This is a genomic window from Rhizobium sp. LjRoot254, assembly GCF_964254105.1.
In the GTDB taxonomy this organism is placed as follows: Bacteria; Pseudomonadota; Alphaproteobacteria; order Rhizobiales; family Rhizobiaceae; genus Rhizobium_E.
The window spans coordinates 1,464,865-1,695,550 of record NZ_CAXUSM020000001.1 but is presented as its reverse complement, the minus strand read 5'-3'; the positions used below and the strand labels follow the sequence as shown (position 1 = coordinate 1,695,550).

The following is a 230,686-nucleotide window of genomic DNA, read 5'->3' as shown; positions in this document are numbered from 1 at the left end:
TGCAACCCGGGATTAACCCTGATTTACCGCTGAAGGAAGCGATCACGATCAATCACGTGAGCGGCTTTGCCTTGATCGCGCTGGGCGCATCCTTCATATTCCGTTCATAAGCGGCTTGCTAATCGGAAATGCGCCGGATTGTTGATCTATAATTCCCGCGCGGACGATATCAGGAGCACGTCATGACGTTGTCGAAACAAGCGATGAGCGCCATACGGTTCGGCTACGGCATCCGGCCGGGCGAGCCGGTGCCCGATGGCGCCGATGCCCTGCTCGCGCAAATCGCCGAAGGGCAAAAGGAAACGCTGCGGTTTCCCGAGGAAGGCATCGAGGGCCGCTGGGAAACGATCAGCCGCTACCATGACCAGATGGCCGAGATGCCGCGCGCGAAGGAAGCCAGGCGCCTCGCCGTCCGTCCCCTCCGCAGGCAGCTCTTTCATCTCTGCGGCCGCGACCAGCATGCCAGGGTCGCCCAATCCGTGTTTTCGCCCAATGGCTTCTACGAGCGGCTCGCCGCCTTCTGGTTCGATCATTTCTCCGTCAGTGTGCGCAAGCGCCGGCCGATGTATCTCTACACGTCGCTCTACGAGGCGGAGGCGATCCGGCCGCATCTCGCCGGCACCTTCACCGATCTGCTGCGCCATACCATCACCCACCCCGCCATGCTGACCTATCTCGACCAGGTCAAATCCGTCGGCCCGAATTCCCGGCGCGGCCAGAATTCGGAGCGTGGCCTCAACGAAAATCTCGGCCGCGAACTGCTCGAACTGCACACGCTCGGCGCAGGCTCGGGCTATACGCAGGCCGATGTGCGCGCCACGGCCCTGGTACTCACCGGCCTGACCATCGATCGCGACAACGGCCGCACCGAGTTCCGCAAGAACCTCGCCGAACCGGGACCGATCGAGGTCAAGGTCCTCGGCAAGTCCTATGGTCGCGGCAAGCGTTCCATCGAGGATGCCCACGCCATGCTCGCCGATCTCGCAGCGGCACCCCAGACCGCTCCTCATATCTGTCGCAAGCTTGCGATACATTTCATTGCCGACACACCGCCGGAGCCTTTGGTCAACGCGATGATCGACGCCTGGACCAAGTCCGGCGGCAACCTGACCGCCGTCTACAGCGCCATGCTCCACCATCCCGCCGCCTGGGAAAATCCCGGCGAGAAGGCTCGCCAGCCCTATGACTATATCGTCACCGGCCTGCGCGCGGCGGGTCTCGCGGAAAGCGCTTTTGCCCAGCCGGTGCGGCCGGACGCCGAAAACAATGACGATGACGACGCCATGATGGCGATCACGCCCGAAATGGCCGAACGCCGGAAGAAACGCGCCGAGAAGCGCATGGACCGCGAGGACATGGCCGAGAACCGCCAGGAGCGACGCGAGCGCAAGAAGATCAGGCCGCTGGCAAATCCGCTCACCGTCGGCGCCGTCAAGAAGCTCGGCCAGCCGGTCTGGGAACCGCCGAGCCCCGAAGGTATCGAGGAGGATTTCGACGCCTGGATATCCACCAGCCAGCTCACCGGCCGGATCGCGTGGGCGCAGAACGTCGCGACCAAGGTGGGGTCCCGCTCCGAGCCACTCGTCCTTGCCCGCACGGTCCTGCTCGATGCCGCGCGCGACGACACGCTTAAAGTCGTGGCGCAGGCGCCCAGCCGTCAGGCCGGACTGTCGCTGTTGCTCGCCTCGCCCGAATTCAACCGTCGCTGAAGGAACTTGTCCATGAACGAATTTCTCCTCAGCCGGCGCACATTCCTCGCTTCCGCATGCTGCGTCGCCGCCTCGCCGCTGGTCACACCTGTCACCTTTGCGGCGGTACCCGGCGACAAGCGCTTCGTCACCATCGTTCTGCGCGGCGCGCTCGACAGCCTCTACCTGCTGCAGCCCTATGCCGATCCAATGCTGAAATCCTACCGCCCCGAACTGGCGCTCGATCCGTCCTCGGGTCTCATCGATCTCGATGGCCAGTTCGGCCTGCATGGCGAGGCGGCCGAACTGCTGCCGCTCTGGAAGAGCGGCGAACTCGGTTTCGTCAACGCCGTCTCGACCCCCTACCGCGACCAGCGCAGCCATTTCGACGGCCAGGACGTGTTGGAGACCGGCGGCCAGGATGTCTCGGACGTCAATACCGGCTGGCTGAACCGCGCGCTCGCGACGATCCCGCGTTCCGAAAGCCGCAAGGCCATAGACGTCAACACCTCGGCCGAACTCATTCTCAGCGGCCCGAACCCGGTCAATACCTGGTCCACCCAGTCCGATCTCGCGATCGAACCCGACGAACTGGATTTCTTCAAACGCCTCTATGGCAATGACCCGGCCTTCTCGAAGGTCTTCGCCGAGGCCATGAATACCGACGAGGATTCCGATACCATTTTCGGCACCAATGCCCGTGCCGCCAATCCGGCCGGCGTTGCGAAGCTCACGGCCGGCATGCTGAAGGGCGATTATCGCCTCGCGAGTTTCTCGATCGGCGGCTGGGACACCCATGTCGGCCAGAAGGGCATTTTCCGCAAGCCGCTCAAGGCGCTGGTCGCCGCACTGACGACATTGAAGACGGAACTCGGTCCGGATGTCTGGAGCAAGACCGCCGTGCTCGCCATGACCGAATTTGGCCGCACCGTGCGCCAGAACGGCTCCAAGGGCACCGACCACGGCACCGGCGGGCTGGCGATCATCGCCGGCGGCGCGGTGCGCGGCGGCAAGGTATACGGCAAATGGCCAGGTCTCCGCGAGGACCAGTTGTTCGAAGGCCGCGACCTGATGCCGACAGCCGATGTCCGCGAGATCGCAGCCGCGCTGCTCCACAGCCAGTTCGACGTCTCCGCCGGCGACCTCACCTCGAAGGTCTTCCCCGGCCTGTCGCTCGATCTGAGATCGCAGGGCTTTCTGCGCGGCTAGCTTTTGCCGCTGACGGCTTCTTCGAATATGCCCATCAGCATGTTGCGCTGGGCCATTTCGGCAATGACGATGTGCTTCGGCCAATCGGCAAGCGGTTCGATGCTGACATTGGGCAGGCCTTCCAGGGTGGGTATCTGCGCCTTGTCGAATTCGTATTCGGCGCCATAGAAGTAGCGCACGCGGGTGTCGCTCATCTCATAGGCGGCGCGCATGTCCGGCTCGTCGATGACGCCGTCTTCGATCATCTTCTGGACCTTCAGATAGGACGGCCGCTCGGCCGCCTCCATCTGGCCGGCATATAGCGAAGTCGGGCCGGCAAAGCACAGGACAAGGTCGGCGTTCAGCTTTTGGCCGTAATTCAATGCGCCGAACACGCCCCCGGAACTGCCCATGAGGATGAGCCGCTTGGTGCCCAACTCGCCGAGATCGTGCTTGATGCGCGCGACGGACTGTTCCATGTCGCCGATCGAACGCACCCCCGCGAGATAAAGGCTCAAATTGTAGTCCCGCAAATAGATGAGATTGGCTTGAAGCGACTCGAGCCAGACCGCCACCGAATTCAGTTCGACGCCGAACCGGTGCGAATTGCCGCACATCATGATGATGGTCGTCTCCGCACCACGATCGTAGATTTGATAATCGAGCCAGGGCCTGTCGACGATCTTGAGCCTGTCGACCTCCAGCCCGGTGAGCATCAGCATTGAAACGGCTTCCGGCATGAAGCTTTCCGAGAACTTCTCCCGACACGCGGCTAGAAAAATCCTGGCGGCGGAGATCCGGCCCAGATTGATGATCATGTTCATGACCGATTTGGCGATCATGGACTGCATGTCCACCTCCGGTACCTCGCCGGCATCGATGCTCTGCATGGTTGTTGCGAAGCGTTCGCACATCTTCAAAAGGATGGGCGTGTCGTCGAAACGCTCCTTGATCATTGTCTGCAGCGCCGGGTAATCGACCTCCGGGCTCTCGAAGAAGGCGAAGATCGCCCTCATATCCCCTTTCTTAAGGCTTTGAAAAGGCGAGCGTTTCTTTTTCTTGGGGGCGTCGTCCATCGGTAATCCGTAATCTCGTTCGCCCGGAAGAGATTCCCTCCTCCGATAGCAGTGGCTTGAACCTGAAATTGGGGGTCTTAGGCAGCCTTGTTTGCAGCAATGTGGTCGATGAGCTTCGCAAGTGTGTCCAGCTCGTCGACCTTGTCGTCGTCGATATTGACGTCATAGTGTTCCTGGACGGCCAGCAGAAGCGAGGCAACATCGAGAGAATCGAGACCCGCTTCGCCAAACTCGCGGTCGAGCGACATATTGTTGTAGTCGAGGCCTTCCTTGACCTCGGCCAGCATTTCGCGAATGGTCGCTTCGATCTCAGCTTTCATAATGTACTCCTCAAGATGGTTGTAGCCCAGCCAAGGCCCACGCCAAAGCCGCTGATCAGAATGCACTTCGTCGTGTCCGGCGCCACATTCTCCAGCAGCAGCGGAACCGACGAAGACACGGTATTGCCATAGGTCTCGACGCCGCGCGCGATGTTTTTCAGCTTGGTGCGCTTGGCAAGCGTGTCGACGATATATTTCGAGCCTGGATGCAGCACGCCGAGATCGATGTCGTCGATGCCGAGGCCGTTGGCCTCCAGCGTGCGCGTCACGCTGCCCGGAACCTGGGTCGCGCAGAAGTCGAATACGGCGCGGCCGTTCATTTCCAGCTTTCCGTTGTCCCGCACGATGAGCGCCTGGCAAGTCTCGCCGACGGTGCCCATGTCGAAGGCGCCGATCTCCCAGACCGGGTTTTCGCTGATCAGCGTCGCCGTCGCGCCGTCGCCGAAAAGCAGAACCGTGTTGCGGTCTTCCCTGTCGATCACCTTCGAATAGGGATCGGCGGTCACCAGCAAGCCGGTCTTGAAGCCGGCGGTCTGCATGAAGCCCTTGATGATCGCCAAGCCCGCGACATACCCGGAGCATCCGAGCGAAATGTCGAAGGCAAAGCAGCGCGCCGAAAGGCCGAGCTTGCCATGCAGGATCGCCGACGTATGGGGCAAGCCGTAGCCATCAGGGTTCTGCGTCACCAGCGCCAGGCATTCGACAGAGGCGAGATCGAAGCTCTCGCCGAGTTTTGCTTGCAGGCTGCGCACCGCCTTCAGCGCCATGTCGGAGGTCTCGTCACCCTCATCCTTGACGCTCGTCGAGAAGACGCCGATCTTCGATTCCAGAAAATCGACGGCGAAGCCGAATTTTTCGGCGAGTTCCGCGTTGCCGTTTCTCTGCGCCGGCAGATACGTGCCTATGGCCTGAATTCCGAGCATGCTACACCGCCATGAATGTGAGACTACCGATCTTGTTGCCGTTCCAGACAACGTCGGACATGAAGATCTTGGTGCCGAGTTTTTTGACGAGATTGACGCCGACTGTTCCACCCTTGGGAATCGTATCGAGTGTCAGCTGACTGAAGATCGCCTTCCGGCCGGGGGAATGGCGTCCGACAAGCACCTTGTTGAGCGCGACGATCGTATCGATGAAGTTGGCCGGCCGGTCAATCCCGCACGTTGCGGTGTCGTCCCCGATCGTGCTCGCCGCCTGAATATCCGGCTCGTTGTCGGGAAGATGCCCCGTGATGACCCGGCTCTCGTCGATGAAGATGCCGTAGGTCTTCCAGGTGTCTCCATCCAAAAACGAGAACTTGCCGGCGCGGTCGGCATGATCGGGCGAATCCTCGCTCAGATAGATCGGATGGTGGATCATGCGCCTGAATTCGATCTTCACCGGCCCTTCCAGGGAGAACCGTTTTATGAACTGCGAAAGCATGTTGGTGCTGTGAATATAGGTGCGCGTGCCCTTAAGCGGAATGTCGAATGCGATGTGCGAACCTGCGATATCTTGGCTTTTCTCCATGGAGTCCCCCTGGCGGATCGTCTATACAGATCGCCAACTTTTGCCGCAAGCATAGAAATAGACGCAACCGCTTCAATTGATCCGGCTTCTAAAACGTCTTCAATTAAAAGGGATGACATTGCCATGGGGAGGTGGAGCCTTCGATGATTGAACCATTGACGATGCGAAGCGCCGGGGAAAACTGACTTGATCACGAGAATGACCATTTTCCTCCTCGCAGCCCTCGCGCCTGCACTGACCCAGGCGCAGGATCTTCCGGGCTGCGCGCTGACCGGCAGCAGCACCGTGATGATCGGCGGCAAGCCGGCGTTACGCCTTTCCGATGTCGTCAATTGTCCGCCCGACACCTACGAGATCATCTCCTCCGTCAAGATAGACGGCCAGCCGATGGTGCATTTCAAGCCCATCCATTTCGGCAAGACACGCTGCGCCGTGATGGGCGATCCGACGGTCACGGCTGAAAACAAGCCCGTGCAGTCGCTCGGCGAAGTCCACTGTTCGGTGAATTGAAGCCCCAAGGGGCTTCAACATCAGCAATCCAAAAATCGCGCTTACGGGGATTATTTCGCGGGCTTTGCCGCCGGGTCCTTGACCGATTCGGCTTTGTCATCCGCGGCCTTGACGCTGTCCGCGGCATTCGGGTCGGCGGCCGCATTCGGGTCGGCGTTGGGATCTTCAGCCTGGTCGTCGCCGGGCGCCTCGGCGAATGAGAAGCAAGCATAGTAGACAGGCAGTTTCTCGGTGGCCGCGCAATCGGCGATCGTCCCGAGTTCGCTCTGCTCCTCGTATTGCATGTAGGGCGCGATCAGGTAGCGCGTTTCTCCGTCGGGCGAATTGCCGAAGCGGTCGATCTGCCCTGCCCGGTCGGGGCTTGCGGCCAGGATCGCATTCTTCAGCGTATCGCCGACAATGAAATTATCCGGCAACTGGTCGAACGGCCCGTCAAGGTAATTGTTGATCGACGTGTTGTACTGGTTGATGCCGACGAGGATTTTCCGGTTGGCGAAGCGATCGTCATAAAACGCATAGCCGGTACGGATACCGATCGTGATCCGATCGGAGACCTCCGACATGTCGAATTGGTCGGCCACCGGTATGGTCTCGTCGAGGACATAATGAAACGTCTTCTGGCTCTGGTTGAAGATGAGGAAGAACCGGATCGCTGACTCGTCGAAGATCGGGCCGATATAGGTCTCGCCCGGCTGGATGGCGCCCGCCGGTGGCTTGACCTTTGAGAGATCGGCCATTTGGAACTGCACCTTCTTGCCCTTGTATTCCAAGTCGTAGAGCAGGTTGCCGGCCTTCGTCAGGTTCACGCCGTCCTTCTTGCCGAGTTCGGCGCTGAAGCCGCTCTCGTCGCGCTGCCAGAGCGTGAAGTCCTTGAAATAGTTGAAATGTAGGACACCCTTGTCGCGGTCGGCAATGTCGAAGCGCAGGTTGCCGCCGTACTTGATGCCCTTGTGGTGGAAGGAGAAGTAGAAGTAACCCTCGGTCGGGTAGACTGTCACCTTGTCGGGCAGGCCCGCCAGCACGGTGTCGAGCACCGCCATCTTGTCGTCGATGGCAAATTCCGGCGCCTTTATCGCGTCTTCTACATAATCCTTGTTGTACTGCACCGTGGTCCCGGCGAGCGCCGCCGGGGTGGTCAGGAGAAGGCCGGACAGCGGCACGAGCCACGTTGCGCAAGACCAAATTCTCATGCCGATGTCCTTGTTTTTCTGCATTGGAGCCTTTCATTGTTCAATGAAAGGCTCCGGGTTTCAATTGTTCTGGATGAGGGCGGTCGTTACTCGCCGCCCTGCATCATGCTGCGCCGTCTGCCGTGCTGTTGCTCGTTGTTCTGGTTGTCCTGGTGCTGGACACCACGGCTCTCGCGCTTCGAATGCTGGTTTATATGTTCCTGCGTGCCACGGCTCTCGCGCCGTGAGTGCTGGTTTATGTGCTCCTGAGTGCCACGGCTCGCCCGCTTTGAATGTTGAGGCTGGTCGTCGTGCTGCTGCTTGGCGCGGCTCTCACGCCTTGAATGCACGTCCACGTCATCGGCCATCCGGCTGCGGCTCCGGGTGTGCCGCGGCTTGTCGTCGTGCGCCGCCCGGCTCTCGCGCTTTGTATGGACATTGACGTCCTGGTCGTGGCGGCTGCGGCTTCTCAGATGCTTCGGCTTGTCGTCGTTCATCATCGAACGCCGGCGCGAATGTTCGGGCTTGCCGTAGCTTCGACCCTTCACATGCATCGACTTGCGCTTGATATGCACCGGTCCGTCGTCACCGCCCCACGTCCTCTTCTTGACGTGATAGGACCTGCCCTTGCGGTGATCTGGCTTGTTGTCATCCCAGCTCAGGCGCTTGTTGTGATACGACCTGCCCTTGCGATGATCACCATCACCCCAGGTCCTGCCCTTGAAGTGGTACGACCTGCCTTTGCGGTGATCGTCATCACCCCACGTCCTGCGCTTGAGGTGATACGAGCGTCCCTTGCGATGATCGTCATCACCCCAGGTCCGGCCCTTGAAGTGATACGAGCGTCCCTTGCGGTGATCGTCGTCGCCCCATGTCCTGCGCTTGAAGTGGTACGAGCGTCCCTTGCGGTGATCGTCGTCGCCCCAGGTCCTGCGCTTGAAGTGATATGAGCGTCCCTTGCGGTGATCGTCGCTCCAGGTCTGGCGCTTGCTGTGGAAGGACCGCGACTTGTAGTGCCACGAGCGCTCGCGATCATGCCACGAACCGTTGCGGCGGTGCCAGGAACGCTTCTGCTGATGCCACGAACCGTCGCGCCAGTGCCAGGACCGGCGGGAATCGTGCCACGAACCGTTGCGGTAGTGCCAGGACGAGCGGACGCGGTGGCTGGTGGATGCCCACTTGTTGTGGCTCATCCGCAGCGTATGGACCGGATAGTCCTCGGCCGGAGGATCCGCGATCTCGACATAGCCGTCGCCTTCCGGCGGCACGTCCATCGCCGGCAGCGGCTCGGCCGCCTGGCAGACCTGATAGATCGCGACGTCGCCGATCTTGGTCGCGTCGTTGCGCTCCAGTTCCTCGGCGACCGGCTTGCCGTCTTCATCCGTGTTGATGTCGGTGTCGATCATGTAGGAGCGGAACAGCGCCCCGAGATCGGCGGATGCCTGGACCATGGTCTCCAGCGGCACGATGCCGTCGAAGGGCGAGCCTTGCAGGCCGTGGACCTCGCTCTTGTCGCTGCCTTCGCCTTTTACCTTGTCGTTGCATGGGCCGAGCGGCGAGCATAGGCCGTCGCCGGTCATCCATACCGATTGCGATGGCTTGGTCGTGTCAGGCAGGCCGTTCTCATCCATCTTGTAGGAGAAATCCACGCCGCCCGCCGCATTCGCGAAGATTGCGGGATCGCCCTCGTTGCTGGCGCGGTCATGGAAGCCGACGTCATAGCGGCCCTTCGGACGCCAGATCTCGTCTTGGCCGACCTCGTAGCGCAGGACACGCGATTCATAGGGCCGCGCAAACGCTTCCGGCGTTTCAAGACCGAGATTGCGCATGCCGCCGCGCTCGGCGACCAGCATCGTGTTCTGCGGTGTGCATTCCGGGAAGGAAATGTCCGAGACCGGATTGCTGTTGCCGGCCTTGTTGCCGAAACCGGGTTCGCTCGGCCAGAACGCCTGCATGAAGAATTCACGCCGGATCGTCGTCGTGTCAAAGGCGCCGTCGGCAGTTATCGCCACCGACCAGACCGAATTGCGCCGGTCATCGCCGGCCTTTGCCCAATCCGGATTGCCGAAGGCATCGCTGCCCCAGACCGAATAGAACAATCGCGTATTGCCCGCTTCATCGGTTTGGACCTTCAAGCCCCAGACACGGCGGCGGAAATCCGCGAGGTTCCAGCATGCCGGATTGCTGGTGAAGCTGTCGCCGCAACCTTCGATATCGGCCGAACTGGCGGGATCGAAGCTGACGGGATCGAGCGCCAACTGCTGTTGGCTCCACACATCGAGGAAGCCGACGCGCCCGTCGGCGCCGTGATCGTAGGTGCCGAGGTCCTTGCCGCTGGCGGCGTCGAGAACATGGATCATGCCGGTCTCGAGGTCCGAGACGAACAGACGGTCATGCACCTTATCATAAGTGATATTGCCCAGCGCCGCGCCGGAATTCTCGCGGCCGTCCAGGGTGATATCGGCGAATTTCTCGGGCTTGTAGCCATTGGCGGCACTCAGCCGGTAAATGGTGCCCGGCCCACCGCCGGCGCCCCACATGCCTTCCATCCAGTCCTTGCCCATGCGATGCAGGCCATAGGCGGCCGTGGCGGAGAGGAAAATGGTCGGTCCTGTCTCACCCTCGCGCTGCGCGATAGCGACGCCGAACACCTGCCCGACATCGGTTGCGGTCACGAACATGCGCTGCGGCTCATCCAGCCAATGCTGGCCGATCGGCGGCTCGGAGGGATTGCGGATATCGATGATGCTGGCCGAAATGCCGGTCACGTCGATGACCTTGATCGGCTTGCCGTCGGCGTCCATGCCATCGGTCGTATGCGAAAAACGGGTTACCACGGCTTCACCGGGCTGCAATGGGTCGACCACCTCGGTCTGCTGCGGAGCTTGCGCGGCCTGGTCGTCCACCTGACCGGTCGTTTCATCGTCGGGCGGCACATCCTTGGCTGCAGCATCATCGGCCGCCGGTCCGGCGTCGTCGCCTTCGACCGGTTGCTTGTCCTTGGCGGCATCCTTTACCGGCTTCTCGTCCATGCCGGCAGGTTCGGGCGGAACGTCGATCGCGGGTAAGGGGTCGACGACAGCACTGACGTCCTCAGGCTGCCCATTGCCATCCACGGCGTCCTTCTTGGTATCTTTCTTGACATCCTTCTTGACCGCCCGCGCATCGTTGCGCACGCCGGGCGGCTTGCTGTCGGGTTGCGTCAGCTCCTGCTCTGATTGTGCCGCGGCGGATGAAAGCCAATCCGCCGACGTCATATCCATGGGCATGAATGCCAGGAGCGCGCCTGCCGCCATGCCGTGAAGGCAGGTTTTCAGGGGAAGGTTGTGCCAACCGGATCGTTTGACGGGCAATTCGAATACCAGGGTTTCCCGCATGCCTACAATCCTCCATTAGACATTCCTAACAATAGGAGTGTCAAAGAATTTAGCAACCGCTGGATTGGTGTAGAATTGGCAAAAAGACACGAAGTAGCCAATACTACGAAGAAACATTTCCGATATTTTTACCGATCTTCGCATGATCTACAGCATGCAAGCGGTTTTTACTTGCTGCAACGCAACGAAAAATGTCCCATCGGCATGTTACGGCATCTATTCTAAGACGTAGACGACTTGAAAGGACGGTTTATTCGGCTGTCCATTCGAATTTCCTAATATGGTCGTATGTATCAACAACATGTCGCTAATCCGGGATGCGGGATCTCAGCCCACCCGCCGCACCACATGCGCCACTGCCAGCAGCATCACCATTTCGCGGACCAGCGGCTTCACATCGCTCTCGTAATGCACATCGTGCCGCATGTCGGGCAATGCGAAGAAATCCTGCTTCGACGGCAGCATCAGGTAGCCGTCGCCATGGGATAGCGCGATGCTCACTTCACCGCCATGCCATTCATTACCCAGCCAGGTCAGCACCGAGGTGATCGGGCCGGCGATCAGCGCGCGTGCGTCGCGATGGTTGTTGCTGCGGAAGTCATGCGTCTCGTCAAGCTGGCGATTGCCCGAAAGCATTTCGTCGATCGGTCCGGTGCGCCACATTTCCTTTATCGACCGCTGCCACCAGCTGCTACGCTTGGCGGCGACCAGCAAGCCTGGAAATTCCTTCTCCAGCTTGAAATGGAAGATCAGCCCCTCGAACTGGACTTCCCGGCTCTTGCCGCTGCCGGTCACCAGCTTGGTCTCGACAAGCTCGAAACCCATGCTGTCATGCGTGCCGGATATAAGGTCGTCATTCTCGGTCGAGGTGAACGTCACCAGCTTCAACCGCTTGAGATCGCCGAGAAAACCGGGCTCCATGCCCGCGCTGTACTGGCAGCCATCGATGAACCTGAACACCTCGGGAAAGAGCCGGTAGCGAAGGGAAAGTTGGTGATCCCTAAGCGGCTGCCACACCAGGCGCCACAGCCAGAAACCTGCCGCCCCGACCAAGGCCAGCACGAAACCGACGACCTTGCCGCGCTCGTCCATCTGGTAGGCGACGTAGACTACGAAAAGCGCCACGGCGGCATAGCCGATCATCGCCAGCCAGGCCATGTTGACACAGCTCTGGTAGACACCTGGCCGGTCGCGATTGTATTCGTCGATATGCCGCTTGATCTCCGCGACGGCAGCCTGCCCTGGCATATAGGCGTTGGGATCTTTCAAGCTATCCATGCGAGGTCCCCATCAGTTCGGATCGCGGCAGCCACTGCCAAATTCTGTCATCAATGCTGACAGGAATTGTCAGCGTCACTGCCCGTTTCCGACGCTCGCGGCCTTTATTTTATTCGATTCCCTTGCCATATATCGGGGCATGGCAAAAGCACCGAAGAACGCCGGCTTCGAAGAAGCTCCCCAAGCCCCATTCGAAGGCGCGCCGGTTTCCGGCAGCGTTTCCGATTGGGTCAAGCAGCTCGAGCGCGACGCCGAGCAGCAGTCGCGCGCCGAGTCCATGCGCGAAATCCGCTCCAAGGCCGGCAAGCATCGCAAGGCGGTGGAAAATTCCGCGCGCCAGCACAGCGAAAGCCAGGTCGGCGACAAGCGCTCGGCGCGTGGCGGCTCGCTCGGCGGCTCCAACGATCCGCGCACCCGTGCGGCCGCCGGCCTCAACCCGGTCGCCGGCCTCGATATATCGCTGGAAGACGCCGAGCGTCTCAACAAGGAAAGTGCGACCCGCAACAAGCAGCGCGTCGCCGCCAATGACGAGGCCTCAAGCATTGACAACCTCGCCTCGGGCGCGGTCACCGCCACGGTCGATGCGCTCGCCAAGCTCATCGAATCCGGCAATCCGCTGTTCAAGGACGGCAAGATCTGGACGCCGCATCGGCCCGACCGGCCCGACAAGTCGGAAGGCGGCATCGCCTTCGAACTCGTCACCGATTACCAGCCCGCCGGCGACCAACCGACCGCCATCAAGGATCTCACCGACGGCCTGGAAGCCGGCGAGCGCAGCCAGGTCCTGCTCGGCGTCACCGGATCGGGCAAGACCTTCACAATGGCGCAGGTCATCGCCCGCACCGGGCGCCCGGCCGTGATCCTTGCGCCCAACAAGACGCTGGCCGCCCAGCTCTATTCCGAGTTCAAGAACTTCTTCCCCAACAATGCGGTCGAGTATTTCGTCTCCTACTACGACTACTACCAGCCCGAGGCCTATGTGCCGCGCACGGACACCTATATCGAGAAGGAATCGACGATCAACGAGCAGATCGACCGGATGCGCCACGCCGCCACCCGCGCGATCCTCGAACGCGACGATTGCATCATCGTCGCCTCGGTTTCCTGCATCTACGGTATCGGCTCGGTCGAGACCTATACCGCGATGACCTTCCAGATCTCGGTCGGCGACCGGCTCGACCAGCGCCAGTTGCTGGCCGACCTCGTGGCCCAGCAATACAAGCGCCGCGAGATGGATTTCCAGCGCGGCAGTTTCAGGGTTCGCGGCGACACGATCGAACTCTTCCCCGCCCACTTGGAGGATGCCGCCTGGCGCATCACCATGTTCGGTGACGAGGTCGAGGCGATCACCGAATTCGACCCGCTGACCGGCAAGAAGACCGGCGACATGAAGTCGGTCAAGATCTATGCCAACTCGCACTATGTGACACCGCGCCCTGCCCTCAATTCCGCGATCAAATCGATCAAGGAAGAGTTGAAGTTCCGGCTAGAAGAGCTTGAAAAGGCTGGGCGTCTGCTTGAAGCTCAGCGCCTGGAACAGCGCACCCGCTACGACCTGGAAATGCTGGAAGCCACAGGCTCATGCCAGTCGATCGAGAACTATTCGCGCTACCTCACCGGTCGCAAGCCCGGCGAGCCACCGCCGACGCTGTTCGAATATATCCCCGACAACGCCATCCTGTTTATCGACGAAAGCCATGTCAGCGTGCCGCAGATCGGCGGCATGTATCGCGGCGACTTCAGGCGCAAGGCGACGCTGGCCGAATTCGGCTTCCGCCTGCCCTCCTGCATGGACAACCGCCCGCTCCGCTTCGAGGAATGGGACGCGATGCGCCCAGATACGATCTCTGTCTCGGCGACCCCGAGCAAATGGGAAATGGAGCAATCCGGCGGCGTCTTCGCCGAACAGGTCATCCGCCCCACCGGCCTGATCGATCCACCGGTCGAGGTCCGCCCGGCCCGCAGCCAGGTCGACGATGTGCTCGGCGAAATCCGCGAGACCGCCCTCAAGGGCTATCGCACGCTGGTGACCGTGCTTACCAAGCGCATGGCCGAGGACCTCACCGAATACCTGCACGAACAGGGCGTCCGCGTGCGCTACATGCATTCCGACATCGACACTCTGGAGCGCATCGAGATTATCCGCGACCTGCGTCTCGGCGCGTTCGACGTGCTGGTCGGCATCAACCTGCTGCGCGAAGGCCTCGACATCCCGGAATGCGGCTTCGTCGCCATCCTCGATGCCGACAAGGAAGGTTTTCTCCGCTCCGAGACCTCGCTGGTCCAGACCATCGGCCGCGCCGCGCGCAACGTCGACGGCAAGGTCATCCTCTATGCCGACCATGTGACCGGCTCCATGGAGCGTGCCATGGACGAGACCTCGCGCCGCCGCGAAAAGCAGGTCGCCTACAATACCGAGCACGGCATCACGCCGGAAAGCGTCAAGGCCCGCATCTCCGATATCCTCGACAGCGTCTACGAACGCGACCACGTCCGCGCCGATATATCAGTCAAGGGTGTCAAGGGCGGCGCCAACGAGCTTGTCGGCGGCAATATGCAGGCCCATCTCAACGCGCTGGAAAAGCAGATGCGCGACACCGCCGCCAACCTCGATTTCGAGGCCGCCGCCCGCATCCGCGACGAAATCAAGCGCCTCAAGGCCGTCGAACTCGCGACAATGGATGATCCGCTGGCGCGGGATGAGGCAAGGTCGTTGGAAGGCAGCAGGAAGGGCGGCAAGGGCAGCCGCGAGTCGATCTCCCCCCTTGAGGGGGAGATGTCCGGCAGGACAGAGGGGGGTGCCACGGGCAAATCCCTCTTCGCCAAACCCTCGCTCGACGACATGGGTCCCGGCACCGACATGGCCAAGCCCCTGTTCCGCAAGCCGACGCTTGACGACATGGGCCGCGACATCGCCGAGCCCGCTCCGCGCGGCCAGTCGCTGTTCAAGAAGAACGACCTCGACGAAATGACCGTCCGCCGCACCGAAAAGCCGCTCGCCAGCGGCCCGCTGCCGGAAAAGCCCGAACAGCGCGGCGACGACGGCTACCGCCCCATCCTCCGCGCCAAGCCGGGCGTCGGCAGCTACGAAGATGCGAACGACCGCAAACGCGGCAAGGGGAAGTCGGGCAAGCCGGGGGCCTGAGCTTTCCTCGCAGCCCTGGGTTGACATGCCGCAGCCATGGCACGATAGTGCGTGGCATCGCTCCGCATACATGTGCTCTTGGTATTTCTATCCTTTTTGGCTGGAGAATACGCAATGGTCTGGAAGCTTTATGACATCACGGATGTCCCTCCCGAATCTACCGCGAACTACATTGAGGATGCGGTCGACGATGGCGACTGGATCCTTAACGACAGCAACGGCTTCGTCTACGCCATCACGGACCTGTCCTCCAACAATGACAGTGGCCAACCCACCCAGGCCTATGCCTCAGCGTTTACCGGCGGTCACAGCCGCCAGATGTACATCTTGGGCGCGATCGAAAATGTCCAGGGCAGCTTCTTCATCGACGTCATCAACGGCAACAATCTCGACAATAATCTGTTTGGCGACGACGATATTAACGATCATGGCTCGGATGGCATCGGCGGCACGGACACGATAACCGGCCTCGGCGGCGACGACTATATCTTCGGCGGCGCGGATGCGGACGAAATCGACGGCGGAACTGACAACGACACGCTGGAGGGCGGCCTCGGCGGCGACGCCATTCTCGGCGGCGCGGGCAAGGACATTTTCTTCTTTGCATCGGCGTTGGCCGCGAACGTCGATGTCATCGACGATTTCAAAGCCAAAGACGACACTTTCTATCTCGACAATGTGGTCTTCGCCAAACTGAAGGCCGGCAAACTCGCCGCATCCGCGTTCGAGTCCAACAAGTCCGGCAGGGCCGAAGACGGTACGGATCGCATCATCTACGAGACCGACACCGGCGAACTCTATTTCGATCGGGATGGCAAGGGTGGCAAGGCTGCCGTCGAATTCGCAACGATCGACAAGAACAGCAGATTGGGCCATGACGATTTCAAGGTTGTCCACGACTGGGAAATCAATGTCTTCGCGTGAAGCGATACGATGGTCGAGCTCCTCGCAGGCGACCGCATCATCCTCAGGGACGTGAGGCCGAGCGAACTCGACGGCACCGATTTCCTGCTCGTCTGAAGAGTGATTGCCCTGATAAACTCTTTGTTATCGGCGCCAGCCCTTCCGCCCCTTGCAACTTTCCGCCGCCGCCCTAAATCCCAGCCTCACGCGAAAAGCACGAGGGGACAATAGCTTATGCAGGACATCATGACACTCCTACAGGATCCGGCTGCCTGGATAGCGCTGGTAACATTGGTGGTCATGGAGGTCGTGCTTGGCATCGACAATCTGATCTTCATCTCCATCCTCACCAACAAGCTTCCAGTCGAACACCGAGAGCGGGCGCGAAAAATCGGCATCGGGCTGGCGCTGGTGATGCGCCTCGGGCTGCTGGGCACCATCGCCTGGATCGTCAAGCTCACTACGCCGGTGTTCGAACTCTTCGGCCACGGCTTCTCGTGGAAGGACATGATCCTCATCGCCGGCGGCCTCTTCCTCGTGTGGAAGGCGACGAAGGAGATCCACCACAATGTCGATCCCGTCGACAAGAACGAGGATTTCATCGCCAGTTCCGTGACGACCACCTTCGCCGCGGCGATCGGCCAGATCCTGCTGCTCGACCTGGTGTTCTCGGTCGACAGCATCATCACCGCCGTCGGCATGACGCCGCACCTGCCGATCATGGTCGTGGCGGTCGTCGTCGCCGTCCTGGTCATGCTGCTGGCCGCGACCCCGCTCGCCAACTTCATCGAGCGCAACCCGTCGATCGTCATGCTGGCGCTCGCCTTCCTGCTGATGATCGGCACGACGCTGATCGCCGAAGGCATGGGCTTCCACGTGCCCAAGGGTTACGTCTACGCGGCGATGGCCTTCTCGGCGCTGGTCGAGGTGCTCAACATGGTCTCGCGCAACGCACGAAAGCGAAAAACCAACACGCAGGCGTAGAGCGACTTGCGCCCGGCGGCAAATGCGCTCCGGAATAAGACAGGTGACGGAACCGGATGCGAGTCGAGGCATTCTGCTGCCAAACTCTCAAACGGGAGATCGCCATGAAGACGATTGCAGCACTGATAGCCGGGTTGCTCCTGTCGATGACGACATTCGTTGCAGGCCTTGTCTTCGCGATGGTCTACGTGAATGTCGGCGAGGAGCCGCCCCGCACCCAAAACCTCGATACATCGGCGCTCTGGACGACGGAGCCCATGTCGGTTGAAAAACAAACCCTGTCCTTCCAGCGCGTGCCGGCCCGTTCCCGGCAACGCGAGCGTGACGTCGCAAGCCTGAACAAGGAGGCCACCGAGCCCAGGTCGAAAAACAACATCGTGCCGGATGCCGAACCGGTGGCGGACGATCCCATGGCCGTGGTCGATCCCCTAACCACGGGCGCCATCGATCCCGCGCAGACCGATGCAGATCCGACCCGGCGCGCGGAACAGACCGCCGCCCATGTCGAATGGTGCTCGCGCCGCTACCGCTCATATCGCGTCGAGGACAATTCCTATCGTCCCTATGGCGGCGGCCGGCGATCCTGCGAGTCGCCCTATTCCGATGCGGTCACTGCGGATCTCGACGCTGAAGACGCGTTTGCCGTGGACCCGGAAGCGCAAACAAGGCGCAGCGAAGACGAAGACAATGTCGCGCAGGTGATCTACGAGGACATGCCGGGTACCGAGTTCTCGGGCGACCATATCGAGTTCTGCATGAGCCGCTATCGCTCCTACCGGCCCGAGGACAACAGCTATCAGCCCTTCGACGGCGGACCGCGCCGGCAGTGTCGCTAGAGCCTCTTGCATGCCAGCGATCCGACTGCGTTGTCGGATCGTTGGCGAAAGCAGCCACGTCCGCCGGAGCCCCGGGCAAAATCCCTATAAAATCTTTATAAAGCCCCGTTGCTTGCCACATGGATTTCCTATGTGATCTCCGCTAACCGGATCGATGGACCGCCGAAAGGCCCGCTGAACGCGGGCAACCATGCCTCATTAGGAAGAACCCTTGACCGACACACCCTCGCACGACCACGGTCCATCCCGGCTGTCGATCTCGAAATTGCTGGCGCTTTCGCTTGGTTCGGTCGGCGTGGTCTATGGCGACATCGGCACCAGCCCGCTTTACGCCTTCAGGGAGGCACTGCGTCCGGTCTCGGCGGACGGCATCGCCGATGTCGAAGTCATTGGCCTGATTTCGCTCATGCTATGGACGCTGACCGTCATCGTCACGGTCAAATATGTCAGCTTCCTGCTGCGCGCCGACAACAATGGCGAGGGTGGAACGCTGGCGCTGCTGGCGCTTCTCTCGGGTCAGGTCAAGGAACGGCACCGCAAATTCCTGCTTCTGGCCGGCATGATCGGCGCCGCCCTGTTCATCGGCGATGCCATGATCACGCCGGCTTTGTCGGTCCTTTCGGCTGTCGAGGGCCTCAAGCTCGTCGCACCTGATCTCTCGCATTTCGTCCTTCCCATTTCGGTCGTCATTCTCGTGGCTTTGTTTGCCGTCCAGGCGAAGGGCACCGGAGCGGTCGCCAAGGCGTTCGGGCCTATCACGCTCATCTGGTTTGCCGTCATGGCGCTCGGCGGCATCGTCCATCTCGCCGACGACCCCAGGGTTTTCGCCGCAATCAATCCCTGGCACGCCGTATGGTTCGTCTTCAACAGCGGCTGGACCGGCTTCGTGGTTCTCGGCGCGGTGTTCCTGACGGTGACGGGCGCGGAGGCTCTCTACGCGGATCTCGGCCATTTCGGCCGGCGGCCGATCCAGTGGGCATGGTTCGCCGTCGTGTTCCCGTCGCTCGCATTGAATTATCTCGGCCAGGGCGCGCTCGTCCTCAAGGATCCGGCGGCGGCCAGCGATCCGTTCTTTCTGATGTTCCCGCAATGGGCGGTGCTGCCGGTGGTGATCCTTGCGACGGCGGCCACCATCATAGCGAGCCAGGCCGTGATAACCGGCGCCTTCTCGTTGACCCAGCAGGCCATGCATCTCGGCTTCCTGCCGCGCATGCGCGTTTTCATCACCTCGGCGTCCCATACCGGCCAGATCTTCCTGCCGGAGATCAACGCCATCCTGCTTTTCGGCGTCATGTTGCTGGTTCTGACGTTCCAGTCGTCGGAATCGCTGGCGACCGCCTATGGCATCTCCGTCACCGGCGCCATGGTCGTCACCACCGTCATGTTCTTCGATTTCCTGCGCCTGCATCGCAAATGGCCTGTCTGGCTCTCTGCCGCCATCGTCGGCCCGCTGGCGGCGCTGGAATTGATCTTCCTCGCGGCAAATCTCCTCAAGGTCCATGACGGCGGCTATGTTCCCATCCTGATTGCCGGGCTGGCCGTGCTGATGATGTGGACATGGCGCCGGGGCGCGGCGATCGTGGTGGAGAAGGCGGGCCGCGATTACATTCCGCTGCAGAGCTTCATTCAGTCCATTTCGCGCAAGAGCGCGCATTCGGCGCATCGGGTCGCAGGCACCGCGGTATTCCTCACATCCCAGCCCGACGCCACGCCCGCGGCCATGCTGCATAACCTCAAGCACAACCATGCGATCCATGAGACCAATGTCATCCTGACAGTGGAGACCGCCGCCACCCCGACGGTTCCCGCGGACCAACGCGGCACCTTCGAACATCTGGACCACGGCTTCTCCGTGGTCAGGCTGAGGTTCGGCTTCATGGAAGAACCCAATGTCAGCCAGGCACTGGCGCAACTGCGGAAAGAAGGCTTCAAGTTCGACATCATGACGACATCGTTCTTCGTCGGTCGCCGCAAGCTCGTTTCCGATCCGAATTCCGGTATGCCGGGCTGGCAGGACAGGCTGTTCATCTCCATGGCATCCGCAGCCGCCGATCCGTCGGACTATTTCAGATTGCCGATCAACCGCGTTGTCGAAATGGGCGCACAGATGTCGGTGTGATCGCTGCCAGTCTGGCACGCCCTCCAGGTCATTGCCCAAAATTTGTCGGCATTTGACGGCTTCCCTTTTTCGGTCGAACGGAGCAAATTCCGCGTCGACACTCATTCGACCGTATCGGGCGCCCGGCGCCTGAAGAGGAGGCTTGCATGGCAGAGATGACACCGCAGGAACAGTTGATGCTGGAATTGATCAACCGGGCGAGGATGGACCCGGCGGGCGAGGCGAAACGGCTCGGCATCAAGCTGAACGACGGCGTGCACAAGGGCGACAAGATCTCCGACAACCCCAAGCAGGTCCTGGCAGGCAATGACAGCCTGCACGAGGCCGCCGACGATCACAGCGCCTGGATGCTGGAGAACGACAAGTTCACCCACAACGAAGGCAGGAAGGATCCCGGCGACCGGATGACGGACGCCGGATACCAATTCACGGGCAACTGGACCTGGGGCGAGAATATCGCATCGCGCGACGGGTTGTCCGCCACCGATGCGATCATCCGGCAGCACAAGGACCTCTTCGTCGACAAGGGCGTCGACGGCCGCGGCCACCGCCTCAACATCCTCAATGCCGCTTTTCAGGAAGTCGGCATCGGCCAACACGCCCCGGGCAACACCTCCATGGTGACGCAGGATTTCGCCCGCACCGGGACCAATGTCTTCGTCACCGGCGTGATCTACGACGACCTCGACAACGACGACTTCTTCAGCGTCGGCGAGCAGACAGTGGGCAGTTCGGTCAGCGCGCCCGGCGCACCCAACGACACGACCGGCAGCGGCGGCGGTTACGAATTGCGCTTTGACGCGGGCGCCGGTGCGAAAACCGTCACATACGTCGTCGCAGGCATGAATGTGACCATCGACCTGACGCTCGGAGCCCGAAATGTGAAGGTCGATGTCGTCAACGGCAGCGAAATCTGGACCGACACCAGCATTGCCTCCACTTCGTCCACCATCATGGAGCTGCATGCGCTCGGCATCGGCAAGGTCAATCTCGACGGCGCGAGCCACGGTCAGGAGATTTACGGCAACAAGGCCGTCAACAGCCTCGAAGGCAACGGCGGCGCCGATACGCTGGTCGGCGGCCGCGGCAAGGACGAACTGGATGGCGGTGCCGACGCCGATACCTTCGTCTTTGCCAAAGGCGACACCGGCAACACCAATGCCAGGGCCGATGTGATTGTCGATTTCATACAAGGCGCCGACCTGATCGACCTTGTCGCCTGGGATGCCAACTCGAAACTGGCCAATGACCAGGCCTTCACCTTCATCGACGACCAGGCGTTCCATAAGGTCGCCGGCGAACTGCGCGCCGTCGACAACGGCGTCGATACCTTCGTCCAGGGCGACACCAACGGCGACGGCAAGGCCGATCTCGTCATTCGCCTCAACGGGGTCGTCGACCTCGCGGGCGGCGACTTCGCCCTCTGAGATGAGCCATGGCGCGTCGGGCGCGGTCTTGCGAGTGGGAAGGCACCGACAAGGACGGCCCGGTCTCGATCACCCGCGCCGCCCTCGTGGTCAATGCCAAGAAGGTGCCGGTCGTCACCTATTGGGGCACCAAGGGCGAGCAGGACAAGAATGCTGCCGCGATGAGCACTATCAAACCCGACTCGTAAACCACTGGTAATCCGGGCATCACGCTTTCCGTGAACGGCCGCGACGGGGCACAACCTGTCGCGGCTTGCGTGGCTTCACGCAGAAGAGCAAACTCCCGCGCGTCGATTATCGACCTGGATGGGAGGAACAGATCATGAACGATGCGAAGCTCACCACATTGCAGACCGAGCAGACGGTCATCAGCGCGGCCGTCCTCAGTGCGCTTGCCATGCAGGAACGTGGCCGCGTGCTTGAGCCTGGCGATCCGCTCTATGACGAGGCGCGCCAGATCTGGAACGCCATGATCGATCGCCGGCCCGCCCTGATCGTCCAGTGCTTCGGCGCCGCCGACGTGATCCACGCCGTCGAACTCGCCCGCGACAACAACCTGCTCGTCGCCGTGCGCGGCGGCGGCCACAACATCGCCGGCAGCGCGGTCTGCGATGGAGGTCTGATGATCGACCTGTCGCCGATGAATTCGGTGCGCATCGATGTCGAGGCCAAGCGCGCCTGGATCGGCCCCGGCGCCACGCTCGCCGATGTCGACAAGGAAACCGCCGCTTTCGGCATGGTCATCCCCACCGGGATCAATTCGACCACCGGCATCGCCGGCCTCACGCTCGGCGGCGGCTTCGGCTGGCTGACGCGCAAGTATGGGCTGACGCTCGATTGCCTTGCTTCCTGCGATGTCGTCACCGCCGACGGTCGCATGCTCCGCGCCAGCAGCACGGAAAACAGCGAGCTTTTCTGGGCGCTGCGTGGCGGCGGGGGCAATTTCGGCATCGTCACCAATTTCGAGTTCAGGCTTAATCCGCTTGGGCCGGAAGTCATGGCGGGTCTCGTCGTGCATCCCTTTGCTGATGCGAAACACGTCATCGCCGAGTATCGCAAGGCACTGGAAGCCGCGCCCGACGACCTCACCTGCTGGATTGTGATGCGCGAGGCGCCGCCCCTGCCCTTCCTGCCGGAGGAATGGCACGGCAAGAAGATACTGGCCATGGCGATGTGTTATGCCGGCGACATGGCCAATGCGGAGACGGCTTGCAGGCAGTTGCGCGCGATCGGCACGCCGATCGCCGACGTCGTCTCGCCGATGCCCTTCACCGCCTGGCAGCAGGCATTCGATCCGCTGCTGGAGAAAGGCGCCCGGAACTACTGGAAGAGCCATGATTTCATCGATCTTCCCGATGCCGCCGTCGCGACACTTCTCGATGCGGTCGCCAGCCTGCCCGGGCCGGAATGCGAGATCTTCATCGGCCATATCGGCGGCGCGGTGAAGAAGGTCGCTGCGGATGCAACGGCCTTCCCGCAGAGGAACGCGCATTTCGTGATGAACGTGCATGCGCGCTGGCGCGAACCCGCGATGGACAAGACCTGCATCGATTGGGCGCGCAAGCTCTTCGAGCAGGCAAAGCCGTACTCGGCCGGCACCGCCTATGTCAACTTCATGCCCGCCGATGAGACCGATCGGGTGGAGATGGCCTATGGCAGCAATTACCGGCGTCTTGCCGAGGCCAAGCGGGCCTATGACCCCGGCAACATGTTCCGCTTGAACCAGAACATCAGGCCGGCCGCGACGCATTGAGCCTTTTATCAAGACAGGGATGCCCCGCTGCCCAGAGGCAGCGGGGCGATGTCGTTTTTGCGCAACCCGCATGGCGATTTGCCATTCTGGCAAGCGCTCCCCTCCACATTGACTTGCATTGCAATTCGTCGGACCTTCGCGCCGGGACATAAGCAACAGCAAATCATCAGCGGAGGGCGCTATGCCCAAATTCACCACGATACAATTCTACGACGAGCTCTATTCGGGGACCCCAGACCTCAATACGCCGCTCTTTATCGAGAAGGCGACGCGGTCGAAGACCGTCTGCACGGACACGACATCCGGAGATCAAGTTATTTTCGAAGGCCGCAACTTCAAATATGAAGACGGCCGCATCAATTCGGGCACTATCGACAAGATGATCCTTGCCAACGAGAACGGCGATCCGCTTCAGTCGATCAGCGGCTTGAAACTGAATGTCGGCATCGTGGCCGGCACCAACATGTACGACTTCACCATCGATGTCGTCACCCGCGCCAGTCTAGGCAATATCAGGTTGATCGGCTCGAGTCTCGACGACACCCTCACATCGAACAAGGGCAATGACCGCTTATTCGGCCGTGGCGGCGACGATACGCTCGAGGGCGGCTTGGGCCGCGACCAGCTGACCGGTGGTGCGGGCCTCGATACCTTCACCTTCAAGGCCGGCCAGGGACGCGACACGATCATGGATTTCGATGCTGATGGCGGCGTTGGCTTTCAGGACCACATCGATGGGACATATCCCGGCGGCGCCAACGTCACGCAATCGGGCAAGGATACGATCGTCGATTTCGGCGGCGGCGACTTTTTCGTGCTGAAGAATGTGCTCGCCACGCATATCGACGTGACGGATTTCGTTTAAGGTCAGGGCATGGGCGACTGGCCGAAGGGCCATCTCGTCGCCCTACCCCTTCCTGCGGAAAATCCGCCGCTCCTCCGGCGGCATCTTCTCCGTCGCCATGCGGATCGCCTCCGCCGAAAGCCTGTCGCCATGTTCGCCAAGGAATGCCCTGAGCCGTTCCGGATCCTTCTCGCCCGCCGTCCGCACCCAGGAGCCGATCGCCTTCTGCACCATGACATGCCCGTCACCCGCCAGCATGGCGCAGATCGCGAATGTATCCTCCACCTGCCCTGCCCGAATGAAATACCAGGTTGCGACAATAGCGGTGCGCCGCCGCCAGGGATCTGTTGACTCCGCCAGTTCATAAAGCGGCAAACGCGGCCGCTCGAACAGATACTGCCCGACCACATGCGGAGCGGCGCGATCGACAAGGTCCCAGTTATCAAGCCGGTCGTGGCGGTCGAGATAGAGCCGGTAGAGCGCTTCGAGCCCGTTCGGGCTTTTCCTCGCACGCGCCTGGAAATCCATGATCGCCGCCGCCGCCATCCTGATCTCGTAGAACCGGCTGTCGAGCAGCCGCCCGATCTCGCCAAGCGGCAGGCCGGCATGCGCCTTGGCGACTGGAAAGACCTTGCCGATCCCGACGCCCAGCACCTCGGTCTCTCCGAGCCCGTCGAAAAAGAACCGCGCCACCTCGGCCTTCAAATCCGGCGAAGCAATAGTGCGGAGTGCGGCTTCCACGGCACTGGCAGTCTGTCCGGACATCAAGGCCTCCTGTCGTCGCTATCTCCGATGGTTTTCAGCCGAAAAGCAATCCCCATCCCCGACACAATGAGACATGCCGCACCCGGAGGCACGCCATGTCATCTCCTTCAACTTTCCTGGCCCTACTCCGCCGGCTGCGCCACAGCGCAATCCAGGCAGTCATCCGCTTCACCCGCAAGGCTCCTCTGGCCGAGCGCCACGATCGCCACCGTGATCGCGCCCGCCGCCACCGAGGCCCAGAAGCCGCTCGCCGGCCCATAGGTATCGACCACCCAGCCCGACACGAAGGCGCCGAGCGCCATGCCGATGCCGATGCCGGTCATCACCCAGGTCACGCCCTCGGTCAGCATCGCCTCCGGCACCCGCCGTTCGATCAGGCCGAAGGCGGTGATGAAGGTCGGCGAGATCGCGATGCCGCTGACGAAGACGGCCACCGCCAGCAGCGTCACCGAACTCGAGGCAAACAGCAGCGGCACCGAGGACAGCGCAATCGCCGCGACCGAGATCAGCAACTGCCGCTGCAGCGCCATCCCGGGATTGAGCGCGCCGAGGATCAGCCCGACGACGAAGGAACCGACGGCATAGACGCCGATCACCAGGCTCGCCATCTCGGGCTGGCCGAGTTCCTTGGTGATCGCCACCGCGCTTACCTCGGCGGTGGCGAAGATCGAGCCGACGAAGATCAGCGCCAGCGTGATGATCTGCACCGGCCGCTGCCGGATCGCCGAGCCGGCCCGGGGCGCGCCCGCGACATAGTATACCTTCGGCTCGGTGCCGCGCTGCAGGATGAACGCCGCCGTGCCAAGCGCCAGGAAGCCCGTGCTCACCAGCATGCCGGCCTCGGGAAACAGCGCCACCGCCAGCCCCACCGAGAGCGACGCGCCTGATATATAGACCAACTCGTCGGCCGCACTTTCGAAGGCAAACGCCGTGTTGAGTTCGGGCCGGTTGCGGAACATCTCGCTCCAGCGCGCCCGGAGCAGCGCCGGAATGCTCGGCATGGCGGCCGCGAGAAACGCCGAGACGAACAGCGTCCACATCGGCCAGCTCTGGTTGGCGGCGAGGATCAGCGCGATGAAGGCGAACACCGAAACGATGGTCGTCGGCACCACTACCCTACTCTGGCCGAGCCGGTCGACGGCGCGCGAAATCTGCGGCGAAATCAATGCATTGGTCAGCGCATAGGTCGCCGACACCGCCCCGGCGAGCCAGTATTCGCCGTGGGTCTGGCTGAGCATCGCGACAATGCCGATCGGCGCCATGGCGATGGGAAGGCGGGCGAAGAAGCCGGCAGCCGAGAAGCCCTTGGCCCCCGGCGCCGCGAATATCTCTCTATAGGGATTTGACATGGCACGCTCCTGTCATATATCGATTTCAATGACTACATACGCTGCGTATGTGAACGAGATAATGACATACGCGACGTATGTCAACGCCTCATATACGCCGCGTATGCAAAAAGGAGACACGATGGCCAAGCCGCGCACCGAGATGATCGCAGAGACCCGCGCCAAGCTTCTGGCAGCCGGCCGGCGCGCGTTCGGCACAACAGGCTATGCGGACGCGTCGATGGATGATTTCACCGGCGAGGCCGGGCTGACGCGCGGCGCGCTTTACCACCATTTCGGCGACAAGAAGGGCCTGCTCCAAGCCGTGATCGTAGAAATCGACGCCGAGATGACCGACCGCCTCAACCAGGTCTCGGCCGCCGCCCCCAGCCGCTGGCAGGGTTTCGTCGATGAATGCGCCGCCTATATCGAAATGGCGCTCGAGCCCGAGATCCAGCGCATCATGTTCCGCGATGGCCCCGCCGTGCTGGGCGACATCTCGCAATGGCAAAGCACCCCCGGCTGCATCGCCTCGCTCAGCCGCAGCATCGACCGGCTCAAGGCCGACGGCGAAATGACCGACATCGACACCGAAACCGCCGCCCGCCTCATCAATGGTGCCAGCAGCCACATGGCGCTGTGGATCGCCCACGCGGAAAACCCGGAGGCCGTGTCGAAGGTGGCCGTGGCCGGGTTCAGGGTGATGCTGGATGGCTTGCGGCGCGGTGGCCGAAGGCCAGAAATCGATTAAATATCGATTTCAGCGACGCAAGGCCTGAGCGCGGGCCGCGCGAAGGCGGGAGCAGCGCAGGCTGAGCGCGCCCGCACCATCATCTCGCTGTTAACACTGTCGGAACACCGGCCTAGCTATCCCTCGGGTTTTCATTTAGTATAGCCTAATATGTTTCTTGACTGAACGCATGCACCAGATGCCGGGAGCGTTCGATGAAAAAATTCCTGATCACGATCATCGCCCTCATATTCGCAGCAACCTCCTTCGTCACCGTGGCGGAGGCGCGCAGCGGGATGAAATGGCGTAACGGCGGCAACCATCACGGCTGGAACAATCGCGGCTGGCGCGGCCACAATCGCGGTTATCACAATGGCCATGGATACAACAATCGTCATGGTCGCTGGTACCGTCACCACCGCGGCCACCGCCATCACGGACGTTATTACGGCGGATGGTATGGCGGCTATTGGGGACCCGGCATCGTCATCGCGCCGGGCTATGACGGATATGACAGATACGACGGCTACGAGGACGATTACGGCGCCTATCAGGACGTCTGCTTCGTGAGGAAGGTCCGGCGCTACGATCGCAACGGCCGCGCCTATATCCGACGTGTCCGCGTCTGCGAATGACCGGCGGCCTCGAGTCTACCTCTCCCCTTGCGGGCTTCGAGAGCGGTGGCCGAAGGCCAGAAATCGATTGAGTATCGATTGAGCCGAACGAAGGCCTGAGCGCGGGCCGCGCGAAGGCGGGCCACGCGCTCCCCGCTTCTCCCCTTGGGGAGAAGTGCCGAGCGAACGCGAGGCGATGAGGGGTTCCAAGAGGCGTATTCGACGTTTGGGAACCCCTCATCCCCGGCGCACACGTGCGCCTGAACCCTTCGGGCCACCTTCTCCCCAAGGGGAGAAGCGGGAGCAAGCTGCTCGCGTCCATATGCAATAGCGCCCCTCACCCCATCCGCTCGATCCGCTCCGCCACCAGCCGCTGCAGCTTCCACAAATTCCTGTCGTGGATACCCTTCGCCTCGAGGTTGGCGACCGTATTGAGCAGATACTCCGCTCCGGTTCCCCAGTGGCCGCAGGCCCGCGCCAGCACATCGGCGACCGCCTCGGCGGGCAGACGCCCCGCATAGAGCGGAGACTGCCGGTTCATCACGAAGGTAAGCGCGTGGACCGGCCCCGACGCGGTTTCGACCACGATCCAGCGCGGCATGCTGTTGGCCGGCTTGGCGGTAAATTCCCGCCGGAACAGTTTGCCGAATAGCTCGTCCAGATTGCCGTCAGGCAGGTCGTAGAGCACGCCACGGCACTGTCCGCCACGATCGAGCGCCATCATCAGACCGGGATTGTCAGGGGTCCCGCGAAATCTCGGCATGTGAAAGCAGAAAGCGCGATGCCAGCCCCGCGCCGCGCCGACCGCCTCGCCGACATGCTCGATCTCGGGCTTCCATATCAGCGAGCCATAGGCGAACAGCCGCGTCCTGGCATCAGGCGCGGGATGCGTCCCGATCATCCGCGCCACCCACGCATCGTAATCGTCATCCGTATGCAACTGCATGCCGGGCGGCGCGCCACCGTCCTCCACGATGCGGTGGATTTTTGCGATGTGATCCGTGGTGAGGCTCAGTTTTCGCATGGGGGCACCGGGTGGTGATCAACATTGTGCCGCATCAGACCAATGCGGGCCCAGGAGCATCGTGGCGAAAGGGACGGCGGTGTCAAGTGCGCGGTAGCTCGCAACGGTGGAGTATCGCGTGATCGTTGTGATGGGCAGCGATAACGCCTATTCGTGGACATCGATTGTTTCTGCTCGTTCTTGCCATGTAGCGCGCGTTCCAAGCCTAGCGCTTGTTCCCAGGACGTCGGCGATGTTTTGCTTGGCCATTCTGTGGCGGCTGGCCTGTCTCCCATTTACCGTGCGTGATGTAGTGTGCAAGGCGCTCTCTTGCCCGATCAATCTGCGTATCGGTACGCCGCATCGCTTCGATGAGCCGGAAATACCGCTGAGCAGCTGACAATGCAGATTTCGCCTGCCCATGTCTAATTAATGCGGATACGTGCCTGTCGGCTAGCGTCACGATTGGATAAAAATCTGTATCAACGCTTTGCGCGGCGTGGAGACCTTCCAACGTCTCCACGGCGTCACCGATCAGTGCTACTGTAGTCGAATCGTAGATCTTTCGAGTGTGCGCAACTCTTAATTGCAAATCGGCCAAAGCATGGACTGCGAAAATGTTTTCGGGATAGGCCGCAATTGATTTCTCAAGCGCGCGCAATGCCGCTTCGAGTTCGCCGAACATAACAAGATATTGCCCGTACTGTAGCCAAAAATGACCATCCAGCTGAAACTCAATTTCAAAACTTTGAAATACTCGAAGACCTTCTTCGACCTCATTTCGGCGACGAGCCAACTCCCCGATAAAATTGTGATTAAGAATAAATTTGAACAACAGGCCATCTAGCCGATCTACATTCTTTACAACTGGCAAGGCATACTTTGTATAGGTTCGCAGCGTTTCAACTGCGGCATCCGCGACAGCGGAGAACTCAGCGACATTCTCTACGATGTGCCGAACATACAGCTCATGGCGTGCAACAAGACGCCCTATAGCATTCTCACTTACAATACCTTCGAGCTGCCGCATGGCACCCTCGAATGACAATCCAGTTCGAAGCCGATTATAAGCTTCGCGCGCTGTTGCGCGAGAAATGCCAGTTCGAGAGATTGTCGCGAGACCGACAATCAGGAACAATGCCTTGGTGTCATTGTCCGGAAGCCTTTCATACTCGTCAGTGATGACCTTTGTGAATTTCTCGGAAGCGGTTGTCTCCTTGAGAGCAATCAGAAGCTGCTCTTGTGAGGCCGCAAGCTTCTGCGTTCTCTCGCTCGGGCTCATCCTTAGGAACCTCGGCGAAGGGACATACTCAAGTAGCTTCTGAATAAGGGCTGGATAGTCTTTTTTGACAAATCGTTGAAATTCAAAGGATGTTGTAAAATCCCCCACGCGCCGTTCGATATGGTGGCGCCATTCATTTGAGCGGGCGCTAGTAATGAGAGTAAGTTTGCCTCGTGGAACGGCTAGTGCATCCTCGCTAAGTGCGTCGCCGTAAATGAAGGCATCGCCTACGTAGACGATAGCGTGATCGTCCTTGTGAAGCCGAGCGATCAGCTCGAGTGACGAGCGCAGCGATTTCACATCGCCCTTTAGCTCGTAGATAGCCCTACCATCATGCTCTCGAACATATCGTAGGAGCGCCTGAAGAAGCGCCGTGGTCTTGCCGCTACCCGATTGGCCATAAACAAGGAACATTCGGTCTCCAGCGTCAATGGAGGACGAAAGAGCCGTGTACAACTCATCCGTTGCACTCAGCCACACTGGTATGTCGCTCGCGGCGATTTTCCAGCTAGGAGGCTCACCCTCAAGGAAGGCTCGCGCAACTTGTTGGCGTTTCAACCCTTGAAGTTCATCGGCTTTGTTTTTGGCATCCTGCCAAGTATGGACAAGAATGGAATTGGCCGTGCTAATCTCTGCTCGTGTAGGAGATATTCTGGAGGCAATCGTCTCGGTGAACGAATTTTTTTCCTTGCTGATTTCCAACGGGCTCATACCGCGGCCTACGGTCTTGCCAAGCCAATCGATAAAATCAACCAACGTTGCCTGAATGACGACGATGTTTCGCGCTTGATAAGCCGCTTTTTGAAGTGGAGTGAACTCATCCGGTGTGATTAGAAAGGCCGTGCCCAACGATGCATTCGCATTCGGACGTGCGCGGTCAAGTTCGGCGGAAAGAACAGGCTCTTTAAGCGTACTGCCAATGAAGACTGGCACATGTGCCGCATAGTCGGCTGCGGCTTGCCTATACCAATCGTGCTTGTCGCTATTAAGCCTCCGATTGTATTCGGAAGGGCTAAATATAAAGCCGTGTTCCGGCTTGGAAGCCTCGCCGTGAAGATGAATAACATGGAGATATTCAATGCCTTCATCGATAGCTACCCTGTCATTCAATCCATTGTAGTAGCGCCGAAGCTGCACGGGCGATCGAACATTTTCAATCGCGTCATCTATGTTCCAGGTGTATAGTCTGTACCAACTGTACTGAAAAAGTTCGTTCAGCTCGGCGGCGGGAACTATCCGAGTAAACTCCTTTCGAAATAGCTGATGAAGCTGCGCCTCGCTTATTCTCGGGCCTACAGCTTGAATCACATCCGGCAAATCTTCGTCTGCGTAGGGAAACCCCGCCATCCCGGCGAGCTCGCCAGCAAGAGCCTTTCCCAACTTGACCTTCTGCCCCTGAGCATTCAACGACGTTGCGGACGTCCCGGCGCCGAGTAACAATACAACGTTACCGTCTTTGACAGCTTTTTGAAGCAGATTGCTGTCATGCTCTCCAATCTCGAACATTTGCCCTCCCAGATAGCCCGTGTGCGATAAGTGGTAACGACAATTTCAGCGTTTGCATATGGGATTGATAGTCTTGTCAGCAACATCCATTGGTAGTGAGACGTTGACTAGCAATTATCCCGGCGCCCGTGACACCGCATTAAGGAGGCGTCCCTTCTTGCCCCACGGCTGAATGCTTTGAATGCAATCTGGTCCACTAAAAGGGCCAAGCGCTGCTCCATTAATTGCTGCACCATTGTTCAAAATACAAAAAGTGTCCTGTGCAATTATCTTATCCGTTGTAATCGTTGGGAGAAATTTTTCTTCTCCACCCATCCCCGCCCCCAAAACCTGTGAGAGAATCACGCCGTCTCACCCTCGGCTACACCGCAGGGCGCTGCGGCGCAGGTGGGACCGGTGCCGGTTGCGGGAAGACGACGTAAAGTCCCGCATCAGGCGTCCGCGAGAAGGGGCCTCCCCCGGGTGACGCCGAAAGGCAAAGTACCCGTGGCGTGCGTTGTACCGCACACAGGCCCGTCCCCCCGGATCTGACAAATCCGGGATCGGGGTCGGGCGCAGACGGCCGAGTTCGCGGATGAAAATACACCGAACGGGGCACGGCGACGTGTCATACGGTTGCGAAAGCAGCCACTAAACCTCGGCACGGCGACGTGCCCCGGCCGATCCCTTATGTCCAAGACGGGGGATCGGGAGTGAAATGAGCCAAACCACGGAGCGAAACCGCCCGCGTGAACGCCAACCCATGCCCGAAGGGAAACCTCATGCAAGACCTCCCCCCGCCGATCGTGAAACTCAAGCAGCAGCATTTCCTGTTCTTCCACACCGCCACCCGTTTCGGCTTCTACCAGCACGTCTGCCCTGTCCGCGCCTGCCGCCGGTACCGCTTCTGCGCCAATCCGCTCGGGCTGCTCCACGCCCCGCCCTGCTTCAGCCGGGTGGAGGAGCCCGACCGTTCCCATATCTGGGCTGTCCTCAGAGCGATCGACGGCATCCACGAGGGCACGCTGCGCCCGCCGGCGCGCGACGATGCCGACCTGATATGGGCTCACGAGCAAGCCATCGCCATATTTCGAGACGCCCTGCGCATGATGCCGGAATTCACGGAGGCGTTCGAAGCATGGCACCGCGCCTATACCGCGCCGCCGCCCAAGCCGCTCGATCCCCGGCTCGCCAAGCTCGAACTCGACCGCATGCAGCACAATCTCGCCATCTGGGAAACCCTCTCGCGCACAGCAACCGGCCGCGCGCATCTGAAGGAAGCAGGCGGCTCGTGGGTACAAGGCGCAACATGAAAAGCGCCGCCCGTTCCGGAGAACGTGCGGCGCCCATGATGCCGATTTGGGTGGGATCAGTTGTAAACCTTGATCACCTTGCGGGTGCGCGGCTCGACGATCACCCGGCGCTTGTTGACGATCGCATAGGAATAGTCGTCATATTCGGGGACCTCGCGAATGATCACGTCCTCAGGCAGCGCCTCGCCCACCGTCACCTCGTCGTCATAGATCACGCTGTCGTCATAGGGCTGCTCGGTGACATAGCGATCAACCTCATCGGGCACGACATAGACGTCCTGCGCCCGCGCCTGTGTCACGGCGAAGGCGGAAAAAGCGACCATCGTCGCGGCAAAGAGCTTGGCTTTCATCATGTCTCTCCTTTTATCGGGGATAGTCCGATGACCGGCTAATGCCACGGGCAGCGAATGGTTCCGATAAAAGGATGCTTTCCCGGTTGCCAGCCGTTAAGTCCCGGGAAAAAATGGAAAAATGGCGAAATCTAGGCAGCAATAAGGGAGGGCTGCACCGCCTCGAAGGCCCGTGCGATCACCTCCGGCCCGGCACCCGGACGGGTCGCATCCGACGACAGGATCTGCCGGTAGCGGCGGGCACCTTCCACCCCCTGGAACAGGCCGATCATGTGGCGCGTGACATGGCCGAGCCGGCCGCCCGAGGCGATATGGCGCTCCGCATGCTCCATCATCGCATCACGGATGAAGCTCCAGTCCACGGCGGTTTCCGGGTCGCCATAGACCAGATGATCGGCATCGGCGAGAACAGATGTGTTGTGATAGGCCGCCCGCCCAAGCATCACCCCATCGACGTGATTCAAATGTTCAACGGTCTCGCTCAGATCGGCAACGCCACCGTTGATGCCGATGAAAACATTCGGATATTTCTGCTTCAGCCGATAGACCCTGGAATAATCGAGCGGCGGAATATCGCGGTTTTCCTTGGGGCTCAGCCCCTGCAGCCAGGCCTTGCGGGCATGGACCCAGATCGCGTCCGCCCCGGCGTCAAGCACCTTGGCCGCGAGATCATCAAGCGCGATTTCCGGATCCTGGTCATCGACGCCGATGCGGCATTTCACCGTCACCGGCACCGGCGACATGGCCTTCATCGCAGCGATGCAGCCTGCCACTAGATCGGGCTCGCGCATCAGGCAGGCGCCGAACGTGCCGGATTGCACCCGGTCCGAGGGACAGCCGACATTGAGATTGATCTCGTCATAACCGAAATCGACGCCGATCCGCGCAGCTTCCGCGAGCTTACCCGGATCCGAGCCGCCGAGCTGCAGTGCGACGGGATGTTCGCTCGCATCGTAACCAAGCAGCCGGTCGCGCTTGCCGTGGATCGCCGCATCCGCGACGACCATTTCGGTGTAGAGCAGGCTCTTACGCGTAAGCAGGCGATGGAGGAACCGGCAATGCCGGTCCGTCCAGTCCATCATCGGCGCGATCGCGAGGATCTTCGCACCGCTTTTCAACGCGTCTGCGTACATCCGGCCTCCTCAGTGAACCGCGGGCACCGCGCTCTTGAGCAGTGGGATCGCCGGCAGCGTATGGCCAAGCACCTGGTCCGCACCTTCATAGATCATGCGGATCGCGACATAGAGGATGATGACGAAACCGACCCAGGCGATCCAGCGGAAACGATGGAGAAGCTTGGCGATCACGGCCGACGCCGCGCCCATCAGCACCACAGACAGGCCGAGACCGAAGATAAGCGCCCAGAAATGATCCTTCGCGGCACCGGCGACGGCCAGCACATTGTCGAGCGACATCGAGACGTCGGCGATGATGATCTGCGTCACGGCCTGGCGCAGTGTCTTGGTGCCTGGCTTCGCGCCGATGACGCCGTTTGCATCGGTGTCGTGGCCGGCGAGTGCCTCTTCGGCCTCGTGGAGCTGGTGTTCGGTGGTAACCAGTTCGCGATACATCTTCCAGCAGACCCAGAGCAGCAGGATGCCGCCGACCAGGATGAGGCCGACGATTGCCAGCAGCCAGGTGGTCATCAACGCGAAGATAATGCGCAGGATCGTCGCAGCCAGGATGCCGATCAGGATCGCTTTCTTGCGCATGTCCGGCTGAAGGCCGGCGGCCGCCATGCCGATGACGATGGCATTATCGCCGGCAAGCACGAGGTCGATCATGATGACTTGCAGGAAGGCGGCGAGCGCCGCATAATCGAGACCGAACATGATTTTCAGAAATCTCCCGTTAAAACTGGGCTGTCGAAGGGTTATCCCGTGCCAATTGGACGGAATCGCCGGGCAAGTCAACCTTCGCTGGAAACACAAACACGTCAGGAACGCCCCTTTCTCGGTTCACGTTCCCAAGACGCGCATGAATGAATGAGAGGAGTATAAAATGCCGCTTTACGCACTCGGCAAGGATGAGCCGCGGCTACCCGCTGAAGACGATTACTGGCTGGCGCCGGACACCCATATCATCGGCAAGGTCCGGCTCGGACCCGGCGTCGGCATCTGGTTTGGCGCGGTGCTGCGCGGCGACAACGAGTTGATCGACATCGGTTCGGGCACCAATATCCAGGAAGGCACCATGATCCATACCGACATGGGCTATCCCGCCACGATCGGCGAGAATTGCACCATCGGCCACCATGCGATCATCCATGGCTGCACGATCGGCAACAATTCCCTCGTCGGCATGGGCGCGACGATCCTCAACGGCGCCTGGATCGGCAACAATTGCCTGGTCGGCGCCAATGCGCTGGTGACGGAGGGGAAGGAATTTCCCGACAATTCGCTCATCGTCGGCTCCCCTGCCCGTGTGATCCGCACACTGGATGAGAAGGCCGTGGAGAATATCAGGAAGTCGGCCGAATCCTACGTCGCGAACTGGAAGCGTTTCAAACGCGACATGCGGAAGCTATAAGCATCAGGCCGAAATTTTGACCGGCACGTCGAACAGCGCCAGCGTATCGGCCGCCCGCATCGGCCGGCCGAAATGATAGCCCTGCGCCGTCTCGCAGCCGATCCCGGTCAGGATCGCGGCATGTTCGGCTGTCTCGACGCCCTCGGCCACCGTCACCATGCCGAGATCCTTGCAAAGATTGGTCACGGCCCGGATGATCGCCATCGATTCCGGATTGTCGTTGAGGTCGCGGACGAAACTCTGGTCGATCTTGATCTTGTCGAAGCGGAACTTGCGGATATAGCTCAGCGATGAATAGCCCGTGCCGAAATCGTCCATCGCGATCTTCACGCCAAGCAGCTTCAGGTCGCCGAGGATGGCCATGGTCTGGTCGGTGTCGTTGAGGAACACGCCCTCGGTGATCTCGATCATCAGCCGCTCCGGTTCGAGGCCGGAATGGCTGAGCGCGCTGACGATCTTCAACTGCAGCTGGCCGGTTCGGAACTGCACCGGCGAGACATTGACCGCGACGGCAATGTCATCCGGCCATTGCAGCGCTTGCTTCGTAGCGGTGTCGAGCACCCAACGGCCGATCTCGTTGATCAGCCCGGTTTCCTCGGCAACGGGAATGAAGTCGGCCGGCGAGACGAAGCCGCGGCGCGGATGATGCCAGCGGATCAGCGCCTCGAAAGCGAGGATCCGGCGGTCGTCGAGCGACACCAGCGGCTGATAATAGAGTTCGAACTGCTGGCCCACAATCGCCTCGCGCAGGTCGCGTTCCATCTCGTGCCAGTCGCGCATCTTGCGGTCCATATCGGGCTCGAAGAAGCGGTAGCTGCCCTTGCCCTCCTGCTTGGCACGGTAAAGCGCCATGTCGGCATTCTTGAGCAGTTCGTCGGCATCGGCCCCGTCGCGCGGAGCAAGCGCGATGCCGATCGACGTGCCGATGATGATGTGATGGCCATCGATATCGAAGGGTTCGGAGATGCAGCGCGTCACATCGACGGCGAGCTTCTTGGCGCCGATCGGCTGGGTCGTATTCGTCTGGTAGAGCGCGAACTCATCGCCCCCCAGCCGGGCTGCGAAGCAATCGGCGCCGAGAATGGCGCGAATGCGGTTGGCGACCTCGACAAGCAGCGCGTCGCCGATCGGATGGCCGAGCGTGTCGTTGACGATCTTGAACCGGTCGAGATCGAGGAACAGCAGTGCTGCCTCCCGGTCCGCACCTTTTTCGATCTGCTGGTCGACATGCTTGCGAAACAGCGCGCGGTTGGCGAGGCCGGTCAATCCGTCATGCATCGCCATGTGCTCGATCTTTTCGCTGGCGACCTGCTTTTCGGTAATGTCCTCGTGGGTGACGACATGGCCGCCATCGGGCAACTGCATCACCTTCATGGTCATGATGCGGCCGTCGTCGAGTTCCACGAGCCGCTGCGATGTCTGGTATCTGCCTCGGATGTCGTGTTCCGTATCGTCGGAAATCACCCGCTTCACGCCGGCACCCTTGGCCCGGCAGAGTTCGATGAATTCCTTGACCGTCACGCCCCCGAGATCGCCGGTATCGCCGAGATTATAGATATGGGCGAGGCGCCGGTTGGCGACGATGATCCTGCCGTCGCTGTCCAGCATGTAGAGGCCTTGCGGCATGTTCTCGATGGCGCCATTCAACCGATCGCGCTGCAGGCTGATTTCGGCGCGCGAACTTTCCTGCAGTTCGCGGCGAGCCTGCGTCAGCAACTGGAAGGTCCGGGAGAACTGGATGGCAAGGTCGCCGATCTCGTCGCCGCGTTCGAGAAGCGAGATATCGACGGGATCGTCGTCGTCACGCAGGGCGCGGCCAAGGCGGCCGACATTGTTGGTCAGAAGTTCGAGCGGCCTGGTGACGGCATTCTTGAAATACCAGCCCACCAGCAAGGTGAAGAGTGCGGCGACCGCCATGGTTGCCGCGATTTCCCAGCTCGCCCGATTGGCATCTTCCTCGGTACGCGCCTGCGCATTGCGGTTGATGCGCTGGGCGACATCCATGATGTTGAGAAGTGCGACCGAATACTGCCCCTGTTCGCGTTGCAGGCGCAGGACCAGACCCTGCTTTGCCCGATCGATCTCGATCAGCGCTTGCGCCGATTTGAAGAGCGAGCGCGGGCCGTCGTCCAGCATCAGCCTGGTCTGCTTGACCATGGCATAGGTGCCGGCATAGTCGCCCGCCCGGCCGATGCTTTCGAAATATTGCTTCGACGCCTCGAAGACGCCTTCGAGCGACTGCATCTTGATCAGAAAGCTCTTGCGCTTGCGCTGGAATTCGAATGACTTGCTGGAATTGGTCACCAGCACACTGGCGCTGCCGATCTCGGCGACGAGAATCCTGACCTTGTAGAAATCCCTGATCTGGCGGCTGATCTCGCTGATCTCGGCCTCCATCCGCCGCTCCGAGATCTCGTACACGGAAAACGTACCGCGTGGCATGTGCGGTTTCTTGATCCGCCGCAGTTCGGCCAATCTCGCCTCGAGCGCGATGACGTTGGTGGACGCCTTCAGCCCCACGACATTGGTGGCGATCCGGATCGAATTCTCGGCCGAGGAGAAATGGCTCTTCGAAGTCGTGTAGTCATGACAGATGTCGAGCAACGCCTGGCGGGTGCGGAAGATCTTCTGGCCGGAGAATTCGTAGCGCTTGAGTTCCTTGAGCGCATTGGCCTCGCCGGCGAGTTTCTTGAGACTTTCCAGCTTCGTCGTCTGGTTGGCCTCGGAATTCGCGAGAAAGCGCGAGGCGCCTTCCAGGCTGGCGCAATTGCGCATCACCGGATCGAAGACGCTCTGCAGTTTCTGGTAGCTTTCCGACAGCGAAATGACGCCGATCAGCAACGGCGACGCGGCGTCGGAGGAAAAGTTCACGGAGGTTTCGACCTGCCGAACATTGAGGATGGCATTCGCGCCGGAAAACAGCGCGATCGCAAGCGACACCCCGACACCCAGCATCACCTTGTAGCGAAAGCGGAGATTCGATTCCTTGAACGTCTTGCCGCTCGTACGCCTTGACGGGTTGCCCATCCCTCACCCGGGTTTGTCGACCGTCATGAAACGCGGCCGTAATCCGGAGAACTCTAGCCGTTACTGCTTGAAAATGGATTAATACGATCGCATGAGACGTATCATTGCGTAATCGACTGCTTACGAGCAATCCTTGCAGTGACCGCGAATCTCGATCGTCGTCTTTTCCGGCTTGAAGTGCTTCGCGCTCTGCCAGGCATGCAACCGGCCCTCGATGCCCTGATCGTGGAATTCGGTGACGGTGCCGCAATCCTCGCAGATCGCAAAGGCCGTGATGCCATGCTCATGCGCCGCATGATCATGCGGGTCGGTACAGGCGACGAAGGCGTTGAGACTTTCGAGCCGGTGGACAAGTCCGAACTCGGTGAGCTTGTCCAGCGCCCGGTAGACCTGCAACGGCGCGCGAAAACCGTCGCCGCGCAGGTCGTCGAGAATGTCATAGGCGCTTTTGGGCGACGATGCCACCTTGAGGGCGCCGAGAACGAGCGCCTGGTTTTTTGTAAGTGCGCTTGCTTCGCTCATCGGCCTGCTCCTTCCTGTTCCGCGTTTCTCCAGCCCGATCCGAACGGCAGCAGGCTCAACACGAAAAGCGCGAGCGCCGCGACGACGATCGACGGGCCGGAAGGCGTATCGAATTTCAGCGACCCGAACAGGCCGCCGACCACCGCGATCGCGCCGACCGCAGATGAAACAATCGCCATGACCTCCGGGGTCGAGGCGAAGCGCCTCGCCGTCGCCGCCGGAATGATCAGCAGCGAGGTGATCAGCAATATGCCGACGATCTTCATGGCAATGGCGATCACCAGCGCCAGCAGCAGCATGAAATAGAGCCGTGCGCGCTTGGGGTTCAACCCCTCGGCTTCGGCGAGATCTTCCGAAACGGTGGAGGCGATCAGCGGGCGCCAGAGATAGACGAGCGCCATCAGCACAAGAATGCCGCCGCCCCAGATGATGTCGATATCGGCGCGGCCGACGGCCAGGATATCGCCGAACAGGAAGCTCACCAGATCGACCCGCACCCAGGTCATGAAGGCGAGCAGCACCAGACCCACCGAGAGCGACGCATGTGAGAGAATGCCGAGCAGCGTGTCGGCCGATAGCGAGCCCGCGCGCTGCAGGAAGAGCAGCAGCAGCGAGACGAGCGAGGCCACGACGAAGACCGCGACGATAAGGTTGAGGTCGAGTAGGAGTGACAAGGCGACGCCGAGCAGTGCCGAATGGGCCATCGTATCGCCGAAATAGGACATCCTCCGCCAGATGATGAAGCAGCCGAGCGGCCCTGCCGTGAGCGCAAGACCGATACCAGCGACCAGTGCCCTGGTAAAGAAATCATCGAGCATCGGTTTGCTCCTCGCTCAAGGATTTAGGCCGTACGAGCCGCGAATGATCATGCCCACAGCCGCAATCCGGGCCGTGTTCATGGTCATGATGATGGCCGTCTTCGGGATGGCAATTGTCCGTCACCGAACCGTCCTGATGTACGACCCGGCCATCGGGCAGATGCGTATGGTCATGATGATGGGTATAAAGCGCCAAGGCGCCAGCCCCGCGCGCGCCGAACAGGCGCTGGTATTCCTCGCTCTGGCTGACCATCTCAGGCGTGCCGCGGCAGCAGACATGGCCGTTCATGCAGATCACCGTGTCGGTGGCCGCCATGACGACATGCAGGTCGTGCGAGATCAGCAGCACGCCGCAGCCCGAGCGGGCGCGGATCGCGGAAATCAGTTCGTAGAGCGCAATCTCGCCGGCGAAATCCACGCCCTGTACGGGTTCGTCGAGCACGAGCAGATCCGGCTTGCGGGCGATGGCGCGGGCGAGCAACGCGCGCTGGAACTCGCCACCCGAGAGATGCTGGACCTCTGATTTGGCGAGATGGCGGACGCCGGTCTCGGACAGTGCCGCATCGATCTCCTTGCGCGGTAGCGGGCCGGTCAGCGTCATCAGGCGCTCGACCGTCAGCGGCATGGTCCGGTCGATCGCCATCTTCTGCGGCACGTAGCCGATGCGCAGGCCGGGCCGGGTCATGACCTCCCCTTCATCGGGGCGTAGAAGCCCGATCGCCATGCGCGCGCTCGTCGACTTGCCCGACCCGTTGGGGCCGATCATCGTGACGATCTCGCCCTGCCGGACATCGAAGCTCACGCCACGCACCAGCCAGCGTCCGCGCCGGCTGACGCCTGCGCCATCCAGGGACACGAGGTACCGATCGTCTGTGTTTCTCTGCAGCATGGGAATTTCCAGATAGGGGCTTGGCAGGTCTTATAGCGTACGTTATAGCATTACGCAATTCATGTAATAACATAACATTACAAAATGAGGTATGCAGCATGACCAAGCTTTCCGCTACTCTGGCCCTGATCGCCGGCACGGTGCTCTTCGCGCCCCATATGGCCCAGGCGGCACCCGATGTGGTCGTCTCGATCAAACCGATCCATTCGCTGGTTGCTTCGATCATGGAAGGCGTCGCCGAGCCGGGACTGATCCTCAAGGGCGCCGGTTCGCCGCACACCTACCAGATGAAGCCGTCGGACGCCGATGCGCTACAGAACGCAACGCTGATCTTCTGGGTCGGGCCGGAATTCGAACGCTTCATGGAAAAGCCCATGGAATCGCTGGGCGACAAGGCGAAAGTGATCGAACTCGAAAAGGCGGCCGGCCTCACCCTGCTGCCGACGCGTGAAAGCGGCACGTTCGAACCACATGCGGACGAGGCGGAACACGCGCATGCCGAAGGCGAAGGTCATGGCCACGAGGAAGAAGAGCACGATCTCCACATCTGGCTGAGCACGGCCAATGCCAAGGCGATGGCGGCCGAAATCGCCAGCTCGCTCGCGGCAGCCGATCCGGCGAATGCCTCCGCCTACCACCAGAACCTGGCAAAACTCGATGCCAGGCTCAATGCCCTTGCTGCAGAGATCAAGACGACCGTGGCGCCGGTGAAGGACAAGCCGTTCATCGTCTTCCACGATGCCTACCAGTATTTCGAGAAGGAATTCGGCGTGAATGTCGCAGGTTCGATCACCGTCTCGCCGGAGAACATGCCCGGCGCCGCCCGTATCTCGGAAATCCACGAGAAGCTGAAAACCCTCGGCGCTAGTTGCGTGTTCGCCGAACCGCAGTTCGAGCCGAAGCTGATCAACGTTGTGCTCGAAGGCACGCAATCCAAGACCGGCACGCTCGACCCGGAAGCGGCCACGCTGGCCGAAGGCCCGGAGCTTTACTTCAACCTGATGCGCGGCCTCGCCGGATCGCTGAAGGATTGCCTTTCCGCCGGTTGAATGAATGTGCGATCCGCCACCGCAGTCCATTCGCCGCGGCGGCGCAACGACTTTGCGCTTGCCCTCCACCCCAGGGCAAGCCTCATCGTGTCTTCTGGTCATGGATGATAGACCATAGCGGGATTCGACGATGCACGCCCTGAAACAACCCCTGCCTGCCGAACCGTCGGCTCTCCGGGAGCAGGCAATGGCAGCCTGGCTTGCAGGCGATGTGGCAGCCGTGTTTGCGGCCGTCAACGAAGCGATGGCCCTGCCCGGTGGCGCGACCCCTGCTTTGCTCGAACTTCTCGGACATGCTTTCCTGAAATCGGACCTGCCCGCCGAGGCGGCCGAAGCCTATGCGACGGCAGCGCAGCTGGCAGGTGACGGGTTTGCCTATCTCAAGCAGGCAAGTGCCGCCTGGGCTGCTGCGGGCATCGAGGAACAGGCTTTCCTCACCGCGCTTCAGGCACAGAAGCTGGTGCCCGATGACCCCGAGATCGTCTTCACGCTGGTCAAGGGTTTTCAGTTGCGCGGCGAGAGCGAACTGTTGGACCATTTCAAGAACCGCCTGACGTCGAACAGCAACCCGGAGCACCTGCTTCTTGCCGCGAACCTGATCAGCGCGGAGACGCGCAACCCCGCCAACCTCCCCCTGTTCAAGAAGCTGCTGGCCCAACACCCGGACGACCATTACACGCAATTCAAGCTGATGGCCGTGGCGCGCGAATTCTGCGACTACGAGACGGTTCTCGGTCAGGAGGCGTGGCTGGAGGGTGAACTTGCAGCTGGCCGCGAATGGATCTTCGAGGGCCAGACGCCTTTCGCCAACCTGCTCCATTGTGAAGACGAACGGCTCAATCGTCTCGCGACCAACAATATCGGCATCAAGGGCGACCCGGTACCGGCCGCGAGGCAGATCAGGCGCGCCATGCGCCACGAATGGGGCGGGAAGATCCGCATCGGTTACCTCTCGAACGATTTCGGCAGCACGCATGCGACGATGCGGCTGGCGCGGCGGGGGCTGGAACTGCACGACACCTCGCGCTTCGACGTGACGCTCTATTGCCACAGCGACGACAGCCTGATCGCCCGCGACGATGGCGGCCGCGCGCATTGGGGCCGGATCGTGCGGGTCGTCGACCTCGACGCCGCAGAGACCGCCGAGAGAGTCCGCGATGACGGCATCGACATCCTCGTCGATCTCAAGGGCCATACCGGCAATTCCCGCCGCCATGCGCTCAACCATCCCGCAGCACCGATCCACATCGGCTGGCTCGGCTTTCCCGGATCAACCACCGGCGTAGACCTCGATTACGTGATCGGCGACCGCTTCGTGCTTCCCGACAGCGCCGTGCCGCACTATCACGAGAAGTTCCTCAGAATGCCCGGGAGCTACCAGCCCAATGATGACACGCACCGGGCTCTCCCCGGAACTACCTCGCGAGCCGAGCTCGGGCTTCCCGAAGATGCCTTTGTCTTCGGAAGCTTCAATTCCAATCGCAAGATCACGCCGCAAACGCTTGATCTCTGGGCGGAAATTCTGTCACGCGTACCGGGCTCTGTTCTATGGGCGATGATCTATCACGAGACCAGCCGGGCGAATTTCGGGAACTATCTGGCGCGGAAGGGCATAGCGGCCGAGCGGGTGATCTTCGCTGACGCGGTCGGTTACGACGCCCATGTCACCCGCATCACCGCCGCCGATCTCGGGCTCGACACGTTCCCCTATAACGGACACACGACGACATCGGATATGCTTTGGGCCGGCCTGCCGGTGCTGACCAAGCGCGGCACGAACTTCGCCTCGCGCGTGTCGGAAAGCCTGCTCAACGCCGCCGGATTGCCGGAACTGGTCGCCGCGGACGACCGGGCCTTCGTGGAGACGGCCGTGGAACTCGCATCGAATCCGGGACGTCTGCTCCGTCATCGTCAACATCTCTGCAACCAGCGCGACAGGCTTGCGCTTTTCGACTCGCGAAAATTCTGCCACGATCTGGAGCGCGTCTACGAAATTGTGATCGCAAGGGCGCGAAGCGGGCTGGAGCCCGACCATGTTGATCTGTAGGCTCCAGATATTGAACGTCTATTCTGTTGCTATCATCGATTGAAAAACGGGAAGGGAACTCACATGACCAAGATCAAGACTCCGGCCATCGTTGCTATTTCCATGGCTATCGGCATCGTTGCCGGCGCAGGCGTCACCGCCATCGCAGCCCAGCCGAATATGAAATCGGCCCTCGACCATCTCGTCGCCGCCGACGCATTCCTCGCCAAGGCTGCCGACAACAAGGGCGGCCACAAGGCCAAGGCCCGTTCGCTGATCAGCCTCGCGATCAAGGAAGTGCGCGCCGGCATCCGGTTCGCCAACTGAGCATATCAGGGAGACCCGCCGGCAAAGTTCGGCGGGTCTTTTCACACAAGCCTAGAGCCGCTGGTAGCTGAAACTGTCGAAATCCGCGACCTTGCCGCCGCCGGTAATATCATAGGCGAACATGCCCACGAAGGCGCCTGTGAACGAGCCATGCTCGCCAACGCCACCCTCATCCGACACCACGCCGCCATCGAGCACCGGGCCGACCTTCTGCCAGTCGCTCTCGCCATCGGCATGCCAGTAAAATTGCAGGTCGTTGTCGATGACTTCGACAGCGAGATGTACGCGGCCACCCGGGATCGCGATGCCACTCTCGATCGGGAATATGAGCTTGCCTGAGGGATAGTCGCCCGGACAGGACTGGATGACCAGCACCCGGCCAAGCTTCTCATGCAGGGTGATGCCGACGGCGTGGAACTTGTAGCGATTGTAGTAATAGGTCAGGCCCGCTGTCTGCTGGTAGGTTTCGGGCGAGAATTCCGCCACCGTCTCGGCGCGGAATCGGTGATCCTCCTGCCGTCTCGCCACGAGCGAGAATTCGAACCACGAGCCGATGCTTTCGCGGGCGGTGAGCCGCAGATGCCCCGGCCTCGCGGTCGTCGAAAACAGGCGCTCGGGCTCCGGCGTGCGGAGCCATTGGAAATCGGCATGCAGCGCACTTTCGTTGAAGCCGTAGCTTACCGTCCTCGGCCGCTCCGAGGTCACGGCACCGTTCGGCGCAGGCACCTCGACCGCGGGCACCATGCTGCCATGGGCGAGCCGGGGCCAACCATCGTCATGCAAGGTGATCTTCTGGATGCCGGTCTCGCGGCCGAGCGTGCAACGGCGATGCGGCGGCAGCGGCCGGCCGCAGAGATGCGTCACATAGGCCTCTCCATCAGGCGTTTCGACATACTGCCCATGGCCCGCGCGTTGCAGCACCGCATCCTGCGCGTCCTTCGACGTGACCAGATATTTGTCCGGATGGAGTTCGTAAGGTCCGAGGACATTCTTCGACCGGCCCATGCTGATCGCATGGTCGTAACCCGTTCCGCCCTCGGCAGCCGTGATGTAATACCAGCCGTTCTTGCGGAAGATGTGCGTGCCCTCGACCAGGCCGAGCTCGGTGCCGCCGAAGATATTGTGGATCGGCCCGACGAGCTTCCTCGTCTTCGCATCCCATTCCTGGCAGAGGATGCCGTCGAAGGCGGGATGCCGGCCCGGCGTGTTGAACGCCTCCCGGCGATGGTTCCACTGCATCTGCATGAACCACTTGCGACCGTCCTCGTCATGGAACAGCGACGGATCGAAGCCCGACGAATTCACATAGACCGGGTCCGACCACGGCCCCTCGATCGCGGGCGCGGTGACGATGAAGTTATGCGCATCCTTGAACGAGCCGTCGAAACGCTTGACATCGGTATAGACCAGCCAGAACAGGCCGTCTGCGTAAGACAGGCACGGCGCCCAGACGCCGCAAGAGTCGGGATTGCCTCGCATATCGAGCTGGCTTTTGCGATTGAGCGGGCGGGTGACGAGCGTCCAGTTGGCGAGGTCCCGGGAATGATGGATCTGAACGCCCGGATACCATTCGAAGGTCGAGGTGGCGATGTAATAGTCGTCACCGACGCGGCAGATCGAGGGGTCGGGGTTGAAGCCCGGAAGGATAGGGTTGATGATCATTGCACGTTCTTCCCGCGTCTTTCAGCCACGTTGCACCCTTGTCACTTTTCGAACTCTCTCCGCGCTATCTGCCACTCCTCCCAGCAGTTTTCCGGATCAACGTCGATGTAGCCTCGTTGCTCCTCGATCGTCGGCACCATATCGCGAGGCACGGCAACGGATGGAGCGTTGTCGCGAATATGGATGACCTCTGCTTCGGTGAGCGGACTGCCCTTGGCCCGCTCCCTATTCAACAATGTGGCAATCAGACTCGGCATCGGCATGATGACGAGATTGTCTTGGTCGGTCATCCAAGTCTCCAACAAATCGTGGTCACGGCGAGACGACAGAAGCAGTTGTCTTTACTTCTTCTTCCGCGCCGGCCCCTTGCGTTCGGCGGACGCCGCCCACAGGTTGATGTCGGCCTCCTTCGCATACTTGTCGATCTCTTCGAGCTCCGACTTGCTGAAATCGGGCGTATCGATCGCCGCCACGCAATCCACCACCTGGCTCGGCTTGGATGCGCCGATCAGCGCCGAGGTGATGCGGCCGCCGCGCAGAACCCAGGCGAGCGCCATCTGCGCCAGCGTCTGGCCGCGTTTCTCGGCGATGCGGTTCAGCGCGCGGATATTCTCGACGTTCTTTTCGTTGAGGAAATCGGGGTTGAGCGACTTCTCCTGCACCGCGCGGCTCCCCTCGGGAATGCCACCGAGATATTTGGCCGTCAGCATGCCCTGGGCAAGCGGCGAAAAGACGATCGAGCCGAGGCCGAGGTCTTCCAGCGTGTCGATCAGGCCGTCCTCCTCGATCCAGCGGTTGATCATCGAATAGCTCGGCTGGTGGATGACGAAGGGCGTGCCGAGCTCCTTGAGGACCTTGTAGGCTTCCTTGGTGCGCTTGGAGTTGTAGGACGAGATGCCGACATAGAGTGCCCTGCCCGAGCGTACGATCTGGTCGAGCGCCATCATCGTCTCTTCGAGCGGCGTCTCGGGATCGAAGCGGTGCGAATAGAAGATATCGAAGTAGTCCAGGCCCGTGCGCTTCAGGCTCTGGTCGCATGAGGCGATCAGGTATTTGCGGCTGCCCCATTCGCCATAGGGCCCCTTCCACATATCGTAGCCGGCCTTGGACGAGACGATCAACTCGTCGCGATAGCCCTGGAAATCCGTGCGCAGAATCTCGCCGAACGCCGTCTCGGCGCTACCGGGAGGCGGGCCGTAATTGTTTGCGAGGTCGAAATGGGTGATGCCGAGGTCGAAGGCCGTGCGGCAGATCTCGCGCTTGAGTTCATGGCGGGTGTCGCCGCCGAAATTGTGCCAGAGACCCAGCGAGATAGCGGGAAGCTTGAGACCGCTCTTGCCCAGGCGATTGTACTTCATTTTCTCGTAGCGATTATCGGCGGGCTGCCAGGCCATGGTGGAATCTCCCAAAAGTATGATTTTCAGTATGTGGCTAATACCCCGCCCCGACCCCTCCCCACAAGGGGGAGGGGCTAAATCGTGGCACCCTCGGCAGAACGATCTCAACCATGCAACATGCAGCAACGATGCGATAAGTGAAGGAAGTGCAACGGGTTAAGCCCCTCCCCCTTGTGGGGAGGGGTTTGGGGCGGGGTCTTAATTCCTCACCGCAGCAGCGCCTTGGCATCCTCAATCCCGAACGCCGCCGGCTGGGTGCAGGTCGTCCGGATCTCGACCGCCTTGCCCTCGTCGGCCGAGCGCAGGATCGAAGTCAGCACGTCGATCGTGTGCAGCGACCGGTCGAGCGAGCAGCGATAATCGCCGCCCTCCGCCACGGCGCGCATCATGTCGGAGAGCCCGGCGCCGCGATAATTGGCCTGCGTACCCCAGGCGAACTCGTAATTATGCGCCGTCATCGGGTGATCCCAGACTTCGACCTCCTTCGGCTCCTTGTCGGTGCCCGCGACCTCGACCTTGCCGCCGAAGAAGTTCGGATCCGGCACGAAGATCGCACCCTCGGTGCCGTAGAGTTCCATGTTCTGGTGGCGATGCGCCCAGACGTCCCAGCTCGAGGTGAGTGCCACATGTGCGCCATTCACAAACTCGAGAATCGCATGGACGTTGGTGGCGACGATCACCGGCACCTTCTCGCCGGTGCGCGGGCCATTGCTGATGGTGCGTTCTTCCTTACCCTTGTTGGCAAGTGCAACCACGCGCTTGATCGGGCCGATCAGGTTGACGAGGTTGTTGATGTAATACGGCCCCATGTCGAGGATCGGACCGCCGCCCGGACGGAAGAAGAAATCCGGGTTCGGATGCCACATTTCCATGCCCGGCCCGAGCACATGCGCCGAACCCGACGTGACCTTGCCGATCTTGCCGGAATCGATCAGATGGCGGGCATATTGATGCGAACCACCGAGATAGGTGTCCGGCGCGGAGCCGACCTTCAGCCCCTTGGCATCGGCGATTTTCCGGAGGTCCTCGCCTTCCTCGATCGAAAGCACGAACGGCTTTTCCGAATAGACGTGCTTGCCCGCCTCGAGCGCTTTCTTCGAGACGGCATAATGCGCCTCGGGAATCGTCAGGTTGACGACCACGTCGATCGCGGGATTGGCGAGCAGTGCATCGATTTCCTGCGCCTCAACGCCGAACTCCTCGGCACGACCCTTGGCCGCCTCCATGTTGATGTCGGTGCAGGCCAACACTTTCAGGTTCTTGAACATCGGGATGAGCTTGAAGTAAGCCCCCGAAATATTGCCGCATCCAATGATGCCGACGCCGTATTCTCTAGTCATGGGAATATCCTCAGAATGCCTTGATGGATGCGATCGAACGCGATGCGCAGCGCTTGATGTCGTTGGGATTGTCATGCTCGACCACGAAATGGCGAGCCTTGGTGGCCTTCAATGCCTGCCAGAGCGTCTTCCAGTCGACGGTGCCATGGCCGACATCGGCCCAGCCGCCCTCGTCTTCGGCCTGGCCGGCCGGCGCGATATCCTTCACATGGACGGATGTGATCCTGTCCTTGTAGCGGTCGATGAACTTGAGCGGATCGGCGCCGCCACGGATGACCCAGGCGACATCGATTTCCCAGCTGAGGCCGGGGCCTGCTTCGAAGATGCGGTCATGCGGCAACGAGCCATCGGCGAGTGCGACAAATTCGAAGTCGTGGTTGTGCCAGCCGAAATCGAAGCCTGCGTCCTTGAAAGGCTTGCCGGCCTTTTCGAGCCGCGCGCCGAAAGCCGTCCAGCCTGCCGCATCGGTCGGACGCGCATCCGGCATGATATAGGGGCAATAGACGGCGTCCATGCCGAGCGTTTTCGCGATATTGAGCATCTTGGCGGTTTCGTTTTCGAGCTGGTCGATACCGAAATGGCCGGTCGCCATCTTGACGCCGGCCGCGTCGAGTTCGGCCTTCAGCGCCTTGACGCCGGCATCGTCGAGATCGCCATACATGCCGCCGAAGCCTTCGACTTCCTTATAGCCGAGCGAGCCGGCGAGCTTGATCACGTCGCTCATCGGGGGGAAGTTTCTGCCGCTGTAAAGCTGGAGCGAAATATCTGTCATCGGTCATATCCTCTTTGCAAATGGGCGCTGGGTACGCCCGGAATGGGCGATCAATCCGCCGTCTGGCAGGAATAGAGATCGCGGATGGTGAATTCGGCTTCCGCCGCGCTGTCGGCGGGAACGAAGGTTATGGTCTGGCTCTCGCCGGCTGTCAGGTCGAACACATTATCTGAGAACCGGCCTTCGATGCTGGCCTCGATCATCACGAAGAGCGCCAGCCCCTTGGACGACAGCGCGATTTCGTAACTGCCATCCGCGCGGCGCGTTGTGCGGGCGGAAAGCCCTGATGGCTCGAGTTCGAGCTGCTTGTAGGTGCCGGTGACATGATGCCCTCTGCCCGACGATCCGTCGGACGCCGTGAAGAACCAGGCGAGCAGGCTGCCATCGGGAATGCTGTCGGCCGGGATCGAAATCAGGGTCGAGGACGCATCTGGCCGGCAAGTGCCGCGTGCCGATGTCAGCGGCGTGCGCCGGCCATCCATTGACACGGTGAAGAATTCCGCGGTGACTTCGGTGAGCGTCGCACGATCATTGACCATGGCCATGTCGATCGCCGAACCATCCGGCGAAGGTATGGCGAAGATGTTGACCGGCTCGAAGAACCGCCGCGCCTGATAGTGCATGGCTTTCCAGTTGCCGCCGTAATCGAGGCTCGCCCATGAGGCCACCGGCCAGGTGTCGTTGAGCTGCCAGATGATGGTGCCCATGCAATGCGGCTTGAGTGAGCGCCAATATTCCACGGCGGTCTTGATCGCCAGCCCCTGCTGGATCTGGCTGAGATAGACAAAGTTCGGAAAATCCTTGGGGAAGCGGAAATAGCGGAACATCGTGCCCGCGATCCGCTCGTTGCCGCCGACATTCTTCTGGTGCACTTCCATGACGGGGGACGCGATATTCTGGTCCTTCTTGTCCGAGAACCCATCGACCAGCAGGTTCGACGTGTAGGACTGGAAGCCGAATTCCGAGCAGAAGCGCGGCTTGACGGTGCGGTAGTGGTCGAAGGATTCGTTCTCGTGCCAGACCGACCAGAAATGCATGTCGCCCGAGCCATCGGCATGCCAGGCATCGCCGAAGTTGAGATAGCCGCAGGACGGGCTCGAAGGCCACCAGAGGACGTCGGAATTGGCCTTCCTCGCCGCCACCTCGATCGTGCGGTTGAGCCGGTCGTAGGAAACCAGATAGCGGTCGCGATCCTTCTTCGAGCATTCGTACCAGTTGAGCGCGCCGACCAGTTCATTGTCGCCGCACCACACGACGATCGATGCATGATGCGACAGGCGCCGGACCTGGTAGTCCACCTCAACAGCGACATTGTCGAGATAATCGGGCAGCGAGGGATAGAGATTGCAGGCGAACATGAAATCCTGCCAGACCATCAGGCCGAGCCGGTCGCAGGCATCGTAGAACCAGTCCTGCTCATAGGTGCCGCCGCCCCAGATGCGGATCATGTTCATGTTGGCGTCGACGGCGGATTGGAGCAGCGCCTCGGTTTTCTCAGGACTGGTCCGGGAAAACAGCGCGTCGGCCGGAATCCAGTTTGCACCCTTGCAGAAAATCTCGCGGCCGTTGACGCGGAAAGCGAAGCGGCTGCCCGCCTCGTCTTTGTCGGTCAGCAGTTCGACCGTACGGATGCCGACCTGCCGCCTTGCATGATCGCCGGGAATCGTCACGTCGACGTTGTAGAGCGCCTGTTCGCCGCTACCGGCCGGCCACCAGAGCCGCGGCCGCTCGATCTCGAAGACCTGGTGGACGACGGTCTCGCCAGCGTTGGCGCCGCACTGAACCCGGACTTTCTCGCCATCCAGCTCGAAATCCACGGGCAACACACACGGATCCATCGAAAACAGCGTGACCGCGACATCCAATTCCACCGATCCGTTCGGGCGATGCATCTGTTTGACCAGGACATGTTCGATGCGTGCGAGATCGAGCTTGCGCAGCTTGACCGTGCCATAGAGCCCTGATGGAGCCAGCGCGATATTCCAGTCCCAGCCGAAATCACAGGCCGGCTTGCGCAGCATGTTGCCATAGGGAATCGGGCAGTTCCGACTCCACGGAATCTCGAAGGGCTGGCGGTCATAGACCGCCTTGCCTGCGCGAACAGGCGAATGCAGGATGACGTCGAGCGTGTTCTCGCCCGCGAGGAGAAAGTGCGACACATCCGGCCGGTAGCGCCGGAAGCAATTATCGCATTCCAGTACCATCTCGCCATTGACGCGAATGGTGGCGACCGTGTCGACGAAATCGAGATCGAGATACCAACTGCCAGCGAGATCGGCGATGTCGAGCTGGAAGGTGCGCGTAAGCTTCCAGTCCTGGTGCGCGACCCATTGGACGGCGGCTTCGTTCTTGCCGAAATACGGGTCGGGGATCACGCCCTGCGCCTGCAGCGCCGAGTGTACATCGCCGGGTATGGTGATCGAAAGGTCCGGGGATTGACCTTCGGAAGCAAGTGACCAAACGCCACCGAGGTCGATTTGGGTGGTTTCAGGCATTTCAAATTCTCCGGGACAAGACGGTGGGAAACGTCAGATCCGCAATTCTGTTTCCGCATCGAAGAGCGATGCAAGGCCTAGGTCGAACGAAAGCTTGATCTGTGCACCGGGGGCGTAGCGACGTGCGCCGGCGATGCGGACAGAAATCGTCTGGCCGGCGAATTTCAGCCAGAGAAGATTGTCGGCGCCCATCGGTTCCTCGATGTCGACGACGGCATCGAACGTCTTCGTCGCCGAGGGTTCATCGACGGCGACATGCTCCGGCCGCATGCCAAGCACGACTTTTCTACCGGGTTGGACCGGGCCATCCGCCTTGTAGCCGTTGAGCGGGATCTTCACGCCGTTGACTTTGACCACAAGGCCGCCCTCGCCGGCTTCCAGTTCGCCCTTGAGGAAGTTCATCGACGGCGAGCCGATAAAGCCGGCGACGAACAGGTTCTTCGGCTTGTTGTAGATGGTCGAGGGGTCGGCGAGCTGCTGGATGACGCCGCTCTTCATGATCGCGATGCGGTCGGCGAGCGTCAGCGCCTCGATCTGGTCATGCGTGACATAGATCATCGTGTTTTCGAGCGACTGGTGCAGGCGCTTGATTTCGACGCGCAGTTCCGCGCGCAGCTTGGCGTCGAGGTTCGAAAGCGGCTCGTCGAACAGGAACACATCGACGTCGCGCACGAGTGCACGGCCGATGGCGACACGCTGGCGCTGGCCGCCCGAGAGTTCCGACGGCTTGCGCTTGAGCAGCGGCCCTATCTGCAGGATGTCGGAGGCGCGCTTGACGCGCTTGTCAATCTCCGGCTTCGGCATCTTGGCGACCTGCAGGCCGAAGGAGAGGTTCTTCTCCACCGTCATCTGCGGATAAAGCGCGTAGGACTGGAACACCATGCCGATGCCCCGGTCCTTGGGCTCTTCCCAGGTGACGTTCTTGCCCTTGATGAAGATCTGGCCCTCGGTCGGCTCAAGCAGGCCGGCGATGCAATTGAGCAGCGTCGACTTCCCGCAGCCGGACGAGCCGAGCAGCACCAGGAACTCACCGTCCTGAATGTCGAGATTGAGGGTTTCCAGCACTTTGACGGCGCCAAAGCTCAGGGAAAGGTCCTTGATCGATACTGAAGTTCCCATAGTTTAACCCTTCACTGCGCCGGCGGCGATGCCGCGGACGAAGAGACGCCCCGACACGAAATAGACGATGAGCGGCACCGCGCCTGTGAGCAGCGTGGCGGCCATGTTGACATTGTATTCTTTCACGCCCTGCACCGAATTGACGATGTTGTTGAGCTGAACCGTCATCGGGTAATATTCCGGACGGGTGAAGACGACACCGAACAGGAAGTCGTTCCAGATGCCGGTGATCTGCAGGATCATCGCGACAACGAAGATCGGCAGTGACATCGGCAGCATGATGCGGAAATAGATCTGCCAGAAGCCCGCGCCATCGATGCGCGCCGCCTTGAACAGCTCCTCGGGCAGCGAGGTGAAGTAGTTGCGGAACAGGAGCGTCAGGATCGGCATGCCGAAGATCGAATGGACGAGGATCAGGCCGGTCAGCGTGCCGTAAATACCCATTTCCCGGAGCACGATGACGATCGGATAGATCATTACCTGGTAGGGAATGAAGGCGCCGACGATCAGGATCGTGAAGAAGATGTCCGCGCCCTTGAACTTCCAGTTCGCCAGCGCATAGCCATTGACCGATGCGATCAGGATCGAGATCAGCGTCGAGGGCACGGTGATGCGCACCGAGTTCCAGAAGCCGCGCGACAGTCCATCGCAGTTCAAGCCGGTGCAGGCCTGCGACCAGGCCTTGACCCAAGGCTCGAAGGTGATTTCCAGCGGCGGCGCAAAGATATTGCCGAGACGGATTTCCGGCATACCCTTCAGCGACGTCATGACCATGACGTAGAGCGGCAGCAGGTAATAGAGCGCTGCGAAGATCAGCGTGCCGTAGAGCATGATGTTGCGGCCGGAAAAGATACGGCGGGGCTTGGGGCCACGCGGGCCGCTGAATTCGGAAATCGCCGACGGCAGGTTGTTGTCGGATACGAGAGCGATGGTATCAGGCACGCTTGCGTCCTCCGAATTCCAGGTAAGCCCAGGGCACGATGATGATGGCGACGGTGAGGAGCATCATGGTCGAGGCGGCGAAGCCCTGGCCGAGATTCTGCGCCTGGAACATGTAGTCGTAGACGTATTTCGCCGGCACTTCCGACGCGATACCGGGACCGCCCGATGTCTGGGCGACGACGAGGTCGTAGACGCGCACGATGCCGCTGGCGATGATGACCAGCGTGGTGATGAAGACGGGCCGCATCATCGGGATGACGATGAAGAGATAGGTCTTCCACATCGGGATACCATCGATGCGCGACGCCTTCCAGATATCCTCGTCGATGCCGCGCAGGCCGGCGAGCAGCAGGCACATGACGAGCCCGGTTCCCTGCCAGAGTGCCGCGATCAGAATGCCGTAGATGACGATGTCGGCGGTATAGAGCGGGTCAAAATCGAAACTCGTCCAGCCAGCCGCGCGGATCACGGACTGGATGCCGTATTCCGGGTTCAGCACCCATTGCCAGACAAGGCCGGTGACGATGAAGGACAGTGCGAAAGGATAGAGGTAGATGGTGCGGAACGTGTTCTCGAAACGGATCTTCTGGTCCATCAAGGCCGCGAGAACGAAGCCGATCACCAGGCTGAAGATCAGCATCAGGATACCGTAGATCGCGAGATTCTGGATCGAGATGACCCAGCGCGGCGCGTCCCACAGCCGGTCGTACTGATCGAGACCAACGAATTTCAGGCGCGGCAGCAGCTTGGAATTGGTGAAGGAATAGGTAATCGTCCAGATCGTGCCACCAAGGAAAATCACCATTGAGGTGAGGATCATGGGGATCGAGGCAATCTTGGAATTGAGATTGCGGAAAAGCTTGTTCGGCCGGCCGGCATGGGTCTTTTGGCCCGTCATGGGTCAGTCTCCTCATTCACGATCGGAAGCCATGCGCCCCTGCCCCGTGGGACAGACAAGCGCCCGGCATAACCTTCGCCTTCAGCCCCGTCATAGGGGCGCGGAAAAACCGGCCGGCGGCAGATGCCGCCGGCCGGGATCGGGAATGATCTTAGTCAGCCGATGCGATGATCTCGGCGAAGCGCTTCTGCGCGTCTTCGGGAGTCATCGACGGGTTGGCGAAGAATTCGGAGAACAGGTCTTCCTTCTGCTTCTGACTATCAGGCGAAAGCAGCTGGTCGGTGCCTTCGATCACATTGCCCTTGGCAAGGATTTCGAGACCCTTCTTCATGCAATCGTTGGCGGCAGCCAGATCGACGTCGCCACGAACCGGCAGCGAGCCCTTCTTCAGGTTGAACGCAACCTGGGTGACCGGGTTCAGAAGCGTCGAGGCCAGCACGTCCTGTGCCTTGGACTTTTCCTCGTCCTTGAGCAGCGGGAAGTAGAAGGCGTCACCACCGGTCGAGATGATTTCGTTCACGCCCAGCCCGGGTAGGCAGGTATAGTCCTTGCCGGCAACCTGGTTTGCGACCTGGAATTCGCCCTGCGCCCAGTCGCCCATGATCTGGCCGGCAGCCTTGCCGGTGATCACGAGGTTGGTGGCCTGGTTCCAATCCTGCACATTGCTGCCCTTGGACATGCGGCGTGCGTCGTCGGCAGCCTTGAAGACCTTTGCGATCTCGGGGCCGGCAGCGACCGTCTCGTCCTTGTCCTTGAACACCTGGTGGAACACGTCCTTGCCCGCGATGGCGACCATCAGCACGTCGAACGCGCCTGCGGCCTGCCACGGCTGGCCACCGACTGCGAGCGGAATGATGCCCTTGGCTTCGAGCGCAGGCGCCGCTGCCACGAATTCATCCCAGTTCTTCGGCACGGCGACGCCGGCATCGGCGAATGCCTTGTTGGAAAGCCACAGCCACTGCCAGGAGTGGATGTTGACCGGCGCGCAATAGATCTTGCCGTCGATCGTGCAGCTGTCGAGCAGGCTTGCGGGGCGGATGAGTTCCTTCCACTTTTCCTTCTCGGCAATTGCGGTCAGGTCCTTCATCAGGCCGGCCTGCGCCAGTTCCTCGGCCTGGCGGCCATGGTTGAACTGGGTTGCTCCCATCGGATCGCCGCCGGTGATGCGGCTGATCATGATCGGACGGGCAGTGCCGCCCGAACCGGCGATAGCGCCGTCGATCCATTTGTTGCCGGTGGCATCGAATGCCTTGGCGAGTTCGGCCACGGCCGCGGCTTCACCACCAGATGTCCACCAATGCGTGACTTCGAGATCGGTCGCGTTCGCGATGCCGCCCCCCAGCGCCACGGAAGCCGCGAGCGCTGCTGCAAAATAACGAGCCTTCATGAGTTCTCCTCCCTCACTGAAACGTTGCCGGAAAAACTTATGCGAATTGCCTGTTGTCCGCAACAGGCACGATGAAATTTTCCGCCGATTTAATGAAATGCAATTTACAATTGCGGATAATCGGTTGAAAATTCTCTAAATCGTTTTAAATGGCCCAATTTATGCACAGCGCACAATGGCCTATATCAACATGAAATATAACATTAATTTGCAATTTTCATTTAATTTATAGGTCGAATTAATGTTCGCAAGCGCAAAATTTTTTCAGGCCGTGAATTTTTGCACCGCAAGATAGAAATCTGAAACAGAGCGAAAATATTGCTCGACATTTTACCTGTAACGTTACAGATTTTTACGGTCCCTGAGGAGGAGATGGTGTTTGTGGCCGATTTGAGCCATAGACAGCACGCATACGGGAATGGACGGAATGAGAAGCATGGTTCAGTCCGGCCAGGGGCCGGTACCGGGAGAGCGGCCGACTCTCAAGACGATCGCCTTCATGACGGGCCTCGGGGTCACCACTGTGTCGCGCGCGTTGAAGGACGCCCCCGACATCAGCCAGGAAACCAAGGAACGCGTGCGGCTGGTCGCCACCCAGATCGGTTATCATCCGAACCGCGCAGGCGTGCGCCTCCGCACCGGCAAGACCAATGTCATCAGCCTGATTCTGAACATCGACGAAGAACTGATGGGCCTGACCTCCCATATCGTCTACGGCATTTCGGAAGTTCTCGCCTCGACAAACTACCACCTTATCGTCACCCCGTACAGGAGCGACCGCGATCCGATGGCGCCGGTACGCTACATCGTCGAGACCGGTTCGGCGGATGGCGTCATCCTGTCCTCGATAGAGCCAGAGGACCCGCGCGTAAAACTGCTGCTGGAGCGCAACCTGCCCTTCGCCACCCATGGGCGCACCGAGCTCGGTGTGCCTCATCCCTATCATGACTTCGACAACGAGGCCTATGCATACGATGCGGTGCGCAAACTGGCGGAAAGGGGCCGCCGCCGGCTCGCCATCCTCGAACCCCTGCCCCGCTTCACTTTCTTCCACCACATGCATGCCGGCTATCTCGCTGGCCTCAGGGACTTCGGCTGCGAACGCGTGCCGTTCCGCGATGCCACGGTCCATGACCCGCTCCAGGTCGTCTATCGCGCAACCATGAACCTGCTCAGGGATCATCCGGAGACCGACGGCATCATTTCAGGATCGAGCGCGGGCGCGGTGGCGATTTCCTCGGCGCTTGCGGCGGCGGGCCGGCAGGTCGGACGCGATATCGACATGGTCTCCAAGCAGCCGGCCGATCTCCTCCGCTTCGTCCGGCCCGAGGTGATCACCGTCAACGAGGACATTCGGCTAGCCGGCCGCGAACTCGCCAAGGCCGTGCTGGGTCGCATCGAGGGTGTCGCGCCTGAACAGCTGCAGAGCATCTGCATGCCGGATGGACGGCTGATGTTTCCGAATTAGGGTGCGGTCAAATCACCAGTTGGGATCCCGGCCTTCGAGGTCATCGTCCGGCATGATCTGCTGCCGGCGAAGACTGTTGTAAGGGTCCACATAGGCCATACCGAACGCATCGCCGATCAAACGGGATATCGCCTTCATCGACGCGCCGATTGCAAGCCTGGGGACGCTTGGCTGGAGCAGCCTAAGGCGTCGGATGGTCGTCGGGGCAGTGGTGGAGATGTCGGTCATGATGTCCTCCTGTGACGGCGACAATGACATCACTTGCGACGCAGGTCCTTGGCTCGGACCTGAAGAGTCCTGAACAGAACTGAAGTTCGCCTTGAGGGTCGTCTTGAGTTATCCTGCTCGCCAGGAACGGGGTCTCGGCCAATGGACCTGGAATTTGGCAACTATCGTTTGAAGCGCGCCGAACGCCTACTGCTGGGGCCGCAAGGCCCGGTGGAGCTTTCGGCGCGTTCCTTCGACATCCTCACCGTGTTGCTTGACAAGCCGGATGAGGTGATCGGCAAGACCGAGCTTTTCGATGTGGTCTGGCCCGGCCTGGTGGTGGAGGAGAACACGCTGCAGGTCCACATTTCGGCGCTCCGCAAGCTGCTGTCTGCCGGGATGATCGCAACCGTGCATGGTCGCGGCTATAAATATGCCGGGCCTAAGCCCTTCATCGCTGCGGAAGAGCTGGTTGCAGCGTCCAGGCCGTCCATCGCCATACTGCCTTTCGAGAACATGAGCGGCGACCCCGAGCAGGACTATTTTAGCGATGGCATCACCGAGGACATCATCGCCGAGCTTGGCAAGTTCAAGGAGTTTCTGGTCATTGCCCGGAACTCGTCCTTTCAGTTCCGCGGCAAGGCGAACGACCTGGCCGAGGTGGCAAAAAGACTTGGCGTCCAGTACGTCGTCGAAGGCAGTGTGCGGAAGATCAACAACCGGGTGCGGGTCTCCGTGCAGCTGATCGATGTGTCTTCAATGGCGCATATCTGGGGTGAACATTACGACCGGGAACTCGATGACATTTTCGCGATCCAGGATGAAATCACCCACATGACCGCAACCCGCCTGGCCCGGCAGGCCAGAACCGCGATTACATCGCGCGCCAGGGCGCGGCCGACCGACAACATGTCGGCCTATGAGTTCTACTTGCGGGCGCTGCAGCTCGCAGCCGTCTATGAAACGGCGCACGAAGCCGAACCCTTTCTGCGCCAGGCGATAAAGCTCGACCCACGGTTTGCCGCCGCCCACGCCATGCTCAGCGTCGTGGAAACCCTCAAGCTCTACTGGGTCTTCTACGATCCCGATCTTTTCCGGCCGGCACTGGAGATCGCAAGAACCGCATTGCAGCTCGACCCCGACGAGGCCTACGGCCATCTCGCCTCCGGCTTTGCTCTTCTGTATCTTCGCCAATTCAAGCAAGCCGAGATCAGCCTTGACCGGGCGGTTGCGCTCAATCCGAACGACCCATTCATCCTCACTGTCCACGCGCTTCTCCTGAATTACACGAACAGGCCGGAGGAAGCGCTTGATGTCATAAACGAAGCCCAACGCCGCGACCCATACGCCGTGGGATGGTATGAAGACTTTCTCGGCATCATACTGACGACGGCTGGGCGATATCGCGAGGCAATCGCCTGCTACGCCAAAATGGCAACTATCCCGCCGTGGTCGCTCGTTCGCCTTATCGTCTGCCATTCCGAGTTGGGCGAAATCAGCCGAGCGCAAGACGCCCTGGCAAAGCTCAAGGCACATTGGCCCGGACGACACCTCGACGCGATCGTTATTTCGGAAGTGGATTGTTATGAAGATCCCGCCGTTTGCAAGCGCTATCGCGCGATCGTGCAGCGCGTTGACGGGCAAGGATAAGCCTCTCGCCTGAATCAAGAGAGCGGGCATGTGCCCGCTCCATGAGCTTGCCGCGACGAGAAACCAAAATTACGCGAAATCAGCCAAGCCGCTGCCCCATGGGCCGTGATGCTTGTCCACGCCATCGACGCGGTCGAAGCCATGCGCGCCGAAGAAATCGCGCTGGGCCTGGATGAGGTTGGCCGTACCGCGTCCCCGGCGATAACTGTCGAAATAGCCGAGTGCGGAGGCAAGTGCCGGAACCGCGAGCCCGTTGAGTGCCGCCGTCGAGACGACGCGGCGGAGCGCGCCATCGGTCTCCTTCACGAGTGCCGCGAACGTCGGCGTGATGACGAGGTTGTCGGCATCCGGCATGGCGCGGAACGCGGAGGTGATGTCATCGAGGAACTGCGAGCGGATGATGCAGCCGGCGCGCCAGATCTGCGCGATCGTCGGCATCGGCAGCGACCACCCGAATTCCTTGGAAGCCTCGGTCATCACGGCAAAACCCTGCGCATAGGCGCCGATCTTGCCGGCCAGCAGCGCCAGTTCGAGATCTGATATCAGCTGGTTGCGGTCGATGGATTTGATCTGCTCGGCACTCGGCAGGCCAAGCACCGTCTCGGCGTGCTCGCGCTGCTTCTTGAAAGACGACAGGCTGCGCGCCGCCACAGCCGCTTCGATGCCGGTGGCCGGCACGCCCATGTTCTGCGCCTCGATCGCCGACCACTTGCCCGTGCCCTTCTGGCCGGCCTTGTCGACAATCATGTCGACCATCGGCTTGCCTGATATCGGATCGTTCTTGCTGAGCACGAGTTCCGAGATTTCGATGAGGTAGGATTCGAGCCGCCCCTTGTTCCATTTGCCGAAGATATCGGAGCATTCCTTGGCGCTGAGGCCGAGCCCATCGCGCAGGATGCCGTAGATCTCGGCGATCATCTGCATGTCGGCATATTCGATGCCGTTGTGGATGGTCTTGACGAAATGGCCAGCGCCATTCTCGCCGAGCCATGCGCAGCAATCCTCGCCCTTGAACTTGGCCGAGATCGAGGTCAGCACCTTTTCGACGCGCTTGTAGCTCTCCTCGGTGCCGCCGACCATGATCGATGGTCCGTGACGTGCGCCCTCCTCGCCGCCGGAGACGCCCATGCCGATAAAGGTGAGGCCGGAATCCTTGAGGCTGTCGAAGCGGCGGATCGTATCGCGGAAATTCGCATTGCCGGCATCGATGATGATGTCGCCTGCCGAGAGATCCTTCTTGAGGCCCTCCATCACCTGATCGACCGGCGCGCCGGCCTGCACCATGATGATAACCGGACGCGGCGGACGAATCGATGCGACGAATTCCTCCATCGTCTTGCAGGGAATGATGCGGTCACGCAGGTCCCCGGCCTCGGCATAGAATGTGTCGGTCTTGTCGGGGCTGCGGTTGAATACCGCGATGCGATTGCCCTTCTCTGCGATGTTGAGCGCGAGGTTCGAGCCCATCACGGCAAGCCCGATCAAACCGATTTCCGCCTGTTCCACGCGTCATCTCCCTAGTCATTCAAGTTGCTGATTTTGGCCGGACTATAGGCGCGGCACGCGTGCCGAGGCAAGGCGTCATCGGGTACGTCGAAGGAGAAAATCAACGAATTGCTTGATCGTAGACCTCAGCCGAAAATAGACCACCCGGTGCGCCTGGCGAGGCTCTCCAGTGCCTTGGTCCCCGTCGCGGAATTGCCGTTGGCATTGAGGCCCGGCGACCAGACGGCGATCGCGGCCTTCCCCGGCGCGATCGCCAGGATACCGCCGCCGACGCCGCTCTTGCCCGGCAGGCCGACCCGGAAGGCGAAATCGCCCGAGGCATCGTAATGCCCGCAGGTCAGCATCAGCGCATTGATGCGGCGCGCCCGCTCCCATGAGACGACGCTGCGTCCCCCACGCGTCAGCAATCCGCGATTGGCGAGGAACAGCCCGGCTTTCGCTAGTTGCACGCAGTTCATCGATAGCGCGCATTGGTGAAAATAGACACCGAGCGTCTTCTCGACCGGGTTATGGATGTTGGAGAATGCGTGCATGTAATTGGCGAGCGCGGCATTGCGAAAGCCGGTCTGCTGCTCGGATCGCGCCACTTCCGCATCGATGATGATCGTATCGTCATCGGTGAGATAGCGCATGAAGCTCAATATCTCGCCCAGCGTTTCGCGCGGCTGGTGACCGGACAGCAGCGTATCGGCAACCACGATGGCGCCGGCATTGATGAAGGGATTGCGCGGTATACCCTGCTCCTGCTCGAGCTGGACGATGGAATTGAACGGCGTGCCCGAGGGTTCGCGGCCCACCCGCTTCCACAGCCCCTCGCCCACCCGGCCGAGCGCCAGGGTCAGCGTGAACACTTTCGAGATGCTCTGGATCGAGAAGGCTTCCTCGGCGTCGCCCGTCACATGGATGTCGCCATCCACCGTCACGACGGCCATGCCGAATTTCCTCGGATCGATCTTGGCGAGTGCGGGAATATAATTGGCGACCTTGCCCTCGCCGATATGGTCGGCGACATCGACAAGCACATCCTTGAGAACGTCTTCCAGCTGCATTCGAGTTCCCCTGCCGGTCAGCCTCCCCTTTACGGGTTAGCCTATTCCACGCAAGAGAAAAAGCGGCAACTCGTGTCTCAGCGAGTAATGATGACCTTGGTGTTCCTCAGGCCGTATTTCTGCGCCAGGCTGAAGAAGACGGCGGCATTGCTGGGATGCAGCCGGATGCAGCCATGCGAGGCCGGGCGACCAAGGCGCTTCAGGTCAAAGGTCGCATGCACGGCATAGCCGCCCTTGAAGAAGATCGCATAGGGCATCGGCGCATTGTCGTATTTGCGCGAGCGGTGATGGCGCGAAGCCCAATAGGCGCGATAGCTGCCCGTGGGCGTGACATAACCACGACGCGCCGTCGAAATCTTCCACTTGTGCCTGACGAACATGCCGTCCGTTACAGTCATCGTTTGTGAAGAAAGCGAAATGCGGGCAGTAATGGTTCCAGCCTGCGCGCTGGAGAGAAAGCCGAATGCAAGCAAGGCCAAAACGACCGCAAGAAATCTATGCATGATGATCTTCCCTAACAGCTGTTTGCTCACAACAAACCCCGCCCCGAGAAGACCTATTCTAGACACTTTTGTGCCACAATGGATTAAAGGGACTGGTTAACGGCGGGATAACGATCAGATAAGGTTAACTTGGAACTAGACAACCGCCCGGAAGCACGACGCCGTGCAAGCTGAATAGAGAGCGATCTCAAAGCACTAGAATGAAAAACAACGCCGTCATGGGCACGAGCGCGGTAAATATGCTGCACGCCGCCCAGAAGACCTCGATCGCAGAATCTATGTCAGTCGGGCCGATATTCTTGCGCCCGGCGGAATTCTGCATCGGCTCCATCACCTCTTCGCCGGCATAGGTTCGGGGACCTGCAAGTGCCACGTCGAGTGAGCCGGCCATGGCCGATTCCGGCCAGCCGGAATTGGGCGAGCGATGCAGGCCATGATCCCGCAAGGCCACGCTGATCGATTGCCGTGCCGAAGGTTTGCCGCGGCGGAACCACGTGCCGAGCGCGATCAGAACGGCCGAAAGCCGGGCCGCCGGCCAATTGGCGATATCGTCGAGCTTCGCCGATGCCCAGCCGAACTGCCGGTAGCGTGGTGTCATGTGGCCGATCATCGAATCGGCGGTGTTCAGCATCTTGTAGGCGAACAGGCCCGGCAGGCCGAACACGGCATAGAAAAGCGCCGGTGCGATCACGCCATCCGAGAAATTCTCGGCAAGAGTTTCAATTGCCGCACGGCAGACACCGGCGCGATCGAGCGTGTTCGGATCCCGCCCGACCACCATGGACACCGCCTTGCGCCCGCCGACAATACCGTCCTTGCGCAGCCCATTGGCCACGGCGCTGACATGGTCAACAAGGCTCTTCTGCGCCAACAGCACGGCGACGATGATGATCTCTGCGACAACACCGAAAAAGCCGGCATAGACGAACAACCGCGACATCAGCACGCCGGCCATGATGCTCGCGATCAGCAATGCCAGGATCGCCATGATGCCATAGGCGCGCCGGTCGCGTTCGCTGAGACCCTTGTGATTGAACTGCCACTCGCAGAAGCCCACGGCCTTGCCGAACAGGACGACGGGATGGGGAATGCGCGACCATGCACTTTCCGGATCGCCCACCGCCCGATCCACGAGCAGGGCAAGAAACAGCACATAAAGTGTGTACATTCAGTCCCTTGCGGAGGCCAGCGCTTGCGCGAGCCGCCGATCCCCCTGTTCATCCGGCGCCAGTCCGATCCTGAGCCAGTCCCCGGCATAATCGAACTTCCTCACCAATATATGCAAGCGCGCCAGATGTTCAAATAGGTCTTGCGCGCGATTCTGGCGAACAAGTGCGAAGAGTTCCGTGCCGCCGACGGTTTCCAACCCTGCCGCGTCGAGTATGGAGGCGAGTGCCGCCCGCCGTGCCAGGATCTCCGAGAGAATCCTCATCCGGTCGCCCTGCATCAGCTCGTGTGCGAGATAGAGCGCCGGACCCGATACCGCCCAAGGGCCGAGTTCGGCTTCGATGGTTTCCAGTGCCTCGGGAACCGCGAACACGAAGCCGAGCCGCAACCCGGCAAGACCAAAGAACTTGCCGAACGACCGGCTGACGGTGACGCCTGGCGTTTCGCCAGCCAGCGCAGCCAGCGACAATTCCGGCCGCGCATCGCCAAATGCCTCGTCGACATGCAGATGGCCGCCCTGCTGGCGCATCCGGGCCGCCAACCCGGTCAGTTCCTGCCGCAAGAACGTGCCACCGGTGGGATTGTTGGGATTGACGATGACCAGAGTGCCCTGCTCGTCGGTCAATTCATCGAGCGAGCCGATCGCATCGACCACCATCCCGGCCCGGCGGAAGCAATGGGCATATTCGCCATAGGTCGGCGAGAGGATCGCGACGGGGCGGTCGGCGGGTACGAGCTTGGGCAGTATCTGGATGAAGGACTGGGTGCCGGGGACTGGGAGGGGGAGGTTTCCCGTGGAATGTGCGGCATCACCCCCCTCTGCCCTGCCGGGCATCTCCCCCTCAAGGGGGGAGATTGTATGCGGCTCGCCCACTGCCCCAAGCCAGCCGAGGTTTGCCACATCTTCGATTTCCGCGTTGGAACGAGGTGCTGGCAACGAGTCGATCTCCCCCCTCGATGGGGAGATGTCCGGCAGGACAGAGGGGGATGTGCCGCGCTCAGGCAGATACCAATCCCGCGCTGCCTCCCGCGCCGCCAATTCCAGTGCCGCGTCGGGCAACCTGTTCCAGACCGCAGTGGGAATCTCCGGCAGCGCCACCATGTTGGGGTTGATTCCGGTCGAAAGATCCAGCCAATCGCCCGGCTCGCCGCCATAACGCGCGCAAGCAGCGGTCAGGCCGCCGCCATGGACGATACCAGCCATCAGGCTCCAGCCCCGGCGAGATCGATCAGGTGCATGTAGGAGCCCGACACATTCTCCCGCACCAGCCCCGCCAGTCCGACCGGTTCACCGGCGGCATCCACGGCATCGAAGAGCCGCTCGGCCTGGCCTTCATGCACGACGGTCGAATAGTGAAATTCGTGCGCCGAGAGCCGCGTCCCCGCATAGGGTCCGGCGAGCGCTGTGACCTTCCGATATCCGAGATGCCGCTTGCGCGTGGCAAAGCTGGTGGTCAGCGGCAACAGCCCCAGCATCGGCCATTCCACACCTGACGCATCGACAAGCGCCTCACCCAGAGTCATGTAGCCGCCGCACTCGCCATAGATCACGGCGCCGGAAGCCGCGCGTTCCAGCATCGATGCGCGGAAAGTCTCAGCAGCGCTCAGCCGGCCGGCATGCAGTTCCGGATAGCCACCGGGCAGGAAGACCGCATCGGCCGTTTCATCCGGGCCTTCGTCGGCTAGAGGCGAGAAAAACGAGATCTCGGCACCCTCCGCCCGCCAGCCATCGACGAGATGCGGATAGATGAAGGCGAAGGCCTCGTCGCGGGCCACTGCGACATGGCGCCCGAGAGCCGGCACCGTGCAATCCGGCCTCGCTCCTGATGCGACCTCTCGCGCGGCCAACGCCGCCAATGCATCGATATCGCAAGTCGCGGTAACCACTTCGGCCGCATGGTTCATGAAGGCTTCTATGCCCTCAATCTCCTGCGCCAGCACCAGGCCGAGATGCCGTTCGGGCAGGCCGAGCAGCTTGTCCTGGTAGATCACGCCGAGGATGGGCACCGCAAGCCCGGCAAGCCCGGCGCGCAGCATTGATTCGTGGCGCGCGCTGCCAACCTTGTTGAGGATGATCCCTGATATGTGCAAGTCGGCATCGTGCGAGACGAACCCGCGCACCATCGCACCCACCGAATGGGAAAGCCTGGCGCAATCGACCACCAGCACGACGGAGAGATCGAGAAGCTTGGCGAGGCTCGCCGGCGAACCGGTATGATCCGCCGCACCGTCATAGAGACCCATCATCGCCTCGATGACGAGCGGCCCTTCGCCCGACGCCTGAAAACCCAGCAGCTCGGGCCGCATCGCCCAGGGATCGTAGTTGAGGCAGGTCGCACCGCAGGCAATGGCATGGAATGCCGGATCGATATAATCGGGCCCGGCCTTGCCCGGCGTAACCGCAATGCCGCGCCGGCTCAATGCCCTGAGCAGCCCGAGCGTCACAGTCGTCTTGCCCGAACCGGAGGACGGAGCGGCGATCAGCAAGCCGCTCATGCTGGATCCCTGAGGCTCTCGGTGCCCAACGGGTCGCCTACCAATTGCTTGCCGCCGAGGGCGCCGAGCCAGTCGAGCCCATCGCGCAGTCGCACCACCTCGCCGACCACGACGATGGCAGGCGGTTCGAGCCTGGCTGCCTCACAATCGGCGACCGCCGTTCCAAGCGTGCTTTCGAGCACCGTCTGCTTCGCGGTCGATGCGTTGCAGACGAAGGCCACGGGCTCCTGCGGCGACCGTCCTGCCTCGATGAGATGCCGCGTGATTTCGCCGATATGCTTCATCGCCATATACATGACGATCACAGGCGAGCCCTTGGCGATCGACGGCCAATCGATGCGGTCGGGCACGAGGCCCGAGGAATCATGCCCTGTCAGGAAGGTCACCACATGGGTGATCGCCCGATGGGTCACTGGGATTCCGGCATAGGAGAGCCCGCCGATACCCGCCGTGACACCCGGTACGATGCGGAAGGCGATGCCATGATTGACCAGCATCAGCGCTTCTTCGCCGCCACGCCCGAAGACGAAGGGGTCGCCGCCTTTGAGCCTGAGCACCCGCTTGCCCGAGCGCGCAAGCTCGACAAGCCTGAGAGAAATATCACGCTGCTTGGGGGACGGTTTGCCGCCGCGCTTTCCCGCATATTCGAGCACGGCGCCGGACCGCGCGAGCCTGAGGCAGCCTTCATCGACCAGCGCGTCATAAACCACGTGATCGGCCTCGCGCAGCGCCTTGACGGCGAGCAGCGTCAGCAGCCCGGGATCGCCCGGTCCTGCGCCGGTCAGCCACACGGTACCGGGCTCGAAGGCCGGCAGGTCGGAAAAAAGCACGTCGTCCATCGTCATTTCCTATGCCGCGACAGGCATAAACGCAATCCGCCAATTCTTGCCGACGCTACGATGGGCGGCAAGCCGGCATGCGTCTGGAAACGTCAAGGGTTTTGCTTGGCGCGCGACACTACCGGAATCCGGATATCAACATCCGGATTCTATGTATCAACCCCCAGCGGCAAACCGTTGAATCGATTCGACCTTCACTGCCGGACCAGCGTCTCCTCGACGAGCTTCATTGCGCCGGCAGCATCGACATCCGTGCAAACCAGTTGGCTCGGCAGGTTGTCCCACTGGCTGGTGCCGAATGTCATGCCGTCGGGCTTCTGGACAGTCATGCCTTCGCCGATACCCGTGGTCAGCACGCGTACCACGCCCGAGCGGGTGGTGAACAGTTCGCGGGCAACGAGATAGACGCAGGCGCAGGTATCGTGCACCACCATGCTGTCGCGCACCTGGCCCTTGTAGAAATCGATGTAGAATTGCGACAGCCGGTCGAGCAATTCGACGTCCTTGCCGCCCTTTCGCGCAAGCGCGGCCATGGTCTGGCGCGTCATCGTCGTCTTGAGCGTCACATCGAGGCCGACGACGACCACCTTCCAGGGCGCGATCATCACGGCATCGGCGGCTTCCGGGTCGCCATGGATATTGGCTTCGGCGGCGGGTGTCACATTGCCGGGCACGTCGATCGCGCCACCCATGATGATGACTTCCTTCACAAGACCCGTGATCTCGGGCGCGGCCTTGAGCGCATTGGCGAGGTTGGTCATGCGGCCGACGGCGACGAGCACGATCTCGCCCGGATTGGCCTTGATGGAGTCGATGATGAACTGATGCGCCGGGCGCGGATCGAGCGGCACATCGACGACATCGGGAATGCCGATATTGCCGAGCCCGTCATCGCCGTGGATATAGGCCGGGAACGGATGCGTCGCCCTGCCCGGTTCGTACTGCTCGGCGGCACCCTTGGCGATCGGCGCCGAAATGCCCCATTGCTGCTTGAGATATTGCGCGTTGCGCGTCGTCGTCTCGATCGAGGCATTGCCGAAGGCGGTGGTGATGCCGATCAGGTCGATCTCGGGATGGCGCGCGAGAAACAGCAGCGCCATGGCGTCATCGACACCGGGATCGGTGTCAAAAATCACTTTGTGCATATGAGAGCCCGTCCAATTTTTCTTGTTGTTTGAGGTGCGCAGAGCTTTCGCAAAGCCCGCGCCAAATTTCCAGTCATTTTTAATGATTGGTCACGTGCTACGAGCGGCTTCCGCCACCGCGATCGTCACGCCGCCCGACTTGGTCTTCTCGATAACCAGCGCGCCAGCCGGCCCGGTCGCGGCAAGTGCGGCAGCCTCAGCCACACCATGACAGCCGATCCGCTCGAAAAGCCCATCCGAGGGGTTGGCAAGCCTCGGCGTCTCCTGCTCGAGACGTGTAGCATCGAAGACGATCACCGACACGCCGAAATAGGATGCGACGGCCTGCACCGCGGGATGCTCGGCGCGGCCGAAGATCGTTGCGATCGCCAGCACCGCCTCGTCCTGCAGACCGGCTGCGGAAAGCGCCTGCATCGCCGCATCGGCTGCCTCACGGCCCGAAGCGGTTTGCGAAACACCCAGGCCGATCACGAGCTCGCGCTTCACCTTCTATCCTCCCAAAGTCGGCGTCGGCGCCGCGGCCTTGATCGCCTCGATATCGGCCTTGTAGCGCGCCGTCATCCGCGCCGCGGTTTCGGCATCGAACCTGATCTTCTCGGACTTGGAAAACCGCTCGAACGGCAGCAGGACGTAGCGGCGCCCGATATGCTGGATCGACTTCCGCGACCCCGCCGACCAGCCTATTCTCGCCGCAATCCCGTTCCAGCGGCGGTAGGCATTCACCATGCCCCTGCCGATCGACATGTTCTTGTTGGGCGGCGAGCGCCCTGCCTCGCCGAGTGCCGTCATGATCTCGGGAAAGGCCCGGCTAAACAGACCGTGCGCATCCTTGACCAGATCGGCATGGTCATAGATTTCGACACGCTCGACACCGAAATGCTTGCGCAGCGAGGCAACGGCCGGCGCCCATGTCGCTTTTTCGAGGTTGTAGGCACGGACGAACTTCTCGAACTCCATGTCATTGCCCATCCTGACCTGCTGGACATACCAGGAGGGCAGGAAGCCGGCGAAATCGCGGATGAAGTAGCGCACTTCCACATCATAGCCTTCAAGCGCTTCGGCCATCAGCCGCGCCGATTCCTCCGCTTTCGGCAGAAAGGTCTTGTTGCCCTTGACTGCGGGCTTTCCAAGCAGGCCTTCATTCGAAATGATCAGCGTGTGCACACTGTTCTGCTCGAACAACGTTTCGATCAGCTTGCGGACCTGCTTGATCTCCTTCTTCCGCCCGCCCTCGCCCTTGAGGTTGGACAGCATGATGCGGATGTCGTCCGCCTCGCGCTTCTTTCTGGAAACGGCGGGGAAATAGAAGCCGGCCTTCAGCATGCGCTCGCGGTTGTCATAGAGCAGGTGCTGGAAGCTGGTGGAGCCCGTCTTCGGCGCGCCACAGTGGATAATGATCTTTCGGGCCATCGTTCGTCCATTGGAAATCCCGCGGAGGATTGACATTTGCCGAGCCTCGGCGTCAAGCCAAAAGCATGCCCGGCTTCCTATCGCACTTGAAGTGCGGAGCCGGCTTGGGCAATGTGCCCGCGCATTCAAATCGAGCCCGCCTTGCCTGAAATCACCCTTTATCTCCTCACCCTTCTCTTCCTCGCGGCCTTCCTCGCCGGCTTCGTCGATGCGATCGCCGGCGGCGGCGGCATGATCTCGGTGCCGGCCATGCTGCTGGCCGGCTTCTCGCCGATCGAGACGCTCGGCACCAACAAGCTGCAATCGCTGTTCGGCTCGGGCTCCGCGACGCTCGCCTATGCGCGGGCCGGCCATGTGAATGTCAGGTCGCAATTACCGATGGCGCTGATGTCGACGCTGGGTGGGGCGCTTGGTGCCGCCTTGACCACATTTGTGCCGGGCGACGTGCTGAGGGCGCTGATGCCGATTCTGTTGATCGCCATCGCTCTCTATTTCCTGCTCAAGCCCAATATCAGCGATGTCGATCAGCACCAGAAGATGACACCATTTCTCTTCGGCCTGACACTGGTGCCCCTCATCGGCTTCTACGACGGCATCTTCGGCCCCGGCACCGGCTCGTTCTTCATGCTCGCCTTCGTCACTCTGATCGGCTTCGGCCTGCTGAAGGCAACCGCGCATACCAAGATGCTGAATTTCGCATCGAATATCGGGGCGTTCGCGGTCTTTGCGTTTTCGGGCGTCATCCTCTGGAAAGCGGGTCTGGTCATGGGCATCGGCCAGTTCCTGGGCGCCCAGGCCGGCTCTCGGCTCGCCATGAAAAGCGGTGCGAAGATCATCCGCCCCCTGCTCGTCACCGCCTGTATCGCGCTGGCGATCCGGCTGCTCGCCGATCCATCCAACCCTGTGCGTAGCTGGATTGGCGTGTAAGGCGGGTGGATTGGCGTCCAGAGCGTTTCAAGGCCAGCCCCGCGCCAGCCGCCTGTGGTCATGTCCGGCTTCTTGGATAGGAGCACGCTATGGCCACCACCAATCTGGGTCTCGGGGATCACTGGGACCAGTTCGTCACCAAGCAGGTCGCAAGCGGCCGTTACGATACGGCCAACGAGGTCATTCGCGAGGCGCTGCGCGCGCTCGAAGCCCGTGAGGCGAAGCTTGCCACGTTGATCGCCCACCTCGAAGCGGGTGACGCTATGGACATCGAGGGATTCGAGAGTGACCTGTCGATCGAGCAACTGATCGAAGAGCTCGATGCCGAACTCGATTCCGGCACGCCAGACAAGGTCAGACATTGATTACGCCTTCGCGCCCGCCTGATCTGGCCGGCGCACCAGCTTTCAATGATCCGCCTCGCAATGGCTGTGATCGCTCAGCACCTCGATGATCCGGCAATCGGCGGCAATGCCCGAACGGTGACCCTCCAGCATCCGCTCCAACTCGCTTTTCAGTCGCGTCAGCCGCGCGATGCGACGCTCGACATCGGCGAGCCGGTCGGCCGCGATCCGGTCGGCGCCGTGGCACGGCTTTTCGGGATGGTCCGAGAGATCGATCAGGCTGCGGATCGCATCGAGCGAAAAGCCCATCTCGCGCGCATGGGCAATGAAACCCAGCCTGTCACGCGCTTTGGCCGAGTAACGCCGCTGCCCACCGCCGGTGCGCGGTGCCAAGGGCATCAGCCCGATATCCTCGTAATAGCGGATGGTCGGCACCTTGACGCCGGTCGCGCCGGCCAGTTCACCGATCGAAAATTCCTTCATGCCAAAACCTCCAGTCTCTGGAGATATGATGGGCATGTGCATTCGGAATTTCAATGACCATCGGACCGATCGACATTCAGCTCAGGCCGAGTCGAAAAGGGTGGTTTTCGAGAACCGGAGCGGAGCGTACTTAAGGTACGCGAGCACCGGCAGCGCAGAAAATCGCCATTTGCAGACCGGCATCAGCTGAATGGCGATCGGTCCTAGAATTCGACGCCCTTCTGGCCCTTGATGCCCGACCGGAACGGATGCTTGATCAATTCCATCTCGGTCACCAGGTCGGCGATCTCGATCAACTCGTCCTTGGCGTTGCGGCCCGTCATCACGACATGGCACATCGGCGGCTTTTCGTTCTGGAGAAATGCGATCACCTCCGCCACGTCGAGATAATCGTATCTTAGCGCGATATTGATCTCATCGAGCAACACCATGCTCTTCTCGCCGGATGAGATGAGTTCCTTGGCCTTGGCCCAGGCTGCCTGCGCCGCCGCCACGTCGCGGGCGCGGTCCTGCGTCTCCCAGGTGAAGCCCTCGCCCATTGTATGGAATTCGCAGAGATCGGCGAAATGCCGGTCGATCAGGTCGCGCTCGCCGGTCTCCATCGCGCCCTTGATGAACTGCACGACCGCGCAGGGCATGCCATGCGCGATATGCCGGAAGATCATCCCGAAGCCGGCTGTCGACTTGCCCTTGCCCTTGCCGGTATTGACGATGATCAGACCCTTCTCGCCGACCTTGGTCGCCATGATCTTGTCGCGCGCGGCCTTCTTCTTGGCCATCTTCTCGGCATGGCGGGCACCGTCATGGACGACGGTCTCGGTGGTTTCCTCGGTCAATTGCGTCGTTTCTTTCCAACGTTATCATAATGGAAGCGGCAGGCGAGTATGTGAAGTACCTGCTCGGGATTGCGGCCCTGAACCGAATACACAAATCTATGCTCAGCCGTTAGTCGCCTCGACCAAAGCCCTGACAACTCACCTCTCAACGGTTCTGGTTTGCCGATGCCAATGAAAGGTGTTCGCAGGCACTCCTTGATCATCAGGTTGATTTTATCGACGATAGCTAGGTCATTTTCCTGCCAATAAGCGTAGTCCGACCACGACTTCTCCGTCCACTGGATCAACTTCATTTATCAAGATCCGCCGGATCCATCTCAATGATCTGTCCTGCATTCATCTGTGCGATAGACTCGCGCAAATGGGCTGCGTTCACCGGATTCGAAAGCAAATGCAGCGTCTCCGCCATGCTCGCATATTCGTCTTCCGACATGATGACCACGGCCTTGCGCTTGCTGCGCGTCACGAACAATGGCGCGCCGCTATCTTCCATCGCATCCAGATGAGCCGCGAGATTCTGGCGAAAATCCGAAACGTTGACATAGGCCATGGCCATTCTCCTTTGTACGTGAATATGTACAAGCTTCAGGGCAATTTTTCAAGTCCCGCCGACGCCATCTCCCCCAGCCCGAAACGGGCGGAGTTGGATTTCGGCTTCCACATGCCGCGATCGATCGCATCGAGGAATCGCTTCGCGATGTCCCTCAGTGCCGCCTCGTTCTTCTCCTCGATGAACCCCCGCACTGCGTCGTCCATCAGGAACGCCTGGTAAGCCGCTTCGAAATGATGATCCTTCACCGCGCCCGTCGTTGCCGCGAAGGCGAACATGAAATCCACCGTCGCGGCGATCTCGGCCGCACCCTTGTAGCCATGCCGCATGACACCTGCGATCCACTTGGGATTGACCACGCGGCCGCGCATGACGCGCGAGATTTCCTCGTCGAGCGACCGCACGACCGGCTTTTCCGGCCGCGAATGGTCGTTGTGATAGATCGCCGGCCTATTGCCGGAGAGATGTTCGGCGGCGGCAGCCATGCCGCCTTCGAACTGGTAGTAGTCGTCGGAATCAAGCAGGTCGTGCTCGCGATTGTCCTGGTTCTGCACCACGGCCTGGATCGTCTTCATCCGCTCGGCAAAGAGTTCGCGCGCGGCCTCGCCCTCTTCCTGCGTGCCATAGGCATAGCCGCCCCAGTCGAGGAAACTTGTCGCCAGCTCAGCGCGATCGTCCCAGAGGTTCTCGTCCATCAGAGCCTGCAGGCCCGCGCCATACGTCCCCCGCTTCGAACCGAAGATTCGGTGGCCGGCCTGGCGTGTACCCGATATCTCCGCCTCACGCACCATCCGCGCGGCGATTGGGTTGTCGCCCTCGTCCTCGTCAAGCGCGCCGATCGCCCGCACCGCCCGATCGAACAGCGCGATCTGCTCGGGAAAGGCATCACGGAAGAAGCCCGATATTCTCAGCGTCACATCGACGCGGGGGCGGCCGAGCACCGCCATCGGAATGATCTCGTATCCGGTCACCCGCGCCGAACCCATGTCCCAGACCGGCTTGGCGCCGATCAGCGCGAGCGCCTGGGCAATGTCGTCGCCGCCAGTGCGCATGTTGGATGTGCCCCAGGCGGTGATGCCCATCGATGTCGGCCAGTCCCCGTGATCCTGCACATAGCGGGTGACGAGTAATTCGGCGGACTTGCGTCCGAGCTCCCAGGCGGTCGGCGTCGGGACCGAGCGGGTATCGACGGAATAGAAATTCCTGCCGGTCGGCAGCACATCCGGCCGGCCGCGCGTCGGCGCGCCGGAGGGGCCGGGTGCCACGAAGCGTCCCGAGAGGCCGGTCATCAGGGCGTCGATTTCGGCCGGACCGCAAGCCAAGATGGAGGGTTTGAGACGGGTTTCGATCTCATCCATGACCAACTGAGTCTGGAGCCAGTTCGACGGGCACTCAATGTCGCCGCAAACCAGATTTGCCGCCAGCATTTCGATCCGCTCGACGGTGTCGGCATTGGTGCGCCAGAGGCCATCGAAAAGTCCGGCCAGAACGTCTAGCTTCGGTCCGGTCCATAGTGCGGCCATCTCGCAATCGAGAGGGTCGAATGTGTATCCACCCAACAAATCCCCCGCAATCGCCCGCTGCAAGCTCTGCCCGGCCCCCTCGCCGCTCCCGCGCGGCGAACGCGCCAGAGCCACGGTGAGGTCCGTCAGCAATCGCCCCTCCGGCGACACGCCGAACACATGCAGCCCGTCCCTGATCTGCATCTCCTTCAGGTCGCAAAGCCAGGCATCGAGCTTCTGCAGCGCCATGTCCTCGTCGAGACCCGAAATGCCGACGTCCTGACCAAGTCCGGTATCGCCGGCAAGGTCGAGGATCTGCTTCTTGAGCAGCCTCAGCCGCCGTGGATCGGTACCCTGCGCCTGGTAATATTCATCCACGAGGGCCTCAAGATCCTTGAGATAACCGTAGCTCTCCGCCCGCGTCAGCGGCGGCGTCAGGTGGTCGATGATCACGGCTGAGGAGCGCCGCTTGGCCTGCGTCCCCTCGCCCGGATCGTTGACGATGAAGGGATAGAGGTGCGGGGTCGCGCCAAACACCGCCTCGGGATAGCAGGCCTCCGATAGCGCCATCGCCTTTCCCGGCAGCCACTCCATATTGCCGTGCTTGCCCATATGGATCACGGCATCGGCGCGGAACTCGCGCCGCAGGAAGGCATAGAAGGCGAGATAGCCATGCGGCGGCACGAGGTCGGCCGAATGGTACGTTTCCTTCGGATCGATATTATAGCCGCGCGCCGGCTGGATACCGGTCATGACATTGCCGAAACGTGCCAACGGCAGCGCGAACGCGCCATCGAGAAAGAAAGGATCGCTCTCCGGCGCACCCCAGCGGCTCGTCACCTCATCCTGAATCAGAGCGGGAAGCGTTGCGAAGAAGGTCTTGTAATGACTGAGCGAAAACGTCTCGCGGATCACCCGGCCGTCGGTCGCCGCATTGGTCGGTCCGGCCATCAGATGTGCGATCAGTGCATCGCCATCGGCTGGCAATTCGCCGGTTACATAGCCGGCCTCCCGCATGGCCTTCAGCACCTCGACCGAACCGGCCGGCGTATCGAGGCCCACGCCATTGCCGAGCCGGCCATCCCGGTTCGGGTAATTGGCGAGGATCAGCGCGATGTGCTTGTCGGCACTTTCGAGATGGCGAAGCCGCGCCCACGCCGCCGCCAGATCGGCAACGAAATCCACCCTGTCAGGCAGCGCCTCGGGCGTAACGATATTGACTTGCGCTTGTTCATCGAAACTCGCCGCACGCTTGAATGACACCGCCCGCGCCAGCACCCGCCCATCGACCTCCGGCAGCGCGACATTCATGGCCAGGTCGCGGGCCGAAAGCCCCATGCTGGAGCCCTCCCAGCTTTCCCTCGATGAACCCGAGAAGATCACTTGCAGCACCTGGGCGCCGGTCTCGTCCAGCACCGTTCCGGTTTTCTCGGCGCCAGGCGAGACGACGGCGAAGCTCGTCGAGTTGAGCACGACAGCGGGCGAGAAGCGCGCGAAGAGTTCACGGATCATGTTTGCCGAAAATGCGTCTTTCAGGCTGGAAACGAAGATCGGCAATACGCGAAGGCTACGCTTCGCCAGCGCCTCGATCAACGCCTCGACGGGCTGGGTCTGCCCGCTCTGGACCAGTGCGCGGTAGAAGGTGATGACGGCGAGCGGAGCGGTCTTGGCACCCCCCTCTGTCCTGCCGGACATCTCCCCCACAAGGGGGGAGAATGGATGGAGCGCGAACCGTGCCTCTTCCTCCAAGCTGGTACCTGTAGACTCGTCGGTCAATGAGACGCGGGACGATCCCCACGAGTCAATCTTCCCCCTTGAGGGGGAGATGTCCGGCAGGACAGAGGGGGGTGAAGCCACACGTTCCCACGCATCGACATCAATCACACCCCTGCCCGGCCACCAAATCCCCGCCTTGGCAAGCGTCTCGGCCTTCTCCGGCCTGTCACCACCCGAAACCAGCGCCTCGGCCATCCCGGCAAACCGCGACATGTTCGTCTCGCCGCCCTCGACCAGATAGGACCACAACCGCGCGCAGTCCTCGCCTGCCACCGTCGACCAGGGATCGAGCCCGGCATCCGGCCGATCGTCACCCGGTAGCGCCGCGAACTTGAAACCATGTGCCTTCGCAGCAGCCGTCAGCGCTTCGATCAGATAGGAAAAATAGCTCACGCCACCGAGTGCCCGCAACACCACAAGCTTGGCATGCCGGGCGGTCTTGTCGATCCACATGTCGATCGACATCGGATGCTTGAGGCTCGCCAGATTGACCAGCCGCCAGCTCGGCCCGCCTTTGTTGGCGAAGGCCGCAACGCTGGCAATTTCGGTATCGGCGGCAGATAGAAACAGGATATCGCCCGGCGACTGGCCAAGGTCGAACGCCTCGTCGCCTTCGGAAATCGAACCCTTCTGGGCAAGAAGTAGATGCATCAGCTGCCGTCCTGAATAGTACTCGGCCTACTATGCCACGACAGCGAGCGGAGCGGCAAACTCAACCCAGCGCCTTGATATCCCGCATTATAGCCTCGTCGTCCATCTCGTCATGCAGGCCGATCACCACCAGCCGCGTGCCGCGCTTCTCGCTTGCCGTCCATGGCCGGTCGAAATAGGTGTCGATGCGCGAGCCGACCGCCTGGATCACCAGCCGCATCGGCTTGCCCTTCACCTCGGCAAAGCCCTTGAGCCGCAGGATATCGTGGCGGTCGATCACCGGCTTGAGTGCGTCCACGAAGGCATTGGCATCGTCAAGTGCGCCGAGTTCGACGATGAAGCTCTCGAACTCGTCATGATCGTGGTCGTGCGGCGCGCCTTCATGCTCAAGTTCGTGATGCGACTTGCGCAGATCGATATGATCCTCTGTGCCGACGCCAAGGCCGAGCAAAACCGAAGCCGGCAGGTCGCCGTTGCGCGCCTCGATCATCCGCGGCTTGCGGGATATGGCGTTGGAGACAATATCGCGGACGGACTGCAGGCCCGCCGCGTCGAGCAGGTCGGCCTTGTTCAGCACGATCAGGTCGGCGGCGGTCAACTGGTCCTCGAACAGTTCCTCAATCGGGCTTTCGTGGTCGAGGCCCTGGTCCTCGACCCGCTGGGCATCGAGCGCATCGTGATCGTCCGCGAAGCGGCCGGCAGCGACGGCGGCGCTATCGACCACCGTCACGACCCCATCGACCGTTACGGCCGTCTTGATCCCCGGCCAGTTGAAGGCAGCGACCAGCGGCTGTGGCAGCGCAAGACCCGATGTCTCGATGATGATGTGGTCGGGCCGGACCTTGCGCGCCAGCAGCTTTTCCATCGTCGGAATGAAGTCGTCAGCAACCGTGCAGCAGATGCAGCCATTGTTGAGCTCGATGATATCGTCCTCGGTGCAGGCTTCCGCGCCGCAGCCCTTCAGCACGTCGCCATCGACGCCGAGATCACCGAATTCATTGATGATCAGCGCGATCTTCTTGCCATTGGCATTCATCAGCATGTTGCGGATCATCGTCGTCTTGCCCGCGCCGAGAAAGCCGGTGATCACCGTGGCCGGTATCTTCTGCATTGCTTCAACCCTTCATCTTGAGCGGCAGACCGGCCGCCACGAAATACACTTCGGCGGCAGCGGCCGCGATCGATTGGTGGAGCCGTCCGGCATGATCGCGGAATTCCCGCGCCATGCGGTTGTCAGGCACGATGCCGAGCCCCACCTCGTTGGAAACCAGAACGAGCTTCGCCTTGGCCCTCGGTATGAAATCCGCCAGCCGGGCGAATTCCCCGGCCATATCTAGCTCTTCCATCATCAGGTTGGTGACCCAGAGCGTCAGGCAGTCGACCAGGATCACGTTGCCGGGATCATCGAGCGCTTCGAGCCGCTCGACCAGCGCCAAGGGCTCCTCATGCGTCCGCCAGCCTTCGCCGCGATCGGACCTGTGTTTCGCGATGCGCTCGCGCATCTCGTCGTCCCAGGCCCGGCCGGTGGCGATGTAATGGCGTGAAAGGCCGGTCTCCGCGACCAGCCTTTCCGCAAAAGCCGATTTGCCGGATCGCGCCCCGCCCAGCACCAGGACGGCACTGCTCGGGGCGTTCATGGTCAGGCCGTCTTCAGCCAGCGATCGTTGATCGCGCCCATGAACAGGCCAAGCACGACCCAGAAGAACAGGCCCGCCGAGAGCGTCGCGACGGCGAATTCAGCCGCGAGGATCGCAGGGACATTGCTGCTGATATCGGTCGGCTGTGGCGCGCCGACGACGTGCGGTAACGCCAGCATCCCGATGCCCGCGACCTTGGCCCAGACTTCCTTGCGCAGAACCAGAAGATAGAGCGCGACGGCCGTGGCGACCACCGTACCGACCCACCATAGCTGGCGATCGAAGAGCTCAGCGGCCGGAAAGCCCGGAAGCTCTGGCGGCAGGCCGATCGAGGGCATCAGATGGAAGGTGAGCCATGCGGCCGAACCCCACAGAACGCCATTGCCGAGTGTGATGACCCTACCGGTGAGGAAGATCACCGCCATCAGGATCAGTGCAAAGCCGGCGCCCGACACCAGGTTTGCCATCAGCGTGCCGGTGATCCGGTTGACGCCGAACAGCATGCCGCCCTCTTCCTCTGCACCAGCCGCAGCCGTTGCTTCGTGCTCATGAGCATAGGCCTTGCTGACCAGCGTGAGATTCAGGCCGGTCGTATGGTCATGTTTCTCGGCGGGCGCGTTTTCGTATTTCTCCGCCTCGAGAATCAGCGGAACGACCTTCGCCTGCTGCGCCACCGTCTGGAGCGCACCAGCCAGCAGTCCGGCCACAAGCGCAGCCAGAAGATATTTGACGATCATTTTGATGGCCCTTTAGTGGCAGGGAAAGCCGTTGGCATGGCGAACGTCGTGTGCGGTGTCATGCAACACGGACGAATGCGCAAAGCCGGCGCCGAAGATCAGGAACGAGCCGAGAAGCAGGGCGAGCACGCCCGCGACGAGACGATCCGAAACCGGGATGGCCGAAACCGAAGTAGACCGGGTAGAAACTGCAGAATGCGCCATAACAACCTCCGTGCTGCTGGCAAGAATAAGCCTTTTTGGCGCGAATGCGCCCGTGTTGTCTGGCAGGTCTCCTGGCTCACGGGTCCAGGCCCATGCTTGAGCATGAGCCAACGCATCTTCCTCGCCTTCCCGAAGGTTTTGCCTTTGCGCGTGGGGGACAATTCGTAGATGGGAGGCGTCCCGCCCCGTGTTGCCGCATTGGCCCTTCAGTGGCTTTGAAGCACTCTCTCCGCCATCCGCCCCGGCACTATTGCCTTGGTCACGTCAGGCTTTGAAAACACCCCTGGAATTTGCTTGTCCGCTCTACAGTCGCGGGGTCGGCCGGGATGAAAACGCCCTGATTGGGTCCATTCTTCCCATTCCCTTTTGATCCCTTGGGCTTATGCCCGCTGGGAACCAAACAGGCTGGAATCTAGAGGGTCCACGGACCCAAGTCAATCGGCATATCGACATCTGCCTGTCGCGAATACGCCAGGCGCCCAAAATGAAAACGGGGCGCCGAAGCGCCCCGTTCAAAGCTAGTATTAATGCCGCTCAGCAACGGCGCCGCTTGCGGCAGCCGCCATTGAACCTGATCTTGACCTTTACGCGGTTGTTGTACCGAGCCCTGTTGCGGAAGGGCTTGACCACGACCACCGCGGCTGGGCGCCTGACCACATAGCGCGGCCGGACCACAACCCATTCGGTACGCGGGCGCACGCGGCGGATCACCACCGGAGCAGCGGTCGCCAGCCAGGTCGCATAGGACGCGGCCGAAGCAACGCGGATCGCGTCGATCTGGTCTTCCGAGAGATAGCCGGTCACCGGCGCGCCGTTGTCCTGCTGCCAGGAGGCGATGGCATCACGGGTGCGCGGACCGAAGGCGCCGTCGGTACCCAGCGTGTCGTAGCCGAGCGCGCTCAGGCGGCCCTGCAACTCGTGGCGCTGCTCGCGGTCGAGCACAGAGGCTTCGATGTCCTCGGAACCTTCGGTATACTGGGCCTGCTGCTGGTTCTGGTCTTGGTTCTGATCCTGCGCCTGGTCCGGCTGCTGGGTGAGCCCACCCTGCTTCTTCGCCATGCTGTTCTGCCGATCGGCGGCCGCCGAATCGTCATCCTGCGTGTTGTCCAGGTTGGCCGTGTCCTGCGCCTGATCGTCTGCCGGCTGGGACTGGTCGTCCTCGGCGGCCTGATCGTCGGGCTGCTGCTTGTTGTTCTTGCGGTTGCCGGCGACATTGGCCTTGTTGGTCGCATCGTTCTGCGTGTCGTCGCCCTCGGCAATCGTCGGATCGGGCTGTTCGGCGGCCGTCAGTTGCACGACGCGGGCCTGGGCGATGGCCGCGAACTTGCCGTTCGGATAGGTCCGGAGATAGGCTTCGTATTCGGTCACCGTGTTGCCGTCCGAGGCGGCCTTCCACAGCGCGTATTCCTGTTCCCAATCTGCGCCGGCAGCGGGCTTCTCTTCCGTCTGCGCGGTCTCTGTCGCGGCGTTGTCGTCCCCAGCATCGGTCTGGGCCTGGTCCTGGGCGACCGGCTGGGTGTCCGCCTGGTCCTGTACCTCGGCCTGCTGGTCGTCGGCCTGGACGTCCTGCGCGGGCTCGACCTTCTTGGAGGCGACCTCGACGGACTCTTCGGCCGGCGCATTGGTCTTGGCAACGAGGTTCTCGATACGGGTCTTGGCGACCTTGGCGAACTTGCCGTTCGGGAATTGCTTCAGGTATTTCTCGTAGTCCGCCTGCTTGCCTGTCTTGGAGACCTGGCGCCACAGTTCGACATCCTTGGCCGCATCGGCGGTCGATTGCGCATTGTCGGCGGGTACGTTCTTGGAGGCGTCGTTGACAGCTGCGGTCTCGTCGGCCGGGACAGCCGTCTGGGTCGCGGCATTCAGCTCTTCAATCCGGCGCTTGGCGACATTGGCGAACTTGCCGTTGGGATAGACGCGGAGATATTTCTGATAGTCAGCCGGCTTGCCGCCCTTGTTGGAGGTGCGCCACAGCTCGAATTCCTTCTGCCAGCCCGAATCGCCCGGCGCTTCCGCCGCGGGAGCACTCTGCGCATACGCGACCGAGATCTCGATCGGCGAAATAGCAACTGAAAACGTGACGACGGATGCCATCAGGATATTGATGTGTTTGGGCAAATTCATTTCTTCCCCCGTTTGCCTGAAATCTTTGTTTCAGCTCCACTATGTCAAGATATTCTAATCATAGCGCGGCTGAAAATAGAAAGCACGATAAAAGACGTACGCGACGCCTGTTCATCCTATGCACGGTTGGTGCGGTCCATTTATTCGAAACTTTATTGTCGGCAACATGAACTGTTGCTGAACATCTCGTTTCAACGGGCCATCAGCGCGTCGAGCCAGTGCGGATCGAGATGCCGCTCAAGCTCGGCGGCGACGCCGTCCAATGCATCGTCGACGGACGTCCGGTAATCCGACTGTCCGCCCTCGATCCCGAAGCTCGCCAGAAGCCGCGCGCGAAAACCATCGCTGTCGAACAGGCGGTGCAGATAGGTCCCCGCGATCCTGCCATCGACGGACATCGCTCCATCGGCCCGGCCCTCGATCTCGACATAGGGCCTGACATGATCCGGACCCTGTGTTTCGCCGAGATGGATTTCGTAGCCTGAAAGCGCCGTCTCGAACGGTATCGACCGCGCCGAGGAATTCGCGAGCCGCTTTTCGGGCGCCATCACGGTCTCGACATCGAGCAGGCCGAGTCCCTCGATCTCCGCAACACTGCCTTCGATCCCGAGCGGATCGCGCACGGTGCGCCCGAGCATCTGGTAGCCGCCGCAAATGCCGATCACGCGTCCGCCGCGCCGCGCATGCGCCAAGATGTCCTTGTCCCAACCTTCGGCCTTGAGCGAGATGAGGTCCGAGATCGTTGCCTTCGAACCGGCCAGCACCACCAGCCCCGCGTCTGCGGGCATCCGCTCGCCGGGCCTGACGAAAACGAGTTCGACCGAAGGCTCCGACCGCAGCGCGTCGAAATCGTCGAAATTGGCGATCCTCGGCGTGACCGGCACGGCGACTTTCAGCGCCCTCGCCTCGCCCTTCGCCAGCCGTTCGAGCGTGACAGAATCCTCGGCCGGCAGCCGTCCCGCATCCCGGAGCCAGGGGATGACGCCGAAACAGGGCCAGCCGGTAAAGCGCTCGATCGCACTGATGCCGTCATCGAAGAGCGTCACGTCGCCACGGAACTTGTTGATCAGATAGCCCGATATCATCGCACGGTCCTCGGGCGGCAGGATCAGGTGGGTGCCGGCGATTGATGCGATCACCCCGCCCCGGTCTATGTCGCCCACCAGCACGACCGGCACCCCGGCCGCGCGGGCAAACCCCATGTTGGCGATGTCGCCCGGTCGCAGATTGATCTCGGCAGGCGAACCGGCGCCCTCGACGATGACGAGATCGGCGCCAGCCGTGACTGTCTCATAGCTTTCGAGCACCCGGCCGAGCAGTTCCGGCTTCAGCCTCTGGTAATCGCGCGCCTTCGCCTGGCCGTAGACATGGCCTTGGACGACGATCTGGCTGCCATTGTCGGTTTGCGGCTTGAGCAATACAGGGTTCATATGGACCGAACTCGGCACCCGCGCGGCCATGGCCTGCAGCCATTGCGCCCGGCCGATCTCGCCGCCGTCGTCGCTGACCGCGGCGTTGTTCGACATGTTCTGCGGCTTGAACGGCCGCACCTTGAGGCCGCGATTGGCGGCAAGCCTGCAGAGGCCGGCGACAAGCACGGTCTTGCCCACATCCGATCCGGTTCCCTGCAGCATGATCGCCCTGGTCATCACATTCTCCTTGGCCCGCACTGCAAATGCCATCGCGCGGCGCCGCGCGCAAGCCGCCTTTCGCAGGGCTGTCCGCGACTATTAAATTTCGCCGGCTAAATTTAATAGTGCCCAAATGATTGCTTTAGAACCTGCTGAATTGTACAATTCTCTTCACGACCGGCGGGGGTCGAATCTTGATTCGCGGTGAAACCGCCGGCAAACGATGCCGGGGTTCACATGCGAAAAATTTCCATGATGCTCATGCCTCTGATGATGATCGCAGCGCCGCTCGCCGCGCAGCCGGTCTCTCCACACGAAAAGGTCTCCGAGATCTACAAGATCCTAGAACTCTGCCCCAGCCTGAAGATCAACCGGAAGGCACTGGACAGGTTCGCCATGCTCAACGGCATCGATCTCACGCCGGGCTCGCGCGACGAGCGCTGGTTTGTCCGGCGCGCCGCTTACGACATCCGCAAGATCAGACAACGCAACAATGCGTTCATATGCTCGCTCGGGATCACGAAATACGGCCCGGAGGGCGGCGTCGCCAAAGGGATGATGCTGACCAATTGAAGTTTGCCCGGCGCGACAAACGCCATCTCGCCATTGACGGTGGGCGACATGACCAGAAACACGGTCTGAAAATTAGGCTCCGGTACGCAATACCTGATCCGGAGACGGAGGGCTTTTGGCCTCCCGTGAGGAGACAATTAGCCCACACATCGTTACCGGATCGTTATCGGGGTCGAATTATGGGCGCATTTAAAATTTTTTTTGGGGCTAGGCCAAAAAAAATGCAGTCGTAATCCGACGACGCACATTGAACAGAAAGTGTCAAAGCTCGGCCATGACAGGTGTTTGGTTTTTTGCCGCAACCCCGTTTTCCGCCGCTTATGCGCTATGAGCACAAAGAATGCACAACCTGTAGTACACATCCGCCGAGGGCGTTTACCTGCCAAATGTCATCTATTGCCCACCGATCTGGCATTCGCCCGGCAAGGGGGTGTTGATTTCTCTGAGATAAGCCGTAAGTTCCATTCAGCAACATAAAAGCACGTGGTGACAGGGTTCCACGACGTGCGCGAAAAACAAGAATTGCATCGGGGGTCGGTCGGCTCCCGCCTGGATGAACTTGGACCCGTCAAAGAAAAAAATCAGGGAACGAGCCAAGCTCCGCCAGGCACCATGACAAGGCCCCGGCACGTATCATGCCATGCGCGCCGGCCATTGGGGAAAACTGGGAAATACGGACGCTTGCAATACTGGATAGTGCTCAATCCGTTCGGGAACGCCGTGGCGTCCCGTCTTCTTGACCCTCAGCTTTGTTATGACCGGCCAGCGCTTAACCACGCCGGCAGCGACACTATTTGTTTTGTTGACGCCGTCCGGGGATCATGAAATCTTCGATTTAAGCTCAGGGGAACAAGCTTGAGCACCGTCTTGACTAGGTAAAAACAGGGAGACTGAAATGAGTGAATTTGAACATAAATTGCGCGAAGCCGAACGGCGCGTGCGCAGTGGCCACATGACCCGCCGCGACTTCATGCAGTTCGCTGCTGCGGCAGGTATCGCCATTCCGCTGGCGTCCACCATGTTCTCGAAGGCCGAGGCGCAGGAACCCAAGAAGGGCGGCACTTTCCGCCTCGGCATGGAAGGCGGCTCAGCATCTGACTCGCTCGACCCGACGACCTATTCCGACTCCGTCATGATCGCGGCATCGCTCTGCATCATGAACAACCTCGTCGAATTCGACGCCGACGGCAACCCGACCGGCGAACTGTTCGAAACCTGGGACGTCCAGCCGGGCGCGCAGGATTGGGTCTTCAATGTCCGCCAGGGCATCAAGTTCTCGAACGGCAAGACGCTCGACGCCGACGACATCATCTACTCGATCGGCCTGCACCGCGGCGACAAGACGAAGTCCCCGGCCAAGGGCAATCTCGAGCAGATCGCCGAAATGAAGGCACTGTCGCCGACCCAGGTCGGCATCACGCTGAAATCCGGTAACGCCGACTTCCCGGCGATCCTCGGCGACTACCATCTCGTCATCGTTCCGAAGGATCACACCGACTGGGATATGCCGATCGGCACCGGCGCCTACACGCTCGAAAGCTTCGAGCCGGGTGTCCGCCTCGTCTTCAAGAACCGCGGCGACTACTGGAAGCCCGGCCGCGGCAACTTCGACACCGTCGAAATCCTCAACATCCAGGACCCGGCAGCACGTACCGCCGCTCTCCAGTCCGGCCAGGTCGATGCGGTCAACCGTCTCGATGCGCGTACCGTCGACCTTCTGATGAAGGATCCGAACCTCGCGATCGTCCGCACCAAGGGCACCGGCAACCGCTTCTGCTTCGTGTCCCGCGTCACCATGGATCCCTTCACCAACAAGGATCTGCGCCTTGCTCTCAAGTGGGGTATCGACCGCGAGAAGATCATCAAGCAGGTCTATAGCGGCTACGCAACGCCGGGCAACGACCATACGCTCGACGCGCTGAACCCCTACTACAACACCGAAATGCCGCAGCGTAAGTACGATCCGGACAAGGCTGCCTTCCACTTCAAGAAGGCAGGCCTCGCGCCCGGCACCAAGATCGAACTGCAGACGTCGGAAGGCGCCTGGGGCTCGGCTGTCGATTGCGCCCAGATCTACCAGGAATCGATCAAGGCAGCGGGCATCGACCTCGCCGTCAACAAGGTTTCCGGCGACGGTTACTGGGACAATGTCTGGCTGAAGGTTCCCTTCTGCGCCGTTTATTGGGGCCGCCGCCTGACCGCCGACGTCTATTTCACGGAAGTGTTCGGCTCCGGTTCGTCGTGGAACGACTCCGATTGGCGCGTTCCGGAATTCGATGCGCTGGTCGCCGAGGCCCGTATCGAACTCGACGATGCAAAGCGCAAGGAAATCTACTTCAAGTGCCAGGAAATGATCGCCGAAGACGGCGGCCAGATCTGCTTTGCGATCACCGACTACCTCGACGGCTACTCGCCGAAGGTCGCCGGCGTCAAGCAGCATGCCCGCTACGACCTCGACGACAACCGCGTGGCCGAGAAGGCCTGGTTCGCTTGATAGCTTGAAACAGGGACAGGCCGGTTCGCCGGCCTGTCCTGCCTTGAGCCTGCCCGACGGCGATCGATGGGGATGACTGAACTCGGCCCGCCAGACAGACTTCGAGGCGACTAGTGCAAAGACCCGACAATAAAAAAAGGGGACGGCTCGATGCTGCGTCTGCTGGTATCCCGGATCATTCTGGGATTGTTAACTCTCATTGCGGTGAGCATACTCATCTTCGCCGCCACTGAAATTCTGCCAGGTGACGTGGCAAGTGCGGTTCTCGGTCAGGGTGCAACCCCTGAAACGCTTGCAGCCTTCCGCTTGGAACTCGGTCTCGACCGTCCAGCCTATCTGCGCTATCTCGATTGGGCCTGGGGAGTGCTGCATGGCGACCTCGGCGCTTCCCTGACGAACAAGCGCCCTATCCTCAAGACAATCAGTCCAAAGTTCATCAACACGATGTTCCTGGCGGGTTTTGCCGCTGTCATCGCGGTGCCGTTGTCGGTCGGCCTCGGCATTCTGGCGGCAATCAACGAAGGCAAATGGCCTGACAAGGTCTCCAACATCGTCTCGCTGGCCTTTATCTCCGTGCCCGAGTTCTTCATCGCTTATCTCTTGATCCTCATCTTTGCGGTCAAGCTTGCCTGGTTTCCGTCGCTGGCGACGGTCTATAACACGATGGGCTTCACCGAACGGCTCTATGTGGCGGCGCTTCCCGCTGTCACATTGACCATGCTGGTGGCTGCTCACATGCTCCGCATGACGCGATCGTCGGTATTGTCCATCATGTCGCAGCCCTATATCGAAATGGCATTTCTCAAGGGCTTGCCCCGCACACGCGTTATCGTCCACCACGCACTGCCCAATGCCGCCGCCCCGATCATCGCCGTTATCGCACTCAACCTCGCCTACCTCATCGTTGGCGTGGTGGTCATCGAGGTGGTGTTCGTCTATCCCGGCATCGGCCAATTCATGATCGACGGCGTGACCAAGCGCGACCTGCCTGTGGTCCAGGCTTGCGGTCTGGTCTTCGCCTCCGCCTTCATCATCCTCAACACCATCGCGGACATATTGAGTATCCTTGTCAATCCGCGACTGCGCAGACCGAAGTGAGGGGGAGATCGAGATGAAGATTTTCGGACGCAAACCAACGATCACCGCCTGGATAGGCATCGTCATCATCGCGATATTCATCGTCATCGCGATCTTCGCGCCCTGGCTCGCGCCCTATGGCGAGGCACAGACCGTCGGCGACACCTGGGCGCCGGCTTCGGCCCAGTTCTGGTTCGGAACCGACAATATCGGCCGCGACATGCTCTCGCGCCTGATGTACGGCGCCCGCATGACCATCGGCGTCGCACTGATGACGACGATCCTGTCCTTCATCATCGGCACGATCGCCGGCCTGTTCGCTTCGATCGGCGGACCGGTGATCGACCAGGTCATGTCGCGCTTCGTCGATATCATGCTGTCGATCCCGCAGCTGGTCTTCGCGCTGATCATCCTGTCGATGTTCGGCTCCTCGATCCCGACGCTGGTGCTGACCATCGCCATCCTCGACTCGACCCGCGTCTTTCGCCTGGCGCGCGCCGTCTCGATGAACATCGTCGTGCTTGAATATGTCGAAGCCGCACGCCTCCGCGGCGAAGGCAACTGGTACATCATGCGCCGGGAGATCCTGCCGAACATGCTGCCGCCGATGATCTCGGAATTCGGCCTCCGGTTCTGCTTCAACTTCCTGTTCGTGGCGGGCCTTTCGTTCCTCGGCCTCGGCATCCAGCCGCCCTTCGCGGATTGGGGCGGCATGGTGCGCGAGAGCGGACGAGCCATCTCCTTCGGCCTTGCGGCTCCGCTCTGGCCGGCGATGATGATCGCCCTCATGACAATCGGCGTCAATCTCGTCGTCGACTGGATCCTGTCCATCAATGCCCGTCCGTCGGGCGCTTCGGCGGAGATGTAAGAGACATGGCTGACTCCATACTGAAGCTCGTCGACCTCCGGGTCGAGACCGTCAACGGCCTTGTCCTCGTCGACAACGTCTCGCTCGAACTCAAGCGCGGCGAAGTCGTCGGCCTGATCGGAGAATCCGGTGCGGGCAAGTCCACCATCGGGCTCTCATCGATGGTCTATGCACGCGCCGGCTGCCGCATCACCGGCGGCCGGGTCGAGATCGACGGCGTCAACGTCCGCGATCTTTCGCCCGATGGCCGCCGCGACATGCGCGGCCAGCGCATCGCCTATATCGCGCAATCCGCCGCCGCCTCCTTCAATCCGGCCCATACGATCATGCAGCAGGTCTGCGAAATGCCGATCGAGCATGGCCTCATGAAGAAGGACGAGGCGGAAAAGGCCGCCGTCGAGCTGTTCCGCTCGCTCGGCCTGCCCAATCCCGAAACCTTCGGCGACCGTTATCCGCACCAGGTCTCCGGCGGCCAGCTGCAGCGCGCGATGACCGCCATGGCGATCTCCTGCCGGCCCGACATCCTGGTCTTCGACGAGCCGACCACTGCGCTCGACGTGACGACCCAGATCGAAGTGCTGGCGCTGATCAAGAGGCTGATCCAGGAACTCAACACCGCGGCGCTCTACATCACCCATGACCTCGCCGTCGTCGCCCAGGTGACCGACCGCATCATGGTGCTGCGCGGCGGCAAGATGATCGAGCTCGACACAACCGAGAACATCCTCAACAAGCCGGAAAATGCTTATACCCAGGCGCTGGTCTCCGAACGCAAGGCGGCCGATCACTTCGGCGACATCATCGAGGACAATCGCGGCGAGACCGTGCTCAAAGTCGACAATGTCGTCGGCATGTACGGCGATTTCACCGTGCTGAAGAACGTATCGATCAACGTGGCCAAGGGCGAAACGGTCGCCGTCGTCGGCGAGTCCGGTTCGGGCAAGAGTTCGCTCGCGCGCCTCGTCGTCGGCCTGCTGCCGAGGGCGTCGGGTTCGGTCAAGTTCGACGGCAAGGAATTATCGACGAGGACCAAGGACCGCTCCAAGGACGACCTGCGCAAGATCCAGCTCATCTACCAGCTGCCCGACGTGGCGCTCAATCCGCGCCAGACGATCGGCGAGATCATCGGCCGGCCCTACGCCTTCTACTTCAACAAGTCGCAAGCGGAAGTGAATGCCCGGGTGGCCGAGCTTCTGCGCCAGGTCGGACTGCCCGAGGATTATGCCGGACGCCTGTCGACTGCGCTTTCGGGTGGCCAGAAGCAGCGCATCTGCATTGCACGAGCGCTGGCCGCCAATCCGGAGCTGATCATCTGCGACGAGCCGACATCGGCGCTGGACCAGCTGGTCGCCGAGGATATCCTCAAGCTCCTGAAGAAGCTGCAGGACGACCTCGGCCTCGCCTATCTGTTCATCACCCACGACCTCGGCATCGTCCGCCGCATCGCCCACCGCACGGCGGTCATGCTGCGCGGCGAAGTGGTGGCGGAAGGCCCGACCGAACAGATCTTCAACCCGCCTTTCCACCCCTATACGGAAAAGCTGATTTCCTCGGTTCCCGAGATGCGCACCGACTGGCTTACCGACGTGCTGGCCAAGCGCAAGATCGTGTAAGGTCGAAGCAGTATCGAACATCGAAGCCGCGCTATTCGCGCGGCTTTTTTGTTGTGTTAAGCTCAGACCATGACCTTCGAAGACCTCACCAAAATCCTGCTCACCTGGCCGCTGGTCGAGGCTTCGACGTCCTACGGCACGCCCTCCTTCAAGGTGAAGGGCAAGTTGCTGACCCGTCTCCGTGAAGACGGCGATTCCCTGCTCATCAAGGGCGTCGGGCCGGATGAGCGCGACATGCTCTGCGAAGCCTTTCCGGATCTCTACTATTTCACCGACCACTACCGCGACTATCCGATGGTGCTGATCCGCCTCTCCCGCGCCGATGCCGATACCGTCACCGGAATGCTCGATCGTACCTATCAGGCGCTGCTGCCGAAGAAGCGTGGGCCACGGCTTGACACCCCTCGCCCGGCCTGAAAAGTTCCGCGCGAAACGACGGGAGACGACATCATGAAATCGAGACAATTCAGCCGCACCCCCTGGTCGGTATCCGAAATCGGCTTCGGCGCCTGGGCCATCGGCGGTTCCTGGGGCGATGTCAGCGAGGCCGATGCCAAGGGCGCAGTCCACGCCGCGCTCGACGCCGGCATGACATTCATCGACACGGCCGACGTCTATGGCGACGGTCGGTCCGAACGAATCATCCGCGATGTGTTGAAGGATCGCGGTGGCACCCGCCCGATGGTCGCCACCAAGGCCGGCCGCCGCCTGCCCAGCCAAGTCGTCGAGGGTTACACGAAGGAAAATCTCGAAGGCTGGATCGACCGTTCGCTGACCAATCTCGGCGTCGAGACCCTCGACCTGCTACAGCTCCATTGCCCGCCGACCGATGTCTATTACCGTCCAGACATCTTCGACATGCTCGAGGACCTCGTCGCGCGCGGAAAAATCCGCTTCTATGGCGTTTCGGTCGAAAAGGTTGAGGAAGGCCTCAAGGCACTCGAATATCCCAACCTCGTCTCGGTCCAGGTCATCTACAACATCTTCCGCCAGCGCCCCGCTGACCTGTTCTTTGCCCAGGCCAAGGCGAAGAACGTCGCCACCATCATCCGCGTGCCGCTCTCCTCGGGCATGCTATCAGGCAAGATGAAGCCCGACAGCCAGTTCGCCAAGGACGACCACCGCGCCTTCAACCGCCACGGCGAAGCCTTCGACATGGGCGAGACCTTCTCCGGCGTCCCCTACGAGATCGGCCTCGAAGCCGTCGAACGCCTCCGCCCGCTGGTTCCAGGCGGCGCCACCATGGCCCAGTTCGCGCTCCGCTGGATTCTGATGCAGGACGCCGTCACCGTCATCATCCCCGGCGCCAAGAACAAACAACAGGCCGAGGACAATGCGGCATCGTCAAACTTGGCACCCCTGCCGGCGGATGGGATGAGTGAGGTCCGCAAGATCTACGAGGACCTGATCAAGGTGCATGTGCATCAACGCTGGTGAGGCGCCTTATTCATCTGCTTACCCCTCACCAACTTCGGCCAAGCGATCGGCTTCGCCTCTCGCGGCCTTCGTATCCTCTCCCGCAAGGGGAGAGGTAAAGTCTCGGCGCCGATCCGCCTTTTCCGCAACGTCGAGTTTGTGGCGAGGACGGCGCCGCAGGTTTTACTTCTCCCCTTGCGGGAGAGGATAGCAAGTCCGCGTGAGCCGAAGCCGATCGCATGGACGCGCTTGGTGAGGGGTTCAGCCAAGCGTGCAACTGTCCCTGCCATCACCATAAATCCGTGCTAACCTTTCGTAAGACAACCAAAGTCGCGAGGTTCACATGACCTACGAGCTATACTACTGGGACGGCATGCAGGGCCGCGGCGAGTTCGTCCGGCTGGCGCTGGAGGATGCCGGCGCCGATTACATCGACGTCGCACGCGAACCCGATCGCGGCACCAAAGAAATGATCAAGCTCATGAAGAGCACATCGGAGCCGCACATCCCCCTCGCCCCGCCCTTCCTGAAAGATGGCGACCTGATCATCTCGCACGTGGCCAACATCCTCTTCTACCTCGGCCCGAAGCTCGGACTGGCGCCTGCGGGCGAGCCGCTCCGCTGGTTCGCCAACGGCCTGCAACTCACCATCACCGACTTCGTCGCCGAGGCGCATGACACACACCATCCGATCGCAATATCCAAATATTTCGAGGAGCAGAAGCCGGAAGCCGAAGCCCGCACGTCGGAATTCCTCAAGAACCGCGTCCCCAAATTCCTCGGCTATTTCGAACGCGTTTTGCAGCAGAACCCTGATGGCAGCGGCCATGTCGTCGGCAATGGCATTACCTATGTCGATCTTTCGCTGTTCCAGGTGATGGAAGGCCTCGCTTACGCCTTCCCCAAGGCCATGAAGCACTATGCCGGGCACTATCCTGGCCTCGAAAAACTTCGGGACAAGGTAAAAGTCCGGCCCAACATCGCGGATTATCTCGCCTCTCCTCGCCGGGCAGGCTTCAACGAGCACTGCGTTTTCCGCCATTATCCCGAACTCGACATCGCGCTATAATCGCTGTTCCTTTACCCGGGAGAAGAGATATGGCTGGCAAGCAGGAAGCGGTTCAGGTCCGTGTTACGGGTCGCGTGCAAGGCGTCGGCTTCCGCGACTGGACGGCCCGCGAGGCGAGGCATCTCGGGCTGGCTGGATGGGTGCGCAACGAGCGGGATGGCAGTGTCACCGCCTTGTTGGTCGGCCCCGACGAGGCGGTCGCGGCGATGATCGAACGGCTGTGGAAAGGCCCAAGGCTCGCATCGGTGTCCGACGTGACGTCGCAAGCCGTTTCCATCGCGGAAATGCCCACCGGCTTTCGCATCACAGGCTGAATGCGGCCTCAATGCTCGGCGCGTGCTGACCCATGCGTCTTCACGATGGCATCGGCTTCCTTGCCATAGAGTTCCTCGAAATGATCGAAGCTCTTGGAGAAATAGCCGATGCCCTGCGTGGCCGAGCGTAGCGCGCGCGCCAGTTCATCAAGCGCGCCGCCGGGGATGAGAGCCCTGAAAATATCCCATCCCTTGGCGGTTTCGTCCCGGTCGAAGCCCAACACCTGGCCCTTGAGCGCCGAGACGATCTGCACGAGGCTGCCCGAATAGATCGATGGAATATGGATCTCGCCGCGGAAGACCGGCTGCATCAAGACGGCCGCGCCATCCGACAACGCCTGCCGCACGCCCATTTTCGACGCGGTCCGGAAGGCATGTTCGGAACTGTCGACGGCATGGTGCTGGCCGTCCGACAGCGTGACCGCGACATCGATGACCTGGAATCCAAGCGGCCCCTTGTCCATCGCGTCGCGCGCGCCGTTTTCGACGGCCGGGATATAGTTGCGCGGGACCACGCCGCCCTTGACGGTCTCGTTGAAGCTGAACCCCTCGCCGCGCCCATTGGGACGAATGCTGAGTTTCACATCCGCGAATTGCCCGGCGCCGCCGGTCTGTTTCCTGTGGCGGTAGTGAACCTCCGCCGGCTTGGAAATCGTCTCGCGATAGATCGGGTTGGGCGCCCGCTCGGTCGCGGCGATATGAAAGACATCGGCAAGCTGCCGGCAGAGATCGCGCAGGTGCAGCGGCCCCTGGGCGCAGACAAGCTGGGCGCCGGTGCTCTCCTCTTGCATGACCTTCAGCCCGCGATCCACTTCCGAGAGCTTCGCCAGCGTTTCCGAGAGCTTCGTTTCGTCGCGCTCGCTGCCGGGCACGAGAATTCGCTCCAGCATCGGCGTCGGCGGCTCGGTCCAGTCCGGTGGTGCGACGCTGGCATCAGCGGTCAGCAGCGATGGAACGGCCAGGTGGTCGGATTTGACCGCCGCAAAGACATCGCCCGCCGATGGCTGGAACGGTGTGCCGGCCTTTCCATTCGCAGGATCCTGCACCGCGCCGAGACCCGAGCCACCAAGCGAGGCGCCCTGTTTCAGTCCGTCACTCAGCGCGCGAACCAGCACCGTCTTGCCGACATTCTGGCGGTGATAGGCATGGAACCCCACCGCCTTGAGCTTGCCGGCGTCGACGTTATCGGCACCAGCGAGGCGTTGGCGAAGCGCACCGACATCCGGTGCCTCATGGCGCAACGCCTTCATCAGCCGCATCATGCCATTGCCGTGGCTCGCAGCCCCGATCAGCACCGGGATCATGCGGTTTTCCCTGAGAACGCGGGAGGATATGGCAAAAAGCGCATCGGATGGCGGCTCGCGGTCCTCGATCAATTCCTCGAGAAGCCAATCGTCGAATTCCGAGAGATGTTCGAGCAGTGCCGCCCGTGCCTCGTGCTCGCGCTCGGCCACGCTGTCGGGGATCGCGATCAGCGCCGAAGTCTGGCCCTCGCGGTAGCGCCAGGCGCGCTCGGAAATCAGGTCGCAACTGCCGACGATCTTGTCGCCTTCGCGGATCGGGATCTGCCGCAACAACAGCGTGTGACTGGCATAATCCTGCAGCGCCGCGATCACATCCCTGAGCCGCCCGCGCGGCTGGTCCATCCCGTTGACGAAGAGGATGCAGGGCGTTCCCGAGGCCTCGATGATCCTGAGATAGGGCGCGGCGAGCACCGCCTCTTCCGGCACTGGGGAAACACATAATATGCAGGCATCGCTGGCAAGCAGCGCATTCTGCACATGCGCCAGGGCCTCGCTCCCGCCGGGAGCATCGAGCGCGCACCAGGCTTCGTCGAGAAAACTGAATTCCGTGAGGTTCAATCCATAGGGCGAGTTGGATTTCCGAGGCGTTTCCTCGAGCGAGCCGAGCTTGTCGACCACGGTCGACTTTCCGGTCTGCGAGGGGCCGAGTACAGTAAAACAGCGCATAGGCGTTCCTCCGACTGCCAAAGCACGATCTCCACAGTCACAACATGCCCTGAACCGGTCCGGGATGCCAGAGGGGATTTTAGTTCTTGATCCTACAACTGGACTACGGTTGAATATCAGACATTGCGGACGGGCACTTTCCCTTGGAGTCAATCCATGAGCGAGCATGACACTGTCGTCATTGGCGGCGGCCAGGCTGGGCTTGCCATGAGCCACCATCTTTCGTCCCGAAACCGCGATCACGTGGTGCTGGAACGCGGCAGAACCGCGGAGCGCTGGCATGGCGAGCGCTGGGATTCACTGCGGTTCCAGTTTCCCAACTGGACGATGGCACTGCCCGGAATGGCCTATGACGGTCCGGAGCCGGATACCTTTGCGCATTATCGCGATGTCGCCAAATTCATCGAAAGCTACGCGCGGCACATCGAAGCTCCCGTCCGCACCGGCGTCGAAGTTATCAGGCTGCAGCGCACGGCGTCCGGCCGTTTTCAGATCGAAACCAATGCGGGTGACCTCACCTCACGTCATGTCGTCGTCGCGACCGGCCCCTTCCAGCGACCCTTGGTGCCCGGCATTGCAGCCCAGTTCCCTTCTCGCATTACCCAGTTCCATGCCGCCGGCTATCGTAATCCCGCGACACTGCCATCGGGCGCGGTACTCGTCGTTGGCAGCGGGGCATCAGGCTGCCAGATCGCCGAAGAATTGCTGTCGGCCGGGCGCACTGTCTATCTCAGCCTCGGCCGTCATCGCCGCGTGCCTCGCAGATATCGCGGCCGCGACTTCTTCTGGTGGCTCACCGAACTCGGCCGCTTCGACATCACCATCGACAGCTTCGCTGACCGGCGCCCTCCGGTCACCATCCTGATCACCGGCGTTGGCGGCGGCTACGATGTAGACTTGCGCCGCTTCGCGGCCGATGGCGGTCAAGTGCTGGGACGTCTTCGCGGCGCCGATGGCGAGCGGCTCCATTTCGACGGCAATGCCGAGCAATTCCTGTCCGAAGCGGACACCTTCTATTCCGATTTCGTGCAGGCGGCCGAGAATCATGTTGCGGCGAGAGAACTGGATCTCCCACCCGCCGAACCGCCGTCGTCCCGCCATACCCGTGATATTGGACCTATCGAGCCTGTGCTCGACCTCGACGCCGCAGCATCAGGCATTGAGACCGTCATCTGGGCCACCGGCTATGAATATGACTATCGCTGGATCGACATGGACCTTTTCGATGCCCAGGGCGCGCCGAAACAACAGCGCGGCGTCACCGCCTGCCCTGGCCTCTACTTTTTGGGTCTGCATTGGATGCACACATTAAAGTCGGGCCTGCTCTATGGCGTCGGCGAGGACGCCGCGTTCATCGCCGAACACATTTCGGCGCGAAGTTCCGGGTGATTGCCGTAAGCCCTGCTCACCCGGCCGAAATCGGTGAGTAGATTAACAGGCTCAGGGTCATTTTCTTCCAAGCCAAATCAATGTCTTATAAAAAATATAAGAATTTTTTCCTTACCCCTCATCCCCGCCTCCGAAACCTGTGAGAGAATCACCCCGTTCTGCCCTCGGCTACCCCGCATGGCGATGCGGGCGAGACAGAACCGGTGCCTGTTGCGGGGAAACGACGTAAAGTCCCGCATCAGGCGTCCGCGAGAAGGGGTCTCCCCCGGGTACCGCCTGCCAAAGGTGAGTACGCGTGGCGTGCGTTGTACCGCACACAAGCCCATCCCCCTGGAAATTTCAGGTCCGGGATCAGGATGGGTGCAGACGACCGAGTTCGCGGATGAAAAGACACCGAACGGGGCACGGATACGTGTCTTACCGGCTGCCGCAAGGCAGCCAACTAAACTCGGCACGGCGACGTGCCCCGGCCGATCCTTCATGCCAAGGCGAAGGGATCGGGGACATGCATGGTCAAACCACGGACGGAATCCCGCCGCGTGAACGAATAAACGCGCCCATCACTGGACATCACATAAAGATATCTTTATATCTTTCTCTCAAATCAATTCGAGGTAACACAATGTCCGCCAATCCGCTTTCCGACCTGCTCGCCGAGAAGGGCATCTTGCTCGCCGATGGCGCCACCGGTACCTCGCTCTTCGCCATGGGCCTAGAGGCGGGCGAAGCGCCGGAACTCTGGAACGAGGCCAAGCCCGAGAACATCACCAAGCTGCATCAGGATTTCGTCGATGCCGGCGCCGACATCATTCTCACCAATTCCTTCGGGGGCACTAGCCATCGCCTGAAGCTGCACCATGCCCAGCACCGTGTGCATGAACTCAATTCCAAGGCCGCCAGCATCGCCCGTGCCGTCGCCGACGCCGCACCGCGCAAGGTCATTGTCGCCGGCTCGGTCGGCCCGACCGGCGAATTGTTGATCCCGCTCGGCGCAATGTCCTATGAGGACGCGGTCGATTCCTTCGAGGAACAGATCAAGGGCCTCAAGGCCGGTGGCGCCGATGTTGCCTGGATCGAGACCATGTCCTCGCCGGATGAAATCCGTGCGGCCGCGGAAGCCGCCGTCAAGGTCGGCATGCCTTACGTCTATACCGGTTCCTTCGACACCGCCGGCAAGACGATGATGGGGCTGCCGCCGAAGGATATCCACGGCGTGGCGTCCGATATCGGCGACGGCCCGATCGCGGTCGGCGCCAATTGCGGCGTGGGGGCTTCCGATATCCTGGCAACGCTGCTTTCCATGTCGGAAGCCCAGCCCGATGCGACCATCATCGTGAAGGGCAATTGCGGCATCCCGGAATTCCGCGGCGAGAAGATCTACTATTCCGGCACCCCGCCGCTGATGGCCGAATATGCCCATCTGGCGATCGATGCAGGCGCCAGGATCATCGGCGGCTGCTGCGGCACCTCTTGCGAGCATCTGGCCGCCATCCGCGAAGCGGTAGACAGCCATGTCGCCGGCGCCCGCCCGACGCTCGAATTGATCGTCGAGAAGATCGGCCCGCTGCGCAACAAGACGGCCGAGGAGCAAGCTCCTCCCCGCGAGCGGCGCGGCCGCCGCGGCTGAGGCCGGAGAAACCTCCGAGATTTCACTCAGCCGGAACCAGCTAGGTTCCGGCCGATTTCGCTTCCGATCCTGCACGCTTCTTTAAATTGATCATTCAACCAACTTAAATTTGCGTTTGGACAAGCCCCGCTAAAGTTTCACCGCCTATCAAGACCCTGCATCAGAAGCGCCCCCAAGGCTGCAATCGATGCGAGTCGGCATGACGCCCGGCTCGCGAACGCGCAGGAGATCATGACGATGGCCAAATCCAGGACAGCCCCCAGAGCGAACTCCACGACAAGGACAGTCGGCGACATCGACAATGTCACGGGCACCAGGGGCATCGACTTCATCACGGTTTCCAATTCCATCCGCAACCAGGAACTCGACCTCGAAGGCGGCGTCGACCGCCTCAGAATGCAGGGCACCGGCAACACTGTCCGGGTCTCGAACATCGAATCGATCGGCGGCGCCAGCGGCATCGACCTCGTGACCTTCGAGACCAGGATCACCTTTGGCAAGATCGACCTGGGCGGCGACGACGACCGCGTGACCTTCTCGGACGACGGCGGCACGGCCACCATTTCCAACGTCGAAACCATCATCGGCGCCGGCGGCAAGGAATCGATCATCCTCGGCTCGAAGGCGCAAGGCATCTACATCGATCTCGGCGAGGACAGCGACAAGGTCGTGCTCGGCGCCTATGCCAATACGCTCACGCTGCTCAATGTCGAGACGATCATCGGATCGAGCTCGGGCGACATCGTCCACATCGCCAGCGAATACGAAGAAGGCAAGATCGACTTGGCCGGCGGCAAGGATTCGATCACATTCGCGATGTCGTCGACCGCGACACTGCTCAACATCGAAACCATCACCGGCAGCGATTTCGGCGACGAAATCACCATTTCCACCCTCTTCACCCGCGGCACCATCAATCTCGGCGCCGGAACCGATCGGCTGCGGCTCGGCAATTTCGCCAACAGCCTGACGGTAGCGGGCGCAGAGTCGATCGTCGCGGGCACCGGCATCGATATCATCACGCTGAGCGCCCGCGCCGACAATGCCGAGATCGACCTCGGCGGCAACAAGGACAAGCTGACCCTCGGCGATTTCGTCAACGTCGTTTCGGTCTTCAACGTCGAGACGGTGATGGGCGGCTCGGGCAGCGATACGGTCTATCTCGAGACGACGTCGGCCGGCATGCGGATCGAGCTTGGCGATGGCCTCGACCAGCTCGTGCTCTTCGAGGCCGGCAGCACGATGACGATCGGCAATGTCGAGACGATCCTCGGCCGCGACTCCGCCAACGACGTCATCACCCTGTCGACCCAGGCCAACGGCCTGACGATCGACCTCGGCGAAGGCGATGACAGGCTGACGCTTGGCGCATTCGACAACACGCTGACGCTGGGCAATGTCGAGACCATCACCGCATCCAGCAAGAGCGACGACATCACCATCACCAGCCAGCTCACCGGCGGCAAGATCGACCTCGACGCCGGCAGCGACAAGCTGACGCTCGGAAACTTCGAAAACACCATCACCATCGCCGGCGTCGAAACGCTGGTCGGCGGATCGAGCGACGACACGGTCACGGCGTCAGGACAATTGACCAAGGCGATGATCGACCTCGGCGCGGGCCAGGACATCCTGACGCTGGCGACGGCTACCAACTCGCTGACGATTTCCGGCACGGAAACCATCATCGGCGGCGGCGGCAGCGATCATATCACGCTCGGCGCGCAGCCTGCATCGGGAGAATTCACCATCGATCTCGGCAACGGTGCCGACACGCTCGTCCTTCATTCGGCCGGCAACACGCTGACCGTGGCCGGCGTCGAAAGCATCAAGGGCCAGGCCGGCGACGACTTCGTCCACATCTCCGGCGCCGCCGTGGGCCTGTCGATCGATCTCGGCGACGGCGTCGATACGCTCGATCTCTCCGATGGGGGCGGCACGCTGACCGTGCTCAATGTCGAAGTCATCACCTCGACCGGCAGCGACAGCGCGAGCGCCATCACCTTCGGTTCGGCACTGACCAACGGCGTCATCGCGCTCGGCGAGGGCAAGGACCGGATCACGCTCGGCGCCTTCGTCAACAACGTGACGATGAACGGCGTCGAGACCATCACCGGCGGACGCTCCGCCGACACGGTGACCATTCAGGGCATGCTTACCGAAGGCACGATCGACCTCGGGGCAGGCATCGATACGCTCGACATGAGCGCGGTGAACTCGGGCACGACGCTGACCGTCTTGAATGTCGAGACCATGACCGGCACCAACCAGTCGGATGTCGTCACCGTGACGGGCGACCAGGCCGGCATGCGCATCGATCTCGGCGGCGGAAGCGATTCACTGACGCTCGAGTCCAACATCACGATCACCGTCAGCAATACCGAAACCATCATCGGCAGCGCCGGCAATCAGAATGTGACGCTTGGCGGCACATTCAACGGCGAGATCGATCTCGGCGAAGGCAGCGATACACTCAAGCTCGGCAATGTCGGGATCAACCAGATCACCATCAAGGGTGTCGAGACGCTCATCGGCAACGGCCAGGACGATCTCATCACACTCGCAGCGGTTCCCGCCATGATGGTCGTCGATCTCGGCGGCGGCGCCGATCAGCTGACGCTCGACGCCGGCGGCGGCACCGTGTCGATCAGCAATGTCGAGACGGTCGTGGGCGGCGTGGGCGCCGACACGGTCTATGTCGCAAGCGGACTGACGGGCTCAACCATTCTGCTCGGCGACGGCCTCGATCTTCTCACGCTCGGCAATTTCAACAACACCGCGACGATCTCCGGCATCGAAAGCGTGGTCGGCGGCAGCTCGGCCGACATGATCACGCTGCAGGGCGAAGCAACGGCGGTCTATATCGATCTCAAGGGCGGCCTGGACCTGCTGACGCTGACCAGCGGCAACAACACCGTCACGGTCGCCAATGTCGAAACCGTGGCCGGCGGTACCGGCAACGACACGATCTATGTCGATCTGTCCCTGCCCTCGGGCAGCTATGATCTCGCCGGCGGCAACGACAGCCTAATATTCAGCGATCTCGGAGGCACGGTCATCGCGACCAATGTCGAATCCATTCTCGGCAAGCTTGGCAACGACAAGGTGACGCTTGCATCATCCACACCGGCGGAGATCGATCTCGGCGACGGCAACGATACGCTGATCCTGTCGTCCGGCGGCAATACGGTCACCATGATCAATGTCGAGACGGTGACCGGCGGTGCCGGCAACGATCTCGTCATCCTCGGCGCGACCTATACGGGCGGCACGATCGACCTCGGCGGCGGCAACGACATGCTGCAGATCGACGCCTCTGGCGCGACCATCACCGTCAACGGTATCGAATCGATCGCGGGCGGCTGGGGCTCGGATGTCATTACCTTCTCGCAGGCCTATATCTCAGGCGAAATCGACCTCAACGACGGCGACGACAAGGTCTCCTTCGCCAATTTCACCAACACGGCGACCATCGTCAACGCCGAGACGATCGTCGGTGGCACCCAGGATGACCGGATCATCCTGAAAAACGGCTGGGCGGGCGGCACGGTCAGCCTCGGCCTCGGCAACGACTATCTGAGCTTCACAGACGGCGGTACGCTGACCGTCACCGGGGCGGAAACCATCGTCGGTTCGGCCGACACGGACGTCTTGACGATCAGCGGCTCCGGCGCAATCGCCTCGCTCAATCTCGCCGGCGGCCACGACATTCTGTCATGGACCGGCAACACATCGGTCACTGCCAACGTGTCCGGCGTCGAGTCGATTTCGGGTGGCTCGGCGAGCGATTTCATCACCTTCATGTCAGCCATCACCGGCGCCCATATCAATCTTGGCGACGGCGGCGACCGGCTGGCGCTTTATGCGCTCGACAACAATACCCTGACCACAGCGGGCGTCGAAAGCATATCGGGCGGCATCAGCTCCGACGTCATCGTCATCAATTCCGCGACCTATACAGGCTATGTCAATCTCGATGCCGGGATCGACAGTATCGAACTGGCGACATCCGGAAACACCGTCACACTCGCCGGGATCGAGACCATCACCTCAGGCAGCGGCGATGACCGCATCACGATCTCCGGTTCGGCCCAGGCCACGACGATCAGTCTCGGCTCAGGCTCCGACACGCTGATATTGGGCGATGGCAACAACACCGTGACTGTCGGCGGTGCGGAATCCATCACCGGCGGCAACTTCACCGACGTGATTACCGTCAACACCGATTTCGTCGGCAGCATTTCGCTCGGCAACGGCACCGACACCCTTACCTTCATCGAAGGTGTCACGGCGACGTTGACCGGTGTCGAGGCCATCACGAGCGGCAGCGAGGCTGACACGATAACGCTCGCAACCAACTATGCCGGCGCCGTCATCGATCTCGGCGGCGGCGAGGATTTCATACTCTTCGCCGGCGCGGGCACCGCGACCTTCGCCAATGTCGAGAACATTAATGGCGGCAGCGGTATCAACAAGATCGTGCTGACCGGTTCCGCCAACACCAATACCTCGCTCGGCAACGGCGACGACACGATCTACATGGGCAACGGCGTCGACAGGGTGTCGGGCGATGCCGGCGTGGATTATTTCGTCTTCACGGCGACCGCCCAATCTAACGGTGGGAGCGTGACCGATACGATCAGCGATTTCGTGCCTTCGCAAGACAAGATCTCGTTCCAGGGGCTGCAGACCGGTACATTCGGCTACTCGACCACGGCAGGCTACTCGACTGCAGGCGCAAACTCCGAAGCGTGGTTCGACAATGCGAGCCGCATGCTGCATGTCGATATCGATGGCGACAATGTCGACGACATGATCATCATCCTCACCGGCGCGAACCGCGAGTCGCTTTCGACCAACGATTTCGTCTGGAGCTGAGGTTGCGGACATGACAGCTGCCCCCTTCCCCGACCGCGATGCCGTCGCCGACAGGCTCGCAAGCTTCGCCGAGGCCGATCAGTCATTCCTGAAGCTTCTGTTGGAAAATCCGGTGCAGGACGACAACCTGCTCGAGGGACTGCGGCTGTGGCTGGACAAGTCGGCCGAGGCCAAGTTTCTCAACTCGCTGAAGCTGGAACGCATCGGCGAATGGATCGGCGCCAATGCCCCGGCCCGGCTGCAGATCCGGCTCAACGAAGTGGGCAAATCCTCGCAGCACCCGGCTTTCCATGCCTTCCGCGATGGGCTGGATAAATCCGGCGGCATGGAAAAAGCGTTTCCGAAAGCGTGAAACGCAGTTCACCCCCTCCCCGCGAGGACAGGGAGAGGGCGTGACGAGCGAGTAACGGGGCCGGGAACGGACCGGCCCGCGTTGGGAACGGGGTTACTCGCCCTTCAAACTCTTGGACAGTTCGACCATCTTGAGGAATTCGGCGCGATAGCCGTAGCGGTCATCGCCCTTGGCGGCCAAGCCCAGTGCTTCGATCTGATCCCAGGAATAATCCGAAACCTGGGCTTCCTGCTTCAGCTTCTGGGCAAAGGCCGCCACCGCCACCGAGAACCGCACATCGGGCGCCGCCGCATCCACATTGGCCTTCTCCTCCGATGCCTTGACGGGCATGGTGATCAGGGTCGACTTGTCCTCATTGGGCTGCTTGTAGCGGATCTTGACGAAGGCGAGCTCGTCGGATGCGGAGGCATCGGTCACGACAGGAGCCTCGGGCTTTTCCTTCTTCTCGGCGTAGCGCAGGTCGTCGTTGAGCACCGACGGGCTGCCGACCGGCGTCACCTCATAGATCGCTGTCACCCGATGGCCGGAGCCGATTTCGCCGGCGTCGATCTTGTCGTTGTTGAAATCCTCGCGCTTCAGCGCACGGGTCTCATAACCGATCAGGCGATACTCGGCGATCCTGGCCGGGTTGAATTCGACCTGGATCTTGACGTCCTTGGCGATCGGGAAGAGCGAGCTTGTCGCCTCCTGCACCAAAGTCTTCTGGGCTTCCGACAGCGTGTCGATATAGGCCGCGACGCCATTGCCGTTCTGTGCCAGCACCTGCATCAGGCCGTCATTGTAGTTGCCGGTGCCGAAACCGAGGACGGAGAGGAAGATGCCCGTCTTGCGCTTCTTCTCGATCAGCGCCTTCAATTCGTCATCGCTCGACAAGCCGACATTGAAGTCGCCGTCGGTCGCCAACATGATGCGGTTGACGCCATTCTTTTGGAAGGCCTTTTCCGCTAGCCTGTAGGCCGCTTCGATGCCCTCCGCACCCGCGGTCGAGCCGCCCGGCGAGAGATTATCGATGGCATCGAGGATCTTCTGCTTCTCGGATGCCTTGGTCGGCTCGAGCACCGTGCCGGAATTGCCGGCATAGACGACGATCGATACCGTGTCCGATGGCTTCAGCGTATTGACCAGCAGACGAAACGCGCTCTTCAGCAGCGGCAGCTTGTTCGGCTCGTCCATCGAGCCCGATACGTCGATCAGGAACACGAGATTGGCCGGCGGCTGTTCGCCAAGCTGCACGTCGTAACCCTTGATGCCGATATGCATCAGCTTGGTATTGGCGTTCCACGGCGTCGGCATGACGGTGACATTGGCCTTGAAGGCCTCCTTCGCGCTTTCCGGCGGTTTCCAGTCATAGGGGAAATAGTTGATCATCTCCTCGACGCGGACGCTGTCGGGCTCCGGCAGATGGCCGCCATTCATGATCGACTGGCGCACATAGGCGTAGGATGCCGTGTCGACATCGATCGAGAAGGTGGAGACCGGCTCCGAGACCACCGATTTCACCGGATTGACATCCTTTGACGTGAAACGGTCGCCGGTTTCCTCGGGCAGCAAGATCGGCGGCTGGGCGACGATACCTTCGTTCATCGTGGCACCGCCCAGCACCTTCTTGCGCATGAGCTGTCCAGTCGGCTGCACGGTCATCGGCTTTGCGGCAACCAGGGCATCGACCTCGGGTTCGGCCATCTCGCTTGTCGCGGCCGATGCGTCGTCGGCATCCTTGGGCGCGGCAGCGAGGCGTTGCTCCTCGCCGGGCACCATGGATTCGGTGTCGGCGCGCCCACCCGATGTGTCGGCCGTTTCCTCGGCGATGACGGGTTTGGGCTCGGACTTGGTGACCAGGTCGGCAATCTCTGGCTGTTCGACCGATTTATCGTCGGCTTGCACCTGGTTCTGAACCTCCTGCTTGCCGGCGGTCTGCTCGCTCTTGAGCTTCTCCTGGCGCAGGCGCCCCTCATCCTGCTTCTTGGTATCGAGAACGGGAACGTCGGTCAGCGTGATCGTCCTGTCGTTGATCATCTGATAGGTGACATACCCAGCGGTGGGCACGATCAGAATAGTTGCGAGCGCCGAGCTCGCGAGCATCAATTTGCGGGACATGAACAGGCTCCATAAAGCGGTTGCGATGGAGCTTTGACGACGTGACGTTTCACTTCCTTGGGGTGCTGTCGAAAAATTCTTCTCGGCCTCGAATGCGGCCATGCCAGCGTTCATCGCGCGGGCACGAGCTTCGTCCGAGGGCTTCGGGGTGGCGATGCGGCCGAGCTTCTTCAGGTCTTCTTCCATTGGCTCGCCTCCTTTCACGCGACTTCACGGCCGAGAATGATCTTCAGACGCTTGCGCGCCTCGTGCAGATGCCAGGACACCGTGGGTTCCGAGCAACCGAGTATTTCCGCCGCCTCACCGTGATCGAAGCCCTCGGAATAAACCAGCATGACGGCGTCGCGCTGTTTGGGCGAGAGCGTCTGCACGGCGGTCCAGATTTCCTGCATGTCGTCCTCTTGGGTCCCGTCGGCATGCATGGCCGGGTCCTGGCTCCATTCCTCGGTCTTGCGGCGCTCGCGCACCGCCTTGCGGGCGAGATCGCGAACCGCATTCAGCACCAGCGCATAAAGCCAGGTGCGAAAGCGGCCTTCGCCGCGAAACGATCTTATGGCACTGCCGAGTCGGACGCAGACGTCCTGCGCGATATCTTCGGCATCGGCACGGCTCCGCGTCCATTTCCACGCCGTGGCATGTATGAAATCATAATGTATTTCAATCAGTTGTCCAAAGGCTTGCGCGTCGCCGCCAATTGCCTTTCTGATCAGTTCGGGTTCCAACTGCCATCCCTCTCACACCGTTCCCGGGGTCAGCGGCGCCAAATCAATCCATTTCGGCATGTTCGGTAAACCCTGACCCTAGGTGTAAGACGTTTGCTCCTGACAAAAGCTTGGGGTCAGGCGTGAAATTATTTGGGCAAGGGGCCAAATTATTCAGTCAGCCCCTCCATCACCCTTATGTACAACCCTCGGGGTGGATTCTAACTCTCGGAATCGCCTCGCCCAAATCATCAGGTCCATCATGAACCCCCGCCGCGATTATCAACTCGGCCTGCTCTATGTCACGATTTCCGCCGTCGCCTGGAGCCTTGCCGGCTATTTCACCCGGCTGATCCCGCTCGACAGCTTCACGCTGCTCGCCTGGCGCGGCATTTTCGGGGCGGCGAGCCTGCTGATCGTCGTCGTCCTCTTCCGAGGTCGCCACTGGTGGCGGGAATTCGCCGGGATCGGCAAGCCTGAGCTCGCCTATATCGCGCTGACGGTCGCCGGGATGATCATGTTCATCACCTCGCTGGGACACACATCCGTCGCCCATGGTGCGGTGATCTACGCGACGATCCCTTTTCTCGCAGCCTTCCTCGGATGGATATTCCTCAAGGAGTATCCGAGCCGTAGCGCGATGATCTCGAGCATTTTCGCTGTTCTCGGCGTCATCCTGATGGTCGGCTTCGGATCGGATGGCGGATTGCTTGGCGACCTGCTGGCGTTCGGCATGACCTGCTGCATGGCCTGTTCGATCGTCCTGATGCGGCGCAATCCTGAGATGTCCGCCATGGCCTCGGCCTGCATCGGCGCCATTATCTCCGGCGCCATTTGCTGGCCGCTCGGCGCGCCGCTCGACGTGACCGGCATCCAGCTTTTCCAGCTCGCCCTTTTCGGCCTCACCAACTCGGCGGTGGGCCTTGCCTTCTTCGCGCTTGGTTCCAAGAAACTGCCGGCCGTCGAGACCGCCTTGATCGGAGCGCTCGACGCGCCCATGGCGCCGCTCTGGGTGTGGCTGGCTTTCAACGAAAAGCCGGACCTCAACACGATCATCGGCGGCGGCATGGTCTTCGCCGCGGTGATCGCCCATATCGTCGCGAGCCAGCGGAGGGCCGTGCCGGCGCACGCATGATGGATCCACGCCGCGAACATCTCTTCGGCATCATCTTCGTGACCGCAGGCGCGGTCACCTGGAGCAGCGCCGGCTTCTTCACGCGGCTGATCGCGCTCGACTATCCCACGATGATCGCCGGGCGCGGCATCTTCGGCGCGGTCGGCATGCTGGCGATCATCATCGCCTTTGCCCCGAAAACCTGGACCAGCCAGTTCCGCAACATGGGCTGGTCCGATGCGCTCTACATCGTCAACTACATATTCGGCACGATCTGCTACGTCTCGTCACTCGGCCAGACCTCGATTGCACACAACGCCGTGATCTTCGCCACCCTGCCCTTCATCGCGGCATTGCTCGGCTTCATCTTCGTGCGCGAACTGCCGTCGCGGGAAGCGATCTTCGCCAGTGCCATTGCGATGGTCGGCGTGGTGATCATGGTCGGATTCTCGAACGACGGCGCGCTGCTCGGCGACATACTATCCTTTCTCGGCACGGCCAGCATGGCGGCCTCGATCATCATCGTGCGGAAATATCGCTCGGTGAATATCGCGGCAGGTGCGGTGATTGCCTCGTTCACCAGCGGCGTCATCGTGCTGCCCTTCGCCGAACTCTCGGCGGTCACGCCGACGCATCTGGTCTATCTCGTGCTGTTCGGCCTGCTGAATGCCTCGGCCGGCCTGACGCTCTATTCGCTCGGCTCCAGGCGTTTGCCACCCATGGAAACGGCCCTGATCTCACTGATCGATACGCCGCTCTCGCCCTTCTGGGTCTGGCTGGCCTTCGGTGAGAAAGCCGGGCCGCAGACGCTCGCCGGCGGACTGATCGTGCTTTTCGCGGTGATCCTGCATATATTCATGAGCCAACGGCGTCAGCGGCTGGTGGTCAGGTTAGACCCAGGAAGATCATGATCGCGGTTTCGACGCGTTTGAGGTCGTCGACATCAAGGACGCCAATGCGTTTACCGAGGCGGCTTTTTGGCAGTGTGACGATCTTGTCGGCCATAACGTGTGATCGCAGCCGTAGGCCATTTTCATCACTCGGCAGTAGATCGATGCGGAAAAGCTCCAAATTGTCAGGGTCGGAGGTGATCGGGCATATCGTTATGGAATCCAGAAACGAGAAGGCATGATCTTGAATAATAAGAGCCGGCCTTGGCTTGCCGGCGTAGCCGGCACCTGAAACGGTCCAGACCTCACCTCTCGTCATTGGCCGGATCGTTGAACCAGGATACGGAATCAACCCACGCCTGGTCCTCGGCGGCATAGGGACTCGCCGCCGCGATCTTCGACTGCCGCGCAGCCTCTTCAAGAAACTCCTTGGACTTGGTATCGGGCAGCCAGCGTTGCACGAGCTTCAGGCCTTTCGCGCGCTGACGCTCGCGGTAGCTTGCGGCCTTTTGTCTATTCTGCTCGCGCTTGTTCGTCGCCGTCATCTTGAAAACTCCGGTTATATATAACCTGAGTTCGAAGTGGCGAAATGTCAAGTCAGCGGCTCAGTGTCGCCATGTGAAAACGCAACTGTTCCGCGGGATAGCGGTACTCAACCCCTACCGGGCAGGCATTGCGGGCGATGCAGCCGCCCTGCATGCAAGTGCCGTCGCCTTCTCCCGCGAGATAGGTGCGGCACGCTGGGACGTCGAAATGGTCCCCGGTCACCGCGTCAGCCGGACAGGTGGTCAGACACGGCTTGTCGGGACAGCGGTCGCAGGGATGCGACCTTGGCATCGGCTCGGGGAAATCGATCCGCTCCTCAAATCCGATCGCACTGCGATAACCGTGCCACAATCCATAATCCGGATGGATCAGCACGCCGAGCGGCGACGACCTCAATCCCTCGGCACGCATCGCCCATTGCTGGAACGGCTGCCAGGGTCTCTCCGAGGGAAACCATGCGGTCCCGCCCATGGCCTCGGCGACCGGCCGGATGACCTCGACGGACCACATGTCCAGTGGATCGGCCACATTCTCGTTCTTTTGCCGCCAAGCCGAGAATGCCGGCCAGATCGAGCCGCCGATATTGCCAAGCAGCACGACCGTCCGCGCCCTGCCCCCTGATATCTCCGGCCCGTCGGCGGCGAAATGCACGACACCGCGCAAAAAAATTCCGTGCGGCGAGAACGCCGCACGGATCTGTTCGATTATGGTCTCATCCTTGCCCATTATGTCCGGCCAGGCGGCTTGTAATGCGGGCGCCAAACGTCCCGCTGTATCCAGTCGGCCACCTGATACCGTCCGCCATTCTCCCTGGCTTCGGGACCCTTTCAGGTGAAGGCGTCGGGCATCGAGTCCTTCTTCTGCTTGATGTAAGCCAGAAGCGCTTCATCGATCGCGGGATCCAGCTCCGGCGCCTCGTACTGGTCGAGCCAGGACTTGCAAAGCGCATTGGCGCGTTCCTCGATCCGCTTGGCGCCTTCGACTTCCCATTGTTCGAAGGAATTGTTGTCGGCGAGCGCGGAGCGATAGAAGGCGGTCTGGAAGTTGGCCTGTGTATGGGCGCAGCCGAGATAATGGCTGCCGGGGCCGACTTCGCGGATGGCGTCGAGCGCCTGGGCATTTTCCGAGAGATCGACGCCTTCGGCCATCTTCTGCATCATGCCGAGCTGGTCCTGGTCGATCATGAACTTCTCGTAGGACGACACTAGGCCGCCTTCGAGCCAGCCCGCCGCATGCAGCGAGAAATTCGTGCCTGCCAGGAGCGTCATGTTCAGTGTGTTGGCCGATTCATGCGCTGCCTGCGCATCCGGCACCTTGGAAGCGCAGAGCGAGCCACCGGTACGGAACGGCAGACCGAGGCGGCGTGCCAATTGCGCAGCGCCGTAAGAGACCAGCGACGGTTCCGGAGTGCCAAAGGTCGGCGCACCCGACTGCATCGAGATCGAGGCTGCGAACGTGCCGAACAGTACGGGCGCGCCCTTGCGGATCAGCTGGGTGAACGATGCACCGGCCAGCACTTCAGCGAGGATCTGCGTCAGCGTACCGGTCACCGTCACCGGGCTCATAGCGCCCGAGAGAATGAACGGCGAGATCACTGTCGCCTGGTTGTGGCGGGCATAGACCTTGAGCGCGCCGACCATGGTTTCGTCGAACACCATCGGCGAATTGGCATTGATCAGGTTGAGCGTGACGCAATTGTTCTCGACGAAGTCATCGCCGAACACCAGCTTGGCCATGGCGATCGTGTCTTCCGCGCGTTCCGGCGCGGTGACCGAACCCATGAACGGCTTGTCCGAATATTTGATATGGCTGTAGACCATGTCGAGATGGCGCTTGTTCACCGGGATATCGACCGGTTCGCAGACCGTGCCGCCCGAGGAATGCATTGACGGCGCCATATAGGCGAGCTTCACGAAATTGCGGAAGTCCTCGATCGTGGCATAGCGGCGGTTGCCGTCTAGGTCGCGCACGAAGGGAGGGCCATAGACCGGCGCGAAGACGGTCGCCTTGCCGCCGATCTGTACGCTGCGCTCGGGATTGCGTGCATGCCAGGTGAAAACCGGTGGCGCGGTTTTCAGGAGTTCGCGGCAGAGGCCCTTGGGGAAATGCACCCGTTCGCCCCTGACATCGGCGCCAGCTTCCTTCCACAGCGCCAGTGCTTCCGCGTCTTCACGAAACTCGATGCCGATTTCCTCCAGGATGAGGTCGGCATTCCGTTCGATGAGCTCAAGGCCTTCTTCCTCCAGCACCTCGTATTCGCGGATCCTGCGGGTGATATAGGGAAGCGACGCGCCCGGACCGCCGCCCGTGCGTGCTGCGCGGCGGGCGGCAGCACCTCGTCCACGGCGGCCGCCGCCTTCTGCCTGGTCTGTCGTCTGGTCCATGGTTGCTTCCTCTTTGTGATTTTGGGCCTGAGGGGCCGAAATGTTCACGGCGATCCTAAACAATGCCGCAAAAGGAACATTCCTCAAAGCGCCAATGTGTGCGCTGGAAACGAAGTGACGCATTTGCCTGATTGCGGCATGGGCGGGCATGCTTCCAGATCCAACGCTGACATGTTATGCTTCCCGAATGAGAAACATCACGTTTGCCCTGGATGACGATACCTATCACCGCGTTGAAAAGACAGCGGAACGGAAGAATACGTCCGTCGCCGAACTTGCGAAATCTGCATTGATCGAAGCGAGCTCCCCTCCGTCGTCGCCGGTCTCGGCCGAGGAATTCGAGAGGCTGCGGCAGCTCGAGATGGAGGCGACCAAGAGGATCAAGTATTTCAGCGCAAGCGAGAACATACCGCGCGAGGATCTTTATGATCGAAAGCTGCGCTGAATCCCGCGCTTTCTCGATACCAACATTCTCATCTATGCGAAAAGTCTAGATCCGTCTGAACGTGGTAAGCGTGACGTTGCCGAGGCGTTGCTGAACAGAGACGATTGCGTCGTGTCGGTGCAAGTTCTGCAGGAATTTTATGTTCAGTCTACGCGTGCAACCCGGCCGCACCGCCTCGATCTGGATATCGCTCAGGAGATCGTGCGCGGTCTCCGGCGACTTCGTGTCGTCGATATGAGCGTGGATCTGTTCTTTGAGGCTCTCGAACTGTCTAACCGTTACCACTTCTCCTACTGGGACAGCGCCATCATCGCCGCGGCGCTTATCGCCAAATGCGATACACTCTTCACCGAAGACCTCCACCACGGCCAGATCATCGACGGCCTTAAAATCGTCAACCCTTTCAAAGACGATTGACGCATCGTCGTAAATCAGTCCAGCACGCGTCGTTTTCGAAAACGCTTTGCAAACCCCAGACGCTAACTGTAATGGTCGAATGCGGTTTACGGCAAACTGCGGATTCCCAAAACTCGACGAGGATCGCCATGGCAGACGACGACATCATTCTTTCCGAGCTCTCGGACGAAGAACTTGTGCAGCAGATGCACGACGACCTCTATGACGGCCTTAAAGAAGAGATCATCGAGGGCACCAATATCCTCATCGAGCGTGGCTGGGTACCATACGATGTTCTGACGCAAGCCCTCGTCGAAGGCATGCGCATCGTCGGCATCGACTTCCGCGACGGCATCCTCTTCGTTCCGGAAGTGCTGCTTTCGGCCAACGCGATGAAGGCCGGCATGTTCATCCTGCGTCCGCTTCTCGCCGCCACCGGCGCGCCGAAGCAGGGCAAGATGGTGATCGGTACCGTCAAGGGCGACATTCACGACATCGGCAAGAACCTCGTCGGCATGATGATGGAAGGCGCTGGCTTCGACGTCATCGACCTCGGCATCAACAATCCGGTCGAGAACTATCTCGACGCAATCGAGCGCGAAAAGCCAGATATCCTCGGCATGTCCGCGCTGCTGACCACGACCATGCCCTACATGAAGGTCGTGATCGACACGATGAAGGAAAAGGGCATCCGCGACGATTACGTCGTTCTCGTCGGCGGTGCGCCGCTCAACGAGGAATTCGGCAAGGCCGTCGGCGCCGACGCCTATTGCCGCGACGCGGCAATTGCCGTGGAAACGGCCAAGGAATACATCAAGCGCAAGCACAACGTGCATGCTGCCGGCGCCTGAGCGGTTTCAGCATTGAGAATAAAAGCCTGGCCGCTGCGGGTAACGCGCGGCCAGTTTTCGTTTCAGCCTAGTTGGTGACATCCTTCGCAGCGTCTTCCGTCGCATCGACGGTGTTCGATGCATCCTTGCCGAAGCCACGAATGGTGTTGCCGCATGAGGCGAGCGCCAGAACGAGAACAAGTGCAGCAGCGACACGTGTGGTGAGATTGATCATTTCATTTGCCTCCAGTTGAATCCAGCCTTCTCGTCATTCCGCGACGTCCTTGGCCGCGTCTTCCGTCGCATCGACCGCATTGGACGTATCGCGACCCACGCCACGGATGGTGTTGCCGCAAGATGCCAGCATCAGGACCGCCAGAAGGGCTGCCGCGATCTTGGTGGATGTCTTCATGACCGTGATCTCCAATCGTATTATAGATAGATCCGAAGCGCGGTCGCGCCCCGGCCAATGACTGGGCAACACGCTTACAAAACCCGGCAGTGATTGCACCGGGCACTAAACGCATGAAATGCGATTTGGTTCGCCTCAACCGATTGAAAACACGCCGCAACAACAACAATCCGTTCCTTTGACGCCAGCAAATGACGCGGACGACATTTTCAATGGCCTCAAGCGTGACTATATTGGCAAGGCAAGCTTGGGAAAGACCACCATGTCGACGGATGTCCAGAGCCACGAAACAGTACGAGTGATCGCCTGCGGCGCGATCGCCCGAGAGATCATCGCCATCAAGAACGCCAACGGGCTCGATCATCTCGAACTCGAATGTCTGCCGGCGCTCTGGCATGTGCATCCGGAAAAGATCGCTCCGGCCATGCGGACCAAGATCGCCGAGGCACGCGCCGAGGGCATCAAGCACATCTATATCGGCTATGCCGAATGCGGCACCCAGGGCGAATTGGACAAGATCTGCGCCGAGGAAGGCATCGAGCGCATTGCCGGGCCGCACTGTTACGCCTTCTTCACCGGCACGGAGAAGTTCCTCGCCGAATGCGACAAGGAATTCACGGCCTTCTACCTGACAGACCTGATCACCCGGCAGTTCGAGGCTTTCGTGATCGAACCGTTGAAGCTCGACAAGCACCCTGAACTGCGCGACATGGTGTTCGGCAACTATACAAAGATCGTCTATCTCGCCCAGACCGAGGACGAGGACCTGCAGCGCAAGGCCAAATGGGCTGCCGATTATCTCAAGCTCGACTATGAATACCGCTTTACCGGCTATGGCGACCTGACGCCTGCCCTGCTTGGCGCTGCGGCTTGATTATCACGGCCTGCGTGACAATATGACGGTGGCAATTGCCGCAAATAAAGACCATTCATGATCCGTTGTCGTATTGGCTTGATATACGTGACATAAATATATGCGCGATAAGCTGAACGGAAATGGAAGACGGGTGTGTTGTGTCGGAAGTAGAAATGGATCTCGGCTTGGGTCATAAGATTGCCGGTGAAAAGCCAGAGAAGCTTTCGGAATTGCTGCGCCACGTTTCCGCCAAGGCAGGCGACAAGATCAGCCTGGGCGAGATTGCCCATGCTATGGACGATCGGTCTTTCGGCGCCTTTCTCGTCGTCTTCTGTCTTCCCAATCTTGTGCCGCTGCCACCCGGTGCCACGTTCATCCTCGGCCTGCCGCTCATCTTCATCGCTTGCCAGATGGCGTTTTCGCGCCTGGACACGATCTGGCTACCCAGGCGCCTGCGCGAATACACCTTTGACAACAAGGCTTTTTCCGCAGTTCTCGACAAATTCATCCCTTGGATGAACAAGGCCGAACGCTTCATCAAGCCGCGTTTCTTCAGCGGCAACCGCATGGTTGAACGCGTGCTGGGAATCTTCGCTCTGGTGCTGGCGCTCATCGTCTTCCTCCCCATCCCACTCGGCAATATGGGACCGTCGCTGGCGCTCGCGCTCGTGGGCCTGGGACTGACTGAACGCGACGGGCTGTTGATGGGGGCGGGTGTCGTCGTCGGCGGCATCTTCGGTGTCATCGTGAGCTTCGTGGGCTACGAGATCATCACCAACATCCCCTTTTTCATCAGCCAGATTCCCCACTATTGGGACGGGTTTCGCAACTTCTTCATGTGAAAAGCGGCCGCGAAAGCGCTGCAATCCACAGCGAGAATCCCCCTGTCGCAATAAGGCGATTGCGACGTCGTGCCTAGCCGTGCAAACTCTACCTTTCCCGACCATTGTGCCGGAAAAGGGAGTACCGATTTTCATGGCAGACCGCATCATCGTCTATTGGCGCGATATTCCCGCGCAGGTCATCATCAAGAAGGGCCGCACCAACGCCAAGCGGGAGCTCTCGCTGCGCTTCACCGAGGCGATCGACATGTGTGCCATGCGGACCGGCGCCGCCGAGACCGATGACTATCTCGCCGAATGGCGCAAGGCCGAACCGACCCCGGTCTCCGACGACCTCGAAGCCGAAGCCGACAAGGCCATGGCCGAACTCGAAGCCGCCTATGACCGCGATCGCCTGATCGCACTGGTCAAGGCGGGAGGGCGGGACAATGGCTGACGCCAAACCCGGCAATGCGAGCCCCGGCGCCAAGGCCAAGGCCGGCGCCTACACGCCATCAGGCGTATCGGCCATCGGCCGCCGCAAGCGCAGCTATTCGATCCGGCTGTGGTCGGTTCGGCATTCGCGCATGCTCGAATGGTTCTACGGCAAGTTCGCCGACATGTTCCTGCTACTTCATCCGCTGTGGAACAAGATCGGCTACGGCCGCGTCGAAGCCCCGATCAAATTCGTCGAAAAGCGGGTCAAGGGCCTGATGTTCGACTGTCGCATGTGCGGCCAGTGCGTGCTGTCCTCGACCGGCATGAGCTGCCCGATGAACTGTCCCAAGCAACTCCGCAACGGCCCCTGCGGAGGCGTTCGGGCAAACGGAAACTGTGAGGTCGAACCCGACATGCCGTGTGTCTGGGTGAAGGCTTGGGAGGGATCACGCAATATGGTGCATGGCGACAAGATCATGGACGTGCAGAAGCCGGTCGACCAGTCGCTGCGCGAGACCTCGGCCTGGCTGCGCGTAACCGCGCTCGCCGCTTCCGCGCGCGAAGCGTCGAACAAGAAGGACGCCTGAGCGCCATGGTCCATATCGACGAAAACCCGCTTGGCCCACACCTGCCGCTCGACCCCCTGCCCGGCCATTCCTCCCTCGGTCGCCTGGAGCGCGTGCTTCGCCGGGGAGAATTCGCGGTCACCGCCGAACTCAACCCGCCGGACAGTGCCAATCCGGAGGATGTCTACGAGCGCGCCGCGATCTTCGAGGGCTGGGTGGATGGCATCAACGCCGTGGATGCCTCGGGCGCCAACTGCCACATGTCGTCGGTCGGCATCTGCGCGCTGCTGACGCGCATGGGACATGCGCCGATCATGCAGATCGCCTGCCGCGACAAGAACCGGATCGCCATCCAGGGCGACGTGCTGGGCGCGGCGGCGATGGGCGTCGCCAACATCATGTGCCTGACCGGCGATGGCGTACAGGCCGGCGACCAGCCGGGCGCCAAGCCGGTCTTCGACCTCGACAGCATGTCGCTGCTCGAGACCGTGCGGATCATGCGCGACAATTCGAAATTCCTGTCGGGCCGCAAGCTGACGACGCCGCCGAAGGTATTTCTGGGTGCGGCCGTCAACCCGTTCGCGCCGCCGTACGACTTCCGGGCACTACAGTTGGGCAAGAAGATCGAGGCAGGCGCACAATTCGTGCAGAGCCAGTATTGCTTCGACATTCCCATGTTCAGGGATTTCATGAAGAGGGTTGTCGATCTCGGACTGCACGAGAAATGCTTCATCCTGGTCGGCGTCGGCCCAATGGCATCGGCCAAGACCGCCAAATGGATACGCTCGAACGTGCCCGGCATCCACATTCCCGATTCCGTGATCGCGCGCCTCGAAGGCGCTCAGGATCAGAAGAAGGAAGGCAAGCAGCTCTGTATCGACATCATCAACGAGGTCAAGGAAATCGAGGGCGTTTCGGGCATCCACGTCATGGCGTATCGCCAGGAAGAGTACGTCTCCGAGATCGTCCATGAATCCGGTGTCTTGAAGGGCCGCACGCCCTGGAAACGGACGCCGCGCAGTGACATGCGCGAGATGCTGGAAGAAACCCCGGACACACTCGTCGATCACTCGATGGATTGAGCGCCCCCACCAAACTTGCCTTCAACAGAACAGCGACTTAAGAAGCCGCCATGTCCCGAGCCACCAAGGAAAACAAATGACCCGCACTATCGTCGCCTCCGCAACCCGGGAAATCATCATCGGCTTTGACCAGCCGTTCTGCGTGATCGGGGAGCGTATCAACCCGACCGGCCGCAAGAAGCTTGCCGCCGAAATGATCGAAGGCAATTTCGACACCGTGATCAGGGATGCGCTCGAACAGGTCGCCGCGGGCGCGACCATGCTCGACGTCAATGCCGGCGTCACCTCGGTCAACCCGAACGAAACCGAGCCGGGCCTGCTGGTCAAGACTCTCGAAATCGTCCAGGGATTGGTCGACGTGCCTCTCGCGATCGACTCCTCCGTGACAGCCGCCATCGAAGCCGCGCTCAAGGTCGCCAAGGGCCGCCCGCTGATCAATTCGGTAACCGGCGAGGAAGAAAAGCTCGAGGCCATCCTGCCGCTTTGCGCGAAATACAACGTGCCCGTCGTCGCGATCTCCAACGACGAGACCGGCATTTCGATGGATCCGGATGTCCGCTTCGCCGTCGCCAAGAAGATCGTCGAGCGTGCCATGGACTACGGCATCAAGCCGGAAGACGTCGTCGTCGATCCGCTCGTCATGCCGATCGGGGCACTCGGCGATGCCGGCCGCCAGGTGTTCGCGCTGCTCCGCCGCCTGCGCGAGGAACTCAAGGTCAACACGACCTGCGGCCTCTCCAACATTTCCTTCGGCCTTCCGCATCGCCACGGCATCAATGGCGGCTTCATCCCGATGGTCATCGGCGCCGGCATGACCTCGGCGATCATGAACCCCTGCCGCCCGCAGGAAATGGAAGCTGTCCGCGCCGCCAACGTGCTCAACGGCACTGACCCGAACTGCACCCACTGGATCAAGACCTATCGCGACTACAAGCCCGCCGAAGGCGGCGCCGCGCAGGCACCGACTCCGGCAGCGTCGTCGGCGGCTCCTGGCCGTCGTGGTGGACGCGCGGCTCGCGTATCGGCCTGATCGACGGGCGAAAAACTGGTTGAAATACGATATCACCCTGCACAAAAGCTGCAGGGTGATATTTGCATGTCGGGATTTGGACATTGTCCCCGGCGATGAGGGTGCAGTCTGCTGATGGACTGTATCCGGGAAAGAAGACTTAAAATGCGCACTGACGGCCCCGCCGAGAATGAGTTCAACATGACCGAAGGCACACACAAAGACCCCCTCGTCCTGTTCATGCCTTCGGGCAAGCGTGGCCGCTTCCCGGTTGGCACGCCAGTGCTCGAAGCGGCCCGCAAGCTCGGCGTCTATGTCGAAAGCGTTTGCGGCGGGCGCGCCACCTGTGGCCGCTGTCAGGTCGTGGTGCAGGAAGGCAATTTCGCCAAGCACAAGATCGTCTCGTCCAATGATCACATCACGGCGCGTGGCGCCAAGGAAGACCGCTACGACCGGGTGCGCGGGCTGCCCGAGGGCCGGCGCCTCTCCTGTTCGGCCGAAATCCTCGGCGACCTCGTCATCGACGTGCCGCAGGATACGGTCGTCAACGCCCAGGTCGTCCGAAAGGCCGCGACGGACCGCGTGATCGAGCGCAACGCCGCCGTCCAGCTTTGCTATGTCGAGATCGAAGAGCCCGACATGCACAAGCCGCTGGGCGATCTCGACCGACTCAAGCTCATGCTCGAAAAGGACTGGGGCTGGAAGGACCTGCTGATTGCGCCTCACCTTATTCCTCAAGTGCAGGGCATCCTGCGAAAGGGCAACTGGGGGGTGACCGCCGCCATCCATCGCGACATGGATTCCTCGCGGCCGTTCATCATAGCGCTATACCCCGGGCTGCAGAACGAAGCCTATGGCATCGCCTGCGATATCGGCTCGACGACCATTGCAATGCATCTGGTTTCGCTGCTGTCCGGCCGCATCGTCGGTTCCTCGGGTACATCCAATCCGCAGATCCGCTTCGGCGAAGACCTGATGAGCCGTGTCTCCTACGTGATGATGAACCCGGATGGACGCGAGGCGATGACCGTCGCCGTGCGCGAGGCGATCAACGGCCTGATCGGCAAGGTGTGCGAAGAAGGTGGCGTCGATCGCAACGACGTGCTCGACATGGTCTTCGTCGCCAATCCCATCATGCACCACCTGTTCCTCGGCATCGACCCGACCGAACTCGGCATGGCGCCGTTCGCGCTCGCCGTCTCAGGCGCGCTGCAATATTGGGCGCATGACATCGACATCAAGGTCAATCGCGGCGCGCGTGTCTACCTGCTGCCGTGCATCGCCGGCCATGTCGGCGCCGATGCGGCGGGCGCCACCCTTTCCGAAGGGCCGTACCGGCAGGACAAGATGATGCTGCTGGTCGATGTCGGCACCAATGCCGAAATCGTGCTGGGCAACCGCCAGCGCGTCGTCGCCGCCTCCTCGCCCACCGGTCCGGCGTTCGAAGGCGCCGAGATTTCATCGGGCCAGCGCGCCGCGCCCGGCGCGATCGAGCGCGTTCGCATCGATCCGGTGACGCTGGAGCCGAAATTCCGGGTGATCGGCGTCGACAAATGGTCGGATGAAGATGGCTTCGAGGAAGCAGCCGCCTCTGTCGGCGTGACCGGCATTTGCGGCTCGGCGATCATCGAGGTTGTGGCCGAAATGTATCTCTCGGGCATCATTTCCGAAGACGGCGTGGTCGATGGTGGAATGGCCGCGAAGAGCCCGCGCATCATCCCCAACGGCCGTACTTTCTCCTATCTCCTGCGTGGCGATGGTGAACAGCGCATAACCGTTACCCAGAACGACGTGCGCGCCATCCAGCTTGCCAAGGCGGCACTCTATGCCGGCATCAAACTGCTGATGGAAAAGCAGGGCGTCGAGAAGGTCGATATGATCCGCTTCGCCGGCGCCTTCGGCTCGTTCATCGATCCCAAATATGCCATGGTCCTCGGCCTGATCCCCGACTGCGACCTCGCCGAGGTCAAGGCCGTCGGCAACGCCGCCGGAACCGGCGCGCTGATGGCGCTGCTCAATCGCGAGCACCGCCGCGAGATCGAACAACAGGTCTCGAAGATCGAGAAGATCGAGACCGCGCTGGAACCGCATTTCCAGCAGCTCTTCATCGACGCCATGGCCATGCCCAACAAAGTGGACGCCTTCCCCGAACTTGCCAAGGTCGTGACGCTACCGGAGCGCAAGTTGATCACCACGGGTGGTGGCGAAGACGGCGGCGGGCGGAGACGGCGCCGGGAGCGTTAGTAGAACAACACGCGGCCCGATGGGATCATCTGAAGCATTATGTCGAAATCGGCGTAATTGCGGGTAAGCACTGTTGTGCCAAGCTTCTGCGATTGCAGGAAAAGCGTGCAGTCGTTGACGGCACGGGCGCGATGCTCCTTGCCATAGCCCTGCATACGAGCGAGCGTGCCGGCAAGCAGGCCAGCCCGCACAATCGTATCAGCATCAGGATGGAAGAGCCGCTGTGGCGTGATTGCCGCGATCACCTCCCTGATATCAGCAATATTTCGCTTCGTTCGGACGTCATCCGGGTTGAGTTGGCCAGCAGCAAGCAATAGTTCCTGGACCGCGCAGGTCGAATGATAGTGTGCGACCTCGTCGATGACGCGCTCCACCTCAAGCGCGAACCTATCGTGAAAGCTGTCGATATAGACGCAGGTGTCAAGAAGATAAATCCGATCGTCAGGCTCATCAGGTAACCGAGGCAACAATTCCGTTGGCCGTCTCGCCAGTGTCTTGCCGCGAAACCTGCTCACCCAGCGCAAGGCGCTGCCGACGTCGATATCGACCACGTCAGAATTCCAAGTCGACGTCGGGATCGATGCTGCCCCGCAACTCCTTGAAAACCTTCTTGAACGGATCTTCCGTCGCGATCTGCGCGATCGCGAATTTCACGAGTTCGGAATCGGACGTGATGCCGGTCTTAAGCTTCGCGGCGTCGACCATCTTGCGGCTTAGGCGTGCCGTGATCCGGCTCTCATTTGTATTCAGAAAACCCTGACGCTCGGCATCTCCCATGATGGCATTGACGCGCGGCGTTGGAGCCTTCTCGTCGAGGTGCTCCGGCAACTCTTTCCTATGGGCTGCGCTGTGAGCCATGACATTCCTCGTTAGCCAAAGTTCCTTGTTTGGCTAACATAGTCTCAATTGCAGAAGCTGACAAGTCAGGCAGACTCAAGCCGCCACCGCCGCCGGCTGCATATCCAGGTCGCCCAGCGCGCTACGGATATAGTCCGCCACCGCGAGCGCAGGCTGGGATGCGCCCTGGCGCACGGCGAGGCCGATGTCATATGACCCGAGGTCTGGCAGGCCGTCGCGTTCGCCGAGCACGACCATGTCGTCGCGCACCAGGAAGCGTGCGAGCGGCGCAATCGCGATATCGGCGCGGATTGCTGCGGTCTGGCCCATATGGCTGCCGCAGAAATAGGCGATGCGGAATTCGATCTCCGATTTGGTGAGTTCCTCCAGCGCCTTGGTGCGCCAGATGCAGCCGCTATCCCACACCGACACCGGCAACGGCGTCTTGAGGTGTGCCTGGCCGTGCTTCTTGCCGACCCAGACAAGCCGCTCCGTCATCACCCTCTCGGCGGGATCGGCGCGCACCGCATTGAGGAAATTATAGAGCGTGAGATCGAGCCGCCCCTCCTCCACACCGCGATGAAGATTGGCCGAGGATTCGATCGTCACGTCGATGGCAAGCTGCGGCCAAGTCTCCGAGAGATGCTTGAGAATGCCCGGCAACATCAGTTCGCCGATATCGTCAGGCGCACCGAGTTTCACGATGCCGTTCATCTCCGGCACGACGAATCGCGACACTGCTTCATTGTTGAGCGAGATCATCCGCTTGGCATAGGAGAGCAGTATCTCGCCATGATGGGTGAGCGTCACCGAGCGCGCGTCACGCCGGAAGAGCGGCACACGCAGCGTATCCTCCAGTTTCTTGATCTGCATCGAAACCGCCGACGGTGTGCGGAAAACGGCCTCGGCGGCGGTTGTGAAATTGCCGGTCTCCGAGATCGCGATGAACGTCTTCATAATGTCGAGTTCGAGTACGGGCAGAGCCGCCGGGAGAGAATTCGCCATCACATCCTCCATCAATTTTTCTGAATGACAACATCAGATCATTTCGTTTGATTGAACATCAAATAAAGGGCAAGGTCAAGACGTTCTCAGTCGGACGCTGAGAAAATTTGAAGGAGAAAACCAATGAAACTGCTCAAGATCACGCCGTCGGCCGTCGCCGACTTTTTCGAAACCAGGGCGAGGCATGCCCGCAAGGCACGTCAGGACGCCCTTCTGCGCCGGGAGCTTTCGCGCCTTCCGCGCTACGTCGCCGACGATATCCGCGAAGCCATCGACCAGCAACGTTCCGTCAATTTTCTTGATTGATTGCATAAGACATATTCGTTTGTCTTATGTAACGAAGAGCGTATCGTTCAGATCAGAGGCCGAGCCTCACCAACAAAGGAGACTTGAAATGCGTAGTACCACCTATGGGACCGGACAGTTTTCCGGCCACTCGAGCCACTTCACCGGATCCCGTTTCATCGCGGCGATGGTCGCAAAGTGGCAGGATTACCGGATGATGCGCGAGATCGAATCTGTGCCTTATACCGTCATGAAGGATATCGGTTTCCGGGCGACGGAGCGTACGAATGCGAAGTGACAAAGCCATCAGCCGGTTCCGGATATAGCCAACAGGCTGCACATCCGGAGCCGGCATCCTATTTCAGATTGCATCCATTTTATCTTTAGCCATTTCATATCCAGTTCGCGACGCCATTCGCACCTTCCCTGACGCAGCTATTTTAACCGTCTCGTCAGCGTGACGCAAAAAATCCATTTCATGTCGCTATTGCGCTATTGTTTCTTGGCGCATATAGACAAATTTGTCCTCATGCGACATTGAGAGGAAGACCATGCGGCCAGAAAGCTTTCCCCTGCCCAAGAAACCGGCGATCAAGCGGACGATCGTTTTCTTTCTGGTTCCCAACTTCACCATGCTTCCCTTCTCGGCGGCGGTGGAAACCCTCCGTATCGCCAACCGCATGCTCGGCTACGAGGCCTATCAGTGGCGCCTCGCTTCGGTGGATGGCCAGCAGGTCTATTCCTCCTCCGGCATCGGCCTTGCGGCAAAGACCTCGCTGACGGAGGAGCGCAAGTTCCTGTCGGGCGAGATGCGGCCCAACATGGTGCTGGTCTGTTCGGGCATCTATGTCGAGGAATTCCGCAACAAGTCGGTCAACGCCTATCTCCGCGAAGTCTATAATCGCGGCATCGCGGTCGGCAGCCTCTGCACCGGCGCCCATGTGCTCGCCCAGGCGGGTCTGCTCAACGGCAAGCGCTGCGCGATCCACTGGGAGAACCTGCCCGGTTTCGCCGAAGCCTTCCCGCAGGCCGATGTCCATGCCGATCTCTTCGAGATCGACGGCAACATCTATACCTGCGCCGGCGGCACGGCATCGCTCGACATGGTGCTGCACTTCATCCGCCAGGATTTCGGCGAGAACCTCGTAAACCGGGTCTGCGAGCAGCACCTCACCGACCGCGTGCGTTCGGCGTCCGATCGCCAGCGCCTGCCGCTCCGCGCCCGCCTCGGCGTCCAGAACTCCAAGGTGCTCTCGATCATCGAGATCATGGAGAACAATCTCGCCGAGCCTTTGTCGCTGGTCGATATCGCCGACAAGGCCGGCCTTTCGCGCCGCCAGATCGAGCGCCTGTTCCGCCAGGAAATGGGCCGGTCCCCTGCCCGCTACTATCTCGAGATTCGCCTCGACCGGGCGCGGCACCTGCTGGTGCAGTCCTCGATGCCGGTGGTGGAGGTCGCGGTCGCCTGTGGTTTCGTCTCGGCCTCGCATTTCTCCAAGTGTTATCGCGAACTCTATGGCCGCTCGCCGCAGCAGGAACGCGCCGACCGCAAGCACCTGTCGACGATGCCCAGCATCAACGGCGCCGTGATGTAATTTGAACGAAGGTTTCGAAGGCTGTCAGGACGCGGCGATGCGCGCGACCTGATAGTCGGAGAATACACGGTTGCGGCCGGAATGCTTCGCCAGGTAGAGATACTGGTCGGCGGCGTTGAGATAGTTGTCGAACGTCTCGGCGTCCGAAATGCTGGCAAGGCCCATCGAGATAGTCACCGAAATGTCTTCGTCATCGACGACGACCTTGATGGCGGCAATCTCAATCCTGATGCGTTCGCAGAACTCGTACGCCTCTTCGATATCGAGATTGGTGAACAGGATCGCGAATTCCTCGCCGCCGATACGGGCCGGCAAATGCTGCTTCTCACCCACCAGGGCAAGGATCTTGCGTGACACGGCCTTCAGCACCAGGTCGCCGATCTCATGGCCATGGGTGTCGTTGAGCCGCTTGAAGTGGTCGATATCGAGCAGCGCCGCGCAGACCGGCGCCTGCTGGCGCAGGCAGATATCCACCATTTTCGGGCCGCGATCGAAAAAATAGCGGCGATTGAGCAGGTCGGTCAGATAATCCCGCGATGCCATGCGCTGCAGCGATTGTATCCGCTTGTGGATCGTCAGCGTATGTGTGAGCCGGCTTTCGACATCCGCAGGGCTTATCGGCAGGTGAACGAAATCGTCGCCGCCCGCGCCCAGGAAGCGTGCGACATCGTCACGGCCCTTGTTCTGCGAGAAGCCAATGACACGAACCGCGTCATCTCCGAAACGCGTCTTGAGCAGTTCCAGAAAGCAATAGCCGTCCTTTTCGGCAAGATCGTTCCGCACGACGACCAGTTCGGTATTCTGCGACGCATCCAGGATAGAGAGTGCCTCGGTCGTAGAGGTGCAGACACTGACCGTGAAACAGCAGCTCGCAAGCGCTGCCACCATCGCGGAATCGTTCTCGGCCTGGGGATCGACAAGAAGCAGCTGCGGTCGGCTCAGCGACAACACCCGATCCACCGATGAGCCAAGGCTTTCGAGCGAGGACGGCGAGTTCTTGTAGACGATGTCCACGACGCCCTTGCTCATGATCTCTTCGCGCCGGCGCTCGCTGGTAAAGCCGGAGAATACGATCGATGGTATGGCGCACGCCTGCACCAGGTCCAGGGCTTCGCCATTGGCCGCATCGGCAAGACAGAGGTCGAGGATGGCAAGACTGAAGCCGCGCGTGTCCGAATCGAGTTCATGCCGAAGGGCGGCAAACGTGGCGCAGTGAATGACGATGAGCCCGAAATTGCCTTCGAGCAGGCTTCTTACGGCAAACGAGTAAAGCCTTGTGTCCTCAACGAGAAGCACGCGTTGGCCTTCGAATTTCTTCGGCCGTGTCGCCCTGCTTACAGTGTTGCGAAACCCCACGTCAGGCCGTCCCCTTGCACTCGTCCCCGTAACCGGTCTGACCGCGACCATTGCCGCGACATCCGGATAGACCGCCTTCAGCGTGACGCCCAGCAGCTTGATTTCAGACCCGCACGTTATTCCCGGCGTGCTTTCAAAACGGTTAACCCTTCCCGGATTTGATACCGTTTTCAAAATTTGAACGCGTTACAACTAACAATATTCAAATAGAAAGAACGAATTTACTGGGAACCCGGTAACTCCCGCTTCACGCCTTCTTCTGACGGGAGATCAGATACTTCATCTGCGAAAGCGTATCGAGGTTCTGGTTGACCCGACAGTAGAACTCTTCATCGATGAAGGGGCGCATCATGAAGTCGTTGCCGCCGGCTTTGAGGAACCGCGCCGAAAGCAGCCGGTCGGTGGAAGAAGAGACGCCAATGATCCTGAGCTGATGCGAGCCGATATGCGCGCGGACCCGGCGCGTGAGTTCGAAACCGTCGATATCGGGCATGTTGTAATCGGTGATCATCAGGGTGATGTCGCGATTGGCCTTGAGAATATCGAGCGCCTTCTGGCCGTTCTCGGCGACGCTGACCTTGAAATTGTAGCGCTTCAACCGTGTGGTCAGCAGCGCCCGCGCGGTCTGGCTGTCATCGACGATCAATACATGGTGATGATGGTTGGTCAGGAACCGGCAGACGGCCTCGGCCAGCATGTCGACGGCGAAGACGCTGTCCTTGATGATGTAATCGACGATCTGGTTGGAAAGCAGCTTGTCGCGGGTCGTATCCTGCAGCGTGCCGGTGAACACGATGGTCGGGATCGAGACATCGACGAGATAGTCGAGCGCCTCGCCCTGCTCCGCCCCGGGCAGATTCATGTTGGAGATTGCAAGGCGGATGGGCTGGTCCGACTTCTCATTGGCGACCTGCATCTCCTCGAAGGTGCGGCAGATCTCGACGTCGATCTGCAGGAGTTCCTTGAACCGCTGGCTGATCATCGAGGTGAAGACGTTGGAATCCTCGGCGACGAGGATCCGGTTGCCTTTCAGCGACTGACCGGAATAGTGCATTCCGGAAACACCCAAGAAATCCATGTCCACCCTTCTCAGAAATCGATTGTCACGGCAGCAATAGCAGCCGAGCTTTTTCGGAAGAGTTAAGATTCCACCATCGAAAATAGCAGGATTGTAAAGAGTCCGGCTTCCCGGCGATTTTCGAGGCGACGCATCCGGTGGATGACGCGCGAAGACGGCACGACAACGAAAATGCCGCCGGATGAATCATCCGGCGGCACAATTCAAATGCCAATGCTTGATCGGACGGACGCTGTCCGCATCACGTCCTGGGCTTGAGATTCTGCGGGTCGTAGAGCGGCTTGTAGCCGACTCCCGCGACCTCGACCGGATAGATCTCGTCGAAATAGGATACTTCTAGCTTGCGGCCTTCCTGGCAGTAGGACCAGGGGAGATAGGCGAGCGCGATGTTCTTGCCGATCGTCGGGCCATAGGCGACCGAGGTCGTGTAGGAACGGCGGCCGAGTTCGTCGATCAGCACTTCCTTGGTGTCGGGATCCATGACCGGCATGGTACCGACTGGGTACCGCTTGACGCCCTTGGAGTCGGTATTTTCGGTCATGACCAGCGTGCAGAGCATAGCCGGCTGGTGCTCGCGTGCCTTATATTCGAGGTGCTTGGCTTTGCCGCGGAAGTCGGACTCCTTGACCTTCGGACGGGCGAGATCGGCTTCGATAAGGTTATACTGGGTGAGCAGATCGGCGTTCTGCAGGCGCAGGCTCTTTTCCATGCGGCGCGAATTGGCATAGGTCTCGACGCCGAAGGCCATGACGCCGGTCGAGCGCAGGGCATCCCAGACGGCCAAGCCGTCCTCGTATTTCATGTGCAGTTCCCAGCCCTGCTCGCCGACATAGGAGATGCGGAAGGCGGTGACATTCTTTCCGCCGATTTCGATCTGCTTGATCTGGGCGAAGGCGAAGTTCTCCTGGTCCAGCCCAGCCGGGTCCTTGACCACCTTCTTCAGCGTGTCGCGGGCGTTCTGACCCCAGATGCCGATGGTGATGAACTTCTCGGTCACGTCGGTGATAGTAACGTCGAGGCCGCGATCCTCGGCAACGCGCTTCATGTAGTGGAAGTCGCGCGGGCCGGCATCGGCGCCGTTGATCAGGCGGCAACGGTCGGCCATGCGGATGACGGTGAAGTCGGCGCGGACCATACCCTCGTCATCGAGGAAGTGGGTGTAGATACCCTTGCCGATATTGCCGTCGCCGCCGATCTTGGCCGCGCACAGCCATTCCAGCAACTCGACATGGTCCGGGCCTTCGATATCGACCATATGGAAATGGCTGAGATTGACGATGCCGCAATCTTCGGTCATCGCCAGATGTTCGGCATTGGAGACGCGCCAGAAATGGCGGTTGTCCCACTCGTTTTCGCGCACCGGCACGCGGTTGCCGTATTTCTCCAGCAGGTGCTCGTTGGCGGCATAGCCATGGGCGCGTTCCCAGCCGCCGAGCTCCATGAAATAGCCGCCGAGTTCCTTCTCGCGCTCATGGAAGGGCGAGCGCTTGACGCCGCGGCCGGTGCCATACGGTTCGCGGGTGTGGACGGCCGGGAAATAAACCTTCTGGGCGGCTTCGAAGCAGCGGCCCTCGATGAATTTTTCTTCCAGCTGATGCGGGTAGAAGCGGGCGTAGTCGATCGAGTTGTGGTCGATCTCGGTGCGGCCGTCGGTCATCCAGTCGGCGATCAGCTTGCCGTAGCCCGGACCGTCCTTGACCCAGATTGCGACGCAGTACCAGAGGCCACGCACCTTCTGGCTCTCGCCGCAGGACGGGCCGCCGGCGGCGGAGACCTGCAGCAGGCCGTTGAAGGAATGGCTCTCGTTGTAGCCGAGTTCTCCGAGGATCGGCGTCAGTTCCATGGCCTTTTCGAGCGGTTCTAGGATCTGTTCCATCTCGAGGTCGCGCTGCGATGGCGACAGGCGCGCCTGGTTCTTTTCGAGGATGTCGCGCGGATGGCAGAGGCGCGGATTGGTCTGCTCGTAGTAGCCCCATTCGATCTGGCCGCCCTCCGTGGTCTTCGGGTCGCCGGTGTCGCGCATATAGGCCGAGTTGCCCTGGTCGCGCAGCAGCGGAAAGCCGATTTCCTTGCCGGTGCCCTCGAACTCATTGTAGGGGCCGAAGAAGGTCAGCGGATGGTCGACCGGCATAACAGGCAGGTCCTCGCCGACCATTTCGGCGATCAGGCGGCCCCAGATGCCGGCGCAAACGATGACATGATCGGCCATGATGGTGCCGCGGTGGGTGACGACGCCCTTGATATGGCCGTTCTCGACGATCAGCGACTTGGCCGGGGTGTTGGAGAAGGACTGGAGCTTACCTGACTTCTCGGCGGCATCGACGAGCTTGCCGGCGACGGTCTGCGAGCGCGGAATGACGAGGCCGGCATCGGGGTCGAACATGCCACCCATCACCTTGTCTTCCTCGATCAGCGGGAACATCGCCTTGATCTCGGCCGGGCCGACATAATGGGCGCGGGTGCCGAATGCCTTGGCTGAGGAGAGCTTACGCTTGATCTCTTCCATCCAGGTATCGTCGCCGGTGCGCGCCACTTCGAGGCCGCCGATGCGGGCGTAGTGGCCCATCTTCTCGTAGAAATCGATCGAATACTGGGTGGTCCAGACCGAGAGATAATCGTGGCTGGTCGTATAACAGAAGTCCGAGGCATGTGCCGTCGAGCCGATATCGGTCGGAATCCCTGACTTGTCGATGCCGACGATATCATCCCAGCCGCGTTCGATCAGATGATGGGCGATGGAGGCGCCGACAATGCCGCCCAAACCGATGATGACGACCTTAGCCTTTTGCGGAAACTCTGCCATTGATGCGACCCCGATTGATATTTGCGCGGATATTAGGGCGTGCGGGAATGTCGTTGCAGCCTGTCTGCGACATTCTTCAAATACTGCACGACCCGGACCAAATGTTCTAGGGAGCCGGAATGAGAATGACCAGTTTGTGGTCGGGCCGATCGGAGGGACGGAACGTGTGCTGCTCGTAAGAGAGCGCGCCGCGCGCGGGGTGCGAGAAGACGCGCAGCCCCCCTTCCCGGTCGAGCACTATCTGCTCGCTCCAGGCCTTTGCGAAGAACGGACTCTGCTGGCGGAGCGTCGTGAGAAGCGTGTTCATTTCAGGATCGTGCAGGCTGTGGCTGTAATCGGCCCGGAACTCGGCGAGCACCCGCCGCGCCCTGTCTTCCCAATCCGGGATCAGCACCCGCGACGCCGGATCGAGAAAGATGTAGCGTAGCAGGTTGCGCTGGTGGCCGGTGCCCAGCCAGCCGATGAACAGATCTTCCGCCGACGCATTCCAGGCGCAGGCATTCCAGAAACGGTCGAGACCATAGGCGGGATGATCGATGGCGGTGACCATGGCACGCAGGGAGGACGGAGCATCCTCGGCATCCGCATGCGCTGCCGCATCGGGATCGCGGCGGCCGGCGAGGTCGAACATATAGGCGCGCTCGGCGCGGGTGAGCTGCAGGGCCTTGGCCAGCCGGCCCAGCGCATGCGGCGAGGCCTGAACATCGCGCGCCTGCTCGATCCAGGCGCACCATGTGGCGCTGATGCCCGCGCGCGCCGCAAGCTCCTCCCGCCTGAGGCCCGGCGTTCGCCGCCGGCCTGCCGGCTGGTCGGGCGCCAGCCGTTCGCGATGGGCACGGACGAATTCGCCCAGCAGTCTCTTTTGATCATCTTCGAACATGGAAGCACTTATAACAGGATAAACTCTCATCTTGTAACAGAATAATTCTGTGACATGCTCCGCTCAAATCAGGGAGACAGAACATGCAAACCGTCCATGACAGGAACGTTACCAACCAGTTCGGCCCACGCGCCAACGCCTATGTGGAGAGCGCCGTCCATTCGCAGGGCGAGGATCTCGAGCGGCTGGGCAAGATCACCGAGGGCGTGGCGCCCGCCCACGCGCTCGATCTTGGCTGCGGCGGCGGCCATGTCGCCTATGCCATGGCGCGGCATGCCAAAAAAGTAACGGCGTCGGACCTGTCAGACGAGATGCTGGCCGCCGTCGCGACGACCGCGAAGTCGAAGGGCCTTGGCAACATCGAAACGGTCCAGACTTCGGCCGAAAAGCTTCCCTTCGCCGATGCCACATTCGACATGCTGGGCTGTCGCTATTCTGCGCATCACTGGCAGGATGTCGATGCCGGATTCCGCGAGGCCCGGCGCGTTTCGAAGCGCGGCGCGACCGCCGTCTTCATCGATGTCTATGCACCGGCCAAGCCTTTGCTCGACACGCATCTGCAGTCGATCGAATTGCTGCGCGACACCTCGCATGTGCGGGACTATTCGATCTCGGAATGGACCGACAAGCTGGATTGCGCCGGCTTTGCCGTGAACGCGCTCCGGACGTGGCGGCTGCGGATGGATTTCCCGGTCTGGATAGCCCGCATGGCCACACCCCAATTGCTGGCCGATGCCATACGCGCGCTTCAGCAGGCAGCACCCGCCGAGATCCGCGATCATTTCGCAATCGAGCCGGACGGTTCCTTCATGCTCGACATGGTGATGCTGGAGACAATGGCGGCCTAACGGTTGTCGTCAGCCTCGCCATCGTGATCGTCGCCATCCCTGGTATCATCCCGCTCGGCATGATGCATCCCGTCGAAAGGGCTGCCATCATTGTCGTCCGCAAGCTCGACGTCGCGCTTGCGGGCGCCCTGCATACGGCGGCGGTTTTCTGCCTGGGCCATGACGCGCCTTGCGATTTCGGGCGGCAGGCCCTCCTCCGCCAATGCGTTCGCGAGGTCTTTCTCGAGGGCGGCGCCCTCGCCATCGACCCGGATATTGATATTGCGCTCGGGCTTCGGAATGACGATTCCCTCCTGGCGGAAGCGTTCGATAATCGCGACACGGATGTCGTTTCTCACCGGTCCACCCTGGAACAGGTCCGACAGGTAGAACCGAAGTTCGAAGTTCAGGGCAAACTCGCCAAAACTCTGGAAGCCGACATTCGGCTCCGGCATGGTCAGCACCAGCGGGTGGTTGCGCGCCAATTCCAGAAGCAGATCCATCACTTGCTGCGGGTCGCTGTCATAAGACACCGATACCGGGATTTCACTGCGGGCCAACGTGTTGTGCAGCATCCAGTTGCCGACGGCGGCGTTGATCAGCTGCGAATTGGGCACGATGATCGACTGGTTCTGGAACGTCTCGATCTCGGTCGCGCGCACCGAAATCCGTCGGACGAAACCTTCGACAGGGCCGTTGACGATCCAGTCGCCGACCTTGAACGGGCGCTCGGCGAGCAGGATGAGGCCTGAGACGAAATTCTGCACGATCGTCTGGAGACCGAAGCCGATACCGAGGGAAAGCGCGCCGGCGACCAGCGCGAAGCTCGAGAGATCGACGCCCGCGGCCGAAATGCCGATCACCGCCGCAATAACAATGCCGGCGTAACCCAGTGCCGTGTTGACCGAGTTGCGCACGCCCGCATCGATCTGCGACCGGGCCATCACATTGCCGTCGAGCCAGCGCTGGAACCAGCGGGTCGCGAAAAATCCGCCGGTGAACAATAGGAGGCCGGCGAGGATTCCGAGCAGCGAGATATTGATGTTGCCGATATGGATCTCGGTGAAGAGCTTGACGAAGATCGAGGAAATATCCGCGCCGCGGAAGCCCCAGGTCAGCATGATGCTGGGAATGCCGAGCAGGAGCACGAGGGCATAGATGACCAGTCCCACGAGCAGGCCCAGCTGATCCAGCCTGATCTCATTGAGCTGGTAGGAAGCGCCGAGTTTGCGTCCAGGCGCAGACTTTGCGAATGCGTCATGCCGCGAAATCGCCTGGCCCGACAGGAAGCCGATATACATGGTGACGATGATCGCGCCGGTCACGACGAACTGCGACGAGGCAAAATGGGCAAGCCCGATATAGCCGGACATGGCGGTGGCGATGATGCCGACACCTGCTAGCAATACCAGCGTGCGCATGATCTTGAACCAGATAGGTGATGCCACCTCCGCCTGTTCGAGAGGCCGGAGGAACGAGAGTAAGATCAGTGCGAGGCCGGTTACGACCGATGTGACCAGGCCTTCGACGACCGTCAGCACCACGGGTGCATCCAGCGTCACATTGGCCTCGGCCAGCACATAGGAAAGACCGTTGATTGCCGCGAGAACGACGGCAAAGGTAACGAGCCATCCGGCGCCGCGATCCGAAACGCTGATCAGCCGCCACTGCGGCTTGTTCGGCGATACGATCCCGCGCGCCAACTTCCAGACAAAATAGACGCCCACCAGCGCCCACAGCGTCGCGCGGAGGACGTCGAAAAGCTCCTGGCGCAGGAGATTGAAAGTATAGAGGAACCCGAGCGCGCAGACGGTCACGAACGCGGCGGCCAGCGCCGGTATGGTCGCCGACCAGAAGGTGACCGAGAGCCTGTGGATATAATCCGGAGACTTCTCCGAGGGGTCCCGGACGATCAAGGTGCGGAAGACCCTACGGACCAGGAAAGCCAGGATCAGCGCGATGAGCACCGTGAGACCGAATGCAAGAAAGAGTCCCTGATGCTTGAACTTCCACATGAAATCCAGCGAACTGGACGTGATGTCGGAAAACTCCGCCCATTCCCGCTGCGCCGACCTGGCAGCATCGTCGAACAACTGGCTGCTGATTTCGGTGTAGCGAAACAGCGTCGCCGTAAAGAGCGACCTGCGCAGGTCGGTGATATGATCCGAGAGGTCATCCGCCTGGCCTCGAATCACCCCGCCATCGGCGACGATCGTGTTCATCTGGGCTTTTTCGCCCTGCAGGCGCTTGCGGTCGCTGGCGAGCGATTCTCCCTCCGGCGGCTGGCCTTCGGCGGGCGGCGTGCCCAGTTCCTCGATCCGCTTGACCACCAGGTTATAGCGGCTTTCAAGCTCCGCCATGGCCGTTGAAATCGAGGCGCCGACGCTATCGGTCTCTACCTTCAAATGAGCAAGGTCGGCGTCGGCATTGGCGGCTTCGTCCACCTTCTTGCGCAGGTCTTCGAGCGCCAGCGCCGCTTCTTCGAGCTCGGCCCGCACCTTTTTCTGCAGTGCCTCGACGGCAGCGACGACGGCATTGCTCTTCTGCAGGGATTGCATCGCGCCATCGGTCTGTTGCGCGAGGAGCCCGGAGGCCGGCATTGCCAGAAGCAAGGCGGCCAGCAGGCAACGGATGAAGAGGATCTGCAATATGTTCTCCCGGGATGTCGAAAGCCTGCGCTTTGCCCGTTCAATAAAGCATGGATATGGCCCGGCAAGCAAAAAGCGCCAAATTCATGCCCGTTGAAAAGGCCTGTTTACCGGCGTCGGTTAGGATTGCGCCCATCAACCGGACGGGATCGATGCTCAACTGGAACGAAATCTCGGGGAAGAAAGCCTATAGCGAAGAGCGCGCCGGACTTCTCGTCCTGCTCGAAGGTTCGACGCTAACCCCTTATGTCGATTCGGTGGGCGACCCGACGATCGGCATCGGCTTCAACCTCGTCTACAATCTCGAACCGGTGCTCCGCGTCATCGTCGGTGCCAGGAACTGGAGCGATACGCTGCTCAGGAGGCTGGAGGCGGAAGTCGACAAGAATTACGCACCGAACACCAATTCCACGCTCATCGCCAATCTCAACAAGGTGATGTCCGACTGGCACAACAAGCGCGACAGCGACGTGCCCAGCACATTCAGCTTCCGGAACGAGGCGCAGGTCGCCAAGGCATTGGACGCACTCGCGCCGACCTATGACTCCAAGGTCGACAAATGGCTTTCCGGCATTCCCGACTCCGAAGAGCGCACGGCGCTGTTCTCGCTCTGCTGGAACGGCCCCAGTCTGCTGGGACCCAAGCTGAAGGCGGCGATCGAAGGGGGTAATCGTGCCGAGGCCTGGTACGAGATCCGCTACAATTCCAACGGCAACGGCATAACAGGCCTCGCCAACCGCCGCTATGTCGAGGCCGAGACCTTCGGCCTGTTCGACACGGATAACCGGGCCAGTTTTCAGGAAGCCATCAAAACCGGCCAGATGTTGGCGAACCACCACCAGGCGATTCTCTCCTACGAGGATAGATACGACCCGCTCGCCGCCGGTGAAATCAAAGGTGTTGCCGGCATCGAGGCGATCGGCGAAGAGATCGCGCCGGCCATCAGGACTGCCCTCAGGACGATTGGTCTGGCAGTGAAGACCCATGTGGAGGAACTGCTCGCGGCCGACACGGGCAAGCTCAACATCGCCGGCGACGGCACCACTTATGACAGTGCGAAGAACGATGATGATCTTATCCTGGGCGGCAAGGGGCAAAACATGCTCTCCGGAAACGCGGGCGCCGACATTCTCGCAGGGCTTAAGGGCGCAGACATACTGACCGGTGGCGTGGGCGCCGATGTGTTCGCGTTCTCCACCATCAAGGACAGCGCGGCGAATGCCTGCGACGTGGTCGCCGATTTCGGCACCGGCGCCGACCGGATCGCGCTTGGCGGCTTGGGAGATCTCGATTTCCTCGGCAAGCGGAATGCCGGCTTTTCCGGCCACGGCCTCGAAGTCAGATGGTTCTGGGATGGCCAGGATACGGTGGTCGAAGCCGACATCGACGGCGACCGCGCGGCGGACCTCAAGATTGTTCTCACCGGACGGTTGACCTTGACGGAAACAGACTTTCTTCTGTGATCCGGTTCAACCGGAGCCCGCCATGACCACCGCGCAAGACATCATCACCGCCCTGAAGCTCGAACCCCACCCGGAAGGCGGATGGTATATCCAGACCTTCCGCGACAACGAGGGTATCGCCGGCCGGGCAAGTTCCACGGCGATCTATTACCTGCTCGAAGGCGGCGACCGCTCGCACTGGCACACGGTCGACGCGGTGGAGATCTGGCACTACCATGCCGGCGCCCCGCTCGAACTTCGCCTTTCCGACGACGGCAAGGCGGAGCGCAGTATCGTCATCGGCCCGGATATCCTTGCCGGGGAGCGGCCGCAGGGCATTGTTCGAAAAGGTGAGTGGCAGAGCGCGAAAAGCCTCGGCGATTGGACGCTGGTGGGCTGTACGGTGGCGCCGGGTTTCGAGTTTTCGGGGTTCAGGATGGCGCCGCCGGGCTGGGCGCCGGGTACCTCCTAGCGTCAGGAAAATGGACTATACCTGATACGAATTCGACGTCACAATCCAACTATAAACTTTACTTCTAAAGCTGAATAGTTCTGCTACGATTACACCACAGCTGAAGTACTATTAGGAGAGATTTACCATGGCCAAGTTCACAATCGGCAGCGGGATGCCCGAGTTCGGTTTCTTCGATGATTTCTTCGATGGGGAGACGCTGGCGATTTCATCACACGACGCCACTATCATTTTCTACGAGGATGCCAACGGCGCGCAGATCATTCTGACCGGAACCGACCTTACCTTCAGCGGCAATGTTGTGACCGGGGGTAAGATCAGCAACGTTTGGTTCGTCGATGAGAATGGCGGGACGCTCTTTGCCGTAAGCGATGGCAATTTCAACGCGGTGAATCTGGTCTCGACCCTGAACGGCGACGAAAGCATCTGGGAATTCGTATCTTTCCTGAGTGCGGGCAACGACACGATCATCGGCAACAGCATCGGCAATGATTTGAACTTCGGCGAAAATCACGGCAACGACACGATCATTGCCGGCGCGGGCGGCAGCTACATTGCCGGCTCAAAAGGCGACGACCTCCTGAAGGGCGGCAGCGGCTGGGATACGCTGAGCTATGAGGACACGTTTTATCGGGACGATGACACGAAGGGGATCAAGCTCGACGTCGAAAAGGGCATGGTCGCCGACAGTTGGGGGGACAAGGACAAAATCTCGAAGTTCGAGGAATTCCGGGGATCGGTTTACAAGGACAGCATGCTCGGAAGCAAGAAGGCGGATGCCTTTGCAGGCCTGGACGGCGCCGACCTGCTGGATGGCCGCGGGGGCCTTGACGAGGCGCGGTACTACCTTGACGACAAATATGGCGGAAGTGCCGGAATCTCCGTAAATCTCGCGCAACAAAAGATAATCGACGGATTTGGCGACACCGACAAGGTGATCAGCATCGAGCGTATTTTCGGTACGGAACACAGCGACACATTTATTGGCGACAAAGGCGACAATCACTTCATTGGCCTGGCTGGCGTCGACAGTTTCCAGGGCGGCAAGGGGTTCGATGTCCTGGAGTTCTACGTCTCGGATGATATGGGCCAGCAGGGCGCCGACGTTGACCTGTCGCTTTCCTCAGGTCAAATCAAAGACGACGGTTTCGGCAATGTTGAGGACGCCAATGGTTTCGAGGCAGCCGGCGGCGGCGATGAAGACGACACCATCAAGCTCGGCTCGGCGAAAGAGGGTTTCGCCTGGGGAGGCGGCGGTGATGACGTATTGACCGCCGGAATAGCGGGCAATTGGCTCGGTGGTGGCGTCGGCAGCGATAGATTTGTTTTCTTGACGACCGGGGCGATTGGGACGCTCGGCAAGAATAAGGTTCAGACCTTTATCTATGACTTCTCTCAGAACCAGGACGACGTCATCGACTTGACGGCGCTCGGTGACCTGACTTTCATCGGCAATTCGGCCTTCTCCGGTTCCGATGGCGAGTTGCGGTTCCATTTCAAGAACGGAAACACATTGCTTCAGGGCGACATGAACGGAAACGGCGTTGCTGATTTTACGCTCGAGCTCGGTGGGAAAATCACATTGGTCGGCGACGATCTGCTGCTGGTTTAGCCCCGTCGCTTGCGGCTTGACGAACAGCCTCGGCCGGCCGAGGCTGGCCGCAATTAGGGTTAACAATTACTTTCACTTGCACAATAAAATGCTTGTGCCATTCTGGATTCTCCGGGCGGGGCGGTTTACTGCCATGTTTTCCGTCAGTACCCACTCACAGAGATGTGCCGCCCGGAAGTTCAAATACAAGTAGTGTCTTGGTCCCACCTTCCGAAGCGCGGCGTGATGATGACGACGCCGAGCCCTGAACTGAGTTCGCAACAGCTATATACTTGACGTCGGCTCAGAGAATGAAATCCGACGCGTCCAGTTCACCCCATCCGGTCGACAGCAGAGCGAGCACTTCGCCGCTGCCGAACCTGATTTCGATATTGCCGCCGGTAACGCTCATCAGGCCCTGAAGCTCGGCGAAGCCGTCCAGGTTGAACCCGCTCAGATTGATGCGATCCTCGCCATTGGCGAAGTCGTCGATCGTGTCCGTGCCGTAGGATCTGCCGAAGACGAACACATCGTCGCCGATGCCGCCGTGATAGGTGTCCGTGCCCTTCAATCCGTTCAGTACGTCGTTTCCGGCATTGCCGTTCAGGTAATTGCCGCCATTGTTGCCGGTTAGCCTGTCGTCGCCGGAGCCGCCGACGGCGTTTTCGATCAGCGAGCGGTTGTTGCCCTTGAAAAGCATAGCGTTGTAGATATTGCCGCCGGCCCTGTGGCCGCCCGAGGCATCGAGGTCAGCAAGCTGCGCCTGGCTGAACACCGAGCTATTGCCCGGGCGCAGATCGATGACGACCCTGTCCGAGTAGGCGCTGAGATCGTAGGTGTCGTTGCCACCGCCGTCCCATATCGTTGCGAAAATGCGGTTTGCGCCGGGCTTCATGTCAATCGCGATGGCACCGTTCACGCGGGTGTCGCCGCTGTCTTCGTCCCAGCTATAGACCGTGTTGCCCGCATTGGTGGTGTAATCAGCGCCATACATGTGCTGGAGGGCGGAGATGTCGGCCATCATATAGGTCTGAGGATAGCCAAAATCCTCGTTGGTGTATCCCGTGCGCTTCTGGCCGGCATAGCTGTGATAGGTCATGACGGAATATTCGTGCGAGTCGTACCTGCCCTTCAAAACCGTCTGAATCCGGTCGAAATTGCTCGCATCGTGGCCGTGCTTCAGGCCGAGCGCATGGCCGGTCTCATGCAGTATCGTGGCATAGGCATAGTTGCCGGGCGAGGGATTTTGATACGCGCTGTAGTCGCCGAACCATACGTCGCCGCCCCGACCCGTAGCACCGGATGAGGGATAATATGCATAGGCGGTCGGATTGGCGGCATTGGAATCGGCATAACGGATCGTCGCATTGTTTTCCGATCCTTGTTTCACATCGAGCTTGGTGAAGCCTTCGACGGAGAATCCGTCATTGGCGGCCTGACCGTCCGCTTGGTCGAGGATCGACCGGACAATCTCTTTCTGAATGCTCGAAAACTGTCCGAAATCCTTCCTGGTCTCTTCGCCGTACCTCCTCGCATAGTCGGCGACTGCATCCGGAAACGCGTAGGTGATCGCGCCACCCCATGCGTATCCCGACATCACGCCGTCGGCCAATGGATTGTTGGATTTTGAAATTTTGGCTGTCGCAGCTCGCGCTGTGTCAACGGCCGCGAAGGCATCCTTATCGATGCGTGCGGTCATTCGGTTCTCCGTGTCTTGAAGCCCGCCCGTCCCGAATCGCTAAGAACGTCCCCGACGGTGCCCTGCGGGCGCTTCTGAATTCACATGGACGGAAGAGTACCCGCCAAATCCTGCGCGAATCTTTACCGCCGTGTGAAAGTCGGGAAATTGATCAATTTTTCGTAAAAAATAAGGCACCGACGAAACTCTGTTCCAAAGACGGAAATATGCTGGGGATATCAGTGTCGTTCGGCCAGCACGCATTGATGCGCCGCGTCATTCCATCAATGCGTGGTCTTCACGCCTGTGCGCCAACTGGAGAACGCCGAAGCAAAACGACTTTCCGACGACGGCAATGGCACCTCAAATCAGGCGCGAACCTCGATCTCCACCTTGTCGGCGTAGAAGGCGAGATGATCCTTGATGGGGCTCACGGCATCATAGGGTGACTCATAGGTCCAGACCGCATTCCTGCCTTCATCGCCGGTCGGCAGGCTGAAATAGGCGGCGTCGCCCTTGTAGGGGCAATAAGTCTGGTGATCCGTGCGGCTGAGCAGATCCATTTTGGCGTCTTCCCGAGGAATATAGAACACGCCGGGATAGGATGCCTCCTTGAGCGCAAGTGCCCTGTTGGTATCGGCGATGACCTGCCCGCCGGCCCGTACTATCACATGGGCCGTCTCCGGCGTGATCGTGATGGGATGATCGGGGCCAGGGATCTTGATCGGCTTGCCATTCATCGATTTTCTCCTACTTTGTTTCGGGACGCGCATTCCGCGCCGGCGATACCCGAAGGCTGCCACCGACATCATGTAGGTTCGACAAAGGGAGAGTGCCATGCACCCGAAGCTGAAATCTGTTTTTTCCATTACGCTTGCCCTCGCCCTGCTCGTTCTGCCCTCGCAGCAGGGATTTGCCTTCTCGCCGCGGCCTGTGGAAGCCGACAATGGCATGGTGGTGACCGCGCATCGTCTGGCGTCGGACGCCGGGGTCGAAGTGCTGAAGAATGGTGGCAATGCCGTCGATGCCGCTGTCGCGGTCGGCTATGTGCTGGCCGTAATCTATCCCTCGGCGGGCAATATCGGCGGCGGCGGCTTCATGACCATCCGGCTGAAAGACGGCAAGACGGCTTTCCTCGATTTCCGCGAGCGCGCACCGCTCGCCGCCACCAAGACCATGTATCAGGACAAGGACGGCAATGTCGTCAAGGGCCTTTCGACTGCTGGTTATCTGGCGGTCGGCGTGCCGGGGTCGGTGATGGGGCTGGAAACGGCGCGCGTCAAATACGGCACCAGGCCGCGCGAGGAACTGATGGTTACCGCCATCAGGCTTGCGAAGGACGGATTCACGCTCCAACAGGGTGACGTCGTCACGCTCAATTCCGGCGCCAAAAAGCTCGGCAAGGACAAGGCCGCAGCAGCAATCTTCATGAAGGCTGATGGCAAGCCCTTTGCTGTCGGCGATCAACTCAAACAGCCTGAACTCGCTGTGAGCCTCGAAAGCATATCGAAAGACGGACCCGATGCCTTCTACAAGGGCGCCATCGCCGATGCGATCGTCAAAGCCAGCACCGCGAAGGGCGGCATATTGGCAAGGGCCGATTTCGAGCAATATTCGGTGCGCGAACTGGCGCCCATCAAGTGCAATTATCGCGGCTATGAAATCGTCTCGTCGCCGCCGCCGAGTTCGGGCGGGGTGATCATCTGCGAAATCCTCAACATATTGGAGGCCTATCCGCTCGCCCATCTCGGCACGGAATCCTCGGAAACCGTCCACTATATGGTCGAGGCGATGCGCTACGCCTATGCCGACCGCAACGCTGCCCTCGGCGACCCAGATTTCATCGACAATCCGGTCGAGACGCTGACCGACAAGACCTATGCAGCGAAGATCCGCGCCGCGATCGATCCGTTCCGCGCCGGAAAATCCGACGACATCAAGCCACTCGGCCTCGCCGAGAGCAACGAGACGACGCACTATTCGATCGTCGACAAGGACGGCAATGCGGTGGCGGTCACCTATACGCTGAACGGCTCCTTCGGCGCAGGCGTCGTGGCCGACGGCACGGGCATCCTGCTCAACAACGAGATGGACGATTTCACTTCAAAACCCGGCGTCGCCAATCTCTACGGACTGGTGCAGGGCGAGGCCAATGCGATCGCGCCGAAGAAGACGCCGCTGTCATCGATGAGCCCGACCATCGTGACCAAGGACGGCAAGCTCTTCATGGTGATCGGCAGTCCCGGCGGCGCGCGCATCATCACCATCACGCTCGAAGCGATCATCAATGTCATCGACCATGGCATGAATATCCAGGAAGCGATCGATGCGCCACGTATCCATCATCAATGGCAGCCCGACAAGGTATTCATGGAGCCGTTCGCGCTGTCCAGGGATACGCGAAAGCTGCTCTCGGAGATGGGGCACGACGTGAACATCGACTTCGATTGGCCGATCTGGGGCCAGGCCGCCGGCATTCTGGTGGGTGGCAAGAGCATTGAGGAAATCGCGAGCGGCGACGGCGTTCGATTGAACGGTGCAATGGACAGCCGCTCGGTTTCCGGCAAGGCCGTGGGGTACTGAGATCGGTGGTACATCCGAAACAAGGCGCCAATCGGAAAGTCTGATAATCCGCCTCGCCATGAGGCGCCCCGTTCTGGTCAGAACCCAACACTGTTGACTGTAGCGCGCCGAAGACCCAAACTCCCGGCTTGCGGATGACGGCGCCAATGCGCGTCGAAACTGGAGGTCTCATTCGCGGGAGGAACAGATGACGGAATCGATAAGGCTCTTTCGGGGGCCGTTCGGACATGTCTCGCTTCTGAATGTCGGTGGCAATCTGGTCACCCATGCGCATTCGGAGGTTCATATCGTGATATGGCTGGCCGGATCGGCCGGAACGATGACGGTCGGCGGGCGGACTGTCGTGCCCGAGCGTGGCGTGGCGATCGGGATCAACTCCTTCGAACCGCACAATCACACCTTCGCCGAGAGTGAAATCCCCGGCCAGTTCCTGGCCTTCTATATCGATTGGGATTGGCTCGCATCGCGCCGTGGTCTCCGCGCCGGCACTTCAGCATTTGCCGAGCCCGTAATGCAACTCGAACGCTGGCTAGCCGAGGCGGCGCAATTCCTGCCCAATCGCCTTGCCGATGGCGACGACGAGTTCGCCGCTTACGAACTCGAACGCTTCATCGATCATGTCATGGATGTGGCCGATGCTGCCCGGCCGAAGGACGCCGCCCAGATGATCCGCGGCGGCCGCGATTTCCGCATCCGCAAGGCCTTGGCACTGATGGAAGCCAATGTCGGCGAGCGCATCTGTTTCGACGATGTGGCGCGCAGTGTCGGCCTTTCCCGTCCGCATTTCTTCGCGCTCTTCAAGGAGCAGATGAGTGTCACGCCGAACGTCTACTGGAACACGTTGCGTATCACCGAGGCCATGCGCTGTCTGCAGTCCTCGGACGAGTCGATGATCTCGGTCGCCTGCAATCTCGGCTTCACCACGCAAGGCAACTTCTCGCGCTTCTTCCGCGAGCATACCGGCGTGCCTCCGACGGTCTATCGCTCGGCGTCGAATGAAGGCCGGTTTGTCGCTACCGCCAGTGAACGCGGCGCGGAACTCTGTCGGTAGAAGAATGGCTGCGCGATTATCAGACTGAACGATCAGTCTGCCAGACGCATCGATAAGCGCCCATATAGCGCGTCCCTATGATGATCCCATCACGATCACGACAGGGAACCAGATCATGCCGACAGTCACCATTTCCTCCGTTATCGACGCGCCGATCGAGAAAGTATGGGCGCGCATCCGCGACTTCAACGGCCTGCCCACCTGGCATCCGCGCATGGTGGCCAGCAAGATCGAAGACGGACGCCCGGCCGACGAGATCGGCTGCATCCGGAATTTCCAGCTCGTTTCCGGCGCCACCGTCCGCGAGAAGCTGCTGGCTTTCTCCGATGCCGATCATTCGGTCAGCTACAGCATTATCGAAACACCGCAACCGATCAGCAATCACAAGGCGACCTTCACCCTGAAGCGCGTGACGGACGGCGACCGCACCTTCGCCGAATGGACCGCCACCTTCGATGCGCCGGCTGAAGAGGCCGACAAGGTGGCCGAAGGCATGGGCATCAATGTCTTCCAGGGCGGCTTCAACGCCCTGAAGACGCATTTCGCCGAAAACATCTGAGGAGGACGTCATGGCTCTGACGCTGCAGACTTTTCCGACGTCCGACGCCGCAGCGGCGGCACTCGCCGCGGATGGCGCGGCACGCTACCTCGGCGGCGGAACGCTCGTGGTGCGGGACGCGAATGAAGGTGACGTTACCTTCTCAAGCTATATCCGCGCCACCGATCCCGCACTTTCGGCGATTAGCGTCGATCGTGGCCGTGCGACACTCGGCGCCTCGGTCACGATGGGCCGCATCATCGCCGACACCAGGCTCGAATGTCTCGCCAAGGCTGCGCATTCGGTCGGTGGCCCGGCGATCCGCAACATGGCGACCGTCGGCGGCAACCTCTTCGCGCCGGCCCCCTATGGCGATCTCGGCGTTGCGCTTCTGGCGCTCGATGCGAATGTCGAGGTTGGCGGAGCGTCCATTCCACTTGAACGGTTTCTCAAGGAGCGCGACACCGCCTATGCCCGCTCCGTGGTGAGGAGCATCAGCTTCGCGCTGCCTGATGCCAACGCCTTCCGCTTCATAAAGGTCTCCCGCATCAAGCCGAAAGGCGTCTCCGTCATCACGATCGCCGCTGTCCTGGAGGAGAGCGGTGGCGCGATCACCAACGCCCGCATCGCCTATGGCTGCATGGCCGATCGCCCGATCCGCGCCAGCGCGGTCGAAGCCGCACTCGCCGGCAAACCACGGACCGCCGAGGGCATACGCGAGGCCCTGGAGGTCGCAAGCGAAGGCACCGACCCCATCACCGATGCCATCGCCAGCGCCTGGTACCGGACGCAGGTCCTGCCGGTGCATCTCGGCCGGCTGTTGCTGGCGTGAACGGATCAGGGAGGAAATGATGGCCAAGGTTCCAGTCCAGTTCACACTCAACGGCGAGGAAAAAGCGGAGTTCGTCGAGAGTGGCGCCACACTTTTGAAGGCATTGCGCGATAAGATGGGCGACATGTCGGTGAAATCGGGCTGTCAGCAGGGCACATGCGGAAGCTGTTCGGTGCTGATAGACGGCGAGATCAGGCTCTCCTGTCTCACCCTGGCCGAGACCTGCAGCGGCACGGTTATCGAGACCACGGCAGGCCTCGCCGAAAGCGGCGTGCTCCACCCACTGCAACGCGCCTTCAACGAGGGCTTCGCCACCCAATGCGGCTTCTGCACGCCGGGCATGCTGATGGCAGCCAAGGCGCTGCTCGACCGCAACCCGCAGCCGAGCCGTGAGGATGTCGTCGACGCAATTGCTGGCAATATCTGCCGCTGCACGGGCTATGAACCGATCGTGCAGGCGATTCTTGCCGCATCGCGTTCCAATTCCGTCAACGCGGCCTGAGGGGGGAGATCATGGAAGTCCGCAAATCCTACTTCGCCGACCAGCGCAAGGATGACCTGAACGAGATCGGCAAGCCGAGCCTCAGGGTCGATGCGCTGGGGCACGTAACCGGCACGACGACCTATTTCGCCGACCGAAATTTCCCCGGCCTGCTGCATCTGAAAATGGTGCGCAGCCCGCATCACCATGCCCGCATTCGAGGCATCGATTTTTCCGAAGCGGAGAAACATCCCGGCGTCGTCCGCATTCTGACCGCCGCCGACGTGCCGCACAATGTCTACACCATCCTCACCCTCATCCAGGTCGGCCCGGAGGACGAGACCGTACTGGCGACCGACAAGGTGCGCTGGAAGGGAGAAGCGATCGTCGCGATCCTCGCCGACAGCGAGCGTGCCGCCAACGAGGCGGTGGCCAAGGTCAGGGTAGACTACGAGGTGCTGCAACCGGTGCTGAGCATCGACGATGCGCTGAAGCCCGGCGCGCCTGTCGTCAACGAATATCACGGCCAGAATTACTATAACTACGACAGCGGCGAATGTCGCAAGGTGCGCTTCGGCGATGTCGATGCCGGCTTCGCCCAGGCCGATCACATTCTGGAACAGACCTATTCCTCCGGCCCGATCGAGCACGCGCCGACCGAGACAACGGGCTGCATCGTCATGCCCGAGGGCAATGGACGTTTCACCTGCTACACCAATACCCAAGCGATGTTCTTCACGCTCGACAACACATCGATCATCCTTGAGATGGATGGTGCCAAGTTGCACATGGTCGGCGGCACCGTCGGCGGCGGCTTCGGCGGCAAGGTGGACGTCACCGTCGAGCCGATCGCCATTCTCGGCGCCAAGCTCACCGGCCGGCCCGTCTCCTTCATCTATAGCCGCGAGGAGGAGATGCAGGTCTCCTCGCCGCGCGCAGCCGAAAAGCTCGTCATCAAGGACGGCGTGATGAACGATGGCCGGATCGTCGCCCGCTATGTGAAGGCCTTTATCGATGCCGGCGCCTATTCCCGCCATTCGCCCTATGGCGCGCAAAAATCCGCCGCGCACTTCCCTGGCCCCTATACGGTGCCGAATGTGTTCGTCGATAGCTATTGTGTCTACACCAACCGGACGCCATCGAGCGCCATGCGCGGCTTCGGCGTCACGATCGGCGATTTCGCCCTCGAAGTGCAGATGGACAAGCTGGCGCGGCTCGTCGGCATGGATCCGCTCGAATTCCGCTTCATCAATGCCTATCGCGACGGCGACATGAAGGCACATAGACAGCCGACCGAGGGGGCCGCGCTGATCGAATGCATGCAGGAAGCGGCACGCATTTCCAACTGGCCGCTCGCGGACAAATATTTCGCCATGTCGTCCATGAAGCGGGAGGGCTGAACAATGGTCATCAAGAAAGGCCGCGGTGTCTCGGCCGTCAATTATCCCACCGGCATGAATCTCGGTGGCGATCCGACCCAGGCACTGGTGCATTCGACACCGACGGGCAATTTCATGGTCTCGCTCTCCTCGGTCGATCTCGGCCAGGGCCTGAAGCAGATCATGAGCCAGATCTGTGCGGAGACGATCGGCGTGCCGGTCGATCGCGTCATCATCGACACCGCCGATACCGACACCGGCCCGCATTGCATGGGCACATTCGCCTCGCGCGGAACGCACCGCGCCGGCAATGCGGTGATCCAGGCAGCCAAGGAGGCGCGGCAGGTGATGCTGGAAGTCGCAGCCGAGGAACTGGAGACGGACGCTATCGACCTCGACACCGATGGCCTGGGCAACATCCATGTCAAGGGCGCTCCGCAGCGGTCGATCTCGATCTTCGACACCGCGCTTGTCGCGCATTTCAAGCGCGGCCGTTCGATCTCCGGACGCGGCATGTTCCTGGTCCCCCGCTCCTATCCCGATATGGAGACGGGCGCCATGAAGCCCTCGACCTGCTATGCGCATGCCTGCACCGTCGCCGACGTCGAGGTCGATGATGAGACCGGTGAAGTGACGGTTCTCTCGATCAAGAACGTCTTCGAGATCGGCCGGGCGCTGAACCCCAAGATGGTCGAACAGCAGCTGGTTGGCGGGTCCTGGATGGGCATGAGCCATGCGCTCTATGAAACGACCGAGCCCTATTATCCGAGCCGCGAGCATGGCGGGCGGGACTTCAACGAATATCTGATGCCCGGCCCCGGCGATCTGGCGGACACGGAAATTGTGGTACTGGAACGCCCGGCGGCGGACGGACCCTATGGCGCCAAAGGCCCCGGCGAGATGTGCGCCAACCCGCAGATTCCCGCCATTGCCAATGCGATATTCGATGCGGTGGGCGTGAGAGTCGATACCTTGCCGATCACGCCGGAGCGAATTCTGCGCGCGCTTCAGCAAAGCCGCGCAAGCCATTGAGAACGATAATGAATAAGCCATCGGCCTCCGATATCTTCGCCTCGCCCGAAACGTTGACCGAGCATTTCACGGCCTGCCGCTACATCGCCGACGAGCCGCTCGCAACTGCAGTCTTTCTGGCGATCAGGCTCGGCAAACCGCTACTGATCGAAGGCATGCCCGGCGTCGGAAAGACCGAAGCCGCCAAGGCTGTCGCCCAAATCCTTGGGCGCGACCTCATCCGTCTGCAATGCTATGAGGGCGTCGATGCCCAGCACGCGCTTTATGAGTGGAATTACCAGCGCCAGCTTCTGGCCATCCGCCAAGCCGACAAGGCGGATATCGATATCTACGACGACCGTTTCCTGATCGAACGCCCCCTGCTCCGTTCGCTCCGCAATCCCGAACACACAGTGCTTCTGGTTGACGAGATCGACCGCTCCGATCACGAATTCGAGGCGCTGCTCCTCGAATATCTCTCGGATTTCCAGATCTCGATCCCCGAGCGCGGCACGGTCAGCGCCAGCCAGCCGCCCGTGGTCATCCTCACGTCGAACCGCACCCGCGAACTCGCCGAGGCGCTCAGGCGGCGCTGCGTCTACCACTGGATTGCCTATCCGGATCCCGGCCGCGAAGCAGCTATCATCGCGGCCCGCGCGCCGGGCGTCGCCGCGGCAACGGCGGAGGCCGTCGCAAGGGCGGTCAGCGCCATCCGCGCGCGGCCGCTCGCCAAGCCACCCGGCATTTCGGAAACGGTCGAATGGGCCAATGCCGCCACGGTGCTGGAAAAAGGCGGCAGTCCATGGCCGGAAGCATTCCGCCGGGCCATCGGCGTACTGATCAAGGACGAAGAGGACCTGGCCCTGATGCGTGGCGAGTTGCCGCGCATTCTGGATGAGGTGCTGGCGTGATGACGGGCGGACGCGACGATCTCCCTCTTCTCCCCCTGGGGAGAAGTGCCGAGCGTATGCGAGGCGATGAGGGGTTCCCCTTGGCGCAGGGCGCTTCGCGCAACCCCTCATCCGGCGCATTCGCGCCACCTTCTCCCCCAGGGGAGAAGAGGGAGCAAGCCGCTTCGGCAACGACATCTCTGCCGCGCCAATGCACTCCCTTCCTCGATTTCGTCCATGCACTCCGCCGCCACGGCTTTGCCGTCTCGCCTGACCAAACCGAGACATTCCTCTCCGCCATCACCCTGCTCCGGCCTCGCGGCATGGAGCACATTCGCCATGCGGCTATCGCCACGCTGGCGCCGCCAATCGAGCGAATGGGCGCGTTCGAAGCCCTCTTCCGCGCCATCTTCTTCGGCGAAGTGAAGGCCGACGCTCTGGCGGATTCGTTGGAGGACGAGACCGCCGTCAACGACCGCGGTGGTAACGAGCCCCAGGGCGAAACTCCGCTTGAGCATGAACAAGGAGGCGCAAAGGCATCAGCGCTCGAACGCCTTTCGACCCGCGATTTCGATCAAAACGAGGTCGGCCTCGGCGCATTCCGGCGTGCCCTTGCCGATGCCCTGCCCCACCGGCATTCCTTCCGGCAGCTTCGCGTCCACTCGAATGGCGCGATCGATCTCCGCCGCTCGCTTCGCGATATCGTCCGTGCCGAAGGCGACCTCGCCGCACCGCGCCTGCGCCGCCGGCAGGAGGTGGTGCGCCGCCCGTTGATCTTCATCGACATATCCGGCTCGATGAGCGCCCACACCGACGAACTCCTGGCGCTTGCCCATGCCACGATACAGGCAATTCCCCGTACCGAGGTCTTCACCATCGGCACGCGGCTGAGCCGCATCACGACAGCGCTTCGGGTGCAGGACAAGACCGTCGCGCTTGCCCGTGCCGCAGCCGCCGTCGATGATTGGAACGGCGGTACGCGCATTGGCCCCGCCCTCAAGGCATTCCTCGCAATCCCTCGATTTGCGGCCATGGCGCGCGGCGCCCTCGTCATGATCGCTTCCGATGGCCTCGAACGCGGCGGGCATGCGGATTTCGAAAGCGCGGTACGCCGGCTGTCGCATCTTTCTCATCGGCTTTCGCTGGCGACGCCGCTTGCCGGCGATGCCAGGTTCCGGCCGGAAACTGCGGCGCTTGCCGCCGTGCTTCCCTGGCTCGACGATCTGGTCGATGGCTCCTCGGCTCATGCCATCGCCCGCTTCATGCTCACCCTCGACCGGCCGGCGCCCCGCGCCTCAGCCGTCTGGAAGGAGAAAGCCCATGCCCTCAGTCATTGACTCCCACTTCCACATCTGGCGCCGAGATGATCTTCCCTGGCTGAATGGGCCGATGGTGCCGCGCATCTTCGGACCCTACGAGCCGATCCGCCGCGATTACCCGGTCGCGGAATATCGTGGCGAACTCGAAGGACTTGATGTCGCCAAGGCCGTCTATGTGCAGACCAATTGGGCCAAGACCGATTTCGAGAAGGAGGTCGCCTGGGTGAGCGAGACAGCCGCCGAGACCGGCTGGCCGCATGCAATCGTCGGCTATGCTGATATGACGGTGGAAGATGTGCGCCCGCAACTCGACCGGCTCAAGGCCTACCCGCTGGTGCGCGGCGTGCGCATGCAGCTTCACTGGCACGACGCGCCGGAATATCGCTTCGCGCCGAACCCGGCCCAGGTGCTCGATCCGGCCGTCCGCCGTAACGTTTCACGCCTCAAGGACTACGGCTATTCCTTCGACCTGCAGCTTTTCCCGGCGCAAATGCAGGCGGGCGCCGAACTTGTCACCGAGAACCGGAAGACTGATTTCATCCTCACCCATTGCGGCATGCTGACCGACAACCGCCCCGAGACGGTAGCAGCGTGGAAAGAGGGCCTGGCTCATTTTGCCAATCTGCCAAACCTCTCCGCCAAGCTTTCAGGCCTCGGCACCTTCGGCCATAAGAACGACCCGGCGTTTATCGCACTTGTCGTCGATGGCGGCATTGAAATCCTCGGAAGCCACCGCCTGATGTTCGGCTCTAACTTCCCGATCGAGAAGCTCTGGACGACCTATGCCGCCGTCCTCTCGGCGCACACGGCAGCCGTCGAGAAGTACGGCCCGAAGGCGGTGGTGGACGTCTTCCACGACACGGCGAACCGGGTCTATCGGCCGGCGTGACGAGTGGTTGCGTGTCGTGCATTCATCACTTCATTCAAAAACCGCTTGCCATACAGAAGCAATTGGAAAGAGAATTATGCAAGGCTGGGCACCCTGCATGATCAGATTCGCAGCCAGAATGGTGCAGCTCCACGAAACGCGCCGACCGACGACAACGAGAATTATCGCGGACTGCCGGCAACGAACGGGGAAGACCATGCCCACCAGCCACGACCTCAAAGGCCTGATGAAGTTCCTCGCGCGTGACCAGTGGCGCGATTGCTTCGAAGAGGTTTTCGACGATCATTTCGGACCGGTTCTTGATCCGGACGAGATGGAGTTCGATGACCTTGCCGAACTGCTCGGCGATGATTGGGCGATGACGCTTTGGGGCTGCGCTTTCGAGGATTTCCTATCCCAGGATTTCGAGGTCGAGGGCAATATGGTCGACGAATATCTCAAGCGGCGCGGCTGGCGGGAGGGCGCACAGGCGAAAGCCTATATGAAGGCCCTCCGCTCCTCGGTCATGAGCCTCTATGAAGTCAGCGAGGTCGTGCCGGGAAAATCCCTGTTGGCCCGCGATCTCCTTCGTGGGGGCGCCCCCGTGCTCGTGAGCGAGGGAACCGCTACGAAGACGCTGAAACAATGGGACCGCGTTGCCGCACGCATCGTGCCCGTGCTGGGCAAGAATACCTTTGCCGGCGGCCTGTTGCCCTTTACCCTGCAGGCGTCGGAAAACCTGTTCGATGGCTTACGCGCCGTTTTCGCAAAGAAGAACTCGAAAAAGCTGCCGGTGCCGACCGATGAGGAACTGCGAGCCGCCGCGCCGATGTTCACGCTGTCATGGCTGTTCGATACCCTGGATCGGGCCATGAATGTGGATTTAGCGGCCCTCCAGAATGCCGACGGTGACGAGATCGTCTTCCATGAAGTCCGTTTTCCCCTGGCGTCTGGCGTCACGCAGAAAGACGTGGCTGGCCGGCTCGATGCAATACCGGCACTGCGCGCGGAAAACGCAAAGTTCTGGAACTGGCTGGAAGACGAGCAGAAAGGTGGCGGAAAGGCAAAACAGGCCTGCGGACTTTCCCTTGACAGCGTGATGGACGATGGCTTTCGTGTGCTGGGCAATATCGAATTGAACGGCCGTTTCCTGCATCTTTCGGTCAACTCTGCTGCTCGCGCGGAGAGGGGAACGGCCATTATTCAGCAGTCCCTCGCTGATCTGGTTCGCACGCCGCTCACCGAGATCCGTACGGTCGAGCAGATGATGGCCGATGGACCTGAGCAAGAGGCGGAACTGGCGACTTCCGTTGTCCCGCCAGAAGTCGCCGAGCAGATCGCCCGTGAGTTCATGGACCAGCACTATCGGGAAACGCTCGACCAGCAAGTCGGGATGCTCGGAAACAAGACGCCGCGCCAGGCCGTCAAGACGCCCAACGGCCGGAAAAAAGTCGTCGAATGGCTCAAATACCTCGAAAATCAGACTGCCAAGCGGCCGAATCCAAGCGATCCCATGGCGAGCTACAGCTTTCAATGGATGTGGGAAGAACTCGGCATTCAGGACCTGCGAGGATAATCTAGAGCCTCGGGGCTCTCAGCCGGCGACCTTATCGAGATCGGGGGGCATCTGTGGACAACGATTCCCTCCGGGGTTACATGGAGGCATGATTGATCCCTATGACACTCTAGGCGTAAGCCGCGATGCGGATGATGTGGCGATCAAGGCCGCCTACCGGCGCCTTGCGAAGTCGGCGCACCCCGATTCCGGTGGCGATGCCGATGCATTCGTGCTGGCCCGGAAGGCGCAGGACCTGTTGCTCGACCCGCTGCGCCGCAAGGTTTTCGATGCCACCGGCTATGATCCCGAACTCGCTGACCCCCGCGATCTCCAGGGCCTGATGGTGATTGAGAAACTGGTCAACGATATCGTGCTCGACGAGCGCGAGCCCGGCACCTTCGATCCGCTCGAGCGAATGCGCGCAACGCTTTTGAACGATATCCGCAAGGCCCGCTTCCATGCAGCGGAGATGGAGAGCCACGGTGCCCGGGTCGGCCGGCATCTCGACCGGTTGGGGACGCGACCGGCAACCGATATTCTGGGCTACATGCTCAAGGCGCGGATAGAAGCGATCGCCAAGGCCGTGCAGGAAGCCAAAAAGCAGGTCGAGGCGATCGAACGGGCGCTCGAAATGCTGGAAGACTATAGCTATGAGATGGACGAAGCTGAGGCTGTCCGGCGGCTGGCAACGACGTCCACCGCGCGATAACGCCCTGCATCAGGCCTTGATCGGAATATAATCCAGCCCGCCATCTATGCTTCTCGGCCGGCCGTCGAGGAAGAGTTCGCCGATGCGTGGCGCGGATCTGGCGATGACCTTACCAGCCTTGACGACCGCCAGCCGGGTCGGTTTCAACCTCAGCGCTTCGATCACATCGGACGCCTGGAGGATGACGAGATCGGCGTTGCAGCCCTTTTCCAGGCCGTAACCCTCAAGGCCCATGGTCTTGGCGGAATTGACCGTCAGCGCGTCGAAAATCTTCTTCTTGTCCTCGATGCCGGCCATTTGCGCGACATGGATCGCCATGTGGCCGACCTCCAGCATGTCGCCGGAGCCCATCGAATACCAGGGGTCCATCACGCAATCGTGCCCGAAGGACACATTGAGCCCGGCGTCCATCAGTTCACGCACCCGCGTCATGCCGCGCCGCTTGGGATAGGTGTCGTGCCGGCCCTGCAACATGATGTTGATCAGCGGATTGGGGATGACATTGATGCGCGCTTCCGCCATCAGCGGAATGAGCTTGGAGACATAATAATTGTCCATCGAATGCATCGAGGTGAGATGCGAGCCGGCCACCCGGCCCTGCAACCCAAAGCGGATGGTCTCGGTGGCAAGCGTCTCGATATGGCGCGACAGCGGATCGTCGGTCTCGTCGCAATGCATATCGACCGGCAGACCGCGCTCGGCGGCGATGCGGCAGAGTGCTTCGACCGAGGCAGTGCCCTCGCCCATCGTGCGCTCGAAATGCGGGATGCCACCGACGATATCGATGCCCATGTCGAGCGCTCGGTTAAGGGACGAGATACCGTCCGCCGCGCGATAGTAGCCATCCTGCGGAAAGGCCACGAGTTGCAGGTCGATATAGGGCTTCACCCGTTCGCGAACCTCGATCATCGCCTCGACCGTCACCAGTTTCGGATCAGAGGTATCGACATGGCTTCGGATGAAGAGCAGGCCTTGCGTGACGGCGAGATCGCAATAGCGCAGCGCGCGCTCGACCAGTTCCTCTTTCGTCACGATCGGCCGAAGTTCGCCCCATAGCGCGATGCCTTCCAGCAGCGTGCCCGAGACATTCATCCGCGGCAGGCCGAGCGACAAGGTCGCATCCATGTGGAAATGCGGATCGACGAAAGGCGGTGTGACGAGCCGGCCAGTGGCGCTGATTTCCTCGCCGGCGTCTGCTGCGATGGACTTCTCGATTGCTGCGATCTTGCCGCCTGATATGCCGATATCCATGCCCATCCGGCCATCGGGAAGATTTGCGTCGCGGATGATCAGGTCGAACATGGAAGTCTCCTCAGGATTATCGTTCGCCGCGCCGGTAGGGATGCATCAGCGCCTGTGGTACGCGGGCACGCCGCGCCATGACGGCGAGTGCTGCAATGGACAGGATGTAGGGCGTCATCAGGAATATCTGGTAGGGCACGCCTTCAACAGCCGTTTGCAGCCTGAGCTGGAAGGCGTCGAAGAAGGCGAAGAGCAGCGCTCCGAACAGCGCCCTGCCCGGCCGCCAGGATGCGAAGACGACAAGTGCGATGCAGATCCAGCCGCGCCCCTGCACCATGGTCGGGAAGAAGCTGTTGAAGGCCGAGAGCGTCAGGAATGCTCCGCCCACCGCCATCAGCGCGCTGCCCACAATCACCGCGCCATAGCGCACCTTCATCGGGTTGACGCCCTGTGCTTCCGCCGCATGCGGGTTCTCGCCGGTCATGCGGATGGCAAGTCCGATCGGTGTGCGAAAGATGATGTAGGCGAGGACCAGCGCCATCAGGATTGCCAGATAAGTTGGCGCGGTCTGGGTGAAGAGCGCCGGGCCGAGGAACGGCAGCGACGACAGGAACGGAATATCGATCGGCTGGAATGGCACGATCGTCGGCGGCGTGCCCGCGACCGGCACGATCAACCGGAAGACATAATAGCTGAAGCTTGAGGCAAACAGCGTCACGCCCAGCCCCGCCACGTGCTGGGAAAGACCGAGCGTCACGGTCAGCACCGAATGCAGCACGCCGAAAACGCCGCCGGCGATCGCCGCCACCAGCAGTCCGGTCCAGAGATCGGCGCCATGATACACCGAGAGCCAGCCGATCATCGCGCCAAAAGTCATGATCCCCTCGATGCCGAGATTGAGCACCCCGGCCCGTTCGCAGAGCAGCGCGCCGAGCGTGCCGAAGATCAGCGGCGTGGCAATCCTGAGGATCGCGGCCCAGAGCCCGGCGGATGCGAGAATGTCGAACAACACGCTCATCGGCGGATCCTGTATTGCGTGAAGAACAGCGCCACCAGCATGGTCAGCAACGAAAGCGCCACGGTGACGTCGGCGATATAGGTGGGGATGCCGAGGCTGCGGCTCATGCCATCGGCACCGACGAACATGATGGCGGTGAAGAGCGCGGCAAACACCACGCCGATCGGGTTGAGATTGGCGAGCATGGCAACGACGATGCCGGCATAGCCGAAGCCGGGCGAAAGATCGGTCGTGACATAGCCTTTGACGCCCATGACCTCGATGGCACCCGCGAGACCGGCAAGTCCGCCCGACAGGCAGGCAACCTTGACCAGCGTCGGTCCCAGCGGCACGCCGGCAAACACGGCACCCTGCGGATTGAGACCCGCCGCACGCGATTGCATGCCGAACACGGTCCGCGACTGGATCAGATAGACGACGACGGCCAGCACCACGGCGATGGCGAGGCCGATATGCAGGCGCGATCGCGCGATCAGCTTCGGCAGCATCGCGTGATCGGCCACCGGTTGCGATTGTGGCCAGCCGAAGGCCAGCGGGTCTTTCAGCACGCCATCGATCAGCATCGAGACGAAAAGCACGGCGATGAAGTTCATCAGCAGGCTGGTCACGACCTCATCGACCGAAAAACGCAGGCGCAGCCAGAGCGGGATCAGGATCAGCACCATGCCCGCCATTGCGCCGATCACCAGAAGCAGAGGGATCAGGATCGGCCCGGGCAAGCCAGCGAGCAACTTGGAACCGAAAGCAGCGACCGCGATCGCTCCGAGATAGAATTGGCCCTCGGCCCCGATATTCCACAGCCGCGCCCGGAAAGCGACCGCCGCCGCGAGGCCCGTGAGCATGAGCGGCGTGGCACGGGTCAGCGTCTCGGTCGCCGACAGCCGCGACCCGAAGGCGCCGGTCAGGATACGCCGATACGCTTCGAACACCGGCGCGCCGGCGATGGCGATCAATATGCCGGACAGTGCGAGAGCGGCAATGATGGCGAGGACCGGGGCGCCGATCATCAGCCAGAGCGGCCGCTGCTCGCGACGTTCAAGGCGCATGGGCGGCCTCCGTCGCGTGGCTCCAGTCGCCCGACATCATCAGGCCAAGCCGGCGGGCATCGGCGTGTTCGGCATAGACCGGCGGCGACAGCCTGCCGCCGACGATCGCCTGGATGCGGTCGGCGAGCGAGATCACCTCATCGAGATCCTCCGAGATCAGCAGCACGGCGGTGCCTTGCCGCCGTGCTTCGAGAATGCGCGCGTGGACCGCCGCAACCGCGCCTTCGTCGAGCCCACGCGCCGGCTGGGCGGCGATCAGGATGCGCGGACGCTGTGACAGGTTGCGACCAAGGATCAGCTTCTGCATGTTGCCGCCCGAGAGCAAACGCGTACGGCTCGCGGGATTGCCGCCGCGCACGTCGAACTGATCGATGATCTCCTTGGCAAAAGCCATGCCCGCTCTTCGATCCACCAGCCCGTTGCTGGAATAGGCGGCCAACCGTTCGAGCACGACATTCTCCCAGATCGCCATCTCGCCGATCGCGCCTTCGCCGTTGCGATCCTCGGGAATGCGGCCGATACCGGCCTCCACGACCTCCGCCACGTCGAGATTGCCGATGGGATTGCCGTAGAGCATCAGTTCGCCCGAACTCCGGGCCAACGTGCCCGACAACAGTTGCGCGAGCGGCGCCTGGCCATTTCCCGAAACGCCGATGATACCCAGCACTTCGCCCTCGCGAAGCTGGAAGCTGACATTCTTCAGCCGCTCCACGCCGCCGATCCGTAGGCCGACATCGGCTGCTTCCAGTACGACCGCACCTGGCGTCGACGGCTCCCGCACCGGGCGGGTTACCCGATGCCCGACCATCAGTTCAGCAAGCTCGGCCTTGCTGGTCTCGGCTGCCTTTCGCTCAGCCACCATCCTGCCGCCGCGCAGCACAACTATGCGATCGGCAGCGGCCATGACCTCGTCGAGCTTATGCGAGATGAAGATCAGCGACAGGCCCCGCCGCGCCATCTCCTTGAGCGTCGTAAACAGGCGCTCGGCTTCGATATTGGTCAGCACCGCCGTCGGCTCATCGAGGATCAGGATGCGGGCATCGTTGTAGAGCGCCTTCAGGATTTCGACGCGCTGCTGCTCGCCGACTGAGAGATCGCCGAGCCGTGTGTCCGGATCAACCTTGAGGCCGAAGCGTTCGGCAATGCCGGTGAGTTTCCTCCTGGCCGCCGAGGTGCCAGAGCGCAGTTTCCAGAGTTTTTCGGTGCCGGTCATCACATTCTCGAGCACAGTAAGATTGGGCGCCAGCGAGAAATGCTGGTGCACCATGCCGACGCCGGCGCCGATCGCCGCGCGCGGCCGGCCCGGCGGCAGTTCCTCACCGTCGACCAGGACACGCCCTGCATCCGGCACATAATGGCCGAACAGGATGCTCATCAGCGTCGTCTTGCCGGCACCGTTTTCGCCGAGCAGCGCGACGATCTCGCCCTTGGCAAGCGACATGGAAATATCATTGTTGGCAAGATTGTCGCCGAACCGCTTGCTGACGCCTGAAATTTCGAGAACCGGTGTGCTCATGCGGCAAGCCCCGCGACTGGGAACCTGTGCTGCCAGCGCCCTTCCGTCTCCAGCCTTTCGGCGAGCGCGATAAGCAACGGCTCGTGGCTCATGGGCGCCATGATCTGGATGGGCACCGGCAGCCCGTCCGCGTCCGATCCGAACGGCAGCGTGACAGCTGGAAATCCTGAAATATTGGCAAGCGCCGCGAGCGGCGCAAAGGCCGTCATGCGCTCGAGATGCAGGTCCACATCTCCGTGGTCGGATGGGAACGAGCCTATCGGCAGCGGCGCCGAGGACAGCATGGGCGTGAGGATGACGTCGACGCGATCGAACAACTGCCACAGGTCGCGGCTGACCAGCACGGCCGCATTCAGCGCGTCCCAGAGCGATGTGCCGGTCATATCTCGTCCGCGCATCACGAATGCCTGTGTGAGAGTCTCGGCCCGGACTATATCGAGCCCGAGCGAATCCACCAAGGCCGCGAGGTTGACCGAAACGATGTCGGCGAAGACCTTGCCGCTGGCCAGCACCACGCTTTCGAGATCCGCCCATGCCAGCGGCACGATCACGTGCCCCGCCATTTCGAAGCTCTTTGCAGCGGCCTCCACTGCTCCACTTCGCTCGCTCGATGTCGGATAGGCTGCACCAGTCTCGGTAAGCACGCCGATCCTCAGCTTTCGGCCATTCGGCGGCATCAACGCAACGTCGGCAAAGGGGCCGCGCACCTGTCCGCTCAGCGCGTCGAAAACGGCAGCCGTATCGCGAACCGATCGCGTCACCGCCAGTTCGCTGGCGATGCCGCCGAGATGATTGCCGAAGGATGGCCCCGCAGGCATCGCGCCACGGCTGGGCTTGAGACCTACCAACCCGCAGCAAGCCGCAGGCACGCGGATCGATCCGCCGGCATCCGTTGCATGTGCGATTGAGACGATACCTGCACCGACGGCCGCCGCTGCACCACCAGACGAGCCACCCGCCGTCAACGTGGGATCAAGCGGATTGCGGCAGATGGGACCGATTGCCGGCTCGCTCGCCAGCGACAGGCCGAATTCCGGGCTCGTCGTCAACCCGAACAGGCAGAAGCCGGCATCACGGAAGCGGCGCGCCAGATCGGAATCCTCCTCGCCGCCTGTCCGCTTGAACAACCGTGATCCCGCCGTGACCGGCAGACCCGTAAACGGCCCGCCGAGATCCTTCGCCAGCGTCGGCACGCCGCCGAAGGTCCGGCTGGCAAAACGCCCGGGATCGGCTTTGCGCTCGTCATCCATTGCCCGCGCGGTGGCTATGCCCATCCCGGAGTCGAGATGGGCAATCGCACCCAGGGCTTCATGCAGGGCAGCGGCATCGAGGGAGGCCTGCATCGCATCGGCTGCGCTTGAGGTTCCCCCTCTGATCGCCCCGGCAAGCGCAGTGGCATCTTGGATCATGACAGGGCCGAATTACTTCGGCTCTTCCATGTTCCTGGGAACCTCGAATGTACCGGCCTTGATTTCGGCGCGCTTGGCCTCCATCGCGGCTTCCGCATCGGCCGGTGCCACGCCCTTGACGTAAGCGATGTCGCTGCCGCCTTCCTTCATCAGGCCGAACGGCGTGTAATTCTTGCCGACCGGCTTGCCGGCCTGCGCGTCGGCGATGGCCGCGTTCAGGATCGGGCGGAAACCCCACAGCGCGTTCGCGAAAACGGTGTCCGGGTAACGCGGCGAATAATCGATCAGCGAACCGACCGACTTGATGCCGCGCTCCTTTGCGGCGTCCGCCGTGCCGATACGCTCGCCGAACAGAATGTCGGCGCCGGCATCGATCTGGGCAAGACCCGCTTCGCGCGCCTTGGGCGGATCGAAGAACGTACCGATGAAGGCGACGAGGTGCTTGGCATCCGGGTTGACGGCCTTCACACCCTCGGCGAAGGCGTTGATCAACATGTTGACCTCGGGGATCGGGATCGCACCGACCGAACCCACCACGTTCGATTTGGTCATCTTGCCCGCGAGCATGCCGGCGAGATAGGCGCCATCATGGTTCCAGGTGCCGAAGACACCGAAATTCGAGCCTTCCTCGTTGCCGCTGGAACCCAACACGAAGGATGTGTCGGGATAATCCGCCGCCACCTGGCGCGCTTCCTTTTCAACCGCATAGGATTCACCGATGATCAGCTTGTTGCCCTGCTCGGCATATTCGCGCATGGCACGCGGATAGTCGGTGCCGGAAACGCCCTCGGAGAAGACATACTCGATGACGCCTTCCTTGGCCGCATCTTGAAGCGCCGCATGAAGACAGGAATTCCAGGCATTTTCGACCGGTGACGCATGGATGCCGGCCACCTTGAGCGGCGTCGCCGCCCGCGCGAACGGTGCCAGCGTACTGACCCCGAGCGCGATGCCTGAAGCAATGACCGCACGGCGTGAAATCATGATTTCATTGGTCATGTGATTGATCCCCTGTTTTTTGACCATTTGGTTCAGAAACCATATGGAGGCGCCAAAACAGTGTCAAGGAAGGGGATCAATGCTGAGTGTCGGCTCGAGTTTGGGGGGCGACCTACAATCACTCCCGCAGCAGAATTCAATTCCGAAATCCATTGCTGACGGCAGAACCAGTCGACGCAAGATTAGCATATTTTTATCTTGCCTTATACTTATGAGAAGCAATAGGATAAACTTCTGATGTCTTGCTTCAAAGTCCACCTTTTGGAACAAGAAAGTGGGGGATTTGTCCAGGAGATCCAAATCACACAACCGTAAGTCGCTGTTTCGAGGGGAGAACTCGTCACGACGCGCCACCGAAGAGGTTTTGCCGTGACCTTCAAGGGAAACTTTGGAAAAGGTGGCCTGCATGACAACACTGTCGTGACCGCAGATTCATCGACATCTGTCGATTTCGGCAGCGCGCGCGGGTGGCGGTATGACGAGGCGACCAAATGAGATCGCTGGCGCTGGACGGTCTCAGAGCGCTGCCGGTTTTGGTGATCATCGCCGATCATAGCTGGCTGGACGCACTGGAACTGCCATTCGGCCATCTCGGAGTGCGTTTCTTTTTCGTTCTCAGCGGTTTCTTCATCACGGCGATGCTCATTCGCGCGCGGGACAAGGTCGATTTCAGACGGCAAACCGCCTTGTTTTCCTTCTACATCCGCAGAGTGTTGAGGACGTTTCCTCCCTATTTTTCGATGCTCGCGATAGTGCTGTATTTCAATGTTGCGGATGTCCGGGACACCTGGCTTTGGCATGTGACATTCACGACCAATTTTCTCTTTGCGTGGGTGAACAATTGGGAGCCGTGGATACTGGGGCATATGTGGTCGCTTTGCATCCAGGAGCAGTTTTATCTTCTATGGCCCCTGTTGATCTTTGTTGTGCCAAAGACCCATTACGGCACTCTCTGCTGGGGCTTCATAGCACTTTCATTGCTATATAGGATCGTGGTCATCGCCATGGGACCGTATGTGCTATGGGTCCATGTGCTGCCCCCCGCTTCCTGGGACGCACTCGCGGTCGGATCGCTGCTGGCGATTGCGAGAAGCCGGGACGCTCAAGGCCCCCGGATGAATTGGATGGTTTCGATTGGCTTGCTCGTGACGAGCCTCTGGCTCGCAGTGTTGGACATCCCCAACATGCATGTCTTCTGGTCCGTCTGGTCCCTGGGGGAGATTGCCGGGCTATATCCGCTGGTTCATCTGATCAACACCGTGGCCTCGGGGCGCGATTTTTATATATTGAAGTGGGCACCCATGGTTTTCCTGGGCCGGATCAGTTTCGGCCTCTATTTGTACCATGTCATGGCGATCGCGGCGCTCTACCGATACCTGCCTTCACAGTCGGAGCCAACAGCACTGCGCTTCTTGTGCGTGACGGCGGTCACCGTGACCATCGCAATTTTGTCCTGGTACTGCATGGAGCGCCCGATCATGAAGGCACGGGACAATCTCATGCGACCCCGCCCTGCCGTAGCTGGAAGTTCAGCATGAAAGCAGATCTCGCCTCGCCGGCGTCGGGGAAGGAGATGGCAAGCGATCGAACGGAACCATCGACAGTCGGCTGGCCGCAGAGTGGATGGGAAACTTAAATTCGCGTTTCCCGGAGCCTACAGACCGAGCTTGCGAACAAGAACATCGCCGGACCAGTCGAGTACCTGATAACGCGGCAGTGTCGAGCGATCCGAAGTTGTCGATATCGGCTCGGCGATAGTGGTGCAGGCTTGCATCAAACCGGCTTCAAGTACGAGACGAGCCGTCTCGGCGGTGTGACTGCCATAGGGATAGGCGAACGATACGACCGATCTCCCAATAATGCCTTCGCACGCAACTTTGCTGGCGGTGATCTCCTGGCGCTGCGCGTCCGACGGAATTTCGCCGAGCGCCGGATGTGTGACCGTGTGGGCGCCGATCTCGATCCCGGGCCGACCCGCCAGAACGCGAGCTTGGGTGAGGCTCATGGATCGCGCCGCAGCGGGCGCTTCTACGGAGACACCGGATTGCGCATGGAAGCTGATCATCGCCGCCTGGCGATCCGGTTCGCTCATGAACTTCAGGCGGGACCAGAGCGAAAGATAGGCGGCCTGGCGCGGCGTAGGCTGTGTAATGAATGCGCGCCACCGGCGACGAACCTCGGACGCATCGATAGGCCCGAGTTGCACTGGTTCGGTCTCGGCATCGAGTTGCAGGGTGCTGCCTGCATGGGTCATCACAATTTCCTCGAGCGCATCCCACCAGAACCAGCGCGACGCGTCGATCATGCCGGTGCAGAGAAACATCGTTGCGGGCAGCCCGGCCTCAACCAGCAAGGGCGCCGCGATCTCGGCATTGCAGGCATAACCGTCGTCGAAGGTAATGGCCACGGCGTTGCCGGGCAGGCTTCCGTCGGCGTGTCTCGCGGCAAACTCCGGTAGAGAAAGTACGCGCCGACGTCGTTTCAGCGCCTGCAGTTGTGCCGCGAAATTATCCGGCGAGACACAGAGGTCCCACGGGTCGCCACTGGCGATGGCGATACGGTGGTACATCAGGATCGCCGGACGCTGGCTCTGGGGCAGCCCCAATTTTCGCCATGCGCGACCGGCAAGGGCCTTGAGCTTTCCTGAAAGGTGGCTGTTCAAGGCGTTGAACTCCGCCGCGACGCAAGTCGCCTGACCCTCGAGGAAATAGCCGACTTCACGGTCATCGCGAGCCTTCGGCCGAAATGATCGTCGACCTCGAATCCGGACGTCAGGTCCTTGAGTCCAAGCCCCATGGTCGACGGTCGGGCAAGGCGACGGAGCGAGAGCCTGGCAAGTTCGCGGCCGTAAAAATCCTCGAAGAAATCCCAGCCAGTTCTCCACGCCTTCTCAAGCGTTGGATCGCCTCCGGCGGCTGGCCTGTGTTTTTGCAAAACCGCCTTTGCGTATCGCAGCATATGGGCTGGGTTTCCCGTCATGTTGCTTTCGTGACGTCGATACTTCGTCGAGATCGAGTCATAGGCGGCAATAGGGTATTGGCGGGAAAGGCGAAGGTAGACGTCGTAATCCTCGCATGCGCGCAGACTTTCGTCGAAGCCTCCGGCGTCCAGCAGCAATCGGCGCCTGTAGAGCACTGTCGCATGCATTGCGATATGATTGCCCGCCAGCAATCCCGCATATCCCTTCCGGTCAAGCCGAGTGGGAATGCGGGTCAACTCCACGCCCTTTGCATCGATCATCTGATGCCCGCCAGACACGAAGGCGGCTGTGGGATTTGCCTCAAGGCACGCGCGACTATCGGCGATCGCGTTCGGAAACAGCAGATCATCGGCATCGAGGAACAGAATATAGTCGGACCGCGCGTGACGAAGGCCCGTGTTGCGCGCACTCGAAAGCCCCTGATTGGCCTGCCACACATATGTGACCGTCGAATAATTCTTCGCGACCACCTCGGTTTCGTCTGCGGAACCATCATCGACGACAATGATCTCGCTTGCCGGACAGGTCTGGGCGAGCACACTCTCGATCGCCTCGGCCAGAAATCGCCCGTGATTGTAACAGGCGATGGCCACTGCGACGGTGCCCGCGCTCTCAGACGACATCGCCGCCGCTCTTTCGAACTGCCATAGTCACAACGATCGGATAGCTGGGATCGAACGGCTCCAGCTTGCGCCTGCTGACGTCTTTCTGGGCGAGACCGTAGAAGAATGTGGTCGCCGCGAAGCAGTTGCCGTGCGATTGCACGATGACATTCTCCTTGCCGAAAGTCGGCGCGAAGAGGTCGCCCAACGAGTTTGCGGTGAAAAGCCACTGCCACCGGTCGCGCCAGTGATCCGCCACGATGTGCGAGACCGCCGGCACGGTGATCAAAGCGGTGCCACCGGGCTTGAGCGCGTGGTGGATCGTTCGCACGGCGGTGGGAAGCTCGTGAATATATTGAATGACCTGGGTGAGGATCATACAATCGAAGGCCGCCTCTGGCAGTGTTTCGATACGGCTTAGATCACCGACGATCGTCACCTCTGCGGAAGCTGTGACATCGAGGACATCAGCTTGCTCCACCCTGTCGCCTCCGAACGTCCTGGTATAGGAGTCGTCGCCGACCTCCAGGGTGCGCCCTCGGACTCGATCCTTGTACTGCTCAAGAAATCTCTCGATATACAGCCGGTCGATCGGATTTCCGCGCTCAAAGCCACCACTGGCGCTCAGGGGCGAGACAGGTAGCACCGAGATGTAGCGCGCCCAGAATTCCCTGATCAATCGCCCCCGGATTCTTGCAAAAAGACTTCTTTTCGATCCGGTTGCCATCCACGTCTCCAGTTGCAAGTCTTCACGATTTTTCGTGACCAAACTGCTTTTCATCGTTGCGTTGCCGTCCCAACGTTTCAATAAGTAAGCACAGATCGTCAAGTCGAACCAGTTCGGAAAAGCTTGGGCGCGGCATTAAGGTAAACATTGATTATTTCAGTGTAAAATGCCTCTGCCTTTGACGGCCACCGGATTGCTTGGTACCTTCCAGTCAGGCGAATGCCATAGGAAAACAAATATGCCGTTCGGCAGGTCTTTTTTTGAGTCGTGGGTGCGACTGCCTTCCGACCCCGGCACGATTGTTATCACGCCCGCGGGCAAGTCCGCGGCGTTTGCAGTCACGGAACTTCTGGCTTCGCGGGAACTCGTTTTCTTCCTCGCATGGCGTGACCTCAAGGTCCGCTATAGCCAAACATTTCTCGGCGTCGCTTGGATTCTGCTTCAGCCTATCGTCTCGCTTGTGCTCTTCGCCGTCATTTTCGGCCGATTTGCCGGCCTTCCGTCCGACGGCCTGCCCTATCCCGCCTTCATCATATCCGGGCTCATTATCTGGACATTCTTTATCAATGGGGCGCTCAATGCCTCGACAAGCGTGGTCAATAACGCCGATCTTGTCTCAAAGACCTATTTTGCCCGTCTTGCAATTCCTTCGGCGATCATCCTGTCGAACCTCGTGGATCTCCTGGTTTCTTTCGTATTGATGCTGGTCATTCTTGCCTGGTACGGCGTCGAGCCGAACTGGAGAATACTCCTGCTCGTGCCCCTCACGTTGATTGCATTTGTCGCCGCGTGCGGCGCCGGCTTTTTCCTGGCCGCGGTAAATGTGGTCTACAGGGACGTAAAACACATCGTTCCTTTCCTGGCGCAGGCTTGGTTTTTTGCTTCGCCGGTAGTCTATCCTCTTAGTTTGTTCCCTGGTCCGGTTCATTGGCTGCTCGCACTCAATCCGATGACCGGTGTTCTCGAAGGCTTCCATTGGGCGGCGGGAGCAGCGACCGACCCATGGCAGGCAATTGCAATTTCCACAGTTTCGGCCTTTCTGATGCTCACAGTAGGGGTTCTTACATTTTGCCGCATGGAGAGTCGGTTTGCTGATGTCATCTAGGCCCGGACTTGGCGTGGACACGGCGATCGAGGTCGAGTCCGTGTCGAAGCAATATAGCAGGGGGTCCTGGAACACCCTGTCCGAGACTCTGACGAATGCGGGCAAAGCGCTTTTCCGCGGCCGGATGCCCGCACAGGCGGCTGAAAAAGGCATCTGGGCCCTCTCGGATGTGAGCGTTTCGATCAAACGCGGTGAAATCGTTGGCGTCGTCGGCAACAACGGCGCCGGAAAAAGCACCTTCCTCAAGATATTGTCTCGAATTACCACGCCCACCAAGGGACGCGTGTCGTTCACAGGCCGAGTTGGATCGCTCCTTGAAGTCGGCATGGGTTTTCATCCGGAACTGAACGGCCGCGACAACATATTCCTCAACGGCATCATCCTGGGCATGAGCAAGTCTGACATCGCGCGTCAGTTCGACGAGATCGTTGCCTTTGCGGGCATCGAGTCGTTCATCGATCTGCCCGTGAAACATTATTCGAGCGGCATGTATATGCGGCTCGCTTTTGCCGTTGCCGCTCACCTCGAAAGCGAGATCCTGCTGGTCGATGAGGTGCTCGCCGTCGGCGATGTGAATTTCCAGAAGAAATGCATCGAGCGCATGTCGACGGTGTCCAGAAGCGGGCGCACCGTGATCTTTGTCAGCCACAACCTCACGGCCGTGCAAGCTCTTTGCGAGAGAACGCTGTGGTTCGAAAACGGCAGGCTGACAAAAGACGGACCTACCGACGAGGTTCTCAATGCCTACCTGCGCCAATCGTCGTCCATGAAAGGATGGTCGGAGCGCATCTGGCATGATGCGCAGACAGCTCCCGGCGACGACCGCCTCCGTCTTCGGCGGGTGGCGATTACCCCACTTGGCGGCGACCCGAGCGAGCCTATCACCATCGGCGAACCTTTCGTCTTCGAAGTCGAGTACTGGAATGGAGTACCGTCAGCGGATCTCGATATCACCTGGCTGGTCCACAACGCCGAGGGACTATTGCTGTTTGATGTGGGAAGCTGGGAAAAGCGTTCGCTCCGCGACGTGGGTTTCTACAAGGAACGATGTGTGGTTCCTGCCGATCTGATGAACAATGGGCCAATCTATCTCACGCTCGAGGTACATGAAGGCGAGGAACTGGTTCACCAGTTCACACGGGTAATGGGCTGCGAACTACTCGATAGCGGGAACGGCCGACATGGCTGGTTCGAAGCGTGGCACGGCGCGATCCGCCCCCGGCTGGATTGGACGATAACGAAAACGGATGGCACGCACCTAGATTCACCGAGAGAAGGATAGCAATGCAATACGCTATCCGGGAATTCGACGTCGAAGCACCCATATCGCTCACGCTTCCAGAGAATTGCTCGGGCATTGCCATCGATGTCAGGCGGGGACCACGGCCGGTCGGGTTTCTGATGGGGCCGGTGGCGGCGGGTAGCACATTGACCGCCGATCAAATACAGGCCTGGGTCAACCGTGATATCGAAACGGCGTGTCTGGAACAGCCTGTCGTGAGCGCCCAGTCCGAGCGCTCCATGCCTTCGATCACCATCGTCATCTGCACCAAGGATCATCCGGATCTTCTGGCGCGGTGCCTGACGTCAATTTCCAGGCTCACCCTCCCCGAGGGATATGAACAGCCCGATGTACTTGTTGTGGACAATGCATCGCGCACGCAGGAAACGCGTGAGGTCGCCCTGTCCTTTCCTAATGTGCGCTACGTCCTGGAAGGGCAGATCGGACTGAATTTCGCGCGCAACCGGGCCCTTGCAGAATCCAGGGGCGAAATCCTGGCCTTCATCGATGATGACGCCGTGGTCGACGTCAATTGGTGGAACGGCCTGCGACAGGCCTGGGCCCTGGAGCCGGCTGCCGGCGCCTTTACCGGCCAGACGCTGCCCTACGCACTCGCGACCGAGGCACAGATCACGGTTGAGAAGATGGGCGGTTTCCGGAAGGGCTTTTTGCCCGTCGTCTTCCGCGAACGGCATCCGTCCGATCCACTCTATCCCTGCACTACTATTTTCGGCAACGGCTGCAACATGGCCTTCCGCGTGGACGTCATGCGCGACCTTGGCGGATTTGACATCGCGCTTGATATGGGCGCGCCCCTACCCGGCGGCGGTGATCTCGACGCGCTCTACAGCATTGTTCGAAGCGGCCACGCGCTTGTCTACGAGCCCCAGATGCTGATCAGGCACGAGCACAGGCCCGACATGGAAGGCCTTCGCCGGCAGATCAGACGCAGTTGGGGAACGGGCTGCATGGCCTTTCTCACCAAGATGCGGGACACCGATCCCATGATGCGGAACAAGGCGCGGCAGTTCATATACTGGTGGATCAGATCGATGCTCCGGCAACTGGTCGATCTGCGCCGCGAACCAGCAGACATGCCGAGACCCCTGCTGCTGCAACAGTTCGTGGGCGCGATGATCGGCCTGACAGGAACCTATGGCCGTTGCCGGCGCCTTGCCGAACGAATCCGAAGCCAGGCCGGCGGATAGCGCGATGATCAAGATGGCACCCGCTGAACAGCCCCTCGTTTCCTGCATCGTGATCTTCTATAACGCGGATCGCTATATCAGCGACGCTCTCGAAAGTGTCGCTGCGCAGACATGGTTGAATTGGGAGCTTGTGCTGGTAGACGATGGCTCCACCGACAACAGCCGGTCGATCACTGAAGCATTTGCCGCCAGATATCCGGAACGTGTTCACATTCTCGAACATCCCGGCCGCGTCAACCTAGGCAAAAGCGTCGCGCGCAATGTTGGCTTTTCGGCAGCGAAGGGCGAATTCATCGCAATGCTGGATGCCGACGATGTCTGGCTGCCGGAAAAACTCGCCGAGCAGGTCGCACTTATGGCCGCCTACCCGGAAGTCGATATTGTCTATGGCAAGGTCGAATTCTGGTACTCCTGGACCGGCAAGCCACGCGATGCATTGAAGAAATACACGTCAGCACTGGGAATTCCGGCTGATACACCGCAGGACGCGCGGCGCCTTCTCGAAGTGATCCTGCGCCAAACGGCGCGCGGCGTCGATGAGGTGACCCCCTATCCGTCGGCCATGATGTTCCGGAGAGCCCTGCTCGAGCGATCGGGAGCATGCGATCCGGATTTCAAGTTCCTCCACGATGACGTGGTCTTCTTCGTAAAGGCATTTCTTGTTGCCAAGATCTATGCGGCCGACCGGATCTGGGCAAAATATCGCGTCGCCCCCGATGATACGTATTCGCTGAGTTTCGAAGCAGCCTTCAAAGCCGGGGATTGGTCGGAGGGCGGCGAGCCGGAACGACGTTTGCTCGAACGCGCGGAACAGTATGTCGCATCGGCCAGCCCCCCTTCGAAGCGCCTAGTGCGGGCGCTGCGGCATGCACGCTTGCAATTCCAGTCTCCGCAATTTCATCGCCTATGGCGCCATCTGTGGGCATTTAAGCAGATGGTCAAGCAACCGATCCTGATTGCTGCTCAAGCCTGGAACTTCCACGTTCGCGACCGTGCGCCACGTGTGGGTTTCGTGCGCTGGGGTTATCTGCAACGTCGCGTTCCGCTGCAGGAGATCGAGTACGTTAACGGACAAGCCATCGATCGATACTTTGCAAGGGCCTTCTGCCAGCTTCAGGGGGATCACATTACCGGCGACGTTCTGGAATTCGGGGACTCCGCGCAGACCAGGCGTTTCGGGAAAGACACCAGGTCGGTGAGCGTTGCCCCCGGCGGCAGTGCGTTAGACAAGGACTTCGAGGCACCCGGCGGCGGGCTCTTCGATTGTGTGATCGCGATCGACGTCATTCAGTACCAGCGCGATGTCGCGGGCAGCCTGAGCGTCCTGCTATCACTGCTGCGGCCGGGCGGCTCCCTTATCATTTCCTTTCCGGCGCTGATACCAAGCCTGGATCAAGGGGATCTCTGGCGCTTCACCGAGGGCGGCGTCCGCGAACTTCTCTCGGCCAATCTTGCGAGCAGCACCATCGAAATTGTGCCCTACGGAAACACGGCTGCTGCAGTTGCCATGCTGCATGGCCTGGGCCTGCGTGACCTGAAGAGGGAGTTTCACAGCGGGCAGGACGCACGAAACGCAGTTCTCATCATGGCATGCGTGACTCGCTCAGGGACGTCCGACTGAATCAACAATTCGTTGAAACTAGGGAACCTCCGGGGTCCTGCCCCGCCGGAACACCCTTCCTACATGCAAAAGCTTTCCGCTCACTGTCGGCGCCAATGCGAGTGCGCGCTTTTCGAGTAGATGCCACGACAGATAGCCGAGCACCGCCGTCGTCGGCCAGGCGACGAGAAATAGCAGCAGTGGTGTCGAGTGGTTACCGAAGATCGCTCGTGTCGCCTGCAGCAATGGCCACCCGTAAAGATAGAGGCCGTAAGATATGTCACCAAACTTCTCCAAAGCCGGCAATTGAATCTTGTCCGTCGTTGCGAACCACAGCACCGGGTAGGCGGCGAAAAGAAAACCAAGCATGAAATAGCCTGCAAACCCCGAAATCAGGATCAGCGCGCATATCGCGATTGCCAGACGTCCGCTCAGTCCCCATCGTTCACGGATGAAGTAAACGACAGATCCAGCGAAGAAGTACGGGACGACGATCACGAATTCCGCGATCTGCAGCGGCAAATTCGCAGACCCGGTAAAGTGGGTGACCACACCCACCAACGCCAGGATTGCAGCAATCCCGGCAATGATCCTGAAATTCAGCCATCTCAGGAGAAGCAGGATTGCGACGATCAGATAGGCATAGAGTTCCTGGCTGATCGTCCAGAGCGATCCGTTCATCCCCTCATTAAGCGTATGCGGCCCAAAGGGCGGGAAGGATACAGTCGGCACTTGCCAGCCCGAGAAAGGCAAGATCACAGTTTTTGCAGTGTAGCGGAACGGCAGAAGCGAGCTCCAGTAGTCGCTGAAATTGAGCGACGTGAAGATCGATCCGAGAATGCCCGCCGAGAGCAGACAGCATACGATCAAGGCCGGATAGATCCGCAGGACGCGCTTGACGGCGAAAGACACGACGCTGCTGCCCGACGCTGCGCTGCGTGTGACGAGGAAGCCGCTGATGAAGAAGAATACGAACACACCGTAGATGCCAAGGATATTGGTTTCCCCGAGCAGCCTGACGAAGGGTTCGGCTTTCTCGTTTCCATCGGCGATCAGATAGGAATGGGAGAAAATGACGGTCGTGGCGGCCAGAACGCGCATCATCGCAAAATTCTGAAACTGTGGCTGCATTTCGTCCCGCCGTCACATCGTGCCTGGTGGCTGCATGATACTTGTCTTAGCGCGGCCTATCCGGCGGCACAATGATCGCCGTTCGCCGCCTGTTGCGTGATCCCTTGCCGGTTGGCTAGCGATCGCTGGCGTAATGAGAAAACAGTGAGGCTTCGAGACGCGCGTCCTCCTCGCCAAGCAATCGCATTCGCCGCCGATCCCAAAACTGCTCGCGAGGCGGCGGCACCGGTTCGGCGGCCATATCGCGGAAAAGTGGCCCCGGTGCCGAAGCTTGCTTCCTCTTGCGACGTTTGACGGAAACAAGTTTGGCGTAGCTAGCCAACCTGTACAGGAGGACCAGTGGTGCCTGCACTGTTAAAGTCAGCGCACATCGCGCCGCTGCGCCAAACCGACGAGATATCAGCATCTGGATCATCTTGTATCCGAGGACGAAGGCACGCGCGCTGACCTTGGCGTAGTCACTGAGCGCCGGGCCGAGTCGAATTCCGCGCTCCACAGCCTCCGTCATCGACCTGGCCATGCGGGAATGATCCGACGACATGTTACCATCATACATCCGATAGCCGACAAGGCGCTCGGCGACCGCCGCGACCTTGTACCGTGCGAACAATCTGAGTTCATAGTCCAGATCCTCGCATCCTCCGATTTTTGCGGCCGCATAGCCGGGGTCGTATCCGCCGACGCTGTCAATTGCCTCCCTTCTCAGCAGCAGGGTGCTTCCGTTGCCGATAAATTTATAGGACATGTGCCGGGCATAGATGTATCCGCCCGGCGCTCGCGAACCGCCACGCCCGATAATCCGATCTTCCAGATCAATGAAATGGTAGAGCGTATAGACCCCGCACCAATCCTCGGGCAACGAGCGAAGCAAGGCGAGTTGCTTCTGGATCTTGCTCGGGTGCCACAGATCGTCCGCATCGACAAAAGCGATATAGCTGCCGGCGGCTTCCGCCACGCCTTTGTTTCGAGCGGCGGCGACACCCTGGTTGGCGGTCGATATCACGCGAACGCGTGCATCAGCGATAGCTACCTTCAGGACCAGATCGCGCGTATTGTCCGTAGAGCCATCGTCGACAACGATGATTTCCAGACTGGCGTGGGTTTGGGCCTGCACGCTGTCCAACGTCCTGACGATGAACGCGGCTGCGTTGTAAGCCGGAATGATGATCGACACGAGCGGTTCGCCGAACGGCTCTTCAATCAGTTCTGCCAAACCCTACCCCCAACCGAACCGACAATTGTTTTCCAATAACGCGCATTCCCGCCAGTTCATAGCATCGTCCGAGCTCCTGCTACAGAGGCGTCAAAACCGAAGAGGGAACTATCCTGCACCGGAGCCGCCACTCGATGTGCGCGCTCGCGATGCTTGTGTAATTATCGATCTTTACCACGTTCGACGGGAATTACATCGGAACACTTTCAATATTTCGGAAACTCTTATATGCTACACCCAATATTAACCAAGTGGAGCCTGCTCTGAGTTGGATTAATACAAACGACTCCGGTTTCTTGACTAAAAGCAGTCGGTAGATGCGCCTAGTACGACGAATGCCAGCTGACATTAACGGGCGTCTTGATGCTCGGTCGCCAGCACATTGCGGAACGGTGAAAGAAAATCAGGCCTTCGAAGCCAGTATTTCGTTCAAGGGGTAGTTAGATGAAGAGAGTTCTGGTGTCCGGCGGCCTCGGTTTTCTTGGATCGCATCTCGTGAATTCGATGCTTAAGCGTCAGGATGTTGAGCAGATTGTCGTTGTCGACAATCTCTGGACCGGCTCCGCCGGCAACGAAAAGTATATCCGCGACCCGCGGGTGAAGATTTCGAACGCCGACGTCGAGAACTTCCGGAGCGATCGGTTGTTCGACGAAGTGCTCCATCTCGCCTCGCCGGCATCTCCGGTTTGGTATGCAAATGATCCAACGCGAACAATCTCCGCCAACATCATCGGTGCTTTTCGCCTGAAAGAACTGCTCAAGCCAAACGGCCGCTTCTGCTACACATCCACATCCGAGGTTTATGGCGATCCGCTGGTCACGCCGCAACCGGAATCGTATCGCGGTTCCGTGGACTGCACCGGCCCCCGCTCGTCTTACGACGAATCCAAGCGCTGTACCGAAGCTTTCTTGTTCGAGAACAACCGTGTTCATGGGCTGGACGTCCGTGTCGCGCGGCTTTTCAACGTCTACGGACCGAGAACTCGACCGGATGACGGTCGGGCAGTGTCGAACTTCGTTTCGCAAGCACTATCGGGTGAAGCGCTAACAATATACGGGGACGGCGAGCAGTCGCGGAGTTGGGGTTATGTCGATGATATCATCGAGGGTCTCTCTCGCCTCTTCTGGAAAGCCGACTTCGACTACGTCGGCCCGGTCAACATCGGCAATGGCCGCGAGATCTCGGTGATCGACGTGGCCCGATATATCGCCGATCTGGTTCCAGGCACACAATTGGTGCACTGTCCGCCGGCTCCACAGGATCCCACGAACCGTTGTCCCGACCTCACCGTTGCCGAACGCCTCCTCAATGGATGGCGGTGCCGGACGGACTATGAAACGGGGATTCGGCATACGCTCGACTGGTTCGCGGAGAACCATTTTCCCAGGCTTCGACGCAAGTTGAAAAGGGCATAAATCTCAGGACCGCAATTTGGAAGATATTTTCGAGCACAACTCGATAAACATTGGCGGATAGAGCAAAACCCCTATGGCAATGTAGAGCGCGCCTGAATACTGACCATGGCGGAACATCTTCACGCCTAGATAATAAACGTAGAGTTCAGAACGTACGTGTCTGCTCATGGACTTGGATGCTTTTTTCATCCAATCCAGTGTAGGCCTGGGCTTGTACGCCTTGCTGATCCGGCCTTCATATTCGGTGTCGTCGTAGATGACGTTCTCGTCCGCGCAATAGAGAAGGCGAACGTTATCAGCCCGCATTCGCAGCAGCAAATCGAAGTCCTGATGGCGTTTAAGGTGCTCATCGAAGGGGTATTTCTTGAACAATGCCAGCGGCGCGAGCAGCCCGCTGGTCTGCATGTAATTGCGCTCGACGACAAAGTAATATGCCAGGTCGTCCCGATCAGGATCGAAACCACGCAACGGGTTGGGAAAATCTCCCCAAAGCGTTCTGATCACGATCTTGTTGTAAACCAGCCAGTTGGTGTCAGACGTCGGCCGATCAGCGACCATCTTCAGTTGCATTTCGAGCTTTTTCGGCAGCCACCAGTCGTCAGAATCCAGTAGCGCGAGGAACCTGCCACGCGCTTCAGCCATGCCCCGGTTCCTCGCCTTGGCCGCGCCTCCGTTTTCCTCGAACCGCACAAAACGGAGCCGGCTGTCCTGTATTGCCGCAAGCGCACCTTGAACATCCTCAGTCGATCCATCATCGACAACGATAACCTCGACGTTGGTTTCGGTCTGGTGCAACACGGACTCAATGGCGCGTCGCAACTTGACAATACGATTGTAGCAAGGGACTACGACCGACACGAGTGGGGCGAAGTCAGGCTGTTCCGCTATCGTTGTGCTGGTCATATTCCAACCTTCTTGCGAAGAATATCTGGCTTCATCTAAGCAGGCGCCTAGCCCGCGCGAGCAACGCGGATTACCATTAAGTGTCGATCATTGCGTGAAGTGGGGCAAGAAGAAAACGCATCCGTTCATCTGCAATGCTGGGCCGGCTATAGGCGTGTTTCCAACTCGAAAAAGCCTAGGCCAATTCAATAGGATAGACAGAAACTCGCTTCGCTTCGGCAAGCCGCGGTCGCTTCAAGGCAATAGCCCCCCCCAAGGGAGACACAAGTGTACCAATCGACAACATCGCTAAAACTGTAAGCAAATCCAGCACTGTTTCTTTCCATCGCTTTCGTACGCTGCAAACAACCTGAAGAACCGGGAGCGTTACGGTGGCACTAATTACTTTGGATGGCGACGATGAGTGGATGCAGTCGGGGCTATACAGAATAAAGAACAACGTCTGGAACAAGGGCGATCTCGTCAACGGGACCGATTTCTTCCAGTCGATCAGCTTCAGCACCGACAGCTTCAATCAGAATATCGTCTGCACATGGGATTGGGGTCCGGACGGACCTGTCAGATCATATCCTTCCGTCATGGTCGGGTATTCGTCGAACCCCAATGCAACTGATGCCGTACGCGGCCTGATCTCAGACATCAAGTCCTTCGAAGTTTCCCATGATGTCGACTATTCCGGAGACACTGACAGGTTCAATGTCACCTACGACCTTTGGTTTCGGGACCAATATCTCGGAAACGATTCCACCGTCACGACTGAACTGATGGTCTGGACGCACAAAGGCGATCTCGGAGACGGAGAAAAGGTCGGCACTTATAGCGATGGCTCCTATCGCGCCGACATCGTCACCTACATGAACGAAGCTTCATTCAACGGCGGCGCACTCCAGACATGGCGGTACATCGCGCTCATTCCCACTGAAGACTACGACGAAGTCACGCTGGATATGAAGGACATCATCGATAACCTGGTGCGGAAAGGCCTGGTATCTGCTGATGACTATGTCAACGGGTATGAATTCGGTTCCGAGGTCGCGGGCGGCAAAGGGCAACTCGAGATCAACAGCATATCACACAGCTTTCAGACCTATGCCGATGGCGAGGGTAGGCTTGTAGAAGGCACACGCTTCGCTGATGACCTGTCAGGCCGCGATAATGATGACGTGATTATCGGCCGTCGCGGCCGGGACACCCTTGAAGGGCTGGGCGGCAACGATGTTCTGACCGGCGGTCGGGCGAGAGACATATTCGTCATAGACGGGATCGGCGACGGCGTGGATCACATCACCGATTTCAGGCATGGCAGGGACGTGATCGACCTCGGCAGCATCCTCGGAGATGACAGTAGCCTGGGCAAGGCAGCGTTTGCGGGATCACAGTTCACCGAGCTCGAGGATCGGCTGGCTTATGACCGGCAGACCGGAGAGCTCTATTATGATGCCGATGGAACCGGCAGCGCTTACGATGCCACCCTTGTGCTGGTCATCGACAATAAATCCGCAATCACCTGGAGCGATTTCGCCTGGTAGAAACGGGCTTCTTGAAGCCCATTTCTAACCTGAAGGCGCTCCTGACCCATCTGCGTGGTCAGGAAACCGTTTACATCGGCGCGTCCACCGCATCGCGCGTCGGATCCACGATCACCGAAATGACCCGGGCTGCGTCGTAATCCAACGGCCCCTTCTTGCAGCGTTCGGCGGAGACGCTTTGCAGGCACACGACATTGATCGCCCGAATGGTCGACTTTGTCAGTATGCCGTCCGTCTTGCCCTTGTAAATGCCTCTCTTCTTCAACTGTTTCTGTGTGAAGTAGACGAACGCATTGGGGTTCGAGTTCTTGATCGCCAGCAACGTTTCCAATTGGATGCTCGAAGGCGCGGTGTAGAGCAAATCCGACACCTCCGAATAGCCCGCCGTGTTCTCTGCCTTGGCCGAGGCAAGCAGAATTTTCTCCCGGATCAACTGCGTCGGCGTAAACTGATCGCGTCTGGCAGCGATGAGCTTTTCGGCAGCCGGTATGGATCGCTTCATCTTACCCCCGGGCGCATCTCTATAGAAGCTGATCAATTGGCGAGTGGCCTCGACATTCCCCTTGGCGGATTCACGCTCGAGCAGCTTGATTGCCCGGGGAGGATTATTCTTCGTTCCATTGGGACCCCAATATAGAATTGAGGCATGAGCGACAACGGCTTCAGGATTACCGTTGGATGCTAACCTTTCGATCTCCTTGAAACCCCATTCTGGCTTCGACAGCCGGCCGAAGCGCTTGCCGATGTGTCCCTGCGCCAAGGCTATCAGGGCATAGGGATTACCCTGCTTCGCCGCGTCTTTGAAATACTGGATTGCGAGTTCCGGATTTTTCTTGACGATCTGGCCATCCCGATAGATCTCGGCCAGTCGAAAATAGGCCCAGTTGTCACCGGCCTGCGCAGCCGCAAGATAAGTCTCGATTGCACTCTTTGCATCGGACTTGACGTAATCGCCCCGCGAAAGGAGATCACCCAGATATTTGAGCGCATAGGCCTCGGTCGAACCGGCCTGCTTGATGAGTTCAAGGGCCTTGGCAGTGTCGGCAGTCACGCCCTGCCCCTTGGCATAAGCGTCCCCCAGGCGCAGTTTGGCGACCGGAACACCAGCTGCGTCGGCTTTCTCAAAGCTCTCGAATGCCTTCTTAAAGTCGGCGGGAACAAGCAGCCCGTCGCGATAGATTTCACCGATCCGGACTAAGGCATAGCTGTTGCCTGCCGCCGCCGCCTTCTCGTAGTACGAAATCGCCTTGGAACCATCCGGAGCGATAGGGCCGCGCGAATAGAGATCGGCCAGCCGCATCAAAGCGTCACTGTCACCGGCTGCGGCGAGCGGCTCGATCAGCGCAAGACCCTTGGCTGGATCCGCATCCACGCCTTCACCGCGAACATAGGCTTCACCTAGTCGTATCTTGGCAGAAGGCACGTCTGCGGCGTCGGCCTTCTCGAAAAATCCGAAGGCTTCCTTCGCATTCTTGGGAACGAGAACGCCGTCGCGATAGATTTCGCCGACGCGGATCAGCGCATAACTATTGCCTGCCGCGGCCGCCTTCTCGTAATATCCGAGTGACTTCGGGCCATCCAGTGCCAGCGGACCGCGCGAGTAGAGATCGCCGAGCCGCATCAACGCATCCCTGTCGCCCCCTTCGGCCAGCGCTTCGATCAGGGCAACGCCCTTGGCTCGATCGGCCTTCACGCCTTGGCCAAGAATATATGCATCGCCTATGCGCAGTTTGGCGACGGAGACGTTTGCCTTATCTGCCTTTTCGAAATTCGCGAACGACTTTTCGTAGTCGGCCGGCACAAGCTGACCGTCACGATAGATTTCGCCCATTCGGACAAAGGCGTAGTCATTGCCAGCTGACGCAGCCTTTTCATAATACTCGAGTGCTTTTGTACCATCCAAAGTGAGCGGACCACGCGAATAGAGATCGCCGAGACGCATCAACGCATCCCTGTCGCCGGCATTAGCAAGCGGCTCAAGCAGCGCGAGACCCTTGGCGTGGTCGACAGCGACCCCTTGACCGCGAATATAGGCTTCAGCGAGCCGAATCTTGGCAAACGGAACCTTCGCGGCATCCGCCTGCTCGAAACTCTGGACTGCCTTCTTGTAATCTGCCGGAACGAGCGATCCGTCGCTATAGATCTCACCGATGCGGATGAAAGCATAGCTATTGAGCGCCGCGGCCGCCTTCGAGTAGTAGGCAAGCGCCTTGGTGCCATCCAAAGTCAGCGGTCCGCGCGAATAGAGATCGCCGAGTCGCATCAGCGCATCCTTGTCACCGGATGCCGCAAGTTGCTCGATCAGCGCGAGACCCTTGGCTTGATCGACATCGACGCCTTGGCCGCGAATATAGGCTTCACCGAGCCGAACCTTGGCTGCCGGCACCTTGGCGGCATCAGCCGTCTCGAAATAACCGAACGCTTTCTTGGCATCCGCCGGAACGAGCGTTCCATCGCGATAAATCTCACCGATCCGAATCAAAGCATAGCTGTTGCCGGCCATTGCGGCGTTCCCATAATATGCCAGGGCCTTGGGACCATTCGGCGTCAGCGGGCCGCGCGAATAGAGATCGCCGAGCCGCATCAGCGCGTCCCCGTCTCCGGATGCTGCAAGAGGCTCAATCAGCGCAAGGCCTTTCGCCTGATCCACGGCAACGCCTTCTCCACGAATATAGGCTTCACCGATCCGAATCTTCGCAGCAGGCACTTTGGCGGCGTCCGCCTTTTGGAAGTTCTCGATCGCCTTCTTGTAATCGGTAGTGACGAGCAATCCATCGCGATAGATCTCGCCGATACGAATGAAGGCATAACCATTGCCGGCTGTCGCGGCCTTTTCGTAGAAGGATAGAGCCTTGGCGCCATCCGGAGTCACAGGCCCACGCGAATAGAGATCGCCGAGCCGCATCAACGCGTCCTTGTTACCCGAGGCCGCATCGCTTTCTAATTTCTTCAGGTCCGGTGTCGGCTCCGCTGCCACCGTCGGATCAAAGCCGATAAAGAAGATTGAGGACAGCCCGATAAGGCCGACCGAGAGAAGGTGGGACGTCGAACGCATGAGTAAACTCCCTCATTCAGTGTGTCCGCATGACGCAAGTATGCGGCAGCGCATCAATTCTGTCCATAATCAAATATGGACATAGTGGAATTTTCTTCGTCCGCGTCTAACCTTTAATCGCGGCCGAGCGTCTATATCTTAGCATATCGAAGAATATCTTATTACGCGTCAGTAAGCAGATACCCGCGTATGCCACAAGACCGAAGCTTAGGACAATCACGGCGAGGGCTAAAGGCGGAAATCTGCTCTGCAGATATTGCCGTAACATTTCCGAGAGCAGGATAACGATGCCTGACTCAACAAGCGACGGAAGTAACAACAACAGTGTCTTGCGAAGGCTCAGTTCGATATACCCCATCGCAATCTTGAGATTCGCCACTGCCGAAATGGCTGCCCAAGCGGCGTAGGCGCTGGCGACACCAAGGATTCCGTAGTTCACACCGATAGCCATCGCAACGACGAAAACGACGGCCAGGAATATGCTGAGCTGAAACTGTTCCTTGGTCTTTCCGAGCCCCGTGAAAATCCAGCCGACCGGAAAGACGATCGACTGCATGAGTCCGACCAGGCTAAGGATTCTCAGCACCGGCGCCGCCCCGACCCAGGCTTCGCCAAACATCAGGACGATGATCTCTTCGGACAATACGAATACGGCACCCATCAACGGGAACAGCACGAAGGCGATGGCGCGCAGCGCATAGGTGTACGTGTCGCGAAAGCTTTCGATATCATCCTGCAGCCTCGAAAGGACGGGGAACATCACCTGCCCCACGATCAGTCCGATCATGTTGAGAGGCAGATACATGAGCGTATATGCGCGCCCATAAAGCCCGAGATCGACGGCTCCGAGTGCCTTGCCGATGACCAGATTGTCGCCGTTGCGAAGCCAGTAATTGAGGATCGTATGGCCGCTGAGATAGCCCCCGTAGCGGAACATGAAGCCCAGCGCGCTTCTCTCGAAGGCAAACGACGGCCGCCAGGGCGAGATGAACCATATCGCGACCGTGAACGTCGCCGCACTGATCACCGGCTGCCATGCAAGCGAATAGACACCCCATCCGGAGTAGGCCATCGAGATGCATCCAATCCCGGAGGCGATTGTTGCCATCACTGAGGCAATTCCGATCTGATCAAATCGGTACTCCCGCTGCCCCAACGCTGCTTGCGTCTGGCCGAGCGCCATAAAAATGAAGGTCAACGATATGATCTTCGTCAGCGGCTCCAATTCGGGCAACGCGTAGAAATGCGCAATCGTCGGCGCGAGCGACCAGAAGAGCAGGCTTATCGCTCCGCCCACCATGATCTGCAGCCAAAATCCGGTGGATATGTCTGAATTGGTCAAATCTTGGCGGTGCACGAGCGAGGCGCTGATCCCCATATCTGCCAATACTTGAGCAAAGCCCGAAAAGATGAGAATCATACCGACGAGTCCGAACTCCTCCGGCGAGAGCAATCTTGCTGTGATGACTGCAATGAATACCTGGAACAGCTGCGTCGTCATTCGTGATAGAAAGGACCACGAAATGCCTCGGACGATCACCTGTCCCTGCCCGTCTGAAGGGTTACTCATCGCCAGCCTTCCCTAGGAGCGTGAATTTCTCGGCCGAGATGTCCACGATCAGCAATCGACCATCGCGAAGCCGCATCTTTTCGATGTCTCCCAATTCGAAATTGCTCTTGCTCACGACAAACGGATCGTAACCAAGGATCGCCGCTGATGGGGGCACGCGGCGCCGGACCGCACAATACGTCTTCACCCAGGATCGGGGCGGCCTGAAACTTTCGTCCAAGGACAGCCGCAGGAGTATGGCCTCGCACACATATATGGCGCGGCCGGTCTCCTTGGTGCTCGCGATCAGTTCAATCGAATAGGGCGCACGGCAAGTGTAATCCAACGCGCTGTCTACTATGGCTATCCAGTCTTGGACGGGCCAAGTCCCATTGCGGAGATGGACATTGTCCCGCATTTCATAGATCACACGCAGCAAATCATAGATATTGACAATATGATACTCGAAGCCCGTACCCCAAAGGCTGATGTCGCGCTCAAGATAGCCATCGCGGAACTGGAACCCGAACACCTTGCTACGAATGTGTCTCCGCAATCGGACTACCGTTCGCCTCAAGGCTCCGCGCGCCTTCCTTTTCGGAAATTCTGGAAGGAAAGACAGCGAAAAGGTAAGTTCCCGGAACCTGCTGTCAAAGAAAGAGAAGATCTTCCAGCTGAGCGACCGGTTTTGCTCAAGCACAGCCTGCAGCGCATCAAGAGCCGACCTGACGCGGTCTAGGTAAGACGCTGCCTCGGCCTCGGGGATCACCCCTCTGTTCAGGCAATGAACAAGCGTCGCCAAAGTGTCCAGATGCGTGTTCAACACCATGCAGTTCTTGAGCGAGGAACCCCAGGCGTGGTTGGAGGTCGGACGTGATGGATCAAGTGCGCGGGTTTCGGCCAACTCCAGGGAATCATGCAGAAACCACAATCCGATAGGAAGCGTCTCCGAATAGCTGATATGCTTGTCGAGGACACTTCGAAGGTCCTCCAGCCGGCAGAGACCATCCTGCCATCCCTCGAGCAAAAGCCGAACGGCGGTGGCGGTAAACCTGAAATGGATTTCTTCCGGCGAACCCGTCCAGGCGCCGTGGCTGAAGAAACCGTCGCACTGGGACATTCTGGTAAGAAGCGCATCGATGATCTGCTTACGCTCACTGGCAAAGCCACCAGGACGCGTCCAGTCCAATGCCTTCAGTGCCAGATAGACGCTGTAGCCGTCCATTTCCATGGTGGTGTCGTTCCGGCGGTCATTCAGCACCCCGTCCAGATAAAGCTCTGACAGGCCGCCTGGGATCGAGATTGGCAGGAAGGTGCCGATCGGATTGACTGTGATCGAGGCATTCATCATCGGGCAGACCCATGATCCAATTTGCGCTCATCGCGCGGAAGCATCCCGCTCTTCGCCCATGGGTCACCGAATCGTTCCACCATGGCGGCTATCATCCGGTCATTTCCCGTCGCCAACTGATTGCTGTTCCAGAGCGCACTGTCCTCTGTTCCGTCCCACGCAACCAAGGGACGCACGGGTCCAACCTTGCGGAAGGACGCGCCCGTTCTGGCGGCCATGAAGAAGAACCAGATGTCATCGCCGGTCGGGCAATAGGTGAGAAAGTAATCCGGGTTTGTCACATCCGGGTGCAGGATTCCCGGCGGATAAAGTATTCCTCCCGCACCCGTCGGGAAGATCCTGGAAGAGGAACTGGTATCGGCAGTACCATGAACCCATTCGAGATAGGGATCCGGTTTCCCTCGTTCGTCGCTATAGATGATCTTATGAGCCCGATGGCACAACACTTCCCGACCCGCCGGCCGAATGCCATCGACCAACTCCTCTAGCCACGTCGGCGGATAATAGATGTCATCGTCTGTCGTGACGATCGCGGCATCTGGTGTCTCAAGGAGCTGTGGGATCAGCTTCTTATAAGGCCGCCAATCCTTGCATGTCTTGATCGAAAGCCCCGACGCTCGGAGATTCAACACGTCCGCCGGCAGACGAGCATGATCGTCGTCAGCGATCCAGAGCACCACTTCATCCGCTCGCATGGACTGCATGAGCAGGGATTTGAGCGAAAGTGCCAGTGTCGGATATCGGGGCGGATAGGACGTCATCGACACAACAAGCTTGTGTGGCAGCTTGTGTGAAGCCGGCTTGGCACCGAATCCACGTCCATGAAGCCACCAGCGAACTCTGACTTCGACGGCATGCCATCGAGCGCGCGCAAATACCCGGCGTTTTAAGCGACGCGCCAGTTCAATGAGAGATGCCAACAAGGAAGCCATCAAACAAGAGACCCCAGGATTTCACTTTCGCGTTTGGGAGCTGCAACGCGCGTGATTTCCTGGCCGGCGATCAGAGCCGACACGTAGAGGAAGAAGAAATCGCCCCGCGTGATGTCCGCCCAGCCCGTCGTCTCGACAAGGCAGAGCAGAATCGAAAATCCGCAGAATCCCAAATAGAGACTTCCGAACTTTGTATTCCGCGCCACGCCAATCGCGGAAAGCAAATTCGCCATCAACCATGCGCCAAAAAGACCCGTGCCCACCCACCCGATGTTGAGTGCAAGTCCAAGGAACGCGTTATGCGGCGATTGAACCGACGAAAAAAGCGCGTCCTGGGCATCGGCGGCGAATGCTTCACGAAGATAAGGCGTGCCGTATCCAGTGCCCCAAAATCCGTTCACCTCAATGAGGCGCAGAAAGTATGCCCAAACGCGATCCCTTCCTGAGAACGTTGCATCACGGCCAACCATTTCCAACACGCTGGCAAAGTATTCCCAAATTGCAAATACTACCGGGCCCGCAAACACCGCTATAAATAGCCACGTAAGGACTGCGTTTCTGGTCATAGATCTCAATGTCAGAACGCCCGTCACCAACGCAATCGCAGACGCCAGCGCAAGAACAGCGGTAGAGGAACTTGATTTCGCCAAAACCACCAACACAAGGGCGAGCATCAATGTCCTTGCAGCAAGGCCGTAGCCCAACTTGCCCGCAGCAAATACGACAAGCAGTGCATAAAATGCCGCAAACGCTCCGAACGGGTTCTTGTGAACGAAAAAGCCGCGCCAGAGCCCTTCATGAAAACCAGCCATCAATGCGATATTGACGTGGGCAATGGCTGCGGCAACGGACAGTAGAAGCACCAGCGTCGAGGCCACGATGAGTTGGTTGAGAACCACTGTGCTGCCATACTTGCGAACATAGTATTGAGCGAAAACGACAAGAGAAATCACGACAATGTCAGATTTGAAAGTCGTAGATTTGCCCGTCGACCAAAGTACGGATGCGACAATGAGCACGATGAAAGCGAATAGCAGATTTTGCGCACGAGTGGGTGTCCAATCCGACCACTTCGACATCAGCAAGGTCCAAAAAAGACCGAGGCAACACGCATATTGATGCAGACTGGCGAAGGGTTTCTGAAAGCCTACGCTCATCTGGGCGTCAGTCGGCCATACCCAGATCGAATTGCAATAAAGAAAAAGGCAAAAGAAAATTGAATAATCGATATATTGAGTAAGCCAGCCACTCTTTACAGGCTGGTATTCAACTAGCTCACGGGCACTTATACTATTCACCGCACGCCATCCGGTTTATACTTTATCATTTTTACGAAACCACTGAGCCACGACGGCAGACCCACGCCACCAAATATGACAGCCCGCGTGAAGCGGAGAAGAACTTCCGCTCTCAAACGCAAGCTTCCACGCGAGAACGCCCGAAGTGCCACTCTCGCCGATAACCATCGATCACCCAGTTCTCTCAAAATAATAGAAGAGAGATATATCTGATGCCAAGCATATAATTCATCTACATGGCTCTTTTCTACATCTTGGTAAATTCGCGAAAATACCTCTTCATGGCCGGACAAAAGATTGTCTGCGTTGGCGGATATTCTGTGACTTCCGTCGAAATTATAAATGAGGTCATGTTCTGCTGTGGTGACAAGGTTCCCATGCTTGGCCAGTTTCAGCCATACGTCCCAATCTTGACAGCTGCGCAGAGACCCATCGAATCCACCAATTTTTTTTAGCGTCGCTCGGTCCACCAGGGCAGTAGAACTACTGCCGAGTACATTTCCTCTTTGTAGCGAACTGATACTGACCAGTCCTGAGACCGGCGGGCTCAGAATTGTCCCTGCCGGCGAACGATATTCGATTCCGCAGAAACATCCCACGGTGTGAGGATAAGCCTCGAGGAGGGCCAGTTGATGCATAAGCTTGTTCGGCTTCCACTCATCATCGGAATCCAGGAAAGCAACGAGATCCCCACTGGTTTGATTGATCCCCGCATTCCGAGCAATCGAAGCGCCTTGACGGCTGGTTTTCTGAATAACGTGGACCTTAACGGGATCATTTTGTCGAAGCAGCAAACCTTCCACAGTGTTGTCGGTCGATGCGTCGTCCACCACCACAATTTCAAAAGGAAGTACGGTTTGCCTCATCACACTGTCGAGTGCACGATGCACGACGGTCGGGCGATTCCTGACAGGTATTACGACCGAAATTCGCGCGCGCTCAACCATCGCGAGCGCTTCCGGCAGCGTATGTTAGGACACCATCGGCCGGCTGCTGCATGAGCCGATAACGATTGAAGAACAGCGCCGTCGATGCCAGCAAAGTTTGCGGGCTCGACAAGACCGCCATCAGCAGCCGGCTCCAACTTATCGACGCGCCGTCCATAGTCTTGCGTTTCGCCCTCGACAGAACCCAGAGAGCCATGGCGCGAAGAGTACCTGTCTGGCTTGGGCTCTCGAGAACGCGAAGTGCATCGTTGATCAAGCCGCCGATTGAGGCCTTGGGACTGCAGTCTACGGCATAGTTGAGAGCGAGCAGTGCGAGAAGATCGCGCCATTTCACCGGCAGGCCGTCGAAATCCGCCATTTCGATCGGTTTGCTCCGGCCGAGAACGGGATCCTCCCCGCCCCGCCGCCGCACTTCGGTGCAGTAGAGCGCGTAGACGATCGACATGATCTGCTGTTGGATTTTCCTCTGTGTAACGCTCGACGAATGGATGCGATAATCGAGAACATAGCTCGGCAAATTCACGATCTTGCCATCATCACACACCCTCAGCCAGAGATCGTAGTCCTCGGCCGCCAGAAATGCCGCCCGGTATCCGCCAAGCTTCAGGATCGCGGATTTTCTCATCATTGCTGCAGGATGGACGACAGGGCACATATAATCCAACCAGAACTTGTTCGCAGTCGAACTCCTTGGAAGCATCCGCTCAAGAGTCTTACTCCCGTTCTCGTCGATGTGGCATACCTGTCCTCCGACGACGGCAACCTCGGGATTTTGCGAGAGATAGACCGCCTGCCGATGGAGCCGCATCGGCTGCGCGACATCGTCGGCATCCATTCGGGCGACAAATTCATGACTTGCGATGCTCAGGCCGAAGTTCAGCGCCGAAACGAGGCCGCTATCGGGATTGCCGGCCACAATCACCCTGTTGTCGGTTGCCGCCAATTCCTCAAGATATTCCAGCGTGCCATCGGTCGACCAGTCATCAATTGCGATCACTTCCAATTCCACCGCATCCTGCGAGAGGATGCTGGAAAGCGCCTCCTTAAGATATGGGAGACCGTTCTTTACGGGTAATAGAACCGAAACGTTCATGCTGGCGCCTGCATGTTTGCATTAAATGCAAGCGACTTCGGGTCCCGGGACCGGCGCTCTCCAAGAACGGATGCATAGATCTCCGACAGTGTCTCGAGGTTTTCCTCTTCAGTGTATTTCTTCTCGAATTCTTCCCGCGCATTCCTGGCCATCGCCAGGCGATCAAAATGTGGCGAAAAATACTCCCTGACGCGGCTACGAAGGTCGTCCGGATCGCCCGGCTCAAAATGCAGGCCGTTGTGCCCATGGGCAACGAGTTCCTTCAGGCTCCCAATCCTGGAAGCAATGGCAGGCACGCCATAGGCCATTGCCTCGATCACGGTCATGCCAAACATTTCGTTCCAGATGCTTGGCACAATTGTAACCTCTGACTGGGAGAGCATCTCGCCAACAGCTTTCGGCGAAACAAACCCTGTAAACTTGATCGCCGCGTTGTCCTTAGCCTGCTCCCTCAAATTGCTCTCTTCCGGTCCGGTGCCGACGATGGTCAGTGGCACGTCAATTCCTCGCCACGCCTCGATCAGCGACTTGACGCCCTTTTCGACGCTAAGTCTGCCGATGTATATGGCACCATTCCTGGGCTTCCCGAGAGGATAAGAAACCGGCCCCCGAACAAAATTGGGTTTCAGGCAAATACGCTCGGCAGGAATGCCGCCGTCGTGAAATTTCGTTCTGGCGAATTCACTTAGTACAATGAATCTGTCGACTTTTTTGGACCACGTACCAAGGTATTTGTTGACGCTTATGTTGGCACACGCCGTCAGGGAAGCGACGTAGGACGACCGATAACATTTATGCAGAACACCGTTGAGAGGAGATCCTGTTATACAGTCCTCGCATATTTTCCCGTCACGAAGCAGGAAGCTGTTGGCGCACAAAATTCGAAAATTATGCAATGTGTGCACGACGGGAACGCCTGCCGATGAGCATGCATAAAATATCGAGGGGGAAAGAATCGGGAACGTATTGTGGACATGCACAATGTCGGGCTTCGCCGCAGCGAGTGCCTCGACCATTCTGCGATGACCGGAAGGGCTGTAGGGTGTTTGCAGTGCGACGGCCACATTCGCCATCGTGCTTTGGAGGTCGTGATTGGAAACACAAAGCGTCTCCACATCATATCCCCCGCGTTCAAGCATCGACCGTTCCGCTTCAAAAACCGCGTCCTCGCCACCCCGTAGTTTATACTGGTTGTGCACGAGGAGTACTTTGATAGGCGTGGTCACATTGCCTCCGCGTTTTCTGGATGCCAGATCCGGCTCGAGGTCCTGCGTCATAACGCTGCCAACAGCGCTCCTGGAGTATTTTCCGCTCTTCTCGACTGACAAAATCACCTCCGACTCCGCTAGACCGCTGGCGGCCCGCTGACATTGTTGCTGGAGCGCCCCATAAGCAGGTCTCGCAAAGCAGTCTGCTGGTCGGAATTGCCGCGTCCGCGAAACCTTTGTGCGAAAGCCTTGATCGCGATGCTTATGTTTTTTGCCCTGCCGAAGCCTACAATGCACCGAAAGAGGTAGAATAAGGAGCGCTCCGTGCTGACACCGTTGCGGATACCTGACCATAGGAAGCGAACTGCGGAGAGCGGGTCGGCATAGAAGATCGAGTCGGATACAGCCAAAGCGCGGAAGTAGATCGGAGCGCGCCCAAATGATGAGTTGGAGAGATACTTCAACATATCCTGATGCTGTTCGATTGAGCGATTTTGAGAAGCCCGGGTCGGATCCGCGAGATCGAAGAAAACCGAGAGCGGCTCGTCCAAGAATTGAATATTTTTAGCGACCTGCGTGCACGACAGGATATACTGACTATCATCCCAAATTCCGTACCTCTTATCAAACCTCTTGGCCGCCGCGATTTCACGCTTTACGGTGTATGAGTTCGCTTGCACAAAGTCGCCTGTCCTGAACATGTTCTCGGCAAGATTCCCCACCTTCACCCTCTGTATATCAGGCAGTATTTCCACACAAAAAAAATCGTCCAACGACGAGAGCACACGATATTGAGAATTAATGACTATGTCGGCACCGGAGCTGTCTATGAAGTCGGCAACACGGTTGAATTTGTCCAAGGACAGCACATCGTCCGAGTCAAGAAAACTCACGTAGTCTCCGGTGCTTAAAGCCAATCCCAGATTGCGAGATTCCGAGAATCCGAGATTTACGCTGTTTCTGATACACTGTATTCTGTCGTCACCCAGACTCTTGCAAATGTCTTCGACAGGTATAGCCGAACAGTCGTCGATAACTATGATCTCGATGTTTTGATAACGCTGGTTTACGCACGACAGAAGTGCCCGTCGAAGCAAGACGGGTCTATTGTACACGGGTATGATCACCGAAAATTTCAGGTCCAAGATCTTCCCTCAGCGATCATTCATCAGGCTTGCCGCGCTCGCGATACGCTGCTTTTCAGATGGGACACCAAAACCAATGCAAGAAACCTGGGTGCCGTCAAGAGATACCGCCTCCATAACCGTCTGGGCTCCGATGCAAGCCGATACAGCCATTCAAATCCATATCGATGCACCCATGGCGCGGATGGCTTGACCGCGCCCGAAATGAAATCGAAAGCCGCGCCAAGACCGACCATCGTGGCGCTGACATGCGCGTGGTGCTTCGCCATCCAGCGCTCCTGTTTTGGGCAACCGAGACCTACAAAGATCAGCTGGGCACCGGATGCCCGGATCGCGTCCAATTGGGCATGATCCTCTTCCTCGGAAGTTGGACCGAATGGCGGCGATATCGCAATCACGATGTGAAGGCGTGGAAATCGGCGACATAGTTCACGACGTAGCGCCTCGAGGACATCGTCATCCTTGCCGCCGACCAATCCGATACTGAGACCTTTTGCTTCGGCGGTTCTGCAAAGTTCCAGCATTAGATCCGCACCTTTAATCGTCTCAGCCATGCGAACCCGGTAAAGCAGTGCCCTGCAACGTTGAAGGATAGTGCTATCCGACAAAACGAGAACCGAATTGTTAACGATCGTCAAATGCGCAGGATCATCATAGCACATTACGCATTCCCTTGCATCGGGGACGCAGCAATAGCCGGATTCTCCCGAGGCCGCACGGTCGATAATCAATTGCACCCCGTCGGGCCAGTCGATGTGGTCGAGCCGCATTCCGAGGACGGAATGCCACGGGGGCCGGACACCGCCGGTTCGCAGTTCCAGGCGGCCGCTCATGTAACCGCCCAGCAGTTTTTCTTAATGGATGGGCCTTGAAGTGCAGGGCGGGGTATTTCGGAATTGCGCCTACGTCCGCACGGGCAGTCAGTTCGAACTTTTCGCCGGGAAAAGCGCATCGCTGAACTCCCGTCGCTTCTAATTCGGAACTCCACTTTGGAAAACGGCAGCCGCTTCATATCGCCGCAGTCCTTCGCTGCACGGCGAGCGGATCGCGCAGCGTCTGTGCCACGGCATTCTTGCGGCCTATGCACCAATAGTCGAATCCCGCAGCGACGACCGCGTTTTCCGAAAACAGGTTACGGAGATCGACAAAGACGGATGAGGCCATCCTTGAGTACAGTGTATTCAAATTAATGTGCCGGAATTCATTCCACTCGGTCATAACCACGACAGCGTCGGCGCCAGCAGCCGCCTCGATCACTCCACCGCAGAAGGTGACATTCGAGAATATCTTCCGTGCGTTATCCATCGCTTCAGGATCGTAGGCACGGATATGCGCCCCGAAATCCTGCAGCGCCTGCACGAGCGGAATCGACGGCGCGTCACGCATATCATCCGTGTCGGCCTTAAAAGCCAGGCCGAGGATCGCAATCGTCTTATTTTGGACCGAACCGTTGCAGGCATCGAGAACGCGCAGCGCCATCGCACGCTTCCGGCTCTGGTTGACTTGTATTACGGTCTCGACCGTACGGAGTTCTACACGATAGTCGCGCGCAATCTTCGAGATGGCGAGGGTGTCCTTTGGGAAGCACGACCCGCCATAACCCGGACCGGCATTGAGGAACTTTCGCCCTATTCGACTGTCGAGGCCGATGCCATCAGCTACGTCGCGTATATCCCCGCCTGCCGCTTCGCAAAGGTCGGCGATTTCGTTGATGAACGTGATCTTCATCGCCAGAAAGGCGTTGGCGGCATATTTCAAGAGTTCAGCCGAGCGGCGAGAAGTGTGTAGCATTGACGCGCACTTGAAACTCTCGACATTGTAGATTTGTGAAACGATTTCGCTAGCCCATCCATCTTCTGCCCCGATGACAACGCGGTCCGGCCTGAGGAAATCGTCAATTGCAGCGCCCTCGCGCAAGAATTCGGGGTTGGAAACCACTGCGAAGCGGAACGGCCTGTTAGCGCTTTTGAGGATATGCTCGACTTCGTCACCGGTCCCGACGGGAACAGTCGATTTATCGACCACCACCAGGTCCCCGCTCGCCTTCTCGGCGATGGCGCGAGCCACTGCATACACAGACTTCATGTCGGCGTGGCCATCTGTGGGACGCGGCGGCGTCCCGACTGCGATGAAGGCGGCTCGCGCACCATTGAGTGCGCTCTCAAGGTCCTCTGTAAAGCTTAGGCGACCAACCGCCACGTTTGCCTTTACCATTTCCTTGAGACCCGGCTCGTAGATGGGAATGACTCCATTCCTGAGGGCCAGAACCCTGCGAGCATCATTGTCTACGCAGACTATGTGATGTCCAAGTTCAGCAAAACACGCGCCAGCGACCAAGCCGACATAACCTGATCCGATGATTACTACTTTCATCCTACGCTCCCTACGCGATCTTCACGCCCTGAACGGCTTGGATCGCTACTCGCTCACTAAAATACTCAACTGTAGCCACGAGCCCCTCACGAAGGGCGACCTTCGGCTCCCAACGAAGATACTCCCGGGCCCGAGATATATCGGGGCACCGTTGCATCGGGTCATCCTGAGGTTGCGGGACGAATATCAGTTTTGACCGCGATGACACGGTCTCAAGCACGATATTCGCCAAGTCACGGATGGTGAATTCCGCGGGATTTCCGATATTTACCGGAAAAGAGACACTGTCGGGTGCATTCATCAGCCGGATGATGCCTTCGAGGAGATCGTCGCGATAGCAGAACGACCGCGTCTGCCGGCCGTCACCATAGATCGTTATGTTCTCATCCCTCAGCGCCTGAACAATAAAGTTCGAGACAACACGACCGTCTCCCGGGTTCATGCCGGGGCCATAGGTATTGAAGATGCGCACGACGCGAACGTTGATCCCGTGATGCCTTTGAAAGTCGTAGATCAGGGTTTCGGCGCCACGCTTGCCCTCATCGTAGCAGGACCGGACGCCGATCGGATTGACGTTGCCCCAATAGGGTTCGTTCTGCGGATGGACGAGCGGATCGCCATAGACCTCCGAAGTGGATGCCTGGAGGATTTTTGCGCCCCATTTCTTGGCATGCTCGAGCATGTTCAGCGTGCCGAGAACGCTGGTCTTGAATGTGTATATCGGATCAGCCTGATAATGCGGCGGAGACGCCGGGCATGCAAAATTATAAATTTCATCATAGGTTCCGGCGACGGGATCACAGACCGATTGCTCGATGAGATTGAAGCCGCTGCGGCCGAGAAGATGGCCGATATTTGCTTTCGCGCCGGTGTAATAGTTGTCAAGGCAAGTAACCTGATGACCTTCAGCCAACAGTCGTTCGCACAGAAATGCGCCCAAGAAACCTGCGCCGCCTGTAACCAGAATTTTTTTCACGAGTCGACATTCCCCACTCTAGCTCCTGCGAGGAGCCATCAAATTAAAGACTAAAAGCCAGTCCCCCCAAACAGCTCGTTCTTAATCGTGCACGCGATGATCTTGACATCCAGCCAGAGCGAAAAGTGCTGGATATAGTAGAGATCGCAGGCTATCCTTTGGCGAGCCTTGCTCCCCTGCACAGTCGGCCCCCTGAGACCTCGCACTTGCGCAAGGCCTGTTATGCCTGGCCGCATCTTGTGACGCTGATGATAATTGCTCACCAATTCTTCATATGGCTTTCCGCAGGCGAGCATGCCGACCGGATGACAGCGCGGCCCAACCAATGACATGTCGCCCATTAGTACATTGAACAACTGGGGCAGTTCGTCGATGTTCGACTTGCGAAACCATGACCCGATGAGCGTCAACCTCGGATCGTTTTCCACGGTCTGAGCCACGCCGGACCTGTCGCACTCTTCGACTCGCATCGAGCGGAACTTGAGCACTTCAAAAGTTCGCTGGTCCAAGCCCCATCTGACTTGCCGGAAGAGCACGGGCCCGGGGCTGGTGAATTTAATCGCCAATGCGATAATCATGAAAAATGGCGACAGAACAAGCAGAGCGCCGAACGATACAACAATGTCCACTGCACGCTTGAATATAAGCTGGCTCGGATAAGCTCCATACTGGCGCGCGCCAATATTTTCCCGTTGTGGAACAGGTTGCAACAACATGGAGCCTACACCTGCATCCATCTCACTCATCTGGAAACACCCATCTGCGGCCCCTTACACCAAGAACTCTACCGTTAACAATTAGTTAACAATAGGAACTACAGTATTTCCGAGCTATTGTCACCCCCATAGTTAGTCAATAGTTAACTGCGAAAGCTTCGTGCAGTTGTCATAAAACTTTATTGATCAAATATTGAGCGCGTCGCCGACTAAACAGCAAATCATTTATGCCGTGATGCTCAAAAAAGAGACTCAACGCCCATAGTAACCAATCGCGGACTCACCAGAAGTATCGAAGAGCAGTGCAATTTTTAATATGAATATCCCGCTAAAGACTAACCCGTTCACCCTTTGCTCCGACCAATTGCTGCCTAGGCACACTTTTTGCCAAAATAGAATCTGGGCCGACCATGCGCACTTTAAACAGACAATCTGGACCAAGCGGACGCTTCTACTGAATATATTCATGGCGGCGGCATGAACACATGCTGCGAGCGGGCAGTTCATACGCTTTCGTACGTATTGATCTTGCTGTTGGGGTGAGAGCGCCCCAAAGGGCGTGGTAGGCAAGGATCTATGGCATCATGTCGCGTGCAAAAGTGTATCGTCCTAAGACTCTTCGGAGCCTGAACCGGGGAGATGAAGCGGTCGTTGACCGAAGGAAATGAGTTGCTCCGGGGTTGTAGGGGCCTACTCGTTAGAAAACGGAGCAGTGACAAGCAAGACGGCGAACAAATTCTCGATCGAACGCCACTCCGGCTCTGGGTCGAATCCGAACACCCACCGCGACCGGTGGGCGACGGTTTCCGCGACCGCCGCCGAGATCGTCCGGCGCCAGGGTCGAGCCAATCCGCAGATGTTGCCGATTGGCCCCGTCCGACCACTGCGAGACCATCATTAAACCGCTGGATGTTTATCGCCTGTCGATCCCGCACAGCAGGAGGCGTTTACGGCGACAGACGCACACAGATCCCGAATACGATATTATTTCGTATAATAGCCCGAGTACCTGTAGTATCCGGCAATCTTGGCTTGTTCTTTCTGATTGAGCACGGCCACCACTGGCGTTCCGGGCTGGGCGTTTTCGACCAATGCAGCAATTGATTTCTTCGCCAACGACTGCGAAGTGCTTGCCCAGCGAACGATGAACGCGATTACATCCGCATGGCGCGCAAGATACAAGGAATCGACAACGGGATCGACCGGCGGCGTATCGATGACGACGTAATCGAAATGTTTCTTCGCGGCAGCGAGGAGACGCGAAATTCTGTCACCCATCAGCAATTCGTCAGTTGCTTGATCACCTACCCTGCCGCCTACGATCGCAGTGAGGTTGCTCATGGGATCCTTCATCGTGATCTTGGTGAAAAGCTGCGGTATCTCATTGCCGCGAAGCAATTCAACCAACTCTGTGCTGGCCTCAAGTCCAAGCAGCTTGTGAATAGTCGGCTTGCGAAGGTCGCAGTCGATGAGAACAACTTTTTTTCCTGAAGCGGAGAGAGTTCTCGCAAGGGCCAGCGAAACGGTGGACTTGCCTTCACCAGGTTCGGTCGATGACACGAGGATAGTGATGCCATCGCGAGTTTCCAGCGCTTTCCCGCCATTGCGTTTGAAAAGCATTTGCTCGATCTTTACCCTGATCCGGCGAACGCCCTCCGAAAACATCGACAATGGCGCTGTCAAGGTAAGGTCGGCAATCGAATGCGTCACCTCTCCTGCCAATTGACGAGGCATAACCGAAGCCAAAGGAACTCTCAGCACAGATTCAATCTGCTCGTCGCTTACGAAACCCCCGATGAAATGCTCGCGCAAAATAGCAAAACCAAAGCCGAGCCCGAGCGCAACGACGAAGGCAGCGATGAGTATGATCCGCTTATCTGGAAACGACGGAATTGCCGGCACGAGGGCGGCCGAGACCACCCGGCTATCGGGAACCTGCAGGGTCGCTTGTGCATCAAGTTCTTGAATGCGTGCCAACATGTTCTGGTATTGGGTACGTGCGATCTCGGAAGTCTGCTGCATCGAATAGATGTTCGTCAGGACTTCTGGAGGCAAGTTGCTGGCAAGGATTGACGTGCGAAGTTGCTGGCGCACATCGCCGGCATTCTTCTCCGCTGTCGCGATCTCCTTTTTGATCGAGTTCACCTCAGCGGCAGCGCGATTTTTGAGCGACTTCTCTACCTTCTGAAGTTCTGCACGAAGGTCCAGGGCGTCAGCACTATTTTCCGCCGAAAGTGCCAGTTGGGAGCTGAGTTTTGCACGGCGCGACTCAAGCTGAGCGAATGCCTCGTCCTGCAACGCTCCAATTATCGCCGAATAGTCCCCGGACTTCATGCTGAGTTCGGCCAATTGGATGGCGCCCGACTGCTCATTGCGCTCTTTCTGAATTCTTTCGAGTTCAGCGCGCAAGCGAGAGATGTCGGTCGACCCAGTCTCCTTTTCGATGCGATCGAGATTCTCCGTCAAAAACTGATCGAACTGCCTCTCGCTGGCGACGAGTGCGCTGTTTGCCTCGTCAGCGCGTGTCTGCAGGCTTCGACGGCCGGCGACGACCTGAGAGATCTTTGACTGGATCTGCTGTTGAATGTACGCATCGACCACTGCGTTTGTCAGCTTCGCTGCCTTGGCAGGATCTTGGGACGTCACGGAGACCGAGATGAGGTACGTGAGGCCCTCGCGTGCAACATCGACTGATTTATTTACATTGCCTAGGACGAGCGCCAACGCCCGCGATCCGGTCATCGGAGTGGATCGTCTCAGGCCGAGGCGCGTCAATAGGTCGTTGGCGGGTTTGAAAGAGACGCCGAACTCGCTGTCATTCACGAGACCATATTCTTGAATGACCTGTAACATGACATTGTCGGTGGCAATCAGGGCGACTTCGCTATCGACCTTGAAGTTGTCCGTGTTCGAATATTGAGCGTCGGTCGCTGGCCTGAGCAAGTCCTTGTAACTAGGGTCGACCAGAACTTTGGCCGTTGCTGTATAACTCGGGGTAAGCGAGAGCGTAGCAAGTACAGTAAGCGCAAGGATGCCAATGACAACTGACACAATAATCCAGATTTGCCGCCTGACTAAACCCAGGATGCTCTTGATATCAATTTCATTTCCCATGCAGGTCTCGACGCTTTCCCTGGGCCAGCCTCTCGCGAAGGCGAGCAGTGTCTTGGTTACTAGAATATTTACGTATCAGAATTACTGCGAATGAAAAGCTGCATGAGGCATGTTGGTTAACTTACAAAGCATCGTCGTGTCGGGTCTGAGACGCTAATAATTCGGTCGAAGTCGGCGATAAAATTGATCGCCGTCGAGACGCCTTCTAGCGACTTGCCAATTGTGTCGTCGTTCTTGGATTCGCACATCCTAATCTGCGATTGTGCGTGAGGGAATGCGCGGCCCGGGTTCGAGATGCGGTTTGGAGAGGGCTGATTTCCCGTTGATGACAGGCGTCTGGCTCCGATGAAGTCAACGTGCGTTCCAGCGTTTCTTTGAGAAACCAATCCTCTTCATACGACGATACCAATCGCGGGCAGCATTAAATGCAAAGTACCAAAGACCGCCAGTGACCGCACAAACAAGCAAGGTAAACAAGCTCTTGTCGATTTGACCTCCCTGGAAGGCCTCGGCCGCCAGATATATTGGCACGAACACTCCGACAACGCCCCAAACAACAAGGAGTCCGGCACAGGCGAGAACGCGCAGCCAATAAAAGCTGACAACTACCCAAATCACAAGGCCACCAATCACGAGTGTGGCTACTTGCATTTCTACGCTCATACTACCTCTCCGGCCGTTTTTAGGAGAGTATCACGCGGTCCTTGGCAAAATGAAAGCATAATTTGACAATAGCGTTAAGCTGAGCCGCCTGCTTTTGCACAGTGTTCACCGAGATGATTGCTGTCCAAATACTATACGTGCATTTTAGATCCGCCCCGTCCAAATGAGATCGAAAGCAAAGCCTGTCTCGCTTTTGAGAACCCGCGATTGCGTTCTGCCGAGCTACGTCCGATCCTTCAACACAAACCTCAGATATTTCCCATAGTCGCTCTTGCCGAATTTCACAGCGAGCGCCTCGAACTCCGCTTCCGATATGAAACCTTGGCCCAAGGCAATCTCTTCTGGGCAGGCGATCTTGAAGCCCTGGCGCTTCTCCAATGTGCGCACGAATTCGCTTGCCTCGAGCAGGCTGTCAGGCGTTCCGGTGTCGAGCCAGGCATAACCCCGCCCCATAATCGAGACATCCAATTCGCCGCGTTCCAGGTAGATCCGGTTGACATCCGTGATCTCGAGCTCGCCGCGCGGCGACGGCTTGAGGCTGGCGGCAATGTCGATGACCTGCGCGTCGTAGAAATAGAGCCCCGTCACCGCCCAGTTGGATTTCGGCTTCATAGGCTTTTCCTCGATGGAGAGAGCCTTCATCTTGTCGTCGAATTCGACCACGCCGTAGCGCTCGGGATCGACGACATGGTAGGCGAAGACATTGCCGCCCCTGCCCTTTGCCCTTGCCGCATTCATCAATTCGGGCAGTCCGTGGCCGAAGAAGATATTGTCGCCGAGGATAAGGCATGAGGGCGATGAACCGATGAATTCCGCGCCGATGATGAAGGCCTGAGCCAGGCCGTCCGGGCTCGGCTGCACCGCGTAGGACAACGAGATACCCCACTGGCTGCCATCACCGAGCAGCTTCTGGAAATGCAACATGTCATGCGGCGTCGAAATGATCAGGATTTCGCGGATGCCGGCCAGCATCAACGTGGTCAGCGGATAATAGATCATCGGCTTGTCATAGACCGGCAGGATCTGCTTGCTGATCGCAATCGTCATCGGATGCAGCCGCGTTCCGCTGCCGCCGGCAAGTATGATGCCCTTCATGCACGTTCTCCCTTAGACATCCGACAACAACCGCCTGATGACACGATCCGCCGACCCTCGCCAGTCCGGCAATTGAATTTCATATCGTTGCTGCAGCTTCTCGCCAGACAGCCTCGAATTTGCCGGACGCCGGGCCGGCGTCGGATAATCCGCAGTCGTGATACGGTTCACCTTTACCGGCGTCCTGCCCGAGACTTCGGCTGACCTGAAGATATGCTCGGCGAAATCGGCCCAACTCGCCTGGCCCGATCCGGTGAGATGAAAGATACCGCGAAGGGCTGACGAGGGCTCCGCTGCAAGTTTCGCGGCTACGGCGATGATCGCTTCGGCGATGTCCAACGCGGACGTCGGACAGCCGATCTGGTCCGCGACCACACCGACCTCTCCCCGCGTCTCTCCAAGCCGGAGCATCGTCTTGACGAAATTGTTACCGAACGGGGAATAGACCCATGCCGTGCGGAAGATCACGTGATCTGGCGTTGCAGAAGCAACAAGCCGCTCTCCTTCGAGCTTGGATGCGCCATAGACCGACGCCGGCCCGACCTCGTCATCCTCGCGATAGGGCCGATCCAGCGAGCCGTCGAAGACGTAGTCCGTCGAGAGATGAATGATCGGCACACCCAGCCTTGCCGCCGCTGCGGCGACCGCCCCGGCGCCGGCGGCGTTGACCGCGAAAGCTAGGTCCCGTTCAGACTCTGCCTTGTCCACCGCCGTATAGGCAGCGGCGGAAACAACGATATCCGGCTTCGCCCGGGAGATTGCTTCATACACCGTCGAAGGGTCTTGCAGGTCGAATTCCGGACGTCCCACGAGAACGATCTCGACACCCTCGTCGGGTCCGATCTCGGCCAGCGATTGCGCCACCTGCCCCTGCTTGCCGGTCACCGCGATCCGCATCGGTCAATCCTTCTTCAAGACGCCCAGGCGCTCGCCAGAATAGACCTTGTCGCGCAGCGGCTTCCACCACCAGTCGTTCTCGATGTACCAGGCCACGGTTTTCTCTATGCCGGTATCGAAGGTCTCAAGGGCCTTCCAGCCCAATTCGGTTTCCAGACGCGTTGCATCGATCGCATAGCGTGCGTCATGACCGGGACGGTCGGTGACATAGTTGATCAAGCGCTCGTGCGGACCGCCGGATGGATTGTGCCGGTCCATGATTTCGCACACGCGGCTGACGACGTCGATATTGCGGCGCTCATTGCGGCCGCCGACATTATACTTTTCTCCCACCTGCCCCTTCGACGCGATCAGGTGCAGCGCGCGCGCGTGATCCTCGACAAAGAGCCAATCGCGGATGTTCACGCCCAGGCCATAGACCGGCAGCGGCTTGCCCTCGAGCGCATTGAGAATGATGAGCGGGATCAGTTTTTCCGGGAAATGATAGGGTCCATAATTGTTCGAGCAATTGGACACGACGACGGGCAATCCGTATGTCCGCTGCCAGGCGATTGCCAAGTGATCGCTAGCCGCCTTTGAGGCTGAATAGGGCGACGAGGGATCATAGGGTGTCGTCTCGTGAAACAGGCCTTCGTCTCCCAGCGAACCGTAGACCTCATCGGTTGAGACATGCAGGAAACGGAACGCGTCCTTCTCGGCGCCCTGCAAGCCGTTCCAGTAGCGCCGCGCGACTTCGAGCAACTGAAATGTCCCCATGACATTGGTCTGGACAAAATCGGCGGCACCCGTGATCGAGCGATCGACATGGCTTTCAGCCGCAAGGTGCATGACACGATCGGGCCGGAACTCAGTGAACGCGGCATGCATGGCCACGCCATCGCAGATGTCAGCCTTGAAAAAACGATGATTCGGGGCGTTCTCGATGGTCTTCAGCGATGCGAGATTGCCGGCATAGGTCAGCTTGTCGACGTTGAGCACCTCAGCGCCGACGTCTCTCACGAGATGGCGAACAAGCGCCGATCCGATAAAGCCCGCCCCGCCTGTCACCAATATACGCATGATATTCCCATCACATGGACGTTAGTCGAAAAGGTCCTGGAGATCCCTTAGCACAGGCAGTTTCCGATCCTTGTCCGAAAGCTGGGCCTCTCCTTCGCCGATCCGCCAATCGATGCCAAGTGCCGGATCGCTCCACAACAGCCCTCGGTCATGCGCGGGACTGTAGCGGGAGGTCACCAGATAAAAGACTTCCGTGTTCTCGACAAGCGTGACGAAGCCATGCGCAAAGCCGGGTGGCACCCAGAGTTGATGCCCATTCTCCGCAGTCAGTTCCGCTGAGACATGCTGCCCGAACGTCAGCGACGACCGGCGGATATCGACGGCGACATCGAGGATAGCGCCCTTCAGGCAGCGCACGAGCTTGCCCTGCGCCATGGGCTCCAGCTGAAAATGCATACCGCGAACCGTGCCCTTGGCTGCCGACATCGACTGATTGTGCTGGACGAACTCAACCGGTCCGGCGTTCTCCGTGAAAAGATCGGCACGAAATGTCTCGGCGAACCATCCGCGTGTGTCGCCGATACGCTTCGGCACGATCAACAAGGGGCCGGAAATGTCGAAGGTCTTGAATTCCATGATCTATCCCCCCTTGCGCCGCTATTGCAGGATCTCGGCACGATACCAATCGACGAAGGATTTAACACCCTCCTCCACATCAACCTTTGGCGTAAAGCCGGTTAGCGCATTGAGCAACCCTGACGACGCATCGGTACGTGGCACATCGCCTTGCTGCATCGGCAACAACTTGCGGATTGCCGGCTTGCCGATGGCCCGCTCGATCGTCTCGACGAAACGGATAAGCTCGACCGGGTGACCGTCGCCGATATTGACGACACGGAACGGCGCCTGGCGGGACAATGTATCCGACACACCGTCCCTGACGACGCGATTTTCTTCATTCGGAACGATCGCGATCAGCCGGACGATCCCTTCGACGAGATCATCGACATAGGTAAAGTCACGGCTCATCTTGCCTTCGCCATAGATCTCGATCTCGCGGTCATGCAGGATGGCATCGACGAACTTGAAAAGCGCCATATCCGGCCGGCCCCAGGGACCATAGACGGTGAAGAAGCGGAATGCCGTGGTCGGGATATCGTAGAGATGCGCATAGCTGTGCGCCATCAATTCCATCGACTTCTTGGTCGCGGCATAGAGCGTCATCGGCTCGTCGGCGCGGTCGTCCTCCGCAAACGGGATTTTCTCGTTCGCCCCGTAGACCGACGAAGAAGACGCGAGGAGAAGATGAGCCGGCTTCATGTGCTTGGCGACTTCCAGCAGGTTCCACGAGCCGATCAGGTTGGAATCGACATAGGCCTTGGGGTTTTCCAGGCTGTAGCGGACGCCGGCCTGTGCGGCGAGATGAATGATCGCGTCAGGCTCGGCATCCTGCGCGGCTGCCAGCAGCGCATCCTTATCCTCCAGCATGCCGATCACCGGCCGAAAGCGCTCGTAACCGCCAAGAATCGCGTGGCGCCGCGCCTTCAACGATACGTCGTAATAAGGGGTCATGCCGTCGAAGCCGGTGACGGCGTGACCATCATCCAGAAGCCGCTTGGCAAGGTGGAACCCGATGAAACCAGCGGTTCCCGTCACGAAATATCTCAATGCGAACTCCCTGTCGTCCAACCGACCGCCGGGTGCGCGTGACCGAGGCATCGCGGACCCGCCCGTTGTCCTACATAAAAAATCGCTGCGAACAACCTCTTCGCTGCAAGATTATCCGCGAAGGCTGTGAACCCGGGTTGAAATCCGTTCGACAACAGGTGCGATTTAGGACGTTTCAGTCATGCGATTTCCACAGCTTCACAAGAGCGCCATCTCGCCCTTCAATGGGATCGGTCCGCGGCAGCGCCACCCCTTTGATGGCTGCAAGCCCTGCCTCACCTGGATCAGCCGTACAAATGTCGGCATGCTGACCCGGTGGATAACCGCCTACAACCAGGAAATCGTCGCTCGCGCTCAACCGCATATGTCCGGTCCCCGCAGGCAGGACCAGGCAGTCGCCCGCACCGACTTCCATCTTGCGTCCGGCAGGTCCGCCGATCAGCAGGCGCGCGTGCCCGCGAGCAATACCCAGCACTTCGTGGGCATGTGTGTGATAATGCTGATACGAAAACACGCCGTTGCGCCACAGTCCCTGCCAGCCGTTCTGCCTGAAGCTTTCCTCAAACTCGGCCGCCATGTCGGCATGCAGGGGCAATGCCCGGCGATAGACAAGCACGGGCAAAGTCGGATTGTTGGGGACCCAATCACTTCGCTCGAACAGAGTGCTTTCGACGGTCATGCCTGATTTTCCGATAATGCGACACGGCTCTTCGCCATCAGCTCGCAATCTGCGGGCGACTACTCCCGTACCAGATTGATCTCACTGGTGACCACGCGCTTTCCGCTTTCCGGATCGACATCGACAGTCGTCAGCTTCATGCCATTGTCGCCGACCTTGCGCACTTTCAATTCCGCACGGCGGTCGCCATTGACCTCCTTGGCCCACCTGATCGTCAGGTTGATCTGGTTACCCTCGCGCGATCCCGCCAGATTGGCGGGGCCCGTTCCCGCGCCCAGGTATTGGCCGTGATACCGGCCGCCGTCCGTCTTCAGGTCGACGGAGATCGATCGGCTCACAATTAGCAGACCGCGGCATTTGCCGTCGAGAGAAAGCGCAGTTTCGATTCCGTTGGACTGGAAATTACAAGTCACGTTGATCGGGTCACGATTGGTCCTGATCTTGACCATGCCGCCTCCCGACCATTGTCCATCGAGCGAATTGAGGAATTCGGCTTCATTGGCCGCCTGAAGCGATGTTGCACCGCCAACAAGAACCGCAGCGGCAAGGCTGATAGAAAGAAACGTTCTCATGACTGTCTCCTTTTTGCCAAGCAACCGCCGAGTCGAGGCTTTGTTCCGGAAATCGGAACTTCCCTCGCTCGCACACGTTAAGGCGGCAACACAAAAGGAGGCCGTCATGGCAGCGAAAATCGGAGAAAAGGTACCCTTGGCCGTTGTCGGCAAGAATGGAACGAAAGTTGGCGATGATGGTCAGGAGAACATGATGACGAATGAAGAACGGCAGACCGCGATCCAGCACCTGAACGAGCAGCTCAAGGCGCTGCGCGAACAGGTCGAAACGCTGAGCGGCTCACTGGCCAGGATGGGCAACAAAGCGGGCCGGGCCGTCGCGCATTCCGCTGGCGCGGCCACGGATACGGTCACCACGACTGTGCGGACCTATCCGTTCTATGCGGTGCTCGCAGCATCCGCCGCAGCCTTCGTGCTTGGCAGGCTCAGCGTCCCGCCGGCGCAGAGTACCCCCGATCGCGCTTATGATCAGTTGCGGCATCGCCTGCGGGATCTTGCTTCCCATCTGCCCCCGAACGTGGTCGATAGCATTCGCTCGTCGATCCGGTAGCGAATGATCCAAGCAGACATTGTCCCGGTAATCTTGCCGGGACACTTCCATGTCTACTCTCGACGGCAGCGACGGTGTCGCCACCACCTCAACTGGGCTTGCGAACAGGGCTGATTGAAATCGCGGCACAGCCCGCCGACAGCAACGCAAGCAACGCTGCACCAATCATCACAATGGCATAAGCGGACTGCAGCGAGGCCGCATCGATCTCGGTAAGATCGGAGCCGCCGAATGCCAGCCCGATGGCTGCCACGGCCAGAAGACCGCCACCGCGCGCCGCCGCGTTGTTGATCCCCGAACTGGTGCCGCTCGCGTCTTCGGGCGTGCCGTCGAAGATCGCCGCCGTCAGGGGTGGAATGCTGATCGTCATGCCAAGACCGGAGAGGAGCAGGCCGGGAAATGCACCGATCCAGTAGTTCTCAATCTGCCCCGAGAGGGCGAGCATACCGAATCCGGTCGCGGCGAGCGCCGGTCCTGCGATCAGCGGCGTCCGCTTGCCTAGCTTGCCCGACAGGCCGCCTGCCCAGCGCGAGCCGAGCCCGATGATTACCGAGAACGGCAGCAGTGCGGCACCGGCGGCCGTCGCGCTATAGCCATGCGCCTTGACCAGCAGGAAGGGTAGAATGAAAAGCGCTCCACTGAGTGCGGCATAAAGCAGGACGGTGACCGCATTGGCGCCCGAAAAATTCGGGTTCTTGAACAGCGACAGAGGCATCATCGGCGCCTTTGACCGGCTCTCCACGACGACGAACAGGACGCCCGCGACGATTGACGCTGCGAGCGTGGCGACACCCGTCGTGGCCTTTCCGTCGCCGAGCGCCACGAGACCATAGCTCAGGAGCCCGAGCGTCAGGACAGCAAGCGCCGATCCCGCCCAATCCAGGCGTTTGGGATTTTCGGGCCGGCGATCGGCGGGCAGTTTCAATGCCAACGCCAGCGCAAGAAGCGCGATCGGCGGATTGATGAAGAATATAGAGCGCCAGCCTATCACATCCACGAGCCAGCCGCCGAGCGGAGGGCCCAGCGCAGTCAACAGGCCGGCGGACGCAGCCCATGTGCCAATCGCCCGGTCGCGTTCCGGTTCAGGATAAGCCGCACCGATGATCGCAAGGCTCGTGGGCATCAGAAGCGCCGCGCCCGCGCCCTGGGCCAGCCGCGCCCAGACCAGCATCGCGGCACTCGGCGCCACCCCGCACCAGAACGAGGCGGCGGCAAACAGGACAAGCCCGAGGATGAAGATCCGCCTCCGTCCATAACGATCGCCAAGCGAACCACCGAGCAGGATGAGGCTCGCGAGCGTCAGCATGTAGCCGTTGACGACCCATTGCATGGTTGCGAGATTCGATTGCAGCGACGACTGCATTGCCGGCAGCGCGACATTCACCACCGACCCGTCGATGAAACCCATGCTGGAGCCAAGGATCGTAACCGGCAGAACCCAGCGGAGAGCGGCAGGCGAAACAGTGGACGGCGGAGCAGAATCCGACGCTTCGCCAGGTGCAGATGCTGATTTATCCATGGATGTCTTTCAGGTGGGCCTGAGTCCCGCAGGTCTCGACCTCTAGCTATCATCCCGATCGTCGAGACGGCAAGCGGACTTGCTTCTGGGGCCGTGCTTTCGTTTCGCAGCGGGAGCCGAGGGCATCAGTGAAACCGGGTTCAAAACCAGGATCAACATTAATTGAGTGTGCCGGACCTGAATGCCGCCTTAGAGTTCAGGCAACGGTATCGAAAAGGAGACCGAATCCCGATGAAGCTTCGCACATTGCTGCCCCTGGTCGTTACCGCGGCCGCACTGATACTCACGCCGGCCTACGCCGAGAACGTGCGGGATGGCGCGTCGGCTTATGCCGGGACGGTGCGGGACAACACGCCGGCCGAGGGAATACTCGAACTGCTGCCGGCCGATGCCGAGACCAGCCATGTCCTGAAGACCGCAAATCGCGAAATCGGCTACACCGCGACTGCGGGCACGCTCGATCTCTTCGGGCAGGACGGCAAGATTTCGGCCAAGATTTTCTACACCGCCTATGTGGCGAAGGATTCCACCGGCAAGCGTCCCCTCACCTTCGCCTTCAATGGCGGGCCGGGTGCCGCCTCCGCCTACCTTCATCTCGGCCTGGTCGGACCGCGCGTTCTCGATTTCGGCCCCGGCAACGACGATGGCGCGACGCCTGAACTGAAGGATAATCCCGACAGCTGGCTCGATTTCACCGACCTCGTCCTGATCGACCCGGTCGGCACCGGCTGGAGCCGAGCCGCCAACAATTCCGACAGTTTCTACAGCGTCAAGCAGGATGCCGAGACGATCGCCAAGGTCATCGCTCTCTACACCCAGCACAACAACCGCACATCCGCGCCAAAATACCTGCTCGGCGAAAGCTATGGCGGCTTCCGTGCGGCCAAGGTCGGCATGGCGCTGAAAAACACCCAGGGCATGCTGATCTCGGGCATCATCATGGTCTCGCCGCTGATCGAAGCACGGCTGATTTTCGGTGCGACCGATTATCCGCTTGGCGCCGCATTGCAGCTTCCGTCCATCGCCGCGGCGGAACTCGAACGCACGAACACATTCAGCCCCGAAGCCGTCGCCAAAGCCGAACATTATGCGATGACCGACTACATCGTCTCGCTGGCCGGCGCGACACCGTTCGGACCGAAAGGCGATGCGTTCTATTCGAAACTCGCCGAAATGACCGGCATAGATCGCGACAAGATCGTCCGGACCGGCGGCTTCGTCGGCGACGTCTTCTCGAAAACCGACGGCGGCCGGATCGCAAGTCCTTATGACGCGGCCTATACGGCACCGGATGCCTATCCCGAGACGCCGCTCGACCGGTCCGACGATCCGGTGCTCGACGGCTTCACCCGCGCATACGGTTCGGTCTTTGCCGGTTATGCCCGCAACGAACTCAACTATGCCTGCGACATGACCTACAACCTGCTGTCGCTCGATGTGAACCGCCGCTGGAACTGGGGCGAAGGACGCGACAGTTCCCGCGCCGATGCCGGCGCCTCGAAAGACATCCGCGACCTCCTGTCCGCCATTCCGAGCTTCCGGCTGATGGTGATGCACGGCTACAGCGACGTGCTGACCCCCTACGGCGCCAGCCGCTACGTGCTCGATCACCTGCCGCCAACGCTCGCCAAGGGTCGGACGGAACTGACCAAATACCGCGGCGGGCATATGTTCTACACACGGGCGGATTCGCGGACCGGGGCGAGCCGGGATGCGCGGCGGTTCTATGCGAGTGGGGCTGGGACGGAGTAAGTCATCCAGCAGCCACCCGCTCGGCCACGACCTTCCAGTTCACGATATTGTTCATCACCGCCTTGATGTGCTCTGGCTTGCGATTCTCGTAGTCGAGATAATAGGCATGCTCCCATATATCGATACCGAGATAGGCGGGGCGGCCGGCGGCGATAGGATTGTTGCCGTCTTCGTATCCAACCAGCGCCAGCTTGCCGTCATCGTCACGGGTCAGCCAGACCCAGCCGGTGCCGAAGACCGTATCGGAAACCGAGACGACCTTGTCGACGAAGGCATCGTAGCCGCCGAATGTCTCGTCGATCATCCTGGCGAGATCGCCTTCCGGATTCTTAGGCCCGCCGGGAACGAACTGGGCCCAATACGCCACGTGGTTCCAGGCCTGTGCGGCATTGTTGAAGATCTTCTTGTCGGTGTCCTTGCCTGCGGACGCCTTTACGATGTCGACCAACTCCATGTCGCCATAAGGTGTGCCCTTTGCGGCCTCGTTGAGCGTATCGAAATATTTCTTGTGATGCTTACCGTAGTGAAGGCCGACGGTCCGCGCGGAAATGTGCGGCGCCAGCGCATCCTCGGCAAACGGCAGTGGCGGCTGTTTCAGCGGCAACGCGGCGCGCAAGACATGCGGCGTCCCGATGATTGCGGCACTGGCGGCGATGGTCGCAGCTGAAAGAACGGTGCGGCGGGTGACATGCATGGCGGATCTCCTCTTTTTCTGCACGATGATCCGCAAACTGCCAGAACCAGAAATGTTTCCATCAACACCGCTTGATAGCGTACGCGCCTCCCCCATATCTTTCTTCAAACAGGGAGATCGATTTTGACAGTACCCACGCTTTACGAATGGATCGGCGGCATCGATGCACTCAACCGTCTGACCGATGAATTCTACCGCCGCGTCCATCAGGACGAACTGCTCTCACCGGTCTTTGCCGGCATGGACGCCGGCCATCCCCGGCATGTAGCCATGTTTCTCGCCGAAGTGCTGGGCGGGCCACCGCTCTATTCCACGGAGCGTGGCGGCCATCCTGAAATGGTCCGCCATCACCTGGGCAAGCATCTGACCGAAGCGATGCGCCGGCGCTGGATCAACCTGTTGCTCGACACCTATACCGATCTCGAATTGCCGGCCGATCCGGAATTCGCCTCCGCCTTGGTCGGCTACCTCGAATGGGGCACGCGGCTGGCAGTAATCAATTCCGCTCCCGGCGCCAAGGTCTGGGAAAACGCACCCATGCCGAAATGGGGCTGGGGCGAGACCGGCGGGCCGTTTATTCCGAAGAAGAAAGCGTAGTTTTCAAACCTTCAAAACCAGTTGGTTCTTCCATCATTGGCTGTTGCCCGTGTTATGAACGAGTCTCTTTGGCGAGGGGGATTCGGAATTGACGGCGAGCGTATCGGAAACCGGCTTCTGGTGGGACGAGAAATGCTTCTGGCATTCGGGCGGGTCCTACGCCTTTATCATGCCTGTGGGCGGACTGGTGCAGCCACTCGCGGCAGGGGGTTTGCCTGAGAACCCCGAGACGAAGCGGCGTCTCAAGAATCTCATGGAAGTCACGGGATTAATTCGGCAATTGCAGGTCTCTTCGGCGGCCATGGCTACCGAAGAGGAACTGCGCCGCGTCCATCCGGCTTCCTATCTCGAAGCCTTCAAGCGGCTTTCCTCGGAAAAAGGTGGCGAACTGGGCGAGCGTACGCCGTTCGGGCCGGGCGGATATGATATAGCCGCCCTCTCGGCCGGTCTCGCAACCGAGGCGCTTCGCACCGTTCTCAAGGGCGAGCAGCGAAACGCTTATGCCCTGTCGCGTCCGCCGGGACACCATTGCCTGCCCGACAAGCCGATGGGCTTCTGCCTGCTTGCCAATATCGCCATCGCGATCGAGGCAGCGTTCGCCGAGAAGCGCGCGGCCCGTGTGGCCGTCATCGACTGGGACGTCCATCACGGCAACGGCACTGAAGGAATCTTCTACCAGCGCGACGACGCGCTGACGATCTCGCTGCATCAGGAAAACAACTATCCGCGTGACTCCGGCAAGGTGGAGGATCGCGGCGCCGGACGCGGCGAAGGCTACAATATCAACATCCCCATGGTGCCCGGTACCGGTCATCTCGGCTATCTCCACGCTTTCGAGCGGATCGTTCTGCCGGCGCTCCACGCGTATAAACCGGACGCCATCGTGGTTGCGTGCGGCTTTGATGCCTCGGGCGTCGATCCGCTCTCGCGCATGCTCGCCTCCTCCCGTACATTCCGCGATATGACACGACTGACAATGCAGGCGGCGGACGAGCTCTGCGGCGGCAGGTTGCTGCTGGTCCACGAAGGCGGCTACTCGGAAGCGCATGTGCCCTTTTGCGGCCACGCCGTGATCGCGACGCTTGCCGGCTCGTCGATCGACGCGCCGGACCCGCTGGAGGGCAGGCTCGATTTTCAGCAGCCGAATGCCGATTTCGTCGCTTATCAGAAGGCGCAGATCGACCGGATGGCGGACATATTTGCCGCGCGGAGGTTCTGAGCATGCGTTTCAAGGACAGGATCGTGCTGGTCACCGGCGGCAATTCCGGTATCGGCCGCGGCATTGTGCATCGCTTCGTTGAAGAAGGAGCGCGTGTCGCCTTCGCTGGACGCAACCTCGACAAGGGCGTCCAGGTCGAGGCGGAAGCGGCGGCGCTTGGAGGTCGCGCGACTTTCTTCCCGTGCGATCTGGCCGATGAAGCTGATGTGCGCGACCTGATCTCGAACATCGCCGGTTGGGGCGGCCTGCATGTCGTGGTCAATAATGCGGGCGCAGGCTCGCGCCGCTCCGGCATCGAAGACGGCGACGGCCCGGGCGCACGTTGGGACAAGATGCGCGGGCCGAACCTCGATTCCACCTATTTCGTCTCGTCGCATGCCCTGCCCCTGATGCGCGACAGCGGCGGCGGTGCGATCGTCAACATATCCTCGACAGCGACGCTGCACGGCAATTGGGGCCTCTATTGCGTGGTCAAGGCGGCGGTCGAGGCGCTGACCCGCTCGCTTGCGGTCGAAGGCGCGCCCTTCGGCATCAGGGCCAATTGCGTGAGCCCCGGCTGGATCGCCACCGATCTTGACGCCAGCGAAAACCCGGCGGGCACATCAAGTGGCCAATGGGAGCTTCCACCCGGGGTGCTGAACCGTATGGGCACACCGGCCGAGATCGCCAACGCGGTTGCATTTCTTGCCAGCGATGACGCGTCCTTCGTCACCGGCCAGACGCTGGTTGTCGATGGCGGACTATCGATCCTCGACTATACATCGCTGAAACTGTTGGAGACGCGTGGCGCCAGTCTGTTTTCCGGAACAGTGCGAAAGGATTGAGCGAATAACGCCGCGATGGGCCGGTACTAAACTATTGCTGGAACAAAATATCTCCCATCCGGTTGATCAGCCGAAGGAGAATGCAAATGCAGGAGATTCAGAACCCGCTGCAGCCCAAAATTCTGGTGATCCAGAATGAATTCGTCAGCGAGATGCGGCTGGCGCTTGAATATGCCGGCTTCGGCCTCAACGACCCATCGGCGATGAAGCAGCAGATCACCAGCATTCTCGAAAACCAGGCGATTTCAGCGGCAATCCTCGACACATCGCTGGATCGGCAGGCGGCGACCTCGATCGCCGACATCCTAGTCGAACTCGACATCCCGTTCGTCTTCGCAGGCAACGACAGCCAGTCAGAGCTTCCCGAGCGCGTGGCGGCTTACACGATGGCGCCCGATATGGCCAACCTCACTGTGATCGCGCACTCCCTGCTGGGAGCCCCGACATTGCATTAGTGAATGGCGAAACGCTCACGCGCCGCAGCGCGGCCCAGCGTTCTAAGTTCGAACGGATCGGTCAAACCGTTGCGATAGGCTTCCACCAGATAAGCGGCAAATTGCTCGCGGCGCTTGGAAGACGGCGTGAACCACTCTTCGGCGGTCACTGATTCATAGACATGCTTGATCGTTTCAAACTGCTCGGGTCTTATCACGCAGGACGCAGCGTCAAGTGGGAAAGACATGGCTCTCCTCCTGTTCAAGATCCTCAAGGCGACGCACATTGCGCGCATTATATGGCATTTGCAAGATGGCTAATAGAGCGAGCTAGCTCGTTAACTCCTCATTCACCCTGTTTTGAACGCTTCGCGCCGTTTTGGAACAGGTCGATCCAGTTGGCATTTTAGGGCCAGATAAGATCAGGGAGACCCAGAATGCGCAGCGAAGCTAAGACGAATTTCAATCTCATATTCGACCCGATTTCCAAATCGGCATTGATTCACAGCGGCGACCGGATGATATGGCTCGCCGGTCCCTTCGCCACCTACCGCGAGGCGATGTCGGCGGCACGATCGATGGCGAATTCTGCAACGAAAAGATGATTTAAAGCCAGACCGCGTCATGCATGTCGCGGTCGGGAATGCAATAATCTCCCGATAATGTAGAAGGGCGGCAGATCGGGGGACCAGCTTGCAGAATCGCGCCGCGCTTGGAATTGGCTATCTTTGCCTGGGGATTCTGATTTTCTCCATTCAGGATGCGATCATCAAGTCCGTGTCGGGCGACTACGCCCTGACCCAGGTCGTGTCCATTCGCTGCCTTGTCTCTGCGCCCATTCTTCTCGTTATGGTGCATTTCGACGGCGGCCTGCGCTCCCTGATCGGCCGCGAATTCTGGAAGCTCGTGGCCCGCTCGGCCCTGATGCTTGTGGCCTACACCACCTACTACATGGCGTTTCCGGCCCTGCCATTGGCCGATGCCGTGGCGCTGTTCTTCACCGTGCCGCTGTTTGCGATGGCGCTCGCCGCACCTATTCTCGGTGAATCGATCGGCTGGCGCCGCATCACAGCTGTCATCGTCGGCTTTGTCGGTGTCATGGTGATGCTCAGGCCCGGCGCCGGATTGTTCGAACCGGCCGCCCTGCTGTCGCTCTTCTCGTCCGTGACCTATGCGCTGGCAATGCTGATGGCCCGCAAGATGGGCACAGAGACATCGGCCCCCGTCATGGCCTTCTACCAGAATGGCGTCTATCTCACCGGGGCCTTGATGATCGCAGGCTTCTTCGGTGCAATCGGCGTGCACGAGGCCGGTCATCCGTCGATCGATTTCCTGATCCGCGGATGGACGATGCCGAACACCCGGGATTTCCTGCTGATCGCTTCCTGTGGCGTCATCGCGGCGGTTGCCATGACCTTGCTCACCAACGCCTATCGCATCGCCAAGGCCAGCGTCGTCACGTCGTTCGAATATACCGGCATGCTCTGGGCGCCGCTCTGGGGCTACCTGTTCTTCGGCGAGATTCCGCATCTCACGACCCTTGCCGGCGCCGGCCTTATCATTGCCGCAGGCATGTTTGCCCTATCGTCGCCGAGTGCCCGGGAAAACAAACCTGCATAAGCAGCCGATGGACCGGCGATGACCCATGTGCCACAAAGGCCTGTCCCCTAATCGATGTGGATCGTGACATGCTCGAAGAAGACTATCCCGAAGCCTCGCTAGCCAACTGGCGCACGCATCCATTCAACGTTCGCGGTTTCCATAATGTCGATCGGCTCATCGCCACCCAACCGATCGAGTGCGCGCCGAGCACCGTCCCTCTGCCGCGCGGCAGGATACTGGACCTCGCGGCCGTCATGGTCGATGGATCGAGCGCATCAAGCGGGCTGCAGCAGAGCCATACAGATGGCTTCATGGTACTCCATCACGGTGCGGTGGTTGTCGAGCAATACGGGCCTACGGCCACCGCTTCGTCCCGTCACATCATCTTTTCCGTCAGCAAGTCGGTCACCGGCACGCTGGCAGGCGTGCTTGTGGATCGCGGCGAACTCGATCCGGATGCGCCAGTCTCGCGCTACGTGCCGGAGATCATCGGTTCCGCCTATGGTGATGCCACGGTACGCAACCTCCTCGACATGACCGTATCTGTCCGCTTCGTCGAGGATTATCTCGACCCGCTCGGCGACGTCGCCCGCTACCGTGTCGCGATGGACTGGAATCCGCCCGGCGCCTTTCCCTACCAGGGCGGGCTGCATTATTTCCTCGCAACGCTGCCGAGGGACGATGGCCCGCACGGCGAGCGCTTCCAATATGTCTCGCCGAATTCCGACCTGCTGGGCTGGGTTCTCGAAAACGCCGGCGGCTTGCCGATCGCGGAAATGCTATCACGTTATCTCTGGCAGCCGATGGGTGCGGAAAGCAGCGGTTTCATCACCGTGGATCGCAACGGCGCTGCCCGCACGGCCGGCGGCATCTGTGTCACGCTTTCCGATCTCGCGCGTTTCGGCGACATGATGCGGCTGGACGGCAAGGCCAATGGCCGCCAGGTCATTCCCAAGGCCTGGGTCGAGGACATCATGACATCAGGTGATCCCGAAGCGTGGCAGAAGGGTGATATGACCCACTTGCTGCCGGAGGCGCGCTACCGGTCGAAGTGGTATATCCCCACCGATCACCCCGGCACCTTTTGCGCCATCGGCATTCATGGCCAATGGATCTATGTCGATAAGGACGCCGGTGTCACGGCGGTGAAGTTTTCCTCGCAGCCCCTGCCCGTCGATGAAGGCCTTGACCGATCAACACTCGCGATGTTCCGCGCAATCGCGAATGCCTTGCGCTGATCAGGCCCGCAGACGGCGCGGTTCCGGCGCCCGGCGTGCGATCAGTTGCTCCGTCTCCGCTCTTGGCATCGGCTTGCCGAGCAGAAAGCCCTGCACTTCATCGAAACCCTCGGCTCTGAGGCGGTTCATCTGTTCGATCGTCTCGACGCCTTCGGCAAGCGCGATTGCCTTGAAGCCGGCGGCCATGCCGACAACCGCACGGACGATGGCGAGATCGCCCATATCAGTTGCCACGCCGGCCACGAAACTGCGGTCGAGCTTGATCTTGTCGAAAGCGAAGGACCGGAGATAGCTAAGCGATGAATAACCGGTGCCGAAGTCATCAATGGCGATGCGGACGCCGAGTTCCTTAAGCATCCTGAGAAGCGGCAGGCTGTGGGTGCTGTTGGACAGGAAGACAGATTCCGTGACCTCGATCTCCAGCCTGCATGGGTTCAACCCCGATTTGTTCAGGCAATCGACGAGATGCGGCAGCAGATTGGAGCTCTGGAACTGCGTCACGGAGAGATTGACGGCGACCTTCACGTCGTTGGGCCACTGGGCAGCTGTGCGGCAAGCTTCCATCATCACCCATTCGCCGATCGGAACGATGAGACCGGTATCCTCGGCAATGGTGATGAAATCGCCGGGAAGGACAATGCCCTGCTCCGGATGACGCCAGCGAAGAAGCGCCTCGAAGCCGGATAGTTCCTGCCCCACGAGCCGGTAGATGGGCTGGAAATAAAGCTCGAACTCATCGTTCTCCAGGGCGCGGCGAAGCTCCATCGTCAGTTGATGCCGCCGCTCCGCCTCGATCCGCATATGGCTCTCGTAAAAGCGAAAGGTAGAACGGCCGCCATCCTTCGCCGAATAGAGGGCAAGGTCGGCATTGCGCATGAGGACGTCGACATTGTCGCCGTCGTCGGGCGCCAGCGCGATGCCGATCGAGCAGCTTACATGCTCACGCATGCCATCGAGATCGAAGGGATCGGCCATGATCGCCAGCAGGCCATCCGCGAACTGCCGGGCGCGCACCATGCCGTCCGTCAGGTTGATCAGGATGGCAAATTCGTCGCCGCCGAGCCGCGCCACGATATCGCCGTCCTCGGTGAGCACGGAAAGGCGCGCCGCGATCTGGCAGAGCAATGCATCGCCTGCGGAATGCCCGATGCTGTCATTGATGTGCTTGAAGTGGTCGACATCGATATAAAGCAGCGCGAACGGTCCCTGCTGGGCGATCTGGAAGGCCCGCCGGCTAATCTCGCCCGAGAAGAAAGTGCGATTCCAGAGGCCTGTCAGCGAATCCCGCATCGCAAGCCGTGCGAGTTCCGCCTCCACGGCACGCTCCTCCGAAACGTCCTGGGAAATGCCCATCAGATAGCGCGGGCGCCCGCCATCCTGAGCGGGCAGCATCTTCTTGACGGTGCGGCGCGTACGCGCCCTGCCCTCGGCATCGACGAGCACGTCCTCGAACGATACCGGTCCTTCGGAATAAAAGGCGCGGAGGTCTTCGCGCCGAATCCTGTCCGCGCGTTCGCCGGCAAAGATGCCGGTATCGTTTTTCCCTACGACATCGCCCGGCCGCTGGCCGATCACCGAGGCGCATTCCTCATTGTAGATGACATAGCTTCCGTGATTTTCGAGGTCCTTGACGAAAACCCCGATCGGCAGATTATCGACGATCGTGTCGAGAAACGTCCGGGCCTCGCTGACCTGCCGGTGTGCCGCCGTAAGTTCCGTGCGGTCCTGGACGATGGCCAGGATGGCCACCTTGTCCTCAAGCCGGATCTCGCGACCATACGTCAGGACTTGGAAGACTTCGCCATCCGCCTTGAGATGAGCCCAGCGTTCTGCCTTCTCCATGTCGCTGCGATCCTCGACCGCCCGGACCATGCGCTCGCGCTCGTATTCAGGCCGGATATCGAGCACGGTCATAGATTGGAAATCGTCGCGCGAATAGCCGTAAAGCGCAATCGCCGCCTCATTGACGATCAGGAAGCGCAGCGTCGCGGCATCATAGACCCACATCGGCGAAGGATGCGTCTCGAACAACGAGCGGAAATCGCCGTCCATGAGCCCGTTATGTTCGTTATGAAGGCCATATTTGTGAAAAAGGATCATGAGCAATTCGACCGGAGGCGATGGCAACGGCCAGACGGTAATAGAAAAAAGTGAATAAAATCAAAATGTTGAGAAGCACAAAAAACGATCACTTGCACAAATTGTATGCGCCGCTAGCCGCCCGCAAACTCATTCCAGGCATCCTCGACGAGCGTGATATGCGCCCGCATGAAACTCTGGGCATCGATCCCGTTGCCCCTGAGGATCGCCTCGACGATCAGGCCGTGCTCGGCATGCGACTTGGAAAGGCGCCCGAGCGTCGAAAACTGCGCGCGGCGAAAGGGCTGTAGCCGCTGGCGCGTCAGCCGCGTCACATCCTCCAGATAGCTGTTATGCGAGCCGGTATAGATCGCATTGTGGAACAGCTCGTTGTAGCGGATATAGCTCAGCCGGTCGCCGTTGGAGACCACGCCCGCCATCTCGCCATGGAGTTGGTCCAGTGCACGACGTTCGGCGGAGGTCATGCGTTCGGCGCTGAGCGCCGCGCAAAGCGCCTCGAGATGACCCATCAGTTCAAACATGCCGGTCAAGGCATCGGTATCCGGCTTGGCGACGATTGTCCGGCTGTGCGGCTTCTGCTCGACAAGGCCGCTCGCCGCCAATTGCTTGAGCGCTTCGCGGATCGGCGTCCGCGAAACTGAAAACTCTGATGCAAGCTGGGTCTCGTCCAACACAGCGCCGGGCGCTAGGTCGCCACCAATGATCCGTTCGGAAAGCTGGCGGCGGATGTCCTCCGCCGATGTGCGCGGCACTCTCTTCAGCACGGTTCAATCCGCTTGGGGTCACGACCCATTAAGTTCATCCATCATGCTCACATGCGCGGCCGCGACCTTCCAGCCGGTCCCGGTCTTCACCCAGACCTGAGTCTGCCGGCCGATCTTGCCAGGCGCATCGTCACGAATGAACAGCGTCTGGGCGGTCGCGCAATCGGTGCCGTAACTGGTGATCACGGTTCGGTCAAGCTTACGCTCGAAAGGCGCCTGTGTCGCGCGGAAGGCGAGCACTTCCGCATATCCGTGCTGCACGTCATTGAGCCCGTAGCGCACCGTTTCCGGTCGCTCCAGGAACATGCGGGCAAGCGTATCGTTGTCGTTTCTGAGCAGAGCCGCCTCATAGGCCGCGAAGATCGCCTCGACCTCGGCAAGCGTGGCGGGATCGTTGATCACCATCATCCGGCCTTCCCACGTCTTTCTTCAGACATGAGCCCCTGCCTCCGCGACCGCTTTCTCCAGCGCCCCAAGCGGCGCCACCCAGCCGACGATGCCGCCCTGCGCCACGATCATCTCGATCGCCGCGGCCTTGAATTCGGCGAAATAACTCTCCGTCGCATCCTCGACCAGCAGACATTCGAAGCCACGATCGTTTGCTTCGCGCATTGAGGTCTGGACACAGACTTCCGTGGTGACGCCGGCAAAAACCAGATGCGTGATGCCGCGCTCGGCCAGCGGCCCGTCAAGCCCCGTCGCCCAGAACATGCCCTTGCCGGGCTTGTCGATGACAATCTCGCCGTCGATCGGCGCGAGGTCATCGACGATCTGGTTGCCGGGCTCGCCGCGCACCAGCAGCCGGCCCATGGCGCCGGCCTCGCCGATCTTCAACGATGGATTGCCGCGCCGGATTTTCGACGGTGGGCAATCCGATAGATCGGGCCTGTGGGCCTCGCGGGTGTGGATCACCAGCCAGCTCTGCTTGCGAAACAGCGCGATCAGACCGGCGACTGTAGGAATTATGGCTTCAAGCCGCGCAACGTCGTTGCCGAGGCTGTCGCCGAAGCCGCCCTTCTCGATGAAATCGCGCTGCATGTCGATCACCACCAGCGCAGTGTGCCTGGGGTCGAGCAGATAGGGATAGGGCCGTGCCGGAACGTCGATCATCTCAGTGTCCCGCCATGTGCTGGCCGATCGTATTGCGGTCGGTATCCTCGATCGGCGAGACATAAGTGATCGTGCCGCCCGACATCACCGCCACCCGGTCGGCCAGTTCGAGGATCTCGTCGAGGTCCTCGGAGACCAGCAGCACGGCGGCACCGCGATTGCGGGCCTCCATGATCTGCGAGCGGATATCGGCGACCGAGGCGAAGTCGAGACCGAAGCAGGGATTGGCAACGATCAGCACATCGACATCGCCCGAGAGTTCGCGTGCCAGGATCGCGCGCTGCACATTGCCGCCGGAAAGCGCCTCGATCGGCGCATCCGGCGAGGTGGTCTTGACGTTGTATTTCTTGATCAGGTCCTCGGCCTTGCGCTTCATCGGGCCGGGCTTCATCCACCAGCCGAAACTGGCAAGCGGCGGCTTGTCATAGGTCCGGAAGGCAATGTTTTCCGCCACGCTCATGCGTGGGACGGCGGCGTTCTTCAGCGGTTCCTCCTGCAGTCCGAAGACCTTGAAGCGATCGAAATTGCCGCGCGTTGGCGTGAAATCCTGACCGCGTACGAAGATCTGTCCCTGGCTCAGCTGGCGCTGGCCGGAGAGCGCCTCGACGAGCGCGGATTGCCCATTGCCGGATACGCCGGCGATGCCGACGATCTCGCCGGACCTGACCTTGAGATTGATCGCATGGATCGCCGGCAGGCCCAGCTCGTCCTCGGCGAAGAGGCCGGCGAGATCGAGCACGTCCTTCTTCTCAGCGATGGTCGCACGGACGGCTCGCTCCTTGACCTCGGTATCGCCGATCATCATCCGGCTCATGTCCTCGACTGTGGACGTCTTTGCATCGCCGTCGCCCGTCAGTCGCCCACGCCGCAGCACGGTGAAATGATCGCAGAACGTCTTCACCTCGCGGAACTTGTGGCTGATCATCAGCACGGTGATCTCGCCGCGCTCGGTCATGCCGCGCAACAGGCCCAGCATCTCGTCGGCCTCACCCGGCGTCAGCACCGAGGTCGGCTCGTCCAGGATCATGAAGCGCTGGTCGAGATAGAGCAGCTTGAGGATTTCCAGCTTCTGCTTTTCGCCGGCCGACAGCGACGACACCTGCGTGTCCATCGGCACCCGGAACGGCATGGTCTGCATGAAGGCGTCGAGCGCCTTGCGCTCCTTGGCCCAATCTATGATCGTGGGTGCGTCCGCGCGCGAGATGACGAGGTTCTCGGCCGCCGTCAGGCAGGGCACCAGCGTGAAGTGCTGGTAGACCATGCCGATGCCATTGGCGAGCGCGTCCTTCGGCGAGCGGACCACGACTTCCTTGCCGTCGAGCAACACCTGCCCCTTGTCGGCGGAGTAGAAACCCATGATGCATTTGACGAGCGTGGATTTGCCCGCGCCGTTCTCGCCGAGCAGTGCGTGGAAAGACCCCGCCTCGACGCGGAGCGATACATCGCCCAGGGCGGTGAAATGACCGAAGGTCTTGGTCATGCCGAGCGCTTCGAGCGATGGCGCGCGTTTGGCTGTCTCGGTCATGAGCTTGCCTCCGGCAGAGCGGCGACGAAATCCGTGGAATTGGAGACCGCGCCGAACACCCCGCCCTGCATCTTGATCATATCGACGGCGGCGAGATGGTTCTCCACCTTGGTCGCCGCGCAGCAATCCTCGAGCAGCAGGCACTCGTAACCTCGGTCGTTGGCATCGCGCATGGTCGTATGAACACAAACATCGGTGGTGACGCCCGCAAAGACGATGTTGCGGATGTTCCTCATCGACAGCACGAGCTGGAAATCAGTGGCCAGGAACGTCCCCTTTCCGGGCTTGTCGATGATCGCCTCGCCAGGCTCCGGTTGCAGTTCCGGGATGATTTCCCAACCCGGCTCGCCGCGCACGAGGATGCGTCCGCAGGGCCCCTGGTCGCCTATGCCCGCGCCGATGCGCTGCGAGCGCCAGCGCTTGTTGGCCGGCAGGTCCGAGAGATCGGGCTTGTGGCCCTCGCGGGTATGGATGATGAAGTAGCCCTTGGCGCGCATGGCCTTGAGCACATTCTGGATCGGCACGATCGGCCCGCGCGTCAGCGAAATGTCGTAACCCATTGAATCGACATAGCCGCCCGGAGCGCAGAAATCGGTCTGCATGTCGATCACAACGAGCGCGGTGTTGTGCGGACCCCAATTGCCGTCGAAGGGCCACGGATAGGGATCGGCGGCGAGCGTGACGCCGCCCTTGATGATTGCCGCCTCGATACGTTCGTCCATGGATGCCATGACCGTAACCTCACTTATTGATGGAAAGCTCGCCCGGCACTTCACGTGCAGCCGATTTCGACTGGGCCGAGGCGATCATGATGAAAAGCGTCAGGATGTAGGGCGCCGCATTGAAGAAATAGTAGCCCTGGCTGATCCCGATCGATTGCAGTGCCGGCCCGAGAGCACCCGCCGCGCCGAACAGCAGCGCCGCGAGCAGGCATCGCAGCGGCCCCCATCGAGCGAAGATCACCAGCGCTACCGCCATCAGCCCCTGCCCCGAAGACAGGCCCTGGTTCCACGAGCCGGGATAGTAGAGCGACAGGAAGGCGCCGCCGATACCGGCCATGAAGCCGCCGATCGAGGTGGCGATGAAGCGCACGAGATCGACCGAGACGCCCATCGCCTTGGCCGCCGGCGCACTGTCACCGGTCATCCGGACGATCAGGCCCCATTTGGTGTTCTTCAGCGCCCACCACAGGAAGACGCCGAGCGCGATGCCGACGAAGAACAGTGGATTGACTTCGAGCGCCTGCGCCAGCCGCGAATCGCCCGTCCAGCCGCCAAGCGGGATGGCTTCGAGACGCGGCGCGGTCGGCTGGATGTAGGGCTTGCCGAAGAAGAAGGCGAGACCCGTGCCGAAGCTCATGATGGCGATACCGATCGCCATGTCGTTCACCCTGGGCAGCTTGCAGATATAGCCGTGGATGGCACCGAGGAACATGCCGGCGAGGCCGGCCAGAACCACGCCGAACCAGGGATTGCCGGTCTGGTAGGAGCCGGCATAGGCAACCATGGCGCCCAGCACCAGCGAGCCCTCAAGACCGAGATTGACCCGTCCGGATTTCTCGGTCAGGCACTCCCCGAGTGCCACGAACATGAAGGGCGTCGAAACCCGGATCGCGCCGCCGAGCATGGCGATCAACGCCGTGACGAGCATGGAGTCTTCCATCAGCGTGCACTCCCCGATTTCGGCTGGAGGAAGGGTATACGGCCGTAAAGCGTGTCCGAAGTCAGCAGCACCACGAAGATCAGCCCCTGCAGCACCAGCACGGTGGCGTCAGGCAGGCCCATGCGCCGCTGGATGATGCCGCCCGCCGCCGCCAGCGCACCGAACAGTACTGCGACCGGGATGATCGCCAGCGGCACCTGGCGCGCGAGGAAGGCAACGAGAATGCCGGTGAAGCCATAGCCTGCGACCAGCGATGCATTGGCCTGGCCATGGATCGCCGCGACCTCGAAAAAGCCCGCGAGCCCGGCACAGGCACCGGCAATCGCGCAGGACGTCACCAGCAGGAAGCCGACCGGCAGACCCTGTGCCTGGGCAGCGCGCGGATTGCCGCCGGTCATCCGCGCGGCAAAGCCGAAGGTCGTGCGGGTCATCAGCAGATGCAGCAGGATGGCGAGAATGACGCCTGCGCCCAGCCCCCAATGCACATCGGTACCCGGCATGGCGCCAACACGGTAGGCATCGCCGATCGGCATGGTCGATGGCTTGTTGGCCGAGGCGGGATCACGCAGCGCACCCTCGACGAAGAAATTCATGATGGCGATCGCGATATAGGAAAGCAGCAGCGAGGCGATCGTCTCGTTGACGCCGCGATAGTGCCGCAGCCAACCCGTCAGACCGAGCCAGAACGCGCCTGCCAGCATGCCCGCCATCGCCATCAGCGGCAACGTGAGAAATACGGGTACGGTGTTCGAAACCAGCGGGATTGCGATGGCAGCCGAGAAGAAGCCTCCCAGTACCAGCGCGCCCTCCCCGCCGATCATGGTCAGGCCGATCCGCGCCGGAATGGCGAAAGCAAGGCCGGTCAGCACCAATGGAGCTGCCCGCTGCAGCGTGTTCTGGAAGGAGAAGCTGGACCCGAAGCCCCCGGTCCAGATCAGGCTGAAGAACATCAAAGGCGATTTGCCGAGCAGCAGCAGGAAGATCGAAAACAGCAGCGCCGATACGATGAGCGCCGCAACCGGAATGATGATGGCCTCGGCGAATTTCAGCCCTGCCACCGATTGGCTTCGCCCGACAGGCACCGCCACCGCCGCGTCTATGCTTATTGCCATGACCTTCTCCTGCCGCTCGTTTCGATGCCGGGCGACATTGGCCGCCCGGTATTTCCGCAGATGCGACGGGTCAGGTAATCGAGCCCTGCACGCCTTCGAGCAGCCAGCCCATGCCGTCGAGATAGGGATCGTAATTGTCGTAGGTCTTTTCGACGACAAGCTTGCCGGTATTGTCCTTGAGCGTGCCCTTGTAGATGGGCTCTCCCTTGGTCAGTGCCGCAATCGCCGCGTCGGCGGCCTTGATCGCTTCAGGCGTGGCGGCCGCGCCATAGGGCGTCGAGCGCAGCATGTCCTTGTCGTAACCACCGACGAGGAAGTTCGGCAGTTCCTTGGCGCCCGCGATATCGGCGGCGTAGGATTTGTAGATCGTTTCCCACTTGTATTCGGCGCCGGTGATGAAGCCCTTAGGCGCCAGCGAAGCCTGCGAGGCATTGTGGCCGCAGGTCTTGACGCCACGGCCCTCGGCCGTCTCGATCACCACTTTCGGGCTGTCCACATGGCAGGTAATGACTTCGCAACCCGCATCGACCAGCGCATTGGCGGCTTCCGCCTCGCGCACCGGCATCGACCACTCGCCGGTGAAGATCACGCGAACGGTCGCATTGGGATTGACGCTGCGCGCGCCGAGCAGCACGGAATTGATGTTGGAGAGAACCGACGGGATCGGCTTGGCGGCCACGAAGCCGATCTTGCCGCCCGGCGCCGAGAGCCCGGCCGCGACGCCGTTCACATAATGCGCCTGGTTGAGATAAGGGAAATAGGAACCGGCATTTTTCGGATCGGCATCCTTGTTCCACAGCGGTGCTGCGTGACGGAAGGCAACCGCCGGATATTTCGCCGCCATTTCGAGCACGAAGGGCTTATAATAGCCAAACGAGGTGGCGAGGATGAGGTTGGCGCCATCGATATTGATCATCGACTCCATGGATTTGGCGACCGCATCGGTCTCCGGCACGTTTTCTTCTTCCACGACGGTCACGCCCGGTACCTGCTTGAGCGCCTCCACCGCGACCGCATGGGCCTGGTTCCAGCCAAAATCGTCACGCGGGCCGACATAGACAATGCCGACGATGACGGGGGACTGTGCCCGGGCTAGGGAAAGCGGCATGGCCGATGCGGCAAGACCGGCCAGACCGGTTTTGATCAGCGAGCGGCGGGAAATTTCAAATGATGACATGGCAGGCTCCCTCTGAAACAGCGCGTCATGCGCCCTGTAAAGGGAAACGCAAATTGTATGCCAGACGGAATTCGGAAAATTCAGAAACGTAAGGGTTTGTTTTTATTAATTTTATAGTCCGCATCGATTCTGGCAGCGCGCCCTGCCGAGTGAGCGGATAGATCAATATTACATCATCAATATCTGTCCGCATATTTTTTAGGCAATATTTTATGTATTGCATACAATTCGAAAGATCGAGTCGTCGCCTTGCGCCCCGCGTCGGCACCGGATCGACCGGACCCGGGTGACAAAGACCCACCCGTGCCTATAATCCAAAAACCATATGCGGAGGGAACCATGGGCGATCACCACGACGACGAACACGACGATCACCATCAAGATGCCGATTACTGGAAGCACAATGGTGTCCGCGTGATCAAAGGCAACCAGCTCGACGACAACACGCCACAGACCCCGGGAATGTACCGCCAGGCGGCAATCACCACCGCACGCGTTGGCGCGCAGAAGATCTGGGCAGGCACCGTGACGATCCAGCCCAATGCCAAGACCGGCGTCCACCATCACGGCGCCCTTGAAAGCGTCATCTACGTGGTCAAGGGCAAGGCGCGGATGCGTTGGGGCGAGCGGCTGGAATATGTCGCCGAAGCCGATGCCGGCGACTTCATCTTCGTGCCGCCCTATGTGCCGCATCAGGAGATCAATGCCGACCCGGCCAATCCACTCGAATGCGTGCTGGTGCGCTCTGACGACACCGCGGTCGTGGTCAATATCACCGATGTCGATCCCGTGGAAAAGCCGGAGGAGGTCTATTGGGTAGACCCCATTCATACCCACCCGGATGCGAAATCCTGATCAATAGCCGAGCGCGCAGCCATCCTTGCGGTGATCCGAAGCGCCGGTCAGCGTGCCTTTGTCCCAATCGATCACGACCGCCTGGCCTCCGCCGAAGGGTTTTGCCGACCGCTTGACCCTATGTCCCTTTGCCGAAAGGCCGTCGATGACCGATTGCGCGACGCCGTTCTCCACCTCCACCAGACCGTCGCGGTGAAAGACGCGTGGCGCATCGAGCGCCTGCTGTGCATCCATGCCGAAATCGATAACGTTCGTCACGAGATGCACGTGGCCGAAGGGTTGATATGCACCGCCCATGACGCCGAAGGGCATGACGACACGCCCATCCTTCACCGCCATGCCCGGCATGATCGTATGGAGCGGGCGCTTGCCTGGCGCGATGACATTCGGATGATCCCGATCGAGCCGGAAGCCCGTTCCCCGGTTCTGCAATACCACGCCGGATTTCGGCCCCGTCACGGCAGCACCGAACGAATGATAGGTGGAGTTGATGAAGGACACTGCATTGCGATCGGTATCGACGATCGAAATGTAGACCGTGTCGCCCCGGGGCAGTTCGACATTGGGAAGCTCAGCCATCGCCTGGTCCGGATCGATTGCGGCCCGCAAGCCCGCGGCGTATTCGTTCGACAGCAGTTCCTTGACGGGCACGCGCACTTTTTCCGGATCGGCCAGATAGCGGTCGCGATCGCGATAGGCGAGCCGTCCCGCCTCGATCTCCAGATGCAGCCTTTCCGCGCTGTCTGGATTGAGGCCCTTGAGATCGAAGCCCGACAGGATGTTGAGCATCAGGAGCGCGGTCAGGCCCTGGTTGTTCGGCGGCATCTGGAAGATGTCATGGCCGTCGTAGTTCACGCTGATCGGCTCGACATAGTCACCTTTGGTCGCGGCAAAGTCTTCAAGCGTATGCAGGCCGCCGAGCGCCCTGAGCCGCGCCACCAGGTCGTCGGCCACCTCGTCTTCGTAGAAACCCGACCTACCCTTTTCGGCGATCAGTCGGAGACTTCGCGCAAGTTCCGGCTGGCGGTGGATGTCACCGGCTTTCAGCGGCTGCCCTTTGTTCAGAAAGATCCGGGCGCTATGTTCATCCTGGGCCAATACCGGCGCGATCTCCTCCCAGTCGAAGGCGACGCGATCATGCACCACGTAGCCTTTCTCAGCATATCGGATGGCGGGCGCCAGCGCCGCATCGATGCCCTTCTTCCCATGATCCGCGAGCAGCCGGCACCATGCGTCAATTGCGCCGGGAATCGTGACGGCATGGGCGCCAGTCTCCGGGATTTGGGCGAAACCCCGCTCCAGGTACCAATCGAGCTCCGCCGCAAGCGGCGAACGGCCCGAGCCATTGAAGGCCAGCACGTCGCCTTCACCCTTGGGCGAATAGAGCACGAAACAATCGCCGCCGATGCCCGTCGATTGCGGCTCGACCACGGCCTGCACCGCAGCCGCAGCGACCGCTGCATCCATCGCATTGCCGCCGGATCGCAGCATCTCGATGGCGGCAAGCGTTGAAAGCGGGTGGGACGTAGCGACCATCGCATCGGTAGCGCGCACCGGCGAACGTCCGGGAAGCTGGAAATCACGCATTCTCCTACTGTCCTCCATCAGCGCCCATCGGGCCGAATCTGGCACGGCAACGGCATGACTTTGCACGATATTCGGGATTGGGAAAGGGCGACGCGGGCGCTGATTATTTTTTGATCATATTTCTTCAAGTGTATTTTTTAGGCAAAGTCCTTGCAAGATTTGCTGCGCTGCGTCATGACTAGTCCATGTCCGCGCCCGAACTCACTATCCTCGTGATCGACGAGAACGCCATCCGCGCCTCCATCATCGAGGAAGGCCTGCGCGAGGCGGGGCACACCCGCGTCACGGTGATCCATGAAGTCCACGGCGTCGCCCGGATCATCGATTCGCTGGCGCCCGACGTCATCGTGATCGACATCGAGAACCCCGACCGCGACCAGATGGAGCATCTTTTCCAGCTGACGCGCACGCTTGAGCGGCCGATCGCCATGTTTGTCGATCGCTCCGACACCGCCTCCATCGAAGCTGCCGTCGAAGCCGGCGTCTCGGCCTATGTCGTCGATGGCCTGAAGAAGGAACGTGTCAAATCGATCCTCGACATGGCCGTCAGCCGGTTCAACGCCTTCAGCCGTCTGCAGCGCGAACTGGCGGATGCGAAATCCGCGCTCGAGGAGCGCAAGATCATCGAGCGCGCCAAGGGCATATTGATGAAGATGCGCGGGCTTTCCGAAGAGGATGCCTTCGCGCTGATGCGCCAGACGGCGATGAACGAGAAGAAGAAGATGTCCGAGATCGCGCAGAGCGTCGTCACCGCAGCCGGACTGCTGATGCGCTGATCTCTTGGGAGCATTGAACGTGAACATGATGACAATATCAGGAAATCCATTGTCCGGCAGGGGCGCCTCGGGCTTGACCGCACCGGGCAAAGTGTCCGGCGAAGGGTCGCGCACCCTGCGCGCCGGCTTCATCCCGTTGGTCGATGCCTCCGTATTGATCGCCGCGGCCGAATTCGGCTTTGCGGCAAAGGAAGGCATTACGCTCGATCTGGTCAAGGACGTTTCCTGGGCCAATGTGCGCGACCGTCTCGCTTTCCGCCAGTTCGATATCGCGCATATGCTGTCACCAATGCCGGTTGCGGCGATGCTCGGCCTCGGCTCGAACCCCTCGCCCACCATCACGCCCTTCTCGCTCGGCAAGGGCGGCAACGCGATCACGCTTTCGGTGCGGCTTTATGCGCGCATGCGCGACGAAGCAGATCTCGCGGTCGATGCGACAGCGCTCGAGAATGCCGAAGCGCTCGCAATCGTGCTCGCCAGCATGCGAGGGCGCGGTGAGCCGCAGCCGACCCTCGGCATGACCTACCCCTTCTCGTCGCACAATTACGAGTTTCGCTATTGGCTCGCTGCCGGCGGCATCGACCCCGATCGCGATGTGAAGCTCGTCGTCGTTCCACCGCCGATGACCTCGGATGCGCTGGCAGCCGGTGCGATCGACGGCTTCTGCGTCGGCGCGCCGTGGAACATGGTGGCCTCCGGGCGCGGCGTCGGCCGTATCGTTGCGGCCAAGCAGGACATCTGGCCGTCCGCGCCCGAGAAGGTCATCGGCATGCGGCCCGAATGGGCTGAGACCCACCCCGAAACGGTCTTCCGGCTGATTGTCGCGCTCGATGCCGCCGCCCGCTGGTGCGACCGGCCCGAAAACCATGATGCGCTGGCGCAAACGCTCGCCGACAACCGCTACATCGCGGCTCCGAACGATATCATCCGCAATGTGCTGGCCGGAGAGTTCAGTCTCGACGCCGAAGGCCGCCGGCGCATCATTCCGAACTATTTCTCGTTCCACGCCGGAGCGGCGAACTATCCGCGCCCCAGCCAGGCGCTCTGGATTTACAGCCAGATGATGCGCTGGGGCCAGGCACCGTTGCGGCAGGAAGACATCGCACTGGCTGCATCCGCCTACCGGCCCGACCTCTACCGGCTGGCACTTGGCCATGCCGCCGCACCATCCGATGGCGACATCAGGGTCGAGGGCGCCTCAGTCGGTGATCACTTCATGGACGGCCACGTTTTCGACCCCGCCCGCCTTGCCGAATACGTGGCCGCATTTGCCGTGAAAAGCCCTTCGCTGTCAGATCTCACGGCCGGCGAAGCGTAAGCCATCGCTTGCTGCCCTGCACAATTTATGACCCCGGATTGCCGCGGCGCACAAATTTTTGGCAGCAATTGCCTGCAGCTTAAAAATCAGGCAGTGAGCGATCATGAAATTTTCTAATTTAGTTTCAATTGGTTGGCTACATCATGTGAAACTGGCACGCCGTTTGCATCGCTCTAATTGCCCGGTCAATGGCGATCAGGGCGGATGAACGCGCGATAAGCGTTCAACAAAGACATCGACGTCGCAAGGTTTTTGCTCCGGGAAACTCCCATCCCATGGACGCAATCTCCAAGCGGCGTTTTTTATTTTCGGGTTCCGCCCAAACAAGGGGATGTGCGATGACCAAGATAATGATGACCGGCCTGACCCGCCGCAGCCTGCTCAAGACATCAGCCGCCGCCGCCCTGATCGGCGCCGTCAATACCGCCTTTCCATCAGGCGCCTTTGCTGCGTCGGCCGGCCCTGAAGTGACCGGCGCCAAACTGGGCTTCATCGCATTGACGGATTCGGCGGCACTCATCATCGCCAAGGAAAAGGGCCTGTTCGAAAAGCATGGCATGCCGGACGTCGAAGTCGCCAAGCAGGCAAGCTGGGGTGCGACCCGCGACAATCTGGTGCTCGGTGGCGAAGCGAACGGCATCGACGGCGCCCATATCCTCACCCCGATGCCGTATCTGATGCAGACCGGCAAGGTGACGCAGAACAACGTGCCGGTGCCGATGTCGATTCTCGCCCGCCTCAATCTCGACAGCCAGGCGATCTCGGTTTCCAAGGAATATGCGGCAACCGGCGCCGGCCTCGACTCCTCCAAGCTGAAAGAGGCCTTCGCTGCGAAGAAAGCGGCAGGCGGCGAGGTCAAGGTCGCGGTCACCTTCCCCGGCGGCACGCACGACCTCTGGATGCGCTACTGGCTCGCTGCCGGCGGCATCGACCCGGACAAGGACGTTTCGGTCATCGTCGTACCGCCCCCGCAGATGGTCGCCAACATGAAGGTTGGCAATATGGATGCCTTCTGCGTCGGCGAACCGTGGAACGAACAGCTCGTCAATCAAGGCATCGGTTTCACCGCCTGTTCGACCGGCGAAATCTGGAAGCGCCATCCCGAGAAGGCCTTCTCCATGCGCACGGAATGGGTGGAGAAGAACCCCAATGCCGCCAAAGCCATCATGATGGCCATCATGGAAGCCCAGCAATGGTGCGACAAGATGGAAAACAAGGAAGAGATGGCTGCGATCGTCGGCAAGCGCCAGTGGTTCAACGTGCCGCCGAAAGACATTCTCGGCCGCCTGAAGGGCGACATCAACTACGGCAACGGCCGGGTCGCCGAGGGCACCGACCTCTATATGAAATTCTGGCAGGACCACGCGTCCTACCCGTTCAAGAGCCACGACCTGTGGTTCCTCGCCGAGAACATCCGCTGGGGCAAGTTGGCGCCTGACACCGACATCAAGGGATTGGTCGACAAGGTCAACCGCGAGGACATCTGGCGCGGCGCGGCCAAGGATCTCGGCGTCGCTGCCGCCGACATTCCGGCCACCAGTTCGCGCGGCAAGGAGACCTTCTTCGACGGCAAGGTCTTCGATCCGGAAAACCCCACCGCCTACCTCGAGAGCCTCGCCATCAAGGCCTCTTCCTGATCCTTTCCGGCCGGCGCCGACAAGGCGCCGGCCGCTCCCAAACTATTGGAGTGACCGATGACTGCTCTGGCCCGCATGGAAAAGCCAATGAAGACGGCTAAGCCGCAAACAGAAGCCAAAGTCGTGGCGCTTGCGCCGCGCCCCTCGAAAAAGTTCGATCTGAAGGGTGCTGCCGCGTCGGTTGCCAAGAATGTGGTTCCGCCGATCATCGTGCTGGCGCTGCTGCTCGGCATCTGGCAGCTGCTCTGTTCCGCGCCGGGCTCGTCCCTGCCGCCGCCCTCGCAGGTCTGGCAGGAAAGCTATGATCTGATCGCCCATCCCTTCTTCGATTTCGGCTCGCAGGATATCGGGCTCGGCTGGCGCGTGCTGGTATCGCTTCAGCGCGTCGCCTATGGCTTCGGCCTTGCGGCAATCGTCGGCGTGCTGATCGGCGCCGTCATCGGCCAGTCGGTCTGGGTGATGCGCGGGCTCGACCCGATCTTCCAGGTTCTGCGCACCGTGCCGCCACTCGCCTGGCTGCCGCTGTCGCTCGCGGCCTTCCAGAATTCCAATCCGTCTGCGATCTTCGTGATTTTCATCACCTCGATCTGGCCGGTCATCATCAATACCGCCGTCGGTGTCCGCAACATCCCGCAGGATTACCGCAACGTCGCCCAGGTGCTGCGGCTGAACCATCTCGAGTTCTTCTGGAAGATCATGCTGCCCTCGGCCGCGCCCTACATCTTCACCGGCCTCAGGATCGGCATCGGCCTGTCCTGGCTCGCCATCGTCGCGGCCGAGATGCTGACCGGCGGTGTCGGCATCGGCTTCTTCATCTGGGATGCCTGGAACTCCTCGCGTCTGCCCGACATCATCGTGGCACTCGCCTATATCGGCGTTACCGGCTTCTTCCTCGACAAGCTGGTCTCGGCTGTCGGCAAGTTCATCACCCGCGGCGCGGCGACCAATTAAGGAGGCGATCATGCAGGCCTATCTCAAGCTCGACCATATCGCCAAGCATTTCGACCGCGGCGGCACCCGCTCGGACGTACTGCGCGACATCAACCTGACCATCGAAAAGGGCGAGTTCGTCTCGATCATCGGACATTCCGGCTGCGGCAAGTCGACATTGCTCAACCTGATCGCTGGCCTGACCCCGGTTTCGACCGGGGTGGTGCTGCTCGAAAACCGCGAAGTCAACGCGCCGGGGCCGGAGCGCGCCGTTGTGTTCCAGAACCACAGCCTGCTGCCCTGGCTGACGGTCTACGAGAACGTCAACATCGCCGTCACCAAAGTCTTCGGAAGCAGCAAGAGCAAGGCGGAACGGCATGACTGGATCATGGAGAATCTCGACCTCGTGCAGATGGGTCACGCCAAGGACAAGCGTCCCGCGGAAATCTCCGGCGGCATGAAGCAGCGCGTCGGCATCGCCCGCGCGCTTGCCATGGAGCCCAAGACCCTGCTGCTCGACGAGCCATTCGGCGCACTCGACGCACTGACCCGCGCCCACCTTCAGGACGCCGTCATGGAAATCCACCTCAGGCTCGGCAACACGATGGTCATGGTCACCCACGACGTGGACGAGGCCGTGCTGCTTTCGGACCGTATCGTCATGATGACCAACGGCCCGGCCGCCCATATCGGCGAAGTGCTGGATATCCCGCTTGCCCGTCCCCGCAACCGGATCGAGCTCGCGTCGGACCGGACCTATCTCAAATGCCGCGAAGCCGTGTTGAAGTTCCTCTACGAACGCCACCGCTTCGTCGAAGCCGCGGAGTAATGCTCATGACAGAAAAACTCGTCATCATTGGAAACGGCATGGCCCCGGGGCGCATGCTCGAAAACCTCTTCGAGAGGGCACCCGGTCAGTATCAGGTGACCATCTTCAACGCCGAGCCACGCGTCAATTACGACCGTATCATGCTCTCGCCGGTCCTCTCGGGCGAGAAGACCTACGAGGAAATCGTCATCCATGGCGACGGCTGGTACATCGAAAACAACGTGACGCTCTACAAGGGCCATAAGATCATCGAGATCGACCGCGACAAGCGGACCGTCACCTCCAATCACGGCGTCACCGAGAGTTACGATAAATTGGTGATCGCCACCGGCTCCGTACCCTTCATCATCCCGGTTCCCGGCAACGACCTGCCTGGCGTGCTGAGCTATCGCGATCTCGACGACGTCCAGGCCATGCTGCTCGCCGCGCAATCGCGCGCCAAGGCGGTCGTCATCGGCGGCGGGCTACTGGGCCTCGAAGCGGCGGCCGGTCTCAACCTTCGTGGCATGGACGTCACCGTCCTCCACGTCGCGCCCACTCTCATGGAACGTCAGCTCGATCCGGCGGCTGGCTACCTGCTGCAAAAGGCGGTCGAGGAACGCGGCATCAAGGTACTAACCAAAGCCAACACCAAGGCCATCATCGGCAATGGCAAGGTCGAGGGCGTGGAGCTCGCCGACGGCACGATCATTCCGGCCAGCCTCGTCGTCATGGCTGCCGGCATCCGTCCGAATGTCCAGCTTGCGCGCGACGCCGGCCTTGCCGTCAATCGCGGCATCGTCGTCGATCACGGCATGTCCACGTCAGACGGCCATATCCTCGCACTTGGCGAATGTGCCGAAGTCGGCGGACAGGTCTATGGTCTCGTCGCACCGCTCTACGAGATGGCCCGCGTCGCGGCATCTCACCTCGCAGGCGACACGTCAGCAGCCTTCGTGCATTCCGATACGCCGACCAAACTCAAGGTCACCGGCATCGATCTCTATTCGATCGGCGACTTCGCCGATGGCGACGACCGCGAGGAGATCGTGCTTCGCGATGCCACCGCGGGCGTCTACAAGCGCCTGATCATCAAGCAGGATCGGATCATCGGCACCGTGCTTTACGGTGAAACCTCCGATGGCGCCTGGTTCAACGACCTCAAGAAGAAGGCGACCGACATCTCTGAGATGCGCGAGACGCTGATCTTCGGCCAGGCCTATCAAGGGGGTGCCCCGCTGGACCCTATGGCGGCCGTTGCAGCCTTGCCGGATGATGCGGAAATCTGCGGCTGCAACGGCATTTGCAAGGGAAAAATCACTTCAACGATCACATCCAAGGGATTGACATCGCTTGATGATGTGCGTGCTCACACCAAGGCCTCCGCCTCCTGCGGCTCCTGCACGGGTCTCGTCGAGCAGCTGATGGCGATCACGCTGGGCGACAGCTACAACCCCGCTGCGGTCCAGCCGATGTGCGGCTGTACCGAACTCGGCCACGACGACGTGCGCCGCTTGATCAAGGCCAAGCACCTCAAGACAATTCCCGCCGTGATGCAGGAACTGGAATGGAAGACCTCCTGCGGCTGCGCCAAGTGCCGGCCGGCGCTCAATTACTACCTCGTCTGCGACTGGCCTGATGAATATGCCGACGACTATCAGTCGCGCTTCATCAATGAGCGCGTCCACGCCAATATCCAGAAGGACGGCACCTATTCGGTCGTGCCGCGCATGTGGGGCGGCGTTACCAATTCGGGTGAACTGCGCGCCATTGCCGATGTCGTCGACAAGTTCGAGATCCCGATGGTCAAGGTCACCGGCGGCCAACGCATCGACCTGCTCGGCATCGAGAAGGAAGACCTGCCGGCCGTGTGGGCCGATCTCGGCAAGGCGGGCTTCATCTCGGGCCAGGCCTATGCCAAGGGCCTGCGCACAGTGAAGACCTGCGTTGGTTCGGACTGGTGCCGCTTCGGCACCCAGGATTCGACCGGCCTCGGCATCCGCATCGAAAAGTTCATGTGGGGCTCATGGACGCCGGCCAAGCTCAAGATGGCCGTATCCGGCTGTCCCCGCAATTGCGCTGAAGCCACCTGCAAGGATATCGGCGTGATCTGCGTCGATTCCGGCTTCGAGATCCATTTCGCCGGCGCCGCGGGCCTCGACATCAAGGGCACCGAGGTTCTCGGCCTGGTGAAGACCGAGGACGAGGCGCTCGAGCACATCGTCGCGCTGACCCAGATGTATCGCGAACAGGGCCGTTATCTCGAGCGCATCTACAAATGGGCCAAGCGCATTGGACTGGACGAAATCCGCCGCCAGATCATGGCCGATCATGAGAAGCGCCAGGCCTATTATGACCGCTTCGTCTTCAGCCAGAAATTCGCCCAGGTCGATCCCTGGTCCGAGCGGGTCTCGGG

The 230,686-nt window shown here is 60.3% G+C and carries 205 protein-coding genes, 1 pseudogene and 1 riboswitch (1 of these 207 cut by a window edge); of the genes and pseudogenes, 90 read left to right on the top strand and 116 right to left on the bottom strand.

Annotation, left to right across the window (positions count from 1 at the left end; translation table 11 throughout):
• The first annotated feature begins 182 nt into the window (after window positions 1–182).
• Together ACSQ26_RS08165 and ACSQ26_RS08160 are read left to right on the top strand one after the other, a co-directional pair.
• Window positions 183–1,709 (top strand): DUF1800 domain-containing protein, encoded by a 1,527-nt coding sequence (locus ACSQ26_RS08165; protein ID WP_436008029.1) that lies wholly within the window; start codon window positions 183–185, stop codon window positions 1,707–1,709.
• A gap of 12 nt (window positions 1,710–1,721) precedes the next feature.
• Window positions 1,722–2,897, top strand: coding sequence for a DUF1501 domain-containing protein (locus tag ACSQ26_RS08160; protein WP_436008027.1), 1,176 nt, complete (start codon window positions 1,722–1,724; stop codon window positions 2,895–2,897).
• On the opposite strand, the gene ACSQ26_RS08155 is transcribed toward ACSQ26_RS08160, so the two are convergent.
• The 4 genes from ACSQ26_RS08155 to ACSQ26_RS08140 all read right to left on the bottom strand — a co-directional run bounded on the left by ACSQ26_RS08155 (window position 2,894) and on the right by ACSQ26_RS08140 (window position 5,781).
• Window positions 2,894–3,892, bottom strand: coding sequence for a hypothetical protein (locus tag ACSQ26_RS08155; protein ID WP_436008025.1), 999 nt, complete (start codon window positions 3,890–3,892; stop codon window positions 2,894–2,896). The two genes, ACSQ26_RS08160 and ACSQ26_RS08155, sit on opposite strands and share 4 nt — an antisense overlap.
• Before the next feature lie 137 nt (window positions 3,893–4,029).
• Window positions 4,030–4,272, bottom strand: a complete 243-nt coding sequence (locus ACSQ26_RS08150; RefSeq protein ID WP_436008023.1) for an acyl carrier protein — start codon at window positions 4,270–4,272, stop codon at window positions 4,030–4,032.
• On the bottom strand, window positions 4,269–5,195 hold the full coding sequence (locus ACSQ26_RS08145) for a ketoacyl-ACP synthase III (protein WP_436008021.1): 927 nt from the start codon (window positions 5,193–5,195) through the stop codon (window positions 4,269–4,271). The genes ACSQ26_RS08150 and ACSQ26_RS08145 overlap by 4 nt, the downstream gene beginning before the upstream one ends.
• A gap of 1 nt (window position 5,196) precedes the next feature.
• Window positions 5,197–5,781: a hypothetical protein gene (locus tag ACSQ26_RS08140; protein WP_436008019.1), complete on the bottom strand. Its 585-nt coding sequence runs from the start codon at window positions 5,779–5,781 to the stop codon at window positions 5,197–5,199.
• 198 nt (window positions 5,782–5,979) lie between these two features.
• Here ACSQ26_RS08140 and ACSQ26_RS08135 point away from each other — a divergent pair, with 198 nt between their 5' ends.
• On the top strand, window positions 5,980–6,291 hold the full coding sequence (locus ACSQ26_RS08135) for a PAAR domain-containing protein (protein WP_436008017.1): 312 nt from the start codon (window positions 5,980–5,982) through the stop codon (window positions 6,289–6,291).
• A 50-nt stretch (window positions 6,292–6,341) separates the two neighbouring features.
• On the opposite strand, the gene ACSQ26_RS08130 is transcribed toward ACSQ26_RS08135, so the two are convergent.
• The 3 genes from ACSQ26_RS08130 to ACSQ26_RS08120 all read right to left on the bottom strand — a co-directional run bounded on the left by ACSQ26_RS08130 (window position 6,342) and on the right by ACSQ26_RS08120 (window position 12,115).
• The gene (locus tag ACSQ26_RS08130; protein WP_436008015.1) at window positions 6,342–7,481 is read right to left on the bottom strand and encodes a hypothetical protein; all 1,140 of its coding nucleotides are present in this window, start codon (window positions 7,479–7,481) and stop codon (window positions 6,342–6,344) included.
• 86 nt (window positions 7,482–7,567) lie between these two features.
• Window positions 7,568–10,837: a hypothetical protein gene (locus tag ACSQ26_RS08125; protein WP_436008013.1), complete on the bottom strand. Its 3,270-nt coding sequence runs from the start codon at window positions 10,835–10,837 to the stop codon at window positions 7,568–7,570.
• Between the two features lie 327 nt (window positions 10,838–11,164).
• Window positions 11,165–12,115, bottom strand: coding sequence for a DUF3137 domain-containing protein (locus ACSQ26_RS08120; RefSeq protein ID WP_436008011.1), 951 nt, complete (start codon window positions 12,113–12,115; stop codon window positions 11,165–11,167).
• A gap of 139 nt (window positions 12,116–12,254) precedes the next feature.
• Between ACSQ26_RS08120 and uvrB the strand changes: the two genes are divergently transcribed.
• The 9 genes from uvrB (at window position 12,255) to ACSQ26_RS08075 (ending at window position 24,147) form a co-directional block, all read left to right on the top strand.
• Complete coding sequence (gene uvrB, locus ACSQ26_RS08115) at window positions 12,255–15,260, top strand: excinuclease ABC subunit UvrB (RefSeq protein ID WP_436008009.1); 3,006 nt, start codon at window positions 12,255–12,257, stop codon at window positions 15,258–15,260.
• Between the two features lie 114 nt (window positions 15,261–15,374).
• Window positions 15,375–16,184 carry a calcium-binding protein gene (locus ACSQ26_RS08110; protein WP_436008007.1) on the top strand — a complete coding sequence of 270 codons (810 nt, stop codon included), beginning with the start codon at window positions 15,375–15,377 and terminating at the stop codon, window positions 16,182–16,184.
• Between the two features lie 213 nt (window positions 16,185–16,397).
• The gene (locus ACSQ26_RS08105; RefSeq protein ID WP_436008005.1) at window positions 16,398–17,147 is read left to right on the top strand and encodes a TerC family protein; all 750 of its coding nucleotides are present in this window, start codon (window positions 16,398–16,400) and stop codon (window positions 17,145–17,147) included.
• A gap of 104 nt (window positions 17,148–17,251) precedes the next feature.
• Complete coding sequence (locus ACSQ26_RS08100) at window positions 17,252–17,983, top strand: BA14K family protein (RefSeq protein ID WP_436008003.1); 732 nt, start codon at window positions 17,252–17,254, stop codon at window positions 17,981–17,983.
• 211 nt (window positions 17,984–18,194) lie between these two features.
• Window positions 18,195–20,102, top strand: coding sequence for a potassium transporter Kup (locus ACSQ26_RS08095; RefSeq protein WP_436008001.1), 1,908 nt, complete (start codon window positions 18,195–18,197; stop codon window positions 20,100–20,102).
• Window positions 20,103–20,248: 146 nt separating this feature from the next.
• A complete protein-coding gene (locus ACSQ26_RS08090) occupies window positions 20,249–21,529 on the top strand; it encodes a CAP domain-containing protein (protein WP_436007999.1) in 1,281 nt (426 codons plus the stop codon).
• Between the two features lie 8 nt (window positions 21,530–21,537).
• Entirely contained in the window at window positions 21,538–21,717 is a 180-nt protein-coding gene (locus ACSQ26_RS08085) for a hypothetical protein (protein WP_436007998.1), read from the top strand.
• Window positions 21,718–21,851: 134 nt separating this feature from the next.
• Entirely contained in the window at window positions 21,852–23,282 is a 1,431-nt protein-coding gene (locus ACSQ26_RS08080) for an FAD-binding oxidoreductase (RefSeq protein WP_436007997.1), read from the top strand.
• A 181-nt stretch (window positions 23,283–23,463) separates the two neighbouring features.
• Window positions 23,464–24,147, top strand: a complete 684-nt coding sequence (locus tag ACSQ26_RS08075) for a hypothetical protein (protein ID WP_436007995.1) — start codon at window positions 23,464–23,466, stop codon at window positions 24,145–24,147.
• Window positions 24,148–24,189: 42 nt separating this feature from the next.
• Here ACSQ26_RS08075 and ACSQ26_RS08070 read toward each other — a convergent pair whose 3' ends face one another.
• On the bottom strand, window positions 24,190–24,891 hold the full coding sequence (locus ACSQ26_RS08070) for a DNA alkylation repair protein (RefSeq protein WP_436007993.1): 702 nt from the start codon (window positions 24,889–24,891) through the stop codon (window positions 24,190–24,192).
• Between the two features lie 122 nt (window positions 24,892–25,013).
• Complete coding sequence (locus tag ACSQ26_RS08065) at window positions 25,014–26,240, bottom strand: MFS transporter (protein ID WP_436007991.1); 1,227 nt, start codon at window positions 26,238–26,240, stop codon at window positions 25,014–25,016.
• A gap of 121 nt (window positions 26,241–26,361) precedes the next feature.
• Here ACSQ26_RS08065 and ACSQ26_RS08060 point away from each other — a divergent pair, with 121 nt between their 5' ends.
• Entirely contained in the window at window positions 26,362–26,970 is a 609-nt protein-coding gene (locus ACSQ26_RS08060) for a TetR/AcrR family transcriptional regulator (RefSeq protein WP_436007989.1), read from the top strand.
• A 194-nt stretch (window positions 26,971–27,164) separates the two neighbouring features.
• Window positions 27,165–27,584, top strand: a complete 420-nt coding sequence (locus tag ACSQ26_RS08055; RefSeq protein WP_436007987.1) for a hypothetical protein — start codon at window positions 27,165–27,167, stop codon at window positions 27,582–27,584.
• 316 nt (window positions 27,585–27,900) lie between these two features.
• On the opposite strand, the gene ACSQ26_RS08050 is transcribed toward ACSQ26_RS08055, so the two are convergent.
• Both ACSQ26_RS08050 and ACSQ26_RS08045 read right to left on the bottom strand, forming a co-directional pair.
• Window positions 27,901–28,587: a gamma-glutamylcyclotransferase gene (locus tag ACSQ26_RS08050; protein ID WP_436007985.1), complete on the bottom strand. Its 687-nt coding sequence runs from the start codon at window positions 28,585–28,587 to the stop codon at window positions 27,901–27,903.
• A gap of 205 nt (window positions 28,588–28,792) precedes the next feature.
• On the bottom strand, window positions 28,793–31,354 hold the full coding sequence (locus ACSQ26_RS08045) for an SIR2 family protein (RefSeq protein WP_436007983.1): 2,562 nt from the start codon (window positions 31,352–31,354) through the stop codon (window positions 28,793–28,795).
• Between the two features lie 761 nt (window positions 31,355–32,115).
• Between ACSQ26_RS08045 and ACSQ26_RS08040 the strand changes: the two genes are divergently transcribed.
• Window positions 32,116–32,646: a hypothetical protein gene (locus ACSQ26_RS08040; protein WP_436007981.1), complete on the top strand. Its 531-nt coding sequence runs from the start codon at window positions 32,116–32,118 to the stop codon at window positions 32,644–32,646.
• Window positions 32,647–32,702: 56 nt separating this feature from the next.
• On the opposite strand, the gene ACSQ26_RS08035 is transcribed toward ACSQ26_RS08040, so the two are convergent.
• The 3 genes from ACSQ26_RS08035 to ACSQ26_RS08025 form a co-directional block, all read right to left on the bottom strand.
• Complete coding sequence (locus tag ACSQ26_RS08035) at window positions 32,703–32,996, bottom strand: DUF1236 domain-containing protein (RefSeq protein WP_436007979.1); 294 nt, start codon at window positions 32,994–32,996, stop codon at window positions 32,703–32,705.
• A gap of 131 nt (window positions 32,997–33,127) precedes the next feature.
• On the bottom strand, window positions 33,128–34,129 hold the full coding sequence (dusA, locus tag ACSQ26_RS08030; RefSeq protein ID WP_436007977.1) for a tRNA dihydrouridine(20/20a) synthase DusA: 1,002 nt from the start codon (window positions 34,127–34,129) through the stop codon (window positions 33,128–33,130).
• 9 nt (window positions 34,130–34,138) lie between these two features.
• The gene (locus tag ACSQ26_RS08025) at window positions 34,139–34,828 is read right to left on the bottom strand and encodes a TerC family protein (protein ID WP_436007975.1); all 690 of its coding nucleotides are present in this window, start codon (window positions 34,826–34,828) and stop codon (window positions 34,139–34,141) included.
• 169 nt (window positions 34,829–34,997) lie between these two features.
• Between ACSQ26_RS08025 and ACSQ26_RS08020 the strand changes: the two genes are divergently transcribed.
• On the top strand, window positions 34,998–35,525 hold the full coding sequence (locus ACSQ26_RS08020; RefSeq protein ID WP_436007973.1) for a gamma carbonic anhydrase family protein: 528 nt from the start codon (window positions 34,998–35,000) through the stop codon (window positions 35,523–35,525).
• 3 nt (window positions 35,526–35,528) lie between these two features.
• Here ACSQ26_RS08020 and ACSQ26_RS08015 read toward each other — a convergent pair whose 3' ends face one another.
• From ACSQ26_RS08015 to ACSQ26_RS08000, 4 genes are all read right to left on the bottom strand, one after another.
• Window positions 35,529–38,552, bottom strand: coding sequence for a putative bifunctional diguanylate cyclase/phosphodiesterase (locus ACSQ26_RS08015; RefSeq protein WP_436007971.1), 3,024 nt, complete (start codon window positions 38,550–38,552; stop codon window positions 35,529–35,531).
• Window positions 38,553–38,672: 120 nt separating this feature from the next.
• A complete protein-coding gene (locus ACSQ26_RS08010) occupies window positions 38,673–39,074 on the bottom strand; it encodes a Fur family transcriptional regulator (protein ID WP_436007969.1) in 402 nt (133 codons plus the stop codon).
• Window positions 39,071–39,892, bottom strand: a complete 822-nt coding sequence (gene znuB, locus ACSQ26_RS08005) for a zinc ABC transporter permease subunit ZnuB (protein ID WP_436007967.1) — start codon at window positions 39,890–39,892, stop codon at window positions 39,071–39,073. The genes ACSQ26_RS08010 and znuB overlap by 4 nt, the downstream gene beginning before the upstream one ends.
• Window positions 39,882–40,781, bottom strand: coding sequence for an ATP-binding cassette domain-containing protein (locus ACSQ26_RS08000; RefSeq protein ID WP_436007965.1), 900 nt, complete (start codon window positions 40,779–40,781; stop codon window positions 39,882–39,884). Before ACSQ26_RS08000 ends, znuB begins: the two co-directional genes overlap by 11 nt.
• 98 nt (window positions 40,782–40,879) lie before the next feature.
• On the opposite strand from ACSQ26_RS08000, the gene ACSQ26_RS07995 reads away from it, so the two are divergent.
• The 3 genes from ACSQ26_RS07995 (at window position 40,880) to ACSQ26_RS07985 (ending at window position 44,183) form a co-directional block, all read left to right on the top strand.
• Window positions 40,880–41,830 (top strand): zinc ABC transporter substrate-binding protein, encoded by a 951-nt coding sequence (locus tag ACSQ26_RS07995; RefSeq protein WP_436007963.1) that lies wholly within the window; start codon window positions 40,880–40,882, stop codon window positions 41,828–41,830.
• A 187-nt stretch (window positions 41,831–42,017) separates the two neighbouring features.
• Window positions 42,018–43,877, top strand: a complete 1,860-nt coding sequence (locus tag ACSQ26_RS07990) for an O-linked N-acetylglucosamine transferase family protein (protein ID WP_436007961.1) — start codon at window positions 42,018–42,020, stop codon at window positions 43,875–43,877.
• A gap of 63 nt (window positions 43,878–43,940) precedes the next feature.
• On the top strand, window positions 43,941–44,183 hold the full coding sequence (locus ACSQ26_RS07985; protein ID WP_436007959.1) for a hypothetical protein: 243 nt from the start codon (window positions 43,941–43,943) through the stop codon (window positions 44,181–44,183).
• A 51-nt stretch (window positions 44,184–44,234) separates the two neighbouring features.
• Here ACSQ26_RS07985 and ACSQ26_RS07980 read toward each other — a convergent pair whose 3' ends face one another.
• The 10 genes from ACSQ26_RS07980 to ACSQ26_RS07935 all read right to left on the bottom strand — a co-directional run bounded on the left by ACSQ26_RS07980 (window position 44,235) and on the right by ACSQ26_RS07935 (window position 56,195).
• Window positions 44,235–45,845, bottom strand: a complete 1,611-nt coding sequence (locus ACSQ26_RS07980; RefSeq protein ID WP_436007957.1) for a glycoside hydrolase family 43 protein — start codon at window positions 45,843–45,845, stop codon at window positions 44,235–44,237.
• Window positions 45,846–45,886: 41 nt separating this feature from the next.
• Window positions 45,887–46,135 (bottom strand): hypothetical protein, encoded by a 249-nt coding sequence (locus tag ACSQ26_RS07975; protein ID WP_436007955.1) that lies wholly within the window; start codon window positions 46,133–46,135, stop codon window positions 45,887–45,889.
• 51 nt (window positions 46,136–46,186) lie between these two features.
• Window positions 46,187–47,239, bottom strand: coding sequence for an L-glyceraldehyde 3-phosphate reductase (gene mgrA / locus ACSQ26_RS07970; RefSeq protein WP_436007953.1), 1,053 nt, complete (start codon window positions 47,237–47,239; stop codon window positions 46,187–46,189).
• Between the two features lie 209 nt (window positions 47,240–47,448).
• Window positions 47,449–48,582, bottom strand: coding sequence for a Gfo/Idh/MocA family protein (locus ACSQ26_RS07965; protein ID WP_436007951.1), 1,134 nt, complete (start codon window positions 48,580–48,582; stop codon window positions 47,449–47,451).
• Between the two features lie 10 nt (window positions 48,583–48,592).
• A complete protein-coding gene (locus ACSQ26_RS07960; protein ID WP_436007949.1) occupies window positions 48,593–49,354 on the bottom strand; it encodes a sugar phosphate isomerase/epimerase family protein in 762 nt (253 codons plus the stop codon).
• 50 nt (window positions 49,355–49,404) lie between these two features.
• Window positions 49,405–51,849, bottom strand: a complete 2,445-nt coding sequence (locus ACSQ26_RS07955; protein ID WP_436007947.1) for a beta-mannosidase — start codon at window positions 51,847–51,849, stop codon at window positions 49,405–49,407.
• 33 nt (window positions 51,850–51,882) lie between these two features.
• Window positions 51,883–52,968: an ABC transporter ATP-binding protein gene (locus tag ACSQ26_RS07950; RefSeq protein ID WP_436007945.1), complete on the bottom strand. Its 1,086-nt coding sequence runs from the start codon at window positions 52,966–52,968 to the stop codon at window positions 51,883–51,885.
• A gap of 3 nt (window positions 52,969–52,971) precedes the next feature.
• Entirely contained in the window at window positions 52,972–53,910 is a 939-nt protein-coding gene (locus tag ACSQ26_RS07945) for a carbohydrate ABC transporter permease (protein ID WP_436007943.1), read from the bottom strand.
• The gene (locus ACSQ26_RS07940) at window positions 53,903–54,808 is read right to left on the bottom strand and encodes a carbohydrate ABC transporter permease (RefSeq protein ID WP_436007941.1); all 906 of its coding nucleotides are present in this window, start codon (window positions 54,806–54,808) and stop codon (window positions 53,903–53,905) included. Before ACSQ26_RS07940 ends, ACSQ26_RS07945 begins: the two co-directional genes overlap by 8 nt.
• 151 nt (window positions 54,809–54,959) lie before the next feature.
• Window positions 54,960–56,195 carry an ABC transporter substrate-binding protein gene (locus tag ACSQ26_RS07935; RefSeq protein WP_436007939.1) on the bottom strand — a complete coding sequence of 412 codons (1,236 nt, stop codon included), beginning with the start codon at window positions 56,193–56,195 and terminating at the stop codon, window positions 54,960–54,962.
• Window positions 56,196–56,613: 418 nt separating this feature from the next.
• On the opposite strand from ACSQ26_RS07935, the gene ACSQ26_RS07930 reads away from it, so the two are divergent.
• Window positions 56,614–57,663, top strand: a complete 1,050-nt coding sequence (locus ACSQ26_RS07930) for a LacI family transcriptional regulator (protein WP_436007937.1) — start codon at window positions 56,614–56,616, stop codon at window positions 57,661–57,663.
• Between the two features lie 12 nt (window positions 57,664–57,675).
• Here the strand turns inward: ACSQ26_RS07930 and ACSQ26_RS07925 are convergent, their stop codons facing one another.
• Window positions 57,676–57,891 carry a hypothetical protein gene (locus ACSQ26_RS07925; RefSeq protein WP_436007935.1) on the bottom strand — a complete coding sequence of 72 codons (216 nt, stop codon included), beginning with the start codon at window positions 57,889–57,891 and terminating at the stop codon, window positions 57,676–57,678.
• A gap of 141 nt (window positions 57,892–58,032) precedes the next feature.
• Here ACSQ26_RS07925 and ACSQ26_RS07920 point away from each other — a divergent pair, with 141 nt between their 5' ends.
• Window positions 58,033–59,520: a winged helix-turn-helix domain-containing tetratricopeptide repeat protein gene (locus ACSQ26_RS07920; RefSeq protein ID WP_436007933.1), complete on the top strand. Its 1,488-nt coding sequence runs from the start codon at window positions 58,033–58,035 to the stop codon at window positions 59,518–59,520.
• A gap of 69 nt (window positions 59,521–59,589) precedes the next feature.
• Here ACSQ26_RS07920 and gndA read toward each other — a convergent pair whose 3' ends face one another.
• The 10 genes from gndA to ACSQ26_RS07870 all read right to left on the bottom strand — a co-directional run bounded on the left by gndA (window position 59,590) and on the right by ACSQ26_RS07870 (window position 69,635).
• Window positions 59,590–61,026 carry an NADP-dependent phosphogluconate dehydrogenase gene (gene gndA, locus ACSQ26_RS07915; RefSeq protein WP_436007931.1) on the bottom strand — a complete coding sequence of 479 codons (1,437 nt, stop codon included), beginning with the start codon at window positions 61,024–61,026 and terminating at the stop codon, window positions 59,590–59,592.
• A 125-nt stretch (window positions 61,027–61,151) separates the two neighbouring features.
• A complete protein-coding gene (locus ACSQ26_RS07910) occupies window positions 61,152–62,075 on the bottom strand; it encodes a glutaminase (protein WP_436007929.1) in 924 nt (307 codons plus the stop codon).
• A 77-nt stretch (window positions 62,076–62,152) separates the two neighbouring features.
• Window positions 62,153–62,578, bottom strand: a complete 426-nt coding sequence (locus tag ACSQ26_RS07905) for a L,D-transpeptidase (protein WP_436007927.1) — start codon at window positions 62,576–62,578, stop codon at window positions 62,153–62,155.
• Between the two features lie 187 nt (window positions 62,579–62,765).
• Complete coding sequence (cbiB, locus tag ACSQ26_RS07900) at window positions 62,766–63,746, bottom strand: adenosylcobinamide-phosphate synthase CbiB (protein ID WP_436007925.1); 981 nt, start codon at window positions 63,744–63,746, stop codon at window positions 62,766–62,768.
• Complete coding sequence (locus ACSQ26_RS07895) at window positions 63,747–64,952, bottom strand: threonine-phosphate decarboxylase (protein WP_436015155.1); 1,206 nt, start codon at window positions 64,950–64,952, stop codon at window positions 63,747–63,749. It abuts the gene before it with no gap.
• Window positions 64,949–66,241, bottom strand: coding sequence for a cobyrinate a,c-diamide synthase (locus ACSQ26_RS07890; protein ID WP_436007923.1), 1,293 nt, complete (start codon window positions 66,239–66,241; stop codon window positions 64,949–64,951). The genes ACSQ26_RS07895 and ACSQ26_RS07890 overlap by 4 nt, the downstream gene beginning before the upstream one ends.
• Window positions 66,238–67,080, bottom strand: coding sequence for a uroporphyrinogen-III C-methyltransferase (gene cobA / locus ACSQ26_RS07885; RefSeq protein WP_436007921.1), 843 nt, complete (start codon window positions 67,078–67,080; stop codon window positions 66,238–66,240). The genes ACSQ26_RS07890 and cobA overlap by 4 nt, the downstream gene beginning before the upstream one ends.
• 194 nt (window positions 67,081–67,274) lie before the next feature.
• Window positions 67,275–68,225 carry a nucleoside hydrolase gene (locus ACSQ26_RS07880; RefSeq protein WP_436007919.1) on the bottom strand — a complete coding sequence of 317 codons (951 nt, stop codon included), beginning with the start codon at window positions 68,223–68,225 and terminating at the stop codon, window positions 67,275–67,277.
• Window positions 68,226–68,315: 90 nt separating this feature from the next.
• The gene (locus ACSQ26_RS07875) at window positions 68,316–68,711 is read right to left on the bottom strand and encodes a cobalamin biosynthesis protein (protein WP_436007917.1); all 396 of its coding nucleotides are present in this window, start codon (window positions 68,709–68,711) and stop codon (window positions 68,316–68,318) included.
• 3 nt (window positions 68,712–68,714) lie between these two features.
• On the bottom strand, window positions 68,715–69,635 hold the full coding sequence (locus ACSQ26_RS07870) for a hypothetical protein (protein WP_436007915.1): 921 nt from the start codon (window positions 69,633–69,635) through the stop codon (window positions 68,715–68,717).
• A gap of 141 nt (window positions 69,636–69,776) precedes the next feature.
• On the opposite strand from ACSQ26_RS07870, the gene ACSQ26_RS07865 reads away from it, so the two are divergent.
• Both ACSQ26_RS07865 and ACSQ26_RS07860 read left to right on the top strand, forming a co-directional pair.
• On the top strand, window positions 69,777–70,562 hold the full coding sequence (locus ACSQ26_RS07865; RefSeq protein ID WP_436007913.1) for a TSUP family transporter: 786 nt from the start codon (window positions 69,777–69,779) through the stop codon (window positions 70,560–70,562).
• Window positions 70,563–70,651: 89 nt separating this feature from the next.
• Entirely contained in the window at window positions 70,652–70,927 is a 276-nt protein-coding gene (locus ACSQ26_RS07860; protein WP_436007911.1) for a type II toxin-antitoxin system ParD family antitoxin, read from the top strand.
• A 42-nt stretch (window positions 70,928–70,969) separates the two neighbouring features.
• Here ACSQ26_RS07860 and ACSQ26_RS07855 read toward each other — a convergent pair whose 3' ends face one another.
• From ACSQ26_RS07855 to ACSQ26_RS07805, 11 genes are all read right to left on the bottom strand, one after another.
• Window positions 70,970–71,389 carry a MerR family transcriptional regulator gene (locus ACSQ26_RS07855; protein ID WP_436007909.1) on the bottom strand — a complete coding sequence of 140 codons (420 nt, stop codon included), beginning with the start codon at window positions 71,387–71,389 and terminating at the stop codon, window positions 70,970–70,972.
• A gap of 203 nt (window positions 71,390–71,592) precedes the next feature.
• Window positions 71,593–72,225 carry a cob(I)yrinic acid a,c-diamide adenosyltransferase gene (cobO, locus tag ACSQ26_RS07850; RefSeq protein ID WP_436007907.1) on the bottom strand — a complete coding sequence of 211 codons (633 nt, stop codon included), beginning with the start codon at window positions 72,223–72,225 and terminating at the stop codon, window positions 71,593–71,595.
• Window positions 72,222–72,518 (bottom strand): Txe/YoeB family addiction module toxin, encoded by a 297-nt coding sequence (locus ACSQ26_RS07845; protein WP_436007905.1) that lies wholly within the window; start codon window positions 72,516–72,518, stop codon window positions 72,222–72,224. The genes cobO and ACSQ26_RS07845 overlap by 4 nt, the downstream gene beginning before the upstream one ends.
• Window positions 72,515–72,775 carry a type II toxin-antitoxin system Phd/YefM family antitoxin gene (locus ACSQ26_RS07840; protein WP_436007903.1) on the bottom strand — a complete coding sequence of 87 codons (261 nt, stop codon included), beginning with the start codon at window positions 72,773–72,775 and terminating at the stop codon, window positions 72,515–72,517. The genes ACSQ26_RS07845 and ACSQ26_RS07840 overlap by 4 nt, the downstream gene beginning before the upstream one ends.
• Window positions 72,776–72,810: 35 nt before the next feature.
• On the bottom strand, window positions 72,811–76,704 hold the full coding sequence (gene cobN, locus ACSQ26_RS07835) for a cobaltochelatase subunit CobN (RefSeq protein WP_436007901.1): 3,894 nt from the start codon (window positions 76,702–76,704) through the stop codon (window positions 72,811–72,813).
• A 61-nt stretch (window positions 76,705–76,765) separates the two neighbouring features.
• Window positions 76,766–77,815: a cobalamin biosynthesis protein CobW gene (cobW, locus tag ACSQ26_RS07830; protein WP_436007899.1), complete on the bottom strand. Its 1,050-nt coding sequence runs from the start codon at window positions 77,813–77,815 to the stop codon at window positions 76,766–76,768.
• Window positions 77,816–77,819: 4 nt separating this feature from the next.
• Window positions 77,820–78,341: a bifunctional adenosylcobinamide kinase/adenosylcobinamide-phosphate guanylyltransferase gene (gene cobU, locus ACSQ26_RS07825; protein WP_436007897.1), complete on the bottom strand. Its 522-nt coding sequence runs from the start codon at window positions 78,339–78,341 to the stop codon at window positions 77,820–77,822.
• Between the two features lie 2 nt (window positions 78,342–78,343).
• Window positions 78,344–79,078: a CbtA family protein gene (locus ACSQ26_RS07820; RefSeq protein WP_436007895.1), complete on the bottom strand. Its 735-nt coding sequence runs from the start codon at window positions 79,076–79,078 to the stop codon at window positions 78,344–78,346.
• A 12-nt stretch (window positions 79,079–79,090) separates the two neighbouring features.
• Window positions 79,091–79,282: a CbtB domain-containing protein gene (locus tag ACSQ26_RS07815; protein ID WP_436007893.1), complete on the bottom strand. Its 192-nt coding sequence runs from the start codon at window positions 79,280–79,282 to the stop codon at window positions 79,091–79,093.
• 44 nt (window positions 79,283–79,326) lie between these two features.
• Window positions 79,327–79,698, bottom strand: a riboswitch (cobalamin riboswitch).
• Between the two features lie 118 nt (window positions 79,699–79,816).
• Window positions 79,817–81,406, bottom strand: a complete 1,590-nt coding sequence (locus tag ACSQ26_RS07810) for a peptidoglycan-binding protein (RefSeq protein ID WP_436007891.1) — start codon at window positions 81,404–81,406, stop codon at window positions 79,817–79,819.
• A 191-nt stretch (window positions 81,407–81,597) separates the two neighbouring features.
• Window positions 81,598–83,055, bottom strand: a complete 1,458-nt coding sequence (locus tag ACSQ26_RS07805) for a cobyric acid synthase (RefSeq protein ID WP_436007889.1) — start codon at window positions 83,053–83,055, stop codon at window positions 81,598–81,600.
• 234 nt (window positions 83,056–83,289) lie between these two features.
• Between ACSQ26_RS07805 and ACSQ26_RS07800 the strand changes: the two genes are divergently transcribed.
• From ACSQ26_RS07800 to ACSQ26_RS07760, 9 genes are all read left to right on the top strand, one after another.
• Window positions 83,290–83,610: a hypothetical protein gene (locus ACSQ26_RS07800; RefSeq protein WP_436007887.1), complete on the top strand. Its 321-nt coding sequence runs from the start codon at window positions 83,290–83,292 to the stop codon at window positions 83,608–83,610.
• Window positions 83,611–84,505: 895 nt separating this feature from the next.
• A complete protein-coding gene (locus ACSQ26_RS07795) occupies window positions 84,506–86,104 on the top strand; it encodes an ABC transporter substrate-binding protein (RefSeq protein ID WP_436007885.1) in 1,599 nt (532 codons plus the stop codon).
• A gap of 150 nt (window positions 86,105–86,254) precedes the next feature.
• Window positions 86,255–87,202: an ABC transporter permease gene (locus ACSQ26_RS07790; RefSeq protein ID WP_436007883.1), complete on the top strand. Its 948-nt coding sequence runs from the start codon at window positions 86,255–86,257 to the stop codon at window positions 87,200–87,202.
• 13 nt (window positions 87,203–87,215) lie between these two features.
• Entirely contained in the window at window positions 87,216–88,049 is an 834-nt protein-coding gene (locus ACSQ26_RS07785; RefSeq protein ID WP_436007881.1) for an ABC transporter permease, read from the top strand.
• A 5-nt stretch (window positions 88,050–88,054) separates the two neighbouring features.
• Window positions 88,055–89,662 carry an ABC transporter ATP-binding protein gene (locus ACSQ26_RS07780; RefSeq protein ID WP_436007879.1) on the top strand — a complete coding sequence of 536 codons (1,608 nt, stop codon included), beginning with the start codon at window positions 88,055–88,057 and terminating at the stop codon, window positions 89,660–89,662.
• A gap of 69 nt (window positions 89,663–89,731) precedes the next feature.
• On the top strand, window positions 89,732–90,079 hold the full coding sequence (locus ACSQ26_RS07775; protein ID WP_436007877.1) for an MmcQ/YjbR family DNA-binding protein: 348 nt from the start codon (window positions 89,732–89,734) through the stop codon (window positions 90,077–90,079).
• 33 nt (window positions 90,080–90,112) lie between these two features.
• Window positions 90,113–91,099 carry an aldo/keto reductase gene (locus ACSQ26_RS07770; RefSeq protein WP_436007875.1) on the top strand — a complete coding sequence of 329 codons (987 nt, stop codon included), beginning with the start codon at window positions 90,113–90,115 and terminating at the stop codon, window positions 91,097–91,099.
• A 322-nt stretch (window positions 91,100–91,421) separates the two neighbouring features.
• A complete protein-coding gene (locus tag ACSQ26_RS07765) occupies window positions 91,422–92,147 on the top strand; it encodes a glutathione S-transferase (RefSeq protein WP_436007873.1) in 726 nt (241 codons plus the stop codon).
• 29 nt (window positions 92,148–92,176) lie between these two features.
• The gene (locus tag ACSQ26_RS07760) at window positions 92,177–92,461 is read left to right on the top strand and encodes an acylphosphatase (RefSeq protein WP_436007871.1); all 285 of its coding nucleotides are present in this window, start codon (window positions 92,177–92,179) and stop codon (window positions 92,459–92,461) included.
• 8 nt (window positions 92,462–92,469) lie between these two features.
• On the opposite strand, the gene ACSQ26_RS07755 is transcribed toward ACSQ26_RS07760, so the two are convergent.
• The gene (locus ACSQ26_RS07755) at window positions 92,470–94,431 is read right to left on the bottom strand and encodes an elongation factor G (protein ID WP_436007869.1); all 1,962 of its coding nucleotides are present in this window, start codon (window positions 94,429–94,431) and stop codon (window positions 92,470–92,472) included.
• Between the two features lie 156 nt (window positions 94,432–94,587).
• On the opposite strand from ACSQ26_RS07755, the gene ACSQ26_RS07750 reads away from it, so the two are divergent.
• The 4 genes from ACSQ26_RS07750 to ACSQ26_RS07735 all read left to right on the top strand — a co-directional run bounded on the left by ACSQ26_RS07750 (window position 94,588) and on the right by ACSQ26_RS07735 (window position 102,677).
• The gene (locus ACSQ26_RS07750; RefSeq protein ID WP_436007867.1) at window positions 94,588–95,820 is read left to right on the top strand and encodes an NAD(P)-binding domain-containing protein; all 1,233 of its coding nucleotides are present in this window, start codon (window positions 94,588–94,590) and stop codon (window positions 95,818–95,820) included.
• 622 nt (window positions 95,821–96,442) lie between these two features.
• Window positions 96,443–97,447, top strand: a complete 1,005-nt coding sequence (bmt, locus tag ACSQ26_RS07745; protein ID WP_436007865.1) for a betaine--homocysteine S-methyltransferase — start codon at window positions 96,443–96,445, stop codon at window positions 97,445–97,447.
• A gap of 237 nt (window positions 97,448–97,684) precedes the next feature.
• The gene (locus ACSQ26_RS07740) at window positions 97,685–102,325 is read left to right on the top strand and encodes a beta strand repeat-containing protein (protein ID WP_436007863.1); all 4,641 of its coding nucleotides are present in this window, start codon (window positions 97,685–97,687) and stop codon (window positions 102,323–102,325) included.
• Window positions 102,326–102,335: 10 nt separating this feature from the next.
• Window positions 102,336–102,677 (top strand): hypothetical protein, encoded by a 342-nt coding sequence (locus tag ACSQ26_RS07735; RefSeq protein ID WP_436007861.1) that lies wholly within the window; start codon window positions 102,336–102,338, stop codon window positions 102,675–102,677.
• Between the two features lie 93 nt (window positions 102,678–102,770).
• On the opposite strand, the gene ACSQ26_RS07730 is transcribed toward ACSQ26_RS07735, so the two are convergent.
• Together ACSQ26_RS07730 and ACSQ26_RS07725 are read right to left on the bottom strand one after the other, a co-directional pair.
• The gene (locus ACSQ26_RS07730; protein WP_436007859.1) at window positions 102,771–104,960 is read right to left on the bottom strand and encodes a vWA domain-containing protein; all 2,190 of its coding nucleotides are present in this window, start codon (window positions 104,958–104,960) and stop codon (window positions 102,771–102,773) included.
• A 14-nt stretch (window positions 104,961–104,974) separates the two neighbouring features.
• Window positions 104,975–105,496, bottom strand: a complete 522-nt coding sequence (locus tag ACSQ26_RS07725) for an RNA polymerase sigma factor (RefSeq protein ID WP_436007857.1) — start codon at window positions 105,494–105,496, stop codon at window positions 104,975–104,977.
• Between the two features lie 241 nt (window positions 105,497–105,737).
• Here ACSQ26_RS07725 and ACSQ26_RS07720 point away from each other — a divergent pair, with 241 nt between their 5' ends.
• Together ACSQ26_RS07720 and ACSQ26_RS07715 are read left to right on the top strand one after the other, a co-directional pair.
• A complete protein-coding gene (locus ACSQ26_RS07720; protein WP_436007856.1) occupies window positions 105,738–106,610 on the top strand; it encodes a DMT family transporter in 873 nt (290 codons plus the stop codon).
• Window positions 106,607–107,500, top strand: a complete 894-nt coding sequence (locus ACSQ26_RS07715) for a DMT family transporter (protein WP_436007855.1) — start codon at window positions 106,607–106,609, stop codon at window positions 107,498–107,500. The genes ACSQ26_RS07720 and ACSQ26_RS07715 overlap by 4 nt, the downstream gene beginning before the upstream one ends.
• Here the strand turns inward: ACSQ26_RS07715 and ACSQ26_RS07710 are convergent.
• The 4 genes from ACSQ26_RS07710 to ACSQ26_RS07695 form a co-directional block, all read right to left on the bottom strand.
• Entirely contained in the window at window positions 107,475–107,798 is a 324-nt protein-coding gene (locus tag ACSQ26_RS07710; RefSeq protein ID WP_436007854.1) for a type II toxin-antitoxin system PemK/MazF family toxin, read from the bottom strand. The genes ACSQ26_RS07715 and ACSQ26_RS07710 overlap by 26 nt on opposite strands.
• A complete protein-coding gene (locus ACSQ26_RS07705; protein ID WP_436007852.1) occupies window positions 107,785–108,024 on the bottom strand; it encodes an antitoxin MazE-like protein in 240 nt (79 codons plus the stop codon). The genes ACSQ26_RS07710 and ACSQ26_RS07705 overlap by 14 nt, the downstream gene beginning before the upstream one ends.
• Before the next feature lie 52 nt (window positions 108,025–108,076).
• Window positions 108,077–108,751 carry a ferredoxin gene (locus ACSQ26_RS07700; RefSeq protein ID WP_436007850.1) on the bottom strand — a complete coding sequence of 225 codons (675 nt, stop codon included), beginning with the start codon at window positions 108,749–108,751 and terminating at the stop codon, window positions 108,077–108,079.
• A gap of 101 nt (window positions 108,752–108,852) precedes the next feature.
• The gene (locus tag ACSQ26_RS07695) at window positions 108,853–110,409 is read right to left on the bottom strand and encodes a trimethylamine methyltransferase family protein (RefSeq protein WP_436007848.1); all 1,557 of its coding nucleotides are present in this window, start codon (window positions 110,407–110,409) and stop codon (window positions 108,853–108,855) included.
• A 187-nt stretch (window positions 110,410–110,596) separates the two neighbouring features.
• Between ACSQ26_RS07695 and ACSQ26_RS07690 the strand changes: the two genes are divergently transcribed.
• The 3 genes from ACSQ26_RS07690 to ACSQ26_RS07680 all read left to right on the top strand — a co-directional run bounded on the left by ACSQ26_RS07690 (window position 110,597) and on the right by ACSQ26_RS07680 (window position 112,101).
• Entirely contained in the window at window positions 110,597–110,854 is a 258-nt protein-coding gene (locus ACSQ26_RS07690) for a hypothetical protein (RefSeq protein WP_436007846.1), read from the top strand.
• Window positions 110,855–111,271 carry a PIN domain-containing protein gene (locus ACSQ26_RS07685; RefSeq protein WP_436015153.1) on the top strand — a complete coding sequence of 139 codons (417 nt, stop codon included), beginning with the start codon at window positions 110,855–110,857 and terminating at the stop codon, window positions 111,269–111,271.
• A 128-nt stretch (window positions 111,272–111,399) separates the two neighbouring features.
• A complete protein-coding gene (locus tag ACSQ26_RS07680; protein ID WP_436007844.1) occupies window positions 111,400–112,101 on the top strand; it encodes a corrinoid protein in 702 nt (233 codons plus the stop codon).
• Between the two features lie 67 nt (window positions 112,102–112,168).
• Here ACSQ26_RS07680 and ACSQ26_RS07675 read toward each other — a convergent pair whose 3' ends face one another.
• Window positions 112,169–112,315, bottom strand: a complete 147-nt coding sequence (locus tag ACSQ26_RS07675) for an entericidin (RefSeq protein ID WP_436007842.1) — start codon at window positions 112,313–112,315, stop codon at window positions 112,169–112,171.
• A 33-nt stretch (window positions 112,316–112,348) separates the two neighbouring features.
• On the bottom strand, window positions 112,349–112,492 hold the full coding sequence (locus tag ACSQ26_RS07670) for an entericidin (RefSeq protein WP_436007840.1): 144 nt from the start codon (window positions 112,490–112,492) through the stop codon (window positions 112,349–112,351).
• Between the two features lie 262 nt (window positions 112,493–112,754).
• Here ACSQ26_RS07670 and ACSQ26_RS07665 point away from each other — a divergent pair, with 262 nt between their 5' ends.
• The 7 genes from ACSQ26_RS07665 (at window position 112,755) to ACSQ26_RS07635 (ending at window position 119,508) form a co-directional block, all read left to right on the top strand.
• Window positions 112,755–113,366 carry a DUF1638 domain-containing protein gene (locus tag ACSQ26_RS07665; RefSeq protein ID WP_436007838.1) on the top strand — a complete coding sequence of 204 codons (612 nt, stop codon included), beginning with the start codon at window positions 112,755–112,757 and terminating at the stop codon, window positions 113,364–113,366.
• A gap of 155 nt (window positions 113,367–113,521) precedes the next feature.
• Window positions 113,522–114,190 (top strand): exopolysaccharide biosynthesis protein, encoded by a 669-nt coding sequence (locus ACSQ26_RS07660; RefSeq protein ID WP_436007836.1) that lies wholly within the window; start codon window positions 113,522–113,524, stop codon window positions 114,188–114,190.
• A 133-nt stretch (window positions 114,191–114,323) separates the two neighbouring features.
• On the top strand, window positions 114,324–114,626 hold the full coding sequence (locus tag ACSQ26_RS07655) for a virulence factor (protein ID WP_258162586.1): 303 nt from the start codon (window positions 114,324–114,326) through the stop codon (window positions 114,624–114,626).
• Window positions 114,619–115,194, top strand: a complete 576-nt coding sequence (locus tag ACSQ26_RS07650) for a methylenetetrahydrofolate reductase C-terminal domain-containing protein (RefSeq protein WP_436007834.1) — start codon at window positions 114,619–114,621, stop codon at window positions 115,192–115,194. The genes ACSQ26_RS07655 and ACSQ26_RS07650 overlap by 8 nt, the downstream gene beginning before the upstream one ends.
• A gap of 5 nt (window positions 115,195–115,199) precedes the next feature.
• Complete coding sequence (locus ACSQ26_RS07645) at window positions 115,200–116,255, top strand: methylenetetrahydrofolate reductase (protein WP_436007832.1); 1,056 nt, start codon at window positions 115,200–115,202, stop codon at window positions 116,253–116,255.
• A gap of 76 nt (window positions 116,256–116,331) precedes the next feature.
• A complete protein-coding gene (locus tag ACSQ26_RS07640; protein WP_436007830.1) occupies window positions 116,332–117,285 on the top strand; it encodes a methyltetrahydrofolate cobalamin methyltransferase in 954 nt (317 codons plus the stop codon).
• A gap of 180 nt (window positions 117,286–117,465) precedes the next feature.
• A complete protein-coding gene (locus ACSQ26_RS07635; protein ID WP_436015151.1) occupies window positions 117,466–119,508 on the top strand; it encodes an ASKHA domain-containing protein in 2,043 nt (680 codons plus the stop codon).
• Here the strand turns inward: ACSQ26_RS07635 and ACSQ26_RS07630 are convergent.
• From ACSQ26_RS07630 to ACSQ26_RS07620, 3 genes are all read right to left on the bottom strand, one after another.
• Entirely contained in the window at window positions 119,505–120,059 is a 555-nt protein-coding gene (locus ACSQ26_RS07630; RefSeq protein ID WP_436007828.1) for a type II toxin-antitoxin system VapC family toxin, read from the bottom strand. The two genes, ACSQ26_RS07635 and ACSQ26_RS07630, sit on opposite strands and share 4 nt — an antisense overlap.
• Before the next feature lies 1 nt (window position 120,060).
• The gene (locus ACSQ26_RS07625; RefSeq protein ID WP_436007826.1) at window positions 120,061–120,366 is read right to left on the bottom strand and encodes a hypothetical protein; all 306 of its coding nucleotides are present in this window, start codon (window positions 120,364–120,366) and stop codon (window positions 120,061–120,063) included.
• A gap of 75 nt (window positions 120,367–120,441) precedes the next feature.
• Complete coding sequence (locus ACSQ26_RS07620; protein ID WP_436007824.1) at window positions 120,442–121,350, bottom strand: LysR family transcriptional regulator; 909 nt, start codon at window positions 121,348–121,350, stop codon at window positions 120,442–120,444.
• A gap of 123 nt (window positions 121,351–121,473) precedes the next feature.
• Between ACSQ26_RS07620 and ACSQ26_RS07615 the strand changes: the two genes are divergently transcribed.
• The 3 genes from ACSQ26_RS07615 to ACSQ26_RS07605 all read left to right on the top strand — a co-directional run bounded on the left by ACSQ26_RS07615 (window position 121,474) and on the right by ACSQ26_RS07605 (window position 123,230).
• The gene (locus tag ACSQ26_RS07615; protein WP_436007822.1) at window positions 121,474–121,656 is read left to right on the top strand and encodes a hypothetical protein; all 183 of its coding nucleotides are present in this window, start codon (window positions 121,474–121,476) and stop codon (window positions 121,654–121,656) included.
• Between the two features lie 88 nt (window positions 121,657–121,744).
• Window positions 121,745–121,933, top strand: coding sequence for a hypothetical protein (locus tag ACSQ26_RS07610; protein WP_436007820.1), 189 nt, complete (start codon window positions 121,745–121,747; stop codon window positions 121,931–121,933).
• Between the two features lie 253 nt (window positions 121,934–122,186).
• On the top strand, window positions 122,187–123,230 hold the full coding sequence (locus ACSQ26_RS07605; protein WP_258162594.1) for a GlxA family transcriptional regulator: 1,044 nt from the start codon (window positions 122,187–122,189) through the stop codon (window positions 123,228–123,230).
• Between the two features lie 24 nt (window positions 123,231–123,254).
• Here the strand turns inward: ACSQ26_RS07605 and ACSQ26_RS07600 are convergent, their stop codons facing one another.
• From ACSQ26_RS07600 to ACSQ26_RS07585, 4 genes are all read right to left on the bottom strand, one after another.
• Entirely contained in the window at window positions 123,255–124,526 is a 1,272-nt protein-coding gene (locus ACSQ26_RS07600) for a GGDEF domain-containing response regulator (RefSeq protein ID WP_436007817.1), read from the bottom strand.
• Window positions 124,527–124,833: 307 nt separating this feature from the next.
• On the bottom strand, window positions 124,834–125,664 hold the full coding sequence (locus tag ACSQ26_RS07595) for a response regulator (RefSeq protein ID WP_436007815.1): 831 nt from the start codon (window positions 125,662–125,664) through the stop codon (window positions 124,834–124,836).
• Window positions 125,665–125,905: 241 nt separating this feature from the next.
• On the bottom strand, window positions 125,906–128,467 hold the full coding sequence (locus tag ACSQ26_RS07590; protein ID WP_436007814.1) for a GcvT family protein: 2,562 nt from the start codon (window positions 128,465–128,467) through the stop codon (window positions 125,906–125,908).
• 106 nt (window positions 128,468–128,573) lie between these two features.
• Entirely contained in the window at window positions 128,574–129,347 is a 774-nt protein-coding gene (locus tag ACSQ26_RS07585; RefSeq protein ID WP_436007812.1) for a helix-turn-helix transcriptional regulator, read from the bottom strand.
• Window positions 129,348–129,430: 83 nt separating this feature from the next.
• On the opposite strand from ACSQ26_RS07585, the gene ACSQ26_RS07580 reads away from it, so the two are divergent.
• Window positions 129,431–130,195, top strand: a complete 765-nt coding sequence (locus ACSQ26_RS07580; protein ID WP_436007810.1) for a class I SAM-dependent methyltransferase — start codon at window positions 129,431–129,433, stop codon at window positions 130,193–130,195.
• Here the strand turns inward: ACSQ26_RS07580 and ACSQ26_RS07575 are convergent.
• Window positions 130,192–132,822, bottom strand: a complete 2,631-nt coding sequence (locus tag ACSQ26_RS07575; RefSeq protein ID WP_436007808.1) for a mechanosensitive ion channel domain-containing protein — start codon at window positions 132,820–132,822, stop codon at window positions 130,192–130,194. The genes ACSQ26_RS07580 and ACSQ26_RS07575 overlap by 4 nt on opposite strands.
• A gap of 152 nt (window positions 132,823–132,974) precedes the next feature.
• Here ACSQ26_RS07575 and ACSQ26_RS07570 point away from each other — a divergent pair, with 152 nt between their 5' ends.
• The 3 genes from ACSQ26_RS07570 to ACSQ26_RS07560 all read left to right on the top strand — a co-directional run bounded on the left by ACSQ26_RS07570 (window position 132,975) and on the right by ACSQ26_RS07560 (window position 136,348).
• On the top strand, window positions 132,975–134,285 hold the full coding sequence (locus ACSQ26_RS07570; protein WP_436007806.1) for a M10 family metallopeptidase C-terminal domain-containing protein: 1,311 nt from the start codon (window positions 132,975–132,977) through the stop codon (window positions 134,283–134,285).
• 22 nt (window positions 134,286–134,307) lie between these two features.
• On the top strand, window positions 134,308–134,736 hold the full coding sequence (locus ACSQ26_RS07565) for a cupin domain-containing protein (RefSeq protein ID WP_436007804.1): 429 nt from the start codon (window positions 134,308–134,310) through the stop codon (window positions 134,734–134,736).
• A 127-nt stretch (window positions 134,737–134,863) separates the two neighbouring features.
• Window positions 134,864–136,348, top strand: a complete 1,485-nt coding sequence (locus ACSQ26_RS07560) for a hypothetical protein (RefSeq protein WP_436007802.1) — start codon at window positions 134,864–134,866, stop codon at window positions 136,346–136,348.
• Between the two features lie 283 nt (window positions 136,349–136,631).
• Here ACSQ26_RS07560 and ACSQ26_RS07555 read toward each other — a convergent pair whose 3' ends face one another.
• Window positions 136,632–138,026 (bottom strand): M10 family metallopeptidase, encoded by a 1,395-nt coding sequence (locus tag ACSQ26_RS07555; protein ID WP_436007800.1) that lies wholly within the window; start codon window positions 138,024–138,026, stop codon window positions 136,632–136,634.
• A gap of 347 nt (window positions 138,027–138,373) precedes the next feature.
• Entirely contained in the window at window positions 138,374–138,745 is a 372-nt protein-coding gene (locus tag ACSQ26_RS07550; RefSeq protein WP_436007798.1) for a DUF427 domain-containing protein, read from the bottom strand.
• A gap of 97 nt (window positions 138,746–138,842) precedes the next feature.
• Here ACSQ26_RS07550 and ggt (ACSQ26_RS07545) point away from each other — a divergent pair, with 97 nt between their 5' ends.
• The 12 genes from ggt (ACSQ26_RS07545) to ACSQ26_RS07490 all read left to right on the top strand — a co-directional run bounded on the left by ggt (ACSQ26_RS07545) (window position 138,843) and on the right by ACSQ26_RS07490 (window position 151,224).
• Entirely contained in the window at window positions 138,843–140,588 is a 1,746-nt protein-coding gene (gene ggt / locus ACSQ26_RS07545) for a gamma-glutamyltransferase (protein ID WP_436007796.1), read from the top strand.
• Window positions 140,589–140,775: 187 nt separating this feature from the next.
• A complete protein-coding gene (locus ACSQ26_RS07540; RefSeq protein WP_436007794.1) occupies window positions 140,776–141,639 on the top strand; it encodes a helix-turn-helix domain-containing protein in 864 nt (287 codons plus the stop codon).
• 115 nt (window positions 141,640–141,754) lie between these two features.
• Complete coding sequence (locus tag ACSQ26_RS07535; RefSeq protein WP_436007792.1) at window positions 141,755–142,198, top strand: SRPBCC family protein; 444 nt, start codon at window positions 141,755–141,757, stop codon at window positions 142,196–142,198.
• Between the two features lie 10 nt (window positions 142,199–142,208).
• Window positions 142,209–143,009, top strand: coding sequence for an FAD binding domain-containing protein (locus tag ACSQ26_RS07530; protein ID WP_436007790.1), 801 nt, complete (start codon window positions 142,209–142,211; stop codon window positions 143,007–143,009).
• 19 nt (window positions 143,010–143,028) lie between these two features.
• A complete protein-coding gene (locus ACSQ26_RS07525) occupies window positions 143,029–143,511 on the top strand; it encodes a (2Fe-2S)-binding protein (protein ID WP_436007788.1) in 483 nt (160 codons plus the stop codon).
• Window positions 143,512–143,522: 11 nt separating this feature from the next.
• Window positions 143,523–144,890: a xanthine dehydrogenase family protein molybdopterin-binding subunit gene (locus ACSQ26_RS07520; RefSeq protein WP_436007786.1), complete on the top strand. Its 1,368-nt coding sequence runs from the start codon at window positions 143,523–143,525 to the stop codon at window positions 144,888–144,890.
• A gap of 3 nt (window positions 144,891–144,893) precedes the next feature.
• On the top strand, window positions 144,894–145,901 hold the full coding sequence (locus tag ACSQ26_RS07515) for a xanthine dehydrogenase family protein molybdopterin-binding subunit (RefSeq protein ID WP_436007784.1): 1,008 nt from the start codon (window positions 144,894–144,896) through the stop codon (window positions 145,899–145,901).
• Between the two features lie 8 nt (window positions 145,902–145,909).
• A complete protein-coding gene (locus tag ACSQ26_RS07510; protein ID WP_436007782.1) occupies window positions 145,910–146,791 on the top strand; it encodes an AAA family ATPase in 882 nt (293 codons plus the stop codon).
• Window positions 146,792–146,871: 80 nt separating this feature from the next.
• Entirely contained in the window at window positions 146,872–148,107 is a 1,236-nt protein-coding gene (locus ACSQ26_RS07505) for a VWA domain-containing protein (RefSeq protein ID WP_436007780.1), read from the top strand.
• Window positions 148,091–148,978, top strand: a complete 888-nt coding sequence (locus ACSQ26_RS07500) for an amidohydrolase family protein (protein WP_436007778.1) — start codon at window positions 148,091–148,093, stop codon at window positions 148,976–148,978. Before ACSQ26_RS07505 ends, ACSQ26_RS07500 begins: the two co-directional genes overlap by 17 nt.
• 196 nt (window positions 148,979–149,174) lie before the next feature.
• Window positions 149,175–150,533: a hypothetical protein gene (locus ACSQ26_RS07495; protein WP_436015149.1), complete on the top strand. Its 1,359-nt coding sequence runs from the start codon at window positions 149,175–149,177 to the stop codon at window positions 150,531–150,533.
• Between the two features lie 88 nt (window positions 150,534–150,621).
• Window positions 150,622–151,224 carry a J domain-containing protein gene (locus tag ACSQ26_RS07490; protein WP_436007776.1) on the top strand — a complete coding sequence of 201 codons (603 nt, stop codon included), beginning with the start codon at window positions 150,622–150,624 and terminating at the stop codon, window positions 151,222–151,224.
• Window positions 151,225–151,233: 9 nt separating this feature from the next.
• Here the strand turns inward: ACSQ26_RS07490 and ACSQ26_RS07485 are convergent, their stop codons facing one another.
• From ACSQ26_RS07485 to ACSQ26_RS07460, 6 genes are read right to left on the bottom strand one after another with little or no spacing between them, the layout of a single operon-like run.
• Window positions 151,234–152,526 (bottom strand): amidohydrolase family protein, encoded by a 1,293-nt coding sequence (locus ACSQ26_RS07485; RefSeq protein ID WP_436007774.1) that lies wholly within the window; start codon window positions 152,524–152,526, stop codon window positions 151,234–151,236.
• Window positions 152,527–152,542: 16 nt separating this feature from the next.
• Window positions 152,543–153,484 (bottom strand): ABC transporter permease, encoded by a 942-nt coding sequence (locus tag ACSQ26_RS07480; protein WP_436007772.1) that lies wholly within the window; start codon window positions 153,482–153,484, stop codon window positions 152,543–152,545.
• Window positions 153,481–154,530 carry an ABC transporter permease gene (locus ACSQ26_RS07475; protein ID WP_436007770.1) on the bottom strand — a complete coding sequence of 350 codons (1,050 nt, stop codon included), beginning with the start codon at window positions 154,528–154,530 and terminating at the stop codon, window positions 153,481–153,483. The genes ACSQ26_RS07480 and ACSQ26_RS07475 overlap by 4 nt, the downstream gene beginning before the upstream one ends.
• The gene (locus ACSQ26_RS07470) at window positions 154,520–156,046 is read right to left on the bottom strand and encodes an ABC transporter ATP-binding protein (RefSeq protein ID WP_436007768.1); all 1,527 of its coding nucleotides are present in this window, start codon (window positions 156,044–156,046) and stop codon (window positions 154,520–154,522) included. Before ACSQ26_RS07470 ends, ACSQ26_RS07475 begins: the two co-directional genes overlap by 11 nt.
• Window positions 156,043–157,455, bottom strand: a complete 1,413-nt coding sequence (locus ACSQ26_RS07465; RefSeq protein WP_436007766.1) for an amidase — start codon at window positions 157,453–157,455, stop codon at window positions 156,043–156,045. Before ACSQ26_RS07465 ends, ACSQ26_RS07470 begins: the two co-directional genes overlap by 4 nt.
• 12 nt (window positions 157,456–157,467) lie before the next feature.
• Window positions 157,468–158,454, bottom strand: a complete 987-nt coding sequence (locus ACSQ26_RS07460; RefSeq protein ID WP_258162624.1) for a BMP family protein — start codon at window positions 158,452–158,454, stop codon at window positions 157,468–157,470.
• Window positions 158,455–158,945: 491 nt separating this feature from the next.
• Here ACSQ26_RS07460 and ACSQ26_RS07455 point away from each other — a divergent pair, with 491 nt between their 5' ends.
• Entirely contained in the window at window positions 158,946–159,992 is a 1,047-nt protein-coding gene (locus tag ACSQ26_RS07455) for an acyltransferase family protein (RefSeq protein ID WP_436007764.1), read from the top strand.
• 116 nt (window positions 159,993–160,108) lie between these two features.
• On the opposite strand, the gene ACSQ26_RS07450 is transcribed toward ACSQ26_RS07455, so the two are convergent.
• The 3 genes from ACSQ26_RS07450 to ACSQ26_RS07440 are packed head-to-tail and all read right to left on the bottom strand — an operon-like array spanning window position 160,109 to window position 162,763.
• Window positions 160,109–161,116, bottom strand: a complete 1,008-nt coding sequence (locus tag ACSQ26_RS07450; RefSeq protein ID WP_436007762.1) for a polysaccharide deacetylase family protein — start codon at window positions 161,114–161,116, stop codon at window positions 160,109–160,111.
• Window positions 161,113–162,057 carry a glycosyltransferase gene (locus ACSQ26_RS07445; protein ID WP_436007760.1) on the bottom strand — a complete coding sequence of 315 codons (945 nt, stop codon included), beginning with the start codon at window positions 162,055–162,057 and terminating at the stop codon, window positions 161,113–161,115. Before ACSQ26_RS07445 ends, ACSQ26_RS07450 begins: the two co-directional genes overlap by 4 nt.
• Window positions 162,047–162,763, bottom strand: coding sequence for a methyltransferase domain-containing protein (locus ACSQ26_RS07440; protein WP_436007758.1), 717 nt, complete (start codon window positions 162,761–162,763; stop codon window positions 162,047–162,049). The genes ACSQ26_RS07445 and ACSQ26_RS07440 overlap by 11 nt, the downstream gene beginning before the upstream one ends.
• Before the next feature lie 238 nt (window positions 162,764–163,001).
• On the opposite strand from ACSQ26_RS07440, the gene ACSQ26_RS07435 reads away from it, so the two are divergent.
• The 4 genes from ACSQ26_RS07435 to ACSQ26_RS07420 are packed head-to-tail and all read left to right on the top strand — an operon-like array spanning window position 163,002 to window position 167,979.
• Complete coding sequence (locus ACSQ26_RS07435; protein ID WP_436007756.1) at window positions 163,002–163,868, top strand: ABC transporter permease; 867 nt, start codon at window positions 163,002–163,004, stop codon at window positions 163,866–163,868.
• Between the two features lie 13 nt (window positions 163,869–163,881).
• Window positions 163,882–165,150, top strand: coding sequence for an ABC transporter ATP-binding protein (locus ACSQ26_RS07430; protein ID WP_436007754.1), 1,269 nt, complete (start codon window positions 163,882–163,884; stop codon window positions 165,148–165,150).
• A 2-nt stretch (window positions 165,151–165,152) separates the two neighbouring features.
• Window positions 165,153–166,358 (top strand): glycosyltransferase family 2 protein, encoded by a 1,206-nt coding sequence (locus ACSQ26_RS07425; RefSeq protein ID WP_436007752.1) that lies wholly within the window; start codon window positions 165,153–165,155, stop codon window positions 166,356–166,358.
• A gap of 4 nt (window positions 166,359–166,362) precedes the next feature.
• Complete coding sequence (locus tag ACSQ26_RS07420; protein ID WP_436007750.1) at window positions 166,363–167,979, top strand: glycosyltransferase family 2 protein; 1,617 nt, start codon at window positions 166,363–166,365, stop codon at window positions 167,977–167,979.
• A gap of 18 nt (window positions 167,980–167,997) precedes the next feature.
• Here the strand turns inward: ACSQ26_RS07420 and ACSQ26_RS07415 are convergent, their stop codons facing one another.
• Complete coding sequence (locus tag ACSQ26_RS07415; RefSeq protein WP_436007748.1) at window positions 167,998–169,062, bottom strand: acyltransferase family protein; 1,065 nt, start codon at window positions 169,060–169,062, stop codon at window positions 167,998–168,000.
• 142 nt (window positions 169,063–169,204) lie between these two features.
• A complete protein-coding gene (locus ACSQ26_RS07410; protein ID WP_436007746.1) occupies window positions 169,205–170,302 on the bottom strand; it encodes a glycosyltransferase family 2 protein in 1,098 nt (365 codons plus the stop codon).
• A gap of 444 nt (window positions 170,303–170,746) precedes the next feature.
• Here ACSQ26_RS07410 and ACSQ26_RS07405 point away from each other — a divergent pair, with 444 nt between their 5' ends.
• The gene (locus tag ACSQ26_RS07405; RefSeq protein ID WP_436007744.1) at window positions 170,747–171,718 is read left to right on the top strand and encodes an NAD-dependent epimerase/dehydratase family protein; all 972 of its coding nucleotides are present in this window, start codon (window positions 170,747–170,749) and stop codon (window positions 171,716–171,718) included.
• Window positions 171,719–171,721: 3 nt separating this feature from the next.
• Here ACSQ26_RS07405 and ACSQ26_RS07400 read toward each other — a convergent pair whose 3' ends face one another.
• Window positions 171,722–172,621, bottom strand: a complete 900-nt coding sequence (locus ACSQ26_RS07400; protein ID WP_436007742.1) for a glycosyltransferase family 2 protein — start codon at window positions 172,619–172,621, stop codon at window positions 171,722–171,724.
• Between the two features lie 371 nt (window positions 172,622–172,992).
• Here ACSQ26_RS07400 and ACSQ26_RS07395 point away from each other — a divergent pair, with 371 nt between their 5' ends.
• Window positions 172,993–174,150 carry a GH12 family glycosyl hydrolase domain-containing protein gene (locus ACSQ26_RS07395; protein ID WP_436007740.1) on the top strand — a complete coding sequence of 386 codons (1,158 nt, stop codon included), beginning with the start codon at window positions 172,993–172,995 and terminating at the stop codon, window positions 174,148–174,150.
• A 70-nt stretch (window positions 174,151–174,220) separates the two neighbouring features.
• Here the strand turns inward: ACSQ26_RS07395 and ACSQ26_RS07390 are convergent, their stop codons facing one another.
• From ACSQ26_RS07390 to ACSQ26_RS07285, 22 genes are all read right to left on the bottom strand, one after another.
• Window positions 174,221–177,205 carry a tetratricopeptide repeat protein gene (locus tag ACSQ26_RS07390; RefSeq protein ID WP_436007738.1) on the bottom strand — a complete coding sequence of 995 codons (2,985 nt, stop codon included), beginning with the start codon at window positions 177,203–177,205 and terminating at the stop codon, window positions 174,221–174,223.
• A 106-nt stretch (window positions 177,206–177,311) separates the two neighbouring features.
• Window positions 177,312–178,775, bottom strand: coding sequence for an MOP flippase family protein (locus ACSQ26_RS07385; protein WP_436007736.1), 1,464 nt, complete (start codon window positions 178,773–178,775; stop codon window positions 177,312–177,314).
• Window positions 178,768–180,105: a hypothetical protein gene (locus ACSQ26_RS07380; protein ID WP_436007734.1), complete on the bottom strand. Its 1,338-nt coding sequence runs from the start codon at window positions 180,103–180,105 to the stop codon at window positions 178,768–178,770. The genes ACSQ26_RS07385 and ACSQ26_RS07380 overlap by 8 nt, the downstream gene beginning before the upstream one ends.
• Complete coding sequence (locus tag ACSQ26_RS07375; RefSeq protein WP_436007732.1) at window positions 180,102–181,037, bottom strand: hypothetical protein; 936 nt, start codon at window positions 181,035–181,037, stop codon at window positions 180,102–180,104. The genes ACSQ26_RS07380 and ACSQ26_RS07375 overlap by 4 nt, the downstream gene beginning before the upstream one ends.
• Window positions 181,037–182,335, bottom strand: a complete 1,299-nt coding sequence (locus ACSQ26_RS07370; protein ID WP_436007730.1) for an O-antigen ligase family protein — start codon at window positions 182,333–182,335, stop codon at window positions 181,037–181,039. The genes ACSQ26_RS07375 and ACSQ26_RS07370 overlap by 1 nt, the downstream gene beginning before the upstream one ends.
• Complete coding sequence (locus tag ACSQ26_RS07365; protein WP_436007728.1) at window positions 182,332–183,282, bottom strand: glycosyltransferase family 2 protein; 951 nt, start codon at window positions 183,280–183,282, stop codon at window positions 182,332–182,334. The genes ACSQ26_RS07370 and ACSQ26_RS07365 overlap by 4 nt, the downstream gene beginning before the upstream one ends.
• Window positions 183,275–184,375 (bottom strand): glycosyltransferase, encoded by a 1,101-nt coding sequence (locus ACSQ26_RS07360; RefSeq protein WP_436007726.1) that lies wholly within the window; start codon window positions 184,373–184,375, stop codon window positions 183,275–183,277. Before ACSQ26_RS07360 ends, ACSQ26_RS07365 begins: the two co-directional genes overlap by 8 nt.
• On the bottom strand, window positions 184,372–185,703 hold the full coding sequence (locus ACSQ26_RS07355; RefSeq protein WP_436007724.1) for a glycosyltransferase family 4 protein: 1,332 nt from the start codon (window positions 185,701–185,703) through the stop codon (window positions 184,372–184,374). Before ACSQ26_RS07355 ends, ACSQ26_RS07360 begins: the two co-directional genes overlap by 4 nt.
• 17 nt (window positions 185,704–185,720) lie before the next feature.
• Window positions 185,721–186,710, bottom strand: coding sequence for a glycosyltransferase family 2 protein (locus ACSQ26_RS07350; protein ID WP_436015147.1), 990 nt, complete (start codon window positions 186,708–186,710; stop codon window positions 185,721–185,723).
• Between the two features lie 41 nt (window positions 186,711–186,751).
• Window positions 186,752–187,561 (bottom strand): WecB/TagA/CpsF family glycosyltransferase, encoded by an 810-nt coding sequence (locus tag ACSQ26_RS07345; protein WP_436007722.1) that lies wholly within the window; start codon window positions 187,559–187,561, stop codon window positions 186,752–186,754.
• 175 nt (window positions 187,562–187,736) lie between these two features.
• Entirely contained in the window at window positions 187,737–189,101 is a 1,365-nt protein-coding gene (locus tag ACSQ26_RS07340) for a UDP-glucose dehydrogenase family protein (RefSeq protein ID WP_436007720.1), read from the bottom strand.
• A 10-nt stretch (window positions 189,102–189,111) separates the two neighbouring features.
• On the bottom strand, window positions 189,112–190,077 hold the full coding sequence (locus ACSQ26_RS07335) for a UDP-glucuronic acid decarboxylase family protein (RefSeq protein ID WP_436007718.1): 966 nt from the start codon (window positions 190,075–190,077) through the stop codon (window positions 189,112–189,114).
• 50 nt (window positions 190,078–190,127) lie between these two features.
• Window positions 190,128–190,823, bottom strand: coding sequence for a sugar transferase (locus ACSQ26_RS07330; RefSeq protein WP_436007716.1), 696 nt, complete (start codon window positions 190,821–190,823; stop codon window positions 190,128–190,130).
• A gap of 954 nt (window positions 190,824–191,777) precedes the next feature.
• Window positions 191,778–193,907, bottom strand: coding sequence for a GumC family protein (locus tag ACSQ26_RS07325; protein ID WP_436007714.1), 2,130 nt, complete (start codon window positions 193,905–193,907; stop codon window positions 191,778–191,780).
• Window positions 193,908–194,258: 351 nt separating this feature from the next.
• Complete coding sequence (locus ACSQ26_RS07320; protein ID WP_436007712.1) at window positions 194,259–194,570, bottom strand: hypothetical protein; 312 nt, start codon at window positions 194,568–194,570, stop codon at window positions 194,259–194,261.
• A 222-nt stretch (window positions 194,571–194,792) separates the two neighbouring features.
• Window positions 194,793–195,665: a glucose-1-phosphate thymidylyltransferase RfbA gene (gene rfbA, locus ACSQ26_RS07315; RefSeq protein ID WP_436007710.1), complete on the bottom strand. Its 873-nt coding sequence runs from the start codon at window positions 195,663–195,665 to the stop codon at window positions 194,793–194,795.
• A 12-nt stretch (window positions 195,666–195,677) separates the two neighbouring features.
• Entirely contained in the window at window positions 195,678–196,562 is an 885-nt protein-coding gene (gene rfbD, locus ACSQ26_RS07310) for a dTDP-4-dehydrorhamnose reductase (protein ID WP_436007708.1), read from the bottom strand.
• A 3-nt stretch (window positions 196,563–196,565) separates the two neighbouring features.
• Window positions 196,566–197,621 carry a dTDP-glucose 4,6-dehydratase gene (gene rfbB, locus ACSQ26_RS07305; RefSeq protein WP_436007706.1) on the bottom strand — a complete coding sequence of 352 codons (1,056 nt, stop codon included), beginning with the start codon at window positions 197,619–197,621 and terminating at the stop codon, window positions 196,566–196,568.
• Between the two features lie 21 nt (window positions 197,622–197,642).
• Window positions 197,643–198,197 (bottom strand): dTDP-4-dehydrorhamnose 3,5-epimerase, encoded by a 555-nt coding sequence (gene rfbC / locus ACSQ26_RS07300; protein ID WP_436007704.1) that lies wholly within the window; start codon window positions 198,195–198,197, stop codon window positions 197,643–197,645.
• A gap of 21 nt (window positions 198,198–198,218) precedes the next feature.
• A complete protein-coding gene (locus ACSQ26_RS07295; RefSeq protein ID WP_436007702.1) occupies window positions 198,219–199,229 on the bottom strand; it encodes an NAD-dependent epimerase in 1,011 nt (336 codons plus the stop codon).
• Between the two features lie 175 nt (window positions 199,230–199,404).
• The gene (locus tag ACSQ26_RS07290; RefSeq protein WP_436007700.1) at window positions 199,405–199,908 is read right to left on the bottom strand and encodes a cupin; all 504 of its coding nucleotides are present in this window, start codon (window positions 199,906–199,908) and stop codon (window positions 199,405–199,407) included.
• Between the two features lie 59 nt (window positions 199,909–199,967).
• Entirely contained in the window at window positions 199,968–200,480 is a 513-nt protein-coding gene (locus ACSQ26_RS07285) for a hypothetical protein (RefSeq protein ID WP_436007698.1), read from the bottom strand.
• A 106-nt stretch (window positions 200,481–200,586) separates the two neighbouring features.
• Between ACSQ26_RS07285 and ACSQ26_RS07280 the strand changes: the two genes are divergently transcribed.
• Window positions 200,587–201,030 (top strand): hypothetical protein, encoded by a 444-nt coding sequence (locus ACSQ26_RS07280; protein WP_436007696.1) that lies wholly within the window; start codon window positions 200,587–200,589, stop codon window positions 201,028–201,030.
• Window positions 201,031–201,118: 88 nt separating this feature from the next.
• Here ACSQ26_RS07280 and ACSQ26_RS07275 read toward each other — a convergent pair whose 3' ends face one another.
• Window positions 201,119–202,549 carry an MFS transporter gene (locus ACSQ26_RS07275; protein WP_436007694.1) on the bottom strand — a complete coding sequence of 477 codons (1,431 nt, stop codon included), beginning with the start codon at window positions 202,547–202,549 and terminating at the stop codon, window positions 201,119–201,121.
• 231 nt (window positions 202,550–202,780) lie between these two features.
• On the opposite strand from ACSQ26_RS07275, the gene ACSQ26_RS07270 reads away from it, so the two are divergent.
• A complete protein-coding gene (locus ACSQ26_RS07270) occupies window positions 202,781–204,301 on the top strand; it encodes a S10 family peptidase (protein ID WP_436007692.1) in 1,521 nt (506 codons plus the stop codon).
• 1 nt (window position 204,302) lies between these two features.
• Here ACSQ26_RS07270 and ACSQ26_RS07265 read toward each other — a convergent pair whose 3' ends face one another.
• Window positions 204,303–204,995: a superoxide dismutase gene (locus tag ACSQ26_RS07265; RefSeq protein ID WP_436007690.1), complete on the bottom strand. Its 693-nt coding sequence runs from the start codon at window positions 204,993–204,995 to the stop codon at window positions 204,303–204,305.
• 123 nt (window positions 204,996–205,118) lie between these two features.
• Here ACSQ26_RS07265 and ACSQ26_RS07260 point away from each other — a divergent pair, with 123 nt between their 5' ends.
• The 4 genes from ACSQ26_RS07260 to ACSQ26_RS07245 all read left to right on the top strand — a co-directional run bounded on the left by ACSQ26_RS07260 (window position 205,119) and on the right by ACSQ26_RS07245 (window position 208,090).
• Entirely contained in the window at window positions 205,119–205,592 is a 474-nt protein-coding gene (locus ACSQ26_RS07260) for a group II truncated hemoglobin (protein WP_436007688.1), read from the top strand.
• An 88-nt stretch (window positions 205,593–205,680) separates the two neighbouring features.
• Window positions 205,681–206,811: a class II histone deacetylase gene (locus ACSQ26_RS07255; protein WP_436007686.1), complete on the top strand. Its 1,131-nt coding sequence runs from the start codon at window positions 205,681–205,683 to the stop codon at window positions 206,809–206,811.
• A 2-nt stretch (window positions 206,812–206,813) separates the two neighbouring features.
• A complete protein-coding gene (locus ACSQ26_RS07250; protein ID WP_436007684.1) occupies window positions 206,814–207,635 on the top strand; it encodes an SDR family NAD(P)-dependent oxidoreductase in 822 nt (273 codons plus the stop codon).
• Window positions 207,636–207,721: 86 nt separating this feature from the next.
• Window positions 207,722–208,090 (top strand): hypothetical protein, encoded by a 369-nt coding sequence (locus tag ACSQ26_RS07245; RefSeq protein WP_436007682.1) that lies wholly within the window; start codon window positions 207,722–207,724, stop codon window positions 208,088–208,090.
• Here ACSQ26_RS07245 and ACSQ26_RS07240 read toward each other — a convergent pair.
• A complete protein-coding gene (locus ACSQ26_RS07240) occupies window positions 208,087–208,317 on the bottom strand; it encodes a hypothetical protein (protein ID WP_436007680.1) in 231 nt (76 codons plus the stop codon). The genes ACSQ26_RS07245 and ACSQ26_RS07240 overlap by 4 nt on opposite strands.
• 189 nt (window positions 208,318–208,506) lie before the next feature.
• On the opposite strand from ACSQ26_RS07240, the gene ACSQ26_RS07235 reads away from it, so the two are divergent.
• From ACSQ26_RS07235 to ACSQ26_RS07225, 3 genes are all read left to right on the top strand, one after another.
• Window positions 208,507–208,674, top strand: coding sequence for a hypothetical protein (locus ACSQ26_RS07235; RefSeq protein ID WP_436007678.1), 168 nt, complete (start codon window positions 208,507–208,509; stop codon window positions 208,672–208,674).
• Window positions 208,675–208,762: 88 nt separating this feature from the next.
• Window positions 208,763–209,689, top strand: coding sequence for a DMT family transporter (locus ACSQ26_RS07230; RefSeq protein ID WP_436007676.1), 927 nt, complete (start codon window positions 208,763–208,765; stop codon window positions 209,687–209,689).
• Between the two features lie 68 nt (window positions 209,690–209,757).
• On the top strand, window positions 209,758–210,909 hold the full coding sequence (locus ACSQ26_RS07225; RefSeq protein ID WP_436007674.1) for a serine hydrolase domain-containing protein: 1,152 nt from the start codon (window positions 209,758–209,760) through the stop codon (window positions 210,907–210,909).
• On the opposite strand, the pseudogene ACSQ26_RS07220 reads toward ACSQ26_RS07225, so the two are convergent.
• The 9 genes and pseudogenes from ACSQ26_RS07220 to ACSQ26_RS07180 all read right to left on the bottom strand — a co-directional run bounded on the left by ACSQ26_RS07220 (window position 210,910) and on the right by ACSQ26_RS07180 (window position 220,359).
• Window positions 210,910–213,088: pseudogene (locus ACSQ26_RS07220) on the bottom strand (putative bifunctional diguanylate cyclase/phosphodiesterase).
• 34 nt (window positions 213,089–213,122) lie between these two features.
• On the bottom strand, window positions 213,123–213,773 hold the full coding sequence (locus tag ACSQ26_RS07215) for a GntR family transcriptional regulator (RefSeq protein ID WP_436007672.1): 651 nt from the start codon (window positions 213,771–213,773) through the stop codon (window positions 213,123–213,125).
• Between the two features lie 18 nt (window positions 213,774–213,791).
• Complete coding sequence (gene hpxZ / locus ACSQ26_RS07210; protein ID WP_436007670.1) at window positions 213,792–214,181, bottom strand: oxalurate catabolism protein HpxZ; 390 nt, start codon at window positions 214,179–214,181, stop codon at window positions 213,792–213,794.
• 21 nt (window positions 214,182–214,202) lie between these two features.
• Window positions 214,203–214,883 carry a cysteine hydrolase family protein gene (locus ACSQ26_RS07205; protein WP_436007668.1) on the bottom strand — a complete coding sequence of 227 codons (681 nt, stop codon included), beginning with the start codon at window positions 214,881–214,883 and terminating at the stop codon, window positions 214,203–214,205.
• A gap of 1 nt (window position 214,884) precedes the next feature.
• The gene (locus tag ACSQ26_RS07200; protein WP_436007666.1) at window positions 214,885–216,408 is read right to left on the bottom strand and encodes an ABC transporter ATP-binding protein; all 1,524 of its coding nucleotides are present in this window, start codon (window positions 216,406–216,408) and stop codon (window positions 214,885–214,887) included.
• Complete coding sequence (biuH, locus tag ACSQ26_RS07195; RefSeq protein WP_436015145.1) at window positions 216,405–217,130, bottom strand: biuret amidohydrolase; 726 nt, start codon at window positions 217,128–217,130, stop codon at window positions 216,405–216,407. The genes ACSQ26_RS07200 and biuH overlap by 4 nt, the downstream gene beginning before the upstream one ends.
• A 19-nt stretch (window positions 217,131–217,149) precedes the next feature.
• Window positions 217,150–218,070, bottom strand: coding sequence for an ABC transporter permease (locus ACSQ26_RS07190; protein ID WP_436007664.1), 921 nt, complete (start codon window positions 218,068–218,070; stop codon window positions 217,150–217,152).
• The gene (locus ACSQ26_RS07185) at window positions 218,070–219,182 is read right to left on the bottom strand and encodes an ABC transporter permease (RefSeq protein WP_436007662.1); all 1,113 of its coding nucleotides are present in this window, start codon (window positions 219,180–219,182) and stop codon (window positions 218,070–218,072) included. Before ACSQ26_RS07185 ends, ACSQ26_RS07190 begins: the two co-directional genes overlap by 1 nt.
• A gap of 70 nt (window positions 219,183–219,252) precedes the next feature.
• Complete coding sequence (locus ACSQ26_RS07180; protein ID WP_436007659.1) at window positions 219,253–220,359, bottom strand: BMP family ABC transporter substrate-binding protein; 1,107 nt, start codon at window positions 220,357–220,359, stop codon at window positions 219,253–219,255.
• 339 nt (window positions 220,360–220,698) lie between these two features.
• On the opposite strand from ACSQ26_RS07180, the gene ACSQ26_RS07175 reads away from it, so the two are divergent.
• Window positions 220,699–221,214: a cupin domain-containing protein gene (locus tag ACSQ26_RS07175; RefSeq protein ID WP_436007657.1), complete on the top strand. Its 516-nt coding sequence runs from the start codon at window positions 220,699–220,701 to the stop codon at window positions 221,212–221,214.
• On the opposite strand, the gene ggt (ACSQ26_RS07170) is transcribed toward ACSQ26_RS07175, so the two are convergent.
• Complete coding sequence (gene ggt / locus ACSQ26_RS07170) at window positions 221,215–222,801, bottom strand: gamma-glutamyltransferase (RefSeq protein WP_436007655.1); 1,587 nt, start codon at window positions 222,799–222,801, stop codon at window positions 221,215–221,217. It lies immediately after the preceding gene.
• Between the two features lie 185 nt (window positions 222,802–222,986).
• On the opposite strand from ggt (ACSQ26_RS07170), the gene ACSQ26_RS07165 reads away from it, so the two are divergent.
• From ACSQ26_RS07165 to nirB, 6 genes are all read left to right on the top strand, one after another.
• Window positions 222,987–223,577: an ANTAR domain-containing response regulator gene (locus tag ACSQ26_RS07165; protein ID WP_436007653.1), complete on the top strand. Its 591-nt coding sequence runs from the start codon at window positions 222,987–222,989 to the stop codon at window positions 223,575–223,577.
• 25 nt (window positions 223,578–223,602) lie between these two features.
• Window positions 223,603–224,895, top strand: a complete 1,293-nt coding sequence (locus tag ACSQ26_RS07160; RefSeq protein WP_436015143.1) for a CmpA/NrtA family ABC transporter substrate-binding protein — start codon at window positions 223,603–223,605, stop codon at window positions 224,893–224,895.
• Between the two features lie 338 nt (window positions 224,896–225,233).
• Window positions 225,234–226,532 (top strand): CmpA/NrtA family ABC transporter substrate-binding protein, encoded by a 1,299-nt coding sequence (locus tag ACSQ26_RS07155; protein ID WP_436007651.1) that lies wholly within the window; start codon window positions 225,234–225,236, stop codon window positions 226,530–226,532.
• A 57-nt stretch (window positions 226,533–226,589) separates the two neighbouring features.
• Window positions 226,590–227,483 (top strand): nitrate ABC transporter permease, encoded by an 894-nt coding sequence (gene ntrB, locus ACSQ26_RS07150; protein WP_436007649.1) that lies wholly within the window; start codon window positions 226,590–226,592, stop codon window positions 227,481–227,483.
• A gap of 10 nt (window positions 227,484–227,493) precedes the next feature.
• Complete coding sequence (locus tag ACSQ26_RS07145; protein WP_436007647.1) at window positions 227,494–228,291, top strand: ABC transporter ATP-binding protein; 798 nt, start codon at window positions 227,494–227,496, stop codon at window positions 228,289–228,291.
• 5 nt (window positions 228,292–228,296) lie between these two features.
• On the top strand, window positions 228,297–230,686 hold the 5' portion of the coding sequence (gene nirB / locus ACSQ26_RS07140; protein WP_436007645.1) for a nitrite reductase large subunit NirB. Its footprint extends 61 nt past the window's final position; the window shows 2,390 of its 2,451 coding nt (coding positions 1–2,390); it begins with the start codon at window positions 228,297–228,299; its stop codon lies off the right edge, out of view.

Bases quoted from the DNA above. Each gene is read 5' to 3' on its own strand.
- ACSQ26_RS08165 (WP_436008029.1), top strand. From the start codon at position 183: ATGACGTTGTCGAAACAAGCGATGAGCGCCATACGGTTCGGCTACGGC.
- ACSQ26_RS08160 (WP_436008027.1), top strand. From the start codon at position 1,722: ATGAACGAATTTCTCCTCAGCCGGCGCACATTCCTCGCTTCCGCATGC.
- ACSQ26_RS08155 (WP_436008025.1), bottom strand. From the start codon at position 3,892: ATGAGGGCGATCTTCGCCTTCTTCGAGAGCCCGGAGGTCGATTACCCG.
- ACSQ26_RS08150 (WP_436008023.1), bottom strand. From the start codon at position 4,272: ATGAAAGCTGAGATCGAAGCGACCATTCGCGAAATGCTGGCCGAGGTC.
- ACSQ26_RS08145 (WP_436008021.1), bottom strand. From the start codon at position 5,195: ATGCTCGGAATTCAGGCCATAGGCACGTATCTGCCGGCGCAGAGAAAC.
- ACSQ26_RS08140 (WP_436008019.1), bottom strand. From the start codon at position 5,781: ATGGAGAAAAGCCAAGATATCGCAGGTTCGCACATCGCATTCGACATT.
- ACSQ26_RS08135 (WP_436008017.1), top strand. From the start codon at position 5,980: ATGACCATTTTCCTCCTCGCAGCCCTCGCGCCTGCACTGACCCAGGCG.
- ACSQ26_RS08130 (WP_436008015.1), bottom strand. From the start codon at position 7,481: ATGAGAATTTGGTCTTGCGCAACGTGGCTCGTGCCGCTGTCCGGCCTT.
- ACSQ26_RS08125 (WP_436008013.1), bottom strand. From the start codon at position 10,837: ATGCGGGAAACCCTGGTATTCGAATTGCCCGTCAAACGATCCGGTTGG.
- ACSQ26_RS08120 (WP_436008011.1), bottom strand. From the start codon at position 12,115: ATGGATAGCTTGAAAGATCCCAACGCCTATATGCCAGGGCAGGCTGCC.
- uvrB (WP_436008009.1), top strand. From the start codon at position 12,255: ATGGCAAAAGCACCGAAGAACGCCGGCTTCGAAGAAGCTCCCCAAGCC.
- ACSQ26_RS08110 (WP_436008007.1), top strand. From the start codon at position 15,375: ATGGTCTGGAAGCTTTATGACATCACGGATGTCCCTCCCGAATCTACC.
- ACSQ26_RS08105 (WP_436008005.1), top strand. From the start codon at position 16,398: ATGCAGGACATCATGACACTCCTACAGGATCCGGCTGCCTGGATAGCG.
- ACSQ26_RS08100 (WP_436008003.1), top strand. From the start codon at position 17,252: ATGAAGACGATTGCAGCACTGATAGCCGGGTTGCTCCTGTCGATGACG.
- ACSQ26_RS08090 (WP_436007999.1), top strand. From the start codon at position 20,249: ATGGCAGAGATGACACCGCAGGAACAGTTGATGCTGGAATTGATCAAC.
- ACSQ26_RS08085 (WP_436007998.1), top strand. From the start codon at position 21,538: ATGGCGCGTCGGGCGCGGTCTTGCGAGTGGGAAGGCACCGACAAGGAC.
- ACSQ26_RS08080 (WP_436007997.1), top strand. From the start codon at position 21,852: ATGAACGATGCGAAGCTCACCACATTGCAGACCGAGCAGACGGTCATC.
- ACSQ26_RS08075 (WP_436007995.1), top strand. From the start codon at position 23,464: ATGCCCAAATTCACCACGATACAATTCTACGACGAGCTCTATTCGGGG.
- ACSQ26_RS08070 (WP_436007993.1), bottom strand. From the start codon at position 24,891: ATGTCCGGACAGACTGCCAGTGCCGTGGAAGCCGCACTCCGCACTATT.
- ACSQ26_RS08065 (WP_436007991.1), bottom strand. From the start codon at position 26,240: ATGTCAAATCCCTATAGAGAGATATTCGCGGCGCCGGGGGCCAAGGGC.
- ACSQ26_RS08060 (WP_436007989.1), top strand. From the start codon at position 26,362: ATGGCCAAGCCGCGCACCGAGATGATCGCAGAGACCCGCGCCAAGCTT.
- ACSQ26_RS08055 (WP_436007987.1), top strand. From the start codon at position 27,165: ATGAAAAAATTCCTGATCACGATCATCGCCCTCATATTCGCAGCAACC.
- ACSQ26_RS08050 (WP_436007985.1), bottom strand. From the start codon at position 28,587: ATGCGAAAACTGAGCCTCACCACGGATCACATCGCAAAAATCCACCGC.
- ACSQ26_RS08045 (WP_436007983.1), bottom strand. From the start codon at position 31,354: ATGTTCGAGATTGGAGAGCATGACAGCAATCTGCTTCAAAAAGCTGTC.
- ACSQ26_RS08040 (WP_436007981.1), top strand. From the start codon at position 32,116: ATGCAAGACCTCCCCCCGCCGATCGTGAAACTCAAGCAGCAGCATTTC.
- ACSQ26_RS08035 (WP_436007979.1), bottom strand. From the start codon at position 32,996: ATGAAAGCCAAGCTCTTTGCCGCGACGATGGTCGCTTTTTCCGCCTTC.
- dusA (WP_436007977.1), bottom strand. From the start codon at position 34,129: ATGTACGCAGACGCGTTGAAAAGCGGTGCGAAGATCCTCGCGATCGCG.
- ACSQ26_RS08025 (WP_436007975.1), bottom strand. From the start codon at position 34,828: ATGTTCGGTCTCGATTATGCGGCGCTCGCCGCCTTCCTGCAAGTCATC.
- ACSQ26_RS08020 (WP_436007973.1), top strand. From the start codon at position 34,998: ATGCCGCTTTACGCACTCGGCAAGGATGAGCCGCGGCTACCCGCTGAA.
- ACSQ26_RS08015 (WP_436007971.1), bottom strand. From the start codon at position 38,552: ATGGGCAACCCGTCAAGGCGTACGAGCGGCAAGACGTTCAAGGAATCG.
- ACSQ26_RS08010 (WP_436007969.1), bottom strand. From the start codon at position 39,074: ATGAGCGAAGCAAGCGCACTTACAAAAAACCAGGCGCTCGTTCTCGGC.
- znuB (WP_436007967.1), bottom strand. From the start codon at position 39,892: ATGCTCGATGATTTCTTTACCAGGGCACTGGTCGCTGGTATCGGTCTT.
- ACSQ26_RS08000 (WP_436007965.1), bottom strand. From the start codon at position 40,781: ATGCTGCAGAGAAACACAGACGATCGGTACCTCGTGTCCCTGGATGGC.
- ACSQ26_RS07995 (WP_436007963.1), top strand. From the start codon at position 40,880: ATGACCAAGCTTTCCGCTACTCTGGCCCTGATCGCCGGCACGGTGCTC.
- ACSQ26_RS07990 (WP_436007961.1), top strand. From the start codon at position 42,018: ATGGCAGCCTGGCTTGCAGGCGATGTGGCAGCCGTGTTTGCGGCCGTC.
- ACSQ26_RS07985 (WP_436007959.1), top strand. From the start codon at position 43,941: ATGACCAAGATCAAGACTCCGGCCATCGTTGCTATTTCCATGGCTATC.
- ACSQ26_RS07980 (WP_436007957.1), bottom strand. From the start codon at position 45,845: ATGATCATCAACCCTATCCTTCCGGGCTTCAACCCCGACCCCTCGATC.
- ACSQ26_RS07975 (WP_436007955.1), bottom strand. From the start codon at position 46,135: ATGACCGACCAAGACAATCTCGTCATCATGCCGATGCCGAGTCTGATT.
- mgrA (WP_436007953.1), bottom strand. From the start codon at position 47,239: ATGGCCTGGCAGCCCGCCGATAATCGCTACGAGAAAATGAAGTACAAT.
- ACSQ26_RS07965 (WP_436007951.1), bottom strand. From the start codon at position 48,582: ATGACTAGAGAATACGGCGTCGGCATCATTGGATGCGGCAATATTTCG.
- ACSQ26_RS07960 (WP_436007949.1), bottom strand. From the start codon at position 49,354: ATGACAGATATTTCGCTCCAGCTTTACAGCGGCAGAAACTTCCCCCCG.
- ACSQ26_RS07955 (WP_436007947.1), bottom strand. From the start codon at position 51,849: ATGCCTGAAACCACCCAAATCGACCTCGGTGGCGTTTGGTCACTTGCT.
- ACSQ26_RS07950 (WP_436007945.1), bottom strand. From the start codon at position 52,968: ATGGGAACTTCAGTATCGATCAAGGACCTTTCCCTGAGCTTTGGCGCC.
- ACSQ26_RS07940 (WP_436007941.1), bottom strand. From the start codon at position 54,808: ATGACGGGCCAAAAGACCCATGCCGGCCGGCCGAACAAGCTTTTCCGC.
- ACSQ26_RS07935 (WP_436007939.1), bottom strand. From the start codon at position 56,195: ATGAAGGCTCGTTATTTTGCAGCAGCGCTCGCGGCTTCCGTGGCGCTG.
- ACSQ26_RS07930 (WP_436007937.1), top strand. From the start codon at position 56,614: ATGGACGGAATGAGAAGCATGGTTCAGTCCGGCCAGGGGCCGGTACCG.
- ACSQ26_RS07925 (WP_436007935.1), bottom strand. From the start codon at position 57,891: ATGACCGACATCTCCACCACTGCCCCGACGACCATCCGACGCCTTAGG.
- ACSQ26_RS07920 (WP_436007933.1), top strand. From the start codon at position 58,033: ATGGACCTGGAATTTGGCAACTATCGTTTGAAGCGCGCCGAACGCCTA.
- ACSQ26_RS07910 (WP_436007929.1), bottom strand. From the start codon at position 62,075: ATGCAGCTGGAAGACGTTCTCAAGGATGTGCTTGTCGATGTCGCCGAC.
- ACSQ26_RS07905 (WP_436007927.1), bottom strand. From the start codon at position 62,578: ATGCATAGATTTCTTGCGGTCGTTTTGGCCTTGCTTGCATTCGGCTTT.
- cbiB (WP_436007925.1), bottom strand. From the start codon at position 63,746: ATGTACACACTTTATGTGCTGTTTCTTGCCCTGCTCGTGGATCGGGCG.
- ACSQ26_RS07890 (WP_436007923.1), bottom strand. From the start codon at position 66,241: ATGAGCGGCTTGCTGATCGCCGCTCCGTCCTCCGGTTCGGGCAAGACG.
- cobA (WP_436007921.1), bottom strand. From the start codon at position 67,080: ATGGACGACGTGCTTTTTTCCGACCTGCCGGCCTTCGAGCCCGGTACC.
- ACSQ26_RS07880 (WP_436007919.1), bottom strand. From the start codon at position 68,225: ATGCACAAAGTGATTTTTGACACCGATCCCGGTGTCGATGACGCCATG.
- ACSQ26_RS07870 (WP_436007915.1), bottom strand. From the start codon at position 69,635: ATGGCCCGAAAGATCATTATCCACTGTGGCGCGCCGAAGACGGGCTCC.
- ACSQ26_RS07860 (WP_436007911.1), top strand. From the start codon at position 70,652: ATGGCCACCACCAATCTGGGTCTCGGGGATCACTGGGACCAGTTCGTC.
- ACSQ26_RS07855 (WP_436007909.1), bottom strand. From the start codon at position 71,389: ATGAAGGAATTTTCGATCGGTGAACTGGCCGGCGCGACCGGCGTCAAG.
- ACSQ26_RS07845 (WP_436007905.1), bottom strand. From the start codon at position 72,518: ATGAAGTTGATCCAGTGGACGGAGAAGTCGTGGTCGGACTACGCTTAT.
- ACSQ26_RS07840 (WP_436007903.1), bottom strand. From the start codon at position 72,775: ATGGCCTATGTCAACGTTTCGGATTTTCGCCAGAATCTCGCGGCTCAT.
- cobN (WP_436007901.1), bottom strand. From the start codon at position 76,704: ATGCATCTACTTCTTGCCCAGAAGGGTTCGATTTCCGAAGGCGACGAG.
- cobW (WP_436007899.1), bottom strand. From the start codon at position 77,815: ATGCAGAAGATACCGGCCACGGTGATCACCGGCTTTCTCGGCGCGGGC.
- cobU (WP_436007897.1), bottom strand. From the start codon at position 78,341: ATGAACGCCCCGAGCAGTGCCGTCCTGGTGCTGGGCGGGGCGCGATCC.
- ACSQ26_RS07820 (WP_436007895.1), bottom strand. From the start codon at position 79,078: ATGATCGTCAAATATCTTCTGGCTGCGCTTGTGGCCGGACTGCTGGCT.
- ACSQ26_RS07815 (WP_436007893.1), bottom strand. From the start codon at position 79,282: ATGGCGCATTCTGCAGTTTCTACCCGGTCTACTTCGGTTTCGGCCATC.
- ACSQ26_RS07810 (WP_436007891.1), bottom strand. From the start codon at position 81,406: ATGAATTTGCCCAAACACATCAATATCCTGATGGCATCCGTCGTCACG.
- ACSQ26_RS07805 (WP_436007889.1), bottom strand. From the start codon at position 83,055: ATGACCAGGGCGATCATGCTGCAGGGAACCGGATCGGATGTGGGCAAG.
- ACSQ26_RS07800 (WP_436007887.1), top strand. From the start codon at position 83,290: ATGATGCTCATGCCTCTGATGATGATCGCAGCGCCGCTCGCCGCGCAG.
- ACSQ26_RS07795 (WP_436007885.1), top strand. From the start codon at position 84,506: ATGAGTGAATTTGAACATAAATTGCGCGAAGCCGAACGGCGCGTGCGC.
- ACSQ26_RS07790 (WP_436007883.1), top strand. From the start codon at position 86,255: ATGCTGCGTCTGCTGGTATCCCGGATCATTCTGGGATTGTTAACTCTC.
- ACSQ26_RS07785 (WP_436007881.1), top strand. From the start codon at position 87,216: ATGAAGATTTTCGGACGCAAACCAACGATCACCGCCTGGATAGGCATC.
- ACSQ26_RS07780 (WP_436007879.1), top strand. From the start codon at position 88,055: ATGGCTGACTCCATACTGAAGCTCGTCGACCTCCGGGTCGAGACCGTC.
- ACSQ26_RS07775 (WP_436007877.1), top strand. From the start codon at position 89,732: ATGACCTTCGAAGACCTCACCAAAATCCTGCTCACCTGGCCGCTGGTC.
- ACSQ26_RS07770 (WP_436007875.1), top strand. From the start codon at position 90,113: ATGAAATCGAGACAATTCAGCCGCACCCCCTGGTCGGTATCCGAAATC.
- ACSQ26_RS07765 (WP_436007873.1), top strand. From the start codon at position 91,422: ATGACCTACGAGCTATACTACTGGGACGGCATGCAGGGCCGCGGCGAG.
- ACSQ26_RS07760 (WP_436007871.1), top strand. From the start codon at position 92,177: ATGGCTGGCAAGCAGGAAGCGGTTCAGGTCCGTGTTACGGGTCGCGTG.
- ACSQ26_RS07755 (WP_436007869.1), bottom strand. From the start codon at position 94,431: ATGCGCTGTTTTACTGTACTCGGCCCCTCGCAGACCGGAAAGTCGACC.
- ACSQ26_RS07750 (WP_436007867.1), top strand. From the start codon at position 94,588: ATGAGCGAGCATGACACTGTCGTCATTGGCGGCGGCCAGGCTGGGCTT.
- bmt (WP_436007865.1), top strand. From the start codon at position 96,443: ATGTCCGCCAATCCGCTTTCCGACCTGCTCGCCGAGAAGGGCATCTTG.
- ACSQ26_RS07740 (WP_436007863.1), top strand. From the start codon at position 97,685: ATGGCCAAATCCAGGACAGCCCCCAGAGCGAACTCCACGACAAGGACA.
- ACSQ26_RS07735 (WP_436007861.1), top strand. From the start codon at position 102,336: ATGACAGCTGCCCCCTTCCCCGACCGCGATGCCGTCGCCGACAGGCTC.
- ACSQ26_RS07730 (WP_436007859.1), bottom strand. From the start codon at position 104,960: ATGGAAGAAGACCTGAAGAAGCTCGGCCGCATCGCCACCCCGAAGCCC.
- ACSQ26_RS07720 (WP_436007856.1), top strand. From the start codon at position 105,738: ATGAACCCCCGCCGCGATTATCAACTCGGCCTGCTCTATGTCACGATT.
- ACSQ26_RS07715 (WP_436007855.1), top strand. From the start codon at position 106,607: ATGATGGATCCACGCCGCGAACATCTCTTCGGCATCATCTTCGTGACC.
- ACSQ26_RS07710 (WP_436007854.1), bottom strand. From the start codon at position 107,798: ATGACGAGAGGTGAGGTCTGGACCGTTTCAGGTGCCGGCTACGCCGGC.
- ACSQ26_RS07705 (WP_436007852.1), bottom strand. From the start codon at position 108,024: ATGACGGCGACGAACAAGCGCGAGCAGAATAGACAAAAGGCCGCAAGC.
- ACSQ26_RS07700 (WP_436007850.1), bottom strand. From the start codon at position 108,751: ATGGGCAAGGATGAGACCATAATCGAACAGATCCGTGCGGCGTTCTCG.
- ACSQ26_RS07695 (WP_436007848.1), bottom strand. From the start codon at position 110,409: ATGGACCAGACGACAGACCAGGCAGAAGGCGGCGGCCGCCGTGGACGA.
- ACSQ26_RS07690 (WP_436007846.1), top strand. From the start codon at position 110,597: ATGAGAAACATCACGTTTGCCCTGGATGACGATACCTATCACCGCGTT.
- ACSQ26_RS07680 (WP_436007844.1), top strand. From the start codon at position 111,400: ATGGCAGACGACGACATCATTCTTTCCGAGCTCTCGGACGAAGAACTT.
- ACSQ26_RS07675 (WP_436007842.1), bottom strand. From the start codon at position 112,315: ATGATCAATCTCACCACACGTGTCGCTGCTGCACTTGTTCTCGTTCTG.
- ACSQ26_RS07670 (WP_436007840.1), bottom strand. From the start codon at position 112,492: ATGAAGACATCCACCAAGATCGCGGCAGCCCTTCTGGCGGTCCTGATG.
- ACSQ26_RS07665 (WP_436007838.1), top strand. From the start codon at position 112,755: ATGTCGACGGATGTCCAGAGCCACGAAACAGTACGAGTGATCGCCTGC.
- ACSQ26_RS07660 (WP_436007836.1), top strand. From the start codon at position 113,522: ATGGATCTCGGCTTGGGTCATAAGATTGCCGGTGAAAAGCCAGAGAAG.
- ACSQ26_RS07655 (WP_258162586.1), top strand. From the start codon at position 114,324: ATGGCAGACCGCATCATCGTCTATTGGCGCGATATTCCCGCGCAGGTC.
- ACSQ26_RS07650 (WP_436007834.1), top strand. From the start codon at position 114,619: ATGGCTGACGCCAAACCCGGCAATGCGAGCCCCGGCGCCAAGGCCAAG.
- ACSQ26_RS07645 (WP_436007832.1), top strand. From the start codon at position 115,200: ATGGTCCATATCGACGAAAACCCGCTTGGCCCACACCTGCCGCTCGAC.
- ACSQ26_RS07640 (WP_436007830.1), top strand. From the start codon at position 116,332: ATGACCCGCACTATCGTCGCCTCCGCAACCCGGGAAATCATCATCGGC.
- ACSQ26_RS07635 (WP_436015151.1), top strand. From the start codon at position 117,466: ATGACCGAAGGCACACACAAAGACCCCCTCGTCCTGTTCATGCCTTCG.
- ACSQ26_RS07625 (WP_436007826.1), bottom strand. From the start codon at position 120,366: ATGGCTCACAGCGCAGCCCATAGGAAAGAGTTGCCGGAGCACCTCGAC.
- ACSQ26_RS07620 (WP_436007824.1), bottom strand. From the start codon at position 121,350: ATGGCGAATTCTCTCCCGGCGGCTCTGCCCGTACTCGAACTCGACATT.
- ACSQ26_RS07615 (WP_436007822.1), top strand. From the start codon at position 121,474: ATGAAACTGCTCAAGATCACGCCGTCGGCCGTCGCCGACTTTTTCGAA.
- ACSQ26_RS07610 (WP_436007820.1), top strand. From the start codon at position 121,745: ATGCGTAGTACCACCTATGGGACCGGACAGTTTTCCGGCCACTCGAGC.
- ACSQ26_RS07605 (WP_258162594.1), top strand. From the start codon at position 122,187: ATGCGGCCAGAAAGCTTTCCCCTGCCCAAGAAACCGGCGATCAAGCGG.
- ACSQ26_RS07595 (WP_436007815.1), bottom strand. From the start codon at position 125,664: ATGGATTTCTTGGGTGTTTCCGGAATGCACTATTCCGGTCAGTCGCTG.
- ACSQ26_RS07590 (WP_436007814.1), bottom strand. From the start codon at position 128,467: ATGGCAGAGTTTCCGCAAAAGGCTAAGGTCGTCATCATCGGTTTGGGC.
- ACSQ26_RS07585 (WP_436007812.1), bottom strand. From the start codon at position 129,347: ATGTTCGAAGATGATCAAAAGAGACTGCTGGGCGAATTCGTCCGTGCC.
- ACSQ26_RS07580 (WP_436007810.1), top strand. From the start codon at position 129,431: ATGCAAACCGTCCATGACAGGAACGTTACCAACCAGTTCGGCCCACGC.
- ACSQ26_RS07570 (WP_436007806.1), top strand. From the start codon at position 132,975: ATGCTCAACTGGAACGAAATCTCGGGGAAGAAAGCCTATAGCGAAGAG.
- ACSQ26_RS07565 (WP_436007804.1), top strand. From the start codon at position 134,308: ATGACCACCGCGCAAGACATCATCACCGCCCTGAAGCTCGAACCCCAC.
- ACSQ26_RS07560 (WP_436007802.1), top strand. From the start codon at position 134,864: ATGGCCAAGTTCACAATCGGCAGCGGGATGCCCGAGTTCGGTTTCTTC.
- ACSQ26_RS07555 (WP_436007800.1), bottom strand. From the start codon at position 138,026: ATGACCGCACGCATCGATAAGGATGCCTTCGCGGCCGTTGACACAGCG.
- ACSQ26_RS07550 (WP_436007798.1), bottom strand. From the start codon at position 138,745: ATGAATGGCAAGCCGATCAAGATCCCTGGCCCCGATCATCCCATCACG.
- ggt (WP_436007796.1), top strand. From the start codon at position 138,843: ATGCACCCGAAGCTGAAATCTGTTTTTTCCATTACGCTTGCCCTCGCC.
- ACSQ26_RS07540 (WP_436007794.1), top strand. From the start codon at position 140,776: ATGACGGAATCGATAAGGCTCTTTCGGGGGCCGTTCGGACATGTCTCG.
- ACSQ26_RS07535 (WP_436007792.1), top strand. From the start codon at position 141,755: ATGCCGACAGTCACCATTTCCTCCGTTATCGACGCGCCGATCGAGAAA.
- ACSQ26_RS07530 (WP_436007790.1), top strand. From the start codon at position 142,209: ATGGCTCTGACGCTGCAGACTTTTCCGACGTCCGACGCCGCAGCGGCG.
- ACSQ26_RS07525 (WP_436007788.1), top strand. From the start codon at position 143,029: ATGGCCAAGGTTCCAGTCCAGTTCACACTCAACGGCGAGGAAAAAGCG.
- ACSQ26_RS07520 (WP_436007786.1), top strand. From the start codon at position 143,523: ATGGAAGTCCGCAAATCCTACTTCGCCGACCAGCGCAAGGATGACCTG.
- ACSQ26_RS07515 (WP_436007784.1), top strand. From the start codon at position 144,894: ATGGTCATCAAGAAAGGCCGCGGTGTCTCGGCCGTCAATTATCCCACC.
- ACSQ26_RS07510 (WP_436007782.1), top strand. From the start codon at position 145,910: ATGAATAAGCCATCGGCCTCCGATATCTTCGCCTCGCCCGAAACGTTG.
- ACSQ26_RS07500 (WP_436007778.1), top strand. From the start codon at position 148,091: ATGCCCTCAGTCATTGACTCCCACTTCCACATCTGGCGCCGAGATGAT.
- ACSQ26_RS07495 (WP_436015149.1), top strand. From the start codon at position 149,175: ATGCCCACCAGCCACGACCTCAAAGGCCTGATGAAGTTCCTCGCGCGT.
- ACSQ26_RS07490 (WP_436007776.1), top strand. From the start codon at position 150,622: ATGATTGATCCCTATGACACTCTAGGCGTAAGCCGCGATGCGGATGAT.
- ACSQ26_RS07485 (WP_436007774.1), bottom strand. From the start codon at position 152,526: ATGTTCGACCTGATCATCCGCGACGCAAATCTTCCCGATGGCCGGATG.
- ACSQ26_RS07480 (WP_436007772.1), bottom strand. From the start codon at position 153,484: ATGAGCGTGTTGTTCGACATTCTCGCATCCGCCGGGCTCTGGGCCGCG.
- ACSQ26_RS07475 (WP_436007770.1), bottom strand. From the start codon at position 154,530: ATGCGCCTTGAACGTCGCGAGCAGCGGCCGCTCTGGCTGATGATCGGC.
- ACSQ26_RS07470 (WP_436007768.1), bottom strand. From the start codon at position 156,046: ATGAGCACACCGGTTCTCGAAATTTCAGGCGTCAGCAAGCGGTTCGGC.
- ACSQ26_RS07465 (WP_436007766.1), bottom strand. From the start codon at position 157,455: ATGATCCAAGATGCCACTGCGCTTGCCGGGGCGATCAGAGGGGGAACC.
- ACSQ26_RS07460 (WP_258162624.1), bottom strand. From the start codon at position 158,454: ATGACCAATGAAATCATGATTTCACGCCGTGCGGTCATTGCTTCAGGC.
- ACSQ26_RS07455 (WP_436007764.1), top strand. From the start codon at position 158,946: ATGAGATCGCTGGCGCTGGACGGTCTCAGAGCGCTGCCGGTTTTGGTG.
- ACSQ26_RS07445 (WP_436007760.1), bottom strand. From the start codon at position 162,057: ATGTCGTCTGAGAGCGCGGGCACCGTCGCAGTGGCCATCGCCTGTTAC.
- ACSQ26_RS07440 (WP_436007758.1), bottom strand. From the start codon at position 162,763: ATGGCAACCGGATCGAAAAGAAGTCTTTTTGCAAGAATCCGGGGGCGA.
- ACSQ26_RS07435 (WP_436007756.1), top strand. From the start codon at position 163,002: ATGCCGTTCGGCAGGTCTTTTTTTGAGTCGTGGGTGCGACTGCCTTCC.
- ACSQ26_RS07425 (WP_436007752.1), top strand. From the start codon at position 165,153: ATGCAATACGCTATCCGGGAATTCGACGTCGAAGCACCCATATCGCTC.
- ACSQ26_RS07420 (WP_436007750.1), top strand. From the start codon at position 166,363: ATGATCAAGATGGCACCCGCTGAACAGCCCCTCGTTTCCTGCATCGTG.
- ACSQ26_RS07415 (WP_436007748.1), bottom strand. From the start codon at position 169,062: ATGATGCGCGTTCTGGCCGCCACGACCGTCATTTTCTCCCATTCCTAT.
- ACSQ26_RS07405 (WP_436007744.1), top strand. From the start codon at position 170,747: ATGAAGAGAGTTCTGGTGTCCGGCGGCCTCGGTTTTCTTGGATCGCAT.
- ACSQ26_RS07400 (WP_436007742.1), bottom strand. From the start codon at position 172,621: ATGACCAGCACAACGATAGCGGAACAGCCTGACTTCGCCCCACTCGTG.
- ACSQ26_RS07390 (WP_436007738.1), bottom strand. From the start codon at position 177,205: ATGCGTTCGACGTCCCACCTTCTCTCGGTCGGCCTTATCGGGCTGTCC.
- ACSQ26_RS07385 (WP_436007736.1), bottom strand. From the start codon at position 178,775: ATGAGTAACCCTTCAGACGGGCAGGGACAGGTGATCGTCCGAGGCATT.
- ACSQ26_RS07380 (WP_436007734.1), bottom strand. From the start codon at position 180,105: ATGATGAATGCCTCGATCACAGTCAATCCGATCGGCACCTTCCTGCCA.
- ACSQ26_RS07375 (WP_436007732.1), bottom strand. From the start codon at position 181,037: ATGGCTTCCTTGTTGGCATCTCTCATTGAACTGGCGCGTCGCTTAAAA.
- ACSQ26_RS07365 (WP_436007728.1), bottom strand. From the start codon at position 183,282: ATGGTTGAGCGCGCGCGAATTTCGGTCGTAATACCTGTCAGGAATCGC.
- ACSQ26_RS07360 (WP_436007726.1), bottom strand. From the start codon at position 184,375: ATGAACGTTTCGGTTCTATTACCCGTAAAGAACGGTCTCCCATATCTT.
- ACSQ26_RS07345 (WP_436007722.1), bottom strand. From the start codon at position 187,561: ATGAGCGGCCGCCTGGAACTGCGAACCGGCGGTGTCCGGCCCCCGTGG.
- ACSQ26_RS07340 (WP_436007720.1), bottom strand. From the start codon at position 189,101: ATGAAAGTAGTAATCATCGGATCAGGTTATGTCGGCTTGGTCGCTGGC.
- ACSQ26_RS07330 (WP_436007716.1), bottom strand. From the start codon at position 190,823: ATGAGTGAGATGGATGCAGGTGTAGGCTCCATGTTGTTGCAACCTGTT.
- ACSQ26_RS07325 (WP_436007714.1), bottom strand. From the start codon at position 193,907: ATGGGAAATGAAATTGATATCAAGAGCATCCTGGGTTTAGTCAGGCGG.
- ACSQ26_RS07320 (WP_436007712.1), bottom strand. From the start codon at position 194,570: ATGAGCGTAGAAATGCAAGTAGCCACACTCGTGATTGGTGGCCTTGTG.
- rfbA (WP_436007710.1), bottom strand. From the start codon at position 195,665: ATGAAGGGCATCATACTTGCCGGCGGCAGCGGAACGCGGCTGCATCCG.
- rfbD (WP_436007708.1), bottom strand. From the start codon at position 196,562: ATGCGGATCGCGGTGACCGGCAAGCAGGGGCAGGTGGCGCAATCGCTG.
- rfbB (WP_436007706.1), bottom strand. From the start codon at position 197,621: ATGCGTATATTGGTGACAGGCGGGGCGGGCTTTATCGGATCGGCGCTT.
- rfbC (WP_436007704.1), bottom strand. From the start codon at position 198,197: ATGGAATTCAAGACCTTCGACATTTCCGGCCCCTTGTTGATCGTGCCG.
- ACSQ26_RS07290 (WP_436007700.1), bottom strand. From the start codon at position 199,908: ATGACCGTCGAAAGCACTCTGTTCGAGCGAAGTGATTGGGTCCCCAAC.
- ACSQ26_RS07285 (WP_436007698.1), bottom strand. From the start codon at position 200,480: ATGAGAACGTTTCTTTCTATCAGCCTTGCCGCTGCGGTTCTTGTTGGC.
- ACSQ26_RS07280 (WP_436007696.1), top strand. From the start codon at position 200,587: ATGGCAGCGAAAATCGGAGAAAAGGTACCCTTGGCCGTTGTCGGCAAG.
- ACSQ26_RS07275 (WP_436007694.1), bottom strand. From the start codon at position 202,549: ATGGATAAATCAGCATCTGCACCTGGCGAAGCGTCGGATTCTGCTCCG.
- ACSQ26_RS07270 (WP_436007692.1), top strand. From the start codon at position 202,781: ATGAAGCTTCGCACATTGCTGCCCCTGGTCGTTACCGCGGCCGCACTG.
- ACSQ26_RS07265 (WP_436007690.1), bottom strand. From the start codon at position 204,995: ATGCATGTCACCCGCCGCACCGTTCTTTCAGCTGCGACCATCGCCGCC.
- ACSQ26_RS07250 (WP_436007684.1), top strand. From the start codon at position 206,814: ATGCGTTTCAAGGACAGGATCGTGCTGGTCACCGGCGGCAATTCCGGT.
- ACSQ26_RS07245 (WP_436007682.1), top strand. From the start codon at position 207,722: ATGCAGGAGATTCAGAACCCGCTGCAGCCCAAAATTCTGGTGATCCAG.
- ACSQ26_RS07240 (WP_436007680.1), bottom strand. From the start codon at position 208,317: ATGTCTTTCCCACTTGACGCTGCGTCCTGCGTGATAAGACCCGAGCAG.
- ACSQ26_RS07235 (WP_436007678.1), top strand. From the start codon at position 208,507: ATGCGCAGCGAAGCTAAGACGAATTTCAATCTCATATTCGACCCGATT.
- ACSQ26_RS07225 (WP_436007674.1), top strand. From the start codon at position 209,758: ATGCTCGAAGAAGACTATCCCGAAGCCTCGCTAGCCAACTGGCGCACG.
- hpxZ (WP_436007670.1), bottom strand. From the start codon at position 214,181: ATGATGGTGATCAACGATCCCGCCACGCTTGCCGAGGTCGAGGCGATC.
- ACSQ26_RS07205 (WP_436007668.1), bottom strand. From the start codon at position 214,883: ATGATCGACGTTCCGGCACGGCCCTATCCCTATCTGCTCGACCCCAGG.
- ACSQ26_RS07200 (WP_436007666.1), bottom strand. From the start codon at position 216,408: ATGACCGAGACAGCCAAACGCGCGCCATCGCTCGAAGCGCTCGGCATG.
- biuH (WP_436015145.1), bottom strand. From the start codon at position 217,130: ATGGACGAACGTATCGAGGCGGCAATCATCAAGGGCGGCGTCACGCTC.
- ACSQ26_RS07190 (WP_436007664.1), bottom strand. From the start codon at position 218,070: ATGGAAGACTCCATGCTCGTCACGGCGTTGATCGCCATGCTCGGCGGC.
- ACSQ26_RS07185 (WP_436007662.1), bottom strand. From the start codon at position 219,182: ATGGCAATAAGCATAGACGCGGCGGTGGCGGTGCCTGTCGGGCGAAGC.
- ACSQ26_RS07180 (WP_436007659.1), bottom strand. From the start codon at position 220,359: ATGTCATCATTTGAAATTTCCCGCCGCTCGCTGATCAAAACCGGTCTG.
- ACSQ26_RS07175 (WP_436007657.1), top strand. From the start codon at position 220,699: ATGGGCGATCACCACGACGACGAACACGACGATCACCATCAAGATGCC.
- ggt (WP_436007655.1), bottom strand. From the start codon at position 222,801: ATGCGTGATTTCCAGCTTCCCGGACGTTCGCCGGTGCGCGCTACCGAT.
- ACSQ26_RS07165 (WP_436007653.1), top strand. From the start codon at position 222,987: ATGTCCGCGCCCGAACTCACTATCCTCGTGATCGACGAGAACGCCATC.
- ACSQ26_RS07160 (WP_436015143.1), top strand. From the start codon at position 223,603: ATGATGACAATATCAGGAAATCCATTGTCCGGCAGGGGCGCCTCGGGC.
- ACSQ26_RS07155 (WP_436007651.1), top strand. From the start codon at position 225,234: ATGACCAAGATAATGATGACCGGCCTGACCCGCCGCAGCCTGCTCAAG.
- ntrB (WP_436007649.1), top strand. From the start codon at position 226,590: ATGACTGCTCTGGCCCGCATGGAAAAGCCAATGAAGACGGCTAAGCCG.
- ACSQ26_RS07145 (WP_436007647.1), top strand. From the start codon at position 227,494: ATGCAGGCCTATCTCAAGCTCGACCATATCGCCAAGCATTTCGACCGC.